The sequence below is a fragment of the Shewanella oncorhynchi genome, from assembly GCF_030848765.1.
Taxonomy (GTDB): Bacteria; Pseudomonadota; Gammaproteobacteria; order Enterobacterales; family Shewanellaceae; genus Shewanella; species Shewanella oncorhynchi.
This window is the reverse complement of the sequence record NZ_CP132914.1, coordinates 2,018,497-2,249,182: the sequence shown is the minus strand read 5'-3', so window position 1 is coordinate 2,249,182 and position 230,686 is coordinate 2,018,497. Positions and strand designations below refer to the sequence as shown.

The window sequence follows — 230,686 nt, the reverse complement described above, 5'->3', positions numbered from 1 at the left end:
ATGCACACCCGATGACAAAAATACCTGTTCGAAGGCTGCAACTTTATCTCGCATCAATTCAAATCCTTGCTGGCGTACATTCACGCACAACATATAGTCCACGCCACGAGCTTTAGCATTAGCAAGAATCTGTTCTAAGGTTTGTTGATCAGGCGCCGCTTTGAGGCGATCGAGATGGCAGTGTGAATCAATAAGCACAAGGATTTCCAAGCAGAGTAACAAAGGACGACAAGGATACCCAGCCAAGAGATCGAGGTCAAATTCAACAGAAGTAAATAGCCAGTTTAGGCAGTGAGCAAACGTTTAAACCAGAGCAATAATGCGGGCCAACTTACATAGTGCAGGTTAGATCGCCAGAAGCGAGTTCGCGGGACAGTAACTTTTCGATATGGTGTTTATGGCTATCTGGCTCAGAAATAATTTTAATGCCAATCCCCACAGGGCGGCCACCCGACGCTCCTAAGGGATTAATCCACACCACAACACCACGAAATTCATTAGTGAGGGTTGCGCCGGGTAAACGATACGCAATCGTCAGCGGTTGGCCAAGATAATGACTTTCACTAGTCGCAATAAATAATCCTGCCGGCTTAATAAAAGGCATATAGGCACGATATAACTGATGTAAGGTATCAAAATTAACGACGAGATCTACCATGGCATATTACTTATTTGTTATCTCTCTATATTCTAAGACATAACTTTGACACAGGGCCAGATAATTGACGCTCGGCATTGTGCTTAAGCTATGACACATTCCCATGATCTTAGCCGCCAAATTCCCGAGCTGCGCATGAACAAACGCATCTTGATGGCTATTTTTCAGTAAAACCTGTCGTATAAGTAGGTACAAAACCTTAAGAACATCAATTATTTGTTGTTCACTTATTATTAACAAACTAGCACACAGATGACCAGACGACAAACTTTGTGCCCAATCTTTGCGAAATTGTAGCAAGGATTGATACCGACTCTGTTGGCTCCCCTCAGACTGCAAGCTCTCAGCCAACTTTAACGGCCCACCCACCACACTCAAACACCAAGTTACATCCTCTTGAATACCACATCGCTGGGCAAGCCAGTTTTTGATGACCTCTCGACTAGGAACAACAAAAGGAATGCGTTGACAACGACTGCTAACCGTCGCCATCAAACGTGCAGGCGTATCCGACTGCAAAATCAGTAAGGTGTCTTTACCAGGCTCCTCAAGGGTTTTAAGGAGTGCGTTCGCGGCTGCGGAGTTAAGACGCTCGCTGTGGTGGATAATCGCTACACGCCTGCCACTTTGCTGTGCGGTGGCTGTCAGACGCGTACACAGCTCACGAATTTGATCGACTTTAATTTGATTGCCATCGGCGGCGATATGATAAAAATCAGGATGATTGCCCGCATCATAGAGCTGACAAGACTTACAAAAACCGCACGCGCCCACAGGCGTTGGCTGCAAACACATAGCCGCGCGCGCCATAAACACACTCAGCAACTCACCGCCATAGGCTGAATCAATGCCCACGAGTTGTGCGTGAGGTATTTTTTGACGCGCTAATTGCGCTAAAAATGCCTGTCTTGGCCCTTCGAGCCAAGGTAATTGCTCAGCCGTAAATCCGGACTCGGCTACCATACCATCGCCTGAAGCACGGCTAAGATATCTTTGTGCACTTCGGCCATAGTTTGGCTCGCGTCTATAACCACAATACTGTCGTCTTCGCTGGCAAGTTTGAGATATGTAGCGCGTGCGCGCTCAAAGAAATCAATCGCTTGTTGCTCAATTCTATCAAGCTCACCACGTTTAGCTGCACGGGTAAGCCCAAGCTTAGGATCTAAATCTAAGTACAAAGTAAGATCGGGTTTAAATCCCTTTAGTGTTGCAGTGCTCACCGCTTCCACTAACGGCATTAACCCTCTGCCACCACCTTGATAAGCTAATGACGATAGATTGTGTCTATCACCCAATACCCATTGCCCTTGCGCAAGCGCGGGCTTTATGACATTAGCAACCAACTGAGCTCTGGCAGCATAAATGAGTAAACACTCGGCCTCATCACACAGGGGATCGTTCGCATCGGCAATCTTAACTAAATCACGGATACGTTCAGCCAATGGTGTACCGCCCGGTTCGCGGGTGCAAATCGGTGCTTTACCCGTATGCTTTTCAATAAAGTCGCGAATAAGGTTAATCGCACTCGACTTACCTGCGCCTTCTAAACCTTCAATAACGATAAATTTTGCAAAAACTGACATTGGATTTTCTTTCTCTGCATTTTTACTTTGGTGATTTTTCTGGCGTCGCTGGTTTTATCTTACGCTGATAGACGTCTACGGCGTGATTGTGTTCTTCAAGCGTGGTTGAAAACACATGGGTGCCATCGTTGCGCGATACAAAATAAAGGTAACTCACACTGGCGGGCTTAGACACGGCCATCAATGAGGCTTTACTCGGTGCAGCTATCGGCGTTGGCGGCAATCCAAAGATGCGATAAGTATTAAAAGGCGCCTCTTCGACTAAATCTTTGCGGGTGATATTACCCTTATAGCGATCACCCATGCCGTAAATAACGGTCGGATCGGTTTGCAGACGCATACCTAGGTTAAGACGATTAACAAATACACCGGCGATTTGCTCACGCTCATGGGCTTGGCCGGTTTCCTTCTCAACTATCGATGCCAAAATCAGCATTTCATAGGGCGATTTTAACGGCAAATTTGGCGCCCGTTCTGCCCACGCTTTGGCAAGCTCCTGCTCCATCATTTTATAGCTTTGAGTCAGCATGACTTTAGCATCCGCCTCGGCGGTATAATGATAAGTGTCGGGGAAGAATTTTCCTTCAGGCAAACCAGAATCATCGCCTTCTGCCATCAATACAGCTGCAAATGCTTCTGGTGACATTTGTAAATGCGGAGCACTGGTAAGTTGTTGTTCCCATTCCACAATAGTTTTACCTTCAACTAAGGTCAAACTGAAGGTTTTTACTTTCCCAGCGATCAAATCATTGAGTAAATCAGTAATCGTTTGTGAAGGTGATATTTCATAAAGTCCCGTGCGAATTTTGGCAAGCTCAGGACGAAACTTAAGTAGCCACTTGAGTTTCCACGTATCTTGAATAACGCCGTCATCGGCAAGTTGCTGCGCCAGTTGATTTACACTGGTGCCGCGTTCAACCTTCAACTCTTTAGGCTCGCTGAGACTCAGCGGCGTTTGACTGTATTCGACAACCGTTTGATAGCCCCAAAAGGCACCCAAACAGACTAAGGTTAGCAAGGTCAACAGGGCTGAACTGGCGATAATAATGATTTTTTTCATAGAGTGAGTGAAAGTGTCTGTCTAAGTTGCGCGGTAATCGGAGCACGGGTGAACTTGAGCGAGTCTATCGCCAGTACATCCACAATCCCTAAAACGCTGTTAGTGATAAACGCTGAGTCAAATTCGATTAAACGCTCGGCGCCAACGGGCAAACATTCGATATTCATGTTCTGTTCAAGCAAGGCCAACATTATCTGTTCGCGCATCACACCCGCCACGCCACACAGGGCTAATGAAGGCATGATAATGCGATTATCTTTGATAAAGAACACATTCGCCATCGAAGATTCAATCACATTCTCCTCGATATCTTTGACTAACCAGTCATCAAATCCCTGCGGTAAAGGGTGGGATTTTATTAAGACTTGTTCGAGTCGATTTAAATGCTTCATCCCTGCCAACAGAGGCTGCAAACCCAATCGTACCGACGAAGTTTTAAGGCTAATACCCTGTTGCTGCCACTGAGCATAATGGCCGGGGATAGTATGAACTGAGACGATTTCAGTAGGATTAACCGTTTCTGGCGGTGTATAGCCACGGCCACCAGCACCACGGGAAACGATTAACTTAATACAATGATGAGGATATTCAATGGCTAAGGTATTCAGTTGCTGTTGCAATGCTTCACTCATTTGCCATTGAAATCCCAGCCTTGCGGCGCCTGCGGTTAAACGGGCTTGGTGGGCTTCAAAAAACATAATCCCCTCAGCGTCCGTTCGCATCGTTGCAAACAGACCATCACCGTAGGCAAGCCCTCGATCGGAAGGGTCGACACTTGCCTGCGATGCGCCATTCACCCAGAACACGCGTATTAGTCCTGACTGATACGGCTAGCCACCGCTTCTTGCTGATCTTTGTACTTGGCACTCTTACGGGTGTTATAAGGACGTGCAACCGCATGATTTAAGCGTTCAAAGTTAAGCGCACCTATAGTCATGCGTGGACGCAAAGCTAAAGGCAACTTGCCGCTGTTATAAAACTCGAGCACAATTTTACCTTGCCAACCCGGATCGATACGGTGCGCCGTTACGTGTACCATCAGGCCTAAACGCGCTAGAGACGAACGGCCATCAAGCCAACCGACGATATCAGCAGGTAAAGTTACGCTCTCGTAAGTCACAGCCAAAGCCAATTCGCCAGGATGCAAGAAAAATGCTTCCCCATCGGGGATTTCGATAATCTCACTCATCACCCGATCGAGCGCCGCTTGCATCTCAGCACTTGGACCACTCAAGTCGATAAAAGGCGCGGTATGATCTTTAAAGACGCGAAACTGTCCACCTAAGCGCACATCAACACTGACGCCTGAAATAGCTTCTATGCCTGGGCGAGGTTCTATTACGATAGTGCCGTTATCAAGGGCCTGTTCAATTTCGATATCGGTTAAGCGCATCTTGCCTATTACTCCTTGAGTTTTTATGTCGTTATTTTGCCAGTAAATGTTGGATACGAGTCTTTAAAATATCGGTCGCAATACGATTTTTGCCGCCACGGGGAACGATAATATCGGCGTATTGTTTCGAGGGTTCGATAAACTGTAAGAACATAGGACGCACGGTTTTCTTGTACTGTGAAATCACAGACTCCATAGTACGGCCCCGCTCGGCCACATCACGAGTTAAGCGACGTAGGAAACAAATGTCCAGCGGCGTGTCCATAAACACACTCGCGTCCATCAGGGCACGTAGCTTAGGATCGGTCAGCAATAAGATACCTTCTAAAATGATCACCTTTTTCGGTGTCATCTTTAAGGTTTCTGCGGTGCGTGTATGTTCTGTATAGCTATAACAAGGGATATCAACAGCTTCGCCAGACTTGAGCAACTGTAAATGCGTGCACAACAGTTGATGGTCCAGCGCTTTTGGATGATCGTAATTCGTTAATACCCGTTCATCCATGGATAAATGACTCTGATCGCGATAGTACGCGTCTTCATTAATTACCCCAATTTGATCTGTGCCTAAATCGCGGCGCAATTCGTCAAAAATCGTTTTGGCAATTAAACTTTTGCCCGATGCTGACGCGCCAGCAATTGCAATAATGACACACTGCTGAGAATTCATACCCTTAAACCTTACTCGTCATCTGAAACACTAATAGAAACTGTTTTCTGGCTTTGCTTTAAAGCCAATTCTGCGCCCACTTTACGGGCAATTTCCCGATAAAGAGCTGCGACTTCACTGTCAGGATCGGCAACGACGGTCGGCGCACCATTATCCATGGCTTCACGGATATTGATGTGCAGCGGCAAAGCGCCTAACAGTGGAACTTGATAGCGTTCAGCGATTTTACTGCCGCCGTGTGTTCCAAATGGATGTTCTTTATGACCACACTCAGGACATAAATGGAAACTCATGTTCTCGACAATACCCAGCACAGGAATGTTCACTTTCTGGAACATATTGATGCCCTTCTTGGCATCGGCCAGCGCGATATCCTGCGGTGTAGTCACGATAACGGCGCCGCTCACAGGAACTTTTTGCGATAACGTGAGCTGAATATCCCCTGTGCCTGGTGGCATATCAACGACTAAATAATCCAGTTCTGGCCATTGGGTTTCATTCAGTAACTGGGCCAACGCGCCCGCGGCCATTGGGCCACGCCAGACGGCAGCTTCATCACCACTGAGCATAAAACCAATCGACTGCGCGGCAATACCATGGGCACTGGCGGCTGTCATATGTTTGCCATCGGGGGAAAGCGGTCTGAAATTAGGAATACCTAACATCATAGGCACTGACGGGCCGTAAATATCCGCATCGAGAATACCCACCTGCGCACCTTCAGCCGCTAATGCCAAGGCTAAGTTCACCGCTGTGGTTGACTTACCCACGCCGCCCTTACCTGAGGCTACGGCAATCACTTGCTTCACATTGGCAATCGGCGCAATAGAAGATAACGCTGAGTATGCTTTAGGTTGAAAATCGATTTCACACTCGACTTCATCAATAGCATCGAGCACCGCTAACTTATTCGTCAGCGCCATGACAGTGTCGCGATACTGAGTCATACAAGGGTATGGATAGACTAAGCCAAGCTGCAAACGCTTACCTTCCAATGCCAGCTTATTTACGCATCCTGCGCTCACTAACCCTTTCGCGAGATACGGGTCAACAAATGAATCGAGAATAGCCAGAACTGGCCCGAGAAGATCGTCATTCAGACGATAATCAGTTTGAGTTGAAGACAAAAGAATTACCCCCACCAATAAATTTGCCCAAGTGTACCAGATAATGCAGAAAACATTAGCGCAGATTTAGCTCAATTGGCTCAGGTTTTGATGAAAATCATCCTGTAATCGGTTAGTATCTCTACCAATATTTTTGGCCCACCACGATATTTGAGACAAGATGGCAACTTCACAACGTAAAATTCTCGTGACCAGCGCACTTCCCTATGCAAACGGACCGATACATTTAGGTCACATGCTGGAATACATACAGACAGATATCTGGTCGCGTTATCAAAAGCTTCGTGGACATGAGTGCCACTATATTTGTGCCGATGACGCCCATGGCACGCCAATCATGCTTAAAGCACAGCAATTAGGCATAGCGCCAGAAGACATGATTGCCCAAGTGAACAAAGAACATCAGCAGGATTTTGCCGATTTCAATATCGCCTTCGATAACTATCACAGCACCCACAGCGATGAAAACCGCGTACTGGCGAGTGATATTTATCTCAAGCTACGTGCGAATGGCTATATCAAGAGCAAGAGTATTTCTCAGCTGTTCGATCCTGAGAAATCCATGTTCCTGCCAGACCGATTCGTAAAAGGCACTTGTCCTAAGTGTAAGTCACCGGACCAATACGGCGATAACTGTGATGCCTGCGGCGCGACTTACAGCCCAACTGAGCTCATCAATCCAAAATCAGCGGTATCGGGTGCGACACCAGTGATGAAAGACACTGAGCACTTTTTCTTCGACCTGCCCGCCTTCGAAGGCATGCTAAAAGAGTGGACTCGCTCTGGCGCACTGCAAGTCGAGATGGCCAATAAACTCGACGAATGGTTCGAGCAAGGTCTGCAGCAATGGGATATCACCCGTGATGCACCGTATTTTGGTTTCGAAATTCCCGATGCGCCAGGTAAGTATTTCTACGTTTGGCTAGATGCGCCTATCGGTTATATGGGTTCGTTCAAAAACCTCTGTGACAAACGCCCTGAGCTGAGCTTTGAGGAATTCTGGGGCAAAGATTCAACCGCCGAGGTTTATCACTTCATCGGTAAAGACATAGTCTACTTCCACAGTCTGTTTTGGCCAGCCATGTTACACGGCTCAGGTTACCGCCAGCCAAACAGCGTCTATGCCCACGGCTATGTGACGGTCAACGGCGCTAAGATGTCAAAATCCAAAGGTACTTTCATCAAGGCGCGAACTTATTTAGATCATTTAGATCCTGAATATTTACGTTACTACTACGCCGCCAAACTCAGCAGCCGTATCGACGATTTAGATTTAAATCTCGAAGATTTCGCCCAGCGCGTGAATTCAGACTTAGTCGGTAAGCTAGTGAACTTAGCCTCGCGCACCGCAGGTTTTATCACTAAACGTTTCGATGGCAAGCTCGCGAAAATTAACGACACCACCCTGACTGAAGCGTTTCTAGCCAAGCAAGATGTGATTGCCGAATTTTACGAAGGCCGCGAATACGGCAAAGCAATGCGCGAAATCATGGCACTGGCGGATATTGCTAACGGTTTTGTAGCCGATGCAGCACCTTGGCAAATGGTAAAACACGATGATCAACAGGAAGCGGCCCATCAAGTGTGTTCAAATGCCTTGAACCTGTTCCGTATTCTCGTGACGTATCTCAAACCTGTATTGCCACGTTTAGCCCAAGATGTGGAAGCCTTTTTCCAACTACCGCTCACTTGGAATGCATTGAACCAAGATTTAGCGGGCCATGAAATCGCGCCATTCAAAGCCATGATGCAACGTGTTGAGCTGGATAAAGTCAATGCTATGGTTGCCGACTCTAAGGATAACCTGCAAGTCACGGCCGATGCACCAAAGACGACTACGCCTGAAAAAACGGTGGAATCATCTAATGTAAGCAGTGAGCCTCTGGTTAACGATCCTATCAGTGAGACCATCAACTTTGATGATTTTGCGAAAATCGACCTGCGTATCGCTCGTATCGTGAAAGCCGAGCATGTTGCTGACGCTGACAAGTTACTAAAGTTGCAGCTCGACATCGGTGGCGAAACACGCCAAGTGTTTGCAGGGATCAAATCGGCCTATTCGCCAGAAGATCTCGAAGGTAAGTTGACTGTGATGGTCGCTAACTTAGCGCCACGTAAGATGCGTTTTGGCATGTCAGAAGGTATGGTGTTAGCTGCTGGCCCTGGTGGCAGCGACCTGTGGATTTTAGAACCCCATGAAGGCGCACAGCCTGGCATGCGGGTTAAGTAATCTGCGCTAGATAACACTCGAAAAATCAATAAGGCCGCATTTTATGTGGCCTTATTTGTTGATATCGATTGTTTGAGCCGATTCGTGGTCGCAAGTGTCACTCAGTCTTTTAAAAGACTGAGTTTAAGCCATTTAATTTTAACTGAGTGGTTTAAGAGACCGAGTTAAAACTCGTATTTCTATCGACAAGATATTCACGGCAATGTGACATTCATATCAGTGACAGGTCTAAAATCGACGCAGTGTTCAGTGAATCATTCGAGGAGTAGTTATGGGAAATATCGTTGAGCAGTTGCTGTTTTCTGCCTCGATTACGGGTCCAATCTGTTTGATGTTAGCGCTCGGTGTGATCCTAAAACGCACCCAAATCATCAATGAAAACTTTATTGATGTCGCATCAAAATTAGTCTTTAACGTGACGCTGCCAGCCTTGCTGTTCCTTAGCATTATTAGCTCCAATCACGATCTCGCCTCCAGTGCGCCCTTAATTGGCTATGGTTTAGTGGCCAATTTCCTGTTTTTTATACTCTCCACCTATGCAACTGGGCGGCTATTTCCCAAGCACAAAGACCAAGGCGTGATCATTCAAGGGGGATTCAGGGCCAATACCGCGATTATCGGCTTAGCTTATGTTTCCAACGCCTACGGCAGTTCTGGTGTTGCTTTAGCTGCGGTTTATGTCGCCTCGATGACGCTGCTCTACAATATTCAAGCGGTTATTTGCCTAAGCCCTAAAGGCGAAGAATCCAGCCAACGTGCATTTGGCGTGATCATCAAGACCATCACCAAAAACCCGTTGATCATTGCCATTATGGCAGGCATCTTTTTCTATTTGCTTGCTATTCCAGTACCGAAAATGGTGCTCGATGCGGGACAATACTTTGCCAATATGACCCTGCCATTAGCGCTACTGTGTACCGGCGGTTCGCTCGATGTTGGTTCACTCAAACATGAAAAGCATACAACTTGGTTCTCGACCGCATTGAAACTGATCTTTGCCCCGCTTTTTATCACTGTGGGGGCCTTGCTGTTGGGTTATCGAGGCATTGAGTTAGCACTGGTCTTTTTAATGAGTTCTGCGCCCACCGCAGCTGCAAGCTATGTGATGGCGCGCGCCATGGGTGGCAATGCGCCCCTTGCGGCCAATATTATTGCGCTAACCACAGTCTGTTCGCTGATCACGTGCACCTTAGGCATCTTTATACTGTCCACTTTGGAGCTGATCTAGCAGCTAAAGGCTAAGAGCTGATTGGCACAAACGCTAGAGAAACGGATTTGAGTGACTATAAGTAATAATAAACCACAATAAAAAAGGCGAGCCATGCTCGCCTTTCGTTTAGGAATAAAACAGTTAGATGGTCATCATAAGCCGCTTTATGAATGGATTAGACCGGATTAGTGATATCCACAAAATGGTGCACGAGATCAAACTCGCGGGCGAGGTGACGGCCTAAGGCTTGAATACCAAAACGTTCTGTCGCATGGTGCCCCGCCGCAAAATAATGTATGCCCTGCTCTACCGCACTATGGTACGTTCGCTCGGACACTTCGCCACTGATAAACGCATCCACACCTAAACTCGCCGCAACATCGATATAATCCTGTGCGCCACCAGTACACCAAGCTATATGTTGGATCTTTGCATCGCTATCACCAATATGCAGTGGGGCTCTGCCTAACGCATTCTCAAGGGTGTGAGAAAATTCGCTAGCACTGACTGCAAGATCAAGTTTTCCACGCCACAGTAGCCCCTGAGCCACCTCTTCGATGGCTTCTGCGTCGACGATCCCAAGCTGTCTCCCCAAAGTCGCGTTATTACCGAGCATTGGGTGGGCATCTAAGGGTAAATGATATCCAAACAAGCTAATATCATGCTTGAGCAGCGCCTTAATTCGGCGTTGTTTCATGCCTGTGATCACTTCAGGCTCATTCTTCCAAAAAAAGCCGTGATGAACCAATATCGCATCGGCGTTTAATCGAATCGCTTCATCGATCAAGGCCTGACACGCTGTCACGCCCGTTACTAAGGTGTGGATCTCATCCTTGCCTTCTACCTGCAGCCCATTGGGTGCGTAATCCTTAAAGGCCGACACATGTAAAAAATCGGCTAAATATTGGCTTAGTTCTGTCCGTGTCATTGCATTACCGTCCGTTACTCAAGATGACCATTTACTGAAGATGAGAATTTATCCAATATGAGACCATCGCTTACATCGCGATATCAACACGCACGCCACCTTGCAGGTATACCACTCGAACTCTGTCACCCGCGTTAAACGTCATGCCAGCATCGTAATCTTGGATCACCATGACCTGAGTACCATCTTCTTGATTGATCATCAGTTCAACCAGCTTAAACGATTGCACGCTAGTACCACTGCCATAACGGTTACCGATACCCCCACCAATCAAGGCACCTAAAATCGTCGCCACATCTCGACCCGAACCGCCACCAAACTGATGACCAATCACCCCACCCGCTAAGGCGCCGCCGAAGGTTTTCCAACCTTGATTACGGTCTTCAATTAACTGGGTTTCGGTGATATTACGTACCGAAGTGATATCGCCATAGAGTACTTTCTCAACTGGCACGGCTTGATTGCGATCATAGCCAGCATTAGCGGGACTGATGATAAAAGCAAAAATAAACATAAAGCTTGCTAGAGTAGGTTTCCACATATCTGAATTTCCGCTAACTTAATAATAAGGTCTATAACTAAATCATACTCAATTGTGAAGTCACTGTCTTTCCTGAATCACGAATTTGACGCTTTTCCTTCGCCCGAGCTCGCCTTAACCGATCCTAATGGTTTATTGGCTATCGGCGGCGACTTACGTCCTGAACGTTTACTCTCTGCTTACTACAACGGTATTTTTCCTTGGTTTAATTCTGACGATCCCATCCTATGGTGGTCACCGGATCCCCGCGCCGTGTTTATTCCAGGTGAAATTCACATCAGCACCAGCCTGCGTAAATACTTAAAAAAACAACCTTGGCGGATCACAATCAATCACGCTTTCACCGATGTGATGGCTGGATGCGCGCAGCCAAGAGAAAAACAGAGCGGCACTTGGATCACCCAAGAAATTCAAATGGCCTATCGCGAATTGCATCACACAGGTCATGCCCACTCCATTGAAGTGTGGGAAGGTGAACGTTTAATCGGTGGGCTTTACGGCTTAGCGATCGGCCAAGTATTTTGCGGCGAATCCATGTTTCACCGTAAAACCAATGCGTCCAAGGCCGCCGTTGCAGCACTGCAACAACATTTACTCAAGATGGGATTCAAACTCATCGACGCACAAGTGATGAATCCCCACCTAGAAAGTTTGGGAGCTAAAGCTATTAAACGCATTGATTTTATAATGTTACTGAGCGAACTGAGAAACAATCCCGTGGACCCAAATACTTGGGCCACTAAAGAGGTCATCCTTGAACTCGAGTAAAGCATCGATCGCTATCGGTATCAGTCAAATATTTCCCTGCAGCTACCTTGATGGCCAGCAGGAGCAGCTACTCGTCATCCAAGAAGATACGCTCGATCCTATTTTATTTGAGCGTTTGCTCGCGGTAGGTTTTCGCCGCAGTGGTAGCTCTATCTACAAACCACGCTGCCCTAGATGCAGTGCATGCCAACCAATCCGTGTGCCAACGCATGAATTTGTCCCATCGAAACGCCAAAAACGCACTTTAGCAAAAAACCAAGATCTGACCTGGCGAATTACATCGGAGCAAACCGCCGAGCAATATACGCTATATGAACATTATATTCGTGAGCGACATTTTGACGGCCCCATGTTTCCCCCGAGTGAAGATCAATATAATCACTTTCTTTTTTGCCATTGGTTACCGCCAACGTTTATCGAAGTCTATGATGGAAATAAATTATTGGCAGTTGCGGTCACTGATAGTTTACCCAATAGTCTTTCGGCAATTTACAGCTATTTTGACCCCGACGAAGAACATCGCTCCCTCGGCGCACTGTTAATTTTAATTCAGTGTCGACTGGCGAAACTCATGAATAAAGAATTTGTTTATCTCGGATATCAAATAGATGAAAACCGTAAGATGTCTTACAAGCGTTTGTATCGCCCTTATCAAATTCTGACACCGACGGGCTGGGAGTATTCCCAAGTTTGCTAAGTACTTCCCCTTTACAGCGGGGGGAATTTGGGGCATGATACGCCCGTTTTTTATATTCGAAGGCTAATGGGATAATTAATTAATGGCGAAAGAAGACAACATTGAAATGCAAGGCACTATCCTTGAAACCTTGCCAAACACAATGTTTCGTGTAGAGCTTGAAAATGGTCATGTGGTGATAGCCCACATTTCAGGCAAAATGCGTAAAAACTACATCCGGATCCTCACTGGCGATAAAGTTACCGTCCAGCTGACTCCTTATGATCTGACCAAAGGTCGCATTGTCTTCCGCGCACGCTGATATAGCCTCTTAGATTTAAAAACCCGGCAAGGCCGGGTTTTTTTGTTTGCGAAAGATGAAAAAAATGGCTGCAATTGCAGCCATTTTTATGTCTAAAACTAATGGATAATCAAGCATTAAGCTTTTGTTGTCGCTTTTTCGTGACGTTCGGTACGAATGACAATCTCGCCCTCCTTCACATCCACATACGCAACACCGCCTGACTCTAAGACACCAAATAAGATCTCGTCTGCCAATGGACGTTTGATCAATTCGGTCACGACCCGAGCCATTGGACGTGCACCCATGTTCTTATCGTAGCCTTTCTCGGCCAACAAGGTTCTGGCTTCGTCGCTGACTTCCAAAGTAACGTGTTTTGCATCCAACTGTGCCTGCAATTCCACCAAGAATTTATCGACCACTTTGGCGATAATCGTCATATCCAAATGATTGAACCAAATGATGGAATCGAGACGATTTCGAAATTCTGGCGAAAATACTCGATTAATTTCAGATAATGCATCTTGGGTGTGATCTTGCTGGGTAAAGCCAATAGACTTACGAATAGTCTCCTGTACACCCGCGTTAGTGGTCATCACCAAAGTCACATGTCTGAAGTCAGCCTTACGACCATTATTATCGGTCAAAGTACCGTGATCCATCACCTGCAACAGCAGGTTATAGACATCACGGTGAGCCTTCTCTATTTCATCCAATAGCACGACACAGTGCGGATTTTTAATCACAGCATCCGTGAGCAAACCACCTTGGTCATAACCCACATAACCAGGAGGCGCACCAATCAGGCGTGACACTGTATGGCTTTCCATGTACTCAGACATGTCAAAGCGCACCAGTTTCATCCCCAAGCAGTTGGCCAGTTGGTTAGTGACTTCGGTTTTACCCACACCGGTTGGACCGGCGAATAAGAAGCTCCCCACAGGTTTTCTGTCAGCACCTAAGCCACTGCGCGATAAGCGAATGGCCGAACTCAGACTCTCAATGGCCTTATCTTGGCCAAAGACCACCATCTTAAGGTTACGCTCAAGGTTACGCAGTAAGTCCTTATCAGTAGCGGATACCGACTTCTCAGGGATACGTGCCATTTTCGCCACAATCGACTCAATCTCGGCCTGGCCTATGGTCTTTTTACGTTTGCTCATAGGCAGCATCACCATACGCGCACCCGCTTCATCAATCACATCGATGGCTTTATCGGGTAAATGCCTGTCGTTGATGTGCTTGGCCGACAATACTGCAGCGCTGCTGATCGCGGCCTGAGTATAACGAACCCCATGATATTCTTCGTATTTAGACTTAAGCCCCATCAAAATCTTAGTGGTTTCTTCCACTGAAGGCTCATTGATATCCACCTTTTGGAAACGACGTGCAAGTGCGCGGTCTTTCTCAAAAATACTTTGATATTCTTGGAAAGTAGTCGAGCCCATGCAACGCAAATTGCCGCTAGATAGCAAAGGTTTCAGTAGATTAGAGGCATCCATTACGCCGCCAGAGGCCGCGCCCGCACCGATAATGGTGTGGATCTCATCGATGAATAGGATGGCATGCTTATCCGCCGCCAGTTCTTTTAACAGGTTCTTAAAGCGTTTTTCAAAGTCGCCGCGATACTTAGTTCCCGCCAGCAGTGAACCTAAATCTAAGGAATACACTGTCGCTTCAAGCATTACATCGGGTACTTGTTTATTGACAATGCGATACGCTAACCCTTCGGCAATCGCCGTTTTACCTACACCCGCCTCACCCACTAACAGTGGATTATTTTTACGGCGACGGCACAGGGTTTGAATCGCGCGCTCAATTTCTTGGTCGCGACCAATCAGTGGGTCGATGATCCCTTGCTTTGCAAGTTGATTTAAGTTGGACGCAAATTGCGACAACATACTGCGCTCTTCGCTGCCTTCGCCCTGATCTTCAACACGTTCTTGATCTTGATGTGACTCAGCATCATCATTTTTGGCGAAACCATGGGAAATAAAATTCACTACATCGAGGCGACTAATGTCGCAGCGGCGCAGTAAATACACGGCTTGGGATTCTTGCTCACTGAAAATGGCAACTAACACGTTAGCGCCGTTCACTTCATTGCGACCCGATGACTGCACATGGAATACTGCCCGTTGCAGCACTCGCTGGAACCCAAGCGTCGGCTGAGTTTCTTTGTCATCATCAATATCGGCAATGATTGGGGTTGTTTGTTGGATAAAGCTTGCCACTTCATCTCTGAGTTTATCTAGATTCGCTCCACAGGCGATTAACGCTTCTTGAGCCGCAGGATTGTCGATCAGAGCTAATAACAGATGTTCCACTGTCATATACTCGTGACGCGCGTCTCTGGCTTGCTGAAACGCCAGATTTAAGGTGACTTCCAGATCTTTGTTCAGCATAAGCACCCCCAAAATTAACAACAGACTACAGAGTAAAGCGGTTTTATGCTTTCTCTAACGAACACAGTAACGGATGTTGGTTTTGTCTTGCAAATTGATTTACTTGTATCACCTTAGTTTCTGCAATCCCAAACGGGAAAATACCGCAAATTCCTTTTCCTTGGTGATGGATCGTCAACATGATATCGGTCGCTTCCTGCTCGTTCTTGCGAAAGAAAACCTGCAAAACTTCAATCACAAAATCCATTGGGGTGTAATCATCATTATTGAGTACCACCTTATACATCGAAGGCGGCATTAACTCTGATTCGACACGTTCTTCAACGTGTTCAATATTTCCTATCTTTGCCATTTTTTAATACTAGCCTCTCGTGTTGGCCTCTTCCAATTGATCCGTTCAAATTAATCAGTTGTTACCCCTTTGTTAATTTTAGCTTGACTTCCGCATTTACTCCTTACATTCTGTTGTGCAGACGGTGAACGAATACCCGTCTATACAGGTTTTACTATCTTACTGGTAAGTAGACAACAGAAGGAAGTGGAAGTATGGCAAGCGGAACTGTTAAATGGTTCAACAACGCCAAAGGATTCGGGTTTATTTGCCCTGATCAAGGTGGTGAGGACGTTTTTGCACACTATTCTACCATTGAAATGGAAGGCTATCGAACTCTAAAAGCAGGCCAACCCGTTCAATTTGAAGTAGAAGCCGGTCCAAAAGGGATGCACGCTTCAGCCATTTCACCAACAAAATAACGTTTGGTGAGGCCAATGATCTAAAAGGCAGGGACTTGTCCCTGCCTTTTTATTGCTGCGTGTTTCATCAATTCTCACCACTTAATACTGCATCGCTCATCATCATTTCGCATGAATTTAATTCAAGTTCAATCGCCGCACATCACCCATTACATCCCAGCAAAAAGATTTTATCATCGGTCTCGACAGCAAATTTAGGGTATAAAAAAGGATCTGCAATGCAGACCCTTTTTTAAAATCAGTCTAATGACTTACAACTTTACATCAACTTAGATGGCCACACTGACGCGCACGCCATCTAAAAGTGATAACGAGCGGGATTAAGCAATCAACAGCTTGTTCAACGTCTCGCTTGGGCGCATGGCTTTTTCAGCCTTAGCCGCATCTAAACGGTAGTAACCGCCTAAATCGACTGGTGCACCTTGTGCCGTCGCTAATTCAGCCACAATCACTTGCTCATTCGCCGCTAGCGCATGCGCTAACGGAATGAAGTGAGCTTGTAACTGCTCATCGCCCGTTTGCGCTGCTAAGGCTTGTGCCCAGTACATGGCTAAGTAGAAATGACTGCCACGGTTATCCAGCTCACCGACTCTTCTTGATGGCGATTTATTGCTATCTAAGAATTGGCCAATGGCTTGATCTAACGTATCGGCTAACACTTGGGCTTTTGGATTGCCCACGGTTTGGCTTAAATGCTCAAGAGACGCTGCCAGAGCCAAGAATTCACCGAGCGAATCCCAACGTAAGTGACCTTCTTTCTCAAGCTGTTGCACGTGTTTAGGTGCACTACCGCCAGCACCTGTTTCAAATAGACCGCCGCCGTTCATTAATGGAACGATTGACAGCATTTTGGCACTGGTGCCCAGCTCGAGGATGGGGAACAAGTCAGTCAAGTAGTCACGTAGAACGTTACCCGTAACTGAAATGGTATCTTTGCCTTCTTTGATGCGAGCCAAAGACAAACGCGTCGCGTCTTCTGGAGACATAATGCTGATGTCTAAGCCATCAGTATCATGCTCTGGCAGATACTGCTGCACTTTTGCAATGATTTGCGCATCGTGGGCACGTTTGCTATCTAACCAGAATACCGCTGGAGTATTGCTTAAACGGGCACGGCGCACGGCCAGTTTAACCCAATCACGGATTGGTGCGTCTTTAACTTGACACATTCTCCAGATATCGCCCGCTTCGACGTTATGGCTCATCAATACCTTACCGCTGGCATCAACAACGTTGACCACACCGTCAGCAGGAATTTCAAAGGTCTTATCGTGGCTGCCGTACTCTTCGGCTTTTTGCGCCATCAAGCCCACGTTTGGCACGCTGCCCATGGTTTTAGGATCAAAAGCGCCGTGCTCTTTACAGAAAGCAATCGTTTCTTGGTAGATACCGGCATAACAACGATCGGGGATCATGGCTTTAGTGTCATGCAGTTGACCGTCTGGTCCCCACATTTGGCCAGATGAACGAATCGCAGCAGGCATAGACGCATCGATAATGATGTCGCTTGGCACGTGTAAGTTGGTGATACCTTTGTCAGAATCAACCATAGCCAATGCGGGACGCGCAGCGTAAACGGCGGCGATATCGGCTTCGACTTCAGCGCGGCTATCAGCAGGTAATGTCGCTATTTTGGCATAAACATCACCAAAACCGTTGTTAACATCTACGCCTAATTCAGCGAAAAGCGCCGCATGTTTGTCAAATACTGGCTTGAAGAATACCTTCACAGCGTGACCAAACATAATAGGATCAGACACTTTCATCATAGTGGCTTTCAGATGCAGCGATAACAGCACATCTTCTGCTTTGGCGTTTTCGATTTCACGCTCATAGAAGCTCACTAAGGCTTTTTTACTCAACACCGCAGCATCGATGATTTCGCCAGCCAGCAACTTAAGACTGGACTTGAGTACTACTTCTTGACCCTCTTTTTGGGTCAGCACGATATTCACACTGCCCGCATCAGATAAAGTAACAGACTGTTCGCTGCCGTAGAAATCACCGTCAGTCATGTGGGCAACGTGTGACTTGGAATCTTTGGCCCATTTCCCCATGGAATGCGGGTTTTTCTTGGCGAAGTTTTTCACCGATAATGGGGCACGGCGATCTGAGTTACCTTCACGCAGTACTGGGTTTACCGCACTGCCTTTAATCTTGTCGTAACGTGTTTTAATTGACTTTTCAGCGTCGGTTTTTGGCTCATCCGGATAATTAGGGATGTCGTAACCTTTTTGCTGCAGTTCAAGGATACAGGCTTTTAATTGTGGGATCGAAGCACTGATATTCGGTAACTTGATGATGTTCGCTTCTGGCTGATTCGCTAACTCGCCAAGCTCAGTCAGATGGTCGCCAATCTTTTGTGCTTCGGTCAGTTGCTCAGGGAAACTGGCAATAATACGGCCCGATAACGAGATATCACGGGTTTCAACAGCAACGCCCGCGGCGTCGGTAAACGTTCTGATAATAGGTAAGAGTGAGAGGGTGGCCAGTGCTGGCGCTTCGTCTGTTTCAGTGTAAATAATTGTTGATGAGTTATCTTTCATGTTACATCCTACATTATTGTAAAATTTAATATTTTTTATAATAATTTTATAGCATGGCGAACAAATCTGAGCACAGGGAAAATATCAATCAAGGCAATCGACCACGCCCTCACCTTTCAAATTCTCAATGCCCTTCTGTCTTTGCGCGCAAGCTAAAATTTGTTACAACGACTCATTAAAACCTAATAAACATTTAGGCACAGATCACATTTTCTGGCCGACATCATAGAGCATTCGCAATAATATTCAAATTCCACTAACGGCGAATGCCAAGTACACTATGACCACATTAACGACTCAATCAAGTCAGGTAAGCGTGTCTCAACCTCCTGTTAGCAAAAGTATGAACAAAAACAAGTTTCAACCTAAAGGTGCCAATGCCAGCGCAAGTTCCCCAGCCAAGAGCCCGATTAAACCCGCTAAGCCCGCCAGCAGAGGCCCTGCCAACCGCGCTACCGCCGTAGATAGCAAAGTGGCGCCAGCACGAAATGCCAATGGCAGTTTAAAGAAAGAACCCTTTAAAAATCCTAATCGACGCGCAATTGCGGCGGCAAAACCGGTGCAGAACCAAACGCTCGCACCGATTATTGTGCTGTTTAATAAACCTTTTGATGTACTTTGCCAGTTTACCGATGAACAAGGTCGCAAAACCCTAAAAGACTATATCCCGATTGCTGACGTGTATGCCGCAGGCCGCTTAGACAGAGACAGTGAAGGCTTATTGCTGCTGACCAATGACGGTCAATTACAGGCAAGGCTGACAGAGCCAAAAAAGAAAACCTTTAAAACCTATTGGGTGCAAGTAGAAGGCGTACCGACGGAAGATGTACTGACAAAACTGCGCCAAGGTGTTGAATTAAATGATGGTATAACGCTGCCAGCTAAAGTCAAAATTATGGATTCACCCGACGTTTGGCCACGTAATCCACCGGTGAGAGAGCGCAAAAATATCCCAACAACTTGGCTAGAAATCCAAATTCATGAAGGCCGCAACCGCCAAGTCAGACGCATGACAGCGCATATCGGTTTTCCGACCTTAAGATTAATCCGTTATAAAATAGGCCAATGGAGTCTAGATAATTTGCCATCGGGTGAGCATAAATGCATCCGTCTCGGTGATGAAGTCTAAATTTCAGCCTAATTTTTGCGTTCCAATCCACTCAAAGGAGGCTCCATGAGTCAAAGATATAAACCCCATGTGACCGTCGCTTGTATTGTTCATGCAACTTCACAGGACAAATATCTGATGGTAGAAGAGTGGATTGAAGGCGAGCAACGCTTTAATCAGCCCGCGGGTCACTTAGAAGCGAATGAAAGCTTGATCCAAGCCTGTGAGCGCGAAGTGTTTGAAGAAACGGGGTTATCACTCAAAGCCCAAGGACTAGTCGGCATTTATCAACTCAGCACCAGTGAAGACTTAGCCTTTGTGCGCTTTACTTTTTTCGTACAGTTAGATGATATGCCCTCACCTGCGCCGCAGGATAAAGCGATCCACAGTGCGCATTGGTTAAGTCTTGCGCAGATAGAAGCCAAGTCCTCTTTACTGCGCAGTCCCTTAGTACTCGATTGCTTAAAAGACTATCTCAATCAGGCACAAAATGGCCAAACTTATCCCCTTAGCTTACTCAATAGTGACCGCCTCACGATAGCCCAAGCGAGCAAGGCGTGATAGAATACCGCCCCGCATAAACGGCTGGCTAAGCTTAATGCGTGTGCTACTGCAGAGGCCTTGTACAGCAAATAAATAGTTGGCTGTAAATGCGAGGTTTACTGACAGTTTACGGACTCATTTTATTTGATAGCGCTGGCAAAGTTTGATTTAGCAATCAGCAGCACAGCACCTAGATGTAAAGTTAGCTTGGATTTAAAGTGAGCTTGGATTTTTAGTTAGCCCATATTTTTAGTTAGGTTAGGTATTTTTGTTACGCGCTCAATGTCGCGGCTTAAATTCATCCACCTAGCCAACACACATACTCAATGGTTTTTAGGATTTATGACATCAATCGAACCCACTCATACAGGAAAAAAAGTCATTGTCGGCATGTCCGGCGGTGTAGATTCATCTGTTTCAGCCTATTTGCTTATGCAGCAAGGCTATCAGGTTGAAGGCCTTTTCATGAAGAACTGGGAAGAAGATGACAACAACGAGTACTGCGCGGCCGCAGAAGATTTAAAAGATGCCCAAGCCGTATGCGACAAGCTCGGGATCAAGCTACACACAGTCAACTTTGCTGCCGAATATTGGGACAATGTATTTGAGTATTTCCTCGCTGAATACAAAGCCGGGCGCACGCCAAATCCCGATATCATGTGCAACAAAGAAATCAAATTTAAGGCATTTTTAGAATTTGCCGATGAAATCCTCGACGCCGATTACATCGCAATGGGCCACTATGTTCGCCGTCGCGATAACAGCGACGGCAGTACGCAAATGCTCCGTGGCGTTGATGGCAATAAAGATCAAAGTTATTTCCTCTACACCCTTAGCCATGAGCAAGTTGCCCGAAGCCTGTTCCCTGTCGGTGAGCTCGAAAAACATCAAGTTCGTGAAATTGCGAAAGAAATGGGCTTAATCACCCATGACAAAAAAGACAGTACTGGCATCTGCTTTATCGGTGAGCGCAAGTTCACTGAATTTCTAGGGACTTATTTACCGGCGCAGCCTGGCAATATCGAAACCCCAGAAGGCGAAGTCATAGGCACGCACCAAGGACTCATGTACCACACCTTAGGCCAACGTAAAGGCTTAGGCATTGGCGGCATGAAAAACAGCAATGACGATCCTTGGTATGTGGTCGATAAAGATCTTGAGCGTAACGTATTGATCGTGGGTCAAGGCGGACACCATCCCCGTTTGATGTCGACCGGCATGACAGTTAACCAACTGCATTGGGTGGATAGAACTGGGCCTGTCGATGGTTGTCATATCGCAGTGAAAACCCGTTATCGCCAACAAGATGTGCCTTGTACATTAACCTACACAGATGAACACACCTTGCGCGTGGTCTTCGATGAACCTGTTGCGGCGGTGACGCCTGGACAGTCTGCGGTATTTTATGATGGTGAAGTCTGCCTAGGTGGCGGCATCATAGATCAATTAATCCGAGGGTAAAGCGTGAACGAGCAACTCATTAATCGGACTATGGCGTTTGCAGGCATACTGCAAGCCATTGCCCAAGTTCAACATTTAGCGCGCCATGGCGAATTGGATAATGCCGAGCTCGCAGCGAGCTTAAACACCATTCTCGTCACCAATCCTGACAATACGGCCGATGTCTACCAAGATAAAATCGTATTGCAAAAAGGCTATAAGCTGATCCTGAACCAGCTCGGTGATAGCAGCCAAAAAGATGTTGAAATCACCCGCTATTTAGTGGGCGTGTTGGCGTTAGAGCGAAAATTAGTTCGCTCTAACAGCGGCTTAGGCATGTTGGCTGAACGTATTAATCAAGTGAATCGCCAGCTACATCATTTTGCCATCACAGATGAGCAAGTCGTTGCCAATCTTGCCAGCATTTACAGTGACATCATCAGTAATTTAGGGCCAAAAATCCAAATATCGGGTAATCCTGTGTGTTTGCAGCGCCCTATTGTACAACATAAAATTCGTGCTCTGCTGCTTGCCGCTATACGCAGCGCAGTACTGTGGCGTCAGTTGGGCGGTAAACGTCGACACTTAGTCTTCGCCCGCAAAGCCATAGTCGATACAGCCAAGAAAAGTCTTACCCTATAATAAAATTAGCGTTCATCAAGGAGCTACACATGGATCTTTCCGCACTAACTGCTATCTCTCCGGTAGACGGTCGTTATGGTAGTAAAACCGCGTCATTGAGAGGGATTTTCAGCGAGTTCGGTCTTACCAAGTACCGTGTTCAGGTTGAAATCAATTGGCTAAAACTGTTAGCCGACTGTCCAGACATTAGCGAAGTGCCAACATTGAGCGCGTCAGCTATCGCCGTGCTCGATGGCATTAAAGACAATTTCAACGAACAAGATGCGCTGCGTGTTAAGGCTATCGAAAGCACCACTAACCACGATGTGAAAGCGGTTGAATATTTCATCAAAGAAAAAATCGCCGACAATGCCGAGTTAGCCGCTGTAGGTGAGTTTGTTCACTTTGCCTGTACCTCTGAAGATATCAATAACTTAAGCCACGGTTTAATGTTGACTGAAGCCCGTGAACAAGTATTACTGCCCTACTGCAACGAGTTACTGACTGCGATTAAAAAGCTGGCGATTGAATATCGCTCTGTGCCGTTAATGTCACGCACCCATGGCCAACCCGCGTCCCCATCGACGCTCGGTAAAGAGATGGCGAACGTCGCAGTGCGCCTTGAACGTCAAATCAAACAAATCGCCAATGTTGAAATCATGGGCAAACTGAACGGTGCCGTAGGTAACTACAATGCTCACCTGTCAGCCTATCCTGAAGTTAATTGGCATGAGCTGTCTGAGCGTTTTGTGACTAGCCTTGGCTTGCACTGGAATGCCTACACGACGCAAATCGAGCCACACGATTACATTGCCGAATTGTTTGATGCGGTTGCCCGTTTCAACACTGTGCTGATTGACTTTGACCGTGATATTTGGGGTTACATCGCCCTAGGTCACTTCAAACAACGCACTATCGCTGGTGAAATCGGTTCATCGACTATGCCGCACAAAGTTAACCCAATCGATTTTGAAAACTCTGAAGGTAACTTAGGTATCGCTAACGCCCTGATGCAACATTTAGCGTCTAAGCTGCCGCTATCAAGATGGCAACGTGACTTAACTGACTCGACTGTACTGCGTAACTTAGGCGTGGGTATTGCCCATGCGTTGATCGCGTATCAAGCGACCTTAAAAGGCATCAGCAAGTTAGAAGTTAACGAAGCGCATCTGCGTGATGAACTCGATCACAACTGGGAAGTGTTAGCAGAACCCGTACAAACGGTGATGCGTCGTTATGGCATTGAAAAGCCATACGAAAAATTAAAAGAACTGACGCGCGGTAAACGTATCGACGCGCAGCAACTGTCAGTGTTTATTGACGGACTTGAATTACCAGACTCAGTGAAAGCTGAACTGAAGAAAATGACGCCCGCCAATTACATTGGTCGCGCCGAAACGTTTGTCGACGAACTGAAGTAAGTTTTTAACTAAACTTAGTTTTTAACTGAACTTAGTTATTAGCTGAACTTAGTTATTAGCTGAAATTGGCGATGGACAATACTCTTTCATAAACAGAAATAAGGATTAAGGCGACTCACATCACCGCGATGTGGTCGCCTTTTTTAACACTATGTATACACTCAATCTCGATATCGCCCAGTTTCTTAGTGAGTACTGGCAAAAGAAACCCCTGCTGATCAAAAAAGCGTTTCCGCAGTTTGAAGATCCAATCAGCGCCGACGAACTAGCAGGTCTTGCCTGTGAAGAAGAAATCTCTTCACGCATCGTCGTCACCAAAGACAATGATTGGGAAGTAGTGCAAGGTCCGTTTGAAGATTACGACAGCTATGGCGAAACCCATTGGCAGTTATTAGTGCAAGCAGTCAACCATTGGTATCCAGATTCGCAACCATTAGTTGAAGCTCTACGCTTTTTACCTGACTGGCGCTTCGATGACTTGATGGCCTCATTTGCAACTCCAAGTGGCGGTGTCGGCCCACACGTCGATAACTATGATGTGTTTATCATTCAAGGCGAAGGTGAGCGTCGCTGGACTGTGGGTGACAATACCCCGCAACAACGCCGTGGCGGCAATCCAAACTCGCCGCTGGTTGAAGACTTCACACCCATTATCGATGTAGTGTTAGAAAAAGGCGACATGCTTTATATTCCACCTGGTTTCCCACACTGCGGCGAAACCCTAACTGTGGCAATGAGTTACTCGATTGGTTTCCGCGCTCCTAGCCAGCAAGAATTGGTCAGTGAAGTCGCCGATTATTTGCTCGACAATAACTTAGGTCAGCAGCGTTTCACGTCGCAAACTGAGCCGAGTTCAGCCGGTATCGTCAGCCAAGATCACCAAGTGGGCATAATGTCACTCTTGAGTCAACTGAGCCAAGATCCCAATAGCTACCAAATCGTGTTAGGTAAGTTGCTCAGTCAAAACCGTTTCGAGCTTGACTTGTGTGAAAGCGAAGAAGCTTACAGCATTGAAGATTTGCAAGATGCCTTCGCCCAAGGTGCTGGCGTCAACCGTATCGGCGGTTTGAAAGTATTGCGCCTTGAAAATGACGCCACGCCGCGATTATTCATCAATGGTGATGTGCACGAACTGCTAAATACACCGGCAGATGTGATCGCACAGTTGAGCGATAACGTCAGCTTAAACGCCGATGAAGCGACTGAAATATGTCAACATGAAGAAGTCCAAGCCTTACTGTTGAAACTCATCAATCAAGGTTTCTACTACTTGAGCGACAGCGAAGAATAAGCCCTATCGACTCTGCTCGATGACCTTTTTCTTAATATAAAGTGTAAATAAAACATCAACATAAATAAGGCACTCAATTGAGTGCCTTATTATTTCAATTATCAGTATCAATCGACACAAGTGACTGTATTAACTCAATACTATCTAAATACAATCCTTAACTCATTTGAGTTTAAGCATTCCACAGTTTATCGTCGTTGTGCATACGATATAAACTCTCGGCACGCGATACTAATAATTGAGCAAATTTAGCCTGAGTGGCATCACGGGTTGCACCCGAACGCACTAAGTTTTCCGCCTGCATTTGCCACATCATAGAGAAATGACGCACGGCATCACGGGCCGTCGCCGCCACTTTGACATCGACAAAATCCGACGGTAAATCACCTGACATCACCCAATAGGTTTTGTTGCTTGGGCGCTTTGATTCCATCTTCCAAATCGCCATATAAGGCGCAAGATAACGGCTTTCATCGGCTAGGACTTTGCTTGGGATCACGCCTTTTTCAGCGAGAAAACGATTGGCTTTTTGAAATTGAGTTCTGACCCACTCTTGACGCAGCTTTTCTATTTCTTCAGCTGATAAATTTTGTTGAGTTTGGTCGACAGCTTGTTCAGTCATACTTCCGTCCTATCTTATTGTTATAACGCGAGCCTAATTCTTGGGATCAGTGCGCGATTCATTCTATTCGTTACGTTAAATTCAGTACAATCCATTCTTAATCGCAAAGCTTACGTTTACGTAAAGTGGAAAGCTAAATTGCCACAAATAATGTATTTATTCGGTCATTATGCATGGTTGAGAGTATCGCTAAATGCTATGGTTCTGCAATAAATATAACAAGCAGTCGATAGAGGCTCACCTCGTCGGCTTTTTCATTGTGTATAGCGGAGAAATTCACGTGGCTGTATTTAATCATGTATCCTTTGACGAACATGAACAGGTTGTATTCTGTCATGATAAAGAAAGTGGCTTAAAGGCCATTGTCGCCATCCATAACACCAACCTAGGCCCTGCCGTGGGTGGATGCCGGATGTGGAATTACCAATCGGATGATGAAGCCCTGACTGACGTATTACGCCTCTCTCGTGGCATGACTTATAAAAATGCCCTAGCAGGTTTAACCATGGGCGGTGGTAAATCCGTGATCATTGCCGATCCGAAAAGACAAGATCGCGAAGCGCTGTTCCGTGCCTTTGGCCGTTTGATTAACAGCCTAGGTGGCCGCTACTATTCAGCGGAAGATGTTGGCACTACTACGGCTGATATTATGATCGCCCATGAAGAAACCCCTTATATGGCGGGTCTTGAAGGTAAAAGTGGCGATCCATCACCGTTCACAGCCCTTGGCACTTATTTAGGCATCAAAGCTGCGGTTAAACATAGACTTGGTTTAGACAGCCTTAAAGGCCTTAAAATCGCCGTTCAAGGCGTCGGTCACGTTGGCTATTACCTGTGCAAACACTTGCATAACGAAGGCGCAGAACTGATTGTTACTGACATTCATCAAGCCTCATTAGACAAAGTCGCTACCGACTTTGGTGCCATTGTTGTCGCGCCTCAAGAAATCTACGCGCAAGATGTGGATGTGTATGCCCCTTGTGCCCTTGGCGCAACCTTAAACGATGCAACCTTACCGCAACTAAAAGCCAAAATTGTTGCTGGCTGTGCCAACAACCAATTAGCCGAAGTACGCCACGGTGAACAACTGAAAGAAATGGGCATACTGTACGCGCCAGACTATGTGATTAACGCAGGCGGCATTATCAACGTGTCGTTCGAAAAAGATTACGACGCAGCAAAATCGACGGCTAAAGTAGAAGAAATTTACAACACGCTGCTGAAAATATTCAGCCAAGCCGATGCGCAGAACCGTACAACCGGCGCCGTGGCTGATGAAATGGCGAAAGCCATTATCGAAGCCGCTAAGCAGTAATTTTTCTACGCGTTTATTATTTTTTATGCCCGTCAAATATTGAAAAAAGCGACCTCTGGTCGCTTTTTTGTTATCTAAAATTTAATCTATCACTAAGCTCATGGTTTAGCCGCGCTTTTAATTTCGACACAGAATATTCATTTAATCACGCTGGAAAACGTCATATTTGTCTGCTTGAATTAGTCTATCAGGTCCCAGCACAGGATAGCGCTATGATCCGTTTCAAATATGATCTCAACCAAGATGTGGTAGAACTGCAAGCCAGCAATTGGAGTGGTTTAGAGCGGGTCTTCGTTAATGGCCAGATGGTGTCGCACAAGCTTAACTTTAAGCCTCAAAGCGAGCATACCATTCAGCTTAAAGACGGCGCGCCTTGCAAGTTTGAACTGCTTATCGATCCCCAAACTGATGAACTCATGTGCCGAATTTATAAGCAACATAGACTCGTCGCTAGCCTAAAACAAGGCAAAGAAAATTTATTAGCCAGCCGGCGTTATTTACAGCACTCAGTGATAGCCGTCAGTCTGCTTTGCGTCTTTGCACTTTACTTGAATTAATCAAACCAGTTTAATCCCGCAAAGTGAGGCATAGTGGGTGGGATTAAACTGGGAAAATGATTTAGATAACCACATACAGATAGCAGTGAAAACGGCTAAACCACAGTTTCCCTCCATACCCATTAGATTCAAAATTTCAAGCCAAACGGTTGATTTTATTTAATAGTAAAATGAATGTCTGTTGTTCATCTTCACTTAGATTTGACAGGAATTTTTCATTGACCCGCTCAGCTTCGCAGATAAGATCTTGCTCTAATGCTTTGGCTTCATCGGTCAAAAAGATTTGGAAAGCACGCCGATTATCGACTTCTTGATGACGAGTAATAAGACCTTGCACCTGCAACTGATCGAGTAAGCGCGTCATAGTGTAATTTGCCACATCGCAACGCTTAGACAATTCAGTTTGGCTTATGCCCTCTTCTTGCCACAAAGCAAACAGCACAGGCCACAGTTTTATATCGAGTTGATATCGCTTAAGATGCAGATCAAGCTCATTTTGCAGCTCGATATTTAAGTGGGATACAAGATAGCCTAAGCTTTCATGACGATTCAAACAGCACCTCCTACAGCAAAGGTTTAACGCGTTTTCACTTACTCTGCACGCCATCATAGGAACCCAGAGTTAGTTTTAATACTACCACTTAACCCATAATAAACTAGCTTAGACCACAGCAAATTATGCGATTAACCTACGAGCTCATTCCTCATCTAGATCAGATAAATTGAATTCATTCACAAAATTATAGTAACAGGCCCGACCTAATTTGCCCCATAAACCGCGCTCAAGCGGCAAATAAACACTGTCATCGGTGAGCTTCATCTGTTTTATATCGACTTTATGATGCTGTGTTTCAATACTGGTTCTTACATTGAGCAGCGAATGGGGTTGCGCTCGCTCGAAATCGACAATCAGTAAGGGAGCATCTTCAACCCGCACTCGCACCTTCTCCACTGGGGTAATTAAGAAATACTCATCATCGATGCAATGTAAAATACTGGCGAACAACTTAGCAAACTTTGCTGGCAGCGATGTGCCTAGATATGTCCAATCACCCAAGGCGTTAATGTCAAACAATGGGACTTCACTGCACAATGGCACAACCGAGGTTAGCCTACTATCAGCGGCGAATTGTTTGAGCGTGTGTTGAATACTGTCAGTCATCTTTTCCATCTAGGCCTCCATCATCCATAAAAAAACCAGCCTTGCGGCTGGCTTTAGTGTGACATTCAACACTGGGATATACCAGTGAGGATAATTACGATCTGACTAGCGCAATCAAAACGACATAAACACCACTAGATATTTACTAACTCGAGTAAGGCCTCAAGTGGATGCTTTGGCTTGTATCCGGCAAAACGTTTTACCTGACTACGGCACGAATAGCCAGACACTAACACTTGCGGCTGCTCAATTTTCGCTAGCGTTTGCTGCCAAGACATATCAAACAAGGCCTTAGAGCGCTCGAGGTTTTCTGCCTCATGACCATAGGTTCCCGCCATACCACAACAACCTAAATTGACTGCGGTTAACTTAGCGCCAAAATGGGCAAAGATTTTAGTCCACTCATTGGCGGTATTTGGCTTGGCCGTCGATTCGGTACAATGACTAAACCAAGTATATTGCTTACCTTGCGCAGCTTTTGCAGGTAAATCTTTGATGACATTCAGTAGCCATTCGTTGGCTAACTTGACCTCAAAATTACCGCGATTAGCCCCTAAGACTTCACGGTATTCATCGCGATAACACAAGACTAAGGCAGGATCGATACCGACCATGGGCATGCCCAGTTTATGGACTTGGTTCAGAAAGTCCGCACTCGACTGCGCCGTTTTAGCAAACTTATCTAAAAATCCCTTGATATGTGTTGGCTTACCATTGGGTTTGTAGGGCAATAACACCGGCTTTAAGCCGAGTTTTTCAATCAATTGGATAAAGCGCAGCACAAGACCTGAATCATAGAAACTGTTAAAGGGATCTTGTACCACCAACACAAACTGCGAGCGCTTCTCTTCTGGAATCGCTTGCAACGCAGCTAAGTCGTAACCGCGGCTTGCATGACCATCGAGTCTTTGCTTCAAAGTCGGCACAGATAACGCAGGCGCATCCACATAACCAATCGCCTGTTTAATCACCCATTGGCTCAATGGATTTTGTGCAACAAAGTTAGTGAGACGCGGTGCCGCGGCCATCAGTGGCAAGCTATCTTCAATTCCTGCAACGAGATAGTCTTTCGCGGGTCTTAAATAGCGTTGATAGTAAATATTGAAGAACTGCGCCCTAAACTTAGGCACATCCACTTTAACCGGACATTGTCCAGAGCAGGCTTTACAGGCTAAACAGCCCTTGAGCGATTCCATCACCTCGTGGGAGTAATCATAATCACGTTTGGCATTGATGGTATTTTGTATGCGCTGCAATATACCAAAAGGTTTCGCTTTTGCGAGGGCATTAACATCAACCCCTTCAGCCTCAAGCAGTCTTAGCCACTCTCTCATGAGCCCTGCACGCCCCTTAGGTGACTGCACTCTATCACCGGTCACCTTAAACGATGGGCACATGGGCGAATAGCTACTGTAATTAAAACACAGGCCATTACCGTTACAATTCATCACATCGGGGAACGCATCACGCACATCAACGGGGATTTGTCGATCAAACTTACCGCGCTTAGCACTGTCGACATCGTAATAGAGGGCACCTGTATCTTTAGGCGCCACCAGCTTGCCGGGATTGAGTCGGTTTTCGGGGTCAAACAAACCTTTAATATCTTGCAACACACCGAAAAGTTCATCACCAAAGACAGCTGGACCGTATTCACCGCGCACGCCTTTACCGTGCTCGCCCCACATTAGGCCGCCGTATTTAAGTGTCAGTGCCGCGACTTGATCAGAAATGACTCGTAGTAATTTTTCATCTTCAACATCGCACATATCGAGCGCGGGTCGCACATGCAACACGCCCGCATCCACATGGCCGAACATACCGTATTGCAGATTATGCCCGTCGAGTAACGCGCGAAACTCCATAATGTAATCGGCGAGTTTTTCGGGCGGTACCGCAGTATCTTCAGCAAAGGCGATAGGCTTACGGCGACCTTTAGTGGCGCCGAGTAAGCCAACGGCTTTTTTACGCATGCCGTAAATTTTTTCGATACTCGGCTTATCTTGCGTCACTTGGTAACCCAACACACCGCACTCGCCTTTGCTGATCTGCTCAGTTAACACAGCTTCCAAACTCGCGAGCTTTTGCTCAACTTCGACCGTGTCACCTGCAAATTCGACCATATTGAGGCCATCAATAACTTTACCTGGCACTTCTTGGATAAGATCAGCCACCGAATGCCAGACAATATCTTCACGGGCTAAGTTAAGCACTTTTGAATCGACGGTTTCGACCACAGTCGCCCGCGCGGCAACTAAAGATGGCGCATGACGCAATGCCGATTGGAACGAATCGTACTTAATGTTCACCATAGCGCGCTCAGTCGGCAGCGGGGTGAGATTGAGTTTGGCTTCGGTTATCACCGCAAGCGTGCCCTCTGAGCCCGTCAGAATTCGTGATAAATCGAATTGCGTCAGGTTGTCGTTCCACACGTGTTTTAAGTCATAGCCGGTGAGGAAACGATTGAGCTTCGGAAATTGGTTTTCAATCTGAGTACGCTTTTCACGGCATACCGCCGCCACAGCAGAAATCAGTTTCTGCCCCAGCGGATTATCACTGACATTATCGGGGTTACACAGTAGTCCCGCATCTAGGGGATGCGTATCCAGCACACTGCCATCGATCAACACGCTGCGCAGCGCCAGCACGTGATCTGACGTCTTACCATAGACCAGTGAGCCCGCACCCGAGGCATCGGTATTGATCATGCCACCAATAGTGGCGCGGTTTGAAGTGGATAAATCGGGACTAAAAAAGAATCCATGGGGACGCAATGCATCGTTAAGCGCATCTTTAATCACGCCAGCTTCGACTCGAACCCAACCTTGCTCAGCATTCACTTCGAGCACACGGTTCATGTAACGCGACACATCCAAAATCAAACCATGGGTCAGAGATTGTCCGTTGGTGCCCGTACCACCGCCCCGCGCACTGAAGGTCACGCTGCGAAATGCGTCTGTAGCAGCCAGCGTCAATGCAATTTGAATATCCTGCTGATTTTTAGGATAAAGCACGGCTTGAGGCAAAAATTGATATACAGAGTTGTCGGTGGCTTGCACTAAACGGGCGCTGTAACGTTTGTCTATATCACCGGAATACTCACTTTGCTCCAGTGCATCAAGGTATGCCAAATACACTGGCTCTAATGTTTGTTGATGTGATAGCAGGGGTAGCATAGATGGCTTCTGTCAATTATCGTTATGGCGCCATTATAAACAAAAAAAAGCCGCTAAAAAGCGGCTTTTTTAACAAGTTTATAAAATTACTATCTAGATCAACCGTGCGCTTCGGCTAAATACAACCAAGTATCAATCACAGTATCAGGGTTTAATGACACTGTATCTATGCCTTGTTCTACCAACCAAGCGGCAAAATCAGCGTGATCTGAAGGACCTTGACCACAAATACCTATGTAAGCGCCCTTCGCTTTAGCCGCTTTAATGGCTAATGAGAGTAGCATTTTAACGGCTTCATCACGCTCATCGAATAAATGGCTAATGATACCTGAGTCACGGTCAAGGCCGAGTGTCAGCTGAGTTAAATCGTTTGAGCCGATAGAGAAGCCATCGAAATGCTCAAGGAATTGGTCTGCTAACAGGGCGTTTGAAGGCACTTCACACATCATGATGACACGTAAACCGTCTTTACCACGTTCTAAACCTTGCTCTTTGAGCAAGCCGACCACTTGCTCAGCTTCTTTCACTGTGCGAACGAATGGGATCATGACTTCAACGTTTTTCAGACCCATGTCATTACGAACGCGTTTGATCGCTTCACACTCAAGGGCAAAACAGTCACGGAAAGATTCAGAGATATAACGGCTCGCACCGCGGAAGCCCAGCATTGGGTTCTCTTCTTCTGGCTCGTATCGGTCACCACCAACCAAGTTTGCGTATTCGTTAGACTTAAAGTCTGACATACGTACGATCACTTTCTTCGGATAGAAAGCTGAACCGATAGTCGCAATACCTTCAACCAGACGGGCAATGTAGAACTCAACAGGTGATTCGTAACCAGCAATCATTTCGTTGATTTCAGTTTGCAGCGCTGCATCCTGTTGATTGAATTCGAGCAGTGCTTTCGGATGAATACCAATCATACGGTTGATGATGAATTCTAAACGCGCTAGACCCACACCTTCGTTTGGCAAACGAGCAAAATCAAATGCACGATCAGGGTTACCCACGTTCATCATGATTTTCATTGGCAATGCAGGCAGAGAGTCAACACGGTTTGAAATCACTTCAAACTCTTGTTTACCTTCGTAGATAAAGCCAGTGTCACCTTCGGCGCAAGAAACAGTCACGATTTGACCATTCTTGATACGGTCAGTCACGTCACCACAACCCACCACCGCTGGCACACCTAATTCGCGGGCGATAATTGCCGCATGACAGGTACGACCGCCACGGTTTGTGACGATAGCACTTGCGCGCTTCATGATAGGTTCCCAATCAGGATCTGTCATGTCTGTCACTAACACATCACCAGGTTGGATTTGATCCATATCGGCGATTGAGGTTAATACTTTGGCTACACCAGTACCCACTTTATGGCCAATAGCGCGACCTTCACAGATCACAGCGCCACGGCTCTTTAAGTGATAACGTTCAATCAATTGCACATCTTCACGGCTACGAACCGTTTCTGGACGCGCTTGAACGATATACAATTTGCCATCATTGCCGTCTTTTGCCCATTCGATGTCCATTGGACGACCGTAATGCTTTTCGATCACCATGGCTTGTTTGGCTAATTCTTCAACTTCAGCGTCATTGATAGAGAATTGACGACGTTTGTCAGCAGTAACATCTTCAATTTTGACTTGTTTGCCGTGAGCAGCATCATCTGAATACACCATTTGGATGAGCTTGCTACCGATATTACGGCGCACAACAGCCTTGTGACCTAAGGCTAAAATAGGTTTATGAACATAAAATTCATCTGGGTTTACCGCGCCTTGAACAACCATTTCACCCAGACCAAAAGATGAAGTGATAAACACCACATCATTATTGCCAGATTCAGTGTCCATAGTGAACATCACACCTGAAGCCGCTTTATCTGAACGAACCATGCGTTGTACGCCAGCAGACAAGGCAACACCGTGGTGCTCATAACCTTGATGCACACGGTAGGAAATAGCGCGATCGTTAAAGAGTGAAGCGTACACATGCTTGATCGCTGTCAGTACGGATTCAAATCCTTTTACGTTTAAGAAGGTTTCTTGCTGACCCGCAAAAGAGGCATCTGGCATATCTTCAGCTGTTGCAGAAGAACGTACCGCGAATGACGCTTCGCTAGTTTCAGCGGCAAGTTTATCGTAAGCTTCACGAATCGCTTGCTCTAATGCTGGTTGAAATGGAGTGTCGATAACCCACTGTCTGATCTGTGCACCTACTTTAGCCAGCGCATTGACATCATCTACATCCAGTGTGGCTAGAATGTCATAAATCTTCTGGTTAACTCCGCTTTGTTCAAGGAACTCGTTGAACGCATGGGAAGTTGTCGCAAATCCGCCAGGTACTTGAACACCGGCATTGGCCAGATTGCTGATCATCTCGCCTAGAGAAGCATTTTTACCGCCAACCAAGTTGACGTCACCCATGCCTAATTCTTGATACCAGAGTACGTATTGCTGCACAGTTCTATCTCCGCAAGTTTATTTCAGTGGCCCCTTCACACGAGGGCAGCGGCATTTTACACTCCTGTCGAACACGCGTAAATCTATAATTTTATTTGTAATTTTATTACTACAAGAGGTCAGTATGGCACCAAAAGTATTCTATATCTCCGACGGGACAGCGATCACAGCTGAAGTTTTTGGTCATGCGGTTCTCTCGCAATTTCCATTAGAATTTGAGTCACTTACGATTCCATTTGTCGAAACTCTGACGAAAGCGGAGCAAGTTAAGCGACAAATTAATGATTGTTTTATTACAACAGGTGAGCGGCCGTTAGTATTCCATTCCATCGTAAAAGCCGAGATCCGCGACATCATCTACTCGAGTGAAGGGGTTGATTATGATTTTTTGAATACTTTTGTGGCCCCACTCGAACAACATTTAGGTGTTTCTGCCTCTCCAGTTGTACATAGAACCCATGGAAAAGCGAATCACGGCTATGAAGCGCGTATTGATGCCATTAATTTCGCCATGGATAACGATGATGGCCAGACCATGAAACATATGGATCAAGCCGATCTGGTTTTACTTGGGGTCTCTCGCTGTGGCAAAACGCCATCGAGCCTGTATTTATCAATGCAGTTCGGTATAAAAGCGGCAAACTACCCTTTCACCGAAGATGATATGGATAACCTTAAGTTACCTGAAGCGCTGAAACGCAATAAGAAAAAACTGTTTGGTTTAACGATTGATCCCGTGCGTTTACATGAAATCCGTCAGAGTCGAATGGAGAATAGCCGCTATTCATCGCTCAAACAGTGCCGCTTAGAAGTCAAAGAAGTGGAAATGCTGTTTAAACGCGAACGCATTCCTTACATAGACACCACTAATCATTCCGTGGAAGAAATTGCCACTAAAATATTAGATGTCACGGGCCTAGAACGGCATATGTTCTAAGCCTAATAAGCCAAAATCAGCAAAAGAAACCGAGTGAATTTAGTCTAAAAGAAACTAACTTAAATCAAATTCATTGCACAGTTGCCGACAATTAACGCAATTGGCACTGTGCAACTCGGTTCGATTCGTTATAATCCGAGGCAATCTGGCGAAAAGCGCCGCACGCAAGCTCGGTATTTTGAATGACCATAAAAACAGACGAACTACGCACTTCCTTATTAGCAAAAGTCATCTCACCTGCGCAACTGGCATCTGAGTTCCCATTAACTCAAGATGCAGCCGATTATCTGGTTCAGCAACGTCGTGAAGTCGAAGCCATCATTATGGGTGAAGACCAACGTCTATTGGTGATCATAGGCCCATGTTCAATCCACGATACTAAAGCGGCATTAGATTATGCTCAACGCTTAGCCGCGTTACACCAAGAATTGAAAGATGACTTGTGTATCTTAATGCGCGTCTATTTTGAAAAACCCCGTACAATTGTCGGTTGGAAAGGATTAATTTCAGATCCCGATCTCGATGGCAGTTTCGAACCAAACAAAGGTTTACGCATTGCCCGCGAATTGCTGCAACAAATCACTGAATTAAAATTGCCTATCGCCACCGAATTTTTAGATATGGTGAACGGTCAGTACATAGCGGATCTCATTACTTGGGGCGCTATTGGTGCGCGTACTACGGAAAGCCAAGTCCACCGTGAAATGGCTTCGGCACTGTCTTGCCCCGTTGGTTTTAAAAATGGTACTGATGGGAACATCAATATTGCCGTTGATGCAGTTCGTGCCGCACAAGTGCCACATGTTTTCTATTCACCGGATAAAGATGGCGCTATGGCGGTCTATCGCACCCACGGCAACCCGTTTGGCCATATCATCCTACGTGGTGGCAAAAAACCTAATTATCACGCACAAGATATCGAAGAAGCGCGTCAACAGCTTGCATCTGTTGGGGTAACTCAACGTATGGTTATCGATTTCAGCCACGGAAACAGTGAGAAGAACCATCTCAAACAGCTGATGGTCGCCGATGAAATTATGACTCAAATGCGTGCTGGCAGCACTGCCATCGCAGGTATTATGGCTGAAAGCTTCTTACAAGAAGGTAATCAAAAAGTCGTTGAAGGCCAGCCACTCTGTTATGGCCAAAGTATCACCGACGCTTGCTTGCATTGGGATGACTCTGAAATCCTGCTACGTAAGCTCGCAGCGGCTTCCCGCGAAAGAAAAGCACTATTAACCAAATAAATCTGAAGTAAAATAAATCGTCCAATAAAAAACCGATCTCATTTCGGTTTTTTTATTGGAAGCATGACATTATCCTCAGTCATATGCCTACTGCACCTTAAAGCCTGTAGTTTTCTATCTTTAACCACCATAAATCTTTATAATTCGAGCTTATTTTGCTGCATTACCTTAGGTTGCTGTATGTCGCTTACCCCCATGTCCACAAACACCGAAAACACCTCACGAATCGAAGCCGCTGCCCCCCCCTTTCCTGACGCGATTCAAACTCGAATTGATTCCTCAGAAGCGCGCGTGATTAAAGCAGTATTCCCCTCAATCACCAACCATCACAATACGTTATTTGGTGGCGAAGCTTTAGCGTGGATGGATGAAACAGCCTTTATTGCAGCAACTCGTTTCTGCCGTAAAACCTTAGTCACAGTGAGTTCCGATAGAATTGATTTTAAAAAGCCTATCCCAGCAGGCACACTAGCAGAACTCATCGCTCGTGTGATCCATGTAGGTAATACGTCATTAAAAGTTGAAGTCAACATCTATGTAGAAGACATGTATCAAGACCGTCGAGAGCATGCTATACGTGGTGTGTTCACCTTTGTTGCGGTTGACGAACAACGAAATCCCACAAAAGTGTGGACATATGGGTAGTTTTTAGACGATTTTAAAGTATAGGTTAGCCCGTACTTTCGGGCTTTCAATTGAAACTATACGGTCCATCTTTTTCCTTGTAAAACACCGACCAAAGTCTAACAACCAGAAACATATCAAAATTTTGTCCTTATTCCTGAATAAAGCAATAGGATCCTTGATTACTTTTCTGTTACATTGAGTTCAATCTTCACGCGCACCGAACATAATCATAAAAGCCATGAAGCTAGAAAACTTAAATATTATTATCGCAGACGATCATCCATTGTTCAGAAATGCACTACGTCAAGCGCTGACCAGCGCTTTCGAACATGCACAGTGGTTTGAAGCAGACAGTGCTGACGCACTGCAATCTGTATTGGATGTTCGAAGCGTCGATTACGATCTTGTACTGTTAGATCTGCAGATGCCCGGGTCCCACGGCTATTCCACGCTTATCCACCTACGCTCACATTATCCTGAGTTACCCGTTGTGGTGATTTCAGCCCACGAGGATATCAATACCATTAGCCGTGCGATTCATTATGGCAGCAGTGGTTTTATCCCTAAATCAGCTTCAATGGAAACCCTAAAAGAGGCGCTAAGTGCGGTGTTATTCGGTGATATTTGGTTGCCTAAAGGCACTGAGATTATTGCTATCAATGACGATGCCATTGATAAAATGGCCAGCAAGTTATCCGATCTCACGCCGCAACAATATAAAGTGTTGCAGATGTTTGCCGAAGGGTTATTAAATAAACAAATAGCCTACGATCTTGGCGTGTCTGAGGCGACCATCAAGGCGCACGCGACTGCCATATTTAGAAAACTTGGCGTTCGCAACCGCACTCAAGCAGTTATTGCCCTTGCGCAACTCGAGATGGATAAAGTCGATTTATCTTAATCGCTAAACCCATAAAAATGCCGCTTTTATTAGCGGCATTTTTATGTTTGTAAATCATCCAAGTTAACGCATTGGCAGATTTTTATCGGCAAACATTTCATCTATGAGCTGTTGATCCCGTAATGCTACGGCTTTCTCCACCACATCACGGGTTAAATGCGGCGCAAAGTGCTGAATAAAATCATACATATAACTGCGCAAGAAACTGCCCTTCCTAAAACCAATTTTAGTCGTACTGTGGGCAAACAAATGACCGGCATCAATAGCAACTAAATCTTTATCAACATTTGGATCAATGGCCATAGACGCGATGACGCCCACGCCTAATCCTAAACGAACATAGGTTTTAAGCACATCGGCACTGGTCGCACTAAAGACAACACGCGGCTCTAAATTGGCCCGATTGAACGCTTTTTCAATTTCAGAAGCACGGTCAAAACCAAAGACATAGGTCACTAAGGGGAAACGGGCTAAATCTTCGATACTAATCAAGCTGCCTTGATTGCGGGTCGCAAGAGGATGGTCTTTTGGCACAACGATAGAGCGGTTCCAGTGGTAACAAGGCAACATGATCAGATCTGAATATAAATGCATTGCTTCGGTCGCAATAGCAAAATCTGCATCACCGCGAGCTGCCTGTTCGCTGATCTGCGACGGTGTCCCTTGGTGCATATGCAAGTTCACTTTAGGATAGCGATCAATAAACTGACGAATTATCGTCGGTAATGCATAGCGTGCCTGAGTATCTGTTGTGGAAATATTTAACTCACCTTGATCTGGCTTAGTATATTCTTCAGACACTTTTTTGATACTTTCAACTTTACCTAAAATATCATTGGCAATGCTGATCACTTGCAAACCCGCAGGTGTGACATGGGTTAAATGTTTACCGCTACGGCCAAATATTTGGATCCCCAACTCATCTTCAAGCATACGAACTTGTTTACTGATCCCGGGTTGAGAGGTATACAAGTTTTCAGCTGTCGCCGATACATTGAGGTTATGTTTTACGACCTCAGCAATATACCTGAGTTGTTGCAGTTTCATCTTATTTCCTTGTCTCAAACACGCAAAATGCCATTAACAACTGAGCCCTCAAAGCACTCTCAGCTATAATCAATCGTTATAGTATATAGTAAAAATTAAAGCAAATAGGAATATAGAGCACAAGTCTACAGATTCATACGACAGAAATGATAACCTAGGCTAAGATAACTATGCTAGTTTATTGATTTATTGTAGCATTAGCTCAATTGGATAAATAATGGAACATCTATGTCATTCACCTTGGTTCTGATCCTCATCGGTGCGCTTTTACTGCTTGTTATCGGAATTAACGTATTACAGCAACAAAAAGAACGTGTAGAGGCTGAGCGTCGCATTGAATTTGCCCGTCAAAGAGCAATTATCGATGAAACTGAAACTGTGTTATCAAACACAGGAATGATGCCTTGTAGCACGAATATAGTGTTGGTTTTGTACCGGCGTGTACAAGATGCCTTGCAGTCTGCAACAGCGATCAGTAATGGCCAACAACAGTCTGACTACCAACGTCGCTTAGCCGATATTAATAATCAAATAACAAGCTTACAGTCTGGACAACCTCAAACTCCTCCAATTGAGAATTTCAGACTACCCGATAATGACAAACAAATTTTAGCGCTTGTTCAAACCTTAAAAAAATTAAAGGCGATACTCAGAGCCGAGCATAATAAAGGTAAAGTCGATCCGAGCATTTTTGCTCAAGAAGAAAGCCGCATCGACAGTTTACAGCTCAGAATTAATGTCGACTCTATGCTTTCTCGTGCCCGCGCGGCCAGTTTTATGAAGCAATATGGCTCATCAAAACAAATGGTAACCAAAGCCCTATCAACATTACACGCCATTAAGGCACAAACGCCTAATGATCCCTTCATTGGGCGTAAAGTCGATGAGGCTAAACAATTACTTGATGAAATTATGGGGGCACAGAAACAATCTGAGCCCAGTGCGCCTAGACCTAAAAATGAAGAAGATGATATCGATATGCTGTTTCAACCTAAAAAGAAATGGTGATCAGTCTCTATTTGCTTACCGTTAAGTTGAATTAGCGACACATTTGCCACCATTCTATCGCGTCATTGTGAGTCAGTTTGTATCTGTAAGTGTAAAGTACTCAACATGTTTGAATTATTATCTATAGCAACAAATTAATATCGAAAACACACAAACAAAAAGCCAAGTCATATTTGACTTGGCTTTTTGTTGTTCTATTAGCGTTAAGCTAGCTTAATCAGTCACTATGCGCCTTTCTTGGCCTTCTTGGTAGATTCACTCACCCACTTCCCATTGACGTAATGCGCAGACCAACCCGTGGCTTTGCCATCGACTTCAGTCGCAACGTATTGCTCTTTCGTCTTACGGCTAAACTTCACCGCAGCCTTATTGCCTTCATCATCAGTGACTGGCGCATCCGCTAAATACTGATACTTAGGCCATAGCAGGTCACGGTATTGAACCAGCTCCTCAACCAGAGGTGCACGGGTTTCACGGGATTTAGGGAAAGTACTAGCCGCTAAGAAGATACCCGCCGCACCATCACGTAATACGAAATGGGCATCCGATTTACTGCATTTCAGTTCGGGTAAATAAATAGGATCTTCTTTTGGCGGCGCCGCCTCACCATTTTTCAACAGTTTACGAGTATTTTTACATTCCTCGTTAGTACAACCGAAATACTTACCAAAACGACCATTTTTCAGTTCCATATCGTGACCACAGCGATCACACTCAATCAGTGGACCTTCATAGCCTTTGATCTTGAATTGGCCTTCTTCGACTTCATAGCCTTCACAGATTGGATTGTTACCGCAGACGTGTAACTTACGCTTCTCATCGATCAGGTAACTGTCCATTGCCGTGCCACAAATACTACAACGGTGCTTCGCACGCAGTGCATCTGTTTCGGCATCTTCACTGTTTTCGCTAATCGCCTCAACGCCAGGCGTGAGGTTCATCGTCGTCTTACAGCGTTCTTTAGGGGGCAATTCATAACCAGAGCAACCAAGGAAAACCCCAGTCGTTCCAGTGCGGATCCCCATAGGACGACCACAAGTTGGGCACTTGATATCCGTCATCACCATTTGGTTAAGACGCATGCCACCTTCTTCGGGATCTAGTTCCGCTTTTTCTAATTGCTTAGTAAAGTCAGCATAGAAACCATCGAGTACTTTTTTCCAGTCTAACTCGCCCCGAGCCACATCATCTAATGTTTGCTCCATGCTGGCGGTAAAGTCATAGCTCATCAAATCAGCAAAACTGCTCACCAATCGTTCGCTGACAATTTCACCCATTTTTTCGGCATAGAAACGACGATTTTCGACTTTTACATAACCACGATCTTGAATCGTTGAAATGATGGTTGCGTAGGTTGATGGGCGGCCAATACCGCGTTTTTCTAATTCTTTTACTAAAGAAGCTTCGCTGTATCGTGCTGGCGGCTTAGTAAAATGTTGTTTAGGCTGCAATTCTTTTAATGCTAATACATCGCCCTGAGCCACGAATGGTAACGTATTGTCTTCTTCGTTTTTCTTCTTAAGCGCTGTTTGTACGCGAGTCCAACCATCGAAACGTAAGGTACGTCCCGTAGCTTTGAGCTCATAATCACCCGCTTTTACGGTCAACTTAGTGGCATCATATTGTGCAGGTGTCATTTGACATGAGACAAACTGGCGCCAAATAAGCTCATATAAGCGCTGAGCGTCACGTTCCATGTCAGATAAGGTCGCTGCTTGCACTTGAACGTTTGATGGACGAATCGCTTCGTGAGCCTCTTGTGCGCCTTCTTTCGATCCGTATCGAATCGGTTCGGCGGGTAGATACTTATCACCAAATTCTTTGGCAATCATATCGCGCAAGTTTTCAACGGCTTCTTGACTCAAATTGGTCGAGTCGGTACGCATATAAGTGATATGACCGGCTTCGTAAAGTCGCTGCGCCATCATCATGGTCTTCTTCACACCAAAACCTAAACGTGTACTCGCGGCCTGTTGCAGTGTCGACGTAATAAAAGGAGCCGATGGTTTACTTTGAGTCGCTTTATCTTCGCGGGCCAGCACAGTAAAACTTGCCGCAGATAACGCTTGAACCGCAGCCATCGCTTGCTGTTCATTGATAGGATTAAAGGCAGCATCTAGATGCTTAACCACTTCCATCCGCAAAGCTTCTTGAGCGGGCGTATTGAGCTCTGCGTGTACATCCCAAAATTCTTCAGGCACAAAGGCTTTGATTTCGCTTTCGCGTTCGACCACTAAACGCACGGCAACCGACTGCACTCGCCCAGCGGATAAACCACGAGCGACTTTTTTCCACAGCAGAGGCGACACCATAAAACCGACAACTCTGTCTAAGAAGCGGCGCGCTTGTTGGGCATTAACCATGTTAGTGTCGAGTGTCGACGGTTTACTAAAAGCATCTTGAATCGCAGACTTAGTAATTTCGTTGAAAACAACACGTTGATACCGTGAAGGATCACCACCAATCACCTCTTGCAAATGCCAGGCGATAGCTTCTCCCTCACGGTCTAAGTCGGTTGCGAGATAGATTTGGTCAGCAGAATCGGCAAGTGCCTGTAACTCTTTAACGACTTTTTCTTTACCCGGCAAAATTTGGTACTTAGCCGCCCAGCCCTTTTCAGGGTTTACGCCCATACGAGACACTAGCGCTTGCTGATCTTTCACCTTTTTATATTGAGCTTTTTCTTCTGGCGACATCTTCTTAACTTCGGCAGCGGATTTAACCTTTTCATTGCCTTCTGAAGTCGATGATGTCGGCAGATCACGGATGTGACCTACGCTCGATTTAACGATGAATTCTTTGCCAAGATATTTATTAATAGTCTTAGCTTTGGCCGGTGATTCGACAATAACTAGCGATTTACCCATAGTTTAATTTGCGCCAAAAAATCTCAAGAAGGTGGAAATTGGCACCATATATAGAGGGTTGTACTGATAGTTTCAAGTTAATCCCTCTTTTATATGTACCAGCGAGTCACTTTTTAATCAAAGTTGAAAAAATGTAAAAATATAATATGCGTAATTAAAAACTAATATTTCATTATTTGCCAGCAAGCAAGAAATAGTTATGCATTTATCGTGAAAAAGTCGCTTTGAGCACAAAACCGTCCGCTTGTGCACTCGAAAAGCTTCAGTATACTGGGTTCCCTCAGGGACCATATGAACAAATAATAACTTTCCCTATCACAAGGATAAGCAATGAAGCACTTTGAAGCGAATTTTGATGGACTCGTTGGACCAACACACAATTACGCAGGGTTGTCTTTTGGCAATGTAGCCTCACTTAGCAATGCCGCCTTAGTTTCCAACCCCAAAGCTGCAGCAAAACAAGGACTCCAAAAAGCCAAAGCACTAGCCGATATGGGCATGGTTCAAGGAATATTAGCTCCTCAAGAGCGCCCAGATCTCTATACATTGCGCCGAATTGGATTTTCCGGCTCTGATGCTAATGTATTAAAACAAGCGGCAAAAGAAGCGCCTATGTTACTTAATGCCTGTTGCAGTGCTTCCAGTATGTGGACAGCCAATGCCGCTACCGTCTCACCAAGTGCAGATACACGTGACGGCAAACTGCATTTCACCCCAGCAAATTTAGTCGACAAACTGCATCGCAGCATCGAGCCTTTGACAACGGGGCGCATATTAACAGCAACTTTCAGTGATCCCCACTATTTTCATCACCATAGTCACTTACCTGAGCATAATAGCTTCGGTGATGAAGGTGCCGCAAACCACACTCGTCTCTGCAATGAATACGGCCATGCTGGTGTTGAGCTGTTTGTTTATGGACAAGAAGCCACTAATCCCAATGCACCTAAACCGCAAAAATATCCAGCAAGACAAACCTTAGAAGCGTCGATGGCAGTCGCACGCTTACATCAGCTGGAAGACGATAATTGCGTCTTCATCCAACAGAATCCTGATGTGATTGATCAAGGTGTATTCCATAACGATGTTATCGCAGTAGGTAATCAAAATGTCCTGTTCTACCACGAACAAGCCTTCTTAAATACCCAGAATAAGATCGATGAAATTAAACGTAAACTCGACACTGAGCTGTATTTCATTGAAGTGCCAACCGCGAAAGTAGCAATTAACGACGCAGTCAAAAGCTATTTATTCAATACTCAAATTATTACGTTGCCATCCGGTGAAATGGCGATTATTGCCCCAACAGATTGCCAAGAAAATCCCGCGGTATTTGCCTATTTGAACGAATTACTCACGTTAAACACGCCGATTAAGCAAGTGCTTTATTTCGACGTAAAACAAAGCATGCAAAACGGTGGCGGCCCTGCCTGTCTTCGTTTACGTGTCGCCATGAATGAAGTGGAAGTCGCAGCGGTAAATCAACACACTCTGATGAATGATGCTTTATTTACTCGTTTAAACCTTTGGGTCGACAAACATTACCGTGACAGATTAACCACCCAAGATCTTGCAGACCCTCAACTAATCATCGAATCTCGAACAGCTCTAGATGAACTGACACAGATCATGAAACTAGGTAGCGTTTATCAGTTCCAGCGTTAGCACAAGTTGGCGCTTTATATTTCACACGAACCCTACATTACAAAGAAAAACGCCCGAATGCTAATCGGGCGTTTACGCTGTACTAACTAAATCATCAACCAGCATCTATCACGTTGACAAACACAGCTAATGGTTCACCCAAAGGGGTTTTAATCGTAATCGTTAGCTGTCCAATTGTTTTCTTATTTGGAGATGTTTCTAAACCAATAGTAAAAGGATAGAGCAATGGTTTATTAGAGGTATTATTTCCTATTACGTAAGTTGAGGTCACTGAACTTAATACACCATTATCCGCTGTCCCAGTTATCGTAGTTCCAAACGGAAGCGTATTATTGTTTAAATCTGAAAGGAATAAATAAACGGTTTGTGGTGCATCGACTGTTAAATCAATCGGTTGTACTGGGGTAATATTTCCTGTTACTGCATCTATATTCACCAGTCTCATGAATGGAGTACTGCCAGACATGACTAATGGAAGATTTCTAAATACATTCAACTGAGCTTTAAAATTATCACTTCCAGTATTAGTACAGTTTGCCTCTGAGCCTTGCGCACAAAGTAAACCAGTATACTTACCATCTACACCATCAAAAGAACCGCTTACATTGTAATCAATAAATTCCTCTTTAACCGCTCCTGCAGGTAATGGTGAACCTCGATATTTACCATCTTCGTTGTGATCTGTGAACGCTTCAGATAAATCACTAAAATCTTCATCTTTATCAAATAACCCATTTCCATTTAAATCAACAAAACTCTCTTCACCTATCGCGTAAGCCGTAATTGTCGTTCTACCTGGACGAGGTTCTGCAATAACGGAATTAGTACCGTCAAGATAACGAGCATAACTATTTCCCGTACATGGCGGAGTGATAATTCCATTAAATCCACCATTAGGGCAAATCACTGTAGTCCCTCTGAAAGGACGAGAATCTTGACTTCGCCAAGTCACAGAACAACCACCATTAGGAATTAATACACCGGCACCATTATCTTTGGAGCCAGTAACACATGAACTATCAATACCACCGCCTTCAGTTCTAAAACTAATTCGAGTACCAGAAGGTACAAGGTTGTTAAAATGATCCGCAGCTAACACATTGATTGTTGACTGTTCATTATCATGATCCCATCCTTCAGGATTAAGAATGGTGGCAGATAAAGAGAAACTATCATTATCAGCAAGTCCTGTAGATACAACTAACTCATCTGAAATATTAGAAATAGTTGCATCATGACCGTTGCCAGTACTACCAGACCATAAAGCAAATACTTTTACAGGTGTAGGAATATCACCAGCTTTTACCGTAACTGAAACTTCGCCAAATGCATCCGTGTAAGCTACAGCATATTTATTCGGTAGGCTCAGATCAGAAGGGTACTCAGCATCTCCAGGCTGAGGCATATTGCTACATGCTAAATAATCCTCAGCAAGAGGTGATGGTGATAAAGTCATGCCTCCTACTTCGGTACTCAATTCAAAACAAACTCTTTGTTGACTAGCTGGTTGACCAATTTCATTTAATAACTTGAATTGAACAACAGATGTCTCACTACGTGCACCTACTCCTGCAATTCCACCGGTGCCACTCAGAGCCAACTGATTAGGTGTTGCAGAAACAAACTCAATAGCTCCAACTTTTACTGTATCAACTGTAATTTGAGTTGTCTTAGAAACTGAGCCGCCACCAGTAACAGCTGAAACAGATATTGTATCTAAACCACTACATCCAGTTGAACGATAAGTCGAATAACCTTTGCCAGCGTTAGTGACTATAGGCGTATCAATGACAGCTTTACCAGCAGCAACACATTCTGATGAAAATTCTAGAGTGAAAGGTTGTCCTGTTGATAATGAACCATCTGGGTTGAAAACCGTGACTTCAACAATAGTAGAACCACCTGCCGGTAAAGAGTTATTGCCTACACTTGTTTTTATATCGAGGCTAATATTCACTCTACCAATTTCGAACGCTTTAGTTGAGGTAGCATCTTTCACTTTTAAAGAGACTTCGCCTGCCCCAACGTTACCATTTGCGTACAAATCAAGAATAGCTTTACCATCAGCATTCGTGATGGCGGTCCCCGAATTAGGGCTAATAGCTCCTAAGGTTGTTGCGGCAGTAACAAGAACTTGCTGTAGGGCTTGCGTACTACCAGAACGAGTAACTTTAGCACCAATAATACCGGGTTTATCGTTTGTAATATTGTCGGTTATCTTACAAACTTCAAAGTTCTTTAGTGTCTTATCCCATGCCGCCACACCATTACAACTATATATATCAAAACTGATTTCAGGGCTTGCTTCTATAGGGTCTATATCATCACCAGCGGTTACAAAACCGACAATAGCCTTCGCAGTGCCATAACTAGCAATGACTTCACCTGCACCTTCAATACTACCTGCTGTTAAAGTAATAGAAGCTCGCCCAATTGAATCTGTTAAAGCAGTTCCTTTCGTTGGAAGGAAGTTTCCTAATGAACTACTAAAACTCACCACTTTACCAACCAATGGAGTGGCATCTTTATCAACTAAAGTAACCGTAACTTTGCTCGGTTGTGCTGCACTGACATTAGTGGTTGGCAAACCCGTCTGGCTATTGGTCAATTGAATTGATAAAGAATTAGCCTCACCATTTCCACCAGGTGCATCACCAGCAACTTCAAAGTTAAAGCTATCAGTTATTATTTCATTATCAAGAGAGAAGCTAGCAGTAACCGACCCAGCACCAGCGTTCGTTCCGGTAATTAAAGTCACTGAGGCATGACCATTTAGGTCTGTTAATGCCGTTCCTGAAGAAGGATTTAATGTACCTTGTCCAGTCAAATTGAATACGACTGTTTGATAGCTAGTCGGAACACCGTCTTTCAATAAAGTTGCAATTACAGTTCCAGGAAGAACATGACTAATATTTCTTAATTCTTGACCCTGTGAATCAGAAATTGTTAGCGCAATGCTATACGCATCAATTGGCTTAACAATAACTTCATCACCTAATGTCTCAAATCCAAGTGGCTCTATATTTTCATCAACTTTAGCAATAATATTACCTGCCCCAGCAACAGAACCAGCTGTGATTGCTATTTTAGCAAGTCCTTGAGCATTGGTAAGTGCAGTACCTGATTGAGGTGAAAATTTACCTAAGTTTGAAGTGAAAGTTATGACTTTACCTACTAATGGTTCATCTGAACCATTAGTATAAAGAGCACTAACAGTACCAGGTATCGCAGAACTAATTTTTGTTATAGTTTGTCCCTGAGCATTCTGTAGTGATAACTTAAGTTTATTTCCCGTTCCAGGCTGAACAACACCATCCCCTTTTGAATAAAAACCCTTGGTTATGGAAGCCCCACTCGCAACACTAGCTGTTACATTTCCAGCCCCTGCTAAAGTTGCAGTCTCAAGCTTAACCGTTGCAACTCCAGATGCGTCAGTTAACTGCGTCCCAGTTGAGGGAGTAAAAGAACCTAAAGCGTCATTATCTAATTTAAATGAAACGACAACACCTTCTAGAGGTCCAGTCTTAGAATCGACAACCGTTGCTTTAACTTCTGCAGGTGTTGCGACAGAAACACTATCGCTATGAGAAATACTCAGAGTGACAGTGACGACACTTGGCGTCGGCGGAGTACCGGAACCATCATCAGAGATACTGCCTCCACCACCACATGCTAATAATAAAAGCGAACACAATCCTGCGAGAAAAACCTTATACGCTGACTTCATTGTCAGGCTCCCTGTTACTCTGATGATAATACCTAAGCGAGACGCTTATTACTTATAGGCTAACATTACACAATTTTCACGCAACTTTCCCATAACTATCTTATTTTATTTCGCAAATCTGATAAATACTTTAACATTAATTGTCATTTCATCTTCACGATTTTCTTGCTAGTCTTGTGAGCGCCAAAAAATAGAATGTATAAAAAACACACAGGACTCTCTATGGCAATTTCTATAAAAAATAAACTCGGCCTTACAAGTAAAATTCTGATCGGTATGGGAACAGGTATTGCTTTAGGCCTCTTTCTTCGCAATGCCTTTCCAGAAAGCGATATAGTAAAAGATTATATTACTGAAGGTTTCTTGCATGTTATCGGTACTATCTTCATCTCCAGCTTAAAAATGTTAGTTGTTCCTTTAGTCTTTATTTCATTAGTTTGCGGAACTTGCTCACTGAGTGAACCTTCAAAATTAGGCCGCTTAGGGGGGAAAACCCTCGCCTTCTATTTATTCACAACCGCCATTGCCTTAGTGATTGCAATTGTCAGCGCAGTCCTTATACATCCTGGAAACGCCTCACTGGCGTCAGAAAAAATGGAGTACGTCGCAAAAGAAGCCCCAAGTCTTGCTGATGTGCTGATAAACATAGTGCCCACTAATCCGATGCAGGCATTGAGCGAAGGTAATATGCTGCAAATTATTATTTTTGCGGTGATTTTTGGCTTTGCTATTGCTCATATTGGTGAGCGCGGCAAACGTATTGCGGCGTTGTTTGAAGATTTAAATGAAGTCATCATGCGTGTCGTGACACTGATCATGCAACTCGCGCCCTATGGTGTATTTGCGCTGATGGCAAAACTTGCATTAACACTCGGTTTAGAGACCTTTGGTAGTGTGGTTAAATATTTCTTCGTGGTCTTAGGTGTATTACTGATCCATGCGTTTGTTGTTTACCCTACACTTCTAAAACTTTTCTCAGGCCTCAATCCCTTAATATTTATTCGTAAAATGCGCGATGTGCAGTTGTTTGCTTTTTCAACCGCCAGTTCAAATGCCACTTTACCCATTACCATAGAAGCGTCTGAACATAGATTAGGTGTCGATAATAAAATCGCCGCTTTTACGCTACCGTTAGGCGCTACCATTAATATGGATGGCACAGCAATCATGCAAGGCGTTGCCACCGTGTTTATTGCGCAGGTTTTTGGCATTGAGCTCTCACTAACCGATTATGCTGTTGTCGTTGTGACTGCCACGTTAGCATCAATTGGTACAGCGGGTGTTCCAGGTGTCGGACTTATCATGCTGGCCATGGTGTTAAATCAAGTTGGCTTGCCAGTGGAAGGGATTGCCCTGATTATCGGTGTCGATCGCTTACTCGACATGGTGCGTACTGCTGTAAACGTCACAGGTGATTGCGTAGCAACTGTAATTATTGCTAAATCAGAGGGCGAATTTAACGAGCAAGTGTTTAACAACACTCAAGCGGGTAAAGTTGCTAGAAGTTTTGATGAGCAAGTTCATCATTTAGATAAATCGAACTAAACCTCACAAAGACCAAAATGACGCCCAGCTTCAGTGTTGGGCGTTTTTGTTTGAACGCAATACAGTTAACATGTCTATTGTTAGCAAAATGTGAACGCACCAATAGTACGGAAGTTTGTTTTTAGATACATTATGTTTACTATTTTAATACGTTTAATGGGAGGGGTATAAATGTGGTGGAGAAGTCTTTGGATCCTGATTGCATGCTGGTTATTGAGTGCCCACTTCGTACGTTACGAACAAATTAACTTTGCTATTCCTTTTGCACTTGCGCCTTTGGTCTTATTTTTTAACTCAGTTTACTTACTTCGTTTATTACAAATTTTATTATTTATAAGTGTCTTTGCCGTCTGGGGCGTCACAACCATTGAAGCGGTACATCTGCGATTAGCGCAAGAAATGCCTTGGTTGAGATTATCTTTTATCATGATGGCGGTGATGTTATTTACCTTAGGCGCGATTATGTGTGGCAACGGCATTTTGCGGATCAGAAAACAAAAATCGCCTTGGGGAAATTCCCCAATACGCTAACACTTTAACGGCAAAACCTTCTTATTCAACAATAAATTAGTACTTATTTTGACCACAAGTTCAACTCGGTCAGCAAAGGTTAAGTTCAACTAAGATATGCTGTTCCTCTATTTGGTTATCAGTGTGATTTTGCGTAGACTAGTTTGCTAAAGCTTAGCTCATACACTTTAAGGCATTATATTATGAGAATTTTGGTTGTTGAAGACGATCCTATTTTATCCCACCACTTAAAAGTGCAATTAAGCGATCTCGGCAATCAAGTTCAAGTGGCACTGACTGCCAAAGAAGGTTTTTATCAAGCCACTAATTATCCCATCGATGTAGCCATTGTCGATTTAGGGCTACCCGATCAAGATGGTATTAGCTTAATTCAACAACTCCGTGAAGCGGGTCTTAAAGCACCGATATTAATTCTCACGGCACGAGTTAATTGGCAGGATAAAGTTGAAGGCCTTAACGCCGGAGCCGATGACTATTTAGTGAAACCCTTTCAAAAAGAAGAGCTTGTCGCAAGGCTTGATGCCTTAGTGCGACGTAGCGCAGGTTTTGTTAAACCCGTGATTTGCAGTGGAGAATTGAAACTCGATCTCGCCGCCAAACAAGTCACTCTGGGTGACGAAGTCATGGAGGTCACTGCCTTTGAATATTTAATCCTCGAATATTTGATGCGCCATTGTCATGAGGTTGTCGCCAAGCAACGTTTACTCGATGTGATTTATGGTGATAAGGAAGGCGATCCCAATACGATTGAAGTTATGGTCAGCCGCTTGCGTAAAAAACTGACCCGCGATGGTATCGATACCCCCATAGTGACCATCCGCGGCCAAGGATATAAATTTAACCTGCCATGCAATTAAGATTAAAATTCAAGAAACGTCTGCTGACACGGATGTTTCTCACCTCACTATCAATTATTACCTTAGTGGGTTTTGGTCTCGCATGGATGGTTAATATTCTGCATGCGCAAAATAGTTATAACGAAGAAACGGCCCAACTCATTGCCGAAATTCCCCAAGTCGCCGCCGAATTACGGGAGCACGATCTTATCCCCGATACCAGTGCTTGGTTGGAAGAAAATAATAAACAAGAGCGTTATGTGATAGCGAGTTGCGATGACAAATTTAAGCAGGTTTGGACCTCATCCCTCGCAGTAGATCGTGGCTTATTTGATACCTGTGAGCGTTTTAACGAAATCCGTAACGACTCCCCGCCCTACTACCTCACCATGGCTGACGATAGAGGATATTTCGTCTATTTGCTCGCGGTAGAAATTGCCAGTGTGCATTACAACCTCCTCGTCATGAAAGATGCCGCCAAACTGGAGCAAGAATACAGTAAGTTCAGTAAACGTACTTATATTCGTTTAGCCATGGTATTGGCCTTAGCCTTAATTCTATTGGTCAGCGCCGCCTATTGGGGCATGCGTCCCTTGGTACGGATGCAAAATGAACTGCAATCAATTAACCAAGGGAAGAGTAAATCACTTTCTGAGGGCTATCCTGTTGAACTTGAAGGCGTAACGCAAGCACTCAACCAGATGTTGCAACAATCGAGTGCCCAACAACAGCGCTATCAAAATGCTATGAATGACTTGGCACACAGTCTTAAAACCCGCTTAGCCGCCGTGCATGCCATTACAGATGACGCCAGTTTGAGTAAACAATCGGCAAGCGAAAAGATCATGGAACAAGTCAGCCAAATGGATCAGCTGGTCAAATACCAATTAAAACGGGCCATGTTAGGCCGACAAGGCCTGAAGCAAGAACAAACTGTTATTGCGCCCTTAGTCGATCAATTAGCACAAATGTTGTTTAAAATTTATCGAGAAAAACAAGTGCAGTTCTCGGCCAACATATCCCCCTCTTTGATGTTCCCCGGCAACAAGGGTGACTTAATGGAGCTGTGTGGCAACCTTATGGAAAATGCTTTCCGCCTGTGTATCAGCCAAGTGCATGTATCGGCTAAAATTAACTCACAAGGTGAGTTTGAACTCATTGTTGAAGATGATGGCCCAGGTGTTGAAGAAAGCTTAAGACAGAAGATTATCCAACGTGGCGTGCGTGCCGATACTCAGTCCCCAGGGCAAGGGATCGGATTAGCTGTCTGTGATGAAATCGTTCACAGCTACGGTGGCAGCTTAAAAATTGAAGAAAGTCGCTTAGAAGGGGCGCTCTTTAGGATCCGTATCCCAGTGTAAGAAACTGGGATACTATCATGCAATCACCGCATATAGCTGTTCGGCTCGATTAAACATGATCCAAGAAGTGGCAATATATTTGTCACCACTCACAGGTTTATTTCCCCGATGTGAATGAGTAAATCCCGCAGGCGCTATCACCATAGTGCCTTTTTTAGGGGAGATTTTACGCTGTTGATAATAGAATTCGGTTTCGCCGCCCTCTTCCACATCATTTAAATAAAACATATAGAGCACGACGCGATGCAGAGCTTCATTGTGGCCATTCTGCGGGAATTGCTCCGAATGCCAATGGGGATAACCGCCTTTATTTTGCTGATACTTTTGAATATTAATACTGCCACTGCGATACAAATACTTCACTAAGCCATCGGCCCTAGCCGCACCCAGCGTCGCAAAATTAGTCGGAGTTAGCGTTACAGGTTGGCCCTGCTCATCACTCACTGACACAGCTACCGCCCCCATTAATGCCATTGAATATTTTGTAAAATAATCTACTGCGCCCTTTAAGGTATAACCTAAGAGTTCGTTTCTGATGGGCTGCAGGTCGACGAAACTATCTAAGGTCAAATCGCGGCTGATCTTCTTCTCCAGATCGACGCCATTGCCCGTTTGTCCATCAACAACGCCAGCATGTTGCTCAAATGCCAGAATGAGACGGTCACACAAGTCATTCGGCAACGCATTAGGGTATACTTCAATAAAGTCCATACTTCCTCAATGGAGTGGCTACTTTCTAGGCTTACTATGCTGACATGTTAGTTAAGTAATTGTAAAGCAGCATCATTGAGATAAAATAACCCACATTACGCTTCACGATAACAAGAATATGAAAAAAAGCTGTAAAGTTTCAGTCCATCAACTTCAAGTCGGCAACTTTGTGCGTTTGCCCGTGGCTTGGAAAGATCATCCCTTTTTATTCAGTAGCTTTCATATTAAACAAGCTGCGCAAATCGAGTTGATTAAAAATCTGGGCATCGAACATGTCATCGTCGATTTAGAACGCAGCGACGTCGCCCCGATACATGCTGATGCGGTCAACCCTATCAAATTGCCGCCAAGTGCTGAAATCAATGTGCTTAAAAACGACATGGATCAATACAAGGCTGAGCAAATCGAAGTACAAAAAAAATTACGCCGTGACATTAATAAAACTGAGCAAAATTTTACCCGCTCAGTAGCCATGATGCGCAGCCTCATCTCTAAGCTACGTAATCGCCCCTTAAATGCGGTCGATGACGCCAAAGATTTGGTGCACACCATAGTCGAACAGCTGCTCAACTCAGATAACTTAGTGCTGCATTTGATGAGTGATGCTAAGCAGGATGAAAGCATTTATTATCACTCCTTGAATGTTGCGATCCTCTCTATGCTGATCGCCAAAGAAATGGAATGGGATAGAAGTGAAATCGAAACGGTCGGTCTCAGTGCCCTGTTCCACGATGTGGGTAAATTAAAAATCCCACCACAAATTCTAAAAAAATCGACACCTTGGTCAGCACCAGAGCTTAATTTTATCAAGCAGCATCCTTTACTTGGGATTGAACTGCTCAAATTAGCCGATAATTTTCCCCAAGCAGCCTTACCTGCAATCACCAATCACCACGAGTTTCTCGATGGCAGTGGTTATCCCAAAGGCCTAAAGGAAGAGGCTCTCGATAAGGTATCGCAACTGATTGCGGTAGTGAACGAATATGACTCCTTGTGTTACCCAAGCCAACAGGGCAAAGCCAGAATGCCCTACGCCGCACTGGGGCATTTATATAAGCAATACAAAACTAAGCTAAATCAAGAGTATATTGGCAAGATGATCAAGATGTTGGGCATTTATCCCCCCGGCAGTGTAGTGGAATTATCCAGCGGTCAATATGCCATGGTGATGTCGGTTAACTTAACTAAACTGCTATGCCCTAAGATATTGGTTTACGATGCCTTAGTTCCTAAAGACCAAGCACCTATCGTTGATTTAGAGATTGAAGGGATCAGCATAGTGCGCTGCTTACCACCTGCGGCGCTTCCTGAAAAAGTCCACGAATATTTGAATCCGCGCGAGCGAGTGAGTTACTACTTTGGCGGCGATAGTCGTAAGTAGTTGATTAAGAAACTGGCTTAACGATTATGTCTAACGAGCTTCACTCATTTAAGCAAAGTCATCGAGTCTCACTCATTGAATAAAAGTCATTGAATGAACGTAGTTAAATGGCAGTGATAAAAATAAGAGTCGAATATTGCATTCGACCCTTATTTTAAATTCGAGAAAACCAACACAGCTAGCGCCAGACTTATAACCAATGCTTACGTTTAAAGAAGAAGTAAGTACCTGCGGCACTGGCTAACATCATCACAATCGCCATAGGGTAACCGTATTGCCACTCAAGCTCAGGCATGCTGGCAAAGTTCATCCCATAACTACTGGCAATCAAGGTCGGTGGTAGAAACACCACAGCGGCAACCGAGAAGATTTTGATGATTTTGTTCTGCTGCAGACCACTGAACCCCATGGCCGCATCGAGCAGAAAGTTTAACTTATCGAAAATAAACTGACTGTGGGGCATCAGCGACTCGATATCCGACAACATTTCCCGCAAGTCCTTTAAATGTTCATCGGATAACTGGCCACGATAATAACGCTGCATATAACGCAGTGAGCGCTGAGTATCGAGCAAACTTAATCGGATTTTACCATTAGAGTCTTCTTGCAGAGTGATGAGTTTAAATACATCGTCAAGTTCATCGTTATCAAATACTTGCTCACCGACATTTTCAAGTACAGTGTAAACGTCTTCAATTAAGTCAGATAAATAATCCACTTTCAGATTAAATAATTCGAGAAACAATTCCTGCGGTGTCGATACTTCTAACCGCCCTAAACGCAAATAGTTACGCAGCAAACGGATAAGACCAACGTCTTCTTCACGAATTGTCAGTAAAAAATTGCTACGAAGGTTGAAGGAAACGTTAACGCCGCGCACATCTTGGCCGACACGCTGTGGGAATAACGAATTAATATGCAAGCCGTCACTGTTTTGATAAAAACGTGCTGAGGCCTCAATTTCATTGATATCTTCTTCGTCAGGCACTTCTTCAACAGAAAAATGACTTAACCACTCTCGCTCCTCATCATCGGGTTTATACAGATCTAACCAAATGGTCGATGCGGGAATACTGTCCAGTATGCCGAGCTCTGTCACAGTAAGGTGACGATTATCATAGACATAAGCAGTAATCATTTGTCCTCCTGAAAAAAAACTTAAGTTAACGATTCCACTTAAGTGCAGGCTAAAAAATTGTCGCTAGTTTACCGCATAAGTTGGCAATGAAAAGGCGTGCAAGGTAATTTAGTAAAATAAATATGCCTTAATCGGTTTCGATAATAGCCAACCGTTCTTGGGTCGAAAAGCGAATATGGATGCCATCGATAGTGACCATTTTCGAGTCTGAGATATCCCCTTTTCGCACACGATACTCGCCGTTATTGTCGGCATTCGGTGACACAATTCTCACAGTGACAATTCTATGCTGATCGCGCCAATACCAAACACTGTAACTCAGCAGGCTAAATCCAATCACTACAAACACACCCGTCAACAGGTATCGACGCCACAGCGGTTCACTAAAACGCTTTGAACTGAGATTAACAACCTGAGGTTCAATCTGACGCTTGCGTTTCACCAGCAAAAACCAAGCGCCAGCAATAACTAAGACTGTTAGTAAAATTTTAATGAGCATGGCTCTTTCCTCTGATAAACGTCCGCTTGTGCTCAATGGTCTCGATCAAGTCAGCAGCAATCTTGCATTAGCCCTTCAATGCCACACAAGTTAGCGCATTATACGCAGACTTATGTGGATAAACTGTCTTTGGGATCAAGCTTAAAGTGCACAGTCAAATAGATAAGGCGAATGTAAGAGCCACACACATGCACATAGACATAGACAAAGCAAAACGTTAAACAGAGTACAACAGACTTATGACAGGGCGAAAACACTGCGGGACCCATGCCTAAAATTGATAGCTACAGATCACAATACTCAACATAAGTAAGTACCTGACATTAAAAATCTTCAAATCCCTTCGCCATCCGCTGAATTTGTGCCAAAGGAACGCCGTGGCGATTACGTTTGGCGCATTCCTGCTGATGAGCCAGACTGTTTGGTTCACCCACAAGCACAATTCTAACTTGATAACCTAAGGCTTTTGCCGCCGCTTCATAGGCCATGTATTCCCAGTGGCACAGATTGGTATTATCACAAATCACCACAGGCTCGCTTGAAGAAAGTGCCTGAATAAACCCCGTCAAATTACATTGATGAAACTCAGGTAATTTCTTGGCATCGAAACGGTATTCATCTTCATGGTAGAAAAAACTATCGGTCGAAAATACGCCACGTTGCCGCACGCCAATGGCTTTTTCTAAAGGAAGGGAAAGAATGTAAGTTTCAACCCAATGTGATTTACCACTGCCCGGTAAGCCACGCATTATAATCGCAACTTTTTCGCTCATGCGTTCGACTCACTGCCAATCACTCGACCCGCTAAAATGGTATCAACCAACTGAGGCACTAACTCCCCCGCTTTTCCTGTGAGGTGATATTGAAACTGACTGTGTCTATCGGGTGCCATCATATTCACTTCGACTGTTTGAGCCCCATGATGGTTAGCAGTATCCACAAAGCCCGCGGCAGGATACACAGTGCCAGAGGTGCCAATGGCAATAAACAAGTCACAGTTATCGAGCGCATCGTGAATTCGATCCATCCCTAAGGGCATTTCACCAAACCACACCACATGGGGGCGTAATCGCTGAGCCGGAATACAACAAGTACAGCAATTATCGGCACCAAAGGGCTCACGTAAAATAAAGGTCTGACGTGAGCGCGGACAACGGCCTTTGGATAATTCACCGTGCATATGCAATAGACGGCGCGAGCCCGCACGCTCATGCAGGTCATCAATATTTTGTGTGATGATAAGTAATTGACCTTTAAAGTCCGCTTCCAACTTTGCCAAGGCCACATGCGCTGCATTAGGCTCAACCGTGCCACTGTGCAGTTGCAACCAACGACTATTGTAAAATCGCTCTACCAATTCAGCATCACGTTCATACCCTTCTGGTGTAGCAACGTCTTCAATATGATGTTCTTCCCATAGACCATCTTGATCGCGAAAGGTGCGTAAACCCGACTCAGCAGAGATCCCTGCGCCGGTTAACACCACAATTTGCTGGTACATGCCGATTCCTTATTATTTTATTTATTTGAATTATTCTCACTGACTTTGGCAGCCGTGAATATTATTCCTTGGTATAACCATACAAAAACTATGCTTGAATTGCCGCAAAATATTGTGATTTAACGCCTATTGACACAATTTATCTGCATATCGCCCTAGAAAGCCAGAACAAAGGTTTAAGTTTTCAACCTGAGCACCTATAATGGCAAACACTATCCACGGATGAACCTATTGGTTCTGCAATCAAGAGATTAGCAATGACAGATGGAAATCAAGCGCTAAAAAAAGCGGGTTTGAAAATTACCCTGCCACGAGTCAAGATCCTAGAACTGATGCAAGGACCTGAAAACCAACATATCAGTGCAGAAGATTTGTACAAGAAGCTGCTCGATATCGGTGAAGAAATTGGTCTAGCCACCGTCTACCGTGTGTTAAACCAATTTGATGATGCAGGTATTGTCAGTCGCCATCATTTTGAGAGCGGTAAAGCCGTTTTCGAACTATCGACTCAGCATCATCATGATCACTTAGTTTGCCTATCGTGTGGCAAAGTGATTGAGTTTTCAGATGAAGTCATCGAACGTCGTCAAGATGAAATTGCCATGAAACACAACATTAAGCTGACTAATCACAGCTTATATTTGTACGGCACTTGCACCAACGATACCTGTGAGCATAACGACGCCTAAGTCGGCCATTGCGTTTATAAAGCATTAAGCAAAAAACCAGCCTAAGGCTGGTTTTTTATTGGATGATGTTTACGGGTAAACCGCTATAACACCTTGGCGTAGATATTCACTTTATGGCCCATAAACTCATTTTGCTCACGCCAATGCATGCCCACACGCTTAGCCACACCTTCAGAACCGAGATTCCCTGCTAAGATAAGTGCAATCGTCTGGTCAATGCCAAAACGTTTAAATTCAGCTAATGCAGCAAATGCGGCCTCAGTACCAATTCCAGTTCCCCAATACTCAGGGAAATAACGATAACCCAGTTCGACTTCGCTGAATTCTGGAATAAATTTCGGACCGCAAAAACCAATCACCCGCTTATCGGCTTTATGCTCTACCGCCCAACGGCCAAAACCATGTTGCTGATAATCGACTGTGATCACCTTGTGAAACAACTCAACCGCCTGCTCGCGAGCTGTAAATGCCGCGGTGGGAATGTATTTCAGCATCGCGGGATTACTGTTCATCAAATAAAGCGCTTCACAATCTTGCTCAGTAAATGGTCGAATAATTAACCGTTCAGTTTGGGTTATCATCTTTGCTCCTTCAAAAATGGCACTTAAAAATCAACCAATGGTTCGCTTAAAGTGCACTGGCGTAACGTCAACGACACTACGCCAATACCTCAAGCTTAACGGTGGAAATCACCACTGCGTTCAGGCTGATACAGGATTTCCTCAATACGCACTTTTACCATAGAACCACCCGGACCTGGCCATTCAATTTCATCACCTTGAGAGAGCCCTAATAATGCGCTGCCCACCGGCGCCAAAATAGAAATCGTGCCCGCGCCGTTCACGTCTTTTGGATACACTAAACGTAAACAGAAAGTCTCATTACTGGATGAAACGCTAAACTTCACTTCTGAATTCATGGTCACCACATTCGCGGGCACCTGTGATGCAGGCACAATATCGGCTCTGTCTAATTCAGCCTCCAATGCCGCTTTGCCCGGAAACGCATTTGCCGGCAGTGACTCCAATAATCGCTCTAGTCTTTCTAAGTCAATTTCCGAAATAATGATTTTAGGTGTTTTCACAGTTTTTCCCTCGTAAAAAATGTGATGTTTAAGCCGTTACTGTGGCTAACATCGACTCTGTTGCTTACCCTCCCCCAATGCGATAAGCCCCATAAAACAAATACGCTCGCAACGATAGACTGCAACCGTGTTAAATAAATTTGAGTTCAAGATTTTTTGCAGAACAGCACTGAAGCCATAAGCACTTAGCTCATGGTTAATGGCTCTACTCACATTATCCTCGCCAATGACGCAGACGAGCGCGTAGTAGAGAAGCATCAATCTAACCCGTAGAAGAAAAAATATCTAGTCTTCATGGTGTTAGCTCAATCCCATTCCTGTCATTTACTGCGATTCGCTGCCGAAATTACAGCCAATAAAAAAGGCGCCTTAGGCGCCTTTTTTATTCGAAAGGTTAGCTTACCAACCTGTACGAATACGCAGCGCTTTGCCGATATCAGCAAGCGAGCGGACAGTTGTCACGCCCGCTGCTTCTAATGCAGCAAATTTGTCTTCTGCAGTACCTTTACCGCCAGCGATAATCGCGCCAGCATGGCCCATACGCTTACCAGCAGGTGCAGTGACACCCGCAATATAAGACACAACAGGCTTAGTCACGTGTGCTTTAATGAAAGCCGCCGCATCTTCCTCAGCGTTACCACCGATTTCACCGATCATAACGATCGCTTCAGTCTGTGGATCGTTTTGGAACATTTCCAGTACATCAATGAAGCTAGTACCTGGAATTGGGTCACCACCAATACCTACACAAGTAGATTGGCCGAAACCTTCATCCGTCGTTTGCTTAACCGCTTCATAAGTCAGAGTACCTGAACGAGAAACGATACCCACTTTGCCTTTTAAGTGGATGTGACCAGGCATGATGCCGATCTTACATTCACCTGGGGTGATAACACCTGGGCAGTTAGGGCCGATCATGCGAACGCCAGTTTCTTCAAGCTTCACTTTAACTTGCAGCATGTCCAGTGTAGGAATGCCTTCAGTGATACAAACGATAAGCTCGATGCCACCGTCGATAGCTTCAAGAATGGCATCCTTACAGAACGGAGCCGGTACATAGATCACAGAAGCAGTTGCGCCAGTCGCAGCCACAGCGTCTTTCACAGTGTTGAACACTGGCAGACCTAAGTGAGTTTGACCACCTTTACCAGGAGACACACCACCCACCATTTGCGTACCGTAATCGATAGCTTGTTGTGAGTGGAATGTACCTTGACCGCCAGTGAAACCTTGGCAAATTACCTTGGTATCTTTATTGATTAAGACAGACATTATTTGCCCTCCGCAGCTTTAACTACTTGCTCAGCCGCGTCAGTTAGACTGGTAGCTGCAATGATATCTAGACCTGATTTAGCTAATACTTCACGGCCAAGTTCAGCGTTAGTACCTTCTAAACGAACCACAACAGGTACTTTAACGCCCACTTCTTTAACAGCGCCGATAATACCTTCTGCGATCATGTCACAACGTACGATACCGCCGAAAATGTTAACCAGAACCGCTTTCACATTGCTGTCAGACAGAATGATTTTGAATGCTTCTGCTACACGTTCTTTCGTCGCGCCGCCGCCTACGTCTAAGAAGTTCGCTGGCTTGCCACCGTGCAAGTTAACGATATCCATAGTACCCATCGCCAGACCTGCACCGTTCACCATACAGCCAACGTTACCGTCTAATGCAACGTAGTTCAGCTCGAACTTAGCAGCGTGAGCTTCGCGGGCATCATCCTGTGATGGATCGTGCATGCCTTTGATTTTTGGTTGACGATAAAGTGCGTTACCGTCGATACCGATTTTACCGTCTAGGCAGTGTAGGTTGCCTTCAGTGGTAATAACCAGTGGGTTGATTTCAAGCAATGCGAAATCATGATCAACGAACATAGTCGCCAGACCCATGAAAATCTTAGTGAACTGCTTCATTTGAGTTGGGTTTAAACCTAACTTGAAGCCAAGATCACGTGCTTGATAACCTTGTGGGCCAGTCAAAGGATCGATGATTGCAGTGTGGATGAGTTCTGGCGTTTCTTCTGCCACTTTCTCAATTTCAACACCACCTTCAGTCGACGCCATGAACACAACACGACGAGTCGCGCGGTCAACAACGGCACCTAAGTACAGTTCGTTAGCAATGTCGGTACAGCTTTCTACTAAAATTTTAGCAACTGGCTGGCCTTTCTCATCAGTTTGATAAGTCACCAGATTTTTGCCTAACCAGTGTTCGGCAAAGGCTCTGATTTCTTCTTTATCGCCAGTGACTTTAACGCCACCTGCTTTACCGCGGCCGCCTGCGTGTACTTGACACTTAACAACCCATAAATTTCCGCCAATATGGCCTGCCGCTTCTACAGCTTCTTGGGCTGTATCACATGCAAAACCTTCTGACACTGGTAAACCATATTCGGCAAATAAGGATTTTGCCTGATACTCATGCAAATTCATGATGATCTATCCGTATACTTCTAATCAAATCCAACTGGCCCGTTTGGGCCAGTCACGAGGGTATGTCTGGCTATTTCTTTAAGCGCAATCTCTTATCGAGTTGTGTTACAGATCAAGCAGCAGACGAGTTGGGTCTTCTAGGAAGTCTTTAATCGCAACCAAGAAACCAACAGACTCACGGCCATCAACAATACGATGGTCATATGAGAGTGCTAGGTACATCATGGGCAGGATTTCAACCTGACCATTGACTGCCATTGGGCGATCTTTAATGGCATGCATGCCTAAAATCGCACTTTGTGGCAGGTTAAGGATCGGTGTAGACATCAGTGAACCGAAAACACCACCGTTAGTCACAGTGAAGTTACCGCCAGTCATGTCAGCCACAGTCAGCTTACCGTCACGGCCTTTAAGGGCTAAGTCACGAACTGCTTTTTCGATTTCAGCTAAGTTCATGGTATCAGTGTCACGTAACACTGGTGTTACCAGACCACGTGGTGTTGATACTGCGATGCTGATGTCGAAGTAGTTGTGATAGACGATATCATCGCCATCAATAGACGCGTTGACTTCTGGGAAACGTTTCAGCGCTTCAGTCACGGCTTTGATGTAGAAAGACATAAAGCCTAAACGGATACCGTGGCGCTTTTCAAAGATATCTTGGTATTGCTTACGGATATCCATGATTGGCTTCATGTTCACTTCGTTAAACGTCGTGAGCATAGCGGTAGAGTTTTTCGCTTCTAACAAGCGGTTTGCGATTGTCTTACGCAGACGTGTCATTGGCACGCGCTTCTCGCTACGGCCAGCCGCTAACGGAGCTACAGCAGGTGCTGCTGGTGCCGCTGCTTTAGGCGCAGACTTAACAAAGGCTTCAACGTCTTCTTTAGTAATACGACCACCCACACCAGTGCCTTTTACTTTGCTGGCATCAACATTGTGCTCAGCCAGTAAACGGCGTACAGATGGGCTTAACGCATCACTGCTTTCATCGCTGGTTTCAGCTACAGGCGTTGCCGCTTCAGCTTGCGCTTTAGTGACTTCTTTGCCCGATACAGCACCGGCGATGAATTTAGCGATCACTTGTTCACCCAGAACAGTGGCGCCTTCTTCAAACAAAAACTCGCCAATGTGGCCATCTTCTGGCGCAACCACTTCAAGAACCACTTTATCGGTTTCAATATCAACCAGGTTTTGATCACGAGAAACTTGCTCGCCCACTTTCACATGCCAAGTGGCAATCGTGGCATCGGCAACAGATTCTGGTAGTACGGGTACCTTGATTTCGATACTCATGAAAAACTATCCTTTTATAAAATGTCTATTACTACAGTGCGATTGTAAGTTTCAGGGCACTGTTCACTAAAGATTCTTGCTGATGTGTGTGCAACTCAGGGTAACCACACGCTGGTGCAGCTGACGCTTCACGACCAGCATAAGTTAACTGTGCACCTGCAGGAACCGCGGCCCAGAAATGGTGTTGACTAGAGTACCAAGCACCTTGGTTCTGTGGCTCTTCCTGACACCAAACAAAATCTTTCACATGTTGGTAATCAGCCAAAGCAACGATCATTTCATCATGTGGGAACGGATATAACTGTTCGACACGGATTAACGCTACGTTAGTGATATTTTCTTTACGACGTTTTTCCAGCAGTTCGAAGTAAACCTTACCACTGCAGAAGACAACTCGGTCAACCTTGCTTGCTTCCAACGTATCGATTTCACCGATCACATTTTGGAAACTGCCATTGGCTAATTCTTCCAAGCTTGAAACCGCTAATGGATGACGTAGTAATGACTTAGGCGACATAACGATAAGTGGTCGACGCATAGGGCGCACCACTTGGCGGCGCAACATATGGTAGACCTGTGCAGGTGTTGAAGGCACACACACTTGCATATTGTGGTTAGCACACATCTGCAAGAAACGCTCTAAACGGGCGCTTGAATGCTCAGGGCCTTGGCCTTCATAGCCATGGGGTAACAACATAGTCAGACCACATAAACGGCCCCACTTCTGCTCACCCGATGACAAGAACTGATCGATTACCACTTGGGCACAGTTAGCAAAGTCACCAAACTGCGCTTCCCAAATAGTCAATCCGCCGGGTTCTGCTGTGGCATAACCATACTCAAACGCCAGTACTGAGGCTTCAGATAAAACTGAGTCAGTAATATCAATTGGGCCTTGTTCATCAGCAATATTGCGCAGTGGCATGTAAGTCGTGCCATCGTTTTGATTGTGCAATACAGCATGACGATGGAAGAAAGTACCGCGGCCAGAATCCTGACCTGTAATACGTACACGCTTGTTGTCTTCCAGAATTGAGGCATAAGCCAGCGTTTCTGCAAAACCCCAATCGAGTGGCTTCTCGCCTTTTGCCATCGCTAAACGGTCGCTATAAATCTTAGCAACCCGTGATTGCAATGGATGACTTTCAGGTACATAGCTCAGTTTGTCAGCCAGACTTTGTAAACGCTCAGCCGACATAGAGGCTTGATACGCTTCGTCCCACTCACGACCGATATACGGAGTCCAGTCAACAGAATGCAGCGTCATTGGGCGCCATTCTTTAACTACACAATCACCCTGATCTAATGCATCACGGTAATTATTGATAAGACCAGTCACATCATCAGCAGCCATCACGTTTTCAGCGATTAGCTTGTCTGCATAAATCTTACGTGGCGTTGGGTGTTTCTTGATCTTGGCATACATCAGCGGCTGAGTTGCACTTGGCTCATCGGCTTCGTTATGACCATGACGGCGATAACACACCAATTCAACCACCACATCACGTTTGAACTCGTTACGATAATCAACGGCTAACTGCGACACAAAAGCAACGGCTTCGGGATCATCAGAGTTAACGTGGAAAATCGGTGCCTGAACCATCTTAGCGATGTCAGTACAGTATTCAGTCGAACGAGTGTCCGCATGGTTAGACGTCGTGAAACCCACTTGGTTGTTCACTACGATGCGAATACTGCCGCCGACTTTAAAGCCACGGGTTTGAGACATGTTGAATGTCTCTTGTACTATCCCTTGACCCGCAATTGCAGAGTCACCGTGAATAGTAATAGGCATGACTTGTAAGCCATCCTTACAACCGCGACGGTCTTGACGGGCACGTACAGAACCAATGACCACAGGGTTAACGATTTCAAGGTGCGATGGGTTGAAGGCCAGTGCTAAATGCACATTGCCGCCCGGCGTTTCAAAATCAGAGGAGAAACCTTGGTGGTACTTAACATCACCAGAACCGTGGGTATCAGCATGCTTACCCGCGAACTCGTCAAACAGTTCAGCTGGACGCTTACCTAATACGTTCACTAACACGTTCAGACGACCACGGTGAGCCATACCGACAACGATTTCTTTAGTACCGGCTTCACCTGCACGATAAATAATTTCGCGCATCATAGGCACTAACGCATCACCGCCTTCTAACGAGAAACGTTTCGCACCAGGGAATTTAGCACCTAAGTATTTTTCAATACCTTCTGCGGCGTTAAGGCCTTCAAGAATGCGTGTCTTAACACTTTTATCGTAGTTAGCTTTACCTAAGGAAGGTTCGAGACGTTGTTGGATCCAGCGTTTTTCATCGGTATCGGTAATGTGCATATATTCAGCACCGATAGAACCACAGTAGGTGGCTTTCAGCGCTTTTACCAAATCCGCGAGCTTCATGGTTTCGCCGCCATGAGCAAAAGAACCTGTATTAAACTCACGTTCCATGTCTTCTTTAGTCAAGCCGTGGAAGGCAGGATCTAAATCAGCTACGGGTTCACGTTTCCACAGTTCGAGGGGATCAAGATTAGCCCCTTGGTGACCACGGAAACGATGGGCGTTAATTAATTGCAGGACTTTAACTTGCTTAGCATCCATTTCAGGATCCGTCACACGAGCCGAGCTCTTATGGCGACCTTCTAACGCTAAACTGCGAAAATAATCACGTACTTTTGAGTGAGCAGCTTCAGGCGCATCAACAGAGGCACCGTTCACAGGAGGGAGATTATCAAATACCGCACGCCAATCATCAGCGACTGACTGTGGGTCTTCTTGATAGGCTTCATACATCTCTTCTACGTAGGTCGAATTTGCACCACTTAAGTGAGATGATTCGAGCCAGGCTTTCATGATGCCTTGGTGCATTTCTATTCCTTTCAAACTTTATACACGTGCTTAGCCATAGTATTAAATATGCAGTCTGTAGAGATTACCTTCGACGCATAATTTCTGCCGCCCCTAGATGTCCAGATATACGGCGCGTTGTCTTCCATTACATACGCAAAAGAGTCACCTTCTGCTACCAGAAAGTGACTCTTCAAGAGCTATATTATTATTGGTTTCAGCTCGGGTTCTCGCATTACACTGCTCGCTTCAACAGCATGGACTTAATATGACCAATTGCTTTAGTCGGATTAAGACCTTTTGGACAAACGTCAACGCAGTTCATGATGCCATGGCAACGGAACACACTATAGGCGTCGTCCAGCTCAGATAAACGTTCTTCTGTAGCTGTATCGCGACTGTCGATCAAGAAACGATATGCGTGAAGCAGACCGCTTGGACCGATAAACTTATCAGGATTCCACCAGAATGATGGGCAAGCCGTAGAACAACAGGCACACATGATACATTCATACAAGCCATCTAAATGAGCACGCTCTTCAGGGGATTGTAAGTGTTCACGAGCGGGTTGTTTCTCATCATTGATGAGGTAAGGCTTGATCTTCTCATACTGCTTATAGAACTGAGTTAAATCAACCACTAAGTCACGAACAACTGGCATACCTGGTAATGGACGTATTTCTAATTTCTTGCCTTTAAAGGTTGAAATTGGGGTAATACACGCCAGACCATTCTTACCATTCATGTTCACGCCGTCTGAACCACACACGCCTTCACGGCATGAGCGACGGAATGACAAAGTCGGATCTTGCTCTTTCAACTTGATCAGTGCATCGAGCACCATCATGTCAGAGCCTTCAGCCACTTCTAAGCTGTAATCCTGCATATACGGTTTAGTATCTACGTCAGGATTGTAGCGATAAACTGCAAATGTCAATTTCATCTTTGCAACTCCTAGTAGGTACGTTTCTTCGGCGGGAATGCTTCACGTAACTTAGGTGCCATGTTCACTGCACGACGATCCATCGTTTCAGTGATTGGGTCAAATAAGCTGTGGCATAACCAGTTCTCATCATCACGCTCTAAATAATCTTCACGTGAGTGAGCACCGCGACTTTCGGTACGGAAGTTAGCCGCATAAGCCGTGGCGATTGCCGTTGCCATCAAGTTATCTAACTCTAAACATTCAATACGTTGAGTATTGAATTCACGAGAGTTATCAGACAATTTAGCATTTGCAAGACGTTCACGAATCACTTTCAACTGCTCTAACCCTTCAGCCATAGCATCGCCACGACGGAATACAGAGAAGTTTAATTGCATACACAGCTGTAGATCCTTACGGATTTGCGCTGGATCTTCGCCATCTTTGTTGCTTTCCCAACGATTCAGACGCGCCAGAGAGGCAGCAATATCCGCATCACTTGCGTCTTTTGGATCGTCAGTCTCATCCAAAGCTTTACCTAAATGTTGACCCGCTGCGCGGCCAAAGACCACTAAGTCGAGCAATGAGTTACCACCTAAGCGGTTTGCACCGTGAACAGATACACAGGCAATCTCACCCACAGCGAACAGACCAATAACATCTTGTTCAGTGCCGTCTTCATTCTTACGAATAACTTGACCACTGACCTTAGTTGGTAGGCCGCCCATCATATAGTGACACGTTGGTAGTACTGGAATTGGACCATCGGCTGGATCGATATGGGCAAAAGTACGAGACAATTCACACACGCCTGGTAAACGTGCTTCTAATGTTTCTTTACCTAAGTGATCAAGCTTCAGTAAACAGTGTGGGCCTAATGGACCGTCTAAACCACGACCTTCGCGGATTTCAGTCATCATTGAACGTGCTACCACGTCACGTGATGCCAAATCTTTCGCGTTAGGGGCATAACGCTCCATGAAACGCTCGCCGTCTTTGTTCAGTAGATAACCGCCTTCACCACGACAACCTTCAGTCACAAGTACACCCGCGCCAGCGATGCCAGTTGGGTGGAATTGCCACATTTCCATGTCTTGCATTTGCACGCCAGCACGCATTGCCATACCTACGCCGTCACCGGTGTTGATATGCGCGTTAGTTGTCGAAGCGTAAATACGCCCTGCACCGCCAGTCGCAAGAATCGTTGCTTTAGCTTTGAAATAAACGATATCGCCCGTTTCAATTTCAATCGCAGTACAACCCACAACGGCGCCATCATCGTTTTTAACGAGATCTAATGCATACCATTCTGAGAAGACTTGCGTCTTATGCTTAACGTTTTGTTGATATAAACAGTGAAGCAAAGCATGACCAGTACGGTCGGCAGCTGCCGCAGTACGCGCAGCCTGCTCGCCACCAAAGTTCTTAGATTGACCACCAAATGGACGTTGGTAAATCGTACCATTTTCGAAACGAGAGAAAGGCAAACCCATTTGCTCAAGTTCAATCACGGCTTCAGGACCGGTTTTACACATGAACTCGATCGCTTCTTGGTCACCGATAAAATCGGAACCTTTCACGGTATCGTACATGTGTTGTTCCCAATGATCTTCATGGGCGTTACCTAACGCAACAGTGATACCACCCTGCGCAGATACGGTATGAGAACGGGTTGGGAATACTTTTGATAAAAGCGCACAGCTTTTACCTTCTTTGGAAATCTGCAGCGCTGCACGCATACCAGCGCCACCGGCACCGATCACTACAGCATCAAATTCGCGTACTGGAATACTCACTTAGACACCCCACACAATAACAATGCCGGCCGCTAAATAACAAAATACGGTAACGACAAAGGTGAACTGTAAAACACCACGTAACGACGTGCACTTAACGTAATCTGTCAGCACTTGCCATACACCAATCCAAGCATGTACTAATAAGGCTACCAGCGTCAGAAGTGTAAACACTTTCATTGGCAGAGCACTAAATAGGCCATGCCAGACGTCGTAGGTGAGAGGGGAACTACATGCAATAAAGCCAACCAAGAAAATGGTGTAACAGGCGAGGATCACTGCACTAGCGCGTAGTAGAATATAGTCATGAACACCACTGCGTCCAAAACTTGCTGCATTGGTTACCATACCCAGATCCCCGCTATGATTGAAAAGGCTACCGTTAAGGCAAATACAGCTTTCGCTGATGCGGCACCCGATGACAATTCTTCCCAACGACCGGTATCCATTACTAAGTGGCGCAGGCCACCAAACAAGTGATACGCCAGTGCAGTCATAATGCCCCACAGGATAAACTTCATCACGAAGTTATCGAATAGAGACTGTACGCCAGCGAAACTTTCAGCTGATGCTAAAGATGAATTTAGCAACCAAATGAGAATGCCAACTGCGAACAGCATGATGACACCGGAAACACGGTGAAGAATTGACACAATCGCTGTTGCAGGAAAGCGAATGGTCTGCAGATCTAAATGGACAGGTCTTTGCTTTTTCACGTTCTGCTCACTCAGCTCCATTGAGCATTTTTTTTGTTATGTGAACCGCTTTTGTACAAACTTTAAACAGGAGGTTGATCACTGCAAAAGTAAACACAAAAGCAAAGTTTAAACAAACAGTTAACTATCTGAGCACGCACTCATTTAACATGTAAACAAAGGGTGCTTTATAATCGTTGTTTGCGGCCCTTATTGGGCGAGGCAAGTATACTCGCGGCAAATGTCAAATACAAACATCACAGAATGCAAATTATGTTTTTTTGACTATTTTTTACTGTAAGTGCCAGTTACAAATAGAAAAGTAAAGGCTTTTATACCATGGTCTAACAAATTTAAACGCTTATTTAAATTGAAATGTGATCTAGAATGGCTGTAAAGTAATGGCGGTTTGACATGCCGCACTCACAGATAAGAACTAAGTAAGGAGAACGGGGTATGGCTGATTTAAAAGCCAAATTAGAATTACCAGGGAACGACTCGATAGAATTGCCAGTAAAGCAGGGAACCGCTGGTTTTGACGTAATCGATATCAGTAAACTTGGCAGCAAAGGTTACTTTACTTTTGATCCAGGTTTTCTTGCGACTGCCTCCTGTGAATCTGCAATTACCTATATTGATGGTGATCTAGGTATATTGTTACACCGTGGCTATCCAATCGATCAACTTGCCGTTGACTCCGATTACCTAGACCTGTGTTATTTGCTGCTTTACGGTGAACTACCGACCAAAGCGCAATATACTGAGTTTGTACATACAGTTAAAACCCACACTATGGTTCACGAGCAGCTAGCCTTCTTCTTTAGAGGTTTCCGTCGTGATGCACATCCTATGGCCATGTTATGTGGTGTGACGGGTGCATTATCTGCATTTTACCAAGACTCTCTGGATGTTAACGATCCACGTCACCGCGAAATCGCCGCTTATCGCTTAGTCTCAAAAATGCCTACGATAGCAGCCATGTGCTACAAGTATTCTTCAGGCCAGCCATTCGTGTACCCACGTAATGACTTAAGCTATGCAGGCAACTTCTTAAGCATGATGTTTGCTGTACCGTGCGAAGAATACGTCGTGAACCCTATTGTTGAACGTGCAATGGACAGGATCTTCATTTTACATGCAGATCATGAACAAAACGCATCGACTTCAACAGTACGTTTAGCCGGTTCTTCAGGTGCAAACCCATTTGCGTGTATCGCAGCGGGTATCGCATCTCTTTGGGGCCCAGCACACGGCGGCGCTAACGAAGCCTGTTTGCAAATGTTAGAAGAAATCGGTTCAGTAGACCGTATTCCTGAATTCATTGAACGCGCTAAAGATAAAAATGATCCTTTCCGTCTGATGGGCTTTGGACACCGTGTTTACAAAAACTTTGACCCACGAGCCAAAGTGATGCGTGAAACCTGTCATGAAGTGCTGAAAGAACTGAAAGTACAAGATCCACTCTTGGATGTGGCAATGGAGCTTGAGCGCATTGCACTTGAAGACGAATACTTCATTTCTAAAAAGCTGTATCCAAACGTCGACTTCTACTCTGGCATCATTATGAAAGCCATTGGTATTCCAACCAGTATGTTCACTGTGCTGTTCGCACTGGCACGTACTGTAGGCTGGATTGCTCACTGGAAAGAAATGTTAGATCAACCAGGCCACAAAATCAGCCGTCCACGTCAGTTATATACTGGTGAAACTGCGCGTGATTTCGTCGCACAAGACAAACGCTAAGTCCCACGACTTACGCATTAAAAAGCGCCTAAGGGCGCTTTTTTCATTTCAAATAATCCTCTTTTAGACTTCCTTCTCCTGACAAAATACATTGTTGCAATTGCGCACTTGTGTAATCTTAATTAACCACGCTTAGTTATTCTCATCACTTTTTAAACCTTTTAGCTACATTTAGTAAGAATCACAAATCACACCTAGCCAAAAAATACGGATAACAACCTGAAATTAAACAACTTTAAATATTGGCATGGTTTCTGCTAACAACTGACATCACAATAAAGACAACAGGTAACATTCTTATGGAAAAGTCAAAAATTGCTCAATTCACCCTGCCACTGCTAATGATTTCGATGCTAGCAGCCTGTGGTGAGGAAGAAGTGGTCAAAAAAGAAGAAAAATATGCCATTCCCGTCGAAACCACTACAGTGATGCAAGGAAACGTTTCATCTTTTTACAGTACAACTGCCACCTTAGAAGCCCCACAGGAAGCCAATGTAGTGAGTCGTATATCAGGGCTCATTGAATCTCTCGCTGTTGAAGAAGGTGACCGCGTTCAAAAGGGCCAAGTGCTGGCTGTTATTGATGCCAAGAGGCAGCAATATGATTTAGACCGCTCAGAAGCCGAAGTCAAAATCATCGAGCAAGAATTAAATCGTCTGAAGAAAATGAGCAACAGAGAATTTATCAGCGCGGATTCAATGGCCAAACTTGAATATAACTTGCAAGCCGCTATCGCTAAAAAAGATCTCGCCGAACTGCAAGTAAAAGAAAGCCGCGTACTGTCCCCTATTAGCGGCGTAGTTGCTAAACGTTATGTGAAAGCAGGCAACATGGCGAAGGAATTTGGCGATTTGTTTTATATAGTCAACCAAGATGAACTCCACGGTATTGTTCATCTCCCAGAGCAACAGCTTGCCAGCTTAAAACTCGGCCAAGAAGCACAAGTGTTTAGTAATCAACATAGCAAGAATGCTATCCACGCCAAAGTGTTGCGCATAAGCCCGATTGTGGACCCACAAAGTGGCACCTTTAAGGTGACACTTGCTGTGCCGAATCAAGAGGCGCGCCTTAAGGCTGGCATGTTTACCCGGGTTGAGCTCAAATACGATACCCACGAGAACGTGATTACTGTTCCCTACAGTGCCTTGATTAACCAAGATAACAGGCAAGCGCTTTATGTTATTGATGGTACCAATGCGAACCGTCGTGAAGTCGAAATTGGCTACCGTGAAGGTGATTCGGTAGAAGTGATTACAGGTATTAACCCCGGTGAGCAAGTCGTTACCCGTGGCCAGCAAAACTTGAAAGACCAATCCTTAGTCGAAGTGATCACCCCACTCGATCTTGCTTCCGCTAAGAACTGATAGGAGCCTTTCATGTCAATTATCAGCACTTCCGTTAAACGGCCAGTCACGGTATGGATGTTCATGCTGGCGGTGATTTTATTCGGTATGGTGGGATTTTCCCGCCTAGCGGTGAAGTTACTGCCAGACTTAAGCTATCCCACGTTAACCATTCGCACTATGTATGACGGCGCGGCGCCAGTTGAAGTCGAACAGCTCGTCTCTAAACCAATTGAAGAAGCCGTTGGCGTGGTCAAAGGCTTACGTAAAATCAGTTCTATTTCGCGCTCAGGCATGTCAGATGTGGTGCTCGAGTTTGAATGGGGCACAACAATGGATATGGCGAGTTTAGATGTACGTGAAAAACTCGACACTATCGCTCTGCCGCTCGATGTTAAAAAGCCCTTATTACTGCGTTTTAACCCCAACCTTGACCCTATTATGCGTCTCGCGCTGTCTGTGCCTAATGCATCTGAAGCTGATCTCAAACAAATGCGCACCTATGCAGAGGAAGAACTTAAGCGTCGTTTAGAGGCGCTATCTGGGGTCGCCGCCGTGCGTTTATCTGGCGGCCTAGAGCAAGAAGTGCATATTCAGCTCAATCAAGAAAAACTGTCGCAGCTCAATCTCAATGCCGATGATATTAAACGTCGTATTAATGAGGAAAACATCAACCTCTCTGCGGGTAAAGTGATCCAAGGTGATCGCGAATACTTAGTACGAACGCTAAACCAATTCAACTCATTAGATGAACTCGGCCAAGTGATCGTCTATCGCGACGAGCAAGCTTTAGTCCGTTTATTCGAAGTTGCTACCATCACAGATGCTTACAAAGAGCGTAGTGATATCACCCGCATCGGCAGTCAAGAATCGATTGAACTGGCCATTTATAAAGAAGGTGATGCAAATACTGTCGCTGTCGCCAAAAAACTGCGCGATGAACTCGTCAAAATCAATCAAGACCCTAAGCAAAATAAGCTCGAAGTGATTTACGATCAGTCTGAGTTCATCGAAAGTGCGGTCAGCGAAGTCACCTCTTCTGCGCTGATGGGCAGCTTATTATCTATGCTAGTGATTTACCTGTTCTTGCGTAATATCATCCCGACACTGATTATTTCTATCTCGATTCCCTTCTCAGTCATCGCCACCTTTAACATGATGTATTTTGCCGATATTAGCTTAAATATTATGTCATTAGGTGGTATTGCCCTTGCCATCGGTCTCTTGGTCGATAACGCCATTGTGGTATTAGAGAACATAGACCGCTGCCGGAGCGAAGGCATGAGTAAATTAGAAGCTGCAGTGACGGGGACTAAAGAAGTGGCAGGCGCGATTTTTGCCTCAACACTCACCACTCTTGCGGTGTTTGTGCCGTTAGTATTTGTGGATGGGATTGCCGGCGCCCTCTTCTCAGATCAAGCGCTAACGGTCACTTTTGCGCTGTTAGCATCGCTATTAGTCGCGTTAACGTCCATTCCAATGCTGGCATCACGTGAAGGCTTTAAAACCTTACCCGCGCTGATAAAAACGGCACATAAGGATAAACCCACCACTAAAATGGGCAAGCTTAAACACTATAGCGCGACTGTGTTTTCCTTTCCTATTCTATTAATTGTTAGTTACTTACCCAGTGCACTACTGACCTTAGTGTTGATTTTAGGCCGCTTCTTCTCATGGCTTATTGGTCTAGTGATGCGCCCGTTAAGCTCAGCATTTAACTTTGTCTACCACAGTATTGAGAAGGTTTATTACAAGCTTCTGGCCTCGGCGCTGCGCCAACAGAAAGCGACACTGTTACTCACGATTGCAATAACAGGCGCTTGTATTAGCTTATTACCGCGACTTGGTATGGAGCTTATTCCGCCAATGAATCAGGGCGAGTTTTACGTGGAGATCTTACTGCCGCCGGGTACGGCAGTGAGCGAAACCGACAAGATATTACAGCAACTTGCACTGTCCATTAAAGACAGAGCCGAAGTTAAACATGCTTATAGCCAAGCTGGTAGCGGCGGTTTGATGACTTCGGATACTGCCCGCGGGGGTGAAAACTGGGGCCGCTTGCAAGTGGTGCTTAACGACCACAGTGCCTATAACGCAGTCACTCAAGTATTACGTGATACTGCGCGCCGTATTCCTGAACTTGAAGCGAAAATTGAGCAACCTGAGTTATTCAGCTTTAAAACGCCACTGGAAATTGAGCTCACAGGTTACGATTTAAACTTACTCAAACGCAGCGCAGATAGTCTCGTCAAAGCATTGTCCGCATCGGAGCGTTTTGCCGACGTGAACACCAGTCTACGTGATGGTCAACCTGAGCTAAGTATCCGTTTCGATCATGCAAGGTTAGCGGCTCTAGGAATGGATGCACCAACGGTTGCAAACCGTATTGCCCAACGTGTTGGCGGTACTGTTGCCAGTCAATACACAGTGCGTGACCGTAAGATTGATATTCTAGTGCGCAGTGAACTCGCGGAGCGGGATCAAATCAGCGATATCGATGCCTTAATCATCAACCCGAATAGCAGTCAACCTATTGCATTAAGCGCAGTTGCAGAAGTTTCATTACAATTAGGCCCATCTGCGATTAACCGCATCAGCCAACAACGTGTAGCTCTTGTATCAGCTAACCTCGCCTATGGTGATTTAAGCGATGCGGTTGCACAGGCGCAACAGATACTATCGCAACAAGTGTTACCCGCATCGGTCCAGGCCCGTTTTGGTGGTCAAAATGAGGAAATGGAGCACTCGTTCCAATCACTCAAAATTGCCCTTATCTTAGCGATTTTCTTAGTGTATTTAGTGATGGCGAGTCAGTTTGAGTCACTACTGCACCCCTTGCTTATCCTTTTTGCCGTACCTATGGCATTAGGTGGCAGTGTACTTGGGCTTTATATCACCCAAACTCACTTGAGTGTGGTGGTATTTATTGGCCTTATCATGTTGGCGGGGATCGTCGTGAACAACGCGATTGTGCTTGTGGATCGGATCAATCAACTGCGTAGCGAAGGTGCTCAAAAACTTGATGCCATTCGCGATGCAGCTAAATCGCGCCTACGCCCGATTATGATGACAACCCTCACCACGACCTTAGGCTTATTGCCGATGGCGCTAGGTCTAGGTGATGGCTCAGAGGTGCGCGCACCGATGGCGATTACGGTGATCTTTGGTCTGAGTTTATCAACACTACTGACCTTAATAGTGCTCCCAGTGCTCTATGCCCTGTTCGACCGTAAAGAATACGCCGTAACTGGCTCACATGTAAACGTAGAGGAGACTCGCCCATGAACCTCACCCGTTTAGCCATTAAGCGCCCCGTAACCACCAGCATGTTTTTCTTTGCTATCTTGCTGTTTGGTCTCGCCTCGAGTCGCCTATTACCGCTGGAAATGTTCCCCGGTATTGATATCCCACAGATAGTGGTGGAAGTGCCTTACAAAGGCTCGACCCCTGCTGAAGTGGAGCGCGATATTACCAAAGTGCTGGAGGAATCCCTCGCGACTATGGGGGGGATTGATGAGCTTGAATCAGAATCCTCCCAAGAAGGCGCCGAAATCGAAATCAACATGAAGTGGGGGGAAAACGTTGCCACTAAGAGCTTAGAAGCGCGGGAAAAAATCGATGCAGTGCGGCATTTACTGCCCAAAGATGTGGAGCGGGTCTTTATCCGACAATTCTCCACCGCCGACATGCCTGTGCTCACCATACGCATCTCAAGTGATCGTGAGCTTTCAGGTGCATTCGATCTACTCGATAAACAGCTCAAGCGTCCACTTGAACGTGTTGAAGGTGTCTCTAAGGTCAGCCTGTACGGCGTTGAGCAAAAGCAAATTGAGGTACGCATCAATGCCGACCGCCTTGCCGCCAGTGGATTTTCAGCCACAGATTTGCAACAACGTCTCGGCAGAGAGAACTTTGTGCTGAGCGCAGGTACACTCAGGGCCAGTAATATCGTTTATCAAGTTTCACCTAAGGGTGAGTTTAGAAACCTTGAAGATATCAAAGCACTAGTACTGATCCCCGGATTGACCTTAGGCGATATCGCCGATGTGCAATTTGCCCTACCTGAACGTATCGAAGGTCGACATTTAGATAAGCACTATGCCGTGGGTTTGGATGTGTTTAAGGAATCTGGCGCTAACTTAGTCGAAGTGTCAGACCGTGTCATGAAGGTGATTGAGCTTGCGAAGCAGGACCAACAGTTCCAAGGTATTCGCCTATTTATCATGGAAGATCAAGCCTCTGGAGTAAAATCTTCACTAATGGATTTGCTGCTTTCAGGGTTAATCGGTGCACTGCTGTCCTTTGTCGTGCTGTACTTATTCCTGCGTAATTTGAAAATGACTTTAGTGGTTGTGTCATCCGTGCCTATTTCAATCGGTATGACGCTCGCCGCTATGTATCTACTCGGTTACAGCTTGAATATTCTGTCTATGATGGGACTCCTGCTCGCCGTCGGTATGTTGATTGATAACGCAGTGGTCGTCACTGAGAGCGTACTGCAGGAAAAGCAAGGTAAACACCCTAAAGACAATGAAGAGTCAGTCATGACGGGGGTCGATAAAGTGTCTCTGGCGGTATTGGCAGGCACAATGACAACCGCCATTGTATTTTTACCTAATATTTTTGGCGTAAAAGTCGAGATCACTATTTTTCTAGAGCATGTTGCTATTGCAATTTGTATCTCACTCGCCGCGTCGCTATTGGTCGCAAAAACCTTAATTCCTTTGATGTTGACTAAGTTCCACTTCGACATCGCCCCCGAAAAGGATGCGGGTAAATTACAACGTTTTTACAATAATACCTTAGATTGGGTATTGCTCAGACCTTGGCGTTCAGGCGTGATTGCTGTAGCGATCCTCGCATCCACCGCCCTGCCGCTATCTATGGTTAAACAGGATCAAGAAGACAGCGAGAGCAATGAACGAATCTACATTAACTACCAAGTAGAAGGTCGACATAATCTCAATGTCACTGAGGCGATGATCAACCAAATGGAAGAGTATCTTTATAACAATAAAGAGGAATTCCATATTGATTCTGTCTACAGCTATTATGCCTCTGACGATGGCTCATCGGTGATCCTCCTAAAGAAAGATTTGCCTATGTCAGTGGATGAGTTAAAAAAGAAAATCCGCAGTGGCTTCCCTAAGTATTCCATCGCCAAACCGCAATTTGGCTGGGGCAATGACAACTCTGGCGTGCGAGTCACACTGACAGGGCGCTCAACCTCTGAGCTGATTAATTTGAGCGAGCAAGTTATTCCTTTGTTGCAAAACATCAAAGGATTGCAAGATGTTCGCTCCGAGCTTAATGGCGCTCAGCAAGAAGTGATTATCCGCATTGATAGACAAATGGCGGCGCGGTTAGATTTAAAACTCAATGAAATTGCCTCAAGTATCTCCATGGCACTGCGCGGTTCACCGCTGCGATCCTTCCGCCACGATCCTAATGGCGAGCTACGCATCGAAATGGCCTACGAGAAAGAATGGCAAAAGTCACTTGAGAAACTCAAACAGTTACCCATAGTACGCCTAGACCAAAGAGTGTACACCTTAGATAATCTGGCGAAGATTGAGATCCAACCCCGCTTCGATACTATCAAACACTTCAACCGCCAAACCTCGCTGTCGATTGGGGCTAACTTAGAAAACCTCACCACAGAAGAGGCGCAAACTAAGATTAAGCAAGTGATGGAAAATATCCGTTTCCCCGATGGTTACGACTATTCACTCCGTGGTGGCTTCGAGCGCCAAGATGAAGATCAGAACGTGATGGTGACTAATATGCTCTTGGCTGTCGCGATGATTTATATTGTTATGGCGGCGTTGTTTGAATCTCTACTGTTACCGACGGCGATTATTACCTCAATCCTATTTTCCATCACAGGTGTATTCTGGGCGCTGTTTATCACAGGTACCCCTATTTCTGTGATGGCAATGATAGGTATCTTGATTTTAATGGGGATAGTGGTGAACAACGGTATCGTTCTGGTGGATCAAATCAATCAGATGACACCGGATCTCGACAAATTGTCTGACACCATTCGGGAGGTGTGTATCACCCGTTTGCGGCCAGTGTTAATGACAGTAGGTACAACAGTACTGGGATTAGTCCCACTGGCGATGGGTGATACCCAAATCGGTGGCGGCGGCCCGCCATATTACCCCATGGCAATCGCCATTATCGGTGGCTTATCGTTCTCGACAGTGACTAGCTTGTACTTAGTCCCCCTGTGCTATCAAGCTTTTTATCGGATGCGTCACCGCGCAGCGATTCGCTTAGGCCAAGCCGATCACTTTGCGAAAAAACTGTTACCTTGGACGGTTTAGTTGTCTTGGATAGCTGATGTTCTTGAACAGTTCAGCAATCTTCGGCAACTTAATATGCCATTGAATTTGTGATAAAAAGGCTGCTGTGCGGCCTTTTTTATTAAAAAATAATTAATTATTGCCTTAACGGCGCGACAATCACCTGACCTTGCGCAGTTTTCGTCCCTCTAAAAAAGTCGTTGCTATTGAGTGATAACATAATACCTTTACTGAAATTATCCCCTAGTCGGTACCAACGACGCTCACCGGATGTATTCGAAAATGAGCGAAAAGCGATGGGAAACACCTTTCCTTGCGTAAAATCAGTTTGCTCAGCAACATCATATGCAAACATGTTAAATACTTCCTGTACCCCTTCCTCAAGATACTGACGTAACGGCTGACCATTATCCGCTAGCCATGTCTTAGCCTGTTTTGTAGCGAACGCTTGCTCATCTAACGGCTCATTAACTGCGGCTAAAGCTTTGTCACGCTTTTTAATCTCCCTTAAACGTTCACGCATGCCATCAGGCAATTTGGCATACTTGGCATTAATTTTCGCAAGATACTCCTGCTTTTCTTCTTCGGTGCGGAGTCTATCCACATAAGGATTCGATTTTGATTGGTATAGGAAGCGGTTTTGGTAAAGCAATTGCGGCTTTGCCCCTTTAACTGCACCTTGATACAGTTGGACCTGTAACAATACATGCAGCATTGTGTTATCCGGTGTTAAGCTGTATTCCGGTGTAAGGATAAGCGCAGTATCATCTGGTGCTAATCCTAAGGTTTTAATTCCTTTTGAAGGCCATTCATCATAAACCTTCACTTGATTGTCAGCCAATTGAGGCAAGGTCGTAATCAACATTTGGTACTGCTTCTCATAGGCCTTTTTTAAGATATCGCCCGCAAGTAACTCTCTAATTTTTGTTATCGCTTCTTCTGCATCAGTCTCTCGGGATTCATTAATTGCAGCCTCAGTCAAACCGACAATTAAACCGCCAAGCGCCCCTGCAGTGACACCCGCTGCAGCTAACGTACCATCAGACGTGCCATATAAGTGATACTGAGCTCCTAATTTTTTATTCGATAAATCAACGACTAATTGTGCATTATTGAGCTTTTCTTGTTGGTTAGTATCAAGGTTTACCTTGTAGGGGACTATGGTACAGGCCGATAAAGTGCTCACAGCCAATATCACCAGTAAAGGGGTTTTAAACATCAAGACTTTCATTTCAACTCCTTGTAATAAATATTTTTATTTTTCTCTCACCACACAAAACTGAATTTGAAACAACTGTTCAAGTCCAGGATAGATCTCGTTAATCACCCGACGAAGCTCAGAGAGTGACATATTTTCCTGCTTGGCATGTTGATCTGACAGATCAGAAAATAAAATAGGCACGACATCAATAATATGGATATCACAAAACCAGCGGTCGGTTTCGAAGGTTGAAACGGGAAGCGTTTGACCTGCAATCACATGGGATTCCGTTTCATCACGCAATGTAATGGTTTTAGTGCCACTTAATATATCGTGCTCAAAGCGCTCAAAAAAAGTGATTTTAGTTAATAACACACATCTTCCTCGGCTCAGGATATGAGCAATAAAATAACAGTAGAGTCAATTTTTCAAACTCATAATGCTAGGCAATATAATGGCTTTTGATCCACACTGACAGCCTACACCGCAGAATTTGCAGCATTTGTCGTGTGAAATACTAACAGTACCGTTTGAGTCAAATTGTTATGCTAACGCCATATAGCAAAACTAGTTCCCAAAGAGTAGCCGTTGTTTTCGACAAAATTCAGCAAAACATGGTCAGTTCGCTCAGATTGAGTTAGAATCCCGCCTCAATTGAGCCCTTGGCCTCATATTCCTGCGCGTAGCGGGTGCGAAACGAAATTAGAGACGTCATGAACAAGAAACAAAAGATCATCAAGAAAATAGCTAAACGCGCTAAGGCCAGACTGAATAAAGTCGACCCAGTGACTATCGGCTCACCTGCAAAATCAGGTTACATCTCTAAGGCTGATCGCGCAAAAATGGCGGCATCAGAAGCCGCGACTGAACAAGTCGAAGGCCAACAAGACACGCCAAGTATTGAAGAATAAGCAGTACCGAAGAATAAGAAGCTCAGCAGAATAGTTTTTTAGCGGCGTATTTTGGCATTGTTAGCTTAACTAAATGAAGTGCAAACGCCGTTTCAAACAAAATGCCACAAGCAATCTTGTGGCATTTTGTTTTTCAGCATTCCCATCATTAGCAGCTTTCTGACTGCTCCTCATTATTAAGAGCTCATTTTTTATCTGCGTTCTTGCCCACAGCTTCTACACGGCACAGCTAAGCCACATAACGTCAATTAGGCTTTTTACCCTCGTCTAAATAGGGCAATACGGGCTCATTTTCTTGCTCCTCCGTTAATTGCGCCATCTGCACGCACGAGGATGAAAGCGGATTGGTCGCACTCGGTAAGTTCTGTGCAACACAATTAGCGATTTCCTCTTCCTCACTCAGTACGACATTGCAGGGGATAGCATTCGCAGCATCAAGATTAGGCGCGGCTGAAAACTGTGCCTGCGCCGCCACTTTATCCACTAAACGATAGGCAACCCATACACCTAATGTGCCAAACAAAATAGACCCTAAAATTTGCCCAATCAATACACCGTAAACCCCGCCCCAAAGTGCACCAAAATACACAAAGGGCACTGTGCCTAAAGTGGCTTTACCTACGTTAAATAGCGTGGAATATTTGGCCTTGCCAAGGTTATTAAAGGACGCATTCGCCACGAATAAAATCCCCGAAAAGATAAAGAATACCGCGATATAACTGCAGAAAAAGTGAATAAGATCAGCACTATCGCCCTTCATATCAAACACACTGACCAAATGTGACTTAAGCATAAACAGCAGCAAAGACATTACCAGCACATACACAGTACAAAACTGAATCGCTCGCGTTAAACTCTCACGTACTCGGTCAAACTGACCTGCGCCAAAGTTTTGCCCAACAATAGGTCCAATCGCGCCAGAGAGTGCAAAAATCATCCCAAAGGCCACAGGGATTAAACGCCCCAATACTGCCCAGCCTGCCACATAAGCATCACCGAAATCGGCGATCGCTCGGGTCACAAAGGCATTTCCGATGGGAGTTGCCACATTGGTTAACATCGCAGGGCCTGCAATGGCAAAGATGGGCTTAAGATCGGCGATAAAATGTGCCTTATCGAAATGGCCTAACAATTTATGCTTAACCACCACACCGCGAGCTGCAATCACAAATACCGCCACCCGCGCTAAAACGGATGCCAATGCAGCGCCTTCAATCCCCATGGCGAACATGAAGATAAAAATCGGATCGAGTACCGCATTAACGCCGCCCCCCGCTAAGGTCGACATCATAGATAACTTTGCATCACCCACAGCGCGCAAAGCTCCGCCGAGCGCCATTGCAAGACAGATAAAAGGCAAGGAAGGCACGAGAATATACAAATAGCTCGCAGCAAGTTCTGCCGTATGACCACTCGCGCCTACTAAGGCAACTAGCTCAGGAATGAAGGTGGTGACCACTGCCGCCACCAGCACACTGATCAGTGTCGTCACAACCGCGCTATTGAGTAATAAGCGCTTTGCCAACACCACCTCTTTTGCGCCAATCGAGCGAGACACTAAAGCCCCTAATGCAATCGATAAACCAATTCCAATCGATGTGGTAAAAAACGAAATACTCCCCGCATAGCCCACAGCCGCCGCGAGTTCATGCTCTCCCAATAGGCTCAGGAAAAAGATATCCAGTAAATCCACGACAAATAAGGCAGAAATCCCTACCGCGGCGGTCGAACTCATCACTAAGATATGGCGTAATATGGGGCCTTCAACAAACTTGGCTTGCGTCATACGTGTCTTTTACCTACAAAAAATAAAAAGTGTTCGCCGAAGTCATCATGAAACGCCTTTATCAACGGGCACATCCAAGCTATCTAACTCACATCCACAACGACTACAATACATGGCATCAATATCATGACCTGTCTTATGGCATTGATTACACGAGCGTAAATCTCGATGACGCCCTACTTCTTGGGATATCTCGGCGGTTAAAATCCCCGTTGGGATTGCGATAATAGAGTAACCAATCAGCATAGTAAAAGCCGCAATCGCCTGACCTAATCCGGTTTTCGGGGTAATGTCACCGTAACCGACTGTAGTAATAGTCACAATTGTCCAGTACACAGATTTAGGGATTGAACTGAAACCATTATCTGGCCCTTCAACCACATACATTACTGAACTCAGTACCATAACGATCAAACTGACCGAGAAGAAAAACAAAAAAACCTTACGACTCGACTGCATCATCGCCCTAAGTAGAACATTTCCTTCACTCAAATAACGCAGTAATTTGAGTACGCGGAAAATCCTAAACAGCCTAAGTATCCGGATAACTAAGGTAAAGTTAGCGCCAGGGATCAGCAACGCCAGATAACTTGGCAATACCGATAACAAATCCACTAAACCATAAAAGCTGCGAGCATATAACACAGGATGAGTCGCGCAGTACAAACGTAGGCCATATTCAATCGTAAAAATAATGGTGAATACCCATTCCAACACAGAAATAAGCTGGCCGTATTCGCGATGGAATATCTCTACAGTGTCGAGGAACACTAAGCCGACACTCAACACAATACACACCATGAGGGCGATATCAAAATAGCGGCCAGCAGGAGTATCAGTGCCAAAAATAATGGTACGTAATTGACGTTTTAACAGACTTTCGGATTCGATATTCTCAGACATACAAACTTTTACTTCCTTGCAACAAACTGACTAACACAGGGATTACAGCATAAATATGCCACGAGTCTGCCATGCAATTGCACCTAGCTCAAAATTATCTACTCACAGTAGGATAAAATTGCGGTATGATGCCGAAAAAAGCCAACAACCTGTGTTTATTTTCGAGGACTCCATGCGCGCCACCCTACTTTCCACATTGACATCTCTCACTGTGACTATCGCGGCTCTCGTTTCACCCGAATTACATGCCTCTGGCATGGGTAAAGTGGATCTGGTGGTGATCACTAAATCCGAATCCAGTATGGCTTTATTACGCGATGGCAAAGTGCTCAAACAATATCGCATCGCCATGGGTGACCTACCCGCTGGACACAAATTAAAGGAAGGCGATCAACGCACACCACAGGGGCGTTATACCCTAGATTATAAAAAGCCTGATAGTGCTTATTATAAATCGATCCATATTTCCTATCCTAATGAAGAGGATAAACTCAGAGCCAAAGCCTTAGGCATTAGACCCGGAGGCATGATCATGATCCACGGCCAAAACCCTAAGTCGTCACTGCCGCCAGAACAAGCCCAGCAATACAACTGGACTGACGGCTGTATCGCGATTACCAACGCCGAAATGGATGAAGTGTGGAAAGTAGTCGATGAAGGAACGCCGATTGAGATTTGGCCTTAATCTTAGCCCGCTTCCTAATGGCAAAATGCCAAATAGATAATTGAACGATATCAAACACGCCCAGCTTAATGGGCGTTTTTATTTAACCTTTTAAAGCATGATGTTAGTTGTAATAGTCTCGGTCATTTACTTAAGGGATAAAACTAACGCCAATAGAAATGCCTTGGAGTATTTATGCCTAAATTCAACGAGCCTGTTGCGCCGCACAGTGCAAACCTCAGCTATGAGCAATTAATCCAAGGCTGGCCAGCCTTTGAAGCACAAATTGTCGCTTTCCTTAAGACCTTAGATTTAACAGATAAAGCACTGTTTTGCGATCACGTGGCATTACGCGTTAACTCTATCGCCAGTGCCAATGCACTGAAAGACGCCTTTAGCCGCATAGGTAAAATCATTTCAGACAACATCATCAATGGCCGTACGATTCTGATCATCGAGCTAGACACGCCACTCACACTCGGTCAATTTAGCATTGCCTGCGTCGAGCTTCCCTATCCTAGAGATAAAGTTTATCCACAGGAAGGCTGGGAGCACATAGAGTTAGTTATTGATTCTAAAGCCAAAGATTGCGATACCTTGAGCCAAGATTTACTGGTCTTATGTCCAACACTCCGCTCTTTACTCAACCTAGGACTGAGTCCATTGCCGCAATCTGAGCAGACAGCTGAATCAGAGCAGTCAAGATTACCAGACTTGCCATCCCTTGCTGAGATTAAGGTCAAGATGAGCTCGCCCAAAGGCGATAAAGAACGTTTAGCCAATCCAACTATCGCCTTTAAACGCGGCAATGTGTGCATTAAAGTGCATCCCCATGGCATAAAAGCGGTCATCGCGAGCGAACAAGTATCTGAATGTTAAGTCAGACTTAAACTCAAGCAGATAAAGCTGAGCTTAGATTTTCATCGGCACTTGCCTTAGCTAAAACCTACGACAGTACCTGAGTTAACATCTGAGTTGATGACAATTTAATCAGATTCAATATTCTCGTTATTTTTAGGTCAGTTTTTTGGTAGTTTTGTCAAAAATCGCCAAAATTAAATCTAAAAAACAGCATATTTAGCGTAACTTAGGACGTATAACTCGCAGATGCCATCAGGCACAAATTATCGTGTCCAGTAAATGGATGCTATGTGCAAACAGAGGATCGCCAATGAAGCCACACAAGAACGAAGCACAAATATTGAAGTTCGCCATGGAAATCGGCGTGGGCTATGCCAAAAAACGCGGATATGCAGACTTTGACAAAGGCATCTCACCCAAAGACAAAGTGGAATGCATTTATCGTTTATTGGTCACCGACAACTTAATCCAGCCACTGGCCAAAGATAAAGAAGATGGGCCAAACATGAAACATAAACTGATTTTATGGATCACCCGCCAACTGCCTGCTGATCATCCACTATTGAAGTAATCTTTTTAGGCGACTCGGTTAAAAATGATTATTGGCAAGCGGACATTTGAAGCTAGCCTAGAAAGAAGCCAACTCACTATGTGTTCACGATAAGGATCACCATTAAATGGCGCATTATTGCGCCATTTAAGTGAGCCAGAGTTGAATATCGAACCTAGCCCTTTTTGGCCGCTTTGTTGGCTTTCTCATTCGCTAGCACTGTTGCCATTGGCGGCACTATGGTTGTAGGGTCGAGGCGCATTTGATACCAGTTCACTCGCCAATCTAAGTGTGGGCCATTTGCACGGCCTGTTGCGCCCACCTCTGCAACAGCTTGGCCTTGCTTAACCGCTTCACCCGCGTTGACGTACAGCTTACTCAAGTGCAAAAAACTCGAACTCACGCCATAACCATGATCGATCACCATAGTCCCGCCCGAATAAAACATGTCAGGCACAGAAAGACTAATAACACCATCGGCGGGTGCGACCACTACAGTGCCGGTTTTCGCCGCCACATCCACCCCAAAGTGTGGATTACCGGGTACATCATTATAAATACGTTGGCTACCATAAACTCCGGAAATACGCCCCGTCAGCGGCCAAATAAACTCCTGTAAAAAGGCCGTTTGCTCGCTAAATGTTGCCCGCGCCGCTTTCACCTGCGCCGTGTCTTTCGCCGCTCTTTCCTGCGCGACAGGATCAGGCTTCATAATCTTCGAGCTAATGCCCTTTACACTTTGAATATCGTACTCTCGCTTGGTTAAGGTTAAAGGCTTAACCTCAGTCAAACCATCGGGATAAACCAAGGTTAGCTGCTGGCTCAGTTCACCGTCACGATCAAAACCAAAGGCAAAATGACCATCAGGCGTGACCTTGATGGCTTCACCATTTAAGCTAATCTGAGTGCCCGCTGGCGCTTGACCCCGCATTAATGCGCCTTGCTCTAACTTACCCTGTAAACTCACCTCAGCTTGTACCTGAGGCGCAATGAGCACTAGGCCCAAAGTGAATAATGCCGATAAGCAGCGCACTGGATTTGAACTTAGGGGGGCTCCACCGTGAGATAAAAATTGCGATACTTTATTTCTCAACATCTTATTATTTTCCAGCATCTTAGTTTCCAATATCCTAGTTTCCAACATCTTCAAAAAATCCTTATCGATGGGCAATAGGGATCAAGACCCACTAAATACATTCATCGCGACACAAAACGCAACCGAATTCAATCAATGCCACGTTAACCTAACGCACCATAAAAATCGATTCTGCAAACCCACATCCCTGTCGTAATCTCAGTTCAGCCTATGCTAAAAACACACAAAAAAGCCCCGATAATCTACCGAGGCCTATTAAATCCGTGATTAAAAGGTGAATAGTTTAAGTCCATTCACTTATATCAGCTCGTAGTGCCTATCCCTTAACGACGATCGCGCCCTTGCCAACACCTTCAAACGCCACCACTTTAAACTGACTTCCTGGCACTTTAGCGACTAATGTCGTGGCAATATAATCGGCTAACAACTCAACCGTCGTGTCGTGGGGAATTAAATCACAGCATTCCTTTGGCATTGCCAATTGGAAATCCCCTTGGGGGGCTTGGTAATGAAAACCATAGTGGCTGTCATCGGTTATCCGCGTTTGCGGCGAAAGATTAAGGGTCTTAACTGAAACCAAGTCTTCTTCACTGCCTAAATAAATATCGTGCCAACGTTTGGCCCAATACTCATCCCACTTAGCTGCTGGACTGCCATTTTCATAAACGTGAATAGGACTACGATGCCCATGGGCGATACGCTGACAATTACCATCGTGTTTACGTAAACCATGGCTGTAATGGTAATAAGGCGTATCGAGGATTTCGTGTCTCAAGGTGAGCGTGATCCCTTCGACATTCTTAGGTAAAGCTTCGCGCAATGCTTTCTGTAAAAAGGCATTCACGCTGGGAATATCAATCTCTTCGGTCGGCACTAAGGCAAAGGCTTGTGAAGGACAGGCCAAATGAATTTCACCTAGCTGACTATCAAAATCCATCCATACTCTATCGCCCTGCTGTTGCCATCGCACACTGCTGCAGGCCGTAGGCACTAATAAACGATGATCGGCCACCGCATCTATGGTCTGCTTGATCGTACGTTTGACTTTAGCAAAATCGAGTACCATGTTTTGCTCGTCTAATCCGCCTTCTAGCAGAACATCAACAATCCAACTCTCCCCCACCATGCCGCGCTTTGGGCACAAATAGGAAAAATCGATCACAGTTAAATCTTTGACAAACAATTGCATTAACGCTCCTCGGCAGAAAAACAGTCCACCTATATAATTTTATAGCACCGCTTGGCGATGGCCGAGCATGCTAACTTGAGGCACTCAACACGAGTTAACTCAACATGAATGGAGATTCTAATCAATTCCGTCTGTTGTCGCGACAAATGAATCCACTCGGCCCAATATTTTGTATCAGATGTTTGTATCAGATGTGTGTATCAGGTAGTCGAAAATCCAGCAATGCAACTCATTGCAACCATCAGGTACCGATAGGCAGAAAGCAACAATGCATCGACCTTGTCGATTAACAGATAAAGCCTTAACAGAAATACCACTCAACCTAGCAAAATAACAACGTAAAAACAGCGAATTAGATCGCAAAAGCTTAATCCGCAACAGCGATAGACCCAATCGAAACAAAGCATTATCACTCAGCATTATTAACCGCTAGCATCCCTGTTAAACCATACAAAAACCAAGGTTATATAGGGAGAAATAAGATGACTAAACTTACATCTATCGCCATTTTCATCGCAGGTATGTTAGCCAGTACCCATGCTATCAGTGCAGAACCCATCGAAGTCATTACAGCAGCCAAGATCACTGAGCCTGAAAAAGTTGAATTAGGTAAAATGCTGTTCTTCGAACCCAGACTGTCTAAATCTGGTTTTATCTCTTGTAACTCTTGCCATAATTTATCCACTGGTGGTGTCGATGCACTGCCAACGTCTATTGGTCACCATTGGCAGGAAGGCCCAATTAACTCGCCCACAGTGCTTAATGCCGACTTTATGCTGGCTCAATTTTGGGATGGTCGTGCCAGTGATTTAAAAGAACAAGCCGCGGGCCCTATCGCCAACCCGAAAGAGATGGGCTTTACCCATGAACTCGCAACTGAAACTATCGCCTCTATGCCCGCCTACCGAGCGCACTTCGCCAAGGTCTATGGCGATGAAAAAGTCACAATTGACCGTTTAACCGATGCGATTGCCACCTTTGAAAAAACCTTAGTCACCCCTAATAGCCCCTTCGATCAATATCTTCTGGGCAAGCAAGAGGCCATCAGCGCGAATGCCAAAGCGGGTTACCAACTCTTCAAGGATAAAGGTTGCGTGAGTTGCCATAACGGCCCCGCTGTCGGTGGAACCATGTATATGAAAATGGGACTCATCAAACCGTTCCACACCAATAACCCAGCAGAAGGTCGTAAGGGCGTCACAGGTAAAGAAGCTGATAAATATGTGTTTAAAGTGCCGACACTACGCAATATTGAGCTCACCTACCCCTACTTCCATGATGGCAGCGTCTGGACCTTGGAAGAAGCGGTGAATACCATGGCAGACATTCAATTAGGGCAAAAACTCTCTGACCAAGAAGTGAAAGAAATGGTCGCCTTCCTTGAGTCCTTAACGGGCGAACAGCCGCAAATCACGCTACCTATTTTGCCACCATCGAATAAAGATACGCCACGTCCTGTGCCATTTAGCTCCAATAATTAACATAGGCAACGAGTCACTGACTAAGAAGTACTCACTTAGCTGTACTCACTTAGCATAGACACTAAGTCAGCGCGACTTAGTTAACAAAAAGGCCGAGAGTAAAAACTCTCGGCCTTTGGTTATTCTTTCGCTTAAAAAACGATAGATTAATTAAGTACTATTCGCCTTTAAGACGACGATCAAGCTGATCTTTTAAGTTTGCTGGCACACCTTTGATTAAAATCGTGTCAGAGATGGGATCGTAAATCACCCGTTGGCCTAAGTGACCGCCGTCAAAACTTAACGTTACGCCACCACCCGTACCAGAAAACTTCTTCAATTGGCGCAGGGTCGATTTATCGGCCGGAAACTCTTCATCAAGATCATAACTGCCGCCACGGGCAAAATCATAGAAGGAGTCCATACCTTGATCGGCTAACTCATCGGCCAAGTCTTTGATCTCAATGTCAGCGCCTTCATCGAAACGCTCACTACAGTATTCAAACACTTTATTACGGCACTGCTGACGCTCGTCTTTCGTCAACTCACTACTGGCAACAAAATCTTCAACCGCATTCATTAAGGTTTTGTTTTGCGCCTTAGTGTTGACGCCTTCTACGCAGCCCATAAAGTCGAGGAAAAAGTCGGCGACTTTACGTCCCGCACGGCCACGGATAAAGGAGATGTACTTGCGAGAATCCTTATCGGCTTGCCACTCAGTTAAATCGATACGCGCCGCGAGTTGGATGTTATTTAAATCCAAATGGTTATTTTGCGACAGTTCCATATCGTCTAATACTGTCATTGACGACTTAGCACTTAATAAAGCCACAAACAAATAATCGCTGGTGATGCTGGTATAGCAAGACATCAACAGGAAACCGCCTTGACTGAAGTCGTACTTTGACAATTCTTCTTGCAGTAATTTACTGGCTTGACCGGAAAACTCCACAAACCCTAAATCGCCGCCACGGTATTGAGTTAGCGCATTGGCAAAGGCGGGGTTCGCCTCACCGTCGTCACCATGGATACCAAAATAGCCAAAACCTTTACCAGCCTTTCCCGTATATGTCTGATGCAACTCGTCGAGCATCACCTCGACCGCCTGACCGTTCAGCAGAGGTTGAGGACGCAAACGGCAGCGTAATTGCCCCTGGCTGTCCTGAGAAATCTCGTGAATAATTGCGTGTTCGATGTTAATACTCATAAGCCCTGATAGTGATACTGGGATAAATCCGCTATTATATGCCGCTAATCCATTCCAAAGTGAAACATTTTTTGATTATGGCAATCCAATCGAAATACTCAAACACCCAAGTTGAATCATTAATCGCCGAAATATTGGCTGTGTTAGAAAAGCATAAAGCACCGACTGACCTGAGCCTGATGGCATTGGGTAACTGCGTGACTAACCTGCTAGAACGTAAAGTGCCCAGCGAATCGCGCCAAGCCGTGGCCGAACAATTTGCAAAAGCACTCGCACAATCGGTTAAATCCCAGTAAGTTAACTGGGTAATAATCATCAAAAGAATATAAGATACAAGGCCTTTTAGGAATAAGCGGATCACTATGGTCGAGCGAAAAAAGCAAATGAGCCGCGATCGGGTTTCCCGGCTCATCAACTGGGGGCATTGGTTCGCCTTCTTCAATGGCTTATTAGCCATGATAGTCGGAAGCCGATACCTTGGCAGCGTAGGTTATCCAGAAACTTGGTATGGCTGGTTTTATCTGAGCGTCAGCACTATTGGTCAGTTTAGCTTTCTCGCCTTTATCGCCTATTTGATCTGCCTATTTCCACTAACCTTGATATTGCCCTATTCAAAGATATTAAGAGGTGTCGCGGCGGTGATCGCGACCCTAAGTCTTTGTATCTTATTGTACGATACCATTGTTTACGCCGATTACGGCATGCACTTGAGCCCCTTCGCCTTCGATTTAGCTTGGGCGGATCTCAATGCCCTACTCCGTGGTACTTCTTATATCGTCACACCGCTGGCCATCATCGCCATTGAACTGACCATGGCCAATTTTTTGTGGAAACGCATAGAGAAAATCCAAAAACTCAATTTAGGCAATAAAGTTATCACCTTAGTGTGTATCTGTTTTATCAGCAGCCACTTGATCCACATTTGGGCCGATGCCGCCGATATCACCGAAATTACCCGTTTCGACGATACTTATCCTTTATCTTATCCCGCGACTGCTCGCTCCTTTATGGAAAGTCACGGTATCGATGGTTCATACCAAGGCGATGACGTCAATCACAACACCAGTATACTCAGCTATCCAGAGCAGCCACTCACCTGCCAGGCCGACACGAAAATTAACGTGTTGATGATTACCATAGACAGTTTGCGGGCAGATATGGTCGATGGTAAAAGCATGCCATTCCTACACCAATACACTGAAAATAATCAATCTTTTACCCAGCATTTCAGCGGCGGCAACCAATTTAGAACGGGCATGTTTTCGCTACTCTATGGCCTGCAAGGCAGTTATGGCGATGCGCGAATTTTTAATAGCACCAGTCCTTTACTGACAAGAAGTTTTCAACAAGCAGGCTATGAATTGGGGCTTTTCCTCCCTGAAACCAATCTCAATTTGCGTTCATCACAAGCGATGTTTAATGACTTTAATCCTGTCGTAGCCAAAGAAACCAATGGCAGTGCCGATGCCGATTTGCACACAGTGGCCAGTTTTAACGAGTGGCACAGCATCCAACATAAACCTTGGTTGGCGCTCGTTAACTTAAAAGCGCCAGAAAATTTTGATACTCCCGTGGGTTTTCTGGGTATCGAAACAGTGAAAGCCAATACCGACCTTATGCCAGCGCAAAAAGTACTGTTTAATCAATATCGCCAATCTCTGTATTTTGTCGATCAACAACTCAAGGCGATGCTGGCCAATGTGTCTAACGACACCTTAGTGATTATCACTGGGGTCAATGGCAAAATGTTCACCAGCAATAGTGATGAAGCTAATCGCAACCTGTCACCACAGAGTGTCAAAGTGCCATTAGTGATCCACTGGCCGAATACTGGCGCTTCTAAGGTCAAATACCGCACCAGCCATTACGGCATTGCGCCGACTTTAATGACCCACGTGCTAGGTTGCACCAATAACACGACAGATTACAGCGCTGGCCGCAGCCTATTACAACCTGACAAAGAAACGTGGATCTATATAGGTGATAGCCGTATTTTTGCTATCTATCAAGAAGCAGAAGTGACAGTGATTGACCGCCACGGTAAATATCGTATTTACGATGAAAACTATGAACATAGGCTCAATAAAAAAATGAGCGCGCCTGAATTGATTGAAGTGATGCGTGAAGGTCGACGTTTCTATAACCACTGAGCTTCATCATCTTAGTTAAAAAAGCCCCATTCCTACAGGATTGGGGCTTTTTTATTCCCTGGCGACTGGATGAATACGAAATGCACGAAGCTTGGATTTAACTGCGTGGGTTGAAGGGACAGCGTAGCGAGTCTCTTGTAGCTAAGCTAGTCTCTTCTGATGGACCTTACCTGCCACTAAAGCCAAAAGCCGCTATCTTTAGATAACGGCTTTTTAAGGCTTAGGTTTAAATCAACTCAAGTCACTCTACAATCAATCGGCTTTAACCGTAGAGTAGCGTGCTAACCAATGGGCGTAGGAAGCGGGTAATACCCAAGATGGGCGCGCAATTTTCAAGGTTTGCGCCGCTTGATACGGCCAATGTGGATTCGCTAAAAACGCTTTACCTATCATCACTAAATCCATTTGTTCATCTTCAATGGCCGCATTAGCTTGATGTGGATCATCCATACCCCAAGACGTCGCAACAGGGAACCCCACTTCTTGACGAACCCGCGCTGCAATAGGCGCCAAAAATGCCGGACTCCATGGAATATTTGCCGTTGGGGTCGAGAAGCAAATGCTGACGTTCAGCATATCGAGCCCCGCTTGCTTAAATTGCTTCACCAAGGCTATCGATTCCGTCAGTGTTTCTTCATCTTTATGGTCGAATTCAATCACACCAAATCGCGCCGTTAAGGGTAAATGCGATGGCCAAACGTCTCTTACCGCGGCAATGGTTTCTAACAAAAAGCGCCCCCGCCCTTCGGCACTGCCACCGTATTGGTCGGTGCGTTGATTGGCATAGGTTGAAAAGAAGCTTTGGGCTAAATAACCGTGGGCGAAATGCAGTTCTAACCATTCAAATCCTGCCGCTAAAGCACGCTTTGCCGCCGCCACAAAGTCGGCTTTAACCCGCTCAATGTCCTCAATCGTCATAGCGGTAGGCACTTTAGGTAAGTTTGCGCCAAATGCGACAGCTGATGGTGCAATCGGTTGCCAACCTCGCGCGTCATCATCGGCAATATGATCATCCCCTTCCCACGGGATATTGGCACTCGCTTTACGGCCTGCATGACCAATCTGAATGCCTGCAACAGCACCCGCATTTTTAATCGCACTAGCCACTTTTGCTAAGCCTTGTGCTTGTTCATCATTCCATAACCCAAGGCATTTGGGGGTGATACGGCCTTCAGGAGAAACCGCAGTGGCTTCAACTACGACAAGACCGGCACCGCCACGGGCAAGGCTAGTGTAATGCACCTGATGCCAGTCGTTAATGAGTCCATCTGTGGCTTGGTATTGGCACATGGGTGCAACGGCAATACGGTTTTTGAGGGTGATGTCTTTAAGTTTGAAGGATGAAAATAGATCGGCCATGGTGTTTCCTGTGTCTATTAAGATCAAAAGGTATTTGAATACTGAATGACGACAGACTAGTCTTATCGTGCCATAATTAAAAGCACGTACAGATTATAGATTTGATAAATTTTACTTATGACAAATCCACAGTGGTTACACACCTTTAGCGTTCTAGTCGAGAAAGGGAATTTCACCCGCACCGCCGAAGCTATAGGTATCACCCAAGCGGCTGTGAGCCAGCATATCAGTCGCTTAGAAGAAACCTACGGCACACTGTTTTTACGCCGCACCCGCCAGCTTGAAATCACTCCCATAGGGGAAAACCTGCTGACCTACGTTAAAGAAGTTGAATGCGCGCAGAAACGCCTACAACAGAAACTTATCCATGATGACGCCAATGCCGGTGATATTAGCCTTATCACTCCAGGTAGCATTGGTTTAACGCTTTTTCCACTATTAATCGAATTACAACAAGCCTTTCCGGCGTTAAGCATTCGCCACCGTTTTGCACCTGATAGTGAGATAGTGGCCTCAGTGTTGGCCAATGAACATGAAATCGGCATGGTAACCTTAAAACCTTCCGATCCTCGTATTCACAGCACACATTTTACCGAAGAGCCGCTTGAACTTGTGGTACCTGCAAGCCATAAACAACATGAATGGGCTGATTTACAACGGCTAGGGTTTATCTCCCATCCCGATGGTGAGGCCATGGCGACTCGGCTGCTTAGCCGTAAATATCCAACTCACCCCGGCATTCAAGAGATCCCCTGCAAGGGATTTACCAACCAAATCAGCCTCATTCTCGAACCTGTAGCAAAAGGGCTAGGATTTACGGTTATCCCGCAATACGCCCGCAAAGCCTTTGAACGACAAGAAGATATCTATGTTGTGGAATGTGGCAGCCAAGTTGTAGACACCATTTGGCTTATCCATCGTGCGGAATGGCCCTTATCGCGCAGAGCCCAAAAAGCGATCACATTTTTAAAGGGGAAAATATAAAACCCCATTAAAAAATGGGGCTCGACACAGGTTGCCACACAGGAATAGTCAGCGTTAGCAACGGATACATAAGACTCAGAGGCTATTGATTAATATCCAATTCATTATGGATCAATACCACGCACTGAGAAGCAAACAACATCTTAGGCCCTAGGCTAATCTTTTGCGCGCCGAGTCGTTTCAAGGTATTAAAACTTTTCTTCGGCATAGGAATATGATCGGTCAGCAAAAAGCACGGATTCCCCACAAATTCTTGCTCACGGATTGAAGTGCCCTTCTTATCCATCATAAACAATTGATAATCCACCGCGAGGTCCTGTACCAGCTTTTCAAAACTGATGGTGCTCACAGTAATGCCCTCGTCAACAACACGGGTTTGCTCCTTCGTCATACCCCGAGAAATATCTAAGGCTTTGGCAATTTTAGTGAGCAAAGCTTGCTCGTGAAAACCACCAATATGGCAAATATTTCGAGTATCGAAGCAAATAGTGCGGGAAAAATCATGGGTACTTTCTAGCACCAAATAAACGACAACATCGTTTCGATGGGACTGAGCCACAAAGATAGTGTTCATCAGGGTATGAGCTAAAATCTCGGTATGCGCCTCTTGGCCGACAGAAGCCAAAAACAACTGACTGTCAGTAGGTGCTGATCTTGCTCGTAAAACAAACGCGCGCATAGGTAAATGTCCTACTCAATAATGTCTTAAATGCTAAATGGCGGATGCATATAATTTGTGAAATTGACAATTTCGCCTTGAAAATTTTTGCCTTTGGCTGTACCAAAATCAGCCTAATCACTCGAACTTGAACCTTAGTCGCAAGCAGCGTTAATCATATGGGCAGCGAAAAGGTATAAAAAACAAAACCCGTATAGCAATGCTAACACGGGGTTTTGTTTTACTTAACTGCTGGTTATTTTAATGATTAAAACAAACTAACAAAAAGCATCTAATTTGATCGGTCTGAGAGGATTCTAACCTCCACCCCCTGACACTCTATAACAGTAAATCGCTTAATCATAACCTGCTAAATTTAAACATAAATCATGTGATTTTGCACGTTTTAATTACCTCAACAATTTATGTACACTTACACGCAAATGCGATATCAAGGCTACAAATACAACAAATTGAGCGTATTCAAACAAAATAACATCCCATTAGTTGTAATCAATATCGGATAACAACCAATGGGATCTAGGGAATACCTACAATCCCTGCATTTTCCCGATTCAGCAATGTGCTCTGACGCGGTAGCCATACGTGCAGGAATCACTCAGCATGTCACCTTTCCTATAGATAATTCCAGCATCAGGACATAGTTAAGGAGGTCCTAAACCAGCTTTAACAGGCCAAGAAAGGACGAATATTGTTCCTCCATGGCCCGATGGCTGGCAAACCACGTGGCCGCCGTGAGCTTCAGCAATTGTTTTAACCACTGCGAGGCCGAGTCCACTGCCACCACTTTTCCGAGAGCGAGACGGATCAACTCGGCGAAATGCCTCGAATATGTAGCTTGCTGCTTCATCAGGAATACCTGGGCCTTCATCTTCTACGGTTAGATAACAGCTTGCCCCCACGCTGTAGAGTCTTACAGTCAAAGTGCCAGGATCAGCATGCTGGCGTGCATTTTCCAGCAGCGCCATCAACGCTTGACGTATTCGTATAGCATCACAGTAAACTTTAAGTCTTGTATCGAGTTCCTGCTTCAGTATGAATCCCTTAGCGTCTAACACCGCAGCGAAAGTCTCAATCACCGCACTAAGTTCCTCGGCTAAACAGACCTCATCCCGCTGTAACTCTAGATGACCACTGTCATTGAGGCTCAGCACTCGTAAATCTTCGATCAGGTGATTAAGGCCTTCAACCTGCCGTAACAGTCCCTCGAAGAGCTCACTGCTGGGGCTAAAAACGCCTTCCGCTAATCCCTGCAACCGACCACGCAGAATGGTGACAGGGGTACGGAGTTCGTGAGCGATTGCCGCGTTCCAAAACTCCCGCTCGCGAGTCATATACTCTAGGCGCTCGGCCATAGCATTGAAGTCACTCACCAATTGCGCCGTCTCCCCCATCGCATGTTGGTCCATTCGCGCACGCGCGTTAAGCTTGCCCTGGGCGACTTCGCGCAGGCTATATGCCACAGAGTTAAGAGGAGTAAGAATGCGCCGTGACAGGCGAATGGCAACAAATAGCGCCATCCCCAACGCGGCTATGATAGTGCAAACTATCCATAGCATCTCCATCTGAGAAGGCATCCAGGTTTCAGATATACTGCCTGGCAGGTAGGCTACTGCAATGGCATAGAATACATAGGAGCCAAACACTGACAGGAAAATGATGCCTAATGTCATTACCGCTAGGGACTGGATAATTTGCCTGCGCAAACCCGGTGTTTGCCTCATACTTCACCACCAAAGCGATAGCCAACCCCCCAGACACTGAGCGGCACTCCTTGAATACCGAGGGCTTCAAGCTTTTTACGTAGCTTACTGATATGACTGTCTACCGTTCGTTCCTGAGTATCGCCCTCAGGCAAGCAATTAATTAACAGCTCCTCACGGCTAAAAGCACGTTTCGGTGTTCGCATCAAGCAAGCGAGCAGTTTGAACTCGGTCAAGGTCAGATCCAGTGCCTGCTGCTGACCGTTACAGATTACGCTAGCCTCGTGGCTGTCTAAGTCGATTTGGAACTGGCCGACGCGCAACATTTGGGTATTTATAGGCGTGTTAGTGCGGGCGCGTCGCAGTACCGCCTGCACCCTAGCCACCACTTCGGCGGGATTGAATGGTTTAACCACGTAGTCGTCAGCACCGAGGCGTAACCCCATTAATTTATCGATATCTTGATCAAGCGCGGTGAGCATGATCACCGGCGTGTCACCACGGGAGCGAATTTCATTCAGTACATTCCAGCCATCGAGATTCGGCATCTGTACATCGAGCAGCAATAGATCGGGCTTAAATGCTTGGTGCATAGCTAGCGCTTGGATACCATCGATAGCATGTTGAGTTCGCAGCCCACTGCGCTGCAAATAAGCGATAAGGATATCGGCAATCTCTGCTTCATCCTCTGCAATTAACACCAGTGCCGAAGTCATAGAACTTACGGACGCATTGAGATTAGCCATGGATTGCCCCAACGTTAAAATTGCTGAACTTTATCATCCCCTCCATACATTCTCCACAATGTCTCGAATAATTCGCAATACTGACTCGTCATAATTCAGCATTAGTTCTCTAGCGTTTGATAAAACGCCATTAGTGAGATCGCTGTACATTGAGGAGAGTAGGTTATGTACATCAAACAGCGGCACTTAAGCTTTGTGTTATTTGTAGGAATTGCCGTGTTGGGATTGGTAGGTTGTGATTCAGCAGTACAGGATGAAGAGACAACTGCTCCGGTTCAAGTGTCAGTGATGACATTAGAAAATGAAGAACTATTGGTGACTAAAGATCTGCCCGGTCGTGTCGCTGCGGTTCGCAGCGCTGAGATCCGCGCGCAAATTAGCGGCATAGTGCAAGGTCGTCTATTCGAACAGGGCGCCGAGATAACATCTGGCACTGTGCTGTTTCAAATAAATCCAGCGCCATTTAAAGCGGATGTCGATATTGCTGCTGCAGCGTTACAGCGTGCCGAAGCAGTATGGATTCGGGCTCGTCAAGAAGCCGATCGCTTAGCCTCTTTGATACAAACCAAGGCCGTCAGCCAACAAATGCATGACGATGCTATTTCCCTGCGCGATCAGGCTGCCGCAGATATAGCCCAAACCAAAGCTACGCTGGCACGGCGTCAGTTAGATCTACAGTTTGCCAGCGTCGAGGCACCCATCTCCGGACGTATAGATGAAGCATTAGTGAGTGAAGGTGCATTGGTCTCACCCACCGATGCCACACCCATGGCGAGGATCCAACAAATCAACCAAGTGTACGTTGATGTACGTCTTCCAGCATCAATGCTGGAAGCGATGCGTCAGCAGGCCAACTCTGGAGCCCCGGAGTTGGCTGTTGAGATCCTTAGCAGTAGTGGCGAGCCTCTTGGCATGCAAGGGCATATCTTATTTTCAGGTATTCAGGTAGATGCAGGTACTGGTGATGTACTGCTGCGCGTACTGGTAGATAACCCGCAGCATCGTCTGTTACCCGGTCTTTACGTAAAAGCTCGCATTCCACAAACTTACTATCCTACGGCTCTGAACGTGCCTCAGCAGGCTGTGACTCGCAAAGCTGGCCAACCCCAAGTGTGGGTGCTTGATGAGCAGACTAAGGTGCAGCCTGTGGCAATAAAGGTCAATGAATTGGTGGCAGGTCGCTATCACGTAGTATCCGGCCTAAGCGCTGGCCAGCAGATAGTTGTTGAAGGCATCGAACGCCTAAGCCCAACTGCGCAGGTCGTCGCGCGCCCTTGGCAACCTACTATTGCTAATCAGCAACTTAGCGCTGTCGTACGCTAAATTTGGAGAAGTCGCCATGCCGCAGTTTTTCATCAACCGCCCAGTATTTGCTTGGGTGATAGCCTTATTTATCGTACTGATTGGCGTCATCGCCATTCCACAGTTACCCATCTCCCGCTACCCATCAGTGGCACCCGTGTCGGTGAGCATTTATGCCGCTTATCCAGGAGCCACGCCACAGACACTTAATGACTCAGTGGTAAGTCTAGTCGAGCGCGAATTGTCAGGAGTGAAGAACTTACTCTACTTCGAATCATCAGTTGACAGCTCGGGCAGTGCACAGATCACAGCTACCTTTAAACCGGGCACGAATGCTGAAATGGCCCAAGTGGACGTGCAAAACCGCATTAAGGCTGTCGAACCACGCCTACCTCAAGTTGTACGGCAGAGCGGTCTGCAGGTTGAATCGGCCGCTTCAAGCTTTTTGATGATGATTGGTATGACCTCACCTAACGGCCAATTCGACGAAATCGCGCTAAACGACTATTTGGCGCGCAATATTGTCGAGGAGTTGCGCCGAATCGACGGTGTTGGTCGCGTGCAATTATTCGGTGCCGAGCAAGCCATGCGCGTCTGGGTAGACCCAAATAAACTCACCGCCTATGGCCTGACAATGAACGACCTTGCTATCGCTATTGAGCAGCAAAACGCACAAATAGCCCCAGGGCGACTCGGTGATGAACCTGTCTTACAGGGACAACGACTGACGGTCCCCCTAACAGTGCAAGGACAACTCAGCACGCCCGAGGAGTTCGCTGCTATCGTCCTACGTGCAGGTGCCGATGGTGCAAAATTGGTGCTCGCAGATGTTGCTCGGGTCGAGCTTGGCGCTCAGTCCTATGGTTTTTCTAACCGTGAGAATGGTGTGGCGGCGACCAGTGCTGCTATCCAGCTCTCGCCAGGAGCCAACGCTGTACGCACAGCTTCTGCGGTACGTGAACGCCTAGCCGAACTGGCGCCGATGATGCCAGCTGGCATGAACTACTCAGTGCCATTCGATACAGCTCCCTTCGTCAAAGTGTCTATCGAAAAAGTAATCTATACCCTGTTTGAAGCTATGGCGCTGGTATTTATGGTGATGTTCCTGTTCCTGCAGAACCTGCGCTACACACTTATACCAGCTATCGTCGCGCCCATAGCGCTACTCGGTACCTTCGCGGTGATGTTACTGGCAGGCTTCTCAATCAACTCGCTGACCATGTTCGGCATGGTGCTGGCCATTGGCATTATTGTTGACGATGCTATTGTGGTGGTGGAAAACGTTGAGCGACTGATGGCTACCCAAGGACTGTCGCCGCGAGAGGCAACCTCACAGGCGATGAAGGAAATTACCGGCGCGGTGATCGGTATCACGCTAGTGCTGACCGCCGTATTCATCCCCATGGCCTTCGGTAGCGGCTCAGTGGGAGTGATCTATCAACAATTCACTTTGTCGATGGCGGTGTCTATTCTGTTTTCGGCCTTCCTCGCACTGACCCTAACGCCAGCACTATGCGCCACGCTACTGCGCCCAGTTAGTGCTGATCACCATCAAAAAGGCGGTTTCTTCGGCGCCTTCAACCGTGGATTTGAACAACTCACCGCAGGCTACAGTGAACGCGTAGCACGATTGGTTGGACGCAGTGGACGTATGATGGCGGCATTCGCCGTACTCTGCATGGTGCTAGTCATCGCTGCAGGGCAATTGCCGTCATCCTTCCTGCCAGAAGAGGATCAAGGCTATTTCATGACCTCCATCCAATTACCCACAGGCGCTACCAGCGAGCGCACGCTGGATGTGGTCAAAGCCTACGAGGCGCACGTCGCCTCACGCCCTGCGCTGGATGCCAACATGATAGTCCAGGGCTTTAGCTTTGCAGGCTCCGGCCCCAATGCCGCCATGGCTTTCACTATGCTCAAGGACTGGGATCAACGAAATGGCGCCACAGCTGCCGAAGAAGCGGCACTGGCGCAGCAAGCTATGGCTGATAACGTCGAAGGCACAGTGATGACCATGATGCCGCCAGCCATTGACGAGCTGGGCACATCCTCAGGTTTCACTCTGTTCCTGCAGGATAGATCCAATCGGGGCGAGGCTGCATTGATAGCTGCACAGGCACAATTGCTGGCACTGGCTGTGCAGAGCGAGGTGGTCAGCGATGTCTACCCAGATGGCCTGCCGCCCGGTGAGAGCATTAGCCTGAATATCAATCGGTCAAAAGCCGAGGCTATGGGTCTGTCCTTCGCCGCGGTCAGCAGCACACTTTCGGCGGCCATGGGATCACTGTATGTCAATGATTTCCCAAATAATGGACGTATGCAGCAGGTCATACTGCAGGCCGACGCTACGGCACGAATGCAATTGGACGACGTGCTCAGCCTGCGCGTGCGTAATTCAAGTGGTGGCATGGTGCCTCTACGGGAAGTAGTGACGGCTGAATGGAAAGAGTCGCCACAGCAAATGATGCGCTTTCAGGGCTTCCCGGCTATGCGTATTTCCGGGGGCGCGGCAGCAGGCGTTTCCAGCGGCGCAGCGATGACCGAGATGGAACGCTTAGTGGCGCAGTTGCCACAAGGGTTCGCAGTAGCGTGGACGGGGGCATCATTGCAAGAGCGCCAATCGGCGGCGCAGGCACCGTTGCTAATGTTGCTGTCCGCTCTGGTTGTATTTCTGGTACTCGCTGCGTTGTACGAAAGCTGGTCGATCCCACTTTCGGTGATGTTGGTCGTGCCGCTGGGTCTGCTGGGCGCGGTAACGGCAGTAATATTGCGTGATATGCCTAACGATGTGTTCTTCAAGGTGGGAATGATCACCATCATCGGTCTATCGGCAAAAAATGCTATCCTCATCGTCGAGTTCGCCCGCCAATTGCATGCCGAGGGCCATACGCTGATAGATGCTGCAGTGACTGCTGCACGCTTGCGTCTGCGTCCCATTCTGATGACGTCATTGGCATTTACTCTCGGAGTGGTGCCCTTAATGCTTGCGAGCGGTGCCAGCGCCGAAACTCAGCATGCAATCGGTACTGGCGTATTCGGTGGCATGCTCAGTGGCACCTTGCTGGCAATATTCTTCGTACCGGCGTTTTTTGTCTTTGTCATCGGCACACAAGAGCGCTTGAGTGCCTGGCTTACGCGGCATAATACAGCCAAATAGCCTCAGGAAATGAGCTGACGCCTCGCTAATGCTCTGTAGGAGTTTCGTGACACGAGCCAACAGAGCACTAGCGCTAGTCAATATATCTGTCATCATTTAAAAAGCTGGAAATATAGGTTCAGTAATCACAATAGTTTCAGCTTATAAGGCACTTAATCAAGTCTGTGAACACTCCAATCAAATAGTAATGTAATGCCGAACTCGCCCACAGGGAACGATTAGCTTTATGGAAAAGTGAGTACTTTTAACCCATATACCGCGCGATATAAAGAAGATGAAGCCATCGAAAAGTGAGCAAAATCCATCGAATCTAATTCTGCCGACAAATAAAAAAGAGAGGCTACATTAGCCTCTCAAAAAATAGCAGGGGAGTACTTTAACTCAAGCAATAATTTTATTGCTAATATTTACGATGAATAAAACTTGAGATGTTGTGAGAGACAATAACGAGTCTCTCACTGATTTAGCGTTACTTTGTATTTAGAGCATGTTTGGCAGCATTTGTCCCTGCGATTTTACCGAAAATCACAGTATCAGCGACAGCGTTACCACCCAGTCGATTATACCCATGAACACCACCAGTCACCTCTCCCGCCGCAAATAAACCTTTGAGCGGTTGGCTTTGTATATCGAGTACTTCAGCTTTAGTGTCAATGGCAACTCCCCCCATAGTATGATGGATGCCAGGAGCAACTTTTACGGCATAATAAGGAGATTTTTCTATTGATAGTGGCATCTGCTCACGGTTAAATGCCTCATCTTTACCCTGTTTGAAATAATGGTTGTAGTTTGTGATAGTTTTGTCTAAAACACTTGGAGTCATTCCTGTTATTTTTGCAAGCTCTGCAACAGTATTGGCCTTTTCAAGCATTTCTAAATGATCATACCCCTGAACCATTTTAGCTTTTTTATATAATTCATTATCAAATACTAGCCAAGCATATTGTTCAGGTTGTTTTAGAATGGCATCAGAGGCTTTATCTCGAGTCGTTAATTCATTGATAAAGCGATTGCCTTCTTTATTAACCATTATGGCCCCGACACCTCGAACCGTTTCTGAAATTAATATACGGCTATCTTTTCCTACTGTTGGATGTGTCTGGATCCAATCAATATCAGTCATACTTGCACCGACTGCTTTAGCAAGTTCAATACCATCCCCAGTTGAAGTGATATTATTTGAACTTGTCATGCCTTTAAATGTAGGGCGATAAAAAGCAATCATTTCTTTGTTAAACCCATAACCACCTGTGGCTAAAACAACCGACTTAGCTGCAACCATATAGTGACCAGAGTGTTTACCGTGGATGACAACACCCACAATTTTTTGTTCATCATCAAGAACCAGTTTAACTACTTTTGAGTTGAGTCTTGTATCAACCCCTTCTTTATCCGATGCTTTTCTTAGTACATCAATAATATGTGGACCAACACTTAAACCACCAGATGGACGATGTGTTCTATCGACTCTAGCGCCGCCAGAGCGTTTTAAATCATCCATATTGGCGCCCAAAGATTCTAACCATTTAATGCCATCAGCCGATTGCTCAGCTAATATTTGTACCAATTTAGGGTCGTTAGCATATCGACCGCCTTTCATTGTATCTTCGACATACCATTCGATTTTATCATCGACTTTATGATCTTTTTGCTGAACTGTACCCACAGCATTATACCCGCCTGCGGCGAGCATAGAGTTACCACCACTAAATGGTGCTTTATCAAGCAATATAACGTTAGCCCCCGCCTTTTTAGCTGCAATCGCAGCATTAAACCCAGCACTACCGGCTCCAACAACAATCACATCCGTTGTTTCTTTAGGACCTGCAGCTATCGCTTTATTTATTGCTTCATTATCCCAACCTTTGTCCCACGGTTCTTTGGATTTTGCTTTATTAAAAGGCATGTCGAGCCCTTTAAATGAATGACATTCATTACAATATAATTTTGGTTGTTCATGTCCTTTATGACAAGACGTACAATTAATATCACCTAAGTGTGAAGAATGTGGGTCAATTTCTAGTTTGGGATTTGCTAGTTTTCCATAATCACCATGGCAGGATTTACATTGTTTATTTTCAAATGTCTCGCTATCGCTCACTTTATTGGGTGCTGTATGGCAGGTTTTACAACCATTAACATCTTTATGGAATGATGCTAAATCATTTTTATTATCAGCAGCCCATGATGATGCCGTTAAAATCGAACAGACAATAATACTCAAGTATTTTATCTTCATGCAATTCTCCAGTTTTTATTTTGGTAAGATTTGGCGTGATGATAGTTTCTTAATTTTTTTAAATAGTGACATTGAGCAATAAATTGAAATTGTTAAATATAACTTAACACACTTTAAGTTATGCTTAACTTGATGTTTTTGTTGATTAGATGTGATCTAAAGCGGAGATGTGTTTGCTTAAATCTCTAATATGACATTGCTTTTACATTCTAAAAAGGTGATGTCGATGAAAAATGCTAAATATCTTGGTTTTAGTTTTATTTTAATTTGTTCAACTCCAGCTTTATCTGAGCCATTAGATTTTTATGGAAGACTGTGGCTTGGTGTGGCCAACTCAAGTAATGGTCTTTCTGGTAACGAGAAAGTTGATGGATTTTCCCTTGAAAATTATGCATCATATTTAGGCGTTAAAGGTGAGTATAGTGTATATGATAATTTTAGCTTGTTATATAAATTTGAAGCTGGGATAGAAAGCTTTGATAACGATGATTCTAATATTTTCAAACCGAGGAACTCTTACTTAGGTTTTAAAACTAACTATGGTTCAGCTGTTTTCGGAAGAAATGATACCGTTTTTAAAAGTGCTGAAGGTAAAGTGGATTTGTTTAATATTACCTCAAGCGATATGAATATGATCATTGCAGGTAACGATAGATTAGGCGATTCGATAACATTAAATAGCGCTAAGGTCGCTGGTGTTACTATGGGTATCAGTTATGTTTTTGATAAGGATTTTAATCAAAAAAATCCAGAACTTTCTGATAAACAAAACAATTATGCAATTAGTTTTTCCCTAGGCGATGCAGCACTTAAAAATAATAGTCACTATATTTCAATAGCTTATGCTGATGGATTAAACCAGTTAGAGGCAACAAGACTGGTGGGTGGTGTTGCTATTTCATCCGTAAAATTAGGAGCTATGTACCAGCGATCTGAGTCAAGTATTTATGATAATATTAAAGGTAACTCCTATCTGTTAAGTATGGTTGTTCCTATTAATAAATATGATATAAAATTTCAATATTTAAAAGATGATGCTGGGCTGGGTAAAGTGACAAAAAATGCCGGAGCAGATCTAAAAACACTAAAAGAGAGTGATGCAAGTCAATATTCAGTAGGCGTTGATTTTAAGGCTCAAAAGGATTTGACTTTTGGGGTAGGTATTTCCTATTTTGATGGTGACTATACTGACGCCAAAGGACATACTGAGTTTGATGACACTCTCATTTTTGTATCTACAAGATATCTATTTTAACCTCTATAGATAAAGCGGCTAAATAGCCGCTTTATAAAAATCAGATATTTATCATGTTAATTATTTATCGTTTTAAACTATTATACTGCTAGTATAACTGATTTTCCCCTCGCGGAGCATTTGATGCGTATAACATTAAGACAATTGATGATCTTTAAAGCCATACATTCTGAGAGGCAGATCTCAAAAGCGGCAAAAGTACTTCATATGTCAACGCCTGCTGTAAGTATGGCACTTAAAGAATTAGAAAGCTCTTTAGGCTGCAGATTATTTGAGCGAGTGGCGGGAGGTTTGGTTGTAAATGCGCATGGAGAAATAATATTACCTTATGCTAATGAAATGCTATCCAAGGGAAAAGAGTTAGAAAATATATTTTCATTCCCTGAACATGGCATTAAGGGGACGTTAACCATTGGGAGCAGTAAGACTGCTGGTAACTATGTATTATCTAAAAAAATTCCATTATTTAAGAACCAATATCCCGATGTAAAAATAAAACTAGTCATTGATAATAGTTTAGTTATTGAAAAAATGGTTTCAGAAAAAGAACTAGACTTAGGCTTTATTGATGCTAAACCCGCGAGTAAAAATCTCATTTGTGAGCATTGGTTACAAGATAATCTTTGCATTGTGAGTGGCGTAACTCATCCTGCTGCAAATGGTTTAAATACAAAATCTTGGCTTAGTGAACAATTGTGGATATTCGACCATGAATCATCGTTCTCTCGAATTCGTGCAATTCAGTTATTAAAAAGCTTAAATATCCACGTTCGTGATGAAATCTGCATGTCAACCATTGGCTCTATTAAAAGGGCAATTGGAACAGGTATAGGTTTGAGTGTATTACCCCTATTAGCGATTGACGCTGAATTAGCAAGAAAAGACCTTATTTTATTACCTGTGGATGGATGGGATTATAAACGAACTTATTGGTCAATTCAGCGTGAAGGAGAAGAATTATCTGCATTAAGCATGAGTTTCCTAGCCTTTAGTAAGCTACTGTAAAATATAACAATGTATACCAGCTATTCTTACTAGGTGAATTAAATTGATATCATCAGATCTTGGAATAGGATTTTTTTTAGTCTTTTTACTATGTAGTTTATTTTATACACACACATCCTCTATTACACTTTTTAAGCAAATTTATCGTATTTTTCCACTGATGCTAATGTGCTACGCCTTACCTGCCATCTTTAGCTCGCTAAATATTATTGATGCAAGTCATAGTCAACTTAGCGAAATGGCAAAAACACACTTAATGCCCGGTTGTTTATTTTTGCTGATTTTAGGTACCGATTTCTTTGCTCTCAGTTTAGTGGGAAAAAAACTTCTCGGTATGTACGTGCTAGGTGCTGTTAGCATCTGTATTGGCGGTCCATTAAGCCTATGGTTAGGCTCTATATTTTTTCCGAACGAACTCGTCTGGCAGGGAGATAATGCTGCTTGGAAAGGCATGTCAACACTGATGGCAAACTGGCTTGGCGGAACCGCCAATCAATTGGCTGTAAAAGAAATCCACAGTGTCGGTGATGCCGTATTTGCGGTAATGATGGCTATTAATATTCTTTTTTCCGGTATATGGATGGTTATATTACTTTTCATTGCAGAACGCCAAGATAAAATCGATGATTTCCTGAAAGCTGATAAAAGCTATAGACCGATATTTTGCACTGACATCAAACGTAAAGTGATAGGAAAACAAACAAGCTATTATTGGATTCTGATATTGAGCTTGACTTTTTTCATTGTAATTCTCTTTAGTGAAAAATTATCATCCTTCCTTGCAACAAGAATCGCTAATAGTTTCCCACACTTATTTAAATACAATCTTACTTCTGAATTTTTTTGGTCAGTATTAATTGCAACTTTTTTAGGATTATTATTTTCTTTAACAAATGCAAGACATGTGTTAGTCAAGGAAACTCAGCAAATAGCTCTTTTTTTAATCTATATCATGATAATGTTGATGGGGTTGAACTTTGATATTAGCGCATTGAGCGCCGCACCCTATTACGTTTGTATCGCTCTTATTTGGTTCTCTATACACATTATTATCTTATTTATTTTTACTGTATTTTTTCGATTATCTATCATGTACTTCGCGATCGCGAGTCAGTGTAATATTGGTGGTGCGGCTTCTGCACCAGTTATCGCCAGCGCTTTTCACCCAAGGCTGGCTTCCGCTGCTTTATTGATGGCAGTTTGGGGTTATACTTGGGCGTCTTTGTTGGCATGGTATTTTGGTTTTTTAATGCAGTTTATTCAACCATAAGATGGGAACAAAAAGTGTGTCCAACTAATTTTTTTGCTCCCAATAAATGCCACTTCTGAATCTTCAAAGCATTACCCAAAGCTTTCAGAAAATTTCTATTTAACAATACAACTTATACATTCCCCCCTATCAATCAAACCTCGGGGTGATTCAACACTGTGATAAAGTCGCAGCTACGCGCAGCCTGCCCATATTTGTTATGTTTTTTTCATGATTCAAACTGGGACACTTTACCATGCATATACCTCAGTCTTTTGGCATGCTTAAAAAGAACTTTAAAATCGCATAAAAATAGAAAAGCCTGCAAACGATTAAGTTTGCAGGCTTTTTAACTCTTATAAAAAGAGGAATTTGGTCGGTATGAGAGGATTCGAACCTCCGACCCCTGACACCCCATGACAGTGAATCGCCAAATCATAACCAACTGAATTTAAAAATAAATTCTGTGATTTTTCACGTTTTAATTACCCTAATAATTTATGTGCATTTACATGCAAATGCGAAATGTGCAGCCTGTGTATTCAATAGCTTACACTGTATTTGACCGTATAATTTGCACTATTTTTAGCACTAGTAAATCTAATCTGTTTTTTAAATGAATATTTCATGCTGGAAATATGAACAGCGAACGAATTATTTGCAAGCATACCTAGTCTGATGACTTTATTCAGGCCAACCTCTCACCAACTTTATCTAAGAACATAATAAAGTTTGATCAAAAATTAGATTGCTATGAAGAGCCGCAACACACTAGTTTGATAAATTATCCGTAAAAGAAACCATTCTTCTGAGTTGAATTTGGGCACAAGTATAAAACCTACTGAAACAGAGCTTTGTTGATTTCAATCACCGTTACCCCCAACACCATTTGTACAAGACAGCGCACTACATGCAGCGCAACTCATATGATCACGATAATGTTGGTCGAAGAACTTAATCGTTCTGGCCTCTAAAGAATCATATAATTCTGGGGTTAAGGGCATTTTCCACTTATATTGCCCCATCAATTTAGCCAAATGTCGGTAACAGGTTTCGCGACGATTAGAAAGGTATTCTGGCGCGATAAGCTGGCTCTCAAATTGAGTTAACGCCCCGGTTAAATAAAAGGTGATGCCCTGTACTAACTCCTTTACCTGTAATGGTGTCGCCTCTAATTCCCCTTTTTCTACTGCTAGATTGAGCGAGTCAGTAAACCAGCCCCAGAACGCATTAATGCGCTTTTTAAAGCGTTCGACTTTTTCATCACTAGCAAGTTGCCATACCATGGTATTAACAGAAACAGAACGTAACGTTGCAAAGCTTTTGCTGCGTTTTATCGTTTCAAAGGTAAATAGAATTGGCAACAATACTCGTTCTTTAGCCGTTAATTCAGGATTTTTATTAATAAAAATTGGCAAGTGATTAGAGGTTGCACTTCTTAGGAACAGACAAACTAAAACGTCTTCTTTACGTTCAAAAAATTTGTACAAGGTGCCAGTAGAACAACCGACTTCTTTGGCCAGTTGAGAAAACTTAAAAGAGACGATGCCTTGCGACTCAATCAACAGCTCAGCTGCATCCAGTATTTGATTGCACCTTAAAATAGATAGTGTGTCAGAAGGACATTTCATGCACTAAACCCAAATAAAACGCTAAGTAAGCGTGAATTATGCGTTGTTAACTTATGCCTGTTATAGGGTAAGGATGACTAATCGGGATAAAGCTCACGCAAGTGAGCATTTTATTTATGTTCTTTGTGAGTTACCTCAAGCATACATTGCAACAACAAGTTTTTTTCATAGATTAAAATCCCTTCACTTACATTTTTGTTGCAAAAAACTTTCATTTTCAAAAAAGATTATTCTAGACATAACTCACGAATAAGTTTGCCACTCCAAAAAAGCCGTGACTTAGTTCACCTTTAGCCTGCCCCATAGCCTCTATCTTGCTTGCATACTGAAGTAGAGGGTGAACAACATGCATAATAGAAGAAACTTTTTAAAACTGGGGGCAGGTGCAGCTATTGGCGGTATTGCAGCCGCACTGCCAAGTGCAGCATCAGCTAACGAGTGCGCATCAAACATAAAATGGGATGAAACACGCGATGTTATCGTCGTGGGTTCAGGTTTCGCGGGTTTATCTGCTTCACTCAATTCTAAACGCCAAGGTCTTGGTTCCGTACTTGTATTGGAAAAAATGCAAGTCATTGGCGGTAACTCTGCGATTAATGGCGGTTGGCTAGCCATTCCCAAAAATCCAATCCAATTAGCCCAAGGCATTCAAGATGATTCGCCAGAGGAACTGGTTAAAGATCAGATCATTTCTGGCCGCGGTATGCAAAATACTGACATGTTGCGCCAAATGGCTAATCGCGCACTGGATGCCTATGACCTGTGTATTAATGCAGGGGTAAAGTTTCGCGAAGGATTTAACCAGCAAGTGGGTGGACATAATAAAGCACGAGCGATTCGTACCCAACACGGTGTGGGCGGCGATATCACCACTAAACTTTATGAAGTGGGTAAAAAAGAAGGAGTTGAATATCGTCTTCAACACTATGTTGAAGATTTCATAATGGATGGTCAGGAAATTATCGGCCTCAAAGTTCGCCAAAATTATCGTTTCCCCGATCTCAAAACTGGCAAAACAATCTATATCAAAGCTAACAAGGCCGTTATCCTTGCCCACGGTGGTTTTTCTCGAAATTTAAAACTGCGTGAGCTGGTTGATCCATCGCTTGATAAGACACTTGATTGCACCAATGCGCTAGGAGCGACTGGAGAAGTCACCCTTACAGCCATGGCACACGGTGCACTGCCTATACATATGAGCTTTATTCAAACTGGCCACTGGGGTTCGCCTGATGAAGGCGGCTTCGGTTGGTCAAATGCGTTACTGTCGATTGGTTTCCATAAGGGCATTTCCGTCAATGTTCTTGATGGTAAACGGTTTATGAATGAACGTGCCGACAGAAAAACCTGCTCTGACGCCATAATGAAAAACCGTAATGCAGATGGTTCCCCCGCTTATCCTGTCGTGTTTTTTAATCATGATGACCATGTTGGCGATGAACGCGTCACCCGTGCCGTGCGTGACCAAATTGCCTGGAAAGTCGATAGCCTAGAGCAATTAGCTAAGCAGTTTAATATCCCACTAAATGAGTTAAAACAAACCGTTACTGAGTACAACCAACAAGTACCTAAAGGTGTTGATCCACTCTTTGGCCGCATGATGGATACGGCTGTACAGCTAAAACCTCCCTTTATTGTCTCGCGGATCTGGCCAAAAGTGCATTACTGCATGGGAGGATTAAAAACCGATTTAGGTGCCCGTGTTATGCACAGCCAATCGTTAACGACAATTAAGAAACTGTATGCAGTTGGCGAAGCGACCGGTGGTACACATGGTGGAACACGTTTAAGTTCAACGGCATGCCTAGAGTGCTTGACGATGGGAATTATCGTATCTGAAACCATCAAATCTGACATGCAGGCTTAAATATTATGAATAAATTACTACTCACACTCCTTATTGGATTCGTATTTGCTGGCAATGTAAACGCCGGAGAGCTGGTAAAAATGAAAGGCAGTACTCAAGGCCGAGTAAATCATGAGTCTCTCTATCAAGAAGGCTGTAAAAGCTGTCACCAAGGTTCAGGTAAGCAAAATGCTACCGACGCAGCGTGCGTTGAATGTCACGGTGACATAACCAGTATCCCCGTTGACGAGAAAAAGCTACCGATCCCAGAGGCTCATCCGCACAAATCGTTGCACTACAACGAAGGTGCAAGCTGCTTAGCCTGCCACGCTGAACACGAAAAAAAGGCCCCAGTTTGTGCTGAATGCCACCGTACTTGGTTCAAAGAAATGTAAATTAATTATTAAAATTCAAATACTAAAATAAAAGGTAACGATGATGAAACAATCCACTCGGTTTATGCTGTCCATGGTTGCAACTGCAATGGCCATGTCGAGTTCAGCCGCTTTTGCTGCAGAACAACAAGAAGATGGTATTAACGTTGGCGGTGCAGTGCGTGTTAACTATGGTTATAAAGATTATGACAAAGCCTCAAAAGACAAAGGCGGCGATTTTAATTTTGATATGGCCGCAATTAAATTTGATGGTAAAAAAGGCGACTTCGGTTTAGCCGCAGAATACCGTTTTACTTCAGGCACTAACTATATCAAGTACGGTTATGGTTACTACAACATTGACCCAGACTGGCAACTGCAATTTGGTATCAACAAGGTACCCTTTGGTAATCGCGAGTTTATTTCTAACAGTTGGTGGTTTGGTCTACCTTACTACTTAGGTTTTGAGGATGATCATGATATCGGTCTTAAAGCCACCTACGAAAAAAATGGCTGGCATATTGATTTAGCCTTTTACAAAAATGCTGAATATGGTGCGACCGAGAATAAGCGTTATTCGACCGATTTGTATACCGGTACCATCAATGGCACTGAGTATCACAATGAAGAAACTAACCAGTTAAACGTGCGCCAAACTTATACAACAGAATACGAAGGCGGCTCGACTACCTTTGGTGGCTCTGTGCAGTATGGCCAAATCTACAACAGCGAGACGGGCAACAATGGCGATCGCTATGCCGTAGCATTGCATCTAGACAGCAGCTACAAAGGCTGGAATTTACAAATGCAAGCCATGCAATATGAATACGATGCTGCAGATGCTATCGACTCCAATAAAATTGGCGTGTCAGTAGTGAGCTGGCAGTATGAAATTGCTTCTAAGGGCCAAGCCTATAACATCAACATTGCCAAAACCGTGAACACAGATTGGGGTAGCATTAAGTTCTACAACGACTTTGGTTTAATGACGCCAGATGTTGATGATGATAGCTACGATAACAGTATGCAAAACGTCACTGGTATGGCGATTTCTGCAGGTCCTACCTACACAATGATCGACTTTGTTATGGGTAAAAATATGACCTTCTCTACTGCCAATAACGACCATGTTGGATTACCGGAAGTCGGTAATGATTGGGATAAACGCATTAACATCAACTTTGGCTATTATTTCTAACTCTCCATTCTAACTTTTGTTTGTAATAATCAAGTCGATCGGGACGTTCCTGCGGTTTTGATCGACCCTTCTTTTTATGCCCTATTCATTAGGGCATTTTTTATTTTTCAATGTGATTTAGCCAACCATGAAGCAACACACTTTACTCGCCTTATCCCTATTTTTTATTCCGTTTTCACCACTCTATGGAACAGAGTTACAAATGGGGGGATTTATTAAGGCAAACGCACGTTATGTTGAAGGTAATCTGAAGTTTCAAGACAGTTGGACAGGTGGAGGTTCTTTCGCGGATAACACTAAACGTACTCAATTCAGTGCGCAAGAAAGTCGCGTAAATATGACCATCACCTCAAATGAAGTTCAAGCCTTTGCTGAAATTGACTTTGTTGGCTCGGCGCAGGGGAATCCGATCATTTCCAATTCCTACAGCCCCCGCCTAAGGCACGCATTTATATCCTACCAAGGCGTAACGGCTGGGCAAACTTGGTCCACCTTAGTCAATACCAGCACCTTTGCTGAAACGGCCGATTTAGGCGGGCCATTAGTTGGTCAAGCCATGATAAGGCAAGCGCTGGTACGTTATGACACAACCCATTGGCAGTTTGCCCTAGAAAACCCCTACACCTACGGAACTCAAGCACCAGAACAAGCAAGTGCACAAACTAAATTCGCCACAGCACTCACGTCAACAGAACCGCTATGGATTGATACCAACCATGATTATCTGCCAGACATGATCGTTCGTTACAACCAATCGGGTGACTGGGGTAATGTGTCGATATCAGGTTTACTAAGATATTTAGACTCCGCAGATACAGCCCAATGGGGTGGTGGTACATCAATAGCAGCAAAAATACATTCCATAGGGAAAGATGATCTTCGTATCCAATTGCACTATGGTCATTTAGGGCGCTATGTAGGAACCGATGCAGCTAGAGATATCACAGATGGGCAATTAGAAAATTCTTTATCCGTCATGTTCGCCTATAGGCACTTTTGGACCCAACACACACGTTCAAGTATCTTTTATGGGCACACATCCACAAAAGTAGAACAAACAGATCGCAGTCATTTTGGGGTTAACTTATTCACCAATTTAACCCAATCACTCAATTTAGGCGCTGAAATAGGTCGTTATCAAATGCAAGACAATATCACTTATCTTGTGCCCACAGTATCCCAGCCCAGAGCAACTCAGGGAGCCTCCAACTATGTACAAGTCAGTCTGCAATTCCATTTCTAATGCTAGGGTCGCAGATAAGATTATTCGCGAGCAGAGTCACGAATAAGTTTGCCACTGAAAACATGACGTGATCCATTTCACCTTTGCGGTAGACCAATCTCTTTATTGTTAGTGACAGAACAATAATACCAACACAATACCGCCATTTTAAAAATTAAGACAATAGGATAGATAATGATGAAATTAAAAATGCTTTTTGGAATCGCCGCATTGGCATCAACGGCAGCTATGGCGCAAGGCCCACAATGTAACCATGCACAACTTCCATACCAACAAATGACACCGGTGCCAGCAGACAGTACTCCTTATGTCCCACAAGATACTATGCCTGAGCAATGTCGTAACCCAGAAATTGAAGCTTATATTACTGATTGGGAAGCAGGCAAAATCGATTTTAATACCATTAAACCCAACGACAGCATCGCCGCGGATCAACGTTTCTGTAAAACCTTGGATGATAATGGCAATGTCCTAGAGGCAAAAAACTGCGACCCTAAAAACTCTCCCGTTGGCTATATTTGGAAAGAATTGTCTGACAGCCCAGTTGTTATCGGTATTACTAATGGTGGCAAGTCAGATCATGAGCCGCACTTTCATGGCCAACCTGAGTGTTATTACGTCGTAAATGGCACAAGTAAAACATTAGCAAACAATAAATTTGAAACCCTAGCTAAAGGTCAATACTTCTACATACCTGGGGCTCATATCCACAACACGCCAATTTTAAACAAAGAGGGTTTAGGCGTGTTCTATTGGTATCCGAATAATGCTCATTTTGATGGTTTTAAATACTATTGGCGCAAAGATGTGAAAAACTTGAGAGTGGCTGAAGAAGCCTTTGATCGTGTTGATGCCATTCGTAAACGTGATCTTAACCTAGGCCCATACGGTACAAACGAAGCATTCTTTAAAAAATAAGCCAAATTGAAATAAACCACCTTCCGAAGAAGGTGGTTTAGCCCTCTTTGCTCCGCTTATATCGCCACTACCTCATCCTGCGAAGTAAAAAATGGAGATATAACATTGGCGCATAAAGCAAAGATCAAAGGATCACAAAATCGATCTGTCGAAGTTGGTATATCCGAGCACACCTATTTTTTGAGCTTCGGAGAAAGTAAGGAGAATAATTATTTATAATCAACACCATATATAGCGTTCAATATTATGAACGCCCCCTAAAAGCCCGCTAATAAAACAACAACCAAGCCCTCTAAAATCCTCATATGTAGTGAAGCACTGCGCGTCACTGCCCCCGCAATCAACCGCGCCGGAAGGACCCGCGATGATAATGGTTCGCATCTACATCGAGTTGAGAGCGATTCTCATCATCATAAAGTGTCGCGTTCGGTTTCAATCAAACCGTGAGCATCGGCGAGACACAAAATCCGCCCATCTGAAAATCAAAATTCCTCATAATTGCACATGATCATCGCTCCATTCCTATCCATGCAGGATGACTAATATAGGTAAAGAGAACGAGTCTGGCACTCGGTTAAAATGAGCCTAGTCCTAGACAGAAGCAATTCACCTAAAACCGTCTAAAACCGTTTAAAACCTTGGCTTTTACCCTCTTCACCCCATTGCCAATATTTAACACCAAAGCAACAAATGCACGTTATTGCATCCTTCCTTAGGGTTGATGCAATGACTCGTCTGTAGCCCTACTGCTGCATGGGCTAGAGTGCTCCCAACTTTTTGAGGCTATCTAGGGATTATCTAGGCCGCATCGAAAAACGGTTGAACCATATTGGTGCAATACACTGAACAACACCCATTGAATAGAAACATATCAATAACAATTCAAACTAAGGCAGCATGAGCCTAAAAACGCGTTCAATCACTCAGAAACAGTGTGCAGATCATCCCAGTTCGCCTGCTTTCGATGACTAAAAACGGGGAGCGGATAACGCCTTCGCAGGATGAGGCCGCGACCGAAACAGTGAGCCGAATAGAAGGATCCATTTAGGCGCCATCAATTCACCCAGAACTACCAAAAAACTCACCTTTTGCCCTACCCTTTACGCCCTTGAAGCGTTAACACAAAAGCAACAAAAGCGAGTCGTTGCATCCTCCTGTAGGGTTGATGCAACGATATGCCTGTAGCCCTACTGCTGCATGGGTTTGAGTGCTCCCAACTTTTTGAGGGGATCTAGGGATTATCTAGGCCGCATCGAAGAACTGTTGAAGCATAATGGTGTGATACCCCTATCAGAACGAAACATACCAGTAACAACTAAGATGAAGAAAACGTGCGGTATCCTCACTTGTCATTGTCGCACCGCACGCCTATATCAGCCCTATCAATGCCGGCTTCACCCACAGACATCAGTAAATGCCGAACGACTAATACATCTGCAGGAAAAAGCAGCTGACAAAAACGTAAACATGCACATTGATGCGAGGTATCAGCCCTATCCATCCCTTATCTGAACAAACGATTAGCCAGTATGAGATTAGCGGACACACCTGCAGGTAAACACACGGCAGGATCATAGGACCAGTACCGGCCATAATCGATCACCGGCATTAGCGTGTTACTGCCCACAACTCACGATGTACATTGGGACTGGGTAAAGCTGACGACAGGGCATGAAGCGTAATGTTATCGGGTGACACGTATGAAGGTGAAAATAGTGGTCTAAGAACAGGTCGAACTGAACACACGATTGAACTGGATTAGTGACTTAACCTGCCAATATTCAAATCACGATGCAAACAGATTCGACTGGCTGCTTTAGTTCACTTCTGCCCCATTATGAGTTAGTGCGAACTCCCCATGACACCCGCAACATAGACCGTGCAGGATAAAAACAAAAACAGTCGATGTGCGATCATGTTTCGAAACCTAACATTTGGTTAAGGGGCGGGGCTCGTCCCAGTGAACGAAGCGAGCGATTTGAACCACTAGTTAGGGGCCTGTACGCTTGGTTCGGAATGTAAAGTACATGGCTGCAAATGTTACTGGCCACCACGTAAAAATTAATATCAAGGCTTCTGCGATATGTACATTGCCTTGGCTGTGCTTTGTGAATATGAAGTCAGTTATTGATTGGAGCACGATGCCGCCATTCCAGAGCCGAGCCTTATGAGCAGGCCATGATAAAAAACGCCATAAATTTCCATGCGCTAAATCGTAAGAAAAGAAAGCAGCAACCAGTAATACTATTGTTGCCAATAAGCTGAACAGTAACAGTAAATTGATTCTTATGAGTGGCATATAGCAAAGGATCCTAACGCAAAGCACACTGGCGACGAGGCGCAGCGGTCGCAGGCCGCAAGTGATGCGTATTATTATGTTCCATTTACTAGGGCCGCTTTTGAACCCACATTATTAATTACCGATATCCGAGATAAGCCACCTACAAAACGATCAAATGCGGCTGGTTCCACCTTAAATGAGAATGAAGCTACAAAACATACCTTTTCTCGGGGATAACGGGTATCTCTGGATACAATTTGTATAGTCGCCAATATGCGCCCAGAATTATCGGCGCAAGAGAACACAATATCGAAATGAGACAACTGATCACTCTCACCAGAGTAAAACCGAACGCTATCCTCTCGTTTCTTGGGAAAGCCAATTAGTTGAGTGCAAAACTCTTGAAATTGGTCTTCGTTAACGTAGCAATCGGCTATACCGGCAAATCCACTACTTTCGCCTTTCACTCTTAGTTTCAGCAGATCATCTATTTCGGATAATCGCTCAAATTCCAAATATTCACTCATGACTGTCCTGAAACATAACGCTTTAAATATGGGGCGCGTGCTGTTTTCGCGTCCCAGCCCAGCTTGCTGGGCGAACATAATTTACTTGTTAGTACGATATACCGCACCAACGCCTAACGGGTCTATTTCAATCTGCGACGTAAACCTTACGTCTGCTATTTTACCTACACCGTGCTTAACAAACTGGGCAACTATTTCGAAAGCTTCAGAAGCTTTCGCTTCAGTGACATTGATTGAACTTTGATATATCAGAACGATGTCGGATTGAATAGTATCTTTTAGGAGTTTACTAAACTTCCGATCGTCCAGTTCTTCACTATCATTAAAAACCCGCACCCAATTACCACAAGGTCCTATTCTGCCGTGTGATAGCTTGTGCATGAGAGTGATAATTTCTCGATTCGTCATTTATCGTACTAACGCCCCAAGCAGGGGATTTTATGAGCGTTTTTCAGCGAGTAAAATTTCCGCTGAATTGGCTTGTTAACTGCTTTTGCAAATACCATGAATTTCCTTTGTATCAACGGACTTTTGCACTTGAGACCAGTTTTGACCGTCATAATAATTAACGACTACGCCATGCTTATATACATGAATCGTAATATCGTCTGATTTATAAAAATAACCAGAAGCAGCAGTTGCTACATAGTTTTGCCAACTTGAGTTATTCAGTTGTAACCATTTATTAAGCTGAGCATATTCAACTGAATCCTTGTTGATTTTTCCGTTGCATGTAACCCAAGCATCAGGATGGTAAATGGTAAAATCTATATCTTTTGAGCGGTCAAACCACAAAAGCAATGCACCAACTATGACCACTCCTCCAATAAGAACATATGCAATTACTTTCAGAAACTTGACCATGCTAATCCATGCAGTTAACGCCAAGTTCAGTGGTGGCCGGAACGGAGTGCCTACTTGCACATTGTGCAAGTAAGCGCACAGTGTCGGGCATCCACTGCAACGCCTGGTTATGCATTTACATGCACTCTATTAAGGATGTGTCGCAAATTGCCCCACCCTTGCCATTGTTTTCTTTCTGCCAAGACGAATAAGCATTGTCAAAAGATTCAGGATAAACACCGCCTTTATTCAGAGAGTCTTTAACACTGGCCTTCAATACTTTTTCTGTGATTGCCATATGGCGAACTAAGCGCTCGACTTGCCAAGCAGCATTGCCATGTTTTCGACCAATCACTTCAATATGAAATACACCGGTAGTCGCTGCGCTCTCAAGGTTATGAATGATGACCCACCGACTCATATTTTCGGTAGATTCAATAGTCCAGATTCCGGCCTTGTGTGTAGCTAGATCTGAAGCAAATGCGCTACTTGCAAGCAGGCCAGAGATCAACCATAAAATTCTGTGCACATAAACCTCAAAATGCATAACGTTGAGCGCAGGGGCGCGTTGTAAGTTGCGCATGTGCGATAAACTTCGCGCAGCGATTCGCTAAATGCGCGACTTACAAAGCATCCAGCAAACGAAGTTTGCGAGCCTGGCGCGATTTGTTATAGCAGCACAAGAGCACCGCTTTCCAAAACTTGGTAACTTAGATTTTCTTTGAAGTCCACAACTTTCGCTGGTATTAAGCCATCACCATTGCGAGGTAAATCCATTAAATATGTGGAAATATAATAGTGTAAGTCTTCTTTCTTGAAAAAGGTTTTGGCAATCAACTTTGGCCTCTCAAGGTCATAACGTATTACCACTAAATGAGAAGCAGAGTTCCTACCAAAACCAATAGGAATATCTATGCCTTCTTTTTGGCAAAACTCATAAATAATTTTTGTGTACTTTCCTTTCATTGCAGTCCTGTAGCTATAACGCCTTTATAACGGGCAGCCTGTGGCGAAGCCACGCTTTAGGCTGTCCAGCCACGAAGTGGCGTTCGTTGATAAACTTGTTATAGGTTTAGTGGATAAAGTGTAAATGACTTATCTCCTTTTTGATTTACTAACCGATAATTTCTTTGAGCATCACAGACTTGAACCACCCAAACATAGTCGAATAACCCCGGCTCTATATTGGCCCCTGTTGAGTCAATGTCTTTGATAGGATCATATTTTCTAGTTTGGAGTACTTGAAGTGAATTGCACTCTTTACTGTTAATGGCCTCCATTAGAGCGATGTAGTCTAGAGACCATTGCACATCAGCTTCGTTTAGCAGGCTGCTTGTAACAATACGACTCCCATTACCTTTCCATTTCTCACGAACCTCTGAAAGCAAACCTTCAGAGACGCTCATATTTTTACCATTTAGGTTAAATACATGAGCGTCGCTAGACAAAGACTCTTTATTTGCAGCGCAACCAAATAGAGAAATAACTAACAGAGTAAAAATACACTTCTTCATGATTGACCTATAACGCCCGCAGCACGCGCGGCCTTGTAGTGGAGGCGAAGCCGCAACGAAAAAGCCGTCGCTGTGCCTGCGCTTGTTAACTGTGACTGGCAACCAACTTGGTGCATTCATCGATAATTTCCGGAACGCAGCTTTCTACTGTGATGCCTATGTTCTCATGGTCGTATTGTTCGTGTGCAAGAAGACCAAATGCTGCCAGCTCAGTTGGCCAATCAAGATCACGGTTGATTTCTCCGAGCTTGGCACAACCAAGGTTAGGATCAATATCACCCGCCAATATTTTCTTAGCGATGCTCACCGCATCAGCTAACATTTCGATTTTCTCGGTTTCTTCCATAGTTTGCTTTTACAGTTAACGCCGCCATATAGGGCGCACAAATGCTTGGCTAAACTTAGCGACGAAGGAGCGCAAGCCAAGCGTTTTGCGTCCAACTACCATAATGGCCTTGTTATAAATCGATTACTCTAAGCCAACCCTTAATATTTTTCCGTTTTTAATTACGACTCTCAAACCATGCTCTACATCGAAGGTACACTCATACTCTAAATGAAGTTCTCCACCTTCATCTTCAGGAAACATGAACACTCCTGGTTCGGTGATATAGTTCCACACTTCATTAGGTGCGAATAGCTTTGGCATTAGCTCGTCGGCATACTCCCCTAAACCAAGATGATAATCAGGTAAGACTCTCTGGTAATATTGGAAAATTGCTTCCTCAATTTTAGGGAACTCAAGTTCGATATTATTGTAAAGCCAGTTGATAGAATCTTTATGCGACTGCTCTATTTCACCAGAACCAGATAACCCTATAGTAAACAAAACACTTTCACCTAAAGCAGGAAAAGATATTTCCCCCTCTAAATCGTGTCCCATTAATTCTAATTGATCAATTATTTTTTCGGCTACTTCCATATTTACCTAGATTTATAACAACAAGCATCAGGTGAGCCGCTTTTGGGCGTCACTTGGATGCGCTGGTTAGGTGTTTTTAAATGTTTCAATATATTCATTTGCCAACTTATACAAGGAGCGGCCTGCGTAATTGAAACCACCTTCGTCGCCTTCCGCAATTCTTGCATCTGAAATCTCCTTGGCTTCTTTTAGGTTGGATTCAAGCAACCTTGTTAAGAGCCGTTCTACCCAAATGGTTCTTACTGCATTTGGATATTTCCCCATTAATTGCGCGTAGTAATTTTCCAATACTTCAAGATTACTACTGAACGTGTTAATAGATGATGCAACTTTAATACTTAGTGGGTCTAGCTCTTCAAATATATTTCGTATTTGCTCTGATATTTTTTCTTCTTCCCACTCATTGAGAAAAGCAGAACCACTTTGAATTTCCATGCTTGGGGCAACCCAAGCACCACAGGCTCGAAAACTTAGGGGCTGCATTTTGTTTTCTGGGAGCTTGACTACATCCCAGAAAACATCATCGAAATCATAGTGTTTAAAGCTAATCGACCAAGATAGCTTTTTCGCCTTTGGAATTCCTGTAACCAAAATAGTGAAAAACGACTCTCTTTCTTTTTTAAACACAAAGCCACGACTACATTTCCATCCAAAGCGAGTTGAATACTCCCTTAATAGCTTGCTCAGAAGTTTGTCAGACTCGGATTGTTTCATTTAAACACCTAACGTTTGGTTAAGGGGCTTGCTTTAGCAAGTCCCAGAGAGCGGAGCGAACGATTTGAACCACTGATTAGGTGCTCTGGCGCAGAGCTTCAACATTACGCTGTAAATCACTTGGTTCAATATCAAAGCCAGACGCTTTAGCTCCAGCCCAATTAACGCCTGCAAGTAAACCATCTTTCTTTAAACCTGGAACCCAGCGCTCGCAAAAAACAGACCACTCAATTGCTACGGGTACAAAGCTACTGTATGCAGGAATACTGCGAATAATAGTTTGCGCCCGCGACTCCGATGACCAAAAAGGCATTGCACGCTTCCCACTGGCATCTAGTGGTGCAGGGAAGCCACCAGAGTCTTTTATTCCCCATACGAAATTTGACTCGGCGACTTCACGATAAAATTCGGCAGCGTGCGCGGAAGCGATACTCATAAGCACCTAACGCTTTAAACAGCGGGAAACGCGAGCGTTTTGGCGCCGCCAGTGAGCGGTTTTCCGATGATTTAACTTGTTATACATCATCTTCATCGTTGTACTCCGAGAGATAAATAGACATACCTAAATCAGTACACTTTTTCATTAGTTGAACTGACAAAATAGGACCTCCACCATTAGCCCCTTCTCTCGGTGTGAAACCAATATCGGCTATCCACTGATGTCCAGATGGGAGATTATCGGCATGTTCGGTAAGCCAGTTTTCAAAAATTTTAAATAATTCTGGTAGATCCCAGGACTCCTCAGCCAAGCGAACATAATTCTCCGAATTCCCGTCAGTTACTTTCCTAATCCAGATAGACAAATCTGCAAGATCCTTTTGATGTATAACGCTTTAAACAGCGGAAAACGCGAACGTTTTGGCGCAGCCAGTGAGCGGTTTTCCGATGATTTAACTTGTTAAATGCCATTTTTCTCGCGCTCAGCTTGTTTTTTGATTTTGGGCATTTGTATTTGTAGTAAAACAAATGCTGGCACTAATGGTACAAACGCTAGCCAAGATTGCATTTGAAAAGCCCAAAAGTAAATGAACCAACCTTGGCTAATAATTAAACCAGAAATTTTTAACCAGCGCGAGAAAAGCATAAGATCTCCCATGGCCGCTAGAAGTAACCCAAAGAAAAGCGCACCGAAGCCATACAACCAAAGGTTAAAGTTCAGAGATGAATTAATAGCCCCTACATCGATGGCAATTCCAAATAAAAATGGAACCAAAACCAAGATCATGGCGACAGTAGAAAAGCGATCATTACTCTGCTGCTTCTGATGAGCTTTATTTTTCTGTGCGAGTTTCTCTAATGTGTCCATGGCATTTAACGCTCGCCTAAACGGCGAGCAACTTGTTGCGAGTCCAGAGGCCGCGATGTTTAAGGCGATTGTGAGAGCTCACAGCTTGATGACTGCCAACATATCTTCACCATCTTCATCCAAACCCACTTCCTGAAAGCCAAAACGTGAATAAAAATCTTTGGCCACCGGGTTTTCAGGGTCATAGCAAATTTCTATTTCTTTTACTTTGTCACTGGATTTGATTTCATTGAGCGCCAAATTTAGTGCAACTCTGCCAATACCAGATTGTTGATAGCGTTGATCCACCATAAAGCGCCAGATAGAAACTTTTTCAGGCGTTTCAGATACCCACATGAAAAAACCGACAGGCTTATCGTTCTGATAGATAGCTCTGCAGGTATGCCCTTGGCAGTAATGTGATTCAACCAAAGACCACATATTGCTCGCAACATATTCCTGTTGCTCATTCGTGACATCTAAGTCACATACGTCTTCATAATTTGAACTTGTAATCTCTTCCAATGTGATACTCATGACTTTCCTTAGCTCTAACGCCCAAAGCAGCTGCGCGGTACGCGTCGGCTGGCTTTTCTTGTTAGCAGTTGATTGCCTGCATTAGTGTTTTTGTCACTTTTTTGTATTCTATTTCTGAAACTTTAAAAGGCACTTTATTTACCATAGGTATTGGAGGCAATATTTTTACTTTAGAAGCACCAATGAGCGATTCAAACTCTATATTCAAATGGTAGCTTCGGTAAGATTTACAGTTAAACGTACTAGTGAAACCACCACAAGGCTCTCTAACTCGATCACTTTGTATTAAATCCTTGGCTTTTTCAGTGAATTTTTCATTATTTACCTGAACACTTATTTCATTGTTTTGCCATTCAACACTACTACCATCTACGACTTCGACTACCAAATAAACAGAATTGTTACCTAAATTAACTTTAAAACTGGCCCCTTCCATTTCATATCGAAAAGTTGATGGGATTTGTGCGCAGCCATTTATAATGACGTCACCACCAAGTCCTTTTGGACTCATAAAAGTGGCCGTATTTGGCGCACATCCAGCAATCAATATAAAAAGAACAAGTATTAGATTACGCAAATTTTATCCTTAGCTAACGCTTTTGGAAGGGGCAAATTTGTGGCGGAGCCACGCTTAAATTTGTCCCGCTTACCAAACTTGTTAAGTGTTTTCGTACTGTTTTGACCATGAGTTCCAATCGTTTTCGTTACGAAGGTAGACCAGCAATGGAAGATGCTCCATTCTATTGGGATATGGAACAGCCAACATCTCCTCTGAATAACTACGATGGTTGTTAGAATAATTTGCGAGGATATTGGTTAGTACAACACTAGCAACTTCCTTAGATTCTTCACTGGGTTCGCCATCGAATATAAAACGTGCAACAAAGTCTTCACCGTCTAAGGACAACTTGAATGATACAGCCCTAAAGGATGGAGCAACTTCACCTAGAAGTGCATTCTGGGCGTACTGCATTAATTTTATATCGTGCTCAGTTCTCATAGACACTTAACGCCGCAAACAGCGGCCGAACGATAGTGAGGTCCAGCACAGGCGCTTTTTGCCTGTGCACCGCTGCTTTGTTAGGCATTTTGAACAACCACTGTTTGCGAGCTTGGTGAACTGTACTGCCATGCTTCAGGCCCGCTACAAGCTTCTGTAACAACAAACTCCGCCCCACCTTGAAATCTAAGTGACAACAAGGGCTGACTTGAAGCTGATGTTAACGGTAAACCGATAAGACTTACCACTGCATCACAAAAACCAAACTGCCCTTGCAGTAACAAATTTCCGTCCTGCTTTAGTTCAGCTGTGTTGTAAATGCTAAAACAAGCATCCTGAAACACCAACTGAATGTAGTCATGAACGAACACGACCTGGGACAATGGCGCTACTGGTAGGATATATGGACTCATAATGATGAATGCCTAACGTTTGACATGAGCGGTGGCCGACCAGCGTAGCCGGTTGGACATCCGATCGATGGAATGGTTAGGTCTCTTTGCCACTTATCTGAAAGTCCAATTGAGCACGCCAGTTCCACCGTTCTTAACCCTGCCCGCGAAAGTCTCCGCACAGGAGGATGACGGGGATTTAAAAGACACTTCCTGCCCAGCACCGTCTGTAATCTTCATTCCGCAGGCGAGGGCTCCGTCCGCAACCGCGAACTGAACACCGTATGACTCACCGGCGCGGGGGAGAAACGAAGCCGTGAAGCTGCACTGGCGGTTCTGCGCCATTCGAGACTCTCCGTACAAGACCGCAAAGGTCAGCTGGGAGGCGGCCACAACCTTGATTGGGCCAATCTTCTCGACGGCACCCGTGAACTGCTTCGACTCAATCAGTGACCCTAGAGGCGACGGCGTGCAGTTCATGTCTTGGTATGCGAACACTCTGTACCCCTGCATAGTCGTCCCCTTGGACTCCGATCGAAGGTCCAGCGTCATAGTTGCAGATGGCGAATTCGTGGGAAGGCTGTATGTGGAAGCACACCCAACAAGCCACAGCAGGCCAGCGATTGCAATAACGGACTTCAAATCAACTCCTCATCTAGAGACCTAACGCCCGCCACACACGCGAGCAACTTGTTGCGAGTCGAGCGCCGAAGGCGCGGTGTGTTGGCGTTTGTTATGCACTTTGTGACAATGCCTCAGAAATGGCTTTTTTCATTAGCTCTTCATCATCAAGTAATTCACGATAGTTCTCATAGGGTAAGTTTCCATCATTGACTTGTCTCTCAACAAAGATCTGCATACGCCATGGGTCTGGGTCGGGTTTGTCAAAATCAAAATCTATACCTCCAACATCAGGAGTTTTAAAAACATCTACACCGATGCCATGAGTGCGAATATACCAAGTTGTTCCTGGCACCAATTTGCAGCCACGATTTTCTCTAGAAAGAATGTCTTCTGCTTTCGATAGTCCGAATCCAAGCCGAATTAGCTCCTTAGCCCAACTCATTTGGGCATACCATAATGGAATCGCTACTTTGATTGGATTAATACTCATGACATCCTTAATGCATAACGACCGCATTTGCGGAAAATTGAAGCGCAGCGAAAATTTATCCTTAATGCGCTTGTTAAAACTTAGTGCCCTGACTGCATATAAAGCCACACAAGTCCACCCACAAACACGGCTAGGAACATACATGAAACAATTAGGGAAGCCGAGCTGAATTTGTTTAGCTTTCCTCTCACCCATTCAAACCCACCGACGGCCATGGCAATAGCATAAAGAGCAATAACCAAATATAGGGATATTGATTGCCATAATGGCACATAGCATTCGCGATCTGACTCCCCGCCGCATTCAACAGCGCGAACTGAGGAATATAACGAAATACCAACAAACAATACGATGAGAAATACCGAACTATATGCCGCCAAATCCCCTTTTTTCCAAGACAAACCCTGCTCCCTCATAGAGTTTTAACGCAAAGCACACGGGCGACGAGCCGCGCAGCGGGTTGGCGTCCCAGCGGCCAAAGGCCGCGAGTTATACGTATTGTTAGGGTTTTTAGCCATAGAAAACAGGGAGCACATTAGCTTTAAAGCTTTTAGCATAAACCCACCATTTTGAACCGACATCATCGGTTAATTCATATAAGTTACAGTCACTATCAATGTAATTCGAATTTAATTTAAGTGACGCTGCGTCGTTTATCTGGGCAATTTGTACTGGAGCCAAAATACTAAATGCTATGTTTAGAGCTTCTACACCTATAAACTCTATCTCTATTTCACCCTTGTCCTTTGTCCCAATATCACCATGAAACTTTAATTTCAGCAACCCGGTGATGTCGTGCTTATTTATAGAGATTACTTCTGTATAAACGGGGCCCGCCAGTAAAGCCAAATAACTATTTAACTGAGTCAGTTCCATTTGAAACCCTAACGCCCGGCTTTGGGGCGGACTTGTAACCGCGAAGCGGTGGAAAGGCCGTCCCAGCCCCGCAGGGGCGACAACAGCCGATTGTTAGAGGACTGCGAGCGCACGGAGCTTTGCACCTAGCCTCTGCATCTCTTCATGCGTATAGCCAACCAGAGTTGGCATTTCCCAATCATAAAAATTTTTGTCAGAAGTAGCCTGAAAAACTAGATTGCTCAAAGCCGCCAACTCTTGGGTCGTGAATATGCCCGCGTATGCAGCTTTAACTGCTTCAGCCATTGGTGCTGTGATATCACTCACGATGCTGGTAGCAATGACGAGATCACCTCTCTCCTCGGCTTTACTCAACGCCTCAGCTAGCGCTTGCCTTAACTTAGTTTCGGAATCCGGCATCAGTACCTCTAACGCCCACGTTCACCCGCGGGCCTGCTGAAGCGGCGAAGCCGCGGAGGCAGGGACGTCGGGTGCAACGTGTTGTTCGGCGGCGCCGCAGCCGATCCATCAAGCGAAGACAATGTCGCCCTCCCAATCCGGAAGATTTCCGACACTCCGAGTTCTGAGAACGATCCCGCGAATGGTGTCGGTGAATGCTGCGCGATTAGGTACGAGTTCAGAAAGTTCCGATGCTCGATAAGAAAGAGCTTTTTCCCACTGGTACTGAACGCGATGCTTCGGGACGGCATTGAATGCGAGCTTCGCATTCGTGGAGTCTCCCGACAGGCCCAGGAATACTCCGTGGAAGTAGTCGTCCCATATGCTCCTTCGTTCTAGTACTTCTCCGTAATGGCCTACTGCTGCAGGGAGATGTTCGAACTTTGATCGCAGCGCTGTGACTTCCTCTTTGGCCCGCAAGGCAAGGTTGCGGGCCTCCTCCGCGAAGTTTTCATTGCCGACTGCAGATATGAACGGGACATCGACTCGGCTTCCAACGTGAAACGCGCCGACGCTGCTTTCGTAGAGCATCCAGGTGACGCCCACGTTGAGGTAACTGCCCCTCGACCAAGCGCTTGGCTGGAACTCCACCTGAATTAGCCACCATCCGTGATCGTCGAGCCACACGCGCGACTTTCCTTTCCGCACGAGCCCGAACGGCTTCAACACTCTGCGAGCCTCGACATCGATCACACGGTTATGGTCATCTGACATTGATGCCCTCCCAAGCCGCCGAACATTTTATTAGTGCGCATGCGCGTTTACCTCATTAGACCAGTAAAAACGCGCACTGTTAATTACTTGTAATAAAAGGAACTTATCAGCTTTTTTTCAAATACACCATCTGGAAAAACGCGCATGCGCGTTTCCCAAACCTATTATCTCAAACCATCAAAAAATAACTTATTGATAATTAATACAATATATAATTTAACATAAGTGTAAACGCGCAAAAAAATTTACACTCTTCCTTGATTTAAGCGATTTCTAAATAATACTGTATATATAAACAGTAAAAGCAAGGATTGCTATCATGAGTATAAAAAGCCCTTTTTTAAGCGGTGTTCAAGAAGAAATGCGCATGCGTGGTTACAGTATCAGAACAGAAAAATCCTACCTGTATTGGATCAAGGCGTTCATTAACTTTCACCACAAGCGTCATCCTGAAACGATGGGAACAGAGGAGGTCGCACAATTCTTAACCTTCCTTGCCAATCAACGGAATGTGGCTATCAACACTCAAAAAATTGCACTGAACGCGTTAGCCTATTTGTACCAGAAACATTTGCATCATGAGCTTGGAAACTTAGGTTTTTGCTATGCCACAAAACAGCGTTATTTACCTACTGTGTTATCCCCATCAGAAATCTCACTAATACTAAATGAGCTTGATGGCCGCGATAGGCTAATAATAGAACGACTCTATGGTAGTGGACTGAGAGTTTCAGAATGCCTCAGGTTACGTATCCAAGATATTGATATTGAACAAGCTTCGTTGACTGTGAGGGATGGTAAAGGTCATAAAGATAGACAAACAATCCTTAGCCATAAATGTGCCATTAAACTCACAGCATATATTAATAAGGCAATGGAGATTCAACACCGTGACAACCAACAAGGGATCGGCCCTTCCCTACCCAATGCGTTAGAGCGTAAGTATCCAAATGCCTTTAAGCAACACGGATGGATGTTCATTTTCCCTTCAACCACAACCTGCATTAATCCTTATACAGGAACGCTTTGCAGGCATCATCTTCATCAGAGTGTTATTCGTAAAGTGCTCGGCAATGCGGTGCGTAACATCAAAATAACTAAGCGTGTTACCTGTCATACATTTAGACATAGCTTTGCAACCCATCTACTTCAATCGGGCAGTGATATCAGAAGTGTTCAGGAGCTACTTGGCCATAATGACGTTAGTACAACACAAATCTACACCCATGTGCTTGGCCAACATTACGCAGGGACAACGAGTCCATTAGATAAGTTATAAATTCTAAGTAATAAAGCAATCTCGATTGCCTCTAGTCGTATTACTAATTCAGGTCAACTAACACTTAACTTACAGAGTGTTTGGGTTGCCCCGTAAAACACTTGGGGGTAACTGGCGTTTTGCCCAAGCAAATGCATAAAGACGTATTGCGGCAAGAGCACCAAAACGATAAATCCACAAAACAATCATTTATAAAAGCCTAGTTTCATTATGATCAATATAGAGATCACACCTAAGCTCAGTGCATCATTTAATCGCGAATGATTTTGCATAGGTATCTGTCTGAACCTTTGATAAAATCCAATCAACGGGTTAGCAGTCTTGGTGGACAACCGTCTAACCCGCCAGCCCTCGTAAGAGGGCGTTCCTTCTAATTCATCCTATCTAGCAGTGCCATTTCGGCTTTTCTTAGCCAGAAGATGTAAGACTTTTTACTGTCAAATCCCATTAAGGCCCACTGTTCTTTGCAGAGGTAATGGGTGCGGATGGCGCGTTTGCAGTTAATCGATAACTGCTCAACGAGCTGGTCAAAATGGGCGACGTGGGCAGGCACGTTGAGTTCGTGCTTTAAGTTGCCGCCGCCCAGCGACTCGCCTAAACGGTCGCAGGCGCTGCGGTTTGAAAACCCCTTGCCCAACTCTTGGTGCACCCAATAGCGGCCCCAGCGATATAACCCTAACCGCAACGCCTTAATGTTCATCCTCTGCTCGGGTTCATCGCTAAAGCCCATTGGCCACCTCATTTATCTTCTCGATGGAAAGCTTAAACACATCAAGGCATATCGATGTCACATCGTCATAGGGCGCTGTAGTACGGCCATTTTCCCAACGTTGGTAAGTGTTGCGGCTAATGCCGTAAATCTCAGCCACTTCGTCTTGGGTCATGCCCCGTAAACGGCGCCCTACTTTCAATACATCCGCGGCGCGATTAGCCATAAATCCTCCTGCGTGAAGTCCATAACCCAGTTGTGCTATTTGTTATTGTCATTGTCATAACCACCCCACTAACATTGGCTCGTCTGACTCGCTCGGCTCAGTGGTCGATTGGCGCATAATCTCGGGCGCCACATCATCAAACCCCAGTGTGATTAAGTGCGCATGATAGGCATCCAACGCCATCAACATGCCCTTATCTAGGGTGCTGTTGACGTAAGTGCGCAGCAATAATGGCAAGGTGTGATTCAAAATCCGCTCACCCACCATGGTATCTACCCCCATATCGGCAATAATCGTACGGCACAGTTTGCGCAGTGCGTGGGAGGTAAACGCCTTAAACCGAATCGTTTCACTCCAATATTGCGCGGTGCGAATGCTCACCGGCCCCACTTCGCCTGGGAACAAAAACGCCCGCTTGCCCACATGGGTGTATTGCCACTGGGCGTAATGGGTAATGAGCTTCTTGGCTGTCGGCGTCATAGGTAAGCGATGCTCTTGGCGGTTCTTGGCATTCTCGGCGGGAATAAACCAGTAATCGCCGGCAAAGTGGTCCCAACGTGCCAAGCGGGTTTCACCAATGCGGGTACCGAACATCAGCATTAACACAAACAACATGGCCACCGGTCTTGCTGCATTTCGCAATGCGCTGAATAACGGCCCCACATCCGACTCGCTTAATTGTGTGCCCACCAAAGGGGGCATCTTCAAACTCATTTGCACCCGATACCCCGCCAAGCTATTGCTGTCTAACACCCGTAAATCGGCCGCAACCGATAACGCCCGTTTCAACACCTTCACCGCCGCTTTGATGTAATTGGCCGAATAGCCTTGCGCCAACATGGGTTTGATTAAATAACTGTCCACCGCGATAAAGTTCAGCTCATTGAGTGGTAACTCACCAAAGCAGCCACTGAGATGTTTACTCACTAACGATTTACAGTTACTGCGCCAGCTGTTGCTTAAAGTGCGGTTGCATTCAACGTGGGTGACAAACCACGCCAGTAATTGCGAAACAGTGGTAAATTCGTTGCTGATTACCACTTGGCCCATGCTGCGTTTGGCGAGCAAACTGGGTAACTCTGCTAGAAAGGTCTTCAAGCACATCACGGGCCACACGCCCTGTTTTTGCCACACGGTTTTGCCCGCTTCGTTCATCACTAAATACACCGAGGCTTGGCGTCTATCGGTCGAGGCCCGTAACCGCACCGCCGGAAACTGCGTATCCCGAAAGTCCCGCGTTATCCCTGCCCGCAACCAACGGCGCAATACCGCATCGTTTAACTTGCCTTGCTCCACGCCTGTTGCTGTCATCACCTGCGCCATCTATCCCTCCAACCGATATTCAAAGGTGTGATGGGTCCCCGAACGTATCCGTTTTACCCGCTGGTTCATCGGCATATCCCGAAACCGCGCACTTAACGCCGTCTCGCTGTCGTGAACCCCAAAGCGGTTAAAGCTCTCTTGCTGGATTTCAAACAGGGTCCAAAACCGTTTGCCGGTGATGATGCGCATCAAGCGTTCGCGCTGGGTCAGTGGTTTAGTCGCCATCATTTGCCCCCTTAAGCCCAAGGTTGGTTCGTAAATTGGCAATAATTGATTTCGCCTTGGCTGCCTCAGTCGGCCGCGTCACCGTTTCGGGTAATGCCTTTGGCAATTCAACATCGGTCAACTCGCCACGGCTAAAACGTCTGCATAACACTGTGTAATTGCGCTCAAACGTCATCAACACATCCTTTTCAAGCCCTGTGGCAAACATCCAACTGCCTGTCTCGCGCACCGCTAAGCGCACCACATCATGGCTCCACGTATGCTTATCAGGGTGATGGTAATGGCGCGTTGCCTCCTTGAACGCCGCCTCTAACTTGGGTAGCCCTAAATCACAGGCCGTGGGTTGGCACCAAAGCGCAAACTGACGCGGTGTCGGCCAAAACTGCCTATCGCCCTGCTCGCGTCTGGCGCGATTCAGCCCCGCTTGCACTTGCTCACGGCTGGCAATCCCCTGTGCAGCCAAAGTTTTTAGCCACTCGGCTTTGTGGGTCGCTTCATCCTCAGGCCGCGGCGCACTCACCGGAAACAACACCCGCAACTTGCTAAACACGCTGTCTACAATCGCCATGTCCATCGCCGTCGGCTCAGGTTGGCTCACACGCCCCTGCCCAACCAGCGGCTGGCGGATTAAGGTCTGCAGTGATTTCATGCTCGCATTTTGATTGGCCGTCATATCAAGGGGTCCTCAGGGTCATACACCGCGTAGCTCCAATCCACTTGCCCAACCGCGGCACCCATCGGTCTTGGCAACGGCGTCAGCCAGTGGCGTTCGCGGATAAACTTGGTAATACCGAGCACAAACTGGCCGTTCGCGCTAAAGCCCCAACTGGCATCCAGCGCCGCAGCGTCCTTCAACCACGTCACCGCCAACACGCAATCGGCATCGGTCAGCTTTTCGGCCTTCCACGCTTTCCATGCAGCCGAATCCGAGCCGCCTTTGCGGTGGGCGGGATACGCTTTGAAAAACGCATTGAAAACCGACTTAGCACTCGTTGCTGGACAACTATCTTTTAAAGATTCTTTGATAGGTTCAAAAGAGTGACAGATTCTGGGTGCAGCTCCTGCACCCTCAGAGGGTGAATCTCCTGCACCCATGGGTGCATTTGCTGCACCCTCAAAATTGGCTAGGGGTGAATATGCTGCACCCTCAGTATTTTCTAGGGGTGAATTTGCTGCACCCTCAGTAAAAGGTAGGGTTTGAGCAGGTTTATCACTCAGAACACACGATGAAAAGTCCAAAATATACAGGTTGGATGTATTGCGTTTATGCTCACTCTTGCGGGTAATTTTGCGCACCAGTCCGACGTCAACCAGCGCATTAATGTGGTTAATCGCCGACCGCTCGCTTATCTCACAAGCCTGCGAAATATACTCGTAACTCGGCCAGCATTCGCCTTGGTCATTGGCGTTATCGGCAAGCTTGATCAACACCAGCTTACGCAGTGGATTACCCACCTTGGCCTTCATCGCTTTTACCATCAATTCCATACTCATAAGTCACCCCCAAACGGAGCAACCCACAAAGTTGAATTGACGCAAACCCCATGCTTCAGTAACATGATATTGCCTCACTTTAGGTATAGGTATTAAGCCCGCATCGGTCGCCAAAACTTCAGCGGGCTTTCTTATGTCTACTGCAACGGGTCAACTGCAATGCGCCCCGTTGCCCTCCGCTCGCTCGCCTTCACTGCCAAGCAAATAAACCTTGTGCGCCAAGTTACTGCGCAACTGGCTAAAAAAATCACGCCGTTTAATGTGCACGTTGCGGCTTTTCGCTATTGCACTCATATCAACCGCACTCGCATCAGCCGCGCCTACATCCGCTGCCAATAGCGCAATGGAACGTTCCGCGCGTTGTTCTTCCATCAGCAGATAATTCATAATCCAATCGATGCTCACCGTTGGCAGCAACAACTGCTTGCTACTACCCAGCAACGCCTTATCCACGATGTCGGTCGCGATAACCGCCCAACGCTCGGGGCGACTATGCTGCAATTCATCGCAGCTCCTTAACACCTCAACCATTCGGCCCACCTGCGTTCGCCTAAACAACTCCGCCGTGGTATGCCCATGAAAACAGGCAATGTCTTTGCCCATGTTCACGCCACTTAACGCTGCCCGTTCAGAGGTTGCCGCGCTAAGCTCAAGGACATTAGGATCATTGGCGCTAAGCTCAGCCACATTGGACTCAGTGCTATTAGGCATGTTCGACTTAGCTTTAAGCGCCATCGCCTTAAGCATTAACTGCCTTGCTTGCATCATGAGTAACGTCACTTGCGCGGTTTCCATCTCGGTAAGCGCGGCCACGGCGGGCCCATCATCACGACCAACTTGCCCATGCACCGAACACGCGGCGCCGCCCTCCAAACAACAAATTAAACATTCAGGATCAAACATCGTTCTGCTCCTCACTTCATCTTAGGTATCAAGCCCGCATCGGTCGCCAAACTGTGGCGGGCAATTTGATAACGGCGTTTTTTACGCGCCCAGTTATCACTTAACTGATTTGTGAACATGTCATTCACTCCGTCTCTTATTTCAACAAGTCATTTCAACAACTCATTTCAACAACTGCCACTTATGCCCATTGGCACACACGGCGCGTTTTGAGCCCGACTTGGTTTGCTTTAATGCCAAACCGCACTGGCCACACGGCACATCAGCCACCCGCTTAAGCATTACCGCATTAATCTGTGCGCTGTGATTAGCGCGTTTAGGCCGATAACCTAACGCCCGCGCCACTTTTACATACTCTTTCGCAATCCATTTGCCATCGGGTTCTAAATGCAAACCATCGCCGATCATGTCGCCCAAGCGGATCAACTGCTGATGCAACTCGGTTTTAGCACTGGCGATAACATTGATGTTAAGGTTCGATTGCGGCATAGCTATCACTTCTCGGCCGCGTATTGCGCCGCCTTGCCGCCATGACTCGCTAAATACGGATACGCCAGCTCTAACGCTGCCATACTCGCTTGCGTGGTTGCCGCCGACTCTTTTAACTCACGGTGCGCCGCCACTAACTGCTCGCGCTTGGGCGCCGGACCCAAATGGATCACCGCCACTTGTGCCTCGGCGTTCTCTTTGGTGAGCGATGCCGCCATATCGGCCACATGCAACACATGGCCATCATTCATACGGTCGGCAATCACCGTCACCCCAGTGCAACCAAATACATCGTTGAGATACTGCACCCGCAAATGCTCAGGCAGTGCCGCCACCAGTGCTTGCTCAACATGAAACAAGCGATCCGCCTGCGGATGTTGGCCCTCGTACTGGCCGAGCCAACGGAACAGCTTTTGCGCATTAATTCGCGCATCGTTGTGCACGTCTTGCGTGCTCGCAAAGCTAATTCCCTCCGCGGCTAACACCTCGCTTAGCCCAAGGCGCTCAACCGCAGCAACAAAATCTATCGCCAGCGCAAAGCGCGTCATCTTGGGCAACTCCAACACCCGATGAATCGTTTTCATCAACAAATTCAAACGGCTATCTTTTTTACGTGAATTGGTTTTCATGTGTACAGTCCTTCTTCAACCTAAAGTGAACCTAAGCCACACTCGGCGACTTCGGATTATCTAAAACAATAACGGGGTTAACTTTGAGTGCACCGTGGGTTAGGCGCTCAATTTGATAAGCACGAAGTTCGGGAACGTCTGAGCCCCATTGAGAGATCGATGAGTGGGTAATACCAAGTTGCTTTGCCAAATTTGACTTGGTTTTGAAGAAAGCGACAGCATCAGATGTTTTCATAATCACCTCAAAAGTTAGTTTTCTAACATTACCAACAAAAGGATTCTAATGTCAAACAAATGTAAGATATCTAACTATCAAGATTTGACTGGCGAAATTAAGTTTATGAGTTATCAAGGTGAGATGATTGGCGATCGAATAAGAAGCCGAAGAAAAGACTTAAAGCTTACGCAAAAAAACGTGGCTGAAACTGTCAAAGTCACGCCTAGTTCTATTACACAATGGGAGCTAGGAATGAGCACTCCAAAGGGTAAAAACCTCATTAACCTCAGTAAGGCTCTCAATTGCTCTCCTGAATGGCTTCTTTCAGGGAAAGAAGATGATCAAGTACGTATTTCAAATGTTGAATCAAATGCAGAATGGCACGCTGGTTTTGATCTTTGGGATGGGGATACGCCGCTAAGGGATGATGAAGTCGCATTACCTTTCTACCGCGAAGTCGAATTAGCCGCAGGTAATGGCTCTACTTTCGTGCAAGAAAATGGTGGTTGCAAACTTCGCTTTGCCAAATCCACCCTCAAAAAAAGCAATGTTGATCCTCAATATGCGGCATGCGTCACAGTTTCAGGTGATAGTATGTTGCCTGTTTTACAGGACGGTACCACTGTCGGCGTTGATACTAGCAAGAAAAATATTATCGATGGTAAAATGTACGCTATCGATCATGACGGTATGTTACGGGTAAAAATCCTCTATCGTATACCTGGTGGTGGTATTCGCATTAAAAGCTATAACAATGATGAGTACCCAGATGAATTCATCCAACCTGAACAAATGAGCAATATAAAAATTATCGGCTGGGTGTTTTGGTGGTCAGTTCTAAACGTGTGGAATAATTAGGTAATCAGATATAGTAAGACCTGCAGCTAAGACAGATTGTACTAAGCTGCTCTACCTCTCATAAAGCTAGTTTCCAATCTTAAAATAGTAGTTAGTTACTAACCTCGTCACCTTCATTTCTCAATTGCTGAATCAATAAACTTGGTAACTTTAGAATAGTCAAAGTTAGCATGGATTATGCTGTTTTATTCAAAAACATGAGCATCAACACAACACTTAAGCTTTAGAATCATATAATTAACATCTGATTTACTTCTGCAATGGACCATGCAGCTAAACATGCAAATTTTATTGGATGGTATCTCTAATAAAAAGCTGATAAGTTGCATTAAATACAATCAGTTAATGTTACATGTTTTTTGTCTGACAGGATGGATTAGCAGAGTTGCTAGTCGAAGTTAAGTTAACTAGTCATGGTATGTTAGAGCTATGCCCTGAAAAGGAGTCAAGATTGAGAAGTCAAAGCCGTAAAAATTTAGGATTTAATGACAAACTTGAAAACTTGTGTAAAGAAATTTTGATAGCCAACCACTGGGATGTAATAAGTAAAAATCAAAAGTCTAATATCGATCTTGATGATGAAATTATGATTAATCTTATCGATAGTAAGATATCGGGAGATGGTCAAAATGTAATTCTATTTGAAAAAATAGATGAGTTCTCAATGAAGCCGCCAAGATAATTTTTAAAACAATAACGTTATGAACACTAAAATCATAACATAATAACCAAATGTATAAGAGGAATATAAAATGGTAAAAACAATAGATGAGCTTGTAAGAATTTCTGCTGCTGGAGGTGGCATGAAAATAAGTGCACAAGGAAAAACAATAGACCAGTTAGTAAGAATTGCTGCTGGTTCTGTAAATAAACCTAAACTGATAATTTCTGATACTGAAAAACTTACTACAGATAACTTAGTTCGAATTTCTGCGGCTGGAAATGGTCGTGTTTTATTTGACTTTACAGAATAACACCCTGTAAATTGCGACACGCGGACTTAAACTGTGTTTATAGATTTTAAATAAAAATCACGAAAATGGTTCGCCGACGAGCGAGCTATTTAAAAATAGACAATTAAATTTCGATTATAAAAGGAAATTATATGGGAGAGCTTTCTAAAAAAATCGGCGAGCATGGAGAGAAAGTCGTGCTCGAATTCATTAAAATAATTGGTTGGACTGAACCCGCAGATGGTGAAACGCTACAGTGCAATAAACCTAATAAGCATGCAAGGAAAGAAAATTCTCCCAGAACAACACATGGAATAGATCTATTTTTTCCACATAAGAGTCAGCTAGAAGATTTTACGATTTCCAATGCAATAATTTCAGTTAAATATACATCTAAACCCTATCCAAGCCCACCAAATAGTATGTTTAAAGAACATATATCAGATCTTTCTCAAACAATAGAATGTTTTGCAAGGTCCGAGTTGAGAGATCAATCTAATCGAGAGTATGAAGGCTTGGGTATAAGAAAGTCTAATGATACAGGGATTTTATTTTGGTTTAGCGGGAGTCGTGACACAGAACAAGATATTGTGGGCAAGATAAGCAGTGTTATACTTGATAAAGAATTAGACTTCAGCAGTATTCAGATAGTTGATAATGCCAGAGCAGCTTTCATATACAACTCAATTACAACTGTAAAACGTATATATGAAGATTGCGAACTAAATTTCCATTATGCTTTTAACTCATCAAATTATACCGATCAAAGCATTGAAAAATATGGAAAGATGCTACCAATAGAATATCTAACCTCGCCAATTTTGCCTATGAGACTTGTAGGGAAGTCAAGTAACCAACAGAAGTTTTGCATCTCTACAATTGAAAACTTTAGTGAAGATGCAATGAAAAGACTATTAAACTTTGCGAGTGATATATCTCAAGATTTTTCAAAAGAATTTGTTTTTATATTTACTCAATATGATGAACTCTCTGATATACAATTAGTAAAAAAATGTATTAGAAGTCTTGGAGATAGAGCATCGTTGTATGATATAAAAGTGCACTGTTCTAGAAGTGACTTTAGAGGACTGGTCAATGAATAATAAAAGATTTCTACTACCTTATGGCGATGCTCTAAGAGAGTTCCTAAGTCAACCAGGAATCACAAAAGCTGATATTAAAGCAATTTTAAGAAGACGGGGAGTATTTTTTTCTGATGATGAAAAGGTCAACACCGTTCCTCTCCTAATTAAAACAGGAGTATCCCCTTTTGAACTTGAAGAGTTAGTAGATAAAGTAAAAGCTAAAGAGGATAATCCTAAGGTACATACTCAGAGCATTCCTTGGGCAGGAGGTAACAGAAAGTTACTTGATGCAATCCCACCTGAATTAAATATACAAGAAATTATTGACCAACCGTTTTCAAATTACAAAGTTCTAGGCGCGCCAAACTTTAAAGCAATAGATGGAAATCAAGATCATATTGAGATGGAATTCAAAGTTGAGAGATATGATCTAACAAAAAGTTGGGATAAAAACACTTCTCAGTTTTCTGGGAAAATAACTCTTAAAAAGAGTGCAAATAATTTAGATGTGAGTATGAGTTTAAATCATACTTCACAAGAGACAAAATTTGTTGCAGATAAGATTTCACGAAAAGTTGTGCAAAACATGAAAGATGAAGGTTTTGTTCATAAAGAATCCCAGATTAGACGTATTCGATTCAATGACTTTTCAAATTCAAATCGAGTAGCATTTCTTCAAGATTTATCTCAGAAACAGCTGAATAACCCATTGTATTTTAAAGATACAAGAGATATTGGTTTTAGACCAGATAAGAAAACAGAATTACCTCCAGATATATCATGGATGGAAGACAAAATTAAGAATATGATCTTACAAGGAAGTGATCTTCATACTACCTTTTTCGTAAAAGATAAAAAGTACCATGAATATTTAGAAGTTTATCGAATAGAAGCTGAATATTCATTCGATCAAAATGAATGTTCAGGTGATTGTCGGATTGTATTTGAGTTCTCTGAATTTATTAGTCGGGATAAAAATGATGCAGAGTTACTAATTAAGGTAGCAAGTATAAATTTTGTTGAGAAGACATCCTCAATTTCCACAAACATAGTTAAAGAAAGACTGTTATCACAACTGGAGTCTGCAAAACTAAAACTCCACGAACAATATAGAAAATAAGTTTTATAAAATCATATAGCACACTGATGGCCCTATGCGGCGTCAGTGTGCATAACATTACTTCAATTTTATATTTTTTAAATCCATCATCCAATCCCCACCTATTTGCCATCATAAAGCTCATGATGTAACCCCCACTGTTCAGGAAAAATAAATCTAATATATTCAGTGTTTTACTTGTCATCACTCAGTCCAATAATTATTCAGCAACTATTTAAGTTAGAAAACTAACTTTTATCTTGACCCAGTAAAGTTAGTAAACTAACATTCAGTTTAGTGATGATGTAATTGCCTTATAGAGCTAATCCAAAGCACTGACATTCTGAACCATAAACGACTGATTGCCCTTTCGAGCTTTGCTCCCAATGGGCACTACCGAGGACAAGGAAATGATTCTAGCGAAAGTTCACACCACACCTAAGCAACGCGATGAGTTTCGTCTACTGGTTGCAATACGTTTTGCCTGCTTGATGGCGCTGGCCAAGGGCCACACCGACCCTATGGATTGCCCACGAGTGCAAGCCCGTTGCGCCGAGCTGGTCAAGCATTTTGCCTATCACCACCCTAGCGCTGCCTTTTACCGCCAGTTCATCCGCCACACGGGCGAACTCGGGCTCAACTTCTGCCTGCGCTTCACCGAGCCCCAACAAGGTTTGTACGGCAAGGTGATGGTGTGGCGTAACGACTCGCAAGCCGTCACTAATGTGCATCCGCTGCACACCATGACGACAGCCACGCCAGCCGGCCACTAACGCAGTAGAGCCGCAGAGCCGCCGTGGACATTCACGATTTAGGCTATCTAGGCAAAGCAACCAAGGGGTGATGGTCCATATCCCTGTAACGATAACAGCGACAGTTTCACCTTGTTGGAGGCAATTATGTTTTTTGTTTACGGCGTGTCCATGACCTTAGCGAAAAATCAAGCGGCCAAAAAGTGCAGCACCTCAGTAGGTGCGCACCCTAACCGCCGTCAACTGAGCCCCGACGAGTACCAAGCTAAGTTGGATGAGATGGCGCAGCACTTGTTTGAAACCATGAAGCCACAACGACTGTCGCATTCGTTATCGACGCCCGCGCTGTGCCAGCAATACATCGTTTTAGCCATGACCCAAGAAGCCCACCGCGATGTGCATATTCGCTATCACAAGCTTTCGGACAAGGTGAACCCCAAAACCAAGAAACCCATCATCAATCTGGTGGTGTTTAACGGCGAAGCCGCAGCTTAGCCCTGCGGTGTGTGATGACGAGAGAAGGAAAGCAGCATGTTAACTGATGACAAACCGCTACACAGCGATATCAAAATCGGCGTTGGCCATATCGTCGCGTTTAAGGAAGGTTGGATGTTGCCCGGTGGCAAGTTTACCACCGACCGCACTGTCGCCATTCGTGCCGCCAAAGGTCTGCACCGTTTCTTGGTTAAAAGATAAGGAAATCAACATGCTGACGTTATCCCCTGCTGATTTTGATGAAATCGAACTGGTGTCCGGCTACCAAATTACCTGTAGCAGCTGCACCAATACGTTATTTATCCAGCGCAAACGCCGCAATGTGATAGCAGATATCACCGAAGGCCTTAGCCAGTCAGGTTGGCAAAAGGCCATCAACGACAATGAGTTCTTTCCATGTGTCTGCCCAAGATGTGTTGCAGAACTTAAAGAAAACGAACTAGAACAGGGAGAAGCATGATGGATATGTGTTACTCAATGCCCGCTGTGATGGGCGTACAAGGCGGCAAAGTGTTTTACACCGTTATCATGTCGATGCGTGTACTGGTTCGTATGTTACGCATTGACGATGCCGGCAGTGTGCTCGACCGCAGCCAACGCAAAGTTAACCCTGCCCGTGCTAAATCCATTGGCAATTACATGGTGGCGAATCCAACGGGGTATTTTCTGCCAGGCATTATCGGCGTGGTTGAAGTGCCCACTGGTGGCGATGCGCCAAAGTTCGAAGCGTCCGAAATCAGCGGCGTGGTTGGCGTATTAAAAGTCGGCCTTGATTCAATTATCAAGTTGTTCGATGGCCAGCACCGCGCCACAGGTATCGCAAAGGCACTGGAAAAATCACCTGAGATTGCCCAAGACTCAATCTCTATCACCCTGTACATGAATTTATCGCTGCAAGAACGCCAACAAGCGTTTACCGATATCAACCAAAATGCCAGCAAGCCACCTCAAGGTTTGTCAGATACCTACAACCACAGGGATGAGCTATCAAAGCTCACCATGGATTTAGTGAAACAAATCGACTGGATGCAAGGCCGTGTTGATTTTGCGACAAACAAACCCACGGCACAGAGCGAGTGCTATTGGTCCTTTAAACAAATTAAAGACGCCACGGCCATCATGCTGGGTACCAAGAAAAACTTTGAGCCCTTCCACGCCACCCTTGCCTATGACTTTTGGAACACCATGGGCGCAGCAATGGAGTTCCAATCCCTTGGCAGTAAAGAGCGCGAAACCAGTTTGTTTACCACCACGGTAATGCTTAAAGCACTGGCGAGCGCCGCAAGCGAGGCTGAATCCATCGGCCAACGCCACTGGCGCCATGCTTACCAAAACCTCGTTTGGAGTCGCAACAGCCAAGACTTTACAGGCCGCTGCATTTGCCCCAAAGATTTAGTGAAACAAATCGACTGGATGCAAGGCCGTGTTGATTTTGCGACAAACAAACCCACGGCACAGAGCGAGTGCTATTGGTCCTTTAAACAAATTAAAGACGCCACGGCCATCATGCTGGGTACCAAGAAAAACTTTGAGCCCTTCCACGCCACCCTTGCCTATGACTTTTGGAACACCATGGGCGCAGCAATGGAGTTCCAATCCCTTGGCAGTAAAGAGCGCGAAACCAGTTTGTTTACCACCACGGTAATGCTTAAAGCACTGGCGAGCGCCGCAAGCGAGGCTGAATCCATCGGCCAACGCCACTGGCGACAGGCAAGCTACTCGCGAACACCGATGCCGTGACGCTGACCTCAAACCTCATTCTTAAAACCATGTCGCAAAAGCTCGACCCCGTTCGCGCCAGCGTTGAAAGAACGTTTTTCCCTGAGGTGGCAGCATGAACCACTTATTCTACCTACGCGATTCGCGCGGCAATGTTGGCAGCACTTGCATGTTTTGGGCAGACCGTGGCGGCTACACCAGCAACTTAGAACTAGCTGAGGTTTTTACCCTTGAAGAAGCACAGCGCCAATTTAATAGCCGTCACACTGACATTCCACTTAGCAAGGATCTTGTCGATGAGCAATCAACCGTGCGCGTTGATCACCAGTATCTTGGCGATGAGGGTGAAAAGTCAGGCTGTGATGAATACGTTATTCGCATTGGGGATCGCACTGATGGCAACGATGTTTATTGGCTAACAGTCGATTTTAGCTCTGTAAGTTACAAGGCATCTGCCGTATTTGCATACCAAGTTGCGCTAGTCAGAGTAAACGAACTCAAGACACAAGGTATGGTTGCCACTATCTATGCCAAAACCGACATAGACGCCATCGCGCGCCGCACTTTTCAAGCCGCCAACATCAACGAGCGCAGCATGATCACTGCTGCTGGCATTCGTAAACCCAAGCGACCACGCACCCGCCAAACCACAGGTAAAACGCGTGGCAATTGCCCACATTGTGGCTGCATTACTTGGGGATTAAATCCTTACGAAGCCTATAGCTGTGCTGATCAATATAGCGAACGCATGGAGCTTGATTTCACGGTATCCATAAGCTGCGAAGAGTTAAAGGCAAGGAGAAAGGCAGCATGAACCACTTACTCCCAGGCTTTGAATCACAAGAGCGCGTTGCGTTATTGCTGTCGCTTACCCGCATTAGTTCACCCGAGGTGATTGCCGCATTAACGCTGCATTACACCAGCGCCCTGCCCGCCGAACGTGCGGCGGCTCGCCACGGTATTGAACTGTCGAACTTTATGCGCGGGCAAAAGAAGCTAGAGCAAATCGCCGCCACGGTCGAGGCCATTAAAGCCATCGACTGGGCCAAGCTGCAATTAACTCATTTGCAATCAAGCGCTTTGCTAACAAGCCCTTTGCAACCGAAGCAGGTGGCCTAAATGACTCAATCAGCGGCGTTTCGCCATCTGTTAAATCATTATCGCAGCCATAAGTTGAGCCTGTTACTCAAGGCCACAACGGGCGACAGCATCAAAATCGCGCTGGCGCTCGGCGCGTTAGATTGCCTGTACTGGCAAGCATTGGGCAACGGCTTAACCAACTTAGCCAAGGGCATTAGCCGCACCATAGTGTATTCGTACCGATATCACCCAATGCGCCTGCCCTGCCATTCGCCTGTCAGCCAAACAAGCGACAACCAAAATAAGGAGGCGGCATGAATACGTTCAGCACTAAAGCGGGCGTGGTCACGTTATCTAAGCCCTACTTCACCTTGATGTGCGATCAGCAACAAATCGAAGTGAAGTACCCCCCAACAACTATCACGGTTGGGGCATTTGTAAGTCGTTTAACGCCATCGAGTGCAGCGACTTCGGCCAAGCCGACGCCGAAGTATTCGCACTCAACGCAGAATCAAAACTCAGGATAAAAGGAGAAGCAGCATGAAGTCGATACAAGCAGCAACTGTAGAACGTGAAGAAGGTTATTGGACCCATCCCGATTTGCCCGAGTGGGATGAAGGTGTGACCCGTGTGGAGTGTGAAGCATGGGCTGCACGCCAAGGCGGCGAGTTTGTGGCGATTTGGTTTGAACTCGATGCCCCTGAAAACCTCATCGAGCGCTATTTTGACGAGGGCGATAACGATATCAGCGATTGGAACCCCGTTTGCGACAAGGCCGGCTCATTCCTGCTGAGTATTCACGACACCGAAGATGGCCCCGTCGCGCTGTTCTTCGCGCCGAAAGACAAAGAAGCGGCAACGGAAGGTAAATGACCTGACAGCAAAGAGAGGAGTTAGAAGGTAATTGCACCACAAAAATCAACGCTGAAGGCATTTATGTTCCTGCGATGGAATCGGCCTAAGGCCAAGTAAACATACAAACGTCATAGCAAATAAGAGAGGCTATTATGAAAAACACAGCAAAGTTAATGAAAGCACGCGAATGGGCTAGCCGCGAGTTCACTAAAGGATCAATGCCACAAAATAGAACCATTTCTACGTGGATATTGAAAGGTAAAATTCGTGGTGCCGTCATTAGTGGCACTGTCTATGTGTATGAGGATCAGTATTTTGGCGTTCCGCAGGTTGTCAGTAATGCGGTTATGCATCTGGTCGCGGAATCGGTGTAAGTATCATGGTGCGCCCAAAAAAGCCGGTAAATAAGCATCTTCCTTCATATCTAAGATATGAAATCGACTCTGGCGTTTACCGCTTTACCCTGATTAACGGTATTAGGAAATCACTGGGTAAAGATAAAATCCAAGCAATACAGATAGCAAATGAATATAACCGGATCATGCGCCCAAGTTCTGGGTTGATTGTAGATGACCTGATAAAGGCTTCTGGCGGTATTGAATCTGAGCAGCAACTTCCTTTTGCTGATCATGTTGACCGTTTGATGGAGATCATTTTCAAAGAGGAGTCACCCAGTAAGCAATTCGCTAGCACTATGCTAAACGATGCGTCGAGAGTGAAGGAGTACTTCAAGGCTATACCAAGCCAGGATATTGGCCTTGAGCATATTAATGGATTTCTTAACCAGTACCATCCTAACGCGAGTGCGAATGTGCATAATCGCAAACTGGGTTTCATTGAAAAGTTGATTAATTACGCCATTGATCAATCGCTGATGGTTGATAACCCTGCCGCCAAAAAGATGAAAAAGCGTAAAACCAAAGGCAAAGAACGCCAACGCTTAAGTTTGGATGCTTTCAAACTTATCCACGCTGCGGCGCCACTTTGGTTACAAACAGCAATGGAGTTAGCGCTTCAAGCATCACAGGCAAGGTTAGAAATCTCTCGAATTAAGTACAGCATTAAAAAACCTAAGGATGGGCAATGCGGCTGTATTTGGTTTGAGGCTCCGGTTGATGGGATTTATGGAACGCTGTTTATCCATAGGCAAAAAGTTGAGGAAAAGGAAGCTAGCCATGTCGCTATCCCTATTGGTCAGGAGATTAAAGGGATTATAGATAGAAGCCGTGATGGGATTTTATGCCCGTATGTTGTTCATCGGGTTCCTGAGCGAAATACTAGGCAAAGCGCTGAAACAAACCATCGTTATCAGCTTGATCCAAACTACCTTAGCAGAGCATTTTCTGCGGTAAGGGATGACATTGGATTATTTAGTCACCTTGAAGTTAATCAGCGGCCGACTTTTCATGAAATCCGCGCCCTATCTGCAAGACTGTTTTCGGATATGGGGATTGATCCTCAAGGCCGCATGGCGCATACCGATGCGAAGTCTACCAAGGTCTATGTTCGTGATCATTTGGAATGGACTGAGGTGCCACATGCAGAGATTAACATGGCAAATTAGCCTAGAAAAACTAAGGCAAACGGGCCTGAATGGCCTCGGTTATTGAAAGCCTGTTTGACCTGAGTTCGACCATAGTTTGACCGCTTAAAAATGAATATTAAAATCAGATTAAAATAAAAAAGCCTGCAAACTATTAAGTTTACAGGCTTTTTTATTTAGAATTTGGTCGGTATGAGAGGATTCGAACCTCCGACCCCTGACACCCCATGATTGTTGCTCAAACCTAATAAACCTTTGATACTAAAGTATTTAACAAAAAATACTCTACAAAAGTCAGCCTAGAAAAATACCTCTTTTTAACCTAGTTTGCGTTTTCTGCACTCTTTGTTTTCATAGACTTACACGGAGTTAGTCCCCTATTTATAAAGCAAATATCTTCCTAGTAACTCTAATCTATTACTATTCAAACGTAGAATTTGGCCAATACAAACCCTTCGAAATCTTGGGGTGAAGCTTGCAGGATAGGGGAAATATTTCGTATGCAGCTAAATCTCAATCTCCACAAATGGCAAGTCGGGTGCGGTTTAGATCCAGCCGTTTTATACGTAGACGTGATCTCCAACGGTTCTTGAACTTATTGCGCGGATAGTGTGGCCGCAGGCACTGCTGGCGGTGACATTACCTTAGGCAGTTACGGCATCCACAGTCATGATCATCCGTGGTAGCAAAACTAACGCTGTTTGCAGTTATTTAAGCATGGTGCCTTGCTGGCGATTAGTTGAGTTACACGATTGAGCGGATCATTGTAATGGATTGTTTTATATCGATATCACCGCGTCATTAAGCGTAAGGTGATCGGGTAACATGGCTGCAGCTGAATAGAGACGGTCCAATAATCAGTCGAACCAAAGTAACGCCCACAAATAGCGAACTATCAGATAAAATCGGCAATACACTGCACATTACAGTATCCGACCTGCAACCCACGTTTCCAATACATCAGCCAGTTTAATGATTTGTTCTTGATGCTTGGATTTGTTTTTCGCTAGGTTCTGGATATTCAATAGCTTCCATCTCACCGCAGGTAGTGCCGCGACGCTCGGTTCATCAAACAATAACCAATCAGGCTGACCCTGTTTAAAGGATAATAAAAAGTCTCTATCTTTTGCAGTAAAGTGATGCTGCAACGCTGTGAGCATTTCTGAGCGAGTTAAAATAAGCTCATCGAGTTTAATCGGCTTTGTCGTCATTCCATTGAATTCAGCTTGAAAGCTTTCATCAAGCGGTTTCCAGCGTGGAGACATCACTTCATTAATAGGCCTTGGATGGCTAAGTGTATAAGTGAGAAAGCCGACTAAAATCTCTCGACTGATCCCCTCTTCCGCCAGCAGCATTTTCACATCGAAAAGATCCCTTGGGTGCTGCCTATCCATCGCTGCACATAACTTACCACCGTATAGATCAGGCAGGCTTACGACGGGGATCTCTGCGTACCCAAATTCTTCTTCAACTAACTCAACGACTGGCATTAATACCGCTTTGTGTAGCGTACCTCTCGCAACAGGAGAGACTTCAATTTTTATTGTCACTCTATCACTTGTCACGACGACCCTGAGCTCATCATATTTATTGTCTTGAAATACTGCACTAAGGTTCGGTTGTAGATTGATCTGCGCAGTCAAACGACCAAGCGCTTCCTTCACACTTTGTAGCGCTTGTTCCCTTGGCTCCAAAGGAAGATAAGCCAAATCGATATCGACCGATAAGCGTGGGAAGTTGCGTACAAATAGGTTGATAGCCGTACCGCCCTTTAGAGCAAATACCTTCTCTTGGGCGACGAGCGGCAGCATCCGAATAAGCAAGGTCACTTGCTGGTAGTATATCGATGACTTATTCATATTGATTTTCTTCTGTCTTAATAAACGATGCCGGCACTGTTATTTGATACCGCCCATCGTAACGGCCATGAGCCACCACCTGACGCTTTCCCGCACCGAGCGTGATTTGCTGCTCATCTAGCCTTTTGCTCCACTGGTGTTGATAGTAGTGGCCTAAAAAGAGAAATACGCGATTAGCTTGTACGGCTTCACTTCGATTCAGTATTGACTGAATTTTACGTGGGCTGAGATTCACTAACCCTTGAAACAGCTCCGCGGCATGCTCAAAACTGATATGTTTGCCAATGGCATTGGCGACTTCATAGGCCGCAAGCTCCGCACAACTTGCCTTAACTTCCCTATTGTTCACCCCTATAGTAATAAAGTCTTTTTCCAACGTTTGGGTCAGCTTGCTACTGGTATAAAAAAGCCAGTTTTGCTCCTCCAATTCGCGGAACCACTTTGGCAACGCCAGCTTACTTTGACAGCCAACCCAAACTTGCTCGCTGCTTAGTTGAAGATAATGACTAAGCCCTTGATGTGTTAGGCTACTGACTCCCGCAAGGTGAACAGGAAGCTTGAGCTGCTCATTCACAGCCTTGAGCGCTTCAACCCAATGAGGCTGTAACTTGCCTGTTGACTCAGGACGAACGTAAACCCCCGCACTAATCTTGTACAGCCAACCACTCTGCACATATTTTCTCACCAAAGATGAGCTGATCTCATTTTGTGTCAACCACGACTGAAGCACTACCGCACCAGGACTCGTATGATTAATCAGCCAGTTTATTTTTGATGACATAGATGCACCATAAGTACCAAAATACAGAGTAAATTAAACCAACTATAGAAGCGGAGTTTATTAATTGCAAATTATTAGTACCTAAAGTGCACTTTTAATGTAAATTATAAACTCGCTGAATGAGAGGGAGGCCGCCGTTGTTCCGCGGTTAAATACAATCGGTCACCATCGAGCATAAACAAATGCAATATCGTTTTTTTGCATGAGCTTAGATCAGTTCTCTAGAGATCTAACAACTCAAAACAGGGAACTAGTGGCAGGTTTTAACGGAAAACATGAATAATCTGCATAATCAAATTCAGATTAACTATTCTATTAATACAACCTCTTTTGCCTACAAACTAATCAACACGCGATATAACTAGTCGGAATGGGGATAACAGGCCTTATATGGGTCTGAATCAGTTCTCTTGAGTTTGATTAATTCTAGGGCGAAAACGCCACAGAATAGCCGCAAACTGGGCTCTAGGGGCTAGCGTGAATTAGTCTGGTGCAGAGTGATTCACTAGCTCATTTTTCGACATTCCCGAGTTAAAGCCTTAACTCTAATTCGTCAGTTTCGGATAAAAAATCTATGGTTAACGTTTGGTTAAGGGGCAGGCTTTAGCCCGTCCCAGTGAGCGAAGCGAACGGTTTGAACCATTTGTTAGGTTTTTATGCAGTTCTATGTGCTGCAAACCTACTGATTGGAAAAGTACATAATTAGCAGTATCACTCACCAAGAACAAAATGATGTAACATAAAAGTAGCAACCTTATGTACTAGGTCCAGTTTTAATCCGTCAAGGTCTTCTCCACTATCATGAGCCAAATTATTTCTGGTTTCAGCGAGATCTAACAGGTCGTCTAATAGAGATACCTCAATTTTTTCATGAAGCTTATTTAAGTACTCCCAAATAAAGAGCATTTGGACCTTTTGGCTACATTGACGCATAGCCTTGTCATAAGACTCAGGTTTATTCAGTAGCTCAATGTATTTTTTAGAAAAAAGAACTTTATCTTTGTATATCAACTCAATTATTTTATAGAAATTGATGAATGCATCAGCTGCAAAGTGATTATTTTTAAATCGAAGTCCCGAATAATAGATGCTTATTATTTTTTGAATCTTTTTGTTGTCAATTCTATTTTTCACTTTGTCATAATAAGCTGGTATAGACTGAACAACCTCTTGAAAGTGCTCAGGATTACAAGGATAAACATTAGGGTGACCTCCGCCTTTCTGTGTGACTCGCAACCAATCGTCACCGGACTTAATCCTTAAATTTAGAGATGATGGCTCAAGGATGGATACTCTATTGTTCAATGTTGACATCAATTTGAAAAAATCAAATATGGTATCCGCAAGCGGACTTAACCTCATATTGTCATTGTAAGCCTCTCGCTTATGAAAGTTTTTAGGAATTGTATATTCACATATAATATCCACTTCATAATAACCTCTTTCTACAGGGTGCTCATCTAAACTGCACTTTAACACCTTGAGACCAGACTCAATAAACAGCCCCTCTACTGAGCTTTCAAACCTAGTTTCGTAATTACCATCAAATACGAATGACTTTTGTTCCTTCATAGCTTCATGAGCAATGTATCCTACAAAACTAAAATTAGAAATAAGGCCAAAAGAAGCTTTTAACACCACTTTTCCATCGATCAGGCATTCTTCGATGTTCTCTAAAAATTTATTCATTTACTACATCCGATTTTCTTACGATCTTCCAATACTACAAACGTCTTAGTATTTATGCGCTGCGCTGTTTGCAGGGCATAAATCGCTTGTTTGACTTGGCCGATGCCTTATCCAGATTAATTGGTATGCTTCATGCTATAGGAATTTGCATTTTTTGAGGCAAGGTCTGAGCTGCGGAGCTGTTTTGAAAAAATAATATTGCGTGGTTTCTGCGTATTTCATTGAAAATCCTTTGTCATGGTTGTGTTCCATCGCATCATTTTAAGTCTAGCTGATTCGAGCAGTCTTAATCATTCCACTAAATCACAGTTAAGCTCCGCGCAGCGGCTTAGTTCAATGCCGCGCTCTGCGGAAAATTGGTAGCGCAGCGGTAAATTTGTCCGACAGCAGTGCCTTGTTAGGCTTTACATTTCATATAGACTCAAGCCCATGGAGGCACCGATAACATACCATAGTCGCTGCCACTGCACGTAAACCAGTTCGCTACCCACATAGGATGTATTTTCGTTACCATGCCGTAACAACTTTCCATTAGCCAAGTAATTAAACTTGTAATCACCAATCATTTTTTCACTTAAATTAGAGGGAAGAACAGAACGAAGAGGATCCACATAAACAGGATCATCAGCCATCAAATAAAACTCATCAAAGAGATGGGAAAAGTTCTTCATATGATCACCCAACTCAAGGCTATACCACTCTTCTGACATTGTATTAATGCGGACTTCACCTTTATCAAATTCTTTCACAAATCCGTCTAAATGTTTTATTTCATGTTCATCTTCAGGCGGATGGAAAACAAATGCAGTAATAAACGACTTTTCGTGAAGCCATTCAACAGCATGAGGAATGAGCTCATCAACGCTCACAGGCTTTAATTCGCGATCAGGATGTAATTTTTTAAAGAAAGAAAGTGCCTTACTTGTTTCCCTATAAAGAAATGGATAATCAATATACATCACACGATACTTAGCGGGAGCCCTTTGCATTCGCTCCTTGTATATCTCTCGAACTTCAGCAACGCATGCTTTAGGATCTTTATTTATCTCTCGGCCAGTAAACCTTATTACTGTGTATCCTGCTCGAGAAAGATAACGCTGCCTGATAGCATCTTTCTCTAGTTGCTCCTTTGTTGAATGGTAATCATGACCATCTAGTTCGATTATTAGTCGCGCATCCTTTAAAATAAAATCGACACGATATCTGCCATGCTTTTCCTGATCACCAAACCAATGCTCACTTTCAATAGCATCAGCCAAGTCACCTAATTCTTTACTAAATTCCTTTTCAATATAAGACTCTCCTCTATCTCTGTACCAGCCAGGAGTAGATTTTGGTTGACCTGGATACTTCATTGATACCTCTTTGGTTTTTAAAGCCTACATTTTATTAGTGTGCATGCGCGTTTACCTCATTAGATCAGAGGAAAACGCGCACAGTTAACTATCTGTATGTAAAGAACTTATCAGCTTTTCATCCAATACACCATCCGGAAAAACGCGCATGCGCGTTTTCCAAACCTATTAACTAATTTGGGGTAAGTGTATCCACATGATTTTATAGGGTTTATTAATTTTAGGCTGGGGAAAAGCGCAAAAAATGAGTTTAAAAACACTCAAAAGCATCTAAATTAAAATACGACTGCATACCCATACATTGTTAGTCGCTTTGCGGTAGGGCCAAACATTAGCTAAATAGATAAGATTTTGTAGGGCAATTCATTCGTCAGTTTTCGATTCACTAAACAAGTGCTAGCAAACTTTGGGGCCTAAACGAATCCATCTACTGCCGGATATCAACACTTTATCTCTGGCAGACATTTCCACTTAGTCGTGTATTGCGGTGTGAGTAGGTCGCGGCGCATGGCCCATTTTTGCTCGATACCTTGGGCGGCAATGAATAAGGTATCTGTGCCATAACGTTGATTGATGCCATCAAGAGTCTTCATTAACGCAGGCTTGGCTTTTGAGACATTGAATAAATCTAACTGGCCATGCTGGGTGCTGACCAAATCAATCAGGCCTACACCGATTTTATAATAACGTACGCCGGCACGGAAAAGTTGAGATGCTGCTTGTGTCATGCCTTGAGTAAGTTCAATGCTGCAATCAGTCGCACAAGCAAAGTGCACTAAGGTCTTAAAGCCTGTTGGGCGTTCATCGTAGGGAGAATTGCTAGCAAACAACAACATGGTTTTACAGCTTGAACCTTGCTTGCGCGCTTTCGCTGCGGCAATCGCCACATGTTTACTTAAGGCTTGCAGTAAATCCTCATACTCAGTAATACGCTCGCCCACACTACGAGTTGAGAATATTTGCTTCTTATCCGCCCTCGCCTCGTCCCACACTTTGCACGCTTGCCCATTGAGTTCACGCACAGTGCGTTCTATTTCGATACTAAATTGCTTTCGCGCTAAACCTGCAGGGATTTTGGCTAAGTCATAGGCGGTCTTTACGTTCATCAATTCAAGTTTTTTGCTTATCCTACGCCCAATGCCCCAGACATCATTCACACTCATTGATTGTAAAATTGAAATCCTGTCTTGTTCATTATCGATAACACACACACCCTGATAGCCAGGCAACTTCTTTGCCGCGTGATTGGCTGCTTTAGCCAGTGTGAGTGTTGAGCCTATGCCGACACAAACCGGTAAACGTGTCTCTTTCCAAACCGCTTTTCGAATCAACTGACCTTGGGTTTGTAAGCATTTAATGGCGGGGTAACAATTTTTAAAGGAGAGAAAGCTTTCATCAATGGAATAGACATGCTGCTCTGGTGCAAATCGGCCAATGATATTCATCATCTTTGCGGATAAATCGGCATAGAGCTCATAGTTACTTGAACAAACAATGACACCTAATTTCGTGCACAGGTCTTTGACCTGAAAGTATGGTGCAAACTTAGGCACACCCCGTTCTTTCGCTTGCTTGTTTGCCGCAACAATACAGCCATCATTGTTGCTCAACACAATCATTGGCTTACCTCGCCAATCAGGTCTAAATACCTGCTCGGCGCTGCAATAGAAACTGTTGGCGTCTACCAAGGCAAACATCAGATATCCGCTAATAATGGACTTTGGCGATGACAACGAATAGAACGAATAACAACACCTTCAATCGTAAAGTTATCGTAATCGTGAATTGGCTGAGGTTGGTGCTGTTCATTCGACGACAGCAGCATGCGATGCGTTTTATCGAGGATTTTACATACAAATTCACCGTTGAAATTGGCAACAATCACATCACCATGACGCGCGGTTTCTTGGCGGTCAACAATCAAAATATCGCCATAAAAAATGCCCACTCCCTGCATTGAGTCACCTTTTGCGACACCAATAAAGGTCGCACTAGGATGCACAACTAACAGCTCATCAAGGCTCAGACCCAACTGACTATATTCAGCTGCAGGGCTTTCGAAGCCAGTGATACCGGCACTGGCATAGATAGGAATAATACGCATAGTTAACACCACTGTTTTTATATACAGTGATTATAGGCGTTGTTAGATAACTGGCAAGAATTATTGTGATGTTTCGATGTAACACCATTGGTTCTTTTCTTTATCAAACCCCACGTCAAAATTCACCGCGGTGGTGTCACCCGTCAGGTCTCTCTTTGCAACGATATCATTTAGTTCAGATAAATCATCAACACAGGTAGGTTCCGACAACTGCACCAGAAACATGATTAAGAAGCCAAAAGTGGTAAAAAGTAATGTAGTGACAAAGACTCGCACTGGTCTGAAGAGCATGGTTCTGCTTTCCTTTGCAAATAAACAACCTGTTCAGCTACGTTGAAATGTAGTAACAGCAGGTCAAAAATGCAAAATCAATCAAGATGACCCACTTTTCATTGCGCTTGTTCTAATGTGTATCTTCGCCAATACTCAATTGGCTACATTAACTATTCTGTAATCCCTGTATAAACAAAGACATTAGCTTTACAACAGACAACGAGTTAACAGTTCATGGCGGCTTAATTCGTGAGAGGTACAGACTAGACTTTTGTGGCGCACATACTGATTTTTTCACTTAGTCTATTGTGTATAAAGAGTGAAATATTGAGGAATTGACCTAATGTGCGGACGCATAAGCATTGATAGTTTTCTCGCTAATACGGTATCCCTTCAACTGGGTGTGCCATTCAATCCACAAACTAACCTTGATTTGCGCCCTACCGAACAAGTGTCGGTGATTATAATGGCCGATTGCCAGCTTCAGCAGCTAGATTGTACCTGGGGAATAAAGCCTGCTTGGTCGAAAAAGCTATTGATTAATGCACAGGCTGAAACCGTGCGAGAAAAGAAAACGTTTGCATCTGCATTTGCTAGTCACCGCTGTGTTGTGCCCTGCTCTGGTTGGTATGAATGGCGCGAGGAAGGTAAAAAACAAAAACAGAAATATCTGTTTAGTCATGATGCAGCAGAGCCTCTTTACATGGCCGGAATATTCTATCCAAACGCAGAGTTTACCCAGCTAGTTACATTAACGACTGAGCCCACAGAAAAGTGTAAAGCCTATCATGGCAGAATGCCCCTGCTGATCAGCCCATTTGAAATTGATTTTTGGCTTCAAACTGAAGCGGTGATGCTAGAGGCACTGCTCTACCACCCCAAAATATTGATATATCAATCCATACGAATTGAATATCTATAAAGTCAAAAATAAAGAACTCATTTTTTGACAAACTTGGTTAGAGTGTAAGCTCTCAAAATAATAATTTACATCAAGAAATTTATAACGTCACTATACGAACTAACATTGACTGCTACGGCGAATTTTCAGGGAGAAACTAAATAATATTAACGGCAAAATTTATGGAATAATATATATTTAACACTCCCGTTTTTATGTATCTACTTATACACTTTGAATGAGGAGTTACGATCCTCTACTAATAGCTTTAGATTTAGATCCTTAAATTTTGTATTCAGAGATGTAATAAAACTTCTATCCTCTTTCGTCAACTCACTATTATCTAAAACAATCCATAACTCGTGAGCCATTTCCTTGCGATCATAAAACTGATAATCTAATATTTGACCAAGAGCAGCTCTTATTGCTCTTTTAGGCATGCCAGAATAACTTGAAACACTTTTCAACTCTGCATATATTAATGAAAGCCCATGCTGTAGTGAGACATCTATTCGATCATTTGCTCCCGTCCGCTGCTCTAATCCTTTCAGTATATAAATATTTTGCCTTTCAATCCAATATATAAATCGCTGAGTTAGCTCCTTTTCCTTTTGACTAACAATTATGGTTTTACCCATAGTTTTTCTATGCTGAAAACTAATTTCACCTAAATCTACTTTTTCCCTCTTGATTGATGAAGAATCCATACAATCTTCTTCATTATCAGCTATTGTGTCATTTGAATCTTGAGAACGAGGAAAATCATGCTTGGAAATATTTCGATTATAGTACAATACTATAATTTGACGAACCATTTCCATATTTAGAGGTTTCTTTAGACGTTCATTAATCAGATTGATCTCTTGCCTCAATTTATAACTAATTTCAAACCAATTAATATCATTAGATGAAAAGTTAATTTTTGATATATCAGAAAAAGAATTAGAAAATAGCAAGTAAATATTTTTATGTTTTCCCTTGTCACCCAACTCATGTGCTCATCAGGGTGAAAAGTACAAAAAACCCTTGCTATTGATGCACTATAAACATACTGAAAAACCCCTTCATCTTTAAGGCGCTCGAAGTTACTAACTATTTCATCATGTACAGACTGAGTATTGTGATGCATTATTTTTCTAGTGAAATCAATCAATATATCTCTAACATCAGACTTTTTGAACTCATTTTTTGATATATTAGTATTATTTATATTGGCAATGCCATTTTTTGTCCTTTTTCCCCATAAATCCCAAATAAACTCATCATCAAAAACACCTTCAAACTTGAACTGCCTAGCCTTATTTAGCATTTCGCTTCTAAGATTTTCATAATCAACTGAAATATTTGCTGACTTCGACAATTCATGTTCTGCAACTTGCAGGAGGCTTTCTATAGTGTTTATTTTATTGCCCATTTTATATCCCTATATTAATTTTTTGATGTCTCGTAAAGAAATTACATTAACTCAATATAATAATTTAAAGTACATCAAATACCTAATCTAATCTGTACAAATTCGGTAAATTGCGTTGACGCGACAAAAACCAGACGGAACGGTGAAATCGAATTATTGAAATTGTGGAAAGCCACCGAGTTCCTTAGTGTCTGTAGTATTACGAAAATATGATCAATGTGTTGATCACAAACTTGGTCGAATAACACAATCTCGCTTCGGGTAAATAGCGCTAACTCAACTAAGCATTTGGATGCGAAATACTCACTCTATTGATTGTGTATTTCAGAGTGAGTATGCCACGACGCATGGTCCACTTTGTTTTATGCCTTGGCCAGCGAGAACAAAGTATCGGTGCCATAACGTTGGTGATAGCTAATAACTTACACATAGAGGCAAAATATCGGTCCATTTAACTAAGATCAAAGGATCACAAAATCGATCTAGTGAAGTTGGTATATCCGAGCAAACCAATTTTTTGAGATTCTGAGAAAGCAAGCAAAATAATCAATTACAATCAACACTATAGATAGCGTTCAAAATTATGAACGCCCCCTAAAAGCCCGCTAATAAAACAACAACCAAGCCCTCTAAAATCCTCATATGTAGTGAAGCACTGCGCGTCACTGCCCCCGCAATCAACCGCGCCGGAAGGACCCGCGATGATAATGGTTCGCATCTACATCGAGTTGAGAGCGATTCTCATCATCATAAAGTGTCGCGTTCGGTTTCAATCAAACCGTGAGCATCGGCGAGACACAAAATCCGCCCATCTGAAAATCAAAATTCCTCATAATTGCACATGATCATCGCTCCATTCCTATCCATGCAGGATGACTAATATAGGTAAAGAGAACGAGTCTGGCACTCGGTTAAAATGAGCCTAGTCCTAGACAGAAGCAATTCACCTAAAACCGTCTAAAACCGTTTAAAACCTTGGCTTTTACCCTCTTCACCCCATTGCCAATATTTAACACCAAAGCAACAAATGCACGTTATTGCATCCTTCCTTAGGGTTGATGCAATGACTCGTCTGTAGCCCTACTGCTGCATGGGCTAGAGTGCTCCCAACTTTTTGAGGCTATCTAGGGATTATCTAGGCCGCATCGAAAAACGGTTGAACCATATTGGTGCAATACACTGAACAACACCCATTGAATAGAAACATATCAATAACAATTCAAACTAAGGCAGCATGAGCCTAAAAACGCGTTCAATCACTCAGAAACAGTGTGCAGATCATCCCAGTTCGCCTGCTTTCGATGACTAAAAACGGGGAGCGGATAACGCCTTCGCAGGATGAGGCCGCGACCGAAACAGTGAGCCGAATAGAAGGATCCATTTAGGCGCCATCAATTCACCCAGAACTACCAAAAAACTCACCTTTTGCCCTACCCTTTACGCCCTTGAAGCGTTAACACAAAAGCAACAAAAGCGAGTCGTTGCATCCTCCTGTAGGGTTGATGCAACGATATGCCTGTAGCCCTACTGCTGCATGGGTTTGAGTGCTCCCAACTTTTTGAGGGGATCTAGGAATTATCTAGGCCGCATCGAAGAACTGTTGAAGCATAATGGTGTGATACCCCTATCATAACGAAACATACCAGTAACAACTAAGATGAAGAAAACGTGCGGTATCCTCACTTGTCATTGTCGCACCGCACGCCTAAGACAAGAACATAAGCTGTCGGTCCACAACCTTCAAACAACAATCCGCTATCGCTCAGCATAGCATTGCAAATCAGGAACAGATTGAATAAATCTATCAGCCACGTATAGTGGTCAGGCTTTGGCAGATGTAGCAAATGCTCTTTAAAAATTGATTAAAAATCCGTTAAATAAATAGCTAACTTTGTAGCGAAAAAACAGTGGTAAAAATTTGGTTGTAACCTTTTGATTTGTTTTAAATAAAAAACAGCTTAGCGCCAAAGCACTGCCCCGCCAATTAAGGGGATTAAGACAGGCCAGAGAAGTCGTCTTCATCTTCATCTTCTGCCAAAGCACTGCCCCGCCAACTAAGGGGATTAAGACTTGTACTCACCGCCAACATAGTGTTGTTCACAGCCAAAGCACTGCCCCGCCAACTAAGGGGATTAAGACCTCGTTTGCTGTCTCATCAAAATTACGTTTAACGCCAAAGCACTGCCCCGCCAACTAAGGGGATTAAGACTGCCATTCTGTCTGCATAACATGGTTTTCTGGTGTCAAAGCACTGCCCCGCCAATTAAGGGGATTAAGACCCAACTAAAACTACTGATTCAACTTCTTTTTCGCCAAAGCACTGCCCCGCCAACCAAGGGGATTAAGACCTGCTGAAAACATTGCAACTGCTGTACGGCAAGCCAAAGCACTGCCCCGCCAACTAAGGGGATTAAGACGTTAGCGCACTGGAGGGTTGGGAGTCGTTCCCGGCCAAAGCACGGCCCCGCTAAACAAGGGGATTAAGACGCCAGCGGGTTCATCTGTACGCCCATTTCAAACCAAATCACTGACCCCAAACTTCAGGGGATTAAGACTAAGCAGCAAGTGCACCATCGGAGAAATTCAGCGCCAAAGCACTGCCCCGTCAACTAAGGGGATTAAGACATGATCACATCACCCCAAGGCTGTTTATCTGCGCCAAAGCACTGCCTCGCCAACTAAGGGGATTAAGACATATCATTTCACCGATTAAGGCCCTTAGCTGCCAAAGCACTGCCCCGCCAACTAAGGGGATTAAGACCAAACTTAGCTACAGCTGCGTCGTTCATTGCGCCAAAGCACTGCCCCGCCAACTAAGGGGATTAAGACTCATTGGAAGCACTCTATGTCGGTTATTTATTTGCCAAAGCACTGCCCCGCCAATTAAGGGGATTAAGACTGGGTTACTTGTGGGCACAAGTGAAAGCTCCAAGCCAAAGCACTGCCCCGCCAACTAAGGGGATTAAGACATGTTAAAAGCAGCGATTAATCCAGCTGCAGGGCCAAAGCACAGCCCCGACAACTAAGGGGATTAAGACCCGTTAACAGTCCACATTTTCCATGCTTCTTGGCCAAAGCACGGCCCCGCTAAACAAGGGGATTAAGACTTATGCACTGGGCGTAAATGCCCAATGTATTGCCAAAGTACTGCCCCGCCAACTAAGGGGATTAAGACTCATTCCAGCCTTCCATTCTTCAAGTGATATACGCCAAAGCACTGCCCCGCCAATTAAGGGGATTAAGACTTCATTGAGTTGCCTAACTGCAGTCGCCAGGTGCCAAAGCACTGCCCCGCCAATTAAGGGGATTAAGACCAACGCTTGTAAAATGTTATTCGGGTTACTTGGGCCAAAGCACTGCCCCGCCAATTAAGGGGATTAAGACCTAACTCAGAGTTTCGTTTATTGCCGATTAAAGCCAAAGCACTGCCCCGCCAACTAAGGGGATTAAGACAGAAACCCGACAATTGGTTCAAGATTTTGCTGCGCCAAAGCACTGCCATAGAAATTAAGGGAATTAAGTCCTAGGCTTGCTGCTCGCATCTGGGTGGCGGTGGCCAAAGCACTGCCCCGCAGACTAAGGGGATTAAGACTCACCCACAGCTGTTGTAAATGTGCTTGTGAAGCCAAATGCCCCGCAAACTAAAAGGGGATTAAGACTTGTGTTGGTAGCCGTCACCGTTGATCCACTGCCAAAGCACTGCCCCGCTAACTAAGGGGATTAAGACTAGTGCAACATCACCAGCGCGGGATTATCTGTGCCAAAGCACTGCCCCGCCAACTAAGGGGATTAAGACTACAGCCTTACCGTGTTGCAATAACAGTTCGTGCCAAAGCACTGCCCCGCCAACTAAGGGGATTAAGACAAGATTACTTCTGCTGCTATTTGTTCTCTGTTGCCAAAGCACTGCCCCGCCAACTAAGGGGATTAAGACTTCTTGCTCAATTCAATAAAGATATTATACACCTGCCAAAGCACTGCCCCGCCAACTAAGGGGATTAAGACAGCTTCTTAACGTTGGCTGACGAAAGCGTTTGGCCAAAGCACTGCCACGGAAATAAAAAGGGCCAGCAGTTAGTCAACTGTGGCCCTGTCTTTAAAAAATAGTATCGACGCTATTTAGAAACGCCGATCTGCAAAATGACTAAGTTTCATTGCCTGAGTTCATGACTTGTTGACATAACTTTTTCGCGGCCTTACCCAGCTTGTCTTTTTCTTTGCCCAAACGTTGCGCCAGAGCAAAGGCTTTTTGCGCTAAAACCGATAGTTCCACTAAGTCTGTTCCAGTCCAATGGATTGCAATACCCTGTAGTTCGTTCAGCTTTTTAGCAAGATTATCTAATTCCGATTTAGTGAAATTAGCATCATCTTTGCCCATAGACTCGCGCAGTTGCTCCAGTTGTTGTTGCTCGTAACTCAAGGTGGCCCGCCGAGCTTCGCGCTCGGCTTTTTGCTGCGCTAATTGTGCTTGTTGCTGCAGTTTTTCTAACTCAACTTTTGCTTCTGCAGCATAGTCTTGCAGGCTTTTACTGGTATCTTCTGCAACTGTATCAGGTAGCGTTTTTAGATATTTAGCGGCCGTTATACTCTGATTGACTGCAAAACGTAAATTGTCCCGCTTTGCGGCAACAAATACTTTCGGCTCAGCATAATAACTGAGTTTTTCTTCCTGATAGCCCTTAGGATTAGCCATAGCTAACAAGGCTGTCACTTGTGGGCTTTGTTCCCAGTTAGCATCAGACTCACCAAGTACTTGTTGCCAACAATGATTCATATAATGCAAAAAAGCACGGCGCGCAGTGGCCAGTCTCATATCATCTGGCAACTCTTGTAAAGTGGAACTGTTGGGCCGCGTGATGCTGTTTGTCAGCTTCAATCTAACTTGGCCAAACCCATAAGGTTTACCCATGCCGAGCGAATGGGCACAGGCTTGATTGTTAAAATCCAGTGCCCACAATAAAGCACCCAGCTCAATCATCCTGAGATTATGAAAACGGATCTTTCCGGTGAAGGAGCTGCCTGGACCTACAGCTTCGAGTTGCACCTGTACTTTTTTGTTTTTCTCAACTTTGGCTGAAAGGACTGGCAACTCAATTTCAGCGTGCACTGGATAACGCTTCCAACCCGCCAACTCGACATCTTTATCCATAAGTGTTTTGTAGGTGGTTGTGTCTTGCTGAATATAGGCTGGGTAAAACGCAGGTTTTGGGCCGCTTAATACAGTGGGCTGTTGAAAATCGGATTTCATTTCGCCTTTCCCGACCAAAAGACCGGTTTGTACCCGCCCACGCAGATTACTGCTACCGGTTTTATCCTGTTCGTCTAACCAGCCGAACAACAATCCGGCAAGATCTGGCTGCTTTGTGTTCAGATGATCTTTGCTGGTGTGATCTATAGCATCATGCAGCGAATGCTCATAAGCCAGCTTGTACATGCGGGCAAGGCCAATGCTTTTCACCTGTTGGCCTTCTTTATGAAAAAACACTGGGATCCCCTGTTCTAATTGGTTGAGTTCCCCCAGCCAATACTTCCATTCATTGGTTTCTGCATGGATCTGTATAAAACCTTGCAGTGCTTTGTCACCGACAGTAAGTAGATTTTCCGGTTTTGAATTGTAGAAAACGAACTCTCGTTTTTTGGCGGCCCGCCTTTTTTGGGGATTTGGATCATCAAAAGCGGAGCCGGGCTGACCGGTGACTACCAGCACACCCGGCTTTTCCCCTTTGCCTAAATTAACTGCCAACCCATCTTCAATATCGAAGTTCATTGGCTTTAATCCACCCAGCAATTTGTAACGCGCAATAGCTGTATTGTTGTTGTCAGCCATCCAAGCTTGCTTTGGAATGTTTAAGTGCTGAATGAGGTCTGCTTGCAAGATACGCACATAATCGCAAGGGATGATCTGCCATTGTCTGTCTACAAACTTTAACCAGCCAGTGTAAACAGTGGATCTATTCATAGCCTTACTGTAAAAGTTTTCAGCTTTAGCGATATCTCGCACACTCAGCCGTTGATCTTGTACTTGATTGAAGTGACCAAAGCAGGCGATGTTCAACATATTGCGCAACATTCCTTTAATGCTACTGCCTGGAATAGCTAACTGATTGTCCGGTGTACGGTAAAAATGCACTCTGCCAGGTGTATGTTCGCTGTATGGGGTTTGCTGTCCGCCCACACAAAGTTCAGTGAGAGCAGTCAGTTCTATATCCAATTCACCACATACACCATCACTGAAAGGATGATCATGGCTGACTTGCGGCCCCCAGTCAGGACGCAAAACAAAAGGTGATAAGGGGACGAATCGGTAAGGTGCTTGTAAAAATGTCTCACTCATGCCGTTACTCCTTCAAATCCGGTGAAAACTGCCAGTTCAATTACCAGCTTTTGCTGAGTCGGTGTTGGTTTGCCCCACAGTCGTTGATAAGCCAGTTTGCCACGTGTTTTATCTTCGGCCAAAAATGTAACAGCTTCAGCCAGATGAGTTGCTTGATCGGCCTGATCGTCAGCTAAAAAACTCAGTTGAATTTCTGTCCAGCTCCAGCGGTCTTGACCAAGGTGATGCACCTGCCAGTGGGTACCGTCGTCATTGACACCTTCCCCTTGCAGCACAGGCTGCAACATGAGTTGCGCCAAACTAACGGGCAAAATGTGCAGCTGTGACGGCTGAACCAGCCAGCCAGTGGCGCTAATTGCAGTTTCAAGGCGTGCGCTCAGAGCATCAATACCATAGATTTGGCGGTTAACCTGCACGGATACCGGCAGTAAATCCTTTGCTTGCCAGCCAAAATTAAGTGCCTGTATTGCCTGTTGCAACTTATTCCAGTCTTGCAGGGTTTGGGTGACGGAAATCATGCACATTGCTCCTCGAATTGTTGATCTTTTTTACTCCAGCCGGCATCACTGTATTCAATCGCACCAGTGCCAAGGAAAGTCCCTTGCCCACGTGAACCCGAAGCGCCCAGAGGTAGCCAGCCTTGCGCGAGATCGTGCAGAGTGCGTTCTAATGCCCGCTTACAACGTGCATCAAGGCGTTCAGCCTGTAGCACAGTCAATTTGAGCGTGATCTGGGTTTGCCAGAGTAACTCTTCCTCAAACAATGCTCCGTTGATGATCCCACCGGTAAAGTGATCGATACGATTGTGAACCTGCTTTGTCACTGTGGGGCTTTCGAGATAGAGGTCGTCAATCAAAAGCAAACCAGCTTGTGCCGTATCTTGGTTCTCCTGCTCCCCTTCAGCCACATAACCAAACACTGTTTGTACGCCAGGGCATTGGTTATTGGGTGTCAGCATTTGCGTTTCCAATCGATTGACAAACTCAGCAGCCAAACAGCGATAGTGAAACGCAAAACGATGTGACAATGCTCCTTTGATGGCGCTGGCAGGCATAACCGGAATTTTATCTTCGATAATCGCCTTGTTGTGTTGCCAACTGATACGTTTTTCATTTTGTGGCAACAGGTCTGGCAAGCGGCCATTTTCATTCGAAGGGCTTAATGGTGTCTCACCCCCTCCTATACGCCAGCCAGCTTCTGCCTGAAGCGCAATTTCTATAGTCAGGGCCTTATCGGCAAGAGGGAGAAGTTGCTGAGGTACAAGGCCTTTAATACTTACTCGCCGACGGCTACGCTGACAAAACCCTTGTTGTCCTTCCGACGTTGTCAGATCCCATCGATTCGTATGCAATTGATTGATTTTAAATGATCCACTGCCAGCGCGGGTACCGTGCCCAAGACGGAAACTCTGGCTGCTCAGCAAGTTCAGCAGTTGAGTCCAGCTTACTTCTGCTGCTGGCGAGCCATCGCTCCAATAACCTATAAAGGCACTGTAGCGCACTCCCGCTGGTATCAGCGTGGTATCGAATTTACCAGTGTCTGCCGCTGCGCCTTTTTCAGTAAGACGTACTCTTTGCCGCACTAATGGCTTACTCCGTGCAAGAAAGCTTAAAACAGCATCTTTTTCGATGTCGCCTCTGAGCCCTTCAACAGCCTTGTTATGACTGTCATGCACCAGTGCGGTTGTAAATGTAACCCAACTGGGTTGCCCTTGATTGCCTTCTGCGTAACCAAACAGTTCATTTTCAGCAGCAATACCATAGTGTTGTGCATATAAGTGACGAAGTACGCCTGCCAAACTGGTCGCCGGAATGCACGGCAAACCATTGGGGTCTCGCATTAACAGCACATCATGAGTGCTATCCCCTTTCCCCGCTTGAATACCGTGCGGCGTCAGTGCTTCGAATTCAACATGAGCATAATGATAAATAGGTCTTGCGCTAATCATGCCGTTTCTCCAGAAGCAATAGTTGTAGAGCCTTGAACTTTGGCTTGCCATTGTTTGCAGCTCAAAACCTGTGCTGCAAGCTGTCCCAACACTTCGGCCAGTAATGGCTGATTGACGTATTGCAGTAACTTTTTATCCTGCAGAAACACCTGAGCAAGAGTCTCGCTTGGGCCCGTCTCCAGCTCCCAACCCGAGCGTTGGCCAATAACGGCATGTGAATCTGTTTGTTCGCCTATGATAGTTTTCCAAAGCGTTTCAGGGTTGTCACGATGCTTGCTGGATAGCTCCTTAATAATGCCCCACTGGCTTCTGCCAGGTGCAGTTTCAAGTGCCTGAGTGAGCGGTATGCCTTTCCAACTTCTCGCACTGTCCAGTGCACTCAGTAGCAGACTCAGCAGGCGCTGCGCTTCCTGCTCCGCGCGGTTATAACTTTGTTGCGCTTGGTACCTTGCCTTGAGTGTATCAAGCAGAATCGAAGAAATGTCAGCTTGATAAACGTTGGATGAGCTGTCCTTTGGTGCCGTAAGGGCAGTATTGTCCATGAAGACAGGCTGCGTTTGACTCAATAACGTTGGATTGACAGCCATACGCCCCAACCCTGACCCAGTATGCAAACCCACAGTACGTAATGCCGCCAACTGAGAGTCCGTAAGAGGTTGATTTAATTTATAACGTAATACACTGCCACGACTAATAACTTGTCGCTCCTGCTCATAAGCTTGCCGATAAGCATTAAATGGGCTGTAACGGCGGGTACGGATGTAGCTTTGTGGTTCATCCCACAAAGCCGTATCAGGCAAGCCCAGGTAGCTGGCTTTTGGCTGCAACGTAGCTTGTCCACTATCATCCAGCAGTGCCAAATCAGACATTAACCAAAGAGTCAGTGTTTGCGTTTGAGGCTGCAGCTGCGTTGGCAGAGGATCAATCTTTGTAACTAGTTCAGACAATACTTTGCCATATTGGGCTGAGCGTGAACGCCCTAATCTCAGAGAGCCGCTTAACAAGCGCACCACTTTATCAAACAGTTCTGCGGCTTCTGGTTCGGCTTCCAGCGTAAACAGATAAGTTTGCCCTGCGTCCACAGACTGATAGCCAAACAACTGACCTTCAGCAGCCGTGCCTTTTTGTGCATCGATAGCCGTTTTCATGCGCAAGCTTAATTTCGGCTGTACCCAAGTTCCAGATTGACTGACATAGCCTTTGCGTATTTGTTTGGGCTGACGGCTTTCTGCAGCATGCTTTTGAAAGGCCGGATCAAAGATTTGCTTCACATCAAGCTTTGATTTACTGCTACAAAGTTCATCCCCCTTGTAGTAGTGCCAGTTCAACGGCACTGGCCAAGCGGGTTGTTGCTGTGCATCAAGTGGCAAAGCATCGTGAAAACGTACCAAGCCACTGTGAAAAACTTGCCATGCTTCATTCGTATTCAGCTCTGAATAAATACGAGATGCCACCGCGCCCAGAAAAACGGAGCCAGGTAAATAGTCCAACCCCTGCTGCCCACCCAAGGTGGCCGACATGGCATTAAAGATGACATCCTGCTGCAAAATGATCCTGAAACTTTGTTGCAATAGGCTCATTCCATAGACTCCTTCTGTTGTGGTTGCAGGGTAAAAACAGCTTCACCTAATCCACGCGTTCGATGTGCACCTATGGAGTCGATCAGAGGCAAAACTTTTTCAAGCCAGTCAAAGGATGATGTGTAATCTAGCCACTGCTGTTGCTGCTGCCGATGTGCATCGTCCAGTGCGGTAACTTCCAGAGACAAGTCTGCCTGCAGCACGACCGGCAGTGTCACTTCCAGACCACGCAGACTGTGTTCTTTAGCTGTGCCCGCCGCATTGATGGCCGTACTGTAAATTTCCTGATACAAAAATGGGGTGTATTTGAGGTTGTCTTTCAGAAAAGCGGATTCACTTTGTTTCAGCTTTGCATCGCCTATACACAAGATACCTGGCAGTGTTTTTTCACGTTTTTCCTGTTGTGAACGGCTACCGAATATCAACGTTTCCAGATCCGCTGCCGGGCCATCAGGTAATGCCACGCTAAACCATTGCCAGTGTTGCGCACGATGTACAGCGTGCCTAAGTAGACCTTTAATATGCTTGCCCGCCAAAAATGGCAAACCATAGGCATCTTTCTCGGTAATCGCATCCAAGTGAGAGCCCCCGCCAGATCCTGTTCCCGCGTGCCAATAATGCAGTATTTCGATATGCAGGTTGATGTTGTTCATGCGGTACCTCCTTGTTGGGTCGCGGATGTTATTGGTAGCCCAAATTGCAAATAAACCAGCAAGTCCGATAACACTGTTTTCTTTTCATCCACATCAGTTGGCAATGATTCACTGGCAGAGTTAAGCAACGCTTGCAAACCAGCATCAAACTGTTCCAGCGCTTTTTTCTGTTGAGGCATTTTCTGTGCCAGCTCACGCCACCGCTGATAATCCTGTCTTGCTGAAACCGGATCTACATGCAGCAAAGTGGCCAAAGCACGCAGCCGCTTGTCGTTGAGTTTTCCTTCTGTAAAACACTGGCTCAAGGTTTTTAAATCATCCAGGCAAGCCAAGTTAGATGTGTTGCTTCTACCAATGGCATAGGCTGGCAAACCCAACTGTAAATCCAGCCCCTGCCCAGAGACCTGCATTTCCCGTTCAAATAAGGCGTCGGCATCTTCAATCAAGCTGGTTTTGATACGGTGGAAAGCCAAGCTTGAAGGAATGATTGAATCACCAGTTGTTGTGGTACGGCGAGACGCCTTTTTCGCACGATCACACAGGCTTTCTGCCAGCGCGTAGCATTGAGAAAATGGTTGATTAGGTTTCATAAAAACAATACCGGCACAAGCAGTCAATTTACTGGGTAGCGCATAATCATGGCTGTGCAATTGCAGTGCTTTGATTTCTTGAGTGAGCCGCTCAAGAAATTCAGCGGACGTTTGCTCAAAAGCCAAGATAAATGCTTCAGCGAAACCAATAGCCAAGTCGGCACGCACCAATAAGGTAAGATCATCACCACCCAGCACCAGAGGACGAGCCGGAATCACCCTGTCGTTGCTGATACAAGGTAATAAAATCTGTTCCGTAGCACGCTGGCAGGCCTCAATGAGCGCACTGTTCAAACCATCTGAAAAACTTCGATAAATTTGTACATAATCTTCATCGGAATGTGCATGGGAAGCGGCCTGATTAACCACACGCAGGATTTCACCCAACCCATTGCCGTCAGCATGAACCAGCGCCACTTGATCACCTTCCCTCAAAGGAAACTGAGTGTGAGCGGCAGTGCTCTGTTCAAAATTGACTGGCCAGTGAATGTCCGTTCTATTGGAAAAACGCTGCGCCAGAGTCAAGCTACCAGTTGGCCGTTTAAACTGGCGTTTCCTTGCGGTCGCTTCATCCAAACTCTCTCCTTGTTGAAACTCAACTGCCGGGTTTCCCGTTCTCGGGCTGCGTTCAGTAATCGGAGATGCAGCTGGGAATTGGGGAGCTTGCAGATTACGGGAGATACGCAAAGCCTCCAACCCTTGCTGAATAGCTGCACTTGCCGTCTCTGCACTGACAAGTGCATCCGCTTGCTCAACACCAGGAAGTAGCTGGCTGACCAGAGCTGTCCACATTTGTCGGAAACGAAGTGCTTTGTCTTTATCTTCGAGCAAGAGATAAAAGGAGCCACCGGCACAACGAGGGCTGCGCTTCATATTTGTGTTGTCGTAACCTGCAAGTCCGCAGACATCAAGTACCTTTTGCAAAGGTTCAGTGCATAGATAGTCAAGTAATTCACTACCAGCGACCACGTCTTTGAGCTTGCCGGTGGAAAACAAAAAAGTTTGAATAGAACGAACTTCAAATAGATATGCATAAATTCGTGTTGCTGCGTACATTTATAGACCCTGTGTAGTTAATTCCCGACTTGTTAAACAGCTACCACGCTCACACTGTTCGACTGAATTTATAAAATGAGAGACAACGGGTTTCTGAGATGAGTAAAGTTCATTTCAGTCATACTTGTTTTTACTCATTACCTGACAGTACAGCGCATTATTTTACGGGCGGCAGCGCCAGCAGATGTTCGGCCAGTTTTTGGATCATGGGGCGATCAGACAAATCTTCACCGCGCTCCAGATAATGAACAGCCCCGTACAACACGTTATCTCTGATACCGTCAATCCGATCAGCAGTCGCCTGATAACAACTTTCTATCTGTGCGACCACCTGTAAATTCAGTTGCTGACAAAATTGCAGCCACGCGGCAAAATCCGCCGGATCGGCAGCCAAAATAATAGCGTGGGTGGCTCCGCCACAAATAAGCCGGTTTTTATCGTCTATAATCCCGCCCACATCAACCAGTACCAACTCTTCTATACAGCAGGCTACATCTGCCGCAATTTTGTTGGCAAACTCCTGAGAGAAGGTCTGTTTATTGAGTTTTTTAAGTTGCTTTGCCAGTTCAGGATTGTTGGTTGCCGTTTCATGAAACCAGGCACCTTCACCATCAGGACACGCAGTGATGACATATGGGTATGGAGCATCAGGTAGTTGACTTAATATGGACTTAAGCCCTTGTCTGAGGCATGACTTACCTGAATGCGGTGGGCCACACAACACCACTTTCATACAAGATCTTCCTGTGCTGATTTGCCGATAAACTGGCCTAACTCAAACTCAGGATCATGCGTTATACAGATAATGTAGCCTGCCATTTTGGGATCGTAACAAGCCACAGCGCCATACAGATGCGCCACTTCATGCGCTAACGCCATAGCGACGGGCATACTACAGGGGCCATTAAACTTGATTAGCTTGCCACCCGTTAAATGCTGCTGCCGTATCAGCTTTAATGCATCCTGCAGTATTTGTGGGTTTTGCGCTGGCACACCAAAACCAATGTTTATTTCTACCGAACCATCTGTAGTGGTTGTTTTTTCAAGTGTAAAAGTGCTTGTGGTCATGCGGATTCCTACATACTTATTGAGTTAGTCAATCTGGATAAGCAAAGGGTTTCGATGATGTTTGTGCGGGTCACTTACCCTTGTATTCATTTTATTCATAGGCTGGCCCGCGGCGCATCGCTATCCAACACCATCACTTGCCAGTCAATGGCACCAAAACCAAAACTGGTTTTTCCACCTACATGCAGCCAGCGTGCGAGTGCAAGCCAGGGCAGCAGCTGTTTGACCTGCGGCCCGGCATAAACCCAGCTGCCAGAAATACCTTCTATGGCGTGCTTTTGTTGCTGATGCTGAGAGTAACGATGCAGCTCACTGCGCTCGCTGCTGTCCTGATAAATCTGAATGGGGGCCAAATTGGCTATCAATTGATAAAGCTGCTCTTTTTCTGTATCTGTGCTGTGCTGTAAACTCAGTAAACGGCGGCAAACTGCACGGGCTAGTTGCACTGCAGAAGGAGCAGACTGCAGCACTTTACCTTGCTCTTTTAACCGCAGGCGGCTTAAACACTCAACCCGCACCGCCATGCTGTCGGATGGGATCTGTTCGGACAAAGCGAGGCTGTGTAACACCGCGTTTTGCAACAAGCGACTTTGATAGTTTATAGCTAGCACAGGCAACGAATGCTGCCATAACAGGCATTGGCCGTCGGGCGTGTGTTGTACCACTTGCTGCACTGTAAAACCAAAGCGGTTTTGCCCTAAACCCCGCTCGCCCATCCGGATAAAACTTTGCACTAACTCGGGCAACTGCTGGCTCATGTGCGCCAGCCCAACAAATTCGAACCAAAGCAGCTCACCCGCCTGCCACTGGCAAGGTAACCTCGGTGGTAAAATACTAAAAGGCCGACTATCTTGCTGTGCCAATTCGCCATAGCCAAGCTGCCATAACGCAGGCGCCGCATCATGCATCGCCCAGCCCAAACTGCCATGAAATAAAGCCCCGGCATTCTGATCAAAGACACCCGCCGCCTGCATTTTGATCTGCACTCTCACATGCAGCACAGCTAAACGCCCAGCAACGGATAATAAGGTTTCAAACGACATCACTGGCTCTACCTCTGTGCTGAGGGCCCATAACCTTAGTCATCCGCCCTAGTGTACTCAACCTCATAACACTTCACCTTGTAGTCATTGCTGACATACTGCAGGCCCTGATCTTGGCTGAGTGACACCATGGCGGCGGCGATGCTGCAGATTTTGGTACCGGACGTTGCATCGAAACAGACCTGACGGGCTGGTTGTTGCACAGAAGCTTTATGCTGAACTTTTTGTAAAGTGGAAAACAACTGCTGCAGATCGTTAAAATCAGCAGTATTACTGAACAGAGGGTCTGCTAAAAATTCACTACAAGTCATAACCTGAACCTGAGTTCCGAATCCTAATATCACCAATTGCTTAAAGAGCGACCAACGCGATTGACTATCGCCTGAAGTAACTACCACCAATTCAAGTTTCTGCTGAGGGGGCCTTTCGTGTAGCTGGTTTTGAATAGCACACAAATTCATTCTCCACGGATGCTTGCCTAGGTTTTCGATGTCATGAGCGGAACAAGATTGAGTGCTGTTTGCCACCATAGCTTCAATCGGCTGTAGCAGCGGATCCGAATGCAGATCACTCAAAAACATCACAAGTACATCAACGTACGGTGTCCTGTTGACATCAACCCTTAACAGATCACTCGCAAGTGCTTTTTTTGCCTTAATCCTTAGTACGAACAAAAAACAGAAAAAAACAATAAACAACACCAAAAATGCTACCAACTCAGTATTCAGCCACTCCGGTATACCGTTGTAATTTGGCAAAGCAACAAGCTGCAGTGCAGATTTAATCGTGTCAGAGGCAAAATTAACCAACAGCCCAGACAGCAGCAAAAATAGAGTAAACAGCACCAACACAGACCAGTTAAGCCCACCGCATAATGTCAGAAGAATACGGCGGCTATTTGGGGGGGATAAAGATGGCTTTTGCAAAACATATCCTTATTTAGCAGTGTCCTTGCCCTTAAACAGGGCCATATCGTAACGATTAGTACCTATATGAATGAATGCCGTCAAGCCTAAGTGGGCAAAATTGCGAAGAAAAATAATGATTCCGGCAAAACCACCTATAGTTTGGTAGTTATACCTCTTCTTTCAGGAGCATTGCATGCCAACCCCCTGCTTTTTGATCGCTTATGACATTCATCAGCCTAAAAAACGCCGCCGCGCATTAAAGAAACTACGTAATTTCAGTGGCTATCCGGCCACAACACTTCTGCCGTTGCCTGATGTCTCTGAAGGGGTTGAATAAATACATCAGCCACGTATAGTGGGCAAGCTTTGGCAGATGTCGCAAATGCTCTTTAAAAATTGATTAAAAATCCGTTAAATAAATAGCTAACTTTGTACCGAAAAAACAGTGGTAAAAATTTGGTTGTAACCGTTTGATTTGTTTTAAATAAAAAACAGCTTAGAGCCAAAGCACTGCCCCGCCAACTAAGGGGATTAAGACATATGTTTTGTAGTTCATAATCAATCCTTAGCGGCCAAAGCACTGCCCCGCCAACTAAGGGGATTAAGACGAACGGAAGTAGCCGCCTGACTTGCCTCCGTGCCAAAGCACTGCCCCGCCAACTAAGGGGATTAAGACATTTTGTTTACCGTTGACCGTCCACATCTTCCAGCCAAAGCACTGCCCCGCCAACTAAGGGGATTAAGACCTGGAGTAAGTAAGGTATCCCCATTAAACTTGCCAAAGCACTGCCCCGCCAACTAAGGGGATTAAGACTTGTGATTGGTACACTTGAGCTAGCTGGTTTTGCCAAAGCACTGCCCCGCCAACTAAGGGGATTAAGACAATCTTTCATTGCATGTTTTGCGATAACTTGCTGCCAAAGCACTGCCCCGCCAACTAAGGGGATTAAGACACAGCAAAGTAAGCATCATCAATATTTTCAGGGCCAAAGCACTGCCCCGCCAACTAAGGGGATTAAGACTTGAAACGGTAAGCTATTACATTTTTAAACATGGCCAAAGCACTGCCCCGCTAAACAAGGGGATTAAGACATAACGGCCTTTTCAGCTACATCAAAATCTTTAGCCAAAGCACTGCCCCGCAAACTAAGGGGATTAAGACCTAAAGTCGAATCCGCTTACGACGAGCGACCAGCCAAAGCACTGCCCCGCCAATTAAGGGGATTAAGACATCCCCCCTACGTCGTCCATGTCCTCTGTTCGGCCAAAGCACTGCCCCGCCAACTAAGGGGATTAAGACACTCGCTCATTGCCGTTTGCTGAAACTGTTACAGCCAAAGCACTGCCCCGCCAACTAAGGGGATTAAGACCTTATACGTTTCATAGTTGCTAGCGCGTTTGGCCAAAGCACTGCCCCGCCAACTAAGGGGATTAAGACTAATAACGATTGCTGCTGTAAGCCATATGAATGCCAAAGCACTGCCCCGCCAACTAAGGGGATTAAGACAACCCGGTACGACCCTCGTCGATCGCTTCGATGCCAAAGCACTGCCCCGCCAACTAAGGGGATTAAGACGTTCTTCGAGTCCAGACAGTCGAGCCTTCATTGCCAAAGCACTGCCCCGCCAACTAAGGGGATTAAGACTTCTAACTGAAAACGTTTTAACGGGCATCACATGCCAAAGCACTGCCCCGCCAACTAAGGGGATTAAGACCCATTATGCTAACCCGTTATCTACTTTTTGAGCCAAAGCACTGCCCCGCCAACTAAGGGGATTAAGACTGAACCTGTACGATCATCACCATGATGCTTAACGGCCAAAACACTGCCCCGCCAACTAAGGGGATTAAGACACTCATAGTGAACTCCCATCAAATTATTTGATGCCAAAGCACTGCCCCGCCAACTAAGGGGATTAAGACCAAATTTCACGGGGTGTAAGGCCCTGTTTATTGCCAAAGCACTGCCCCGCCAATTAAGGGGATTAAGACGTACAGTACGTAACCCGTCGATGTTAATTCGGCCGCCAAAGCACTGCCCCGCCAACTAAGGGGATTAAGACAAGGCACACGTTTCTTTTGATATATGACTTCAGCCAAAGCACTGCCCCGCCAACTAAGGGGATTAAGACTCTTACGAAAATCTTTATAACGATACATTTCAGCCAAAGCACTGCCCCGCCAACTAAGGGGATTAAGACTGGACGTCACGCCCGATAAACTCACCCATATCACCAAAGCACTGCCCCGACAACTAAGGGGATTAAGACACATCGGTATAAAGCGCATCTTGAATGTGATAGCCAAAGCACTGCCCCGCCAACTAAGGGGATTAAGACAGCTCCACTCGTTTCATAAAGCGATATTGATGGCCAAAGCACTGCCCCGCCAACTAAGGGGATTGTTTGTCGCCAAAACGGGAGGAATTGCAGGTGGTTGATATGCAGTACGATTGCTGCATTTTATTAAATAAGTTACTAAATAACTCACTAAATAAGTCACTGTAACGCAGATAGCCAAACCGCCATCAACGGATGGCTAATTCAGGCGATTCAATGTGCTCGGGACTATGGTTCTGTGTAAAAAGACTATAAGTAATTATCAACCGTCTAACCCGCCAGCCCTCGCAAGAGGGCGTTCTTTCTAATTCATCCTATCTAGCAGTGCCATTTCGGCTTTTCTTAGCCAGAAGATGTAAGACTTTTTGCTATCAAATCCCATTAAGGCCCACTGCTCTTTGCACAGATAATGGGCGCGGATGGCGCGTTTACAGTTAAGGGATAACTGCTCAACGAGGCGGTCAAAATGCGCGACATGGGCAGGCACGTTGAGTTCGTGCTTTAAGTTGCCGCCGCCCAATGCTTCGCCTAAACGGTCGCAGGCACTGCGGTTCGAAAACCCCTTGCCCAACTCTTGGTACACCCAATAACGGCCCCAGCGATACAGCCCTAACCGCAACGCCTTAATGTTCATCCTCTGCTCGGGTTCATCGCTAAAGCCCATTGGCCACCTCATTTATCTTCTCAATCGAAAGCTTAAACACATCAAGGCATATCGATGTCACATCGTCATAGGGCGCAGTAGTACGGCCATTTTCCCAACGTTGATAAGTGTTGCGGCTAATGCCGTAAATCTCAGCCACTTCGTCTTGGGTCATGCCCCGTAAACGGCGCCCCACTTTCAATACATCCGCGGCGCGATTAGCCATAAATCCTCCTGCGTGAAGTCCATAACCTAGTTGTGCTAATTGTCATCGTCATAACCACCCCACTAACATTGGCTCACTCGTCTCAGTGGTCGATTGGCGCATAATCTCGGGCGCCACATCGTCAAACCCCAGTGTGATTAAGTGTGCGTGGTAGGCATCTAATGCCATCAACATGCCTTTATCTAAGGTGCTGTTAACGTACGTGCGCAGCAGTAACGGCAAGGTGTGATTCAATATTCGCTCACCGACCATGGTATCTACGCCCATATCGGCAATAATGGTGCGGCACAGTTTGCGCAGTGCGTGGGAGGTAAACGCCTTAAATCGAATCGTTTCACTCCAATATTGCGCAGTGCGAATGCTCACCGGCCCTACTTCGCCTGGGAACAAAAACGCCCGCTTGCCCACATGCGTGTATTGCCATTGGGCGTAATGGGTAATGAGCTTTTTGGCTGTCGGCGTCATAGGTAAGCGATGCTCTTGGCGGTTCTTGGCATTCTCAGCAGGAATAAACCAGTAATCGCCGGCAAAGTGGTCCCAACGTGCTAAACGGGTTTCACCTATGCGGGTACCGAACATCAGCATCAACACAAACAGCATGGCCACCGGTCTTGCGGCATTTCGCAATGCACTGAATAACGGGCCCACGTCCGACTCGCTTAATTGCGTGCCCACCAAAGGCGGCATCTTCAAACTCATTTGCACCCGATACCCCGCCAAGCTATTGCTGTCTAACACCCGTAAATCGGCCGCAACCGATAACGCCCGTTTCAACACCTTCACCGCGGCTTTGATGTAATTGGCCGAATAGCCTTGCGCCAACATGGGTTTGATTAAATAACTGTCCACTGCGATAAAGTTCAGCTCATTGAGTGGTAACTCACCAAAGCAGCCGCTGAGATGTTTACTCACTAACGATTTACAGTTACTGCGCCAGCTGTTGCTTAAAGTGCGGTTACACTCCACATGGGTGACAAACCACGCCAATAATTGCGCGACCGTGGCAAACTCGTTGCTGATGACCGCTTGGCCCATGCTGCGTTTGGCGAGCAAACTGGGTAACTCGGTTAAAAAGGTCTTTAAGCACATCACTGGCCACACACCCTGTTTTTGCCACACGGTTTTGCCTGCCTCGTTCATCACTAAATACACCGAGGCTTGGCGTCTATCGGTCGAGGCCCGTAACCGCACCGCCGGAAACTGCGTGTCCCGAAAGTCTCGCGTTATCCCTGCCCTTAACCAACGGCGCAATACTGCATCGTTTAACTTGCCTTGCTCTACGCCTGTTGCTGTCATCACTTGCGCCATCTATCCCTCCAACCGATATTCAAAGGTGTGATGGGTACCCGAGCGTATGCGTTTTACCCGCTGGTTCATCGGCATATCCCGAAACCGCGCACTTAAGGCCGTCTCACTGTCGTGAACCCCAAAGCGGTTAAAGCTCTCTTGCTGGATTTCAAACAGGGTCCAAAACCGTTTCCCTGTGATGATGCGCATCAAGCGTTCGCGCTGTGTCAGTGGTTTAGTCGCCATCGTTTGCCCCCTTAAGCCCAAGGTTGGTTCGTAAATTGGCAATAATCGATTTGGCCTTTGCTGCCTCAGTGGGCCGCGTCACCGTTTCAGGTAGTGCTTTAGGCAACTCAATATCGGTCAACTCGCCACGGCTAAAGCGCCTGCATAAGACTTTGTAATTGCGCTCAAACGTCATCAACACGTCCTTTTCGAGCCCAGTCGCAAACATCCAACTGCCCGTCTCGCGCACCGCTAAGCGCACCACATCATGGCTCCACGTATGCTTATCAGGGTGATGGTAATGGCGGGTTGCTTCCTTAAACGCGGCTTCCAACTTGGGCAGCCCTAAATCACAGGCCGTCGGTTGGCACCACAGCGCAAACTGGCGCGGTGTCGGCCAAAACTGCCTATCGCCCTGCTCGCGTCTAGCGCGATTCAGCCCCGCTTGCACTTGCTCACGGCTGGCAATCCCCTGCGCCGCCAAGGTTTTAAGCCACTCGGCTTTGTGGGTCGCTTCGTCCTCAGGCCGCGGCGCACTCACCGGAAACAACACCCGCAACTTACTAAACACGCTGTCCACAATTGCCATGTCCATTGCCGTGGGCTCAGGTTGACTAACACGCCCTTGCCCAACCAGCGGCTGGCGGATTAAGGTCTGCAGTGATTTCATGCTCGCATTTTGATTGGCAGTCATATCAAGGGGTCCTCTGGGTCATACACCGCATAACTCCAATCCACTTGCCCAACTGCCGCGGCCATTGGTCTTGGCAACGGTGTTAGCCAGTGGCGTTCGCGGATAAACTTGGTAATACCGAGCACAAACTGGCCGTTCGCGCTAAAGCCCCAACTCGTATCCAGCGCCGCAGCCTCCTTCAACCACGTCACCGCCAACACACAATCGGCGTCGGTCAGCTTTTCGGCCTTCCACGCTTTCCACGCAGCCGCATCCGAGCCGCCTTTGCGGTGGGCGGGATAGGCTTTGAAAAACGCATTGAAAACCGACTTCGCACTCGTTGCTGGACAACTATCTTTTAAAGATTCTTTGATAGGTTCAAAAGAGTGACAGATTCTGGGTGCAGCTCCTGCACCCTCAGAGGGTGAATCTCCTGCACCCATGGGTGCATTTGCTGCACCCTCAAAATTGGCTAGGGGTGAATCTGCTGCACCCCCAATATTTTCTAGGGGTGAATCTGCTGCACCCTCAGTATTTTCTAGGGGTGAATTTGCTGCACCCTCAGTAAAAGGTAGGGTTTGAGCAGGTTTATCACTCAGAACACTCGATGAAAAGTCCAAAATATACAGGTTGGATGTATTGCGTTTATGCTCACTCTTGCGGGTAATTTTGCGCACCAGTCCGACGTCAACCAGCGCATTAATGTGGTTAATCGCCGACCGCTCGCTTATCTCACAAGCCTGCGAAATATACTCGTAACTCGGCCAGCATTCGCCTTGGTCATTGGCGTTATCGGCAAGCTTGATCAACACCAGCTTGCGCAGTGGATTACCCACCTTGGCCTTCATCGCTTTTACCATCAATTCCATACTCATAAGTCACCCCCAAACAGAGCAACCCACTGCGTAAAATTGACGAAACCATCATGTATACGTAACATGTAATAGCCTCACTTAGGTATTAAGCCCGCACCTAGTCGCCAAACTTTAGCGGGCTTTCTTATGTCTACAACAACGGGTCAACTGCAATGCGCCCCGTTGCCCTCCGCTCGCTCGCCTTCACTGCCAAGCAAGTAAACCTTGTGCGCCAAGTTACTGCGCAACTGGCTAAAAAAATCACGCCGTTTAATGTGCACGTTGCGGCTTTTCGCTATTGCACTCATATCAACCGCACTCGCATCGGCCGCGCCCACATCCACCGCCAATAGCGCAATAGAACGTTCCGCGCGTTGTTCTTCCATCAGCAGATAATTCATAATCCAATCGATGCTCACCGGCAGCAACAACTGCTTACCACTGCCCAGCAACGCCTTATCCACGATGTCGGTCGCGATAACCGCCCAACGCTCGGGGCGACTATGCTGCAATTCATCGCAGTTCCTTAACACCTCAACCATTCGGCCCACCTGCGTTCGCCTAAACAACTCCGCCGTGGTATGCCCATGAAAACAGGCAATGTCTTTGCCCATGTTCACGCCACTTAACCCTGCCCGTTCAGGCTCTGCCGCGTTAAAATCCTTGGTGCTAGGCTCTGCCGCGTTAAAATCCTTGGTGCTAGGCTCAGTGCTATTAGGCATGTTCGACTTAGCTTTAAGCGCCATCGCCTTAAGCATTAACTGCTTTGCTTGCATCATGAGTAACGTCACTTGCGCGGTTTCCATCTCGGTAAGCGCGGCCACGACGGGCCCATCATCACTGCTAACTTGCCCATGTACCGAACACGCGGCGCCGCCCTCTAAACAACAAATTAAACATTCAGGATCAAACATCGTTTATCCTCCTCACTTCATGATCTTAGGTATCAAGCCCGCATCGGTCGCCAAACTGTGGCGGGCAATTTGATAACGGCGTTTTTTACGCGCCCAGTTATCACTTAACTGATTTGTGAACATGCCATTCACTCCGTCTCTTATTTCAACAAGTCATTCAAACAGGTCATTTCAACAAGTCATTTCAACAACTGCCACTTATGCCCATTGGCACACACGGCGCGTTTTGAGCCCGACTTGGTTTGCTTTAAAACCAAACCGCACTGGCCACACGGCACATCAGCCACCCGCTTAAGCATTACCGCATTAATCTGTGCAGTGTGATTAGCCCGTTTAGGTCGAAAACCTAACGCCCGCGCCACTTTTACATACTCTTTCGCAATCCATTTGCCATCGGGTTCTAAGTGCAAACCGTCGCCGATCATGTCGCCCAAGCGGATCAACTGCTGATGCAACTCGGTTTTAGCACTGGCGATAACATTGATGTTAAGGTTCGATTGCGGCATCACTGTCACTTCTCGGCCGCGTATTGCGCCGCCTTGCCACCGTGACTGGCTAAATACGGATACGCCAGCTCTAACGCTGCCATGCTGGCTTGCGTGGTTGCCGCCGACTCTTTTAACTCGCGGTGCGCCGCCACTAACTGCTCGCGCTTGGGCTCACTGCCCAAATGGATCACCGCCACTTGCGCCTCGGCGTTCTCTTTGGTGAGCGATGCCGCCATATCGGCCACATGCAACACATGGCCGTCATTCATGCGATCAGCAATTACCGTCACCCCAGTGCAACCAAATACATCGTTGAGATACTGCACCCGCAAATGCTCGGGCAGTGCTGCAACCAGTGCTTGCTCAACATGAAACAAGCGATCCACCTGCGGATGCTGGCCCTCGTACTGGCCGAGCCAACGGAACAGCTTTTGGGCATTAATCCGCGCATCGTTGTGCACGTCTTGACTGCTCGCAAAGCTAATGCCCTCCGCCACTAATACTTCACTCAGCCCAAGGCGCTCAACCGCCGCAACAAAATCTATCGCCAGCGCAAAGCGTGTCATCTTGGGCAATTCCAATACCCGATGAATCGTTTTCATCAACAAACTCAAACGTGATTGTGGTTTCATGTACAAAACTCCCTAACCGTTATGCTTTAGATATCTTTAGTTTCGTGATCAAGCAGAAGCTCATCAACACTAACTAACCCATGAGTAGCAGAGGAAATAGCCCTTATGTACTTAGCTGGAGCTTGTCTATGACGATGGATCCAGTTCCAAACATAGGACTGCCTAATACCAAGTTTTTTAGCTAAAGCCGTCTGTCCTCCGATGATATTTATTGCTTTCTCAATTGCAGACATTTTATCTCCCACAAACAATAACAACTAAAAACTGTATTTAATAACAGTTTTTATTGTTTGTCAATGACACTTAAAGTTGTGAGAATCAGAGGATGAACCTAGCACATAGATTAAAATCACGAAGAATCGCACTCGGCCTTACTCAAAAAGATGTTGCCGAGGGGTCAGGTATAACCCAACAATCACTGCAAAAAATTGAAGATGGTAAAACTCAGAACCCAAGAAAAATAGTAGACCTAGCTCGTATTCTTAAATGTTCACCTGAATGGCTGTTGTTTGGTCGAGAAAGTCAGAATATTGAAGAAGAAGTATCAAATATATCAACAGGTCCTCAGATCAAAGGTTTTTTCCCTCTGATAAGCTGGGTGAGAGCTGGGGGATGGTCGGCGATAGAAGAAACACATGCTCTTGAAGCGGAGCGTTACCCTTGCCCAGTGAAATGCAGTAACAGTACTTTTGTACTAAAAGTGCAAGGTATCAGTATGGAACCAGAGTTTAGAGATGGTGATCTTATTTTCGTAGATCCTGAAGTAGAGTGGCGCCATGGGACTTATGTCGTTGCACGATTAAATGAACAAAATGAAGCCACATTTAAGCAATTGGTCATTGAAGGTAGCCATAAATTTCTAAAGCCATTGAACCCAAACTGGCCAGAACAATTAATACCTATAAATGGCAACTGCACAATAGTTGGAGTCGTTGTTTTTTCGGGACGAATCTTCTAAATCTGGTTAAAAAAAATACGTAAGAGCAGAGATCGTAAACAGAAAAACACACTAAATCTTTTTTGGAATAAAAACATCCTCCAAGCGCCTTCATTTGGATCCCACTTGAGCTATTGAAAAAACTCCCTAAAGTTTTTTGAAATTGATATGTACAAAGACCCGCATTTGCGGGTTTTTTTATACTTACATTCCGCTCAAAACAACTTAAAACAATTTAAACAACTAAAAACTGTTGACATCAAAACAGTTTAAAGTTGTAATGATTCTATCTTTTACAACTAAAGACTAGAACCATGATATTAACAAACACTCCGAATACACCTAAGCAACGCGATGAGTTTCGTCTACTGGTTGCAATACGTTTTGCCTGCTTGATGGCGCTGGCCAAGGGCCACACCGACCCAATGGATTGCCCACGAGTGCAAGTCCGTTGCGCCGAACTGGTCAAGCATTTTGCCTATCACCACCCAAGCCCTGCCTTTTACCGCCAGTTCATCCGCCACACGGGCGAACTCGGGCTCAATTTCAGCCTGCGCTTCACTGAGCCCCAACAAGGTTTGTACGGCAAGGTGATGGTGTGGCGTAACGACTCGCAGGCCGTCACTAATGTGCATCCGCTGCACACGATGACGACAGCCACGCCCGTCGGCCACTAACGCAGAAGAGCCGCAGAGCCGCCGCGAACATTCACGATTCAGGCTATTTAGGCAAAGCAGCCAAGGGGTGATGGTCCATATCCCGATAACGATAACGGCGACAGTTTCACCTTGTTGGAGGCAATTATGTTTTTTGTTTACGGCGTGTCCATGACCTTAGCGAAAAAGCAGGCGGCCAAGAAATGCAGCACCTCAGTCGGTGCGCACCCTAACCGCCGTCAACTGAGCCCCGACGAGTACCAAGCCAAGTTGAATGATATGGCGCAGCACTTGTTTGAAACCATGAAGCCACAACGCCTGTCGCATTCGTTATCGACGCCCGCGCTGTGCCAGCAATACATCGTTTTAGCCATGACCCAAGAAGCCCACCGCGATGTGCATATTCGCTATCACAAGCTGTCGGACAAGGTGAACCCCAAAACCAAGAAACCCATCATCAATCTGGTGGTGTTTAACGGCGAAGCCGCAGCTTAGCCCTGCTGATTCAAAAGGAAGGAATAGCGTATGAACCACCCAACGAGAGCATCATTTTTAAGCGATGTGGCCGAACATCAACTCACCATTCTTAAGGATGATGGGGTGTTCCGCCACATGGTACTCAGCCAAGGCAGCTTTGAGCATCGCTTTGAGATCACCACATGGCCGCAGCATTTGTGCATCAGTGGCGATATGGGCTGTTACGTATTTTCTCGGGTTCAGGACATGTTTTGCTTCTTTCGCCAAAGCGGTGATGACTGGGGTGTTAACGCGAGTTACTGGGAAGAAAAGGTACTGGCTGAGTGTAAAACCGACGGCACTCGTGAGTTTGATGCCAAAGAAGCCGATCAACGCCTTGAGCAGTTTTTGCAGTGGTTTATTGAAGGGCTGGACCCAACGAACGAAGAAGAGGCTGAGGCGATTAGCAGCGCGACCAATGCTGTTAAGGAGTTTACCCAAAACCGCGAAAACGCCGAGTGGGATGTGGTTTATCGCCTCAATCATTGGGATGAGGAAGATGCAGGCGGCATGACGTTAGATGATTTTTGGGATGGCTGGAAAGACCCCTTCACCTATCGCTTTATCTGGTGCTGTTACGCCATCGTTTTTGCCATCCGCCAATACGACGAAGCCACCCAAAGCAAGGAGGCAGCATGAGCAACGAACATGATTTTTATGCCAAACATTACCCTTGGCTCAATGCAGATCAACGTGAGTGTTTTGACTTCCTTTGTGACATACACGGCGGTGGCAATCACATGTTTGGCAAAATCCAAGCCTGTGGTGAGCACGGGTTATCAATCAACAGTACTAGCGCGCATTACATGTCTACCTTCGACTATAGCGCCCTCACGACTGCCGTCGTTCTTGCACATGACCGCATGATCCGCTTTCAAATCGAGCCATCGGGCCCACGCATGTTAAAGCTCGTTGCCCATAAGCGCCATCAGCGTGAAGGCCGAATGAATGAGCGTCACCCAACCATAGAGGACGCGATTAACAAGGTAAGGAAGCAATACCCATGTGACGAGGTGGCAGCATGAAACAGCGCCCTATTATCTTCAATACCGAAATGGTGCGCGCCATTCTTGATGGCCGTAAAACACAGACGCGGAGAGTGTTTAAAGCTCAGCCGCATGATGATTGGGCGCCATTTTCTAAAAATGCCGAATGGTATACGCCGACAGTGATTGATAAGCACGGATTCTATCAACCTGCAAAAGATAATGCTTTTGGGGTTAGCGATGAAGATTGCGCGTTTGTTTCACCGTTCGGCACGCTTGGCGATCAGCTGTGGGTGCGTGAGGCAATGACCAAAGCACACTGGCCTGATTTGCATTATGTCTGTGGCGGATTAACGGCGGGCACAGGTGATGAAGACTTTGATTATCATGGCGCTGAATATCGCGGGTTTATTCCCTCTATCCACATGCCACGCTGGGCGGCGCGCATTCTGCTAGAAGTCACTGCCGTTCGGGTAGAAAGGCTAAATGATATCAGCGAGCAAGATGCAAAAGCAGAAGGTTTGCAATATAGCTCCGTTTACCAACAATGGGGCGGAGTTGAAAAGCATTCAAGCCATAAGCCTCATTCGCCTCATTGGCGTTGGTATAAAAACCCACAACATGCTTTTAAGTCCCTATGGAACTCAATCTATGAAAATTGGGATGCCAACCCGTGGGTGTGGGTTATCGAGTTCAAGGTGATCAGCACCACAGGCGGTGCAGCATGAACCACTTACTCCCGGGCTTTGAATCACAAGAGCGCGTTGCGTTATTGCTGTCACTTACCCGCATTAGTTCGCCCGAGGTGATTGCCGCGTTAACGCTGCATTACACCAGCGCCCTACCCGCCGAACGCGCGGCGGCTCGCCACGGTATTGAACTGTCGAACTTTATGCGCGGGCAAAAGAAGCTAGAGCAAATCGCCGCCACGGTCGAGGCCATTAAAGCCATCGACTGGGCCAAGCTGCAATCAAACCCTTTGCAATCAACTCCTTTGCAACCAAAGCAGGTGGCCTAAATGACTCAATCAGCGGCGTTTCGCCATCTGTTAAATCATTTCCGCAGCCATAAGTTAAGCCTGTTACTCAAGGCCACAACGGGCGACAGCATCAAAATCGCACTGGCGCTCGGCGCGTTAGATTGCCTGTACTGGCAAGCATTGGGCAACGGCTTAACCAACTTAGCCAAGGGCATTAGCCGCACCATAGTGTATTCGTACCGATATCACCCAATGCGTCTGCCCTGCCATTCGCCAGTCAGCCAAGCAAGCGACAACCAAAACATGGAGGCGGCATGAATAAGTTTAGCACCAAAGCGGGCGTGGTCACGCTATCTAAGCCCTACTCCACCTTGATGTGCGATCAGCAACAAATCGAAGTGAAGTACACCCCCAACAACTATCACGGCTGGGGCATTTGTAAGTCTTTTAACGCCATCGAGTGCAGCGATTTCGGCCAAGCCGACGCCGAAGTATTCGCACTCAACGCAGAATCAAAACTCAGGATAAAAGGAGAAGCAGCATGAACCCGATACAAGCAGCAACTGTAGAACGTGAAGAAGGTTATTGGACCCATCCAGATTTGCCCGAGTGGGATGAAGGGGTAACCCGTGTGGAGTGTGAAGCATGGGCTGCACGCCAAGGCGGCGAGTTTGTGGCGATTTGGTTTGAACTCGATGCGCCTGAAAACTTAATCGAGCGTTACTTTGACGAGGGCGACAACGATATCAGCGATTGGCAACCCGTTTGCGACAAGGCCGGCTCATTCCTGCTGAGTATTCACGACACCGAAGATGGCCCCGTCGCGCTGTTCTTCGCCCCGAAAGATAAGGAAGCAGCATGAAGCAGCTTTCACTATCTGAACGGCTAAAGCAGTTCGCTACAGATCAAGACGACTTATCTCGTCGTGGTGAAAAGAATCTTGCGGCTGAGGCAGCGCAAGAAATTGACACTCTAACAGCTGAGCGCGGCCAGCTGGCGATGCAGGTGGATAAGCTCAAAACTTTCATATCTACACAAGCACTGCCAAACCTATTTGTATTAAGTAATGACTATCCACAGTGCCTAGGAATCGAGAGTGCAATAACTGATGCGAACGAGCTTCTAAAAATTTGCGGCCAAGAAAAAAGCGTAACAAATGGTGGTAAACAATGAAGAAGATGGCAAAGCCTGCTGGGCTAATAGTTTCATGTCCACACTGTGGCGGTGAAAATACGATTTACGCATCAGATCTATGCGAAAACGAATTTGTCTGTTCATGGGCGCATTGCGAAAAGGAATTTGCAACGTGTGGCGAGGATGATTTTCATCGTTACATTGAGGATGGTAAGCAATGAGCTGGTCAAATTGTGGTGAAGATAGTATCGGCAGACCCATTGGTTATGCCTTCGAAGCAACCTGTGATCATCCGGGTTGCCACAAACAAATCGACCGTGGCCTTTCTTATGCGTGTGGTGGTATGCATGGCGAAGATGAGATCAGCTGCGAGGGTTATTTCTGTGAAGCGCATAGACCAACCTTTGTCGAACATTGCGGCAGTACCCATCAGATTTGCAGTCAATGCACCAAAGCATTAATCGACTCAGGTGAATGGCAAGAAGATGAGGATGAAGGCTGTTTAACGCAGGTAGGTGCAGCATGACGATGAATGACAGACTTAACCTAGCTATCGCTGAGAACATTGAGATTAAAGCCAGAATTGTCGAGCTCGAGCAACAAGTGGCAATGCTGAGTAAGCGCCCTGAGTTTGATCTATCAACTGTTCAAGTACGTGAGCAAGCAGTGATTGCTCGATTAGATAGGATGAGTTTAAAAGCAGATAACCTTAACGAATTGAATTAAGTGGAGTTTAATATGTCATTTAAAAAACCTTCCAAACTAATGAGGGCCAGTGAGTGGTCTGAACGTGAGTTTGCAGCCAATTCCGCGCCTCAAAATCGTACCATTAAAGGTTGGATTTTACGTGGAGTGATTCGCGGGCTCATTGTAGATAACAAGGTCTATGTTTACGAAGACCAGCACTTTGGTGTGGCGCCCGCCGTTAGCAGCGCGGTGTCTGATTTAATTGCAGCCTCAAGGTAATTAACATGGTACGCCCAAAAAAGTCGCATAATAAAAATCTGCCTCAGCATCTAATGTTTGATAGCTCCAAGGGCACTTACCGCTTTACGCTGGTAAATGGTGTTCGCAAAACATTAGGTAAAGATAAAGTGCAGGCGATTCAAATTGCGGTTGAGTACAACCGCATTATGCGACCTACCGTTGGGTTAACGGTGGATCAATTGATTGAAGCCTCATGCGCCTCACCTCAAGCTGATGGACTGTCCTTTGCCAGCCATGTGGACCGCCTTTTAGAGTTGATTTTTAAAGAGGAAGCACCAAGTAAGCAACTGGGCAGCACTATGCGCAACGATGCCGAACGGGTTAAAACCTATTTTGCTGAGGTTAGCAGCCAAGATATTAGCCTTGAGCACATCAACGGCTATCTAAACCAATACCATCCTGATGCCAGCCCCAATGTGCATAACCGCAAACTTGGATTTTTGGAGAAACTGATTAACTACGCGATCGACCAGTCCATCATGTTAGATAATCCGGCCTCTCGAAAGATGAAAAAACGCAAAACCAAAGGTAAGGAACGCCAACGCTTAAGCTTTGAAGTGTATCAACAAATCCATGCTGCTGCGCCACTGTGGTTACAAACGGCGATGGACCTTGCTTTGCAATCAACCCAAGCACGCCTTGAAGTATCGCGGATAAAATACAGCATTAAAAAACCTAAGGAAGGCCAATGTGGTTGCCTATGGTTTGATGAACCTGTCGATGGCATTTACGGCACGTTATTTATTCATCGCCAAAAAGTGGAAGAGCAAGAAGCCAGCCATGTGGCAATCCCTATCGGTGAGGTATTAAAGGCCGTTATTGATAAAAGTCGTGATGGAGTGCTTTGTCCTTATGTGGTTCATCGCCGACCAGACAAACACAATAAGCAAAGTGAAGCGACTGATCACCGCTATCAGCTCGATCCTAATTATCTCAGCAGAGCGTTTTCAGCATTAAGGGATGAGTTAGCGTTGTTCAATCATTTAGAAATGAGCCAGCGCCCAACCTTCCACGAGATCCGTGCGCTTTCCGCCAGATTGTTTTCTGATATGGGTGTTGATCCTCAAGGCCGAATGGCTCACACCGATGCTAAGTCCACCAAAATCTATGTGCGGGATCATCTGCAATGGACCGAAGTACCTCACGCTGAAATTAAATTCAGCCATTAATAAAACTAATGCAACCAGCGCACTTGACCACTGTAATTCTGAAACCCGTTTCACCCCGATTTCACCACAGTTTCACCACCTCTAAGCAGTAAAAAGCCAAATTATAGACACAAAAAAGCCCGCAACTGATTAAGATTGCAGGCTTTTTTGTTTATGAATTTGGTCGGTATGAGAGGATTCGAACCTCCGACCCCTGACACCCCATGACAGTGCGCTACCGGGCTGCGCTACATACCGAATTTTTAAGTATATTGCATACCTGTGCTGACTTAGCTAAATATAGTTTAGCGATAATCTTTACGGCTTTTGCTTAATTACTTATCACCTAAGATACTGTTTATGGGGTTTATCTTAAGCGAGCCAGAACTGTAGCAATTGCCTCGCAACTGCGCAAGGGCTTCATTACATCTCTTTGATCAACTGCTTAGTTTATGTTCTGAATGACACAATTTTCGTCGATAATGATTGCTCGATACTGATTACGTCCATACTCAAACAGGATTTAGCTGCAGAACAGACATAATGACACCCGTTTACTAAATCATCATTCAATGCGAGTGCATATGGGCGAGTCGGTACTCATCCATGCGCTCGAGTAGATATGGGAAAAAGGGATTCCATTTCTGTCGTAACATTTCAGATGCTGACACACTATACAAGCCGCGCTCCCCCCGCGAAGCTGAGGCTCCGATTTGGATCCTATGTAAATCAGGCTGGATCACTGCGCCATAAAGCCCATCATCTATGCCAAAAGGTAACGCAACATGGGATAAAGAATACACGCCTGCAGGCCAATATAAATCTAATATCCGCACGTTTTCACTGACCTGAGTGAGCACTTTACCCTGTGCGTCTATATCCTGTGTATCTAAATTCTGTTCATCTAAACCCAGTTCATCTAAACCAAAGTATCGCGCCTGAACCTGCGTGGTTTCATTACTGATATTTTCCACCACAGTGCCGCGATAATGTAACTCAGGGTTATTAATGTTCGCCAATAAGCCCGCAAGCGGATCATTGGACACCATTTTGGCATTCACATCGAGTCGGTTCATATCAAACAGCACTAGCTCATGACCTTTTTCAGGCAACGTTTGATACAGATTATTCACCACCGCCGCAGTTGAAACCGTTGCGTCCACCACTGACTGAAAGGTGAGTATCGACGGAACTTGCGCCCGTTGCTGCGGCGTTAATCCTGCCAATAAACCTTGGTTACGCAGGGCTAATTGATAAACTACATCGCCCGCATTAACCGCAAAAGAGGTGTATTTAAAGGGATCGTACTCTACTTGAATACTGTTCCATTGCAGTTTATCCAGCTCCAACAATCGTCCTATCCAACTCTGCCAGCGTGCGGCCGCCGCAGATGGCGCTAGCCCTATCGCGGGAGAGATAAAAATCATTCCATCATAATCAGGGGCTTTATCATGGCTTATACGTTCTAACTCATGGTTCAGCGCGACGGCGGCACCCGTCGAAAAAGCCACCACAAATAATGGTTTATCTTTCAGAGTTTGCCGCATATGCGCTGTGGCTAAATTAACCGCTGCGGCCAGATCTTGCCAATAAAGCTCAGTCAATCCACTTGGAATCGTGCCATGCCCTGGCAATCTTAAACCGAGCACATGAGCTTTACCTTTAAAGTGCGCCGCCACATTGGATAGAGCATAGGGCGAATCCGACATACCGTGGAGCAGTAATACTCCAAATTCGGCATTAGCCACAGGCCATTCATAACTGCGATTCCAGTTTTGTGGCCAATGGGCAGGATCAGATAAGCTATTTTTGACATAGCGGTTCACTGGAGAAAATTCATTGGCGGGAATCTTTTTGACAACTTTACGCTCAACTTCGGCGAATAAGCGGTCTTCTAGCGCTAAGTACTCATTAAAATTGGCAAGTTTGGTATTGTAATGGAACTCATTTTTTAGCTCGACCGTATGCCAAAGTGACAGCTCAGGGCGCGCATTAAGAAAATAGATCCCTGTCGCGAGTAACGCCACCACTATGCCAGTACTTGCATACACTGCAGCTAAAAATAGGTGTTTTGTCGAACCTATGATGATGGCCTTCATCGCTGTTCCTACATGAAGATAAAATGTGCAACTAGATTATACGGGTAGATAAAAACATCCTTCAAACGTTTTACCGCGATAAAAACCACTAGTGTAAGCAGTACAATTTAATCACTCCAATTTAGTCACTTCAATTTAGTCACCCCAATTTACTCATCTCGCAATTTTATTAGCCGCATAGGCCTTAATCGGGTTAGGATCGAAAATAGTCTTATTCCAACCAAACTTATACGCTCTCGATGATAATCGGTAATCCACACGCTAGGTTCGCCTACTATCTTCCTACAGCGCCGCAGGTACCTGAGAGCTGGCATTACACTCAGCCAGATGCTGTCGGGGCTCTCATCGCTCTAAATGGCAATCATTGGCGTAAGATCTTCACTATTATGGCAAAAATCAGTGCGGTTGGAGAAGATTGGCGCAGCTATCGTGACCAAGTGTTACTCAAGCAAAATGAACTGATCTGCATAGGCGGCACTGAATTGATGGCAAACGCGAAGATCCATCTCATTGCGGGGCAAGTGGCCGCAAATGCTTTAGGGCTCACCATGTCCGTAAACGATTCCGGTACGCAGCATTTAACTGCCCAAAATAAATCCATAGCCGCACTTCAGCTGCCATCTTCGCTAGGACAGCATTGTTTACTCACGCCCTATTTGGATTATCGCCAATACCCAAACCAACTGATCGCCCTGACACGCCAACACTTAGCAACGCCTGAGCACCAACACAGTGAATAATTCCATTATGATTGTGGTAACGGCTGTCACCACAGCATTAGTCACCAAATAACAAAGGTATAAAAAAGCACTCGTGAACAGAGTTCAAACGAGTGCTTATTCAAGGACGATTCAGGGTTAGTCGTAAATGGTTGGAATAGGCTGACGTTTATGCTGCGTCGCCTTATAAATACCAATCAACTTGTCCTCAACCGCCTTGCCAACGTCCTTACCCTCAAGGAAATCATCGATTTGCGCATAGGTTAAACCAAGCGCGACTTCATCTTCGAGTAACGGTTTATTGTCTTCTAAATCCGCGGTCGGCGCTTTATAGACTAACGATTCTGGCGCGCCAAGATACGCGGCGAGTTGGCGAACTTGGCGCTTGTTAAGACCAAATAATGGCGCTAAATCGCAGGCACCATCGCCCCATTTAGTGTAAAAACCGGTGATATTTTCGGCGCTGTGATCTGTCCCCACCACTAACCCACCTACGAGTCCAGCGAGTTCGTATTGCGCTATCATCCGCATACGGGCTTTGACGTTACCCTTCACAAAATCAACCTTCGCCACATCGGGCAAAGGCAATCCAGCTTCGACTAACGCGGCAACAGCAGCGCTATGCACACCATCAACGCCTTGATGCACATTCACAGTGACCAACTTAGAGGGCTGAATAAACTGACAGGCTAATTGCGCCTCATGCTCATCTTTTTGGATCTGATAGGGTAATCGCACAGCGATAAACTGGTAACCGCCTTGGCTATTTTCGTGGTTTAGACTGTCCACCGCCAACTGACACAAACGCCCAGCGGTAGAAGAATCCACCCCACCGCTGATCCCTAATACCAATGCCTTGCTGCGCGCTTCTTTTAGTTTGGTTTTAATAAACGCGACCCGACGTTGCACTTCGAACTCTGGCTCTATGGCCGTGAGTACTTTCATTTCTCTTAAGATTTGCGCTTTCACCGAAAATTCCACCTTAAATTATCGCTGTATTTGGACTATCTGAACCCGACTAACGTTAACATTTATTCGCAACTGCCTGTAGTTAAAATTAATGCTTAGTTAATTGATTATTGATAAACGCTATAAAAATAAGGGCAACAACGGTTTGCCGTTATTGCCCTAGCGTAAATCAGTTAGCTTAATACCAATACAGCTATCGACTTATCTTTCCCAGTAGGATTCTTCTAAGCTATCTTCGCGCTCAGGTAAACCACGGGATAAACGCGGGCTATGCTGAGCTAAGACTTCATAGGCGACGCGGTTAGCGTACTTACACACTTGAGAGAACGAGGAATAACACAGGCCATCGCGCTTATGTTTACTTGAGCCTGGCACGTTAGTCTTGTGGAAAGTATTGGCCGCCAGATCGTGCAATAACGCCGATAATGCGCCATCGCCAGCGCCATTAGTGTTACCGATTTTTTCAGGGCCGCCCATGTAAGGTGAAATGTGGGCAAACACTTTGATTGGTGTTTCACAGTCACTTTTAAGCTTTGGACGGGAAAATTCATAACGATTAAATTCAGGGATAGCGCCCGGCAACAAGGTGTGCGTCGTTTCGCGTTTTTCTGAGTCCTCGGTATAACCCGCAGTATAAAGCCCGATTGGACCCGCTGTGGTTAATACCATATCGCACCATTCCAAGGCTTTTTCACTGGCAAGCAGAGGATCCCGTGAACCCGTTAAGGCTTCACCTTCGTCTTCATTCATCGCCAAAATGGTGACATGTTCTTTGATGAAGTTTTGCCACCATTGTGGATCTTCTTCAATCAAGAAACGCGTGCCTAAGGTTAATACCACGGGAACTTCGGCGGCTTTTGCATATTCGATAGCGCACATGGCCGCATCGGTAATACGGTCGCCATCACTGGCGCGCATCAAATACGCGGTCAACACTAAGGCTGAACTGCCCTGCACCACGTCTTTATCGATAAATTCAGGTGTGAGTTTATCCATAGCGCCTTTGCTGATAGCAAATGTTCGCTCGCCGCACTCAGAAATCAGGGTAAAACAGCGACCGATAGGACCATCTACAGGTTGTAGAAAGTTAAGGTCGACTTTAGAAGATGTATTACATAAATAGCGGTAGGCGTAACTGCCCACTTCAATATTCTGACTCATAACCCCAAACAGCACTGAACGGTCATCGGCCAGAATAGAATAGTTGTGCACTGTGTTACCAATAGTGCCACCAGCAAATTCATCACTAATCAAACCATGAATTTTTAACTCTGTGTAGAGTCTGTGGGCCTGTTCATCATTGATCAAGGTAGAATTGCCTTTGGGCAAGCCATAACGGCTCAGCAATTCGTCTTCCACTTTCGCTTCGATATCCACTAAGGTTTGATCAATACCGCTGATATAGGTCGCAAACGGCTGAGGCTGTTGAGTCAGCTGTTCAAGCAGCGGATCTCGGGTTTTAACCGGAAAATAATGTTTAGATTTACGCTGACCGGGAAACTTCATAGTGGCTCTCTTTTCCTGGCATCCATGCTAATTGGCGTCTGCCGAGGCGGTCAAGCCAAGCAGCATCCTAAAAATATTGAGTCTAGGCTAGCGAGACAAAAAAACCACCCCTTAGCCGGAAGGGCGCAGATTCTATCACAAAATCAGTTCGAAGCCAGTGCTCCTATACCCAAGATACCGCTTGTTCTTGGATTAATTGCCGTAATAATTCAATGTGTAACTCATCGTCGTTCAAACAAGGGATAAACCGATAGTCGCTGCCACCCGCATGTAAAAAGGTTTCCTTAGCACCAATGGAGATTTCTTCTAAGGTTTCGAGGCAATCGGTCGCAAACGCAGGGCAAATCACATCGACACTTTTGATCCCTTGCGCAGGTAACTCGGCCAGTAATTTATCGGCGTAGGGCGTTAACCATTCTTCGCGGCCAAAGCGCGATTGGAAGCACACTTGCCATTGCGACTCGCTCAGCTCAAGTTTTTGCGCCAACAGTTTAGCCGTGACAAAACACTGCTCGCGGTATGGATCGCCCTCTTTCACATAACGCAGTGGAATACCGTGAAATGACAAGAGCAACTTGTCGGCCTGCCCATGGGTTTTCCAGTGGCGCGTCACACTGTGTGCCAGAGCAGCAATATAAGCGCTATGGTCAAAATAGTCTTTATTAAAGCGAACCTGCGGCATGTCACGCACGGTTTTAAGATAACGGGCAACGGCATCGAACACACTTGCCACCGTCGAGCAGGAATATTGGGGATACAAAGGCAGCACAATAATACGCTCTGCTCCTTGATCTTTCAGGCGTTCAAATCCCGCATCGATGGAGGGATTGCCGTAACTCATGCCCAGTTCAACCGGAATGGTCTGGTTAAAGGTAGCGCTTAAGTCCACCGCCAGTTTTTGTGCTTGGCGCTCACTTATCACCATCAAGGGCGAACCTTCTGGCGTCCACACGCTTTGGTAAAGTTTGGCGACTTTCGCCGGACGGGTGTTGAGGATAATGCCGTTCAGCAGCGGTTGCCAAATCCACGGCGATAAATCGACGACACGGGGATCACTTAAAAACTGCCTTAAAAAGCGTTTAACGGCCTTAGTACTAGGTTGATCAGGCGTGCCGAGGTTAACCAATAACACACCAAAAGCAGGGGAAGGATTCAACGTTAGGCTCATGGTTAATGAAGTTCACTTGGAGGCTAACATTGCGATACCCATAAAAAAAGCCTGCATCAGCAGGCTTTTTCTTAATATGAGAACTTGTTCTCGTAAATTAACCTTTATTCGGTTATTTCAACACCCTAGCTAACTGCTCACTCACGGCCGCAACCGATTGAGTACCGTCAAACTTGTTGTATTGAGTTTGGCCAGCGGCAGCCACTTTACCGTAGTATTCAACCAGCGGCTTAGTTTGCTCGTGGTAAATCGCAAGACGTTTACGCACTGTGCTTTCTTCGTCATCTGGACGAATAGCTAAATCTTCGCCCGTCACGTCGTCTTTACCTTCCACTTTAGGTGGATTGAAAACCACATGGTAAACACGGCCAGAACCTGGGTGAACACGGCGACCGCTCATGCGCTTAACGATTTCTTCGTCTGGCACATCGATTTCAATCACGTGATCAATGCTAATACCGTTTGCCGCCATCGCATCCGCCTGTGGGATGGTACGTGGGAAACCGTCTAACAAGAAACCTTTAACACAGTCTTCCTGTGCGATACGCTCTTTAACCAGACCGATGATCAGATCATCAGAAACCAGTTGACCAGCATCCATCACTTTCTTCGCTTCCAAACCCAGTGGAGTACCGGCTTTTACCGCGGCACGTAACATATCACCAGTGGAAATTTGTGGGATACCATACTGTTCCATAATGAACTGGGCCTGGGTACCTTTACCGGCACCTGGGGCGCCCAATAGGATAATGCGCATCTCAAGAGTCCTCTTTTCGCATTGATATTCTTCTTAGGTCGGCGATCTTCGCACATCTGGCCGCCATTGAGAAGGGTTTTAGCTTCGACTTTAGCCTCAGAAACCGCAAATAAACTGCGGTTACTAAGCGATTTTTTTCATTAATAGAGCAAAGTATAGAGCTTACGGCGGTATTGATTGGCTATGGGATTACCTTGGCCAAGTGCCGTTAACACTTCCATAAATACTTGTTTTACTGTGCCATTTTCAGCACCTAAATCTTTACTGAGCACACCGAATAATAGTTCTAATGCTTCATCATCGCGGTGGGCAGCATGCAATGCCTTACTCAGCTCGAGTAATAACACTAAATCTGTTGGATTTTGCTCAAACTTTTGCTGCAAATCGCGAATTTCAGGGGTATCCGCCGCATCTAAGGCAAGTGCGAGCTTAGCTTTTAAACTCTGGTAGTAACCATCTTGGTCAGCAAGCCCTACCTTCTCAAGCATGGCTTGTGCTAACACTAATTCGCCCTGCATAAGATACACATCGGCAAGCACTAGACTCACCTCACCCGCTTGATTTGACCCCGCATGCGCGTCTTTAAGCAACACGGCGGCAGTAGCAAGATCCTCTGCACTTACTTGACTCAAGGCGAGTAATGCTTTGGCCTGTGCTAACTGTAACTGCCACATAGGCGGTAAATATTTATCCAGCATAGCCGTGACTTGCGCCGCATCTTGCAGGCCAGCAAAACCATCTACAGGCTGACCTTTATCCAATACTAACGTGGTCGGTAGACTTTGAATGCGAAAGTAATTGGCAATTTCTAATTCGGCTTCACAGTCAACTTTTGCGAGCACGAATCGACCCGCATTTTGCGCGGCAATTTTCTCTAAGGTGTGCAGCATAGCCACACTTTGTTCCTGCGGCTGAGCCCAAAATGCTAACACCACGATCTGTTGCATCGAGGTGTCAACCACTTGCTGAATATTGTCTTTAGTCAGACTGAGGATATTATCCATAGTATTCCCTTAACATTTAAGGCCTCTATCATGGGAGGCCTTATTCTTTTAAAACTAAGCGTTAGAACCAAGTCTTAAAATCGAGTCTTACCGCTAACGGATTGAATGACAGGCTAGGCGCAAACCACTCTTCCTGCACTAGAAACAATATCGGGGCCGTTCAAAGAAGGGCCCCGATAGTCATTTACTTCATGTTAGCCAGTAACATTTGGTTCATCAGCTTGATAAAGGCCGATGGGTCCGCAAGGCTACCTTTTTCAGATAATTGCGCCTGTTGCAGCAGCAGATTTGACCAATCCGCGAAGGCGGCTTCATCTTGAAGATCATTTAAGCGCGATACTAATGGGTGCGCTGGGTTGATCTCAAATGTCGGCTTCACTTCTGGCACAGGTTGACCCGCAGCTTGCATCAGCTTGATCATCTGAGTCGACATTTCGCCTTCACCCGCCACCACACAGGCTGGGGTGTCGGTTAAGCGTGACGTGACTTTCACATCCGCAACGGTTGAGCCTAATGCCGCTTTAATGCGTTCAACTAAAGCTACCGATTCTTGCTCAAGCTTTTCTTGCGCTTCTTTTTCAGATGCATCTTCCAGCTCGCCAAGTTCTAAATCACCACGGGTCACTGAGTGCAGTTGTTTCTCTTTGTACTCAGTTAAGTGGTTGATTAGCCACTCGTCGATACGCTCTGACATCAGTAAGACTTCAATGCCTTTCTTACGTAACAACTCTAAATGTGGGCTGTTAGCGGCGGCTTCATGGCTGTCGGCAACAATGTAATAAATCTTAGTTTGGCCTTCTTTCATGCGGCTGATATAGTCATCAAGTGACACAGTCGGCGCAGCACTGCCCGTGTGGGTAGAGGCAAAACGTAATAAGCCAGCAATACGCTCACGGTTGGCGAAATCTTCCGCAGGCCCTTCTTTCAGCACTTGACCAAATTCAGCCCAGAACTGTTGATATTTTTCCGCATCGTCTTTCGCCAGTTTTTCCAACATGCCAAGCACACGTTTGGTGATACCCGTACGCATCGCTTTGGTCACGTGGTTATCCTGCAGAATTTCGCGGGATACGTTCAGCGGCAGATCGTTTGAGTCAATTAAGCCCTGCACGAAGCGCAGATAAGATGGCATAAATTGCTCAGCGTCATCCATGATGAACACACGTTGCACAAACAGTTTTAGGCCGTGTTTACGGTCGCGATTCCACATATCCCAAGGCGCTTTTGCAGGAATATACAATAGGTTAGTGTATTCTTGCTTACCTTCTACCCGATTATGACTCCACAGTAGTGCGTCGGTGTAATCGTGGGAAATGTGTTTGTAAAACTCTTGATACTCTTCGTCACTGATATCAGCTTTATTGCGCATCCACAAAGCCGTGGCTTTGTTCATGACTTTCCATTGACCTTCGGTCGCAGGAATTTTTTCGCCATCAGGACCATCACGCTCTGGCGAGCCTTCTTGCCACATTTCGACTGGCACAGAGATATGATCTGAGTATTTAGTGATGATCGAACGCAGGCGCCAATCATCGGCAAATTCTTTTTCTTCGTCACGCAGGTGCAGCGTAATTTCAGTACCACGGCTCGCCTTAGTGATGGTTTCAACGGTGAAGTTACCCTCGCCTTCTGATTCCCACAATACGGCTTCATCGGCCTTATGACCGGCAGCACGGGTGCGAACGGTGACTTTTTTCGCCACAATAAAAGCCGAATAGAAACCGACACCAAATTGGCCGATTAGCTGGGAATCCTTTGAGGATTCGCCCGATAGATTCTTAAAGAAATCAGCGGTGCCTGATTTTGCGATTGTGCCTAAATGCTCAATCACACCGTCGCGGGTCATACCCACGCCGTTGTCTTCGATGGTCACAGTGCCTTTTTCTTTATCGGCACTGATACGGACTCGCAGTTCACCGTCGCCTTCATAGAGTGCGTCATTGGTCAACGCCAGATAACGCAGCTTGTCCGCCGCATCCGCAGCGTTGGAGACCAGTTCACGCAAGAAAATTTCTTTGTTGGAATACAAAGAATGGATCATCAAATGCAACAGCTGTTTGACTTCTGTTTGAAAACCATGAGTTTCTTGTTGTGACATGAAATTTTCCTTTATTTGTTACGCAATTTGGTAAAAGTAACGCTTAGTGTTTACTAAATGGGGCTCCAAATTTGCTTTTCAAGGGCAAGGGCTAAAACGAGGTTCGAATGGCGAAAAATAAGGCGCTTGATGAATACCAAGCGCCTATATGTATGCTTCCAACATCAACCTGCACGAGGCGTTAGTCTTGGGCTAATTCTTTTTCTAACTGTTGGGCTATAGCTTCGGGCGATCCGCTGTTGCGGGCAAAGAGTCCATAAGCGGCGGGGATCACGAAGATAGTGAATAAGGTTGCCAGTAAAATCCCAGACAACACCACTACACCAATCACAAAACGAGTTTCAGCACCCGCGCCTACCGCCAATACCAATGGCACGGCGCCAGCGGCAGTGGTGATCCCTGTCATTAAGATAGGTCGTAACCGCTGCGCAGAAGCTTGAATAATGGCCTTATCAAAATCAACGCCTTTATCCCGCAATTGGTTAGCAAACTCGACAATCAAGATGCCATTTTTCGCGGCTAACCCGACCAGCATAATAATGCCTATCTGACTGTAAATATTGAGACTCTGCCCCGTGAGCCACAAACCAATTAAGGCGCCGACGGTAGCCAGCGGCACAGTAAGCATGATCACCACAGGGTGGATATAACTCTCAAACTGCGCCGCGAGCACGAGGAATACAATCCCCAGTGCGAGGATGAATACGAAGTACATAGAGCTACCCGACTCTTGATAATCGAGGGATTGGCCCTTGTAGCTAATCACCGCTTCCGCTGGCAAATAGGTACGCGCCAATTGATTCATATAATCAAGGGCTTCACCCAGACTATAGCCATCTTCTAAACTGGCTTCTATGGTGATCGCGCGCATACGGTTGTAACGGTTCAGCGAACTAGCGTCGGCAAACTCCTCCACAGTCACTAAGTTAGACAGCGGAATAAGCTCCTGACTGCGCTCGGAACGAACATAGATATTTTGCAGATCCGCCGCAGTATTTTGATTATCGCGCTCGCCTTCAACGATCACATCGTATTCTTCACCGTCACGCATAAACGTCGTCACTAAGCGTGAGCCCAGCATGGATTCCAACGTACGGCCAATGTTTGAAATCGACACTCCAAGGCTCGCGGCTCTGTCTCTGTCGATGACGACTCGAAGTTGAGGCTTAGTCTCTTTATAATCGTGATCTAATCCTAATAATTTGGGATTCTGTGCCGCCTTTTGCATCATGATATCGCGCCAGCGGGCAAGCTCTTCGTAGCTAGGTCCACCAATCACAAATTGCACAGGTTTACCTACGCCGCGACCAAAGGCTTGGCGCATTACAGGGAACGCTTGCACCCCGGCGAGATTAGCAAGACGTTTATTAATGTCGACGATAACTTCTTTTACTGGGCGACGTTTACCCCAGTCTTCCAGTACTATGATTGCCATACCGTTAGAGAAATCCGCCGCGCGGCCAAAGCCACGGGGGGCACGAATGAGCAGACGTTTGATATCACCCGTTTCGACCAATGGCATCAAGCGGTTTTCCACTTCATTCATATAGGATTCTATGTATTCGTAACTCGCGCCCTGTGGCCCATTGACCATCAAGAATAACGAACCACGGTCTTCCTGTGGGGCAAATTCTTGCGGTACTTTTTGGACTAAATAGACACTAGACCCTAATGCGACTAACACCAGAATCGACACCAATATCGGGTGGGCCATGGCGGATTTTAAGGACAATTGGTATCGGTTGGACACTTTTGTCATTATGCCGTCGACCTTACGCACCAACCAAGAATCCTGCGAGCTCGGCTTAAGCAACTTAGAGCACATCATGGGCGTGAGTGTGAGCGCCACTAGGCTAGAGAACAGCACGGCCGCACTCATGGTCACGGCAAACTCTTTAAAGAGTTTACCTAAGTCACCTTCAAGGAAAGTGATTGGCATAAAGACCGCGACCAATACGAGTGTGGTCGCGATAACAGCAAAAGCCACTTCACGCGCACCGAGGAAAGCAGCTTTGAGTGGGGAATCTCCTTCTTCGATACGTCTATGGATGTTTTCCAGCATCACAATCGCATCGTCCACCACCATACCGATGGCGAGGATCATTGCCAATAAGGTCAAGAGGTTAATGGTATAACCTAGTGCATACAGCACAATAAAGGTGCCGAGCAGAGACACTGGCACAGTGATCGCGGGGATCAACATAGCGCGCACGCTGCCAAGGAACAGATAAATCACGATAATCACTAAAATCATCGCAGTGAACAGGGTTTGATACACTTCTTTAATCGAGGCTTCGATAAAAACTGAGCTATCGTAGCTGCGTTTAATCGACATGCCCGCTGGCAAGGTCGGGTTGATTTTGTCAACCAGCGCGTTCACTGCGCGCGCCACTTCTAACGTATTGGCGGTTGACTGTTTAGACACGCCTAAACCTATCATTGCCTCTTTGTTGCCACGGAACATAATCCGCTCTTCATCAGAGCCAATTTCCACCCGCGCGACATCGCTCAGTTTGACTAAATAACCGTCTTCCCCTTGGGTGATCACTAAGTTTGCGAAATCTTCGGCAGTGCGATAACCCCGCTCCAGTCGCACTGTAAAGTGCCGCTCCTTCGACTCTATCGAACCTGCAGGTAACTCGACGTTCTCAGCTCTGAGCGCGGCCTCAACATCGGCAACCGTTAAACTGCGAGAGGCCAAGGCTTGTCTGTCAAGCCAAACGCGCATGGCGTAAACCTTACCGCCACCAATACGCATCCGCGCCACACCATCGACCACCGAAAAGCGGTCCGACAAATAACGGTTGGTGTAATCGGTCAATTCTAGGGTCGTCATTTGATCCGACACGAGATTGAGCCACATGATCACTTCATCACTGCCATTGGCCTTTTGTACTTCTGGGGGATCAGCTTCATCGGGTAAATTGTCGAGTAAACCTGAGATCCTGTCGCGCACATCGTTAGCTGCATCTTCAATATTACGACTAATATCAAACTCTAAGGTAACCGATGAGCGGCCATCACTGCTCGATGAACTCACGTGACGAATGCCTTCGACGCCACTGATCCTGTCTTCAATCAATTGGGTAATGCGGCTTTCCACCACGGCAGCACTGGCACCGCGGTAATTCGTGTCGATAGATACCACTGGCGGATCTATGTTTGGGTATTCGCGCAGGGGCAATTTATCAAAGGAGACAAGCCCGAAAGCGACCAGCAGCAAGCTGATCACTGAGGCAAATACGGGACGTTTGACCGAGAGATCAGTAAGGATCATACACTTGGCTCCGCGTTCGTATCGGCAAGATAACTAAACTTTTCCGCGAACTCAGTTTGCACTTTATCCCCAGGATGAACTTTCAGTAAGCCGCGGATCACCACGTTTTCGCCCAAGGCTAAACCGTCTAAGATCTCCACCCAGCCACGAGTGCGAATACCAATAGTGACTTGTTTACGTTCAATCACCTTGTCAGCATTGACGCTGTAAACATAATGGCTGTTTTGGATCGGGATAATGGCAGATTCAGGCAACATCAAGGCCTCGCGGCTACGCTTGATGAGTTTAACCTTCATCAACATGCCCGGTAATAAACGCAGCTCAGGATTGGGGATTTCGGCGCGAACGATCACTGTGCGCGTGGTTGGATTCACGCGGCTATCAATCGATGTCACCACACCTTTGAAAGTCACATCAGGGAAAGCGACCGCTTTGGCTTCAACCTTTTTACCTGGCTCTAAATCTTGAATAAAGCGCTCTGGCACTGAAAAATCGAGCTTAATGGTAGAAATATCATCCAATGTCGTAATCACAGTGCCGGGCGACACTAAGCTGCCCACACTGATTTGACGTAAACCTAAACGGCCATTAAAAGGCGCCAGAATACTGCGATCATTGAGTGATGATTGTGCCTGTTCGAGCTCGGCACGGGTGGTATCAATAAGGGTTTGTAATCTGTCGCGTTCTAACTCGGCCACAGTGCGGCTAGTCACCAACGAACTGATCCGAGCTAATTCACGTTGATTATCACTGACTTTGACTTGCGCGGCTTTAACCTTAGCGATCTGCTCAGCATTTTGCAGTTGGACTAATAACTCGCCCTTTTTAACGATATCGCCGTCGTCAAATTTAAGCGCTATCACCATGTCGGTAACTTTAGGCGTTATCGTTACAGATTCTGTGGCTTTATTGCTACCAATAGCTTCAACTTCATCGCGAATGGGCGCCATAGCGGCAGTGGCAATCACCACATTAGGTATGAGTTTAATCTGGGCTGCAGCAATCTCTTGCGGTTGCATGGCTTGGTATCCAAACCATGCCGCGGCCAATATGGCGATTATTAGAATAATTTTTTTCATCGGGCTTCCAAGGATGACTCGCATTAATGACGGCTAGTTTACTCACTCACATCATCGCATCAATACGTTTTACTTTTTCTTACAAATTACGCTGATAGCGCAAAATATGTATGATTAAGTGTCTTTGGCGATATCAATGGTTGAGTTGCCAGAATGCAGTACGATAACAAGGTTGTTAAGTGATTAATTTTACTTATTGCCACTAAATCAACATTTATCACTAAAACCATTTGAAAAAAATTGGTATATAGATAATTAAATCCTGAAACACAGATCGTCTAGATAATCGACAACCCCCTGCTTAAAACTCAAATCGCAGCCAATAAAAAAGGGCGATAATTCGCCCTTTTCTAGCCAACTGCTGAAATTAACGTATTTGACGTTCTTCTTTCATCAGGTTTGACAGTGACTGGTACACATTGCTAACCACTTCATCGCTTAATGGCTGATCTTCGTTATCGCGAAGGAAGATTTTCGTTTCTTCTGGAGTATCACCATCTTCAAGCAGTAAACGGTAGCTACCTTCTTTCAGTGCTAACTTATCTTCGCCCCACAATGAACTCCAGAAACCAGAGTTATCGTCAAACTTGATAAAGTACAATCCTTTAGCACTATCCATATCGGCAATTTCAAAGCCCATTTCTGGTAGCACTATGCGTAGACGATCCCACACTTGCTTGTAAGAGGCTTTAGCAGACCAGTAAGCTTTACCTTCTTCAGGCGTCACGAGATCAACATTAATACCTAAGGTTTGCTTCAAACGATTCGATTGGATCGCTTGGTCGCGCTTAACGCTGATATACGCAATGGCGCTGTTCAGCATATCAATAGTGTATCTTTGCTTATCTTCACCGCTTAATAAAACTTGTTGCGCTTTATCGTCGTAGAACTCTTCGTGTTCAACTAAGTGAATAACGATATTTGCAGTACGACCATGTGGACGCGTTTCCACGTCAAAACGATAGCGTTGGCGCAACAGATAAACTTTATCCGAGCCCCACATGCTCGATTCAATCACTTCACGGCTTTCAATCCAATCGGTTTCTATGTTGCCTTTGTCAAAATCACGGCTACGAACAGCAATACCTTTTTGAGCAAAGAAACCATCTAAATTTGTGAAGATTTCTTGTTTCAAATCCACAGCATTGTCGATGGATTCAACCACGATTTTAATGTTGTCACTGCCCTCTTCCACATGAGTACCTTCCGCCATTGGCAGTACTTGCAGTGGCGGACGGATATCTAAGTTTTTGCCATACAGCGAAGCATTCACTTTAGAACCCAGTGCTGGTACATCGAATTCTTTATTGTAGGGTGGCGTTTTTAATCCCGCGGGGATCTTAAGCAAAGGCGCTTGCTCGGCCTGAACATAGTCGTCGTTACCGTTCGCTTGGCGGCGATCAAGTGGCGAACTACAGGCTGCAACCGCAGCAACTAAGATCAGTGGAGTGACTTTCTTTAACATTAATTATTTAACCTCTATCTGGGCACGAGTCATTGCTTCTATCAACAGACCATGACATTGCTCAGAAAGTTCAGTCAAAGGTAAACGAATATGGCCACATTTAATCAAACCCATACGATGGGCAGCCCATTTTACTGGGATAGGGTTGGCTTCACAAAACAGTGTGCTATACAAACCGCGCAGCGGGGTATCTATGCTCTGAGCCAACTCGGCATTGCCAGCGAGCGCCACATCACACATAGCTTTAAAAGCCTTTGGTACTATGTTGTTAGCCACAGAAATTACGCCATTTCCACCTAAGAGTAAAAACTCTCTGGCTGTGGCATCATCACCGCTATACAAGAGGAAATCGTCGCCGCACAGTTCGCGCAGACGTTTTACACGGGATAAGTCTCCGGTCGCCTCTTTTACACCAATAATGTTGCTCACGCTAACAAGCTCGGCAACAGTTTCTGGCAGCATATCAACGGCAGTTCGGCCTGGAACATTATAAAGAATTTGTGGAATATCTGTGCTAGCGGCCACGGCTTTATAATGCGCAATCAATCCCTTAGGCGTTGGCTTATTATAATATGGCGTTACACCAAGCATAGCGGCAACACCCACCTTAGATAAGGACTTGGTGAGCTCAACGGCTTCAGATGTGGCATTGGCGCCATTGCCACCAATGACAGGAACACGTCCCGCAGCAAATTTAACGGTTTGTGAAACGACCGCTACATGCTCAGGCATAGGCAGAGTCGCTGACTCGCCAGTAGTACCAACGGCCACAATGGCATCTGTGCCTTGGTCAATATGGAATTCGACTAACCTTTCAAGACTTGCAAAATCTACTGAGCCATCACTGTTCATTGGCGTGATTAAGGCTACGATGCTTCCGTTTATCATCTGACTTTCCCCAAGATTTCAGGATTCGCTATGGTACTGATGCCAACCACTAATGACAAGCATTAACGGGGCTCTCAAATTGAATTAGTTATGGTAGGATTACATCCCGCACAAAAACTCAGCTTTAACCCTGAGTTTTCGCTCTATGATATCGAAAAAGTGAGGAAAATTCATGACCAATTTCCTGGTCGTAACAGCGATGGGTCTCGACCGTCCTGGACTTGTAAGTAAACTAGCTCGACTTGCCAGTGACTGTGACTGCGATATCGTCGACAGCCGTATGGCATTATTTGGTAACGAATTTACCCTGATCATGATGTTGTCTGGCTCGTGGGCATCAATAACGAAAATTGAAAGTATGTTCCCCAGTCTCAGCGTTGAGTTAGAACTGCTGACGGTGATGAAACGCACCTCTAAACACACACCACAAAACTACCTTTCTCGCCTCGAAGTACGCTTCACGGGTAAAGACCAACGCGGCACCATTAAACGCATTACCCAGTTCCTTGCTGACAGGTCATTAGATCTTGCCGCAGTACGTTCATTTTCTGAGGAACTCCCCGGTGGTGAACAAACGCAAAATGTGTCGCTAACCATTAATATTCCTGAAAAAGTTGAACTAGAAAAGCTCGAACAGAGTATCTATCAGCTCGCCCAAGATATGACCTTAGATTGTACTATTCGTCGTATGGAAGGCACTGCCATCTTAGAGGACAGAGGATAATAGATGAATACCTTAACGGCTGGGGCAAAAGCGCCTCACTTTACACTGCAAGATCAACATGGTAACTCAGTATCGCTGGCAGACAGCCTTAAGCAAGGCCCTGTTTTAGTGTATTTTTACCCGAAAGCATCAACGCCGGGTTGCACAGTTCAAGCCTGCGGTCTACGTGACAGCAAAGCCGAGCTCGATAGTCATAATGTCACTGTATTTGGCATTAGCCCAGATCCTGTGGCTAAACTGGCTAAATTTGCAGAAAAACAAGCACTCAACTTCACTTTGCTGAGCGATGAAGACCACAGTGTCGCCGACGCTTTTGGGGTCTGGGGTGAGAAAAAATTCATGGGAAAAACCTATGATGGCATTCATAGATTAAGCTTCCTTATCAATACCGACGGCACCATCGCCCACGTATTCGATAAGTTTAAAACCAAAGATCACCATGAAGTCGTACTCGCGCAAATCGCGGGTTAATGACAGATATGACGACGAATACAAGACTTCAAGCCGCTGCTTTAATCGGCACAAAAGTGTAAACGTCATGAGTTGAACTTGGCAGCCTGAATAAATAATCGGCAATCGATAACGAAAAGGTCCTGAAATCAGGACCTTTTTCATGAAAAATTTTCACTTTCATATCACAAGATGCAGTCAAACCGAGCAAAAAATCCGCAAAAGCATTCAGCTATGCCCGTATTCTATGGCATCACAACGTCGGTTTATCCTGCCACATAGGGCCAAATAATCGCAGCGGCAATGCTCCACATGGTTAACCAAATAAAACGGTCAAGGTAACGCCATGCCGCTGGGCGAGTAAAAATGGGCGCTAACAAACGCGCACCAAAACTTAAACCAAAAAACCAAATAAATGATGCCAGTACGGCACCCGCGCCAAACCAAGGCCGATCGAAATCATCAAATTGAGTGCTAATGCTGCCGAGCAACACCACAGTATCAAGATACAAATGCGGATTAAGTAAACTGATCCCAAGCGTCGTCAGTACGGCTTTCTTAAATGTGTCCGCATTATCGGCCTGATCCATCTCAATGCCCTTAGCCACAAACGACGCCTTTAGCGCATTCGCACCATACCAAAGTAGAAACGCGGCGCCACCGAAACTCGCCACATGCTTAATAGTGGGAAACGACTCAATAATATGTCCTAGCCCCGCGACACCCGCAGTGATCATCAGCGCATCAATGATAGAGCAGAGCAAGGCTATCGGTAATGTGTACGAGCGCTTAATGCCTTGCTTGAGCACAAAGGCATTTTGCGCGCCCACAGCAATAATCAAACTGCCACCAATTCCCATACCTTGTATAAATGCCGCTTGCATAACCACCTCTCATGTTCAAAGAAGGCGCTAGCATAGTCAAAACAACAAAATTAATATAACTAATGTTTTTTATGTATCATAAGTAAAATTAATAACCGTCCAAACACACTCATTTGAGGATGACTATGCTGGAATACGCGAATCTCAAAGCGCTCGCCGTTGTGGTCTCGGAAGGCGGCTTCGACCGCGCCGCCAAAGTGCTGCACATCACCCAGTCGGCGGTATCACAGCGCATTCGACAACTTGAAGAAAAAGTTGGTCAGTCACTGCTTATTCGCTCCAATCCTGTGGTCGCAACGCCCACAGGTAAGCGCCTGTTGCGCCACTATTCACAGGTACAATTACTCGAAAGTGAATTAAGAGCTGAGATGGACGCCGACGATCCCAACCATCCAACCACAGTGCGCATCGCTGTGAATGCCGACAGTTTAGCCACTTGGTTTTTACCTGCGCTGGCAGGCATGTTCAGTCGCCATGCTTGGTTATTAGAATTGATCGTCGATGACGAGTCTTACACCCATCATCTATTGAAAAATGGTGAAGCGGTCGGATGTGTCACCACAACCGAAGTGCCGATGGCTGGTTGCAGCAGTGAGTTTTTAGGCACCATGGAATATTTGTGTGTGGCCACGCCCGAATTTGCCGCGCGCCATTTTGGTGAGCCGAGCGACACTCAGTCACTTAGCAACACTCAGCTGTTTAACGGCATTAGCCAAGCCCAGTTAGCGAAGGCGCCAGCAGTGGTGTTCTCCACCAAAGATAAGCTGCACGAGAAGTTTCTCGCCCAATATTTCAATATGACGCCAGGGCAATGGTGGCAACATACTATCCCCTCTTCAGAAAGTTTTTTAGAAGCGATTAACTTAAGCTTAGGTTATGGACTCGTCGGTCATCTGCAAGCGAAGCCATTAATCGATAAAGGGATACTGATTGAGATCACCCCAGAACGGCGCATGCGCGTGCCGCTGTTTTGGCAGCATTGGAATATCAAAGCAAAACAAACGACACTGGTTTACCGTGCCCTTGCGGCAACCGCGCAGCATAATTTGCTGCAGGCATAAAAAATCGGGCTCAAACCAAAGTTTGAGCCCGATGTTAAAAGCCTTCAATCTAATATCAAGTGAGTCTTAAAGACTCAGATTTAACATTTAAGAGTTAACTCACTCTTTATTAGCTCGCTCTTAACGCAGCAATACGTTTCTCTAATGGAGGATGACTCATCATCATTTCCGCCATTGAACGTTTGCCGTTAATACCGAAGGCTGACATTTGTGCAGGCATTGCCGTACTTTCAGGGCCTTGGCGTAAACGCTCAAGCGCAGCAATCATCTTACCTTTACCCGCTAAACGTGCCGCACCTTCATCGGCTTTGTACTCACGAATACGTGAGAAGTAAGCGACGATAATTGAAGCCAAGATACCGAATAGCATATCCAGTACGAAAACAACGGCCATGTAAGCAAACATACCTAAACCTTCGCCTTCTTCATCATTACTCGACACGAAGTTGTTGATAATACCAGCAACCACACGGGCCGCGAAGATCACGAACGTGTTCACCACACCTTGAATAAGTGTCAAGGTCACCATGTCACCGTTAGCAACGTGGCTCACTTCGTGGGCTAATACGCCTTCAATTTCATCTTGGCTCATGCCATATAACAGACCCGTACTGACAGCCACTAATGAATTGTCTTTACTTGGACCAGTAGCGAACGCATTCATGTCAGGCGATTGATAAATCGCCACTTCTGGCATTTTAATCCCCGCTTGCTTAGCTTGACGGGCAACCGTCTCCACTAACCAACGTTCGGTACTGTCACGTGGGGTAGTGATGACTTCACAACCCATGGTCTTTTTCGCCATCCATTTTGAAATGGCTAAGCTGATAAAGGCCCCACCGAATCCAAAAATGGCAGCGAACACCAGCAGTCCACCCATAGTAGACGTGTTCACGCCTAGAATAGACATTACAATTGAGGCTACTAGCAACACAGCTAGGTTAGTCGCAATCAATAGAAATATACGCTTCATTTCAGCTCCTTTAGGGCAAGAATAGGCCATTTAACTTTGTTCAAAGACATAATATGTCCAAATCATCGAAATTCAAGTGGTAAAAGAAAAGAGTTTTTAAAATAGGTTATCTTTCTCGTATATAGACACTGCCTTTCATGGCCGAGAGTCTAGGGACAGTATATTAATCGAAACTTAAACTTATGCCCAAGCAACCTCAAGATACGAGTTTCATCGCGTTCTGAGAGCTTTAATTCAAGGCGTATCAATCACTGACTTTTGCATTGATGCCACACAGAAGTAGAATGCCCCGAACGCTCCATCTTGGTGGGGATCACTATCTTGAAAAACACCGCCGCTAGCCGTGCTATGGCGCAATTCTGCTTTAACTCTCTATGTTTATCGGAATTAATCTTTGTTAACATACCAATACACTCCGAGATTTCAGGATACAAAATGACAATCAACGCCCTACTACTGAGCAGCTCTCGTGTCGGTGATACGCCTTATCTTGCCCACGCGATCCCTTTTATTAAACCGCTCACCGTCAACGCACAAAAATGGATTTTTATCCCCTATGCAGGGGTTAGCATGAGTTATGACACTTATTTAGCGTCTGTCGTGACTGGGCTAGCTGAGCTTGAACTCGATATCAGTGGTATTCATCAGCATCCAGACCCTAAACAAGCAATAAAAGATGCCGATGGAATTTTAATCGGTGGGGGTAACACCTTTCACCTGTTACACCAACTATATCGTTATGATCTGGTCGCGCTTATTCGTGAGCAAGTCGCCCTTGGTAAACCTTATATCGGCTGGAGCGCGGGTTCAAACGTATCGGGACTGAGTATTCGCACCACTAATGATATGCCGATCATCGAACCGCCTTCGTTCAACGCATTAAACTTAGTGCCGTTCCAGCTCAATCCACACTATTCCAATTACCAAGCACCGGGCCACAATGGTGAAACCCGTGCCCAACGGTTATTAGAATTCACTAAAGTCGACCCATTAACCCCAGTGATCGGCATAGTTGAAGGCTCAGCTTTGTGGCGACAAGGAGACACACTATCACTCTTAGGTGACAAACCTGCGTATTTATTCTGTGGTGAGCAGCAAGAGATCCCAATCCCTGTGGGCAGTGACCTATCGCACTTACTCAAGTCCTAATATCCACGTTAGCATACCTAAATGGGCTCACAGTTAACACCGTGAGCCTGAATCACTCATTAGCAATAATTAAGATTAACCATTTGATATTGTAAGTTTTTAATTAACACTCTCGATTCAACTGCACCAATTTTGTGTAAAAACGCCACTGAATTCAATGAGAACAGTGTTAACTCAGCCAAGACAGTTTTTACTGCAGTACCAATTGCGATTACTTATCGTAAAATCACACCGCAAAGTATTGAGAACGGCACCTAAAATAGCGCCAAGCATAATTTATGTTACAAATCTCTAGCTACGCAGGTAAAATTATCCCTTACCTCAGCTACTCGAATCCCACGACTGAGGATTTTATAGCAGACAAGTTATTAATATTTAGGGATTAGATAGACTGAAGCATATATTGTGCCTATGAATCAGCGTCATTTTAGTAAGGAGTTTCCATTTTGCGAATGAATCTTATGATGAATTACCCTACCGGTTATCCGGCATTACTCAAAAAACTACCTTTTGTCATCTTGACCGCCATCGTCTATGTCGTCGGCATAAACAACGTCAATGCCGCAGCGGCAGAGACAACACCAACGCCAGCACCAGAGAAGAAATCCAAAAAATTCTCCCAAGACACAGTTATTGAACTCGCTCAACAACTGTCGCAAAAACCATTTAAAGAAGCGAAAAAAGCACCTAAAGAACTGGTTGATCTCGATTTCGCGACCTATGGCAAAATCAATTACCAAGAAAATGCCGCGATTTGGGGCGGAACACCGACCAAATTTTCGGTACAACTTTTTGCTCCAGGCTTTCTCTATAAAAACCTTGTCGATATCGACGTGGTCGAAAACAGCAAAGCTATTCCAATTGAGCTAACAGAAGCTTCATTCGATGTCCCTAACGACACCATTGAAAAACTCATCACCCAAGTGGGCCAATATGCGGGTGTGCGTTTACATTACCCTATCAATGATGATGAAATAAAAGATGAATTCATCATGTTTCAAGGTGCGAGCTATTTTCGCGTGCTCTCTAAAGGGCAAACCTATGGCTTATCTAATCGTGGTTTAGCGATTGATGTCGCCCAGCCAAAAGGTGAAGAATATCCCCTGTTTAAGCGTTTCTGGGTTGAGCGCCCATCTAAATATCAGACGGCAATCGTGGTTCATGCTCTGCTAGATAGCCAAAGTGTCACTGGCGCCTATCGTTTTGGTATTTATCCCGGTTCACCATCACGTGTCGAAGTGGATGTAACCTTATTCCCACGCAAAGATATCCAGCATGTGGGTCTTGCACCGCTGACCTCTATGTTCCTCTTTGGCGGACTCGATAACTCAGATAAACCCGATTACCGCCCACAAGTACATAACTCCGATGGCCTACAAATCGATCGCGGTAATGGCGAACGCCTATGGCGCCCATTAAATAATCCTAACAAACTGCAGATCAGTGCTTTTGGCGATGAAGATATAAAAGGGTTTGGTCTTATCCAGCGCCATCGTAAATTTGAAGACTATCAAGATCTGAGTGCAAACTATCAACTTCGACCTTCTGCATGGATTGAACCCCTCAATGATTGGGGAAAAGGCCAACTAGTGTTGCTTGAAATTCCCTCTAATGCTGAAACCAACGACAACATAGTTGCCTATTGGGAGCCGCAAGGCGGACTGAAAAAGGATCTGCCCTATAAATATTCCTATCGCATAACAGCCTCAAACGACAGCCCTTCTACGGCGTCAAAAGCACGTGTTGTCCGCAGTACTAAGGGGCAAGTCTTAGCAAAAGGCAAAGAATTACTTATCGATTTCAGTAACATCAAGCCGCAAGATATTGATAAAATTATCATCGATGCCAGCATCAGCAAAGGTAAAATCCTGTCGTCTCGGATTGTCACCCACCCGGACATCAATGGCGCTCGAGTATTTATCAGCTTCGAACCAGAAAGTACCAATGTAGCCGAACTGAGAATACAGCTTAAGAAAGACGATAAACCACTTGCAGCGACTTGGCTGTACCGCTGGAATAGCGATGATTGGCAATAAGCTGATATTCACCAGTATCACTGTCTAACAAGCATAAACTGACCGAGTAAATGAATAAAAGCGCCAGTTTTTACTGGCGCTTTTTTATACCTAGGGTTTTATTTATAGGCTTACTATTTATAGGTTTTATCTCTAGCATAAATAGAACAAGCCAAGGCTAAAAACTCATGACCTGCTTTTCAGCAAACATAATCCCATACCTTATCGCTCGACTTCTCTGCCAGCATAACTACTGGCTTACTTCAAAATGACACTATCAGCTTAAAACGTAGCACTATTATGTGAGTTTAGGGTTATTAGCCTCTCCTGATGTGCGTCGCCGCAAGGGCCTCTACTAACTAAAGTAAGCAGTACGTTAAGTGTGTCAGTCAAGTTTGACCTTAAACCCCTCACGAAGAATGCCGACTAAAAGTAGAAATCTAAATGCAAAAAAGCCTCGATATAAATATCGAGGCTTTTTCTTTTTTGGTACCCGAGGCCAGACTTGAACTGGCACGCTGTTACCAGCGAGGGATTTTAAATCCCTTGTGTCTACCGATTCCACCACTCGGGCAAACGCTGAATATTCATGACGGGAATCATGTCAAAAATATTATTAACTCTACATCATTAACGCTTAACACTAATAAATCTATTTAATAAAGCCTATTGAAGATTCGGACTTTATTTTTACCATCACTATCAAAATAATGGTACCCGAGGCCAGACTTGAACTGGCACGCTGTTACCAGCGAGGGATTTTAAATCCCTTGTGTCTACCGATTCCACCACTCGGGCAAACTCTTGATATTAACGACGGGAATCGTGTCATTAATACTTTAATCTATGGAGGCGCGACCCGGAGTCGAACCGAGATCGACGGATTTGCAATCCGCAGCATAGCCATTCTGCCATCGCGCCATAGTTGCTAACTTATGTTGAGTAGAATTAGACTTTAAAAATATTGGAGCGACATATCGGGTTCGAACCGATGACCTATACCTTGGCAAGGTATCGCTCTACCAACTGAGCTAATGTCGCATCTTGTTTTACTATTCACTCAGATAAACAAAGCATTTCACTTTATTACCTAGCTAATATCAAACATCAATATTTGATAACGTTAAGACTTTGTTTGCACATTGCCTCTTGTCTACGGGGTGGCATTCTACCGATTTACCACCCAGTGTCAACCGCTGTTTTATCGATAACTTACTGCTTGCACACTAAATAATCTCTTTGATTTTTTATTGCACTATTCAGCGGTAAGATCTTTCCAAGCGGCTAAAATGTAACTCATCATTGACCAAAACGTTAATACAGCGGCGATATATAACAGTACAAATGCGGCATTCGTCATTAAAGGATTGTATTGCCAAATCAGCCCAATAATTGCCACCATTTGCGCAGCCGTCTTATATTTACCAATCCAAGACACGGCGACAGTACCACGTTTACCAATTTCAGCCATCCATTCCCTCAACGCTGAAATGACAATCTCGCGACCTATCATAAACAGGGCGGGCAATGTCAGCCAGATATTCGCGTATTGATCGACCAACAAAACTAAAGCTGTAATCACCATCAACTTATCAGCGACTGGGTCAAGAAAAGCGCCAAAACGAGTTAATTGTTTCAATTTACGGGCAGCATAACCATCTAATGCATCCGTTAACGCCGCGAGCCAAAAGGTAAATGCGGCAACAAAAGGGGTCCAGTCATAGGGTAAATAAAACAGCACCACAAAAATGGGCAGTAAAAAAAGCCTGAAAAGAGTTAATGCTATAGGTAAGTTAAACGGCATGATCAAACCAGTTAGTCAAAAGCAGCGCCAATCTTGCCTTAATTTTATCACCCTCGCAATGCATCATGAATGGTTTGTGCCATTTCTATGCTGATCCCTGGTACTTTGACTAATTCCGCCACACTTGCCCCTTTCACTTCCTGTAAGCCTCCTAAATGCTGTAACAAAGCTTTACGACGTTTAGGACCAATACCAGGGATAGATTCCAGTGTTGAAGTATTACGGGTTTTCTGGCGACGGTTACGGTGGCCAGTGATTGCAAATCGATGGGATTCATCACGAATATGTTGGATAAGGTGCAGTGCTGGCGAATCCCCTTCGAGGGAAAAGCTGGTTTCGGTATCCCCTAAGATCAAGGTTTCAAGCCCAGGTTTACGGCCCTCACCTTTCGCTACCCCAATAAGCTGCGGCGCTTTATCCAAATGAACAAACTTTTCATCCACTATCTTTTGGGCAATACGCAACTGCCCGAGTCCACCATCGATAAACAGAATGTCAGGGATTTTACCGCCTGCTTCAATTTTATCGAAACGTCGGCTCACCGCTTGCTTCATCGCCGCATAATCATCACCCGGTGTAATACCGTCAATATTATAACGACGATACTCACCTTTGTGCGGCCCTTCGCGATTAAACACCACACAGGAGGCAACGGTGCTCTCTCCCATGGTATGACTGATATCGAAACATTCCATTCGCTGGATAGGCCCACTCAACTCTAAGATTTCTTCGAGTAACACAAAACGCTGTTCGACGGTGTTCTTATGGGACAGGCGCGTAACCACTGCATTCGTCGCATTAGTCACGGCTAAACGTAAGAAGCTCGCCCTGTCGGCGCGAACATTGGTCTTAATCGAAAACTTTTTATCTAGCGCCTCTGAAATCGCCGCTTCAAGTTCATGTAATTCTTCAAAATTATGGCTAATCACCACTTCTTTTGGAATAGTGCGTTGAATATCTGCATTTAAATAAAACTGTAGGATAAAGGAGCGTAGCACCTCATCCATATCAGTTTGGGCTGGCACTGAAGGATAATAACTACGACTGCCAAAAATTTTACCTTCGCGGATAAATAGCAGGTGGAAACAGGCGATGCCTGACGCATAATGCACCCCAATAACATCCATATCGCCTTTATTATTAGAGACTTCCTGTTGCTCGGCAACTTTACGCAGCGCCATGATCTGATCGCGAAATCGTGCAGCCTGTTCATAGGCTTGCTGCTCGGCCGCAAGTTCCATTTTATCAACCAAGGCGCTGATCACTTGCTGATCTTTCCCCTTTAAAAACAGGCTGGCTAATTTCACTTGCTCATCATAATCAGCGTTACTGACTTTGCCCACGCAGGGCGCGCTACAGCGAGACAGTTGATATTGCAAACAGGGGCGTGAGCGCGATTTGTAGTAAAGATCGTCACATTGACGAATAGGAAACAGCTTCTGCATCAAATGCAGGCTTTCACGCACAGCACCGCCATTGGGATAAGGACCAAAATAGTGGCCTTTTTCCCGCTGCGGACCACGATGATAGGCAAGCCTTGGGTGCTCATGCTGGCTTAATAAGATGTAAGGGTAAGATTTGTCATCACGCAACAACACATTGTATTTTGGCATGTATTGCTTGATGTAATCATTCTCAAGCAACAGAGCATCTGTTTCACTGTGGGTCAGCGTCACATCAATATGGTGAATATGTGAAACTAAGGCTTGGGTCTTAACATTACCGAGGTTTTTACGAAAATACGAGGTGAGCCGTTTTTTAAGATCTTTGGCTTTACCCACATAAATGACGTCATTCTTGACGTCATACATGCGATAAACCCCAGCAGAGGATGAAACAGTACGTAAGAAACTTTGGGCGTTAAATTCATTCGACATTATTCACACCCACAGTTTTGGAGACTTAACACAAACAACATAGGAACATATAACCCAAGAACTCGCTAGATTAAAGTCATCGACCAACGCAATCCACTTTCCATTAAAAATGGCCAGCATCCAACATCTTATAGCGAATAGCTAACCGCGTTAGTTCGACATCACCACTGATCCCCAGCTTAGCAAATAAACGATAACGGTAACTGTTAACGGTTTTAGGACTTAAGTTCAGTTGCTCAGAAATATCGTTAACCTTCTCGCCATTGGTGATCATCAACATGATCTGTAACTCACGCTCGGACAAAGACTTAAACGGGTTTTCATCGGCAGGATTAAACTGACTCAGCGCCATCTGTTGGGCAATTTCTGGGGACAAATAGCGTTGTCCGCGAGAGACCTGACGTATCGCTTGCAATACTTCTGGTGGCGTCGCTCCTTTTGTTAAATAGCCCGAAGCGCCAGCCTGCATCACCTTACTTGGGAACGGATCTTCCGTGTGTACAGTTAATACAATAATTTTTGCATGGGGTTGATATCGTAAAATTTTTCGAGTGGCTTCCAATCCGCCCATCCCAGGCATATTCATATCCATTAAGATCACATCCGCTTCATTTTGGCGAGCCCACTGCACCGCAGTCTCACCATCAGGGGCTTCGCCCACGACTTTGATCCCACGTTCATCTTCCAAGATGCGGCGGATCCCAGTTCTCACAAGCTCATGATCGTCAACCAAATATATCGAAATCAACTTAACCCACCTTTTACAATTTACAGCTCGATCCGTGTGTTAGAAAAAGCAACATGGCAAACGGATAACGAGTTCATAGGGCTAATTTAGCCCAACAACCCCATTTCGCAAAGCATAAATTCAACATTGTTAACTAGATGATATTTAAAGGAAGGATTCCAGAATAGCATACCAATAAAAAGCGTTTAAAAACGAAGCAATAACCCCAGAATGACCAGCCTAAAATCCCTGTTAAATCGATATCAAAGTATCCAGAAAATATAGGCAATTTTTCAGTTCAAGAAAAACAAAAGGCCACCATTACTGATAGCCTTTCACGTGAAAATAGCAGAAGAGATACGCTTAGAATCAGGAACCTAAGGTTTTTAAATAGCTTAAATGCAAAAAGGCGTAGGAGCTGCGCTTAGAATGGAGAACCCTAGTTCAAATTTCACACACAAAAAAGGCCATGAATAAACATGGCCTTTTTTGTAAAATATGGCGGAGGAGCAGGGATTTGAACCCTGGGTGGGCTATAAACCCACGCCGGTTTTCAAGACCGGTGCATTAAACCACTCTGCCACCCCTCCGAACGAGCGAGATAATAGCTATCTCTGTCGCCACTGTAAACTCAAATTTATGGTTAATAGTGTTGATTGACTATTTCATATTCACTTAAATCGAAAGCAGTGAACAACAAAGGGCTTAGGATGAGAAAACTGAAATGAAAATTGCACAAACAAAAAAGGCCATCAGTAATGATGGCCTTTTCCGTGAATATGGCGGAGGAGCAGGGATTTGAACCCTGGGTGGGCTATAAACCCACGCCGGTTTTCAAGACCGGTGCATTAAACCACTCTGCCACCCCTCCGAACGAGCGAGATAATAGCTATCAACTACTCTGCTGTAAACCCTTAATTTAAAGAAGCAATCTACATGGTCAATCTACATCCAATCCGCTTAAAAATATCGCGTTATTCAACTTATCTTTGAATCCCTTATCAGTTGAAGCGCCATTTTAAGGTGGCACACTTCACACTATATTAAGACTAAGCTCGATTGATATTGATTAAACGGTCAGATAGTTTCTGCATCTCAAGGCTTAACACATCAAGCGCCGTTGCATCGAGGGAGTTATCTTCACTAATGCTATTTATTCGCACTGCCAACTCATTAATCTCTTGAGTGACTTGGCTTTGCTGCTGAGCAGCTAACGCGATTTGTTGGGCACGCTGTGAAATATCATCGAAACTTTGTACGGTACTCGATAGAGAATTGGCAGCGCCCTCAGCCTCCGCAACCGCATGGACAGTGCGGGACTCCCCAGCTTGCATTGCTTGCACAGCGAGCCGCGAAGCCGATTGCAAAGCGTTAATCATGGTACTAATTTCATTGGCCGAATCTTGAGTTCGCCCCGCAAGGGTTCGAACTTCATCAGCAACGACTGCAAAACCACGACCCTGATCGCCCGCTCTAGCCGCCTCAATTGCCGCATTGAGAGCGAGCAAATTAGTCTGCTCAGAAATCGCCTTAATCACATCTAATACAGCGCCCACCTTTTGACTGTCTTGGGCCAATTGGGATATCACCTTAGTTGCGTTGGCAATTTCTCCTGATAATGCCTCGATGGAAGTATTGCTGGCTGCAACACGAGTTTGCCCTTCTCGCACTACAATCAAAGACGATTGCGCAGTTGCAGCACAATCATTGGTATTATTCGCAACTTCCATAGCGCTTGAAGACATTTGCGTTATCGCAGCGGCTAATTGTGCACTCTCCAGCCGCTGTTGCTCTGCGCGCTGAGCTAACTTACGGCTAAGTCCGCTTAATTGCGTTGCCTCAAATTGAATTTTCTTTGCTTCTTGAGTGATCAGATCTAACATTGCCCTTAACGTCCCTGCATAGGTGTTTACGGCTCGGCGCAAAGCGCCAATCTCATCATCTCGCTGAATTTGCAGCTCAACATTCGCCCCCAAACTACCGCTCCCAAGGGAAGCAATTTGATCTGTGGTTTCCTCAAGTTGCGCCAACAGTTTTTTACCCGATAACCAAGCCAGAGAAAGTAAAATGGCGAGTAATGGTAATAAAAACAATAAAATATCAAATGTTAGCTCACGGGCAAGCCCTGTGACTCGCGTTTTAGGCGTCACAAGGCCAATCACCCATCCGGTATCTGGCATTACAAAAAGACTCACCTCACTCGCCTGATTAAGTCTTCCATCCTTATTTAAGCTTACAGACACCACTTTATTGATTGAGGTTTGCTTAAGTGCAGTTTCAACGGGGGCAAGCCAAGGTAACTGCCCGACGAGATCCGTAAAACGTAACAAAGTGTCGGACTTATTCGTTTCAGGAAAATGTAAGATATTACCTGCTTGGTCTAAAGCAAAAGCATAACCGTCAGTCACATTGCCATGTTCTGTTAAAAATTTAGCTAAATCATCAAGTTTTAAATCTATCGTTGCGACCCCTGCAAATGTCCCCGTGAGACGATATGGCACACTGCATGTCACCATAGCCACCTTTGTAACCAGATCTTGATAAGCCTCTGACCATAAACATTGAGATACTGAGCTAGTCCGCGCGCCCGTATACCAAGGATCATTATGATACCCAGGGCCAGATGGCGCATTATAGTCATCCGAATAAGCCAGTAGATTATCGCTACCACGGGCCCAGAAAAAACTGTGGCGGATACTCCCTGCGACGAATTTATCTGGCTCAGGCCAGATCCCGCCCCCAGCGATAGTGAGATCGCCATTGTTATCAATCAAATTAGGTAAGGAGTTAAGATATAGAGCTTGCTCATGGGGTAGCACTTCTGCGAGGTGTGCAAGGCTTAAAGTAATCCCCTCAATGCTTGCCAACTTAAGTGCGAGTTGCCTTACGATACTGCTCCCCGTTTGCTCAATTAACTCTTGACTCGCCGCCACCACTCGAGGCTGCCCTCGAAGTGACATCACACCAAAAACCGCGAGCCCGGTGAGTAGAAGCAGCACTACACTGCCCATTGTGAGCCGCTGCGAAATACGTGTAGGTAAAAACATAGCTTTCTCTACTTAAAATAAGTCACCCAGATGGGAGAATTGTTCGGCCGTATGGTCCAAGACTGTCGAGAATCATACGTCGCACCATCCTAGTGCAAATTTTAAAGACCATAAAAACCATTAACTTGGCCACAAACTTAGTGTAGACCATAAACGAGAAGCGCGGATAAAAAAGCCCATTAATCAGTAGCAGTCACTGATATCAAAATGAAGAATCTAGGGTTAACACAATGAACAATCATGACAGATAGTCTTTCCCTAAAGCATGGCACTGACGCCACGTTTAGGGTCAAAACCTAAGAGCGGAAATAGCACAAATGCAAAACGCCGCTAATTGCTTAGCGGCATTTTAACTAAATATGGCGCAAGAGCTGAACTTAGAATGAGGAACCTTGGTTCAAATTGCATAAACAAAAAAGGCCATCATTACTGATGGCCTTTCTCGTGAATATGACGCAGGAGCTGCGCTTCAAATCAGGAACCCAAAGGTTCAAACTGTATAAATGCAAAAAGCCGCTAATTGCTTAGCGGCTTTTTGACTAAATATGGCGGAGGAGCTGAACTTAGAATGAGGAACCTTGGTTCAAATTGCACAAACAAAAAAGGCCATCATTACTGATTGCCTTTCTCGTGAATATGGCGCAGGAGCTGCGCTTCAAATCAGGAACCCAAGGGTTCAAACTGTATAAATGCAAAAAGCCGCTAATTGCTTAGCGGCTTTTTGACTAAAAATGGCGGAGGAGCAGGGATTTGAACCCTGGGTGGGCTATAAACCCACGCCGGTTTTCAAGACCGGTGCATTAAACCACTCTGCCACCCCTCCGAACGCCGAAAATAATATAAGTATACCGCTAACTTGTAAACCTCAATTTTTAAATATCGAGTCAAATGTTCAACTTATGTTCACCCCGATGTTTTTTTACAACAAATACATGGCCAGTTTCAACGAATAATCGAGTAAACAGACGTAAAAACACCTATACAGTGAGAGACTTGTCGCCTTGGTATGGTAAAATCACTGCAACTTTTCACGGTAAATGCTTATATGAATTCACTCTTGATACCCACGTCTTCACTCGCACCTGAATTTAGCCTGCCAACCCTTCCCGAAACGGCTGACAATCTAAGCGCATTACTCTTAGGACAAGAGCGTGCTGTGGATGCGTTTAAACTCCACCAAGCTATTGTCGATCAGCACTTGTATCTAGCTGATTTCCCGAGCATTGACCGCCAATTAATGATCCAAGCCTGTATTGATAGCCTAGCGCCGTTATCTCCAGCTTATTTAGTGGCAACACGCCCGACTGACAAAGCGGCAACATTTCAGTGGCAATCAGAGAAACCACAGGAAAATCAGGTCAGTATTGCCGAAAAAACGACTCGCTATCGCTACCTCAGTGGTAATATTCGCCGTGTAGACCTCATTGGCCGTATGGCACAAACAGGAACAACAAGCCAGTATCAAGCTGGTGCTCTGGCCGAATGTCATTATGTATTTATTTGCGCCGAGTCACTTTGGAAACGTGAAGGTTTATGGGAATTAGTGATGCAAATCCTCACCCATAAAGCGTATCAGATTAGCAATAACTTAAGTCCTATCCCGCTCAATTGTAAAATTGTCCTTATCGGTGCAGGAATGATTTATAGCCAAGTCAGAACTGAGGATTGGCAATTTCAACGTCACTTTACCCTACTAGCAGAACTCGCTAGCGAAATCGACTTGGTCCGTTATACAGAGTCACAATACGTCGCATGGTTGCAAGCGGTTGCACAAAGTGTCGAGGTCACTCTAGAACAATCAAGCCTAGCGCTACTTTTTCGTTATAGTGCACGTTTAACTGAACATCAGCGCCGCCTCAGTTTGTCTATGCTCGAGTTTGCCCAACTGATGGTACAAGCTAAAGCCTATTGTGGTAAACCGAGTATCAATGCGAGCAGTATTGAGCTCGCGTTAGCCCAAGCTAACTATCGTCATAACAGCTCGGAAGAGTATTCAGGTCAAAGCTTCGATGACAACTTCATAAATCTGCCAACTTCGGGTGCTATGGTAGGTCAGATCAATGGCTTAACTGTCATTGATGCCATCGATTACAGTTATGGTGAGCCTGCGCGGATCACGGCATCTGTTCACTATGGTGATGGTGAAGTCGCCGATATCGAAAGAAAATCTGAACTTGGTGGCAATATACATGCCAAAGGAATGATGATCCTTTCTGCCTGCTTGTACCGTATCTTTGGGCGAGATGCACCATTACACCTAAATGCCAATATCGTTTTCGAGCAATCCTATCAAGAAATTGATGGTGACAGCGCATCACTCGCCGAATACTGCTGTTTGATGTCAGCGATTGCCGAACAACCCATTATTCAGTCACTGGCAATAACTGGTGCATTGGATCAATTTGGTAATGTGCAAGCGATTGGTGGCATCAACGAGAAAATTGAAGGCTTTTTTAATCTGTGTGAACGTCGTGGTCTCACGGGAGAACAAGGCGTTATTATGCCCAAGTCGAACGTGTTACAGCTTAACCTCAATCCCAAAGTGATTACAGCTGTAGGCAAAGGCTTATTTCACCTCTATGCAATCGAGCATATGGACCAAGCTGTTGAGCTATTAATGCAAATGCCTGCGGGTGTAGCCGATGAAGATAATGATTTTCCACATGATTCATTATACGGCCTTGTGCAGGAACGATTAGACAAGCTCGCAGGAAATGGCGAGGAGGAAATCGGCATAATCACGAGATTACTCGCAAAATTGGGATTTTTTCGCCGCTAATTAGCTGATCGGAGTTGTTTAGCTTACACGTGTTCGCTAATCTTGGCGGCTCTTATTGCTGGAGTAGTAAAACAATGAACAAAGCAAACAGTTTCAATAAAGAAGAACTCATCGCCTGTGGCCATGGGAAATTATTTGGTCCAAACTCACCTCGTCTGCCTGTCGATAACATGCTGATGATAGATAGAATCGTTACTATCAATGATAATGGCGGTGAGTTTGGCAAAGGTGAAATTGTCGCTGAACTCGATATTAATCCAGACTTATGGTTTTTTGACTGCCACTTTATTACCGACCCGGTAATGCCTGGTTGTTTAGGGCTAGATGCCATGTGGCAACTCGTTGGCTTCTATTTAGGCTGGGAAGGCGCAGAAGGCAAAGGCCGTGCTCTGGGTGTAGGTGAAGTGAAGTTTACGGGTCAAGTATTACCAGGCGCTAAGAAAGTCACTTATAAACTCAATATCAAGCGTACTATTCACCGTAAACTGGTGATGGGTATTGCCGATGCAATCCTTGAAGTTGATGGCCGTCAAATCTACAGTGCAACCGATCTTAAAGTCGGTGTCTTTAGCGATACGTCTACATTCTGATCAGTCTTACTCCAATACACTGAAGATATCAGTACTGCAGATATAAAAATGCCCTCATCTGAGGGCAATATGCTGCATTACTTTGCTTGTTCTGGGCTATTTAATTAATGAGTAAAACTCAATTATTTATTAAATAGCCCATTAACTCGGCCATCCACACCTTCACGCCAACCGCCTAACCACTGCGATCGCGAATCAAGATTTGCATATGGACAGAGCTCCTTAGAGCGTCCACCAACCCCAGCTTGGAATCCTTTTGAAAAAGCTCTGTCTAAACGATCTCGTTTTTGTCTTTTCATGCAAGCGTCCTCTGTTCTACATAAAATAGAAGCAAAAGCTTCACCCATAGAAATAGTGCTTTTTGACGCCAAGATCAATCAAAAAATCGGCTATTATACTGACTATTTATTAAACTATTGAGATCTTAGCGAAAAAAAATCGAGGCATTTCGCCTCGATTTTTTTAGTCTGAATTGAAGCTTAAAACTTAACGAATTCGACGACGGAACCACACCAATGGCAAGGCAAATAACCAAGCTAACGTTGCCGCACCAGAACGCTCAAAATTACCGGTATCGGTACTATCTTCAACAGTACAAGCTTCACCACTGGTAGCCGGTTTAAGTACAACCATACGTGGAACATAAGCCGTTACAGGCTCGCCACTACCACTCAGCTCAAATAGCGGTAAGCCATTTTCACCAATAACTATGTTGCCATCTTTATCAAATTGATAAGAAGGTTTACGAATAAAAGCCGTACCTACGATAGTGCCATCTTCATTGATACTCGTACCTTCAACCACTAAAATATCAGCGTTATATTGAAGAATTTTACCCGAGCCATCCTGAACTTCGACCTGATGACGTGCCCAGCTACCATCGTTTGATTTTTCATACCCCTTAGACTCGCAGGTCAGCAATTTATTGATATTGCTAAACTCACCCGTCGACTTCTCATACAGGAAACCCGCTTTGGGGCGTGGCTTCTCTTTATCGTAAGTCGTTTCAACGTAACCAACTACTTGACCTTTATTGTTAATATCCTTGGGTTTACTCGAAAGATCCGTTGCCGTTGAGGCAAAATCATTAGGGGTTACATAGCCAACATCGGGAGTATTAGTATCAAAATAGAAAAACTTGTCGCGCAAATAACCTTGAATATAGCTACGATAACTACCGACAAGAATACCACTATCATTGATGTCATAGGCAATGGAACTTGAAATCGATTCACCCATTGGGATCCAGTGGTATTTATAATTACCTTCGGCATCCTTAGCCCAATAAGCCGCATCTTGGTGCAACTTATCTGTATTGTTGTTACGATAAACGTGCGAACGACCAACAACCACGCCGTTATCATTCACGCCGAGCGCCTGAGCAGTAAAGGTTAAGGTGTTATCAGCTTTAGGCGTTAACCCTAAAGGCAACTCAATTCCCGTAGCGATATTATTGTCGATTTGCCATACATAGGCACGCGTCTGGTACTGAATGTTACGCGTACCCGTAGAGTTCGGATATTGCTCACGTTGTACACAAACATCCAACGGCAAAGTATTATCCGAGCCTAAACAATAATTAACACGATCACTACCATATTTACTGATAGCAGTACTGGCATAACCAGCCACTAAGTTATTATTATTAATAGCTGTAGCAGCAGACCATCCACCTAACTCTGCGATTTTAGTCTTATCAGCATTAACAAATTGCGTGTAGGGAGGAACTAATGGAATTTCAGTGCTACCCACTTTTACAACACCGCGGAACTCATAGTCGCGGTAATACCAATAATCATCGGTAACATCAGTTGTTGCAGTGTTCTCTGTTTTCTTTTCAGGCGCAGTCATGCTGCCCACTTTAATACCGGCATCATTAATACCGTAATAAAAGGTATCAACAGAGTTAATCACAGCAGTATCATTTGGCGGTGTAGTACCATTAATGCTGTCGAATGTCGGTAACCAAGCCCCAGCTGCACCATTTTCTGCAGCAATAAAAGCAAAGTTATTTGCAACAATGGCAGCGGTAATAGAATAAGTAATGGTTTCTTCTGGTGCGATACCGTCGGCAACATCAATCACGCCGCCTTCGACATCTGAACTGCTGAGTTTTTTCTTACCCTTTGAAATACCGACTAATTCACCACTAGCATTTACACCTAAAGCATAACCGTTGCGAGTGCCTTCAAGCGTGCCCAGCAGGTCATAATTATCGATATTAACGATTTCATAGACAGGTGCAGCATGGGCACTGTTTAATACACCAAGGACACCTAAGGCAACCAAGGAAAGGGCTTTATCCAACTTTGACTTCATTAATTCTATTCCCATTTTTATTATTGGTTTACTTCAGTGACTCAAGCTCTTCCCAACGCTCGAAGCAAACTTCCAATTGCTTTTCTTTATCAGCCAACAGACTCAATACCTGATTGACTTTATCCTGCGCCTGACTATAAAAGTCTGAATGTCCAATAGTGGTCTGCAATGCGAGAATTTCTGCCTCCAATTGCTCCATCACATTAGGTAGCGACTCTAACTCACGCTGTAGCTTATACGACAGTTTTTTTACCGCTTTCGCAGGTTCTACAGTTTTAACTTCAACGGGTTTAGTTTCAACCGCAGGAGCTTCGACCGCCTTTTGCGAACTAGGTTCCTCAGAATAAAACTTTGCCCCTTGGTTCACGGCATCTTGATAACCACCTACATACTCGCTCCAATGGCCATTACCCGCATACCACCAGCTACTGGTCACAGTATTGTCGATAAATGCCCTATCATGGCTCACTAGCAACAACGTACCTTGGTATTCAGTGAGCAACGACTCTAGCAATTCTAAGGTCTCAATATCAAGATCGTTAGTTGGCTCATCGAGAATGATTAAGTTTGCAGGGCGAATTAATAACTTAGCCAATAACAAACGGTTCTTCTCACCACCCGACAGCGCTTTCACTGGCGTTCTGGCACGCATAGGCGAGAACAAGAAGTCCTGCAAATAACTTAAAATGTGGCGGTCTTGACCATTGATCGTGATGGTCTTTTTACCTTCACCAACGTTATCTTCAACGGTTTGCTCAGGATCTAACGCTTCACGATATTGGTCGAAATAAGCGATTTCGAGCTTAGTACCGACTTTAATTTCGCCCGATTGCGGTTGCAGCTTCTCGATTAACAGCTTGATCAAGGTTGATTTACCACAACCGTTTGGCCCAATCAGCGCAATACGGTCACCGCGGATAACCGTCGTATTAAAGTTTTTAACCAGATTTTTATCGGGCAGATTGAAGTTAAGATCGGTCACATCAAAGACTAACTTACCAGAACGTTCAGTATCCGATACTGCCATTTTAGCATTGCCTTGACGATTCAGACGTTCACTTCGCTCTTCACGTAGCGCCTTCAGTGCGCGAACTCGACCTTCGTTACGGGTACGTCTGGCTTTAACGCCTTGACGGATCCACACTTCTTCATCGGCGAGACGCTTGTCAAACAAGGCATTTTTCTCGGCTTCGACGCGCAGCCATTCTTGCTTACCATCAAGATACATTTGATAGTTGCCCGGCCATGAGGTCACCACACCACGGTCTAAATCGACAATCCGCGTCGCCATACGGGCAATAAAGCCCCTATCGTGGCTGATAAAGACGATAGCGCCTTGATAATCAAGTAAAAACTTTTCAAGCCACTCGATAGTGTCTATGTCTAAATGGTTGGTCGGTTCATCAAGTAACAACAGATCTGGCTCGCTCACCAGTGCTCTGGCTAACGCCACTTTACGCTGCCAACCACCCGATAACTCGCTCAAGGATTTGTCAGGATCGAGTCCTAATAATTCGCAGTTTTGTTGGATACGAGAATCTAGCTGCCATCCATTATAGTGGTCTAAGGTTTCTTGCAGACCTTGCATTTCATTCAGCATACGATCCATTTGCTCGGGATCGGCATGGGCCACATCGTGGGACAATTGATGATAACGCTCAAGCGCCTCGCCCACTTCCTTTAATCCCGCAGCAATATAAGCGTATACCGTGCCTTGCTCAGCCTTTGGCGGATCTTGTTGTAGACGGCTAACGGTCACATTACCAGCGATGTTGAATTCGCCTTCATCCAGCAGTACATCACCAGATAACACTTTTAATAAACTCGACTTGCCAGCACCATTACGGCCAACAATACACACGCGCTCGCCGCGTTGAATAGTAAAATCCGCTTTTTGTAACAACGGAGTGTAACCATAGGCTAAAGAGCCACTATTGATACGAACCAGACTCAAACTAAGCTCCTGTAAACTCTTGTAATTGCGTTGCGTTAAATGGCCAATGTAATTCTCTACCATCCCAAGCTTTAAGCACAGGGATCGATACGCCATAACGCTGCGCGAGGTATTCATCGTCACAAATATCTATGGCCCGATAGCCAATGTCAGCCGCGTCCAGTAAGGCCGCGGCCAGTTCACACAGATGACATCCCTCTGTGTGATATAGCAGATAATGCCTGTTATCTAATTCTGCTTGAGTCAACTCAGGCATGGGTGATAAGCCAAGTATTATGAATATGTGGATTACGTTTGTAGTCCATAGGCAAAGTCACGTCATCAATGTTCTTCACATTAATGTTCATCTTTGTCAGCGCCTCTATGTCCATCTTAAACTTACGTTTATTATTAGAGAACACTAGCTCGCCCGTTGGGCTGAGCAGTTTCACTAAGGATGCCAGTAAGTTCACATGGTCTCTCTGCACATCGAATGAATCTTCCATACGCTTAGAATTTGAGAAGGTCGGCGGATCGATAAAAATCAGATCGTACTGTTCACGGCAATCACGGATCCACTGCATGCAGTCAGATTGAACAAACTCATACTGCTTACCTTGCAGTCCATTGAGTGCAAAGTTGTCCTTCGCCCAAGCAATATAGGTATTTGACATATCCACCGTCGTCACCGATTTAGCCCCACCAAGCGCCGCATGCACAGAAGCAGAACCTGTGTAAGAGAACAGGTTAAGTACACGGCGTCCCTTAGATTTTTGACCGACTAAACGGCGTGTCAATCTGTGATCGAGGAATAAACCTGTATCCAAATAACCGGTTAAGTTCAGTTTGAACTTAGCGCCATATTCGGTAGTGATAAGCTCTAACTTACGCTCATCCAGCTTTTGATACTGACTCGTGCCCTTTTGACGCTCACGCGTCTTCATGATCATCTTGTTCGGATTGATACCAATGGCCGACGGCAGTGCTAACAAAACATCGCTTAAACGACGCTTGGTTACGGCTTCAGGTATAGTTGCTGGCGCCATATATTCTTGAATAATCACGTAATCTAAGTATTTATCTACTGCGACGTTATATTCAGGAATGTCGGCATCATAAATACGATAGCTGTCGATGCCTTCTTTCTTGGCCCACTTCTCTAATAACTTGGCATTTTTCTTAATGCGGTTAGCAAAAGCAGGGGCGATATCGGCAATGTCGACGCCGTCTGGCAGCACTGGCGTATCACGACGCGTACTGGTCGCATGCAAGGTATAAATGTTAAAGGCACATTCTAGGGCACCGTTGAACATCTTCAGCTGTTTGTCGGCTTTAAGCTTAAGTGATGATACCAGCTCGATATCACTACACAGCATGGCCACTTTCCAGCCGCCAAACTCTTTCTTAAACTTGTCGCCTAGCTGATAGTAAAGCTGCAATAACTCAGACACATTGCCTAAACGTTCACCATAAGGTGGGTTAGTGATCAAATAGCCACTTTCTGCAGGCGGCGTTATCGTCAACGCATCTGCAACTTGAAACTCAATTAACTCGAGTACACCGGCATTTTCGGCGTTACGTTTGGCTAACGCGACTAAGCGCGAATCGATATCTGAGCCGTAGAATTTAATCTCGCAACGTTTCACGCCTAATGAGGCACGCGCTTTTGCTTCTTCAACGATTTCTTGCCACACAGCTTTATCATGACGACGCCAATGTTCAAACCCAAAACGGCTACGTTGTAAGCCTGGGGCAATATCGGCCGCCATTAAAGCCGCTTCAATCAGCACAGTTCCACTACCACAGAAAGGATCGAGCAAGGTCGAAGGCGCTGCTTGCCAGCCACTGCGTACTAACATGTTGGCGGCTAAGTTTTCCTTCAGAGGCGCTTCGCCAGTAGTAGAACGATAGCCACGTTGATGCAATGATGGACCAGAGAAGTTCATCGCAATCGTGATTACGCCATTACGAAAATGGGCATCAACTTTAAAGTCAGCATCGACGCGTGACACATTGGGGCGCTCAACGTCATCGTCCCGGAATCTATCCACAACCGCGTCTTTAATCTTGAGTGCGCCGAACTGGGTATTATTGATAAAACCACCCGTACCATGAAAATCGATACTAAAAGTGCTTTTATTGGAAAAATGCGCCGGCCAATCGACACAATAGGCGGCATTATAAAGTTGCTCTGCCGACTCGCAGCTACCTTTATAGATAACCAACACGATACGGCTGGCTAAACGTGTCCATAAAGTAATCCGATACGCTAAAGCTAAGGGGGCAGTGAAATACACACCAGCAACACTCTCTTTTACTTCAGTCGCACCAAATTCTGTCAGCTCTTGGGCTAAGCTATATTCAAAGCCCTTAGGGGCGGCGGCAAAAAAATTAAGCATGGGATAATCAGTACGCAGTCAAAATCAAAGCGACATTATACCTGCTCGAATACATAAAAGATAAACAGTTATTAGTCGAAACCCCATTTAGTCTCATCCTCGACCTAAGATAATCAACGAAAAATCCCTAACTTATGTTTAAATTGTATGAAAGCCCCCCACTCCGCTTTATATTTAAGCGTTCACCACCTTTTTCGATCTTCGTCCTTGCAATGCCAAGGCGCTGCCGTTATAGTCTGCCCCGCTTTGAAGACGGACGCGGGATGGAGCAGCATGGTAGCTCGTCGGGCTCATAACCCGAAGGTCGTAGGTTCAAATCCTGCTCCCGCAACCATTTAAAAGCAAAATAGCAAAGTAATACAGATAGATATCGGACGCGGGATGGAGCAGCATGGTAGCTCGTCGGGCTCATAACCCGAAGGTCGTCGGTTCAAATCCGGCTCCCGCAACCACTTTCTATATGTGTTTATAACGAGAAACAGCTTATCGGGCTCAACTCCTTATAAACAACAGGCGAAGGTAGTCAGTT

At 45.3% G+C, this 230,686-nt stretch carries 222 protein-coding genes, 10 tRNA genes, 1 pseudogene and 4 CRISPR repeat arrays (1 of these 237 cut by a window edge); of the genes and pseudogenes, 93 read left to right on the top strand and 140 right to left on the bottom strand.

Going from position 1 to position 230,686, the window contains the following annotated elements; translation table 11 throughout:
- The 9 genes from RA178_RS10250 to apbC all read right to left on the bottom strand — a co-directional run.
- A protein-coding gene (locus RA178_RS10250; protein ID WP_306685287.1) for a TatD family hydrolase crosses the window boundary here: on the bottom strand, positions 1–198 show its beginning. The gene continues 591 nt to the left of window position 1, outside the view; the window shows 198 of its 789 coding nt (coding positions 1–198); its start codon is at positions 196–198; its stop codon lies off the left edge, out of view.
- Positions 199–331: 133 nt separating this feature from the next.
- On the bottom strand, positions 332–658 hold the full coding sequence (locus RA178_RS10245) for a PilZ domain-containing protein (RefSeq protein WP_028759752.1): 327 nt from the start codon (positions 656–658) through the stop codon (positions 332–334).
- Positions 659–664: 6 nt separating this feature from the next.
- Positions 665–1,621: a DNA polymerase III subunit delta' gene (gene holB, locus RA178_RS10240; RefSeq protein ID WP_173244537.1), complete on the bottom strand. Its 957-nt coding sequence runs from the start codon at positions 1,619–1,621 to the stop codon at positions 665–667.
- Complete coding sequence (gene tmk / locus RA178_RS10235) at positions 1,615–2,241, bottom strand: dTMP kinase (RefSeq protein WP_028759750.1); 627 nt, start codon at positions 2,239–2,241, stop codon at positions 1,615–1,617. The genes holB and tmk overlap by 7 nt, the downstream gene beginning before the upstream one ends.
- Before the next feature lie 22 nt (positions 2,242–2,263).
- On the bottom strand, positions 2,264–3,301 hold the full coding sequence (gene mltG / locus RA178_RS10230) for an endolytic transglycosylase MltG (RefSeq protein ID WP_306685286.1): 1,038 nt from the start codon (positions 3,299–3,301) through the stop codon (positions 2,264–2,266).
- On the bottom strand, positions 3,298–4,107 hold the full coding sequence (gene pabC / locus RA178_RS10225) for an aminodeoxychorismate lyase (RefSeq protein WP_306685285.1): 810 nt from the start codon (positions 4,105–4,107) through the stop codon (positions 3,298–3,300). The genes mltG and pabC overlap by 4 nt, the downstream gene beginning before the upstream one ends.
- Before the next feature lie 5 nt (positions 4,108–4,112).
- A complete protein-coding gene (dcd, locus tag RA178_RS10220; RefSeq protein WP_028759747.1) occupies positions 4,113–4,694 on the bottom strand; it encodes a dCTP deaminase in 582 nt (193 codons plus the stop codon).
- 31 nt (positions 4,695–4,725) lie between these two features.
- Positions 4,726–5,364, bottom strand: a complete 639-nt coding sequence (gene udk / locus RA178_RS10215; protein ID WP_028759746.1) for a uridine kinase — start codon at positions 5,362–5,364, stop codon at positions 4,726–4,728.
- A gap of 11 nt (positions 5,365–5,375) precedes the next feature.
- Positions 5,376–6,491: an iron-sulfur cluster carrier protein ApbC gene (gene apbC, locus RA178_RS10210; RefSeq protein ID WP_006086266.1), complete on the bottom strand. Its 1,116-nt coding sequence runs from the start codon at positions 6,489–6,491 to the stop codon at positions 5,376–5,378.
- 160 nt (positions 6,492–6,651) lie between these two features.
- Between apbC and metG the strand changes: the two genes are divergently transcribed.
- Together metG and RA178_RS10200 are read left to right on the top strand one after the other, a co-directional pair.
- Positions 6,652–8,721: a methionine--tRNA ligase gene (metG, locus tag RA178_RS10205; RefSeq protein WP_306685284.1), complete on the top strand. Its 2,070-nt coding sequence runs from the start codon at positions 6,652–6,654 to the stop codon at positions 8,719–8,721.
- A 271-nt stretch (positions 8,722–8,992) separates the two neighbouring features.
- Positions 8,993–9,949, top strand: coding sequence for an AEC family transporter (locus RA178_RS10200; RefSeq protein WP_306685283.1), 957 nt, complete (start codon positions 8,993–8,995; stop codon positions 9,947–9,949).
- Between the two features lie 157 nt (positions 9,950–10,106).
- Here RA178_RS10200 and RA178_RS10195 read toward each other — a convergent pair whose 3' ends face one another.
- Positions 10,107–10,859, bottom strand: a complete 753-nt coding sequence (locus RA178_RS10195; protein ID WP_306685282.1) for a Nif3-like dinuclear metal center hexameric protein — start codon at positions 10,857–10,859, stop codon at positions 10,107–10,109.
- 70 nt (positions 10,860–10,929) lie between these two features.
- Complete coding sequence (locus RA178_RS10190) at positions 10,930–11,400, bottom strand: outer membrane lipoprotein (RefSeq protein ID WP_198572315.1); 471 nt, start codon at positions 11,398–11,400, stop codon at positions 10,930–10,932.
- A 54-nt stretch (positions 11,401–11,454) separates the two neighbouring features.
- On the opposite strand from RA178_RS10190, the gene aat reads away from it, so the two are divergent.
- The 3 genes from aat to infA all read left to right on the top strand — a co-directional run bounded on the left by aat (position 11,455) and on the right by infA (position 13,166).
- Positions 11,455–12,168 (top strand): leucyl/phenylalanyl-tRNA--protein transferase, encoded by a 714-nt coding sequence (gene aat / locus RA178_RS10185; protein WP_263195983.1) that lies wholly within the window; start codon positions 11,455–11,457, stop codon positions 12,166–12,168.
- Positions 12,155–12,865, top strand: coding sequence for an arginyltransferase (locus tag RA178_RS10180; protein ID WP_306685281.1), 711 nt, complete (start codon positions 12,155–12,157; stop codon positions 12,863–12,865). The genes aat and RA178_RS10180 overlap by 14 nt, the downstream gene beginning before the upstream one ends.
- Before the next feature lie 82 nt (positions 12,866–12,947).
- The gene (gene infA / locus RA178_RS10175; protein WP_006081934.1) at positions 12,948–13,166 is read left to right on the top strand and encodes a translation initiation factor IF-1; all 219 of its coding nucleotides are present in this window, start codon (positions 12,948–12,950) and stop codon (positions 13,164–13,166) included.
- A gap of 116 nt (positions 13,167–13,282) precedes the next feature.
- Here the strand turns inward: infA and clpA are convergent, their stop codons facing one another.
- Entirely contained in the window at positions 13,283–15,550 is a 2,268-nt protein-coding gene (gene clpA, locus RA178_RS10170; protein ID WP_263148401.1) for an ATP-dependent Clp protease ATP-binding subunit ClpA, read from the bottom strand.
- 43 nt (positions 15,551–15,593) lie between these two features.
- The gene (gene clpS / locus RA178_RS10165; protein ID WP_006081936.1) at positions 15,594–15,902 is read right to left on the bottom strand and encodes an ATP-dependent Clp protease adapter ClpS; all 309 of its coding nucleotides are present in this window, start codon (positions 15,900–15,902) and stop codon (positions 15,594–15,596) included.
- Between the two features lie 194 nt (positions 15,903–16,096).
- On the opposite strand from clpS, the gene cspD reads away from it, so the two are divergent.
- On the top strand, positions 16,097–16,303 hold the full coding sequence (gene cspD / locus RA178_RS10160) for a cold shock domain-containing protein CspD (RefSeq protein WP_006081937.1): 207 nt from the start codon (positions 16,097–16,099) through the stop codon (positions 16,301–16,303).
- A gap of 320 nt (positions 16,304–16,623) precedes the next feature.
- Here cspD and RA178_RS10155 read toward each other — a convergent pair whose 3' ends face one another.
- A complete protein-coding gene (locus tag RA178_RS10155) occupies positions 16,624–18,849 on the bottom strand; it encodes an NADP-dependent isocitrate dehydrogenase (protein ID WP_306685280.1) in 2,226 nt (741 codons plus the stop codon).
- 343 nt (positions 18,850–19,192) lie between these two features.
- Between RA178_RS10155 and rluE the strand changes: the two genes are divergently transcribed.
- The 6 genes from rluE to RA178_RS10125 all read left to right on the top strand — a co-directional run bounded on the left by rluE (position 19,193) and on the right by RA178_RS10125 (position 25,273).
- Positions 19,193–19,978, top strand: a complete 786-nt coding sequence (gene rluE, locus RA178_RS10150; RefSeq protein ID WP_306685279.1) for a 23S rRNA pseudouridine(2457) synthase RluE — start codon at positions 19,193–19,195, stop codon at positions 19,976–19,978.
- 45 nt (positions 19,979–20,023) lie between these two features.
- Positions 20,024–20,518, top strand: a complete 495-nt coding sequence (locus tag RA178_RS10145; RefSeq protein ID WP_306685278.1) for an NUDIX hydrolase — start codon at positions 20,024–20,026, stop codon at positions 20,516–20,518.
- Between the two features lie 324 nt (positions 20,519–20,842).
- Positions 20,843–21,961 carry a tRNA 2-thiouridine(34) synthase MnmA gene (mnmA, locus tag RA178_RS10140; protein ID WP_173244504.1) on the top strand — a complete coding sequence of 373 codons (1,119 nt, stop codon included), beginning with the start codon at positions 20,843–20,845 and terminating at the stop codon, positions 21,959–21,961.
- Positions 21,962–21,964: 3 nt separating this feature from the next.
- Positions 21,965–22,582, top strand: coding sequence for a high frequency lysogenization protein HflD (hflD, locus tag RA178_RS10135; protein ID WP_131523325.1), 618 nt, complete (start codon positions 21,965–21,967; stop codon positions 22,580–22,582).
- Positions 22,583–22,611: 29 nt separating this feature from the next.
- The gene (purB, locus tag RA178_RS10130) at positions 22,612–23,982 is read left to right on the top strand and encodes an adenylosuccinate lyase (protein WP_263168946.1); all 1,371 of its coding nucleotides are present in this window, start codon (positions 22,612–22,614) and stop codon (positions 23,980–23,982) included.
- Positions 23,983–24,133: 151 nt separating this feature from the next.
- A complete protein-coding gene (locus tag RA178_RS10125) occupies positions 24,134–25,273 on the top strand; it encodes a ribosomal protein uL16 3-hydroxylase (protein WP_306685277.1) in 1,140 nt (379 codons plus the stop codon).
- A gap of 172 nt (positions 25,274–25,445) precedes the next feature.
- On the opposite strand, the gene RA178_RS10120 is transcribed toward RA178_RS10125, so the two are convergent.
- Positions 25,446–25,895 (bottom strand): DUF4826 family protein, encoded by a 450-nt coding sequence (locus RA178_RS10120; protein WP_011789106.1) that lies wholly within the window; start codon positions 25,893–25,895, stop codon positions 25,446–25,448.
- Between the two features lie 280 nt (positions 25,896–26,175).
- Between RA178_RS10120 and RA178_RS10115 the strand changes: the two genes are divergently transcribed.
- Together RA178_RS10115 and RA178_RS10110 are read left to right on the top strand one after the other, a co-directional pair.
- Entirely contained in the window at positions 26,176–27,210 is a 1,035-nt protein-coding gene (locus RA178_RS10115; RefSeq protein WP_028759730.1) for a Glu/Leu/Phe/Val dehydrogenase dimerization domain-containing protein, read from the top strand.
- A 212-nt stretch (positions 27,211–27,422) separates the two neighbouring features.
- Positions 27,423–27,767, top strand: a complete 345-nt coding sequence (locus RA178_RS10110; RefSeq protein WP_011789104.1) for a hypothetical protein — start codon at positions 27,423–27,425, stop codon at positions 27,765–27,767.
- Between the two features lie 136 nt (positions 27,768–27,903).
- Here the strand turns inward: RA178_RS10110 and RA178_RS10105 are convergent, their stop codons facing one another.
- From RA178_RS10105 to ppsA, 4 genes are all read right to left on the bottom strand, one after another.
- The gene (locus RA178_RS10105; protein ID WP_028759729.1) at positions 27,904–28,320 is read right to left on the bottom strand and encodes a MarR family winged helix-turn-helix transcriptional regulator; all 417 of its coding nucleotides are present in this window, start codon (positions 28,318–28,320) and stop codon (positions 27,904–27,906) included.
- A gap of 144 nt (positions 28,321–28,464) precedes the next feature.
- On the bottom strand, positions 28,465–28,938 hold the full coding sequence (locus RA178_RS10100) for a DUF1285 domain-containing protein (protein WP_212600194.1): 474 nt from the start codon (positions 28,936–28,938) through the stop codon (positions 28,465–28,467).
- A 125-nt stretch (positions 28,939–29,063) separates the two neighbouring features.
- Entirely contained in the window at positions 29,064–32,105 is a 3,042-nt protein-coding gene (gene ydiJ, locus RA178_RS10095) for a D-2-hydroxyglutarate dehydrogenase YdiJ (RefSeq protein WP_306685276.1), read from the bottom strand.
- A gap of 98 nt (positions 32,106–32,203) precedes the next feature.
- Entirely contained in the window at positions 32,204–34,573 is a 2,370-nt protein-coding gene (gene ppsA / locus RA178_RS10090; protein WP_028759726.1) for a phosphoenolpyruvate synthase, read from the bottom strand.
- A 124-nt stretch (positions 34,574–34,697) separates the two neighbouring features.
- Here ppsA and ppsR point away from each other — a divergent pair, with 124 nt between their 5' ends.
- The 4 genes from ppsR to RA178_RS10070 all read left to right on the top strand — a co-directional run bounded on the left by ppsR (position 34,698) and on the right by RA178_RS10070 (position 38,285).
- Positions 34,698–35,510, top strand: a complete 813-nt coding sequence (ppsR, locus tag RA178_RS10085) for a posphoenolpyruvate synthetase regulatory kinase/phosphorylase PpsR (RefSeq protein WP_028759725.1) — start codon at positions 34,698–34,700, stop codon at positions 35,508–35,510.
- A 182-nt stretch (positions 35,511–35,692) separates the two neighbouring features.
- A complete protein-coding gene (locus tag RA178_RS10080; RefSeq protein ID WP_028759724.1) occupies positions 35,693–36,757 on the top strand; it encodes a 3-deoxy-7-phosphoheptulonate synthase in 1,065 nt (354 codons plus the stop codon).
- A gap of 180 nt (positions 36,758–36,937) precedes the next feature.
- Complete coding sequence (locus RA178_RS10075; RefSeq protein WP_173496827.1) at positions 36,938–37,402, top strand: acyl-CoA thioesterase; 465 nt, start codon at positions 36,938–36,940, stop codon at positions 37,400–37,402.
- 220 nt (positions 37,403–37,622) lie between these two features.
- Complete coding sequence (locus RA178_RS10070; RefSeq protein ID WP_028759722.1) at positions 37,623–38,285, top strand: response regulator transcription factor; 663 nt, start codon at positions 37,623–37,625, stop codon at positions 38,283–38,285.
- A 63-nt stretch (positions 38,286–38,348) separates the two neighbouring features.
- On the opposite strand, the gene cysB is transcribed toward RA178_RS10070, so the two are convergent.
- Positions 38,349–39,332: an HTH-type transcriptional regulator CysB gene (gene cysB / locus RA178_RS10065; RefSeq protein ID WP_028759721.1), complete on the bottom strand. Its 984-nt coding sequence runs from the start codon at positions 39,330–39,332 to the stop codon at positions 38,349–38,351.
- Between the two features lie 228 nt (positions 39,333–39,560).
- Between cysB and zomB the strand changes: the two genes are divergently transcribed.
- Positions 39,561–40,340: a flagellar motor control protein ZomB gene (gene zomB, locus RA178_RS10060; protein WP_028759720.1), complete on the top strand. Its 780-nt coding sequence runs from the start codon at positions 39,561–39,563 to the stop codon at positions 40,338–40,340.
- 224 nt (positions 40,341–40,564) lie between these two features.
- On the opposite strand, the gene topA is transcribed toward zomB, so the two are convergent.
- Positions 40,565–43,207, bottom strand: a complete 2,643-nt coding sequence (gene topA / locus RA178_RS10055; RefSeq protein ID WP_113940531.1) for a type I DNA topoisomerase — start codon at positions 43,205–43,207, stop codon at positions 40,565–40,567.
- A 330-nt stretch (positions 43,208–43,537) separates the two neighbouring features.
- Here topA and astB point away from each other — a divergent pair, with 330 nt between their 5' ends.
- A complete protein-coding gene (gene astB, locus RA178_RS10050; RefSeq protein ID WP_173244483.1) occupies positions 43,538–44,872 on the top strand; it encodes an N-succinylarginine dihydrolase in 1,335 nt (444 codons plus the stop codon).
- 94 nt (positions 44,873–44,966) lie between these two features.
- Here astB and RA178_RS10045 read toward each other — a convergent pair whose 3' ends face one another.
- Positions 44,967–48,599 carry an Ig-like domain-containing protein gene (locus RA178_RS10045; RefSeq protein ID WP_306685275.1) on the bottom strand — a complete coding sequence of 1,211 codons (3,633 nt, stop codon included), beginning with the start codon at positions 48,597–48,599 and terminating at the stop codon, positions 44,967–44,969.
- 222 nt (positions 48,600–48,821) lie between these two features.
- Between RA178_RS10045 and RA178_RS10040 the strand changes: the two genes are divergently transcribed.
- The 4 genes from RA178_RS10040 to RA178_RS10025 all read left to right on the top strand — a co-directional run bounded on the left by RA178_RS10040 (position 48,822) and on the right by RA178_RS10025 (position 52,872).
- Positions 48,822–50,144 carry a dicarboxylate/amino acid:cation symporter gene (locus RA178_RS10040; protein WP_173496825.1) on the top strand — a complete coding sequence of 441 codons (1,323 nt, stop codon included), beginning with the start codon at positions 48,822–48,824 and terminating at the stop codon, positions 50,142–50,144.
- A 171-nt stretch (positions 50,145–50,315) separates the two neighbouring features.
- Positions 50,316–50,675, top strand: coding sequence for a hypothetical protein (locus tag RA178_RS10035; protein WP_028759715.1), 360 nt, complete (start codon positions 50,316–50,318; stop codon positions 50,673–50,675).
- Positions 50,676–50,857: 182 nt separating this feature from the next.
- A complete protein-coding gene (locus RA178_RS10030; protein ID WP_219252121.1) occupies positions 50,858–51,532 on the top strand; it encodes a response regulator in 675 nt (224 codons plus the stop codon).
- Entirely contained in the window at positions 51,523–52,872 is a 1,350-nt protein-coding gene (locus RA178_RS10025) for an ATP-binding protein (RefSeq protein ID WP_028759713.1), read from the top strand. The genes RA178_RS10030 and RA178_RS10025 overlap by 10 nt, the downstream gene beginning before the upstream one ends.
- 15 nt (positions 52,873–52,887) lie before the next feature.
- Here RA178_RS10025 and RA178_RS10020 read toward each other — a convergent pair whose 3' ends face one another.
- On the bottom strand, positions 52,888–53,583 hold the full coding sequence (locus RA178_RS10020) for a 2OG-Fe(II) oxygenase (RefSeq protein WP_306685274.1): 696 nt from the start codon (positions 53,581–53,583) through the stop codon (positions 52,888–52,890).
- Positions 53,584–53,701: 118 nt separating this feature from the next.
- Between RA178_RS10020 and RA178_RS10015 the strand changes: the two genes are divergently transcribed.
- Positions 53,702–54,964, top strand: a complete 1,263-nt coding sequence (locus RA178_RS10015) for an HD-GYP domain-containing protein (protein WP_028759711.1) — start codon at positions 53,702–53,704, stop codon at positions 54,962–54,964.
- A 190-nt stretch (positions 54,965–55,154) separates the two neighbouring features.
- Here the strand turns inward: RA178_RS10015 and corA are convergent, their stop codons facing one another.
- From corA to cobB, 4 genes are all read right to left on the bottom strand, one after another.
- Positions 55,155–56,102, bottom strand: a complete 948-nt coding sequence (corA, locus tag RA178_RS10010; RefSeq protein WP_105252689.1) for a magnesium/cobalt transporter CorA — start codon at positions 56,100–56,102, stop codon at positions 55,155–55,157.
- 127 nt (positions 56,103–56,229) lie between these two features.
- Positions 56,230–56,601 (bottom strand): hypothetical protein, encoded by a 372-nt coding sequence (locus RA178_RS10005; RefSeq protein ID WP_263177226.1) that lies wholly within the window; start codon positions 56,599–56,601, stop codon positions 56,230–56,232.
- A 323-nt stretch (positions 56,602–56,924) separates the two neighbouring features.
- Positions 56,925–57,374 (bottom strand): ATP-binding protein, encoded by a 450-nt coding sequence (locus RA178_RS10000; protein WP_263177227.1) that lies wholly within the window; start codon positions 57,372–57,374, stop codon positions 56,925–56,927.
- On the bottom strand, positions 57,371–58,102 hold the full coding sequence (cobB, locus tag RA178_RS09995; protein ID WP_263138521.1) for a Sir2 family NAD+-dependent deacetylase: 732 nt from the start codon (positions 58,100–58,102) through the stop codon (positions 57,371–57,373). Before cobB ends, RA178_RS10000 begins: the two co-directional genes overlap by 4 nt.
- Before the next feature lie 257 nt (positions 58,103–58,359).
- Here cobB and fur point away from each other — a divergent pair, with 257 nt between their 5' ends.
- On the top strand, positions 58,360–58,791 hold the full coding sequence (fur, locus tag RA178_RS09990) for a ferric iron uptake transcriptional regulator (protein ID WP_028759706.1): 432 nt from the start codon (positions 58,360–58,362) through the stop codon (positions 58,789–58,791).
- Between the two features lie 83 nt (positions 58,792–58,874).
- Here fur and RA178_RS09985 read toward each other — a convergent pair whose 3' ends face one another.
- From RA178_RS09985 to sdhC, 10 genes are all read right to left on the bottom strand, one after another.
- Positions 58,875–59,372, bottom strand: coding sequence for a GNAT family N-acetyltransferase (locus tag RA178_RS09985; protein ID WP_263177229.1), 498 nt, complete (start codon positions 59,370–59,372; stop codon positions 58,875–58,877).
- 95 nt (positions 59,373–59,467) lie between these two features.
- Entirely contained in the window at positions 59,468–59,875 is a 408-nt protein-coding gene (gene rnk / locus RA178_RS09980) for a nucleoside diphosphate kinase regulator (protein ID WP_028759704.1), read from the bottom strand.
- 399 nt (positions 59,876–60,274) lie between these two features.
- Positions 60,275–61,147 carry a succinate--CoA ligase subunit alpha gene (sucD, locus tag RA178_RS09975; protein WP_028759703.1) on the bottom strand — a complete coding sequence of 291 codons (873 nt, stop codon included), beginning with the start codon at positions 61,145–61,147 and terminating at the stop codon, positions 60,275–60,277.
- Entirely contained in the window at positions 61,147–62,313 is a 1,167-nt protein-coding gene (gene sucC / locus RA178_RS09970; protein ID WP_006081976.1) for an ADP-forming succinate--CoA ligase subunit beta, read from the bottom strand. The genes sucD and sucC overlap by 1 nt, the downstream gene beginning before the upstream one ends.
- A 105-nt stretch (positions 62,314–62,418) precedes the next feature.
- Positions 62,419–63,609, bottom strand: a complete 1,191-nt coding sequence (gene odhB / locus RA178_RS09965) for a 2-oxoglutarate dehydrogenase complex dihydrolipoyllysine-residue succinyltransferase (RefSeq protein WP_105252694.1) — start codon at positions 63,607–63,609, stop codon at positions 62,419–62,421.
- Between the two features lie 31 nt (positions 63,610–63,640).
- Positions 63,641–66,472: a 2-oxoglutarate dehydrogenase E1 component gene (sucA, locus tag RA178_RS09960; protein ID WP_198572331.1), complete on the bottom strand. Its 2,832-nt coding sequence runs from the start codon at positions 66,470–66,472 to the stop codon at positions 63,641–63,643.
- Between the two features lie 214 nt (positions 66,473–66,686).
- Positions 66,687–67,394 carry a succinate dehydrogenase iron-sulfur subunit gene (locus tag RA178_RS09955; protein WP_028759701.1) on the bottom strand — a complete coding sequence of 236 codons (708 nt, stop codon included), beginning with the start codon at positions 67,392–67,394 and terminating at the stop codon, positions 66,687–66,689.
- A gap of 11 nt (positions 67,395–67,405) precedes the next feature.
- Complete coding sequence (gene sdhA, locus RA178_RS09950; RefSeq protein ID WP_105252695.1) at positions 67,406–69,172, bottom strand: succinate dehydrogenase flavoprotein subunit; 1,767 nt, start codon at positions 69,170–69,172, stop codon at positions 67,406–67,408.
- Positions 69,173–69,520 carry a succinate dehydrogenase, hydrophobic membrane anchor protein gene (gene sdhD / locus RA178_RS09945; protein WP_028759700.1) on the bottom strand — a complete coding sequence of 116 codons (348 nt, stop codon included), beginning with the start codon at positions 69,518–69,520 and terminating at the stop codon, positions 69,173–69,175.
- On the bottom strand, positions 69,514–69,909 hold the full coding sequence (gene sdhC / locus RA178_RS09940; RefSeq protein ID WP_012089416.1) for a succinate dehydrogenase, cytochrome b556 subunit: 396 nt from the start codon (positions 69,907–69,909) through the stop codon (positions 69,514–69,516). Before sdhC ends, sdhD begins: the two co-directional genes overlap by 7 nt.
- 414 nt (positions 69,910–70,323) lie before the next feature.
- Between sdhC and RA178_RS09935 the strand changes: the two genes are divergently transcribed.
- The 4 genes from RA178_RS09935 (at position 70,324) to RA178_RS09920 (ending at position 79,282) form a co-directional block, all read left to right on the top strand.
- The gene (locus RA178_RS09935; protein WP_105252697.1) at positions 70,324–71,610 is read left to right on the top strand and encodes a citrate synthase; all 1,287 of its coding nucleotides are present in this window, start codon (positions 70,324–70,326) and stop codon (positions 71,608–71,610) included.
- 299 nt (positions 71,611–71,909) lie between these two features.
- Positions 71,910–72,974, top strand: coding sequence for an efflux RND transporter periplasmic adaptor subunit (locus tag RA178_RS09930; protein WP_263191604.1), 1,065 nt, complete (start codon positions 71,910–71,912; stop codon positions 72,972–72,974).
- A gap of 12 nt (positions 72,975–72,986) precedes the next feature.
- On the top strand, positions 72,987–76,238 hold the full coding sequence (locus RA178_RS09925; protein WP_306685273.1) for an efflux RND transporter permease subunit: 3,252 nt from the start codon (positions 72,987–72,989) through the stop codon (positions 76,236–76,238).
- Positions 76,235–79,282 carry an efflux RND transporter permease subunit gene (locus RA178_RS09920; protein WP_131523310.1) on the top strand — a complete coding sequence of 1,016 codons (3,048 nt, stop codon included), beginning with the start codon at positions 76,235–76,237 and terminating at the stop codon, positions 79,280–79,282. The genes RA178_RS09925 and RA178_RS09920 overlap by 4 nt, the downstream gene beginning before the upstream one ends.
- Before the next feature lie 115 nt (positions 79,283–79,397).
- Here the strand turns inward: RA178_RS09920 and RA178_RS09915 are convergent, their stop codons facing one another.
- Both RA178_RS09915 and yqfB read right to left on the bottom strand, forming a co-directional pair.
- Positions 79,398–80,492 carry a hypothetical protein gene (locus RA178_RS09915; protein WP_306685272.1) on the bottom strand — a complete coding sequence of 365 codons (1,095 nt, stop codon included), beginning with the start codon at positions 80,490–80,492 and terminating at the stop codon, positions 79,398–79,400.
- Positions 80,493–80,516: 24 nt separating this feature from the next.
- A complete protein-coding gene (yqfB, locus tag RA178_RS09910; RefSeq protein ID WP_028759694.1) occupies positions 80,517–80,837 on the bottom strand; it encodes a N(4)-acetylcytidine aminohydrolase in 321 nt (106 codons plus the stop codon).
- 338 nt (positions 80,838–81,175) lie between these two features.
- Between yqfB and RA178_RS09905 the strand changes: the two genes are divergently transcribed.
- Positions 81,176–81,373: a DUF2986 domain-containing protein gene (locus RA178_RS09905; RefSeq protein WP_028759693.1), complete on the top strand. Its 198-nt coding sequence runs from the start codon at positions 81,176–81,178 to the stop codon at positions 81,371–81,373.
- A 244-nt stretch (positions 81,374–81,617) separates the two neighbouring features.
- Here the strand turns inward: RA178_RS09905 and RA178_RS09900 are convergent, their stop codons facing one another.
- Positions 81,618–83,159, bottom strand: a complete 1,542-nt coding sequence (locus RA178_RS09900; protein WP_131523308.1) for an MATE family efflux transporter — start codon at positions 83,157–83,159, stop codon at positions 81,618–81,620.
- Positions 83,160–83,204: 45 nt separating this feature from the next.
- The gene (locus RA178_RS09895) at positions 83,205–84,062 is read right to left on the bottom strand and encodes an ion transporter (RefSeq protein WP_306685271.1); all 858 of its coding nucleotides are present in this window, start codon (positions 84,060–84,062) and stop codon (positions 83,205–83,207) included.
- A gap of 172 nt (positions 84,063–84,234) precedes the next feature.
- Here RA178_RS09895 and RA178_RS09890 point away from each other — a divergent pair, with 172 nt between their 5' ends.
- The 3 genes from RA178_RS09890 (at position 84,235) to RA178_RS09880 (ending at position 86,158) form a co-directional block, all read left to right on the top strand.
- Entirely contained in the window at positions 84,235–84,747 is a 513-nt protein-coding gene (locus RA178_RS09890; protein WP_028759690.1) for a L,D-transpeptidase family protein, read from the top strand.
- 174 nt (positions 84,748–84,921) lie between these two features.
- A complete protein-coding gene (locus RA178_RS09885; protein WP_306685270.1) occupies positions 84,922–85,605 on the top strand; it encodes a VOC family protein in 684 nt (227 codons plus the stop codon).
- Positions 85,606–85,897: 292 nt separating this feature from the next.
- Entirely contained in the window at positions 85,898–86,158 is a 261-nt protein-coding gene (locus RA178_RS09880; RefSeq protein ID WP_006081993.1) for a DUF5062 family protein, read from the top strand.
- Positions 86,159–86,312: 154 nt separating this feature from the next.
- Here the strand turns inward: RA178_RS09880 and RA178_RS09875 are convergent, their stop codons facing one another.
- Positions 86,313–87,251 (bottom strand): M23 family metallopeptidase, encoded by a 939-nt coding sequence (locus RA178_RS09875; RefSeq protein ID WP_371135010.1) that lies wholly within the window; start codon positions 87,249–87,251, stop codon positions 86,313–86,315.
- 298 nt (positions 87,252–87,549) lie between these two features.
- The gene (locus RA178_RS09870; protein WP_105252704.1) at positions 87,550–88,422 is read right to left on the bottom strand and encodes a 6-carboxytetrahydropterin synthase; all 873 of its coding nucleotides are present in this window, start codon (positions 88,420–88,422) and stop codon (positions 87,550–87,552) included.
- A 482-nt stretch (positions 88,423–88,904) separates the two neighbouring features.
- Here RA178_RS09870 and RA178_RS09865 point away from each other — a divergent pair, with 482 nt between their 5' ends.
- A complete protein-coding gene (locus RA178_RS09865) occupies positions 88,905–89,903 on the top strand; it encodes a cytochrome-c peroxidase (RefSeq protein ID WP_306685269.1) in 999 nt (332 codons plus the stop codon).
- Positions 89,904–90,060: 157 nt separating this feature from the next.
- Here the strand turns inward: RA178_RS09865 and yejK are convergent, their stop codons facing one another.
- A complete protein-coding gene (gene yejK / locus RA178_RS09860) occupies positions 90,061–91,089 on the bottom strand; it encodes a nucleoid-associated protein YejK (RefSeq protein WP_006081997.1) in 1,029 nt (342 codons plus the stop codon).
- A 77-nt stretch (positions 91,090–91,166) separates the two neighbouring features.
- On the opposite strand from yejK, the gene RA178_RS09855 reads away from it, so the two are divergent.
- Entirely contained in the window at positions 91,167–91,385 is a 219-nt protein-coding gene (locus RA178_RS09855; protein ID WP_011847036.1) for a YejL family protein, read from the top strand.
- Positions 91,386–91,451: 66 nt separating this feature from the next.
- Entirely contained in the window at positions 91,452–93,239 is a 1,788-nt protein-coding gene (locus RA178_RS09850) for a DUF3413 domain-containing protein (RefSeq protein WP_306685268.1), read from the top strand.
- Positions 93,240–93,491: 252 nt separating this feature from the next.
- Here the strand turns inward: RA178_RS09850 and RA178_RS09845 are convergent, their stop codons facing one another.
- A complete protein-coding gene (locus RA178_RS09845) occupies positions 93,492–94,598 on the bottom strand; it encodes an NADH:flavin oxidoreductase/NADH oxidase (RefSeq protein ID WP_263148935.1) in 1,107 nt (368 codons plus the stop codon).
- Positions 94,599–94,715: 117 nt separating this feature from the next.
- Here RA178_RS09845 and RA178_RS09840 point away from each other — a divergent pair, with 117 nt between their 5' ends.
- Positions 94,716–95,582 (top strand): LysR family transcriptional regulator, encoded by an 867-nt coding sequence (locus RA178_RS09840; protein WP_306685267.1) that lies wholly within the window; start codon positions 94,716–94,718, stop codon positions 95,580–95,582.
- 82 nt (positions 95,583–95,664) lie between these two features.
- Here RA178_RS09840 and trmY read toward each other — a convergent pair whose 3' ends face one another.
- The 3 genes from trmY to RA178_RS09825 form a co-directional block, all read right to left on the bottom strand.
- Complete coding sequence (gene trmY / locus RA178_RS09835) at positions 95,665–96,261, bottom strand: tRNA (pseudouridine(54)-N(1))-methyltransferase TrmY (RefSeq protein WP_006086220.1); 597 nt, start codon at positions 96,259–96,261, stop codon at positions 95,665–95,667.
- A 644-nt stretch (positions 96,262–96,905) separates the two neighbouring features.
- Positions 96,906–97,985: an ATP-binding protein gene (locus RA178_RS09830; RefSeq protein ID WP_306685266.1), complete on the bottom strand. Its 1,080-nt coding sequence runs from the start codon at positions 97,983–97,985 to the stop codon at positions 96,906–96,908.
- Complete coding sequence (locus RA178_RS09825) at positions 97,982–98,710, bottom strand: response regulator (protein ID WP_306685265.1); 729 nt, start codon at positions 98,708–98,710, stop codon at positions 97,982–97,984. The genes RA178_RS09830 and RA178_RS09825 overlap by 4 nt, the downstream gene beginning before the upstream one ends.
- 165 nt (positions 98,711–98,875) lie before the next feature.
- Between RA178_RS09825 and RA178_RS09820 the strand changes: the two genes are divergently transcribed.
- Together RA178_RS09820 and RA178_RS09815 are read left to right on the top strand one after the other, a co-directional pair.
- A complete protein-coding gene (locus RA178_RS09820; protein WP_306685264.1) occupies positions 98,876–100,033 on the top strand; it encodes an efflux RND transporter periplasmic adaptor subunit in 1,158 nt (385 codons plus the stop codon).
- A gap of 16 nt (positions 100,034–100,049) precedes the next feature.
- Complete coding sequence (locus RA178_RS09815) at positions 100,050–103,169, top strand: multidrug efflux RND transporter permease subunit (protein WP_306685263.1); 3,120 nt, start codon at positions 100,050–100,052, stop codon at positions 103,167–103,169.
- A 469-nt stretch (positions 103,170–103,638) separates the two neighbouring features.
- Here RA178_RS09815 and RA178_RS09810 read toward each other — a convergent pair whose 3' ends face one another.
- Complete coding sequence (locus RA178_RS09810) at positions 103,639–105,408, bottom strand: flavocytochrome c (RefSeq protein ID WP_306685262.1); 1,770 nt, start codon at positions 105,406–105,408, stop codon at positions 103,639–103,641.
- Positions 105,409–105,634: 226 nt separating this feature from the next.
- On the opposite strand from RA178_RS09810, the gene RA178_RS09805 reads away from it, so the two are divergent.
- From RA178_RS09805 to RA178_RS09795, 3 genes are all read left to right on the top strand, one after another.
- The gene (locus tag RA178_RS09805; protein WP_306685261.1) at positions 105,635–106,663 is read left to right on the top strand and encodes a porin; all 1,029 of its coding nucleotides are present in this window, start codon (positions 105,635–105,637) and stop codon (positions 106,661–106,663) included.
- Between the two features lie 123 nt (positions 106,664–106,786).
- Positions 106,787–107,668, top strand: a complete 882-nt coding sequence (locus RA178_RS09800) for a LysR family transcriptional regulator (RefSeq protein ID WP_028759678.1) — start codon at positions 106,787–106,789, stop codon at positions 107,666–107,668.
- 43 nt (positions 107,669–107,711) lie between these two features.
- Positions 107,712–108,938: a DUF819 family protein gene (locus tag RA178_RS09795; RefSeq protein ID WP_306685260.1), complete on the top strand. Its 1,227-nt coding sequence runs from the start codon at positions 107,712–107,714 to the stop codon at positions 108,936–108,938.
- An 842-nt stretch (positions 108,939–109,780) separates the two neighbouring features.
- On the opposite strand, the gene RA178_RS09790 is transcribed toward RA178_RS09795, so the two are convergent.
- Complete coding sequence (locus RA178_RS09790) at positions 109,781–110,548, bottom strand: TetR/AcrR family transcriptional regulator (RefSeq protein ID WP_105252712.1); 768 nt, start codon at positions 110,546–110,548, stop codon at positions 109,781–109,783.
- A gap of 346 nt (positions 110,549–110,894) precedes the next feature.
- Here RA178_RS09790 and RA178_RS09785 point away from each other — a divergent pair, with 346 nt between their 5' ends.
- The 5 genes from RA178_RS09785 to RA178_RS09765 all read left to right on the top strand — a co-directional run bounded on the left by RA178_RS09785 (position 110,895) and on the right by RA178_RS09765 (position 116,127).
- On the top strand, positions 110,895–112,415 hold the full coding sequence (locus RA178_RS09785; RefSeq protein ID WP_219251615.1) for a flavocytochrome c: 1,521 nt from the start codon (positions 110,895–110,897) through the stop codon (positions 112,413–112,415).
- A 5-nt stretch (positions 112,416–112,420) separates the two neighbouring features.
- Positions 112,421–112,789, top strand: a complete 369-nt coding sequence (locus RA178_RS09780; RefSeq protein WP_012089430.1) for a cytochrome c3 family protein — start codon at positions 112,421–112,423, stop codon at positions 112,787–112,789.
- 40 nt (positions 112,790–112,829) lie between these two features.
- Positions 112,830–113,966, top strand: a complete 1,137-nt coding sequence (locus tag RA178_RS09775) for a porin family protein (RefSeq protein WP_306685259.1) — start codon at positions 112,830–112,832, stop codon at positions 113,964–113,966.
- Between the two features lie 127 nt (positions 113,967–114,093).
- On the top strand, positions 114,094–115,209 hold the full coding sequence (locus RA178_RS09770) for a DcaP family trimeric outer membrane transporter (protein WP_306685258.1): 1,116 nt from the start codon (positions 114,094–114,096) through the stop codon (positions 115,207–115,209).
- Positions 115,210–115,383: 174 nt separating this feature from the next.
- Entirely contained in the window at positions 115,384–116,127 is a 744-nt protein-coding gene (locus tag RA178_RS09765) for a cupin domain-containing protein (protein ID WP_028759672.1), read from the top strand.
- Between the two features lie 2,373 nt (positions 116,128–118,500).
- Here the strand turns inward: RA178_RS09765 and RA178_RS09760 are convergent.
- The 21 genes from RA178_RS09760 to RA178_RS09665 form a co-directional block, all read right to left on the bottom strand.
- A complete protein-coding gene (locus RA178_RS09760; protein ID WP_306685257.1) occupies positions 118,501–118,935 on the bottom strand; it encodes a hypothetical protein in 435 nt (144 codons plus the stop codon).
- A gap of 81 nt (positions 118,936–119,016) precedes the next feature.
- Positions 119,017–119,343, bottom strand: coding sequence for a hypothetical protein (locus RA178_RS09755; RefSeq protein WP_306685256.1), 327 nt, complete (start codon positions 119,341–119,343; stop codon positions 119,017–119,019).
- A gap of 75 nt (positions 119,344–119,418) precedes the next feature.
- Complete coding sequence (locus tag RA178_RS09750; protein WP_306685255.1) at positions 119,419–119,799, bottom strand: hypothetical protein; 381 nt, start codon at positions 119,797–119,799, stop codon at positions 119,419–119,421.
- Between the two features lie 115 nt (positions 119,800–119,914).
- The gene (locus RA178_RS09745) at positions 119,915–120,361 is read right to left on the bottom strand and encodes a DUF5086 family protein (protein ID WP_256613031.1); all 447 of its coding nucleotides are present in this window, start codon (positions 120,359–120,361) and stop codon (positions 119,915–119,917) included.
- Between the two features lie 86 nt (positions 120,362–120,447).
- On the bottom strand, positions 120,448–120,744 hold the full coding sequence (locus tag RA178_RS09740; RefSeq protein WP_115334427.1) for a hypothetical protein: 297 nt from the start codon (positions 120,742–120,744) through the stop codon (positions 120,448–120,450).
- A gap of 98 nt (positions 120,745–120,842) precedes the next feature.
- Complete coding sequence (locus RA178_RS09735) at positions 120,843–121,292, bottom strand: hypothetical protein (protein ID WP_306685254.1); 450 nt, start codon at positions 121,290–121,292, stop codon at positions 120,843–120,845.
- 85 nt (positions 121,293–121,377) lie between these two features.
- Positions 121,378–121,638 (bottom strand): hypothetical protein, encoded by a 261-nt coding sequence (locus RA178_RS09730; RefSeq protein ID WP_115334426.1) that lies wholly within the window; start codon positions 121,636–121,638, stop codon positions 121,378–121,380.
- 123 nt (positions 121,639–121,761) lie between these two features.
- Positions 121,762–122,214 carry a DUF6985 domain-containing protein gene (locus RA178_RS09725; RefSeq protein WP_115334425.1) on the bottom strand — a complete coding sequence of 151 codons (453 nt, stop codon included), beginning with the start codon at positions 122,212–122,214 and terminating at the stop codon, positions 121,762–121,764.
- Between the two features lie 66 nt (positions 122,215–122,280).
- The gene (locus tag RA178_RS09720; RefSeq protein WP_306685253.1) at positions 122,281–122,928 is read right to left on the bottom strand and encodes a hypothetical protein; all 648 of its coding nucleotides are present in this window, start codon (positions 122,926–122,928) and stop codon (positions 122,281–122,283) included.
- Between the two features lie 76 nt (positions 122,929–123,004).
- On the bottom strand, positions 123,005–123,364 hold the full coding sequence (locus RA178_RS09715) for a DUF2750 domain-containing protein (protein ID WP_028760225.1): 360 nt from the start codon (positions 123,362–123,364) through the stop codon (positions 123,005–123,007).
- Positions 123,365–123,443: 79 nt separating this feature from the next.
- A complete protein-coding gene (locus RA178_RS09710; protein WP_173497769.1) occupies positions 123,444–123,731 on the bottom strand; it encodes a hypothetical protein in 288 nt (95 codons plus the stop codon).
- A 95-nt stretch (positions 123,732–123,826) separates the two neighbouring features.
- Positions 123,827–124,234 (bottom strand): hypothetical protein, encoded by a 408-nt coding sequence (locus RA178_RS09705; protein ID WP_219256185.1) that lies wholly within the window; start codon positions 124,232–124,234, stop codon positions 123,827–123,829.
- 78 nt (positions 124,235–124,312) lie between these two features.
- Positions 124,313–124,750, bottom strand: a complete 438-nt coding sequence (locus tag RA178_RS09700) for a GNAT family N-acetyltransferase (RefSeq protein WP_028760228.1) — start codon at positions 124,748–124,750, stop codon at positions 124,313–124,315.
- Positions 124,751–124,811: 61 nt separating this feature from the next.
- The gene (locus RA178_RS09695; protein WP_105252261.1) at positions 124,812–125,327 is read right to left on the bottom strand and encodes a hypothetical protein; all 516 of its coding nucleotides are present in this window, start codon (positions 125,325–125,327) and stop codon (positions 124,812–124,814) included.
- 81 nt (positions 125,328–125,408) lie between these two features.
- Positions 125,409–125,723 (bottom strand): MafI2 family immunity protein, encoded by a 315-nt coding sequence (locus tag RA178_RS22185; protein WP_503167886.1) that lies wholly within the window; start codon positions 125,721–125,723, stop codon positions 125,409–125,411.
- Positions 125,724–125,830: 107 nt separating this feature from the next.
- A complete protein-coding gene (locus RA178_RS09690; RefSeq protein ID WP_306685251.1) occupies positions 125,831–126,163 on the bottom strand; it encodes a hypothetical protein in 333 nt (110 codons plus the stop codon).
- Between the two features lie 712 nt (positions 126,164–126,875).
- The gene (locus tag RA178_RS09685) at positions 126,876–127,256 is read right to left on the bottom strand and encodes a DUF6896 domain-containing protein (protein WP_306682172.1); all 381 of its coding nucleotides are present in this window, start codon (positions 127,254–127,256) and stop codon (positions 126,876–126,878) included.
- Positions 127,257–127,336: 80 nt separating this feature from the next.
- Positions 127,337–127,657 (bottom strand): hypothetical protein, encoded by a 321-nt coding sequence (locus tag RA178_RS09680; protein WP_306685250.1) that lies wholly within the window; start codon positions 127,655–127,657, stop codon positions 127,337–127,339.
- A gap of 109 nt (positions 127,658–127,766) precedes the next feature.
- Positions 127,767–128,132 carry a hypothetical protein gene (locus RA178_RS09675; RefSeq protein WP_306685249.1) on the bottom strand — a complete coding sequence of 122 codons (366 nt, stop codon included), beginning with the start codon at positions 128,130–128,132 and terminating at the stop codon, positions 127,767–127,769.
- A gap of 93 nt (positions 128,133–128,225) precedes the next feature.
- Positions 128,226–128,531, bottom strand: a complete 306-nt coding sequence (locus RA178_RS09670) for a hypothetical protein (RefSeq protein WP_306685248.1) — start codon at positions 128,529–128,531, stop codon at positions 128,226–128,228.
- 108 nt (positions 128,532–128,639) lie between these two features.
- The gene (locus tag RA178_RS09665) at positions 128,640–129,284 is read right to left on the bottom strand and encodes a hypothetical protein (RefSeq protein ID WP_306685247.1); all 645 of its coding nucleotides are present in this window, start codon (positions 129,282–129,284) and stop codon (positions 128,640–128,642) included.
- A gap of 319 nt (positions 129,285–129,603) precedes the next feature.
- On the opposite strand from RA178_RS09665, the gene RA178_RS09660 reads away from it, so the two are divergent.
- The gene (locus RA178_RS09660; RefSeq protein ID WP_306685246.1) at positions 129,604–130,563 is read left to right on the top strand and encodes an integron integrase; all 960 of its coding nucleotides are present in this window, start codon (positions 129,604–129,606) and stop codon (positions 130,561–130,563) included.
- A 370-nt stretch (positions 130,564–130,933) separates the two neighbouring features.
- Here the strand turns inward: RA178_RS09660 and RA178_RS09655 are convergent, their stop codons facing one another.
- The 10 genes from RA178_RS09655 to RA178_RS09610 form a co-directional block, all read right to left on the bottom strand.
- Positions 130,934–131,293: a hypothetical protein gene (locus tag RA178_RS09655; RefSeq protein ID WP_306685245.1), complete on the bottom strand. Its 360-nt coding sequence runs from the start codon at positions 131,291–131,293 to the stop codon at positions 130,934–130,936.
- The gene (locus RA178_RS09650) at positions 131,283–131,498 is read right to left on the bottom strand and encodes a helix-turn-helix transcriptional regulator (RefSeq protein ID WP_006082023.1); all 216 of its coding nucleotides are present in this window, start codon (positions 131,496–131,498) and stop codon (positions 131,283–131,285) included. Before RA178_RS09650 ends, RA178_RS09655 begins: the two co-directional genes overlap by 11 nt.
- Before the next feature lie 54 nt (positions 131,499–131,552).
- Positions 131,553–132,821 (bottom strand): tyrosine-type recombinase/integrase, encoded by a 1,269-nt coding sequence (locus RA178_RS09645; RefSeq protein WP_306685244.1) that lies wholly within the window; start codon positions 132,819–132,821, stop codon positions 131,553–131,555.
- Positions 132,822–133,046 carry a hypothetical protein gene (locus RA178_RS09640; RefSeq protein ID WP_006082025.1) on the bottom strand — a complete coding sequence of 75 codons (225 nt, stop codon included), beginning with the start codon at positions 133,044–133,046 and terminating at the stop codon, positions 132,822–132,824. It abuts the gene before it with no gap.
- Complete coding sequence (locus tag RA178_RS09635) at positions 133,036–133,719, bottom strand: replication protein P (RefSeq protein ID WP_306685243.1); 684 nt, start codon at positions 133,717–133,719, stop codon at positions 133,036–133,038. Before RA178_RS09635 ends, RA178_RS09640 begins: the two co-directional genes overlap by 11 nt.
- Positions 133,716–134,540, bottom strand: coding sequence for a helix-turn-helix domain-containing protein (locus RA178_RS09630; protein ID WP_306685242.1), 825 nt, complete (start codon positions 134,538–134,540; stop codon positions 133,716–133,718). Before RA178_RS09630 ends, RA178_RS09635 begins: the two co-directional genes overlap by 4 nt.
- Positions 134,541–134,690: 150 nt before the next feature.
- A complete protein-coding gene (locus RA178_RS09625; RefSeq protein WP_306685241.1) occupies positions 134,691–135,443 on the bottom strand; it encodes a hypothetical protein in 753 nt (250 codons plus the stop codon).
- A gap of 162 nt (positions 135,444–135,605) precedes the next feature.
- Complete coding sequence (locus tag RA178_RS09620) at positions 135,606–135,932, bottom strand: hypothetical protein (RefSeq protein ID WP_006083868.1); 327 nt, start codon at positions 135,930–135,932, stop codon at positions 135,606–135,608.
- A 5-nt stretch (positions 135,933–135,937) separates the two neighbouring features.
- Positions 135,938–136,561, bottom strand: coding sequence for a toxin YdaT family protein (locus tag RA178_RS09615; protein WP_306685240.1), 624 nt, complete (start codon positions 136,559–136,561; stop codon positions 135,938–135,940).
- 31 nt (positions 136,562–136,592) lie between these two features.
- Positions 136,593–136,796 (bottom strand): Cro/CI family transcriptional regulator, encoded by a 204-nt coding sequence (locus tag RA178_RS09610; protein WP_306685239.1) that lies wholly within the window; start codon positions 136,794–136,796, stop codon positions 136,593–136,595.
- 105 nt (positions 136,797–136,901) lie between these two features.
- Between RA178_RS09610 and RA178_RS09605 the strand changes: the two genes are divergently transcribed.
- From RA178_RS09605 to RA178_RS09525, 17 genes and pseudogenes are all read left to right on the top strand, one after another.
- Entirely contained in the window at positions 136,902–137,636 is a 735-nt protein-coding gene (locus RA178_RS09605) for a S24 family peptidase (RefSeq protein WP_306685405.1), read from the top strand.
- 385 nt (positions 137,637–138,021) lie between these two features.
- On the top strand, positions 138,022–138,318 hold the full coding sequence (locus RA178_RS09600) for a hypothetical protein (RefSeq protein WP_306685238.1): 297 nt from the start codon (positions 138,022–138,024) through the stop codon (positions 138,316–138,318).
- Between the two features lie 70 nt (positions 138,319–138,388).
- Positions 138,389–138,610 carry a hypothetical protein gene (locus RA178_RS09595; RefSeq protein WP_306685237.1) on the top strand — a complete coding sequence of 74 codons (222 nt, stop codon included), beginning with the start codon at positions 138,389–138,391 and terminating at the stop codon, positions 138,608–138,610.
- 131 nt (positions 138,611–138,741) lie between these two features.
- Positions 138,742–139,692 (top strand): GapS4a family protein, encoded by a 951-nt coding sequence (gene gapS4a, locus RA178_RS09590; RefSeq protein ID WP_306685236.1) that lies wholly within the window; start codon positions 138,742–138,744, stop codon positions 139,690–139,692.
- Positions 139,685–140,794, top strand: coding sequence for a GapS4b family protein (gene gapS4b, locus RA178_RS09585; protein ID WP_306685235.1), 1,110 nt, complete (start codon positions 139,685–139,687; stop codon positions 140,792–140,794). The genes gapS4a and gapS4b overlap by 8 nt, the downstream gene beginning before the upstream one ends.
- A 389-nt stretch (positions 140,795–141,183) precedes the next feature.
- Complete coding sequence (locus RA178_RS09580; protein WP_306685234.1) at positions 141,184–141,546, top strand: hypothetical protein; 363 nt, start codon at positions 141,184–141,186, stop codon at positions 141,544–141,546.
- Between the two features lie 126 nt (positions 141,547–141,672).
- Entirely contained in the window at positions 141,673–142,020 is a 348-nt protein-coding gene (locus RA178_RS09575) for a hypothetical protein (RefSeq protein WP_012197008.1), read from the top strand.
- A gap of 36 nt (positions 142,021–142,056) precedes the next feature.
- Positions 142,057–142,221: a hypothetical protein gene (locus RA178_RS09570; protein ID WP_012197007.1), complete on the top strand. Its 165-nt coding sequence runs from the start codon at positions 142,057–142,059 to the stop codon at positions 142,219–142,221.
- A gap of 10 nt (positions 142,222–142,231) precedes the next feature.
- The gene (locus RA178_RS09565; RefSeq protein ID WP_306685233.1) at positions 142,232–142,480 is read left to right on the top strand and encodes a hypothetical protein; all 249 of its coding nucleotides are present in this window, start codon (positions 142,232–142,234) and stop codon (positions 142,478–142,480) included.
- The gene (locus RA178_RS09560) at positions 142,477–143,760 is read left to right on the top strand and encodes a DGQHR domain-containing protein (RefSeq protein WP_306685232.1); all 1,284 of its coding nucleotides are present in this window, start codon (positions 142,477–142,479) and stop codon (positions 143,758–143,760) included. Before RA178_RS09565 ends, RA178_RS09560 begins: the two co-directional genes overlap by 4 nt.
- Positions 143,761–143,854: 94 nt before the next feature.
- Positions 143,855–144,553, top strand: coding sequence for a hypothetical protein (locus RA178_RS09555; protein WP_306685231.1), 699 nt, complete (start codon positions 143,855–143,857; stop codon positions 144,551–144,553).
- A complete protein-coding gene (locus RA178_RS09550; RefSeq protein ID WP_028760251.1) occupies positions 144,550–144,858 on the top strand; it encodes a hypothetical protein in 309 nt (102 codons plus the stop codon). The genes RA178_RS09555 and RA178_RS09550 overlap by 4 nt, the downstream gene beginning before the upstream one ends.
- On the top strand, positions 144,859–145,137 hold the full coding sequence (locus tag RA178_RS09545; protein ID WP_011847799.1) for a hypothetical protein: 279 nt from the start codon (positions 144,859–144,861) through the stop codon (positions 145,135–145,137).
- A pseudogene (locus tag RA178_RS09540) lies at positions 145,134–145,363 on the top strand (hypothetical protein). The gene RA178_RS09545 and the pseudogene RA178_RS09540 overlap by 4 nt, the downstream one beginning before the upstream one ends.
- A complete protein-coding gene (locus tag RA178_RS09535) occupies positions 145,360–145,692 on the top strand; it encodes a hypothetical protein (RefSeq protein WP_306685230.1) in 333 nt (110 codons plus the stop codon). The pseudogene RA178_RS09540 and the gene RA178_RS09535 overlap by 4 nt, the downstream one beginning before the upstream one ends.
- Positions 145,693–145,826: 134 nt before the next feature.
- Positions 145,827–146,048: a hypothetical protein gene (locus RA178_RS09530; RefSeq protein WP_012089465.1), complete on the top strand. Its 222-nt coding sequence runs from the start codon at positions 145,827–145,829 to the stop codon at positions 146,046–146,048.
- A gap of 5 nt (positions 146,049–146,053) precedes the next feature.
- On the top strand, positions 146,054–147,238 hold the full coding sequence (locus RA178_RS09525; RefSeq protein ID WP_306685229.1) for a site-specific integrase: 1,185 nt from the start codon (positions 146,054–146,056) through the stop codon (positions 147,236–147,238).
- A 902-nt stretch (positions 147,239–148,140) separates the two neighbouring features.
- On the opposite strand, the gene RA178_RS09520 is transcribed toward RA178_RS09525, so the two are convergent.
- The 7 genes from RA178_RS09520 to RA178_RS09490 all read right to left on the bottom strand — a co-directional run bounded on the left by RA178_RS09520 (position 148,141) and on the right by RA178_RS09490 (position 155,296).
- Positions 148,141–149,076 (bottom strand): nucleotidyl transferase AbiEii/AbiGii toxin family protein, encoded by a 936-nt coding sequence (locus RA178_RS09520; RefSeq protein WP_306685228.1) that lies wholly within the window; start codon positions 149,074–149,076, stop codon positions 148,141–148,143.
- Positions 149,069–149,857, bottom strand: a complete 789-nt coding sequence (locus RA178_RS09515; RefSeq protein WP_306685227.1) for a type IV toxin-antitoxin system AbiEi family antitoxin — start codon at positions 149,855–149,857, stop codon at positions 149,069–149,071. Before RA178_RS09515 ends, RA178_RS09520 begins: the two co-directional genes overlap by 8 nt.
- Positions 149,858–150,568: 711 nt before the next feature.
- Positions 150,569–151,546, bottom strand: a complete 978-nt coding sequence (locus RA178_RS09510; protein WP_306685226.1) for a hypothetical protein — start codon at positions 151,544–151,546, stop codon at positions 150,569–150,571.
- 404 nt (positions 151,547–151,950) lie between these two features.
- A complete protein-coding gene (locus RA178_RS09505; protein WP_306685225.1) occupies positions 151,951–152,901 on the bottom strand; it encodes an endonuclease domain-containing protein in 951 nt (316 codons plus the stop codon).
- A 440-nt stretch (positions 152,902–153,341) separates the two neighbouring features.
- Complete coding sequence (locus RA178_RS09500; RefSeq protein ID WP_306685224.1) at positions 153,342–154,598, bottom strand: Y-family DNA polymerase; 1,257 nt, start codon at positions 154,596–154,598, stop codon at positions 153,342–153,344.
- Positions 154,598–155,005 (bottom strand): LexA family protein, encoded by a 408-nt coding sequence (locus RA178_RS09495; RefSeq protein ID WP_063884436.1) that lies wholly within the window; start codon positions 155,003–155,005, stop codon positions 154,598–154,600. The genes RA178_RS09500 and RA178_RS09495 overlap by 1 nt, the downstream gene beginning before the upstream one ends.
- A 60-nt stretch (positions 155,006–155,065) precedes the next feature.
- Positions 155,066–155,296, bottom strand: a complete 231-nt coding sequence (locus tag RA178_RS09490; RefSeq protein WP_306685223.1) for a hypothetical protein — start codon at positions 155,294–155,296, stop codon at positions 155,066–155,068.
- A 325-nt stretch (positions 155,297–155,621) separates the two neighbouring features.
- Here RA178_RS09490 and RA178_RS09485 point away from each other — a divergent pair, with 325 nt between their 5' ends.
- Positions 155,622–156,200 carry an SOS response-associated peptidase gene (locus RA178_RS09485; RefSeq protein ID WP_306685222.1) on the top strand — a complete coding sequence of 193 codons (579 nt, stop codon included), beginning with the start codon at positions 155,622–155,624 and terminating at the stop codon, positions 156,198–156,200.
- 200 nt (positions 156,201–156,400) lie between these two features.
- Here RA178_RS09485 and RA178_RS09480 read toward each other — a convergent pair whose 3' ends face one another.
- The 12 genes from RA178_RS09480 to RA178_RS09425 form a co-directional block, all read right to left on the bottom strand.
- Positions 156,401–157,000 carry a hypothetical protein gene (locus RA178_RS09480; protein ID WP_306685221.1) on the bottom strand — a complete coding sequence of 200 codons (600 nt, stop codon included), beginning with the start codon at positions 156,998–157,000 and terminating at the stop codon, positions 156,401–156,403.
- A gap of 47 nt (positions 157,001–157,047) precedes the next feature.
- Entirely contained in the window at positions 157,048–157,593 is a 546-nt protein-coding gene (locus RA178_RS09475) for a hypothetical protein (RefSeq protein ID WP_306685220.1), read from the bottom strand.
- 1,963 nt (positions 157,594–159,556) lie between these two features.
- A CRISPR array of direct repeats spans positions 159,557–160,080; the repeat unit is 37 nt; unit sequence GCCAAAGCACTGCCCCGCCAACTAAGGGGATTAAGAC.
- A 100-nt stretch (positions 160,081–160,180) separates the two neighbouring features.
- Positions 160,181–161,046: a CRISPR direct-repeat array (repeat unit 37 nt; unit sequence GCCAAAGCACTGCCCCGCCAACTAAGGGGATTAAGAC).
- Between the two features lie 236 nt (positions 161,047–161,282).
- Positions 161,283–161,598: direct repeats of the CRISPR family, unit length 37 nt; unit sequence GCCAAAGCACTGCCCCGCCAACTAAGGGGATTAAGAC.
- 139 nt (positions 161,599–161,737) lie between these two features.
- Positions 161,738–163,927, bottom strand: a complete 2,190-nt coding sequence (locus RA178_RS09470; protein WP_306685219.1) for a TIGR03986 family type III CRISPR-associated RAMP protein — start codon at positions 163,925–163,927, stop codon at positions 161,738–161,740.
- The gene (locus RA178_RS09465) at positions 163,924–164,445 is read right to left on the bottom strand and encodes a hypothetical protein (RefSeq protein WP_306685218.1); all 522 of its coding nucleotides are present in this window, start codon (positions 164,443–164,445) and stop codon (positions 163,924–163,926) included. Before RA178_RS09465 ends, RA178_RS09470 begins: the two co-directional genes overlap by 4 nt.
- Positions 164,442–165,875: an RAMP superfamily CRISPR-associated protein gene (locus RA178_RS09460; protein WP_306685217.1), complete on the bottom strand. Its 1,434-nt coding sequence runs from the start codon at positions 165,873–165,875 to the stop codon at positions 164,442–164,444. Before RA178_RS09460 ends, RA178_RS09465 begins: the two co-directional genes overlap by 4 nt.
- Positions 165,872–167,455 carry an RAMP superfamily CRISPR-associated protein gene (locus tag RA178_RS09455; RefSeq protein WP_306685216.1) on the bottom strand — a complete coding sequence of 528 codons (1,584 nt, stop codon included), beginning with the start codon at positions 167,453–167,455 and terminating at the stop codon, positions 165,872–165,874. Before RA178_RS09455 ends, RA178_RS09460 begins: the two co-directional genes overlap by 4 nt.
- The gene (locus RA178_RS09450) at positions 167,452–168,108 is read right to left on the bottom strand and encodes an RAMP superfamily CRISPR-associated protein (protein ID WP_306685215.1); all 657 of its coding nucleotides are present in this window, start codon (positions 168,106–168,108) and stop codon (positions 167,452–167,454) included. Before RA178_RS09450 ends, RA178_RS09455 begins: the two co-directional genes overlap by 4 nt.
- Complete coding sequence (locus tag RA178_RS09445) at positions 168,105–169,754, bottom strand: Cas10/Cmr2 second palm domain-containing protein (protein ID WP_306685214.1); 1,650 nt, start codon at positions 169,752–169,754, stop codon at positions 168,105–168,107. The genes RA178_RS09450 and RA178_RS09445 overlap by 4 nt, the downstream gene beginning before the upstream one ends.
- Positions 169,755–169,911: 157 nt before the next feature.
- Positions 169,912–170,487, bottom strand: a complete 576-nt coding sequence (locus RA178_RS09440; protein ID WP_306685213.1) for a hypothetical protein — start codon at positions 170,485–170,487, stop codon at positions 169,912–169,914.
- On the bottom strand, positions 170,484–170,822 hold the full coding sequence (locus RA178_RS09435; RefSeq protein WP_306685212.1) for a CRISPR-associated protein Csx3: 339 nt from the start codon (positions 170,820–170,822) through the stop codon (positions 170,484–170,486). Before RA178_RS09435 ends, RA178_RS09440 begins: the two co-directional genes overlap by 4 nt.
- A 95-nt stretch (positions 170,823–170,917) precedes the next feature.
- On the bottom strand, positions 170,918–171,865 hold the full coding sequence (gene cas6 / locus RA178_RS09430) for a CRISPR system precrRNA processing endoribonuclease RAMP protein Cas6 (RefSeq protein ID WP_306685211.1): 948 nt from the start codon (positions 171,863–171,865) through the stop codon (positions 170,918–170,920).
- Between the two features lie 35 nt (positions 171,866–171,900).
- Entirely contained in the window at positions 171,901–172,791 is an 891-nt protein-coding gene (locus tag RA178_RS09425) for a hypothetical protein (RefSeq protein WP_306685210.1), read from the bottom strand.
- Positions 172,792–172,966: 175 nt separating this feature from the next.
- On the opposite strand from RA178_RS09425, the gene RA178_RS09420 reads away from it, so the two are divergent.
- Positions 172,967–173,110 (top strand): CRISPR-associated endonuclease Cas2, encoded by a 144-nt coding sequence (locus RA178_RS09420; protein ID WP_306685209.1) that lies wholly within the window; start codon positions 172,967–172,969, stop codon positions 173,108–173,110.
- Positions 173,111–173,274: 164 nt separating this feature from the next.
- Positions 173,275–175,181: a CRISPR direct-repeat array (repeat unit 37 nt; unit sequence GCCAAAGCACTGCCCCGCCAACTAAGGGGATTAAGAC).
- A 235-nt stretch (positions 175,182–175,416) separates the two neighbouring features.
- On the opposite strand, the gene RA178_RS09415 is transcribed toward RA178_RS09420, so the two are convergent.
- From RA178_RS09415 to RA178_RS09370, 10 genes are all read right to left on the bottom strand, one after another.
- Positions 175,417–175,776 carry a hypothetical protein gene (locus RA178_RS09415; protein ID WP_306685208.1) on the bottom strand — a complete coding sequence of 120 codons (360 nt, stop codon included), beginning with the start codon at positions 175,774–175,776 and terminating at the stop codon, positions 175,417–175,419.
- Entirely contained in the window at positions 175,766–175,981 is a 216-nt protein-coding gene (locus RA178_RS09410) for a helix-turn-helix transcriptional regulator (RefSeq protein WP_006082023.1), read from the bottom strand. Before RA178_RS09410 ends, RA178_RS09415 begins: the two co-directional genes overlap by 11 nt.
- Before the next feature lie 48 nt (positions 175,982–176,029).
- Positions 176,030–177,289, bottom strand: coding sequence for a tyrosine-type recombinase/integrase (locus RA178_RS09405; RefSeq protein WP_306685207.1), 1,260 nt, complete (start codon positions 177,287–177,289; stop codon positions 176,030–176,032).
- Positions 177,290–177,514, bottom strand: coding sequence for a hypothetical protein (locus tag RA178_RS09400; protein ID WP_006082025.1), 225 nt, complete (start codon positions 177,512–177,514; stop codon positions 177,290–177,292).
- Positions 177,504–178,187: a replication protein P gene (locus RA178_RS09395; RefSeq protein ID WP_115334418.1), complete on the bottom strand. Its 684-nt coding sequence runs from the start codon at positions 178,185–178,187 to the stop codon at positions 177,504–177,506. Before RA178_RS09395 ends, RA178_RS09400 begins: the two co-directional genes overlap by 11 nt.
- Entirely contained in the window at positions 178,184–179,041 is an 858-nt protein-coding gene (locus RA178_RS09390) for a helix-turn-helix domain-containing protein (protein WP_306685206.1), read from the bottom strand. Before RA178_RS09390 ends, RA178_RS09395 begins: the two co-directional genes overlap by 4 nt.
- A 143-nt stretch (positions 179,042–179,184) precedes the next feature.
- The gene (locus tag RA178_RS09385) at positions 179,185–179,934 is read right to left on the bottom strand and encodes a hypothetical protein (protein ID WP_306685205.1); all 750 of its coding nucleotides are present in this window, start codon (positions 179,932–179,934) and stop codon (positions 179,185–179,187) included.
- 179 nt (positions 179,935–180,113) lie between these two features.
- Entirely contained in the window at positions 180,114–180,440 is a 327-nt protein-coding gene (locus RA178_RS09380) for a hypothetical protein (protein ID WP_306685204.1), read from the bottom strand.
- A 5-nt stretch (positions 180,441–180,445) separates the two neighbouring features.
- Positions 180,446–181,054 carry a toxin YdaT family protein gene (locus RA178_RS09375; RefSeq protein ID WP_306685203.1) on the bottom strand — a complete coding sequence of 203 codons (609 nt, stop codon included), beginning with the start codon at positions 181,052–181,054 and terminating at the stop codon, positions 180,446–180,448.
- A 26-nt stretch (positions 181,055–181,080) separates the two neighbouring features.
- Complete coding sequence (locus RA178_RS09370; RefSeq protein ID WP_259559691.1) at positions 181,081–181,287, bottom strand: YdaS family helix-turn-helix protein; 207 nt, start codon at positions 181,285–181,287, stop codon at positions 181,081–181,083.
- Positions 181,288–181,379: 92 nt separating this feature from the next.
- Here RA178_RS09370 and RA178_RS09365 point away from each other — a divergent pair, with 92 nt between their 5' ends.
- The 15 genes from RA178_RS09365 to RA178_RS09295 all read left to right on the top strand — a co-directional run bounded on the left by RA178_RS09365 (position 181,380) and on the right by RA178_RS09295 (position 188,418).
- A complete protein-coding gene (locus RA178_RS09365) occupies positions 181,380–182,012 on the top strand; it encodes a helix-turn-helix domain-containing protein (protein WP_306685202.1) in 633 nt (210 codons plus the stop codon).
- Between the two features lie 293 nt (positions 182,013–182,305).
- Complete coding sequence (locus RA178_RS09360) at positions 182,306–182,668, top strand: hypothetical protein (protein ID WP_306685201.1); 363 nt, start codon at positions 182,306–182,308, stop codon at positions 182,666–182,668.
- Positions 182,669–182,794: 126 nt separating this feature from the next.
- Positions 182,795–183,142 (top strand): hypothetical protein, encoded by a 348-nt coding sequence (locus RA178_RS09355; RefSeq protein WP_012089048.1) that lies wholly within the window; start codon positions 182,795–182,797, stop codon positions 183,140–183,142.
- 30 nt (positions 183,143–183,172) lie between these two features.
- Positions 183,173–183,802, top strand: a complete 630-nt coding sequence (locus RA178_RS09350; RefSeq protein ID WP_306685200.1) for a hypothetical protein — start codon at positions 183,173–183,175, stop codon at positions 183,800–183,802.
- Entirely contained in the window at positions 183,799–184,188 is a 390-nt protein-coding gene (locus tag RA178_RS09345) for a hypothetical protein (RefSeq protein ID WP_306685199.1), read from the top strand. The genes RA178_RS09350 and RA178_RS09345 overlap by 4 nt, the downstream gene beginning before the upstream one ends.
- Positions 184,185–184,877: a hypothetical protein gene (locus RA178_RS09340; protein ID WP_306685198.1), complete on the top strand. Its 693-nt coding sequence runs from the start codon at positions 184,185–184,187 to the stop codon at positions 184,875–184,877. The genes RA178_RS09345 and RA178_RS09340 overlap by 4 nt, the downstream gene beginning before the upstream one ends.
- The gene (locus RA178_RS09335) at positions 184,874–185,167 is read left to right on the top strand and encodes a hypothetical protein (RefSeq protein WP_263168225.1); all 294 of its coding nucleotides are present in this window, start codon (positions 184,874–184,876) and stop codon (positions 185,165–185,167) included. Before RA178_RS09340 ends, RA178_RS09335 begins: the two co-directional genes overlap by 4 nt.
- Positions 185,168–185,446: a hypothetical protein gene (locus RA178_RS09330; RefSeq protein WP_306682183.1), complete on the top strand. Its 279-nt coding sequence runs from the start codon at positions 185,168–185,170 to the stop codon at positions 185,444–185,446.
- The gene (locus tag RA178_RS09325) at positions 185,443–185,673 is read left to right on the top strand and encodes a hypothetical protein (protein ID WP_306685197.1); all 231 of its coding nucleotides are present in this window, start codon (positions 185,443–185,445) and stop codon (positions 185,671–185,673) included. Before RA178_RS09330 ends, RA178_RS09325 begins: the two co-directional genes overlap by 4 nt.
- A complete protein-coding gene (locus RA178_RS09320; protein WP_306685196.1) occupies positions 185,670–185,990 on the top strand; it encodes a hypothetical protein in 321 nt (106 codons plus the stop codon). The genes RA178_RS09325 and RA178_RS09320 overlap by 4 nt, the downstream gene beginning before the upstream one ends.
- Positions 185,987–186,301 carry a hypothetical protein gene (locus tag RA178_RS09315; RefSeq protein WP_113941495.1) on the top strand — a complete coding sequence of 105 codons (315 nt, stop codon included), beginning with the start codon at positions 185,987–185,989 and terminating at the stop codon, positions 186,299–186,301. Before RA178_RS09320 ends, RA178_RS09315 begins: the two co-directional genes overlap by 4 nt.
- Before the next feature lie 178 nt (positions 186,302–186,479).
- Positions 186,480–186,788, top strand: coding sequence for a hypothetical protein (locus RA178_RS09310; RefSeq protein ID WP_306685195.1), 309 nt, complete (start codon positions 186,480–186,482; stop codon positions 186,786–186,788).
- 2 nt (positions 186,789–186,790) lie between these two features.
- Positions 186,791–186,988 carry a hypothetical protein gene (locus RA178_RS09305; protein ID WP_263238597.1) on the top strand — a complete coding sequence of 66 codons (198 nt, stop codon included), beginning with the start codon at positions 186,791–186,793 and terminating at the stop codon, positions 186,986–186,988.
- A gap of 12 nt (positions 186,989–187,000) precedes the next feature.
- Positions 187,001–187,228, top strand: coding sequence for a hypothetical protein (locus RA178_RS09300; RefSeq protein ID WP_115334402.1), 228 nt, complete (start codon positions 187,001–187,003; stop codon positions 187,226–187,228).
- Between the two features lie 5 nt (positions 187,229–187,233).
- A complete protein-coding gene (locus RA178_RS09295) occupies positions 187,234–188,418 on the top strand; it encodes a site-specific integrase (RefSeq protein WP_115334401.1) in 1,185 nt (394 codons plus the stop codon).
- Positions 188,419–188,578: 160 nt separating this feature from the next.
- On the opposite strand, the gene RA178_RS09290 is transcribed toward RA178_RS09295, so the two are convergent.
- Positions 188,579–188,655, bottom strand: a tRNA-Pro gene (locus RA178_RS09290).
- Between the two features lie 311 nt (positions 188,656–188,966).
- Positions 188,967–190,496 carry an alpha/beta hydrolase gene (locus RA178_RS09285; RefSeq protein ID WP_306685194.1) on the bottom strand — a complete coding sequence of 510 codons (1,530 nt, stop codon included), beginning with the start codon at positions 190,494–190,496 and terminating at the stop codon, positions 188,967–188,969.
- Between the two features lie 239 nt (positions 190,497–190,735).
- Here RA178_RS09285 and RA178_RS09280 point away from each other — a divergent pair, with 239 nt between their 5' ends.
- The gene (locus RA178_RS09280) at positions 190,736–191,236 is read left to right on the top strand and encodes a DUF6942 family protein (RefSeq protein WP_306685193.1); all 501 of its coding nucleotides are present in this window, start codon (positions 190,736–190,738) and stop codon (positions 191,234–191,236) included.
- 117 nt (positions 191,237–191,353) lie between these two features.
- Here the strand turns inward: RA178_RS09280 and nadE are convergent, their stop codons facing one another.
- The 10 genes from nadE to dapA form a co-directional block, all read right to left on the bottom strand.
- Positions 191,354–192,184 (bottom strand): NAD(+) synthase, encoded by an 831-nt coding sequence (nadE, locus tag RA178_RS09275; protein WP_306685192.1) that lies wholly within the window; start codon positions 192,182–192,184, stop codon positions 191,354–191,356.
- A gap of 201 nt (positions 192,185–192,385) precedes the next feature.
- Complete coding sequence (locus RA178_RS09270; protein WP_028759658.1) at positions 192,386–193,690, bottom strand: inosine/guanosine kinase; 1,305 nt, start codon at positions 193,688–193,690, stop codon at positions 192,386–192,388.
- 163 nt (positions 193,691–193,853) lie between these two features.
- Positions 193,854–194,858, bottom strand: a complete 1,005-nt coding sequence (gene hemH, locus RA178_RS09265) for a ferrochelatase (RefSeq protein ID WP_306685191.1) — start codon at positions 194,856–194,858, stop codon at positions 193,854–193,856.
- A gap of 112 nt (positions 194,859–194,970) precedes the next feature.
- Positions 194,971–195,615 (bottom strand): adenylate kinase, encoded by a 645-nt coding sequence (gene adk, locus RA178_RS09260; protein ID WP_028759655.1) that lies wholly within the window; start codon positions 195,613–195,615, stop codon positions 194,971–194,973.
- A gap of 140 nt (positions 195,616–195,755) precedes the next feature.
- Complete coding sequence (locus tag RA178_RS09255) at positions 195,756–196,619, bottom strand: co-chaperone YbbN (protein WP_306685190.1); 864 nt, start codon at positions 196,617–196,619, stop codon at positions 195,756–195,758.
- A gap of 184 nt (positions 196,620–196,803) precedes the next feature.
- The gene (gene htpG / locus RA178_RS09250) at positions 196,804–198,717 is read right to left on the bottom strand and encodes a molecular chaperone HtpG (protein WP_306685189.1); all 1,914 of its coding nucleotides are present in this window, start codon (positions 198,715–198,717) and stop codon (positions 196,804–196,806) included.
- A gap of 181 nt (positions 198,718–198,898) precedes the next feature.
- Positions 198,899–201,994: an efflux RND transporter permease subunit gene (locus RA178_RS09245; RefSeq protein WP_131523289.1), complete on the bottom strand. Its 3,096-nt coding sequence runs from the start codon at positions 201,992–201,994 to the stop codon at positions 198,899–198,901.
- A complete protein-coding gene (locus RA178_RS09240) occupies positions 201,991–203,073 on the bottom strand; it encodes an efflux RND transporter periplasmic adaptor subunit (protein ID WP_173244299.1) in 1,083 nt (360 codons plus the stop codon). Before RA178_RS09240 ends, RA178_RS09245 begins: the two co-directional genes overlap by 4 nt.
- A gap of 367 nt (positions 203,074–203,440) precedes the next feature.
- The gene (gene bamC / locus RA178_RS09235; protein ID WP_219235331.1) at positions 203,441–204,538 is read right to left on the bottom strand and encodes an NlpB/DapX family lipoprotein; all 1,098 of its coding nucleotides are present in this window, start codon (positions 204,536–204,538) and stop codon (positions 203,441–203,443) included.
- Positions 204,539–204,541: 3 nt separating this feature from the next.
- On the bottom strand, positions 204,542–205,426 hold the full coding sequence (gene dapA, locus RA178_RS09230; protein WP_306685188.1) for a 4-hydroxy-tetrahydrodipicolinate synthase: 885 nt from the start codon (positions 205,424–205,426) through the stop codon (positions 204,542–204,544).
- A gap of 172 nt (positions 205,427–205,598) precedes the next feature.
- Between dapA and RA178_RS09225 the strand changes: the two genes are divergently transcribed.
- On the top strand, positions 205,599–206,150 hold the full coding sequence (locus tag RA178_RS09225; RefSeq protein ID WP_028759648.1) for a glycine cleavage system transcriptional repressor: 552 nt from the start codon (positions 205,599–205,601) through the stop codon (positions 206,148–206,150).
- A 3-nt stretch (positions 206,151–206,153) separates the two neighbouring features.
- Positions 206,154–206,621, top strand: coding sequence for a thioredoxin-dependent thiol peroxidase (gene bcp / locus RA178_RS09220; RefSeq protein ID WP_113940881.1), 468 nt, complete (start codon positions 206,154–206,156; stop codon positions 206,619–206,621).
- A 245-nt stretch (positions 206,622–206,866) separates the two neighbouring features.
- Here the strand turns inward: bcp and RA178_RS09215 are convergent, their stop codons facing one another.
- Entirely contained in the window at positions 206,867–207,484 is a 618-nt protein-coding gene (locus RA178_RS09215; RefSeq protein ID WP_113940882.1) for a LysE/ArgO family amino acid transporter, read from the bottom strand.
- A 125-nt stretch (positions 207,485–207,609) separates the two neighbouring features.
- Between RA178_RS09215 and RA178_RS09210 the strand changes: the two genes are divergently transcribed.
- Positions 207,610–208,545, top strand: coding sequence for a LysR family transcriptional regulator ArgP (locus RA178_RS09210; RefSeq protein ID WP_263265453.1), 936 nt, complete (start codon positions 207,610–207,612; stop codon positions 208,543–208,545).
- Positions 208,546–208,654: 109 nt separating this feature from the next.
- On the opposite strand, the gene htpX is transcribed toward RA178_RS09210, so the two are convergent.
- The gene (htpX, locus tag RA178_RS09205) at positions 208,655–209,518 is read right to left on the bottom strand and encodes a protease HtpX (RefSeq protein ID WP_006082065.1); all 864 of its coding nucleotides are present in this window, start codon (positions 209,516–209,518) and stop codon (positions 208,655–208,657) included.
- A gap of 435 nt (positions 209,519–209,953) precedes the next feature.
- Here htpX and pepE point away from each other — a divergent pair, with 435 nt between their 5' ends.
- Both pepE and RA178_RS09195 read left to right on the top strand, forming a co-directional pair.
- Positions 209,954–210,667, top strand: a complete 714-nt coding sequence (gene pepE / locus RA178_RS09200) for a dipeptidase PepE (RefSeq protein WP_263265454.1) — start codon at positions 209,954–209,956, stop codon at positions 210,665–210,667.
- A gap of 452 nt (positions 210,668–211,119) precedes the next feature.
- Entirely contained in the window at positions 211,120–212,703 is a 1,584-nt protein-coding gene (locus tag RA178_RS09195; protein ID WP_306685404.1) for a glucan biosynthesis protein G, read from the top strand.
- Positions 212,704–213,169: 466 nt separating this feature from the next.
- On the opposite strand, the gene RA178_RS09190 is transcribed toward RA178_RS09195, so the two are convergent.
- From RA178_RS09190 to RA178_RS09140, 11 genes are all read right to left on the bottom strand, one after another.
- Positions 213,170–213,256, bottom strand: a tRNA-Leu gene (locus tag RA178_RS09190).
- 137 nt (positions 213,257–213,393) lie between these two features.
- A tRNA-Leu gene (locus tag RA178_RS09185) sits at positions 213,394–213,480 on the bottom strand.
- A gap of 49 nt (positions 213,481–213,529) precedes the next feature.
- A tRNA-Cys gene (locus tag RA178_RS09180) sits at positions 213,530–213,603 on the bottom strand.
- A gap of 44 nt (positions 213,604–213,647) precedes the next feature.
- Positions 213,648–213,723 (bottom strand) — tRNA-Gly (locus RA178_RS09175).
- A 214-nt stretch (positions 213,724–213,937) separates the two neighbouring features.
- Positions 213,938–214,486: a CDP-diacylglycerol--glycerol-3-phosphate 3-phosphatidyltransferase gene (gene pgsA, locus RA178_RS09170; RefSeq protein ID WP_028759642.1), complete on the bottom strand. Its 549-nt coding sequence runs from the start codon at positions 214,484–214,486 to the stop codon at positions 213,938–213,940.
- Positions 214,487–214,533: 47 nt separating this feature from the next.
- Positions 214,534–216,363, bottom strand: coding sequence for an excinuclease ABC subunit UvrC (gene uvrC / locus RA178_RS09165; protein ID WP_263181527.1), 1,830 nt, complete (start codon positions 216,361–216,363; stop codon positions 214,534–214,536).
- Between the two features lie 103 nt (positions 216,364–216,466).
- The gene (gene uvrY / locus RA178_RS09160; protein ID WP_006082070.1) at positions 216,467–217,111 is read right to left on the bottom strand and encodes a UvrY/SirA/GacA family response regulator transcription factor; all 645 of its coding nucleotides are present in this window, start codon (positions 217,109–217,111) and stop codon (positions 216,467–216,469) included.
- 478 nt (positions 217,112–217,589) lie between these two features.
- Positions 217,590–217,680: transfer RNA gene (locus RA178_RS09155), tRNA-Ser, on the bottom strand.
- A gap of 190 nt (positions 217,681–217,870) precedes the next feature.
- Positions 217,871–217,961: transfer RNA gene (locus tag RA178_RS09150), tRNA-Ser, on the bottom strand.
- Positions 217,962–218,139: 178 nt separating this feature from the next.
- On the bottom strand, positions 218,140–220,137 hold the full coding sequence (locus tag RA178_RS09145) for a methyl-accepting chemotaxis protein (protein ID WP_306685187.1): 1,998 nt from the start codon (positions 220,135–220,137) through the stop codon (positions 218,140–218,142).
- Positions 220,138–220,869: 732 nt separating this feature from the next.
- Positions 220,870–220,960, bottom strand: a tRNA-Ser gene (locus RA178_RS09140).
- Positions 220,961–221,182: 222 nt separating this feature from the next.
- Here RA178_RS09140 and RA178_RS09135 point away from each other — a divergent pair.
- On the top strand, positions 221,183–222,916 hold the full coding sequence (locus tag RA178_RS09135) for an AAA family ATPase (protein ID WP_306685186.1): 1,734 nt from the start codon (positions 221,183–221,185) through the stop codon (positions 222,914–222,916).
- Positions 222,917–222,990: 74 nt separating this feature from the next.
- Complete coding sequence (fabA, locus tag RA178_RS09130) at positions 222,991–223,506, top strand: bifunctional 3-hydroxydecanoyl-ACP dehydratase/trans-2-decenoyl-ACP isomerase (RefSeq protein ID WP_028759638.1); 516 nt, start codon at positions 222,991–222,993, stop codon at positions 223,504–223,506.
- Between the two features lie 122 nt (positions 223,507–223,628).
- Here the strand turns inward: fabA and rmf are convergent, their stop codons facing one another.
- The 5 genes from rmf to rlmKL all read right to left on the bottom strand — a co-directional run bounded on the left by rmf (position 223,629) and on the right by rlmKL (position 230,157).
- A complete protein-coding gene (gene rmf, locus RA178_RS09125; protein WP_006082074.1) occupies positions 223,629–223,805 on the bottom strand; it encodes a ribosome modulation factor in 177 nt (58 codons plus the stop codon).
- Positions 223,806–223,992: 187 nt separating this feature from the next.
- The gene (locus RA178_RS09120; RefSeq protein WP_306685185.1) at positions 223,993–225,825 is read right to left on the bottom strand and encodes a DUF3466 family protein; all 1,833 of its coding nucleotides are present in this window, start codon (positions 225,823–225,825) and stop codon (positions 223,993–223,995) included.
- Between the two features lie 28 nt (positions 225,826–225,853).
- Positions 225,854–227,779 (bottom strand): ABC transporter ATP-binding protein, encoded by a 1,926-nt coding sequence (locus RA178_RS09115; protein WP_306685184.1) that lies wholly within the window; start codon positions 227,777–227,779, stop codon positions 225,854–225,856.
- 1 nt (position 227,780) lies between these two features.
- Positions 227,781–228,035, bottom strand: coding sequence for a glutaredoxin family protein (locus tag RA178_RS09110; protein WP_168827464.1), 255 nt, complete (start codon positions 228,033–228,035; stop codon positions 227,781–227,783).
- Positions 228,028–230,157, bottom strand: a complete 2,130-nt coding sequence (gene rlmKL, locus RA178_RS09105; protein ID WP_306685183.1) for a bifunctional 23S rRNA (guanine(2069)-N(7))-methyltransferase RlmK/23S rRNA (guanine(2445)-N(2))-methyltransferase RlmL — start codon at positions 230,155–230,157, stop codon at positions 228,028–228,030. The genes RA178_RS09110 and rlmKL overlap by 8 nt, the downstream gene beginning before the upstream one ends.
- A gap of 257 nt (positions 230,158–230,414) precedes the next feature.
- On the opposite strand from rlmKL, the gene RA178_RS09100 reads away from it, so the two are divergent.
- Positions 230,415–230,491 (top strand) — tRNA-Met (locus RA178_RS09100).
- Between the two features lie 41 nt (positions 230,492–230,532).
- Positions 230,533–230,609, top strand: a tRNA-Met gene (locus RA178_RS09095).
- Positions 230,610–230,686 lie beyond the last annotated feature (77 nt).

Bases quoted from the DNA above. Each gene is read 5' to 3' on its own strand.
- RA178_RS09225 (WP_028759648.1), top strand. From the start codon at position 205,599: ATGACCAATTTCCTGGTCGTAACAGCGATGGGTCTCGACCGTCCTGGA.
- fabA (WP_028759638.1), top strand. From the start codon at position 222,991: ATGAACAAAGCAAACAGTTTCAATAAAGAAGAACTCATCGCCTGTGGC.
- RA178_RS09840 (WP_306685267.1), top strand. From the start codon at position 94,716: ATGACAAATCCACAGTGGTTACACACCTTTAGCGTTCTAGTCGAGAAA.
- RA178_RS09455 (WP_306685216.1), bottom strand. From the start codon at position 167,455: ATGAGCCTATTGCAACAAAGTTTCAGGATCATTTTGCAGCAGGATGTC.
- RA178_RS09565 (WP_306685233.1), top strand. From the start codon at position 142,232: ATGCTGACGTTATCCCCTGCTGATTTTGATGAAATCGAACTGGTGTCC.
- RA178_RS09415 (WP_306685208.1), bottom strand. From the start codon at position 175,776: ATGGGCTTTAGCGATGAACCCGAGCAGAGGATGAACATTAAGGCGTTG.
- bcp (WP_113940881.1), top strand. From the start codon at position 206,154: ATGAATACCTTAACGGCTGGGGCAAAAGCGCCTCACTTTACACTGCAA.
- RA178_RS09635 (WP_306685243.1), bottom strand. From the start codon at position 133,719: ATGACGGCCAATCAAAATGCGAGCATGAAATCACTGCAGACCTTAATC.
- RA178_RS09360 (WP_306685201.1), top strand. From the start codon at position 182,306: ATGATATTAACAAACACTCCGAATACACCTAAGCAACGCGATGAGTTT.
- RA178_RS09300 (WP_115334402.1), top strand. From the start codon at position 187,001: ATGTCATTTAAAAAACCTTCCAAACTAATGAGGGCCAGTGAGTGGTCT.
- topA (WP_113940531.1), bottom strand. From the start codon at position 43,207: ATGGGTAAATCGCTAGTTATTGTCGAATCACCGGCCAAAGCTAAGACT.
- RA178_RS09875 (WP_371135010.1), bottom strand. From the start codon at position 87,251: ATGCTGGAAAATAATAAGATGTTGAGAAATAAAGTATCGCAATTTTTA.
- RA178_RS10100 (WP_212600194.1), bottom strand. From the start codon at position 28,938: ATGGAAAAGATGACTGACAGTATTCAACACACGCTCAAACAATTCGCC.
- RA178_RS09735 (WP_306685254.1), bottom strand. From the start codon at position 121,292: ATGAAGAAGTGTATTTTTACTCTGTTAGTTATTTCTCTATTTGGTTGC.
- RA178_RS09985 (WP_263177229.1), bottom strand. From the start codon at position 59,372: ATGATAACCCAAACTGAACGGTTAATTATTCGACCATTTACTGAGCAA.
- RA178_RS09530 (WP_012089465.1), top strand. From the start codon at position 145,827: ATGAAAAACACAGCAAAGTTAATGAAAGCACGCGAATGGGCTAGCCGC.
- RA178_RS09210 (WP_263265453.1), top strand. From the start codon at position 207,610: ATGCTGGAATACGCGAATCTCAAAGCGCTCGCCGTTGTGGTCTCGGAA.
- htpX (WP_006082065.1), bottom strand. From the start codon at position 209,518: ATGAAGCGTATATTTCTATTGATTGCGACTAACCTAGCTGTGTTGCTA.
- RA178_RS09905 (WP_028759693.1), top strand. From the start codon at position 81,176: ATGAACAAGAAACAAAAGATCATCAAGAAAATAGCTAAACGCGCTAAG.
- RA178_RS09935 (WP_105252697.1), top strand. From the start codon at position 70,324: ATGGCTGATTTAAAAGCCAAATTAGAATTACCAGGGAACGACTCGATA.
- RA178_RS09885 (WP_306685270.1), top strand. From the start codon at position 84,922: ATGCCTAAATTCAACGAGCCTGTTGCGCCGCACAGTGCAAACCTCAGC.
- RA178_RS09775 (WP_306685259.1), top strand. From the start codon at position 112,830: ATGATGAAACAATCCACTCGGTTTATGCTGTCCATGGTTGCAACTGCA.
- RA178_RS09270 (WP_028759658.1), bottom strand. From the start codon at position 193,690: ATGAAGTTTCCCGGTCAGCGTAAATCTAAACATTATTTTCCGGTTAAA.
- RA178_RS10110 (WP_011789104.1), top strand. From the start codon at position 27,423: ATGATCCGTTTCAAATATGATCTCAACCAAGATGTGGTAGAACTGCAA.
- RA178_RS10145 (WP_306685278.1), top strand. From the start codon at position 20,024: ATGAGTCAAAGATATAAACCCCATGTGACCGTCGCTTGTATTGTTCAT.
- mltG (WP_306685286.1), bottom strand. From the start codon at position 3,301: ATGAAAAAAATCATTATTATCGCCAGTTCAGCCCTGTTGACCTTGCTA.
- RA178_RS09925 (WP_306685273.1), top strand. From the start codon at position 72,987: ATGTCAATTATCAGCACTTCCGTTAAACGGCCAGTCACGGTATGGATG.
- RA178_RS09850 (WP_306685268.1), top strand. From the start codon at position 91,452: ATGGTCGAGCGAAAAAAGCAAATGAGCCGCGATCGGGTTTCCCGGCTC.
- RA178_RS10120 (WP_011789106.1), bottom strand. From the start codon at position 25,895: ATGACTGAACAAGCTGTCGACCAAACTCAACAAAATTTATCAGCTGAA.
- RA178_RS09520 (WP_306685228.1), bottom strand. From the start codon at position 149,076: ATGAATAAGTCATCGATATACTACCAGCAAGTGACCTTGCTTATTCGG.
- ppsR (WP_028759725.1), top strand. From the start codon at position 34,698: ATGGCACCAAAAGTATTCTATATCTCCGACGGGACAGCGATCACAGCT.
- RA178_RS09380 (WP_306685204.1), bottom strand. From the start codon at position 180,440: ATGCCGCAATCGAACCTTAACATCAATGTTATCGCCAGTGCTAAAACC.
- RA178_RS09920 (WP_131523310.1), top strand. From the start codon at position 76,235: ATGAACCTCACCCGTTTAGCCATTAAGCGCCCCGTAACCACCAGCATG.
- RA178_RS09485 (WP_306685222.1), top strand. From the start codon at position 155,622: ATGTGCGGACGCATAAGCATTGATAGTTTTCTCGCTAATACGGTATCC.
- RA178_RS09500 (WP_306685224.1), bottom strand. From the start codon at position 154,598: ATGTTTGCCTTGGTAGACGCCAACAGTTTCTATTGCAGCGCCGAGCAG.
- holB (WP_173244537.1), bottom strand. From the start codon at position 1,621: ATGGTAGCCGAGTCCGGATTTACGGCTGAGCAATTACCTTGGCTCGAA.
- RA178_RS09745 (WP_256613031.1), bottom strand. From the start codon at position 120,361: ATGCGCAACTTACAACGCGCCCCTGCGCTCAACGTTATGCATTTTGAG.
- RA178_RS09385 (WP_306685205.1), bottom strand. From the start codon at position 179,934: ATGTTTGATCCTGAATGTTTAATTTGTTGTTTAGAGGGCGGCGCCGCG.
- gapS4b (WP_306685235.1), top strand. From the start codon at position 139,685: ATGAATAATAAAAGATTTCTACTACCTTATGGCGATGCTCTAAGAGAG.
- RA178_RS09505 (WP_306685225.1), bottom strand. From the start codon at position 152,901: ATGAAGTATCCAGGTCAACCAAAATCTACTCCTGGCTGGTACAGAGAT.
- RA178_RS10200 (WP_306685283.1), top strand. From the start codon at position 8,993: ATGGGAAATATCGTTGAGCAGTTGCTGTTTTCTGCCTCGATTACGGGT.
- RA178_RS09690 (WP_306685251.1), bottom strand. From the start codon at position 126,163: ATGAGTCCATATATCCTACCAGTAGCGCCATTGTCCCAGGTCGTGTTC.
- RA178_RS10005 (WP_263177226.1), bottom strand. From the start codon at position 56,601: ATGCTCATTAAAATTTTACTAACAGTCTTAGTTATTGCTGGCGCTTGG.
- RA178_RS09785 (WP_219251615.1), top strand. From the start codon at position 110,895: ATGCATAATAGAAGAAACTTTTTAAAACTGGGGGCAGGTGCAGCTATT.
- RA178_RS09675 (WP_306685249.1), bottom strand. From the start codon at position 128,132: ATGGAACTGACTCAGTTAAATAGTTATTTGGCTTTACTGGCGGGCCCC.
- cobB (WP_263138521.1), bottom strand. From the start codon at position 58,102: ATGTACCAGCAAATTGTGGTGTTAACCGGCGCAGGGATCTCTGCTGAG.
- RA178_RS09655 (WP_306685245.1), bottom strand. From the start codon at position 131,293: ATGGGCTTTAGCGATGAACCCGAGCAGAGGATGAACATTAAGGCGTTG.
- uvrC (WP_263181527.1), bottom strand. From the start codon at position 216,363: ATGTCGAATGAATTTAACGCCCAAAGTTTCTTACGTACTGTTTCATCC.
- RA178_RS09110 (WP_168827464.1), bottom strand. From the start codon at position 228,035: ATGCCTGAGTTGACTCAAGCAGAATTAGATAACAGGCATTATCTGCTA.
- RA178_RS09550 (WP_028760251.1), top strand. From the start codon at position 144,550: ATGAACCACTTACTCCCAGGCTTTGAATCACAAGAGCGCGTTGCGTTA.
- sdhD (WP_028759700.1), bottom strand. From the start codon at position 69,520: ATGGTAACCAATGCAGCAAGTTTTGGACGCAGTGGTGTTCATGACTAT.
- odhB (WP_105252694.1), bottom strand. From the start codon at position 63,609: ATGAGTATCGAAATCAAGGTACCCGTACTACCAGAATCTGTTGCCGAT.
- tmk (WP_028759750.1), bottom strand. From the start codon at position 2,241: ATGTCAGTTTTTGCAAAATTTATCGTTATTGAAGGTTTAGAAGGCGCA.
- RA178_RS09620 (WP_006083868.1), bottom strand. From the start codon at position 135,932: ATGCCGCAATCGAACCTTAACATCAATGTTATCGCCAGTGCTAAAACC.
- RA178_RS09765 (WP_028759672.1), top strand. From the start codon at position 115,384: ATGATGAAATTAAAAATGCTTTTTGGAATCGCCGCATTGGCATCAACG.
- RA178_RS09340 (WP_306685198.1), top strand. From the start codon at position 184,185: ATGAAACAGCGCCCTATTATCTTCAATACCGAAATGGTGCGCGCCATT.
- sdhC (WP_012089416.1), bottom strand. From the start codon at position 69,909: ATGGAGCTGAGTGAGCAGAACGTGAAAAAGCAAAGACCTGTCCATTTA.
- RA178_RS09560 (WP_306685232.1), top strand. From the start codon at position 142,477: ATGATGGATATGTGTTACTCAATGCCCGCTGTGATGGGCGTACAAGGC.
- rlmKL (WP_306685183.1), bottom strand. From the start codon at position 230,157: ATGCTTAATTTTTTTGCCGCCGCCCCTAAGGGCTTTGAATATAGCTTA.
- RA178_RS09855 (WP_011847036.1), top strand. From the start codon at position 91,167: ATGGCAATCCAATCGAAATACTCAAACACCCAAGTTGAATCATTAATC.
- rluE (WP_306685279.1), top strand. From the start codon at position 19,193: ATGAACAAAAACAAGTTTCAACCTAAAGGTGCCAATGCCAGCGCAAGT.
- RA178_RS09395 (WP_115334418.1), bottom strand. From the start codon at position 178,187: ATGACTGCCAATCAAAATGCGAGCATGAAATCACTGCAGACCTTAATC.
- RA178_RS09255 (WP_306685190.1), bottom strand. From the start codon at position 196,619: ATGGATAATATCCTCAGTCTGACTAAAGACAATATTCAGCAAGTGGTT.
- RA178_RS09435 (WP_306685212.1), bottom strand. From the start codon at position 170,822: ATGACCACAAGCACTTTTACACTTGAAAAAACAACCACTACAGATGGT.
- RA178_RS09705 (WP_219256185.1), bottom strand. From the start codon at position 124,234: ATGGACACATTAGAGAAACTCGCACAGAAAAATAAAGCTCATCAGAAG.
- RA178_RS09295 (WP_115334401.1), top strand. From the start codon at position 187,234: ATGGTACGCCCAAAAAAGTCGCATAATAAAAATCTGCCTCAGCATCTA.
- metG (WP_306685284.1), top strand. From the start codon at position 6,652: ATGGCAACTTCACAACGTAAAATTCTCGTGACCAGCGCACTTCCCTAT.
- RA178_RS10045 (WP_306685275.1), bottom strand. From the start codon at position 48,599: ATGAAGTCAGCGTATAAGGTTTTTCTCGCAGGATTGTGTTCGCTTTTA.
- RA178_RS09930 (WP_263191604.1), top strand. From the start codon at position 71,910: ATGGAAAAGTCAAAAATTGCTCAATTCACCCTGCCACTGCTAATGATT.
- RA178_RS09615 (WP_306685240.1), bottom strand. From the start codon at position 136,561: ATGAAAACCAATTCACGTAAAAAAGATAGCCGTTTGAATTTGTTGATG.
- RA178_RS09760 (WP_306685257.1), bottom strand. From the start codon at position 118,935: ATGAGTGAATATTTGGAATTTGAGCGATTATCCGAAATAGATGATCTG.
- cspD (WP_006081937.1), top strand. From the start codon at position 16,097: ATGGCAAGCGGAACTGTTAAATGGTTCAACAACGCCAAAGGATTCGGG.
- astB (WP_173244483.1), top strand. From the start codon at position 43,538: ATGAAGCACTTTGAAGCGAATTTTGATGGACTCGTTGGACCAACACAC.
- RA178_RS09405 (WP_306685207.1), bottom strand. From the start codon at position 177,289: ATGGCGCAAGTGATGACAGCAACAGGCGTAGAGCAAGGCAAGTTAAAC.
- RA178_RS09215 (WP_113940882.1), bottom strand. From the start codon at position 207,484: ATGCAAGCGGCATTTATACAAGGTATGGGAATTGGTGGCAGTTTGATT.
- RA178_RS10035 (WP_028759715.1), top strand. From the start codon at position 50,316: ATGTGGTGGAGAAGTCTTTGGATCCTGATTGCATGCTGGTTATTGAGT.
- ydiJ (WP_306685276.1), bottom strand. From the start codon at position 32,105: ATGCTACCCCTGCTATCACATCAACAAACATTAGAGCCAGTGTATTTG.
- RA178_RS10075 (WP_173496827.1), top strand. From the start codon at position 36,938: ATGTCGCTTACCCCCATGTCCACAAACACCGAAAACACCTCACGAATC.
- RA178_RS09555 (WP_306685231.1), top strand. From the start codon at position 143,855: ATGAACCACTTATTCTACCTACGCGATTCGCGCGGCAATGTTGGCAGC.
- clpS (WP_006081936.1), bottom strand. From the start codon at position 15,902: ATGGCAAAGATAGGAAATATTGAACACGTTGAAGAACGTGTCGAATCA.
- RA178_RS09400 (WP_006082025.1), bottom strand. From the start codon at position 177,514: ATGGCGACTAAACCACTGACACAGCGCGAACGCTTGATGCGCATCATC.
- RA178_RS09490 (WP_306685223.1), bottom strand. From the start codon at position 155,296: ATGCTCTTCAGACCAGTGCGAGTCTTTGTCACTACATTACTTTTTACC.
- RA178_RS09685 (WP_306682172.1), bottom strand. From the start codon at position 127,256: ATGAGTATTAATCCAATCAAAGTAGCGATTCCATTATGGTATGCCCAA.
- RA178_RS09420 (WP_306685209.1), top strand. From the start codon at position 172,967: ATGCCAACCCCCTGCTTTTTGATCGCTTATGACATTCATCAGCCTAAA.
- htpG (WP_306685189.1), bottom strand. From the start codon at position 198,717: ATGTCACAACAAGAAACTCATGGTTTTCAAACAGAAGTCAAACAGCTG.
- RA178_RS09495 (WP_063884436.1), bottom strand. From the start codon at position 155,005: ATGCGTATTATTCCTATCTATGCCAGTGCCGGTATCACTGGCTTCGAA.
- RA178_RS09510 (WP_306685226.1), bottom strand. From the start codon at position 151,546: ATGAATAAATTTTTAGAGAACATCGAAGAATGCCTGATCGATGGAAAA.
- RA178_RS09610 (WP_306685239.1), bottom strand. From the start codon at position 136,796: ATGAAAACATCTGATGCTGTCGCTTTCTTCAAAACCAAGTCAAATTTG.
- RA178_RS09390 (WP_306685206.1), bottom strand. From the start codon at position 179,041: ATGAGTATGGAATTGATGGTAAAAGCGATGAAGGCCAAGGTGGGTAAT.
- RA178_RS09310 (WP_306685195.1), top strand. From the start codon at position 186,480: ATGAGCTGGTCAAATTGTGGTGAAGATAGTATCGGCAGACCCATTGGT.
- sucC (WP_006081976.1), bottom strand. From the start codon at position 62,313: ATGAATTTGCATGAGTATCAGGCAAAATCCTTATTTGCCGAATATGGT.
- RA178_RS09650 (WP_006082023.1), bottom strand. From the start codon at position 131,498: ATGGCTAATCGCGCCGCGGATGTATTGAAAGTAGGGCGCCGTTTACGG.
- RA178_RS09330 (WP_306682183.1), top strand. From the start codon at position 185,168: ATGACTCAATCAGCGGCGTTTCGCCATCTGTTAAATCATTTCCGCAGC.
- RA178_RS10080 (WP_028759724.1), top strand. From the start codon at position 35,693: ATGACCATAAAAACAGACGAACTACGCACTTCCTTATTAGCAAAAGTC.
- RA178_RS09240 (WP_173244299.1), bottom strand. From the start codon at position 203,073: ATGAAAAAAATTATTCTAATAATCGCCATATTGGCCGCGGCATGGTTT.
- RA178_RS09375 (WP_306685203.1), bottom strand. From the start codon at position 181,054: ATGAAACCACAATCACGTTTGAGTTTGTTGATGAAAACGATTCATCGG.
- RA178_RS09900 (WP_131523308.1), bottom strand. From the start codon at position 83,159: ATGACGCAAGCCAAGTTTGTTGAAGGCCCCATATTACGCCATATCTTA.
- RA178_RS09880 (WP_006081993.1), top strand. From the start codon at position 85,898: ATGAAGCCACACAAGAACGAAGCACAAATATTGAAGTTCGCCATGGAA.
- RA178_RS09810 (WP_306685262.1), bottom strand. From the start codon at position 105,408: ATGAAGATAAAATACTTGAGTATTATTGTCTGTTCGATTTTAACGGCA.
- RA178_RS09725 (WP_115334425.1), bottom strand. From the start codon at position 122,214: ATGGAAGTAGCCGAAAAAATAATTGATCAATTAGAATTAATGGGACAC.
- RA178_RS10125 (WP_306685277.1), top strand. From the start codon at position 24,134: ATGTATACACTCAATCTCGATATCGCCCAGTTTCTTAGTGAGTACTGG.
- sucA (WP_198572331.1), bottom strand. From the start codon at position 66,472: ATGCACCAAGGCATCATGAAAGCCTGGCTCGAATCATCTCACTTAAGT.
- RA178_RS09660 (WP_306685246.1), top strand. From the start codon at position 129,604: ATGAGTATAAAAAGCCCTTTTTTAAGCGGTGTTCAAGAAGAAATGCGC.
- RA178_RS09815 (WP_306685263.1), top strand. From the start codon at position 100,050: ATGCCGCAGTTTTTCATCAACCGCCCAGTATTTGCTTGGGTGATAGCC.
- RA178_RS09470 (WP_306685219.1), bottom strand. From the start codon at position 163,927: ATGAGTGAGACATTTTTACAAGCACCTTACCGATTCGTCCCCTTATCA.
- RA178_RS09195 (WP_306685404.1), top strand. From the start codon at position 211,120: ATGAATCTTATGATGAATTACCCTACCGGTTATCCGGCATTACTCAAA.
- RA178_RS09715 (WP_028760225.1), bottom strand. From the start codon at position 123,364: ATGAGTATCGCTTCCGCGCACGCTGCCGAATTTTATCGTGAAGTCGCC.
- pgsA (WP_028759642.1), bottom strand. From the start codon at position 214,486: ATGCCGTTTAACTTACCTATAGCATTAACTCTTTTCAGGCTTTTTTTA.
- RA178_RS09570 (WP_012197007.1), top strand. From the start codon at position 142,057: ATGTTAACTGATGACAAACCGCTACACAGCGATATCAAAATCGGCGTT.
- RA178_RS09865 (WP_306685269.1), top strand. From the start codon at position 88,905: ATGACTAAACTTACATCTATCGCCATTTTCATCGCAGGTATGTTAGCC.
- RA178_RS09770 (WP_306685258.1), top strand. From the start codon at position 114,094: ATGAAGCAACACACTTTACTCGCCTTATCCCTATTTTTTATTCCGTTT.
- RA178_RS09915 (WP_306685272.1), bottom strand. From the start codon at position 80,492: ATGAAAGTCTTGATGTTTAAAACCCCTTTACTGGTGATATTGGCTGTG.
- RA178_RS09515 (WP_306685227.1), bottom strand. From the start codon at position 149,857: ATGTCATCAAAAATAAACTGGCTGATTAATCATACGAGTCCTGGTGCG.
- RA178_RS09350 (WP_306685200.1), top strand. From the start codon at position 183,173: ATGAACCACCCAACGAGAGCATCATTTTTAAGCGATGTGGCCGAACAT.
- RA178_RS09890 (WP_028759690.1), top strand. From the start codon at position 84,235: ATGCGCGCCACCCTACTTTCCACATTGACATCTCTCACTGTGACTATC.
- RA178_RS09325 (WP_306685197.1), top strand. From the start codon at position 185,443: ATGAATAAGTTTAGCACCAAAGCGGGCGTGGTCACGCTATCTAAGCCC.
- RA178_RS09445 (WP_306685214.1), bottom strand. From the start codon at position 169,754: ATGTACGCAGCAACACGAATTTATGCATATCTATTTGAAGTTCGTTCT.
- RA178_RS09720 (WP_306685253.1), bottom strand. From the start codon at position 122,928: ATGAAACAATCCGAGTCTGACAAACTTCTGAGCAAGCTATTAAGGGAG.
- RA178_RS22185 (WP_503167886.1), bottom strand. From the start codon at position 125,723: ATGCAGTACGCCCAGAATGCACTTCTAGGTGAAGTTGCTCCATCCTTT.
- dcd (WP_028759747.1), bottom strand. From the start codon at position 4,694: ATGCGCTTAACCGATATCGAAATTGAACAGGCCCTTGATAACGGCACT.
- RA178_RS09580 (WP_306685234.1), top strand. From the start codon at position 141,184: ATGATTCTAGCGAAAGTTCACACCACACCTAAGCAACGCGATGAGTTT.
- RA178_RS09285 (WP_306685194.1), bottom strand. From the start codon at position 190,496: ATGAAGGCCATCATCATAGGTTCGACAAAACACCTATTTTTAGCTGCA.
- RA178_RS09750 (WP_306685255.1), bottom strand. From the start codon at position 119,799: ATGGTCAAGTTTCTGAAAGTAATTGCATATGTTCTTATTGGAGGAGTG.
- RA178_RS09460 (WP_306685217.1), bottom strand. From the start codon at position 165,875: ATGATTAGCGCAAGACCTATTTATCATTATGCTCATGTTGAATTCGAA.
- RA178_RS09895 (WP_306685271.1), bottom strand. From the start codon at position 84,062: ATGTCTGAGAATATCGAATCCGAAAGTCTGTTAAAACGTCAATTACGT.
- RA178_RS09755 (WP_306685256.1), bottom strand. From the start codon at position 119,343: ATGACGAATCGAGAAATTATCACTCTCATGCACAAGCTATCACACGGC.
- RA178_RS09480 (WP_306685221.1), bottom strand. From the start codon at position 157,000: ATGGAAATGGTTCGTCAAATTATAGTATTGTACTATAATCGAAATATT.
- RA178_RS09120 (WP_306685185.1), bottom strand. From the start codon at position 225,825: ATGAAGTCAAAGTTGGATAAAGCCCTTTCCTTGGTTGCCTTAGGTGTC.
- RA178_RS09845 (WP_263148935.1), bottom strand. From the start codon at position 94,598: ATGGCCGATCTATTTTCATCCTTCAAACTTAAAGACATCACCCTCAAA.
- RA178_RS09545 (WP_011847799.1), top strand. From the start codon at position 144,859: ATGACTCAATCAGCGGCGTTTCGCCATCTGTTAAATCATTATCGCAGC.
- infA (WP_006081934.1), top strand. From the start codon at position 12,948: ATGGCGAAAGAAGACAACATTGAAATGCAAGGCACTATCCTTGAAACC.
- RA178_RS09740 (WP_115334427.1), bottom strand. From the start codon at position 120,744: ATGAAAGGAAAGTACACAAAAATTATTTATGAGTTTTGCCAAAAAGAA.
- RA178_RS09465 (WP_306685218.1), bottom strand. From the start codon at position 164,445: ATGATTTCCGTCACCCAAACCCTGCAAGACTGGAATAAGTTGCAACAG.
- RA178_RS09780 (WP_012089430.1), top strand. From the start codon at position 112,421: ATGAATAAATTACTACTCACACTCCTTATTGGATTCGTATTTGCTGGC.
- RA178_RS09315 (WP_113941495.1), top strand. From the start codon at position 185,987: ATGAAGCAGCTTTCACTATCTGAACGGCTAAAGCAGTTCGCTACAGAT.
- RA178_RS10195 (WP_306685282.1), bottom strand. From the start codon at position 10,859: ATGACACGGACAGAACTAAGCCAATATTTAGCCGATTTTTTACATGTG.
- RA178_RS09730 (WP_115334426.1), bottom strand. From the start codon at position 121,638: ATGGAAGAAACCGAGAAAATCGAAATGTTAGCTGATGCGGTGAGCATC.
- RA178_RS09525 (WP_306685229.1), top strand. From the start codon at position 146,054: ATGGTGCGCCCAAAAAAGCCGGTAAATAAGCATCTTCCTTCATATCTA.
- RA178_RS10025 (WP_028759713.1), top strand. From the start codon at position 51,523: ATGCAATTAAGATTAAAATTCAAGAAACGTCTGCTGACACGGATGTTT.
- RA178_RS09800 (WP_028759678.1), top strand. From the start codon at position 106,787: ATGCGTATAACATTAAGACAATTGATGATCTTTAAAGCCATACATTCT.
- RA178_RS09640 (WP_006082025.1), bottom strand. From the start codon at position 133,046: ATGGCGACTAAACCACTGACCCAGCGCGAACGCTTGATGCGCATCATC.
- RA178_RS10155 (WP_306685280.1), bottom strand. From the start codon at position 18,849: ATGAAAGATAACTCATCAACAATTATTTACACTGAAACAGACGAAGCG.
- RA178_RS09670 (WP_306685248.1), bottom strand. From the start codon at position 128,531: ATGCCGGATTCCGAAACTAAGTTAAGGCAAGCGCTAGCTGAGGCGTTG.
- RA178_RS09355 (WP_012089048.1), top strand. From the start codon at position 182,795: ATGTTTTTTGTTTACGGCGTGTCCATGACCTTAGCGAAAAAGCAGGCG.
- RA178_RS09605 (WP_306685405.1), top strand. From the start codon at position 136,902: ATGAGTTATCAAGGTGAGATGATTGGCGATCGAATAAGAAGCCGAAGA.
- RA178_RS09825 (WP_306685265.1), bottom strand. From the start codon at position 98,710: ATGGCTAATCTCAATGCGTCCGTAAGTTCTATGACTTCGGCACTGGTG.
- RA178_RS09790 (WP_105252712.1), bottom strand. From the start codon at position 110,548: ATGAAATGTCCTTCTGACACACTATCTATTTTAAGGTGCAATCAAATA.
- RA178_RS09820 (WP_306685264.1), top strand. From the start codon at position 98,876: ATGTACATCAAACAGCGGCACTTAAGCTTTGTGTTATTTGTAGGAATT.
- cas6 (WP_306685211.1), bottom strand. From the start codon at position 171,865: ATGTCGTTTGAAACCTTATTATCCGTTGCTGGGCGTTTAGCTGTGCTG.
- RA178_RS09410 (WP_006082023.1), bottom strand. From the start codon at position 175,981: ATGGCTAATCGCGCCGCGGATGTATTGAAAGTGGGGCGCCGTTTACGG.
- RA178_RS09805 (WP_306685261.1), top strand. From the start codon at position 105,635: ATGAAAAATGCTAAATATCTTGGTTTTAGTTTTATTTTAATTTGTTCA.
- RA178_RS09575 (WP_012197008.1), top strand. From the start codon at position 141,673: ATGTTTTTTGTTTACGGCGTGTCCATGACCTTAGCGAAAAATCAAGCG.
- RA178_RS10245 (WP_028759752.1), bottom strand. From the start codon at position 658: ATGGTAGATCTCGTCGTTAATTTTGATACCTTACATCAGTTATATCGT.
- RA178_RS09475 (WP_306685220.1), bottom strand. From the start codon at position 157,593: ATGGGCAATAAAATAAACACTATAGAAAGCCTCCTGCAAGTTGCAGAA.
- RA178_RS09630 (WP_306685242.1), bottom strand. From the start codon at position 134,540: ATGAGTATGGAATTGATGGTAAAAGCGATGAAGGCCAAGGTGGGTAAT.
- RA178_RS09280 (WP_306685193.1), top strand. From the start codon at position 190,736: ATGATAATCGGTAATCCACACGCTAGGTTCGCCTACTATCTTCCTACA.
- yejK (WP_006081997.1), bottom strand. From the start codon at position 91,089: ATGAGTATTAACATCGAACACGCAATTATTCACGAGATTTCTCAGGAC.
- RA178_RS10020 (WP_306685274.1), bottom strand. From the start codon at position 53,583: ATGGACTTTATTGAAGTATACCCTAATGCGTTGCCGAATGACTTGTGT.
- RA178_RS10000 (WP_263177227.1), bottom strand. From the start codon at position 57,374: ATGAGCGAAAAAGTTGCGATTATAATGCGTGGCTTACCGGGCAGTGGT.
- rmf (WP_006082074.1), bottom strand. From the start codon at position 223,805: ATGAAAAGACAAAAACGAGATCGTTTAGACAGAGCTTTTTCAAAAGGA.
- RA178_RS09830 (WP_306685266.1), bottom strand. From the start codon at position 97,985: ATGAGGCAAACACCGGGTTTGCGCAGGCAAATTATCCAGTCCCTAGCG.
- zomB (WP_028759720.1), top strand. From the start codon at position 39,561: ATGTCATTCACCTTGGTTCTGATCCTCATCGGTGCGCTTTTACTGCTT.
- RA178_RS09625 (WP_306685241.1), bottom strand. From the start codon at position 135,443: ATGTTTGATCCTGAATGTTTAATTTGTTGTTTGGAGGGCGGCGCCGCG.
- RA178_RS09320 (WP_306685196.1), top strand. From the start codon at position 185,670: ATGAACCCGATACAAGCAGCAACTGTAGAACGTGAAGAAGGTTATTGG.
- trmY (WP_006086220.1), bottom strand. From the start codon at position 96,261: ATGCGCGCGTTTGTTTTACGAGCAAGATCAGCACCTACTGACAGTCAG.
- RA178_RS09870 (WP_105252704.1), bottom strand. From the start codon at position 88,422: ATGCAATTGTTTGTCAAAGATTTAACTGTGATCGATTTTTCCTATTTG.
- RA178_RS09450 (WP_306685215.1), bottom strand. From the start codon at position 168,108: ATGAACAACATCAACCTGCATATCGAAATACTGCATTATTGGCACGCG.
- RA178_RS09135 (WP_306685186.1), top strand. From the start codon at position 221,183: ATGAATTCACTCTTGATACCCACGTCTTCACTCGCACCTGAATTTAGC.
- RA178_RS09245 (WP_131523289.1), bottom strand. From the start codon at position 201,994: ATGATCCTTACTGATCTCTCGGTCAAACGTCCCGTATTTGCCTCAGTG.
- fur (WP_028759706.1), top strand. From the start codon at position 58,360: ATGACAGATGGAAATCAAGCGCTAAAAAAAGCGGGTTTGAAAATTACC.
- RA178_RS09440 (WP_306685213.1), bottom strand. From the start codon at position 170,487: ATGAAAGTGGTGTTGTGTGGCCCACCGCATTCAGGTAAGTCATGCCTC.
- bamC (WP_219235331.1), bottom strand. From the start codon at position 204,538: ATGTTAAAGAAAGTCACTCCACTGATCTTAGTTGCTGCGGTTGCAGCC.
- purB (WP_263168946.1), top strand. From the start codon at position 22,612: ATGGATCTTTCCGCACTAACTGCTATCTCTCCGGTAGACGGTCGTTAT.
- RA178_RS09535 (WP_306685230.1), top strand. From the start codon at position 145,360: ATGAAGTCGATACAAGCAGCAACTGTAGAACGTGAAGAAGGTTATTGG.
- RA178_RS09145 (WP_306685187.1), bottom strand. From the start codon at position 220,137: ATGTTTTTACCTACACGTATTTCGCAGCGGCTCACAATGGGCAGTGTA.
- RA178_RS09645 (WP_306685244.1), bottom strand. From the start codon at position 132,821: ATGGCGCAGGTGATGACAGCAACAGGCGTGGAGCAAGGCAAGTTAAAC.
- adk (WP_028759655.1), bottom strand. From the start codon at position 195,615: ATGCGCATTATCCTATTGGGCGCCCCAGGTGCCGGTAAAGGTACCCAG.
- cysB (WP_028759721.1), bottom strand. From the start codon at position 39,332: ATGAAACTGCAACAACTCAGGTATATTGCTGAGGTCGTAAAACATAAC.
- RA178_RS09665 (WP_306685247.1), bottom strand. From the start codon at position 129,284: ATGTCAGATGACCATAACCGTGTGATCGATGTCGAGGCTCGCAGAGTG.
- RA178_RS10190 (WP_198572315.1), bottom strand. From the start codon at position 11,400: ATGTGGAAACCTACTCTAGCAAGCTTTATGTTTATTTTTGCTTTTATC.
- udk (WP_028759746.1), bottom strand. From the start codon at position 5,364: ATGAATTCTCAGCAGTGTGTCATTATTGCAATTGCTGGCGCGTCAGCA.
- clpA (WP_263148401.1), bottom strand. From the start codon at position 15,550: ATGCTGAACAAAGATCTGGAAGTCACCTTAAATCTGGCGTTTCAGCAA.
- RA178_RS09345 (WP_306685199.1), top strand. From the start codon at position 183,799: ATGAGCAACGAACATGATTTTTATGCCAAACATTACCCTTGGCTCAAT.
- RA178_RS09595 (WP_306685237.1), top strand. From the start codon at position 138,389: ATGGTAAAAACAATAGATGAGCTTGTAAGAATTTCTGCTGCTGGAGGT.
- RA178_RS10030 (WP_219252121.1), top strand. From the start codon at position 50,858: ATGAGAATTTTGGTTGTTGAAGACGATCCTATTTTATCCCACCACTTA.
- pepE (WP_263265454.1), top strand. From the start codon at position 209,954: ATGACAATCAACGCCCTACTACTGAGCAGCTCTCGTGTCGGTGATACG.
- RA178_RS09365 (WP_306685202.1), top strand. From the start codon at position 181,380: ATGAACCTAGCACATAGATTAAAATCACGAAGAATCGCACTCGGCCTT.
- dapA (WP_306685188.1), bottom strand. From the start codon at position 205,426: ATGATAAACGGAAGCATCGTAGCCTTAATCACGCCAATGAACAGTGAT.
- RA178_RS09700 (WP_028760228.1), bottom strand. From the start codon at position 124,750: ATGAGTATCACATTGGAAGAGATTACAAGTTCAAATTATGAAGACGTA.
- RA178_RS09335 (WP_263168225.1), top strand. From the start codon at position 184,874: ATGAACCACTTACTCCCGGGCTTTGAATCACAAGAGCGCGTTGCGTTA.
- hemH (WP_306685191.1), bottom strand. From the start codon at position 194,858: ATGAGCCTAACGTTGAATCCTTCCCCTGCTTTTGGTGTGTTATTGGTT.
- RA178_RS10070 (WP_028759722.1), top strand. From the start codon at position 37,623: ATGAAGCTAGAAAACTTAAATATTATTATCGCAGACGATCATCCATTG.
- sucD (WP_028759703.1), bottom strand. From the start codon at position 61,147: ATGTCTGTCTTAATCAATAAAGATACCAAGGTAATTTGCCAAGGTTTC.
- RA178_RS09955 (WP_028759701.1), bottom strand. From the start codon at position 67,394: ATGAAATTGACATTTGCAGTTTATCGCTACAATCCTGACGTAGATACT.
- mnmA (WP_173244504.1), top strand. From the start codon at position 20,843: ATGACATCAATCGAACCCACTCATACAGGAAAAAAAGTCATTGTCGGC.
- RA178_RS09370 (WP_259559691.1), bottom strand. From the start codon at position 181,287: ATGTCTGCAATTGAGAAAGCAATAAATATCATCGGAGGACAGACGGCT.
- RA178_RS09305 (WP_263238597.1), top strand. From the start codon at position 186,791: ATGAATGACAGACTTAACCTAGCTATCGCTGAGAACATTGAGATTAAA.
- gapS4a (WP_306685236.1), top strand. From the start codon at position 138,742: ATGGGAGAGCTTTCTAAAAAAATCGGCGAGCATGGAGAGAAAGTCGTG.
- RA178_RS10015 (WP_028759711.1), top strand. From the start codon at position 53,702: ATGAAAAAAAGCTGTAAAGTTTCAGTCCATCAACTTCAAGTCGGCAAC.
- corA (WP_105252689.1), bottom strand. From the start codon at position 56,102: ATGATTACTGCTTATGTCTATGATAATCGTCACCTTACTGTGACAGAG.
- RA178_RS10040 (WP_173496825.1), top strand. From the start codon at position 48,822: ATGGCAATTTCTATAAAAAATAAACTCGGCCTTACAAGTAAAATTCTG.